Source organism: Streptomyces aureocirculatus (assembly GCF_000720475.1).
Lineage (GTDB): Bacteria > Actinomycetota > Actinomycetes > Streptomycetales > Streptomycetaceae > Streptomyces > Streptomyces aureocirculatus.
Map to the genome: position 1 here is coordinate 1 of NZ_JOAP01000022.1, position 222,866 is coordinate 222,866.

At 69.9% G+C, this 222,866-nt stretch carries 214 protein-coding genes, 2 tRNA genes and 25 pseudogenes (1 of these 241 running past the window's edge); 114 read left to right on the forward strand and 127 right to left on the reverse strand.

Annotated features, from left to right (window positions below):
- The first annotated feature begins 730 nt into the window (after positions 1-730).
- The 5 genes and pseudogenes from IG78_RS51425 (at position 731) to IG78_RS42355 (ending at position 7,519) form a co-directional block, all read left to right on the forward strand.
- The gene (locus IG78_RS51425; protein WP_249926121.1) at positions 731-1,285 is read left to right on the forward strand and encodes a pPIWI_RE_Y domain-containing protein; all 555 of its coding nucleotides are present in this window, start codon (positions 731-733) and stop codon (positions 1,283-1,285) included.
- Between the two features lie 113 nt (positions 1,286-1,398).
- Positions 1,399-1,716 (forward strand): restriction endonuclease-related protein, encoded by a 318-nt coding sequence (locus IG78_RS51430; RefSeq protein WP_249926122.1) that lies wholly within the window; start codon positions 1,399-1,401, stop codon positions 1,714-1,716.
- 32 nt (positions 1,717-1,748) lie between these two features.
- Positions 1,749-2,312, forward strand: coding sequence for a hypothetical protein (locus tag IG78_RS51435; protein WP_225882133.1), 564 nt, complete (start codon positions 1,749-1,751; stop codon positions 2,310-2,312).
- On the forward strand, positions 2,267-4,819 hold the full coding sequence (locus IG78_RS42350; RefSeq protein WP_078965302.1) for a DEAD/DEAH box helicase family protein: 2,553 nt from the start codon (positions 2,267-2,269) through the stop codon (positions 4,817-4,819). The genes IG78_RS51435 and IG78_RS42350 overlap by 46 nt, the downstream gene beginning before the upstream one ends.
- A 94-nt stretch (positions 4,820-4,913) precedes the next feature.
- Positions 4,914-7,519 (forward strand): annotated as a pseudogene (locus IG78_RS42355) (RNaseH domain-containing protein).
- 147 nt (positions 7,520-7,666) lie between these two features.
- Here IG78_RS42355 and IG78_RS0120755 read toward each other — a convergent pair.
- The 9 genes and pseudogenes from IG78_RS0120755 to IG78_RS0120790 form a co-directional block, all read right to left on the reverse strand.
- On the reverse strand, positions 7,667-8,212 hold the full coding sequence (locus IG78_RS0120755) for a hypothetical protein (protein WP_030565425.1): 546 nt from the start codon (positions 8,210-8,212) through the stop codon (positions 7,667-7,669).
- Positions 8,213-8,620: 408 nt separating this feature from the next.
- Entirely contained in the window at positions 8,621-9,325 is a 705-nt protein-coding gene (locus IG78_RS50190; RefSeq protein WP_037685790.1) for a restriction endonuclease, read from the reverse strand.
- Positions 9,326-9,487: 162 nt separating this feature from the next.
- Complete coding sequence (locus tag IG78_RS0120765) at positions 9,488-11,740, reverse strand: DEAD/DEAH box helicase (protein WP_030565429.1); 2,253 nt, start codon at positions 11,738-11,740, stop codon at positions 9,488-9,490.
- A 71-nt stretch (positions 11,741-11,811) separates the two neighbouring features.
- Positions 11,812-14,379 carry an SbcC/MukB-like Walker B domain-containing protein gene (locus IG78_RS42360; RefSeq protein WP_225882134.1) on the reverse strand — a complete coding sequence of 856 codons (2,568 nt, stop codon included), beginning with the start codon at positions 14,377-14,379 and terminating at the stop codon, positions 11,812-11,814.
- The gene (locus IG78_RS51440) at positions 14,376-14,822 is read right to left on the reverse strand and encodes an AAA family ATPase (RefSeq protein WP_225882135.1); all 447 of its coding nucleotides are present in this window, start codon (positions 14,820-14,822) and stop codon (positions 14,376-14,378) included. Before IG78_RS51440 ends, IG78_RS42360 begins: the two co-directional genes overlap by 4 nt.
- Positions 14,822-16,021: pseudogene (locus IG78_RS42365) on the reverse strand (exonuclease SbcCD subunit D). The gene IG78_RS51440 and the pseudogene IG78_RS42365 overlap by 1 nt, the downstream one beginning before the upstream one ends.
- 543 nt (positions 16,022-16,564) lie before the next feature.
- Entirely contained in the window at positions 16,565-17,272 is a 708-nt protein-coding gene (locus IG78_RS0120780; protein ID WP_030565430.1) for a restriction endonuclease, read from the reverse strand.
- A 43-nt stretch (positions 17,273-17,315) separates the two neighbouring features.
- Positions 17,316-17,993: a restriction endonuclease gene (locus IG78_RS0120785; protein WP_030565431.1), complete on the reverse strand. Its 678-nt coding sequence runs from the start codon at positions 17,991-17,993 to the stop codon at positions 17,316-17,318.
- Entirely contained in the window at positions 17,990-18,199 is a 210-nt protein-coding gene (locus IG78_RS0120790) for a hypothetical protein (RefSeq protein ID WP_030565432.1), read from the reverse strand. Before IG78_RS0120790 ends, IG78_RS0120785 begins: the two co-directional genes overlap by 4 nt.
- Positions 18,200-18,538: 339 nt before the next feature.
- Between IG78_RS0120790 and IG78_RS42370 the strand changes: the two genes are divergently transcribed.
- The gene (locus IG78_RS42370) at positions 18,539-18,997 is read left to right on the forward strand and encodes a hypothetical protein (protein ID WP_030565433.1); all 459 of its coding nucleotides are present in this window, start codon (positions 18,539-18,541) and stop codon (positions 18,995-18,997) included.
- A 142-nt stretch (positions 18,998-19,139) separates the two neighbouring features.
- On the opposite strand, the pseudogene IG78_RS42375 reads toward IG78_RS42370, so the two are convergent.
- From IG78_RS42375 to IG78_RS0120815, 4 genes and pseudogenes are all read right to left on the reverse strand, one after another.
- Positions 19,140-20,638 (reverse strand): annotated as a pseudogene (locus IG78_RS42375) (UvrD-helicase domain-containing protein).
- A complete protein-coding gene (locus IG78_RS0120805) occupies positions 20,635-21,111 on the reverse strand; it encodes a hypothetical protein (RefSeq protein ID WP_318657872.1) in 477 nt (158 codons plus the stop codon). The pseudogene IG78_RS42375 and the gene IG78_RS0120805 overlap by 4 nt, the downstream one beginning before the upstream one ends.
- A 2-nt stretch (positions 21,112-21,113) precedes the next feature.
- Entirely contained in the window at positions 21,114-21,968 is an 855-nt protein-coding gene (locus IG78_RS0120810; RefSeq protein ID WP_030565435.1) for a DUF6083 domain-containing protein, read from the reverse strand.
- Positions 21,969-22,140: 172 nt separating this feature from the next.
- Positions 22,141-22,404, reverse strand: a complete 264-nt coding sequence (locus tag IG78_RS0120815; RefSeq protein ID WP_030565437.1) for a helix-turn-helix transcriptional regulator — start codon at positions 22,402-22,404, stop codon at positions 22,141-22,143.
- Between the two features lie 441 nt (positions 22,405-22,845).
- Here IG78_RS0120815 and IG78_RS0120820 point away from each other — a divergent pair, with 441 nt between their 5' ends.
- Together IG78_RS0120820 and IG78_RS42380 are read left to right on the forward strand one after the other, a co-directional pair.
- Positions 22,846-23,622, forward strand: a complete 777-nt coding sequence (locus IG78_RS0120820; protein ID WP_225882137.1) for a hypothetical protein — start codon at positions 22,846-22,848, stop codon at positions 23,620-23,622.
- 141 nt (positions 23,623-23,763) lie between these two features.
- The gene (locus IG78_RS42380; protein WP_051852810.1) at positions 23,764-24,000 is read left to right on the forward strand and encodes a BlaI/MecI/CopY family transcriptional regulator; all 237 of its coding nucleotides are present in this window, start codon (positions 23,764-23,766) and stop codon (positions 23,998-24,000) included.
- Between the two features lie 263 nt (positions 24,001-24,263).
- Here IG78_RS42380 and IG78_RS0120830 read toward each other — a convergent pair whose 3' ends face one another.
- The 4 genes from IG78_RS0120830 to IG78_RS49270 form a co-directional block, all read right to left on the reverse strand.
- Positions 24,264-24,986: a hypothetical protein gene (locus tag IG78_RS0120830; protein WP_030565441.1), complete on the reverse strand. Its 723-nt coding sequence runs from the start codon at positions 24,984-24,986 to the stop codon at positions 24,264-24,266.
- Positions 24,986-27,106 carry a coiled-coil domain-containing protein gene (locus IG78_RS0120835; RefSeq protein ID WP_030565443.1) on the reverse strand — a complete coding sequence of 707 codons (2,121 nt, stop codon included), beginning with the start codon at positions 27,104-27,106 and terminating at the stop codon, positions 24,986-24,988. The genes IG78_RS0120830 and IG78_RS0120835 overlap by 1 nt, the downstream gene beginning before the upstream one ends.
- A 25-nt stretch (positions 27,107-27,131) precedes the next feature.
- The gene (locus IG78_RS0120840) at positions 27,132-27,731 is read right to left on the reverse strand and encodes a helix-turn-helix domain-containing protein (protein ID WP_030565445.1); all 600 of its coding nucleotides are present in this window, start codon (positions 27,729-27,731) and stop codon (positions 27,132-27,134) included.
- A 314-nt stretch (positions 27,732-28,045) separates the two neighbouring features.
- The gene (locus tag IG78_RS49270; protein ID WP_157855820.1) at positions 28,046-29,485 is read right to left on the reverse strand and encodes a hypothetical protein; all 1,440 of its coding nucleotides are present in this window, start codon (positions 29,483-29,485) and stop codon (positions 28,046-28,048) included.
- A 1,009-nt stretch (positions 29,486-30,494) separates the two neighbouring features.
- Here IG78_RS49270 and IG78_RS46025 point away from each other — a divergent pair.
- From IG78_RS46025 to IG78_RS48205, 6 genes are all read left to right on the forward strand, one after another.
- The gene (locus tag IG78_RS46025; RefSeq protein ID WP_225882138.1) at positions 30,495-31,295 is read left to right on the forward strand and encodes a TnsA-like heteromeric transposase endonuclease subunit; all 801 of its coding nucleotides are present in this window, start codon (positions 30,495-30,497) and stop codon (positions 31,293-31,295) included.
- A gap of 56 nt (positions 31,296-31,351) precedes the next feature.
- Positions 31,352-33,448, forward strand: coding sequence for a transposase (locus IG78_RS42385; RefSeq protein WP_225882139.1), 2,097 nt, complete (start codon positions 31,352-31,354; stop codon positions 33,446-33,448).
- Complete coding sequence (locus IG78_RS0120860) at positions 33,436-34,479, forward strand: AAA family ATPase (protein ID WP_030565452.1); 1,044 nt, start codon at positions 33,436-33,438, stop codon at positions 34,477-34,479. Before IG78_RS42385 ends, IG78_RS0120860 begins: the two co-directional genes overlap by 13 nt.
- A gap of 195 nt (positions 34,480-34,674) precedes the next feature.
- Positions 34,675-35,724: a hypothetical protein gene (locus IG78_RS49275; RefSeq protein WP_157855821.1), complete on the forward strand. Its 1,050-nt coding sequence runs from the start codon at positions 34,675-34,677 to the stop codon at positions 35,722-35,724.
- A gap of 137 nt (positions 35,725-35,861) precedes the next feature.
- Positions 35,862-37,061 (forward strand): endonuclease domain-containing protein, encoded by a 1,200-nt coding sequence (locus IG78_RS0120870; RefSeq protein WP_030565455.1) that lies wholly within the window; start codon positions 35,862-35,864, stop codon positions 37,059-37,061.
- Positions 37,062-37,734: 673 nt separating this feature from the next.
- On the forward strand, positions 37,735-39,759 hold the full coding sequence (locus IG78_RS48205) for a Helicase associated domain protein (RefSeq protein ID WP_159398256.1): 2,025 nt from the start codon (positions 37,735-37,737) through the stop codon (positions 39,757-39,759).
- On the opposite strand, the gene IG78_RS0120885 is transcribed toward IG78_RS48205, so the two are convergent.
- Both IG78_RS0120885 and IG78_RS0120890 read right to left on the reverse strand, forming a co-directional pair.
- Positions 39,722-40,582: a nucleotidyltransferase domain-containing protein gene (locus IG78_RS0120885; protein WP_030565460.1), complete on the reverse strand. Its 861-nt coding sequence runs from the start codon at positions 40,580-40,582 to the stop codon at positions 39,722-39,724. The two genes, IG78_RS48205 and IG78_RS0120885, sit on opposite strands and share 38 nt — an antisense overlap.
- 103 nt (positions 40,583-40,685) lie before the next feature.
- Complete coding sequence (locus tag IG78_RS0120890; protein WP_030565462.1) at positions 40,686-42,062, reverse strand: helix-turn-helix domain-containing protein; 1,377 nt, start codon at positions 42,060-42,062, stop codon at positions 40,686-40,688.
- A 537-nt stretch (positions 42,063-42,599) separates the two neighbouring features.
- Here IG78_RS0120890 and IG78_RS0120895 point away from each other — a divergent pair.
- Complete coding sequence (locus tag IG78_RS0120895) at positions 42,600-43,640, forward strand: helix-turn-helix domain-containing protein (protein ID WP_030565464.1); 1,041 nt, start codon at positions 42,600-42,602, stop codon at positions 43,638-43,640.
- A 90-nt stretch (positions 43,641-43,730) separates the two neighbouring features.
- Here the strand turns inward: IG78_RS0120895 and IG78_RS0120900 are convergent, their stop codons facing one another.
- The 6 genes from IG78_RS0120900 to IG78_RS0120925 form a co-directional block, all read right to left on the reverse strand.
- The gene (locus IG78_RS0120900) at positions 43,731-44,471 is read right to left on the reverse strand and encodes a hypothetical protein (protein WP_030565465.1); all 741 of its coding nucleotides are present in this window, start codon (positions 44,469-44,471) and stop codon (positions 43,731-43,733) included.
- Between the two features lie 142 nt (positions 44,472-44,613).
- On the reverse strand, positions 44,614-45,354 hold the full coding sequence (locus IG78_RS42390) for a hypothetical protein (protein ID WP_157855823.1): 741 nt from the start codon (positions 45,352-45,354) through the stop codon (positions 44,614-44,616).
- Between the two features lie 343 nt (positions 45,355-45,697).
- Positions 45,698-46,405: a hypothetical protein gene (locus tag IG78_RS0120910; RefSeq protein WP_159398257.1), complete on the reverse strand. Its 708-nt coding sequence runs from the start codon at positions 46,403-46,405 to the stop codon at positions 45,698-45,700.
- 276 nt (positions 46,406-46,681) lie between these two features.
- Positions 46,682-46,960, reverse strand: coding sequence for a hypothetical protein (locus IG78_RS0120915; protein ID WP_030565471.1), 279 nt, complete (start codon positions 46,958-46,960; stop codon positions 46,682-46,684).
- Positions 46,957-47,703: an HD domain-containing protein gene (locus IG78_RS44180; protein WP_225882153.1), complete on the reverse strand. Its 747-nt coding sequence runs from the start codon at positions 47,701-47,703 to the stop codon at positions 46,957-46,959. The genes IG78_RS0120915 and IG78_RS44180 overlap by 4 nt, the downstream gene beginning before the upstream one ends.
- Positions 47,704-47,775: 72 nt before the next feature.
- Complete coding sequence (locus IG78_RS0120925) at positions 47,776-48,108, reverse strand: PadR family transcriptional regulator (protein ID WP_030565475.1); 333 nt, start codon at positions 48,106-48,108, stop codon at positions 47,776-47,778.
- A gap of 775 nt (positions 48,109-48,883) precedes the next feature.
- Here IG78_RS0120925 and IG78_RS0120930 point away from each other — a divergent pair.
- From IG78_RS0120930 to IG78_RS49280, 4 genes and pseudogenes are all read left to right on the forward strand, one after another.
- A pseudogene (locus IG78_RS0120930) lies at positions 48,884-49,516 on the forward strand (AfsR family transcriptional regulator); the annotation flags it as partial.
- An 813-nt stretch (positions 49,517-50,329) separates the two neighbouring features.
- On the forward strand, positions 50,330-51,577 hold the full coding sequence (locus tag IG78_RS0120935; RefSeq protein WP_030565479.1) for a serine hydrolase domain-containing protein: 1,248 nt from the start codon (positions 50,330-50,332) through the stop codon (positions 51,575-51,577).
- Between the two features lie 100 nt (positions 51,578-51,677).
- Positions 51,678-51,944, forward strand: coding sequence for a lasso peptide biosynthesis PqqD family chaperone (locus IG78_RS42405; RefSeq protein ID WP_037685797.1), 267 nt, complete (start codon positions 51,678-51,680; stop codon positions 51,942-51,944).
- A gap of 8 nt (positions 51,945-51,952) precedes the next feature.
- Positions 51,953-52,108, forward strand: a complete 156-nt coding sequence (locus IG78_RS49280) for a hypothetical protein (RefSeq protein WP_157855826.1) — start codon at positions 51,953-51,955, stop codon at positions 52,106-52,108.
- A 316-nt stretch (positions 52,109-52,424) separates the two neighbouring features.
- Here IG78_RS49280 and IG78_RS42410 read toward each other — a convergent pair.
- Positions 52,425-52,705 (reverse strand): annotated as a pseudogene (locus tag IG78_RS42410) (NUDIX hydrolase).
- 873 nt (positions 52,706-53,578) lie between these two features.
- Here IG78_RS42410 and IG78_RS49285 point away from each other — a divergent pair.
- On the forward strand, positions 53,579-53,719 hold the full coding sequence (locus tag IG78_RS49285) for a hypothetical protein (RefSeq protein WP_157855827.1): 141 nt from the start codon (positions 53,579-53,581) through the stop codon (positions 53,717-53,719).
- Positions 53,720-53,909: 190 nt separating this feature from the next.
- Here IG78_RS49285 and IG78_RS0120950 read toward each other — a convergent pair whose 3' ends face one another.
- From IG78_RS0120950 to IG78_RS46035, 3 genes are all read right to left on the reverse strand, one after another.
- On the reverse strand, positions 53,910-54,176 hold the full coding sequence (locus IG78_RS0120950; RefSeq protein WP_030565481.1) for a GlsB/YeaQ/YmgE family stress response membrane protein: 267 nt from the start codon (positions 54,174-54,176) through the stop codon (positions 53,910-53,912).
- A gap of 434 nt (positions 54,177-54,610) precedes the next feature.
- Complete coding sequence (locus IG78_RS50605) at positions 54,611-54,790, reverse strand: hypothetical protein (protein ID WP_199813284.1); 180 nt, start codon at positions 54,788-54,790, stop codon at positions 54,611-54,613.
- Between the two features lie 111 nt (positions 54,791-54,901).
- Complete coding sequence (locus IG78_RS46035) at positions 54,902-55,816, reverse strand: TauD/TfdA family dioxygenase (RefSeq protein ID WP_157855828.1); 915 nt, start codon at positions 55,814-55,816, stop codon at positions 54,902-54,904.
- Positions 55,817-56,276: 460 nt separating this feature from the next.
- Between IG78_RS46035 and IG78_RS48210 the strand changes: the two are divergent.
- A pseudogene (locus IG78_RS48210) lies at positions 56,277-56,432 on the forward strand (transposase); the annotation flags it as partial.
- Between the two features lie 327 nt (positions 56,433-56,759).
- Here the strand turns inward: IG78_RS48210 and IG78_RS0120975 are convergent.
- Positions 56,760-57,332 carry a TetR/AcrR family transcriptional regulator gene (locus IG78_RS0120975; RefSeq protein WP_030565487.1) on the reverse strand — a complete coding sequence of 191 codons (573 nt, stop codon included), beginning with the start codon at positions 57,330-57,332 and terminating at the stop codon, positions 56,760-56,762.
- Between the two features lie 83 nt (positions 57,333-57,415).
- Here IG78_RS0120975 and IG78_RS0120980 point away from each other — a divergent pair, with 83 nt between their 5' ends.
- Positions 57,416-58,366, forward strand: coding sequence for an NADP-dependent oxidoreductase (locus IG78_RS0120980; protein ID WP_030565488.1), 951 nt, complete (start codon positions 57,416-57,418; stop codon positions 58,364-58,366).
- Positions 58,367-58,640: 274 nt separating this feature from the next.
- Here the strand turns inward: IG78_RS0120980 and IG78_RS0120985 are convergent, their stop codons facing one another.
- From IG78_RS0120985 to IG78_RS46045, 4 genes and pseudogenes are all read right to left on the reverse strand, one after another.
- On the reverse strand, positions 58,641-59,213 hold the full coding sequence (locus tag IG78_RS0120985) for a hypothetical protein (protein ID WP_030565490.1): 573 nt from the start codon (positions 59,211-59,213) through the stop codon (positions 58,641-58,643).
- Positions 59,213-61,408: a DnaB-like helicase C-terminal domain-containing protein gene (locus IG78_RS0120990; RefSeq protein WP_225882140.1), complete on the reverse strand. Its 2,196-nt coding sequence runs from the start codon at positions 61,406-61,408 to the stop codon at positions 59,213-59,215. Before IG78_RS0120990 ends, IG78_RS0120985 begins: the two co-directional genes overlap by 1 nt.
- 187 nt (positions 61,409-61,595) lie before the next feature.
- Positions 61,596-61,784, reverse strand: a complete 189-nt coding sequence (locus IG78_RS0120995) for a hypothetical protein (RefSeq protein ID WP_157855829.1) — start codon at positions 61,782-61,784, stop codon at positions 61,596-61,598.
- Positions 61,785-61,983: 199 nt separating this feature from the next.
- Positions 61,984-62,109: pseudogene (locus IG78_RS46045) on the reverse strand (LysR family transcriptional regulator); the annotation flags it as partial.
- 114 nt (positions 62,110-62,223) lie between these two features.
- Here IG78_RS46045 and IG78_RS0121005 point away from each other — a divergent pair.
- Positions 62,224-62,751 carry a DapH/DapD/GlmU-related protein gene (locus tag IG78_RS0121005; RefSeq protein ID WP_030565495.1) on the forward strand — a complete coding sequence of 176 codons (528 nt, stop codon included), beginning with the start codon at positions 62,224-62,226 and terminating at the stop codon, positions 62,749-62,751.
- Positions 62,752-63,182: 431 nt separating this feature from the next.
- On the opposite strand, the pseudogene IG78_RS51445 reads toward IG78_RS0121005, so the two are convergent.
- Positions 63,183-63,644 (reverse strand): annotated as a pseudogene (locus tag IG78_RS51445) (telomere-associated protein Tap); the annotation flags it as partial.
- A 580-nt stretch (positions 63,645-64,224) separates the two neighbouring features.
- Between IG78_RS51445 and IG78_RS49290 the strand changes: the two are divergent.
- On the forward strand, positions 64,225-64,362 hold the full coding sequence (locus tag IG78_RS49290) for a hypothetical protein (RefSeq protein WP_157855830.1): 138 nt from the start codon (positions 64,225-64,227) through the stop codon (positions 64,360-64,362).
- A complete protein-coding gene (locus IG78_RS49295; protein WP_157855831.1) occupies positions 64,341-64,589 on the forward strand; it encodes a hypothetical protein in 249 nt (82 codons plus the stop codon). Before IG78_RS49290 ends, IG78_RS49295 begins: the two co-directional genes overlap by 22 nt.
- 169 nt (positions 64,590-64,758) lie before the next feature.
- On the opposite strand, the gene IG78_RS0121025 is transcribed toward IG78_RS49295, so the two are convergent.
- Entirely contained in the window at positions 64,759-65,043 is a 285-nt protein-coding gene (locus IG78_RS0121025; protein ID WP_030565497.1) for a hypothetical protein, read from the reverse strand.
- Positions 65,044-65,174: 131 nt separating this feature from the next.
- On the opposite strand from IG78_RS0121025, the gene IG78_RS46055 reads away from it, so the two are divergent.
- From IG78_RS46055 to IG78_RS0121055, 6 genes are all read left to right on the forward strand, one after another.
- Positions 65,175-65,345 carry a hypothetical protein gene (locus IG78_RS46055; protein ID WP_225882141.1) on the forward strand — a complete coding sequence of 57 codons (171 nt, stop codon included), beginning with the start codon at positions 65,175-65,177 and terminating at the stop codon, positions 65,343-65,345.
- Positions 65,346-65,620: 275 nt separating this feature from the next.
- Positions 65,621-66,532, forward strand: a complete 912-nt coding sequence (locus tag IG78_RS0121035; protein ID WP_157855832.1) for a hypothetical protein — start codon at positions 65,621-65,623, stop codon at positions 66,530-66,532.
- 12 nt (positions 66,533-66,544) lie between these two features.
- Positions 66,545-70,822, forward strand: coding sequence for a CHAT domain-containing protein (locus IG78_RS0121040; protein ID WP_030565501.1), 4,278 nt, complete (start codon positions 66,545-66,547; stop codon positions 70,820-70,822).
- Positions 70,823-70,869: 47 nt separating this feature from the next.
- Entirely contained in the window at positions 70,870-71,019 is a 150-nt protein-coding gene (locus tag IG78_RS49300) for a hypothetical protein (RefSeq protein WP_157855833.1), read from the forward strand.
- A complete protein-coding gene (locus IG78_RS0121050; RefSeq protein WP_030565504.1) occupies positions 71,016-71,672 on the forward strand; it encodes a hypothetical protein in 657 nt (218 codons plus the stop codon). Before IG78_RS49300 ends, IG78_RS0121050 begins: the two co-directional genes overlap by 4 nt.
- Before the next feature lie 114 nt (positions 71,673-71,786).
- Entirely contained in the window at positions 71,787-72,773 is a 987-nt protein-coding gene (locus IG78_RS0121055; protein WP_030565506.1) for an NAD-dependent epimerase/dehydratase family protein, read from the forward strand.
- 302 nt (positions 72,774-73,075) lie between these two features.
- Here the strand turns inward: IG78_RS0121055 and IG78_RS51450 are convergent.
- A pseudogene (locus tag IG78_RS51450) lies at positions 73,076-73,408 on the reverse strand (DNA glycosylase AlkZ-like family protein); the annotation flags it as partial.
- 519 nt (positions 73,409-73,927) lie between these two features.
- Positions 73,928-74,269: pseudogene (locus IG78_RS0121070) on the reverse strand (TetR family transcriptional regulator C-terminal domain-containing protein); the annotation flags it as partial.
- 36 nt (positions 74,270-74,305) lie between these two features.
- Here IG78_RS0121070 and IG78_RS0121075 point away from each other — a divergent pair.
- From IG78_RS0121075 to IG78_RS0121100, 4 genes are all read left to right on the forward strand, one after another.
- Positions 74,306-74,782 (forward strand): DUF1453 family protein, encoded by a 477-nt coding sequence (locus IG78_RS0121075; RefSeq protein ID WP_030565513.1) that lies wholly within the window; start codon positions 74,306-74,308, stop codon positions 74,780-74,782.
- Between the two features lie 331 nt (positions 74,783-75,113).
- Positions 75,114-75,668: a hypothetical protein gene (locus tag IG78_RS49305; protein WP_157855834.1), complete on the forward strand. Its 555-nt coding sequence runs from the start codon at positions 75,114-75,116 to the stop codon at positions 75,666-75,668.
- 26 nt (positions 75,669-75,694) lie between these two features.
- Entirely contained in the window at positions 75,695-76,024 is a 330-nt protein-coding gene (locus IG78_RS0121090; protein ID WP_030565519.1) for a hypothetical protein, read from the forward strand.
- A gap of 930 nt (positions 76,025-76,954) precedes the next feature.
- Positions 76,955-77,272: a hypothetical protein gene (locus IG78_RS0121100; protein ID WP_030565521.1), complete on the forward strand. Its 318-nt coding sequence runs from the start codon at positions 76,955-76,957 to the stop codon at positions 77,270-77,272.
- Between the two features lie 355 nt (positions 77,273-77,627).
- Here IG78_RS0121100 and IG78_RS42420 read toward each other — a convergent pair whose 3' ends face one another.
- Complete coding sequence (locus IG78_RS42420; protein ID WP_051852812.1) at positions 77,628-78,260, reverse strand: hypothetical protein; 633 nt, start codon at positions 78,258-78,260, stop codon at positions 77,628-77,630.
- 272 nt (positions 78,261-78,532) lie between these two features.
- On the opposite strand from IG78_RS42420, the gene IG78_RS0121110 reads away from it, so the two are divergent.
- The 3 genes and pseudogenes from IG78_RS0121110 to IG78_RS51455 form a co-directional block, all read left to right on the forward strand.
- Complete coding sequence (locus IG78_RS0121110; RefSeq protein WP_249926123.1) at positions 78,533-81,412, forward strand: toll/interleukin-1 receptor domain-containing protein; 2,880 nt, start codon at positions 78,533-78,535, stop codon at positions 81,410-81,412.
- 944 nt (positions 81,413-82,356) lie between these two features.
- On the forward strand, positions 82,357-82,503 hold the full coding sequence (locus IG78_RS49310) for a hypothetical protein (RefSeq protein ID WP_157855835.1): 147 nt from the start codon (positions 82,357-82,359) through the stop codon (positions 82,501-82,503).
- A gap of 212 nt (positions 82,504-82,715) precedes the next feature.
- A pseudogene (locus IG78_RS51455) lies at positions 82,716-83,186 on the forward strand (GH92 family glycosyl hydrolase); the annotation flags it as partial.
- Between the two features lie 39 nt (positions 83,187-83,225).
- On the opposite strand, the gene IG78_RS0121120 reads toward IG78_RS51455, so the two are convergent.
- From IG78_RS0121120 to IG78_RS51460, 4 genes are all read right to left on the reverse strand, one after another.
- Positions 83,226-84,335 (reverse strand): 3-oxoacyl-[acyl-carrier-protein] synthase III C-terminal domain-containing protein, encoded by a 1,110-nt coding sequence (locus IG78_RS0121120; RefSeq protein ID WP_030565527.1) that lies wholly within the window; start codon positions 84,333-84,335, stop codon positions 83,226-83,228.
- Between the two features lie 52 nt (positions 84,336-84,387).
- Complete coding sequence (locus IG78_RS44185; protein ID WP_051852813.1) at positions 84,388-84,894, reverse strand: PaaI family thioesterase; 507 nt, start codon at positions 84,892-84,894, stop codon at positions 84,388-84,390.
- Between the two features lie 16 nt (positions 84,895-84,910).
- Positions 84,911-85,786, reverse strand: a complete 876-nt coding sequence (locus IG78_RS0121130; protein ID WP_030565532.1) for a 3-hydroxyacyl-CoA dehydrogenase family protein — start codon at positions 85,784-85,786, stop codon at positions 84,911-84,913.
- 438 nt (positions 85,787-86,224) lie between these two features.
- Positions 86,225-86,377: a hypothetical protein gene (locus tag IG78_RS51460; RefSeq protein ID WP_225882142.1), complete on the reverse strand. Its 153-nt coding sequence runs from the start codon at positions 86,375-86,377 to the stop codon at positions 86,225-86,227.
- Between the two features lie 42 nt (positions 86,378-86,419).
- On the opposite strand from IG78_RS51460, the pseudogene IG78_RS52700 reads away from it, so the two are divergent.
- The 3 genes and pseudogenes from IG78_RS52700 to IG78_RS0121150 all read left to right on the forward strand — a co-directional run.
- A pseudogene (locus IG78_RS52700) lies at positions 86,420-86,686 on the forward strand (hypothetical protein); the annotation flags it as partial.
- A gap of 25 nt (positions 86,687-86,711) precedes the next feature.
- Complete coding sequence (locus tag IG78_RS52705) at positions 86,712-87,104, forward strand: dsDNA nuclease domain-containing protein (RefSeq protein ID WP_157855836.1); 393 nt, start codon at positions 86,712-86,714, stop codon at positions 87,102-87,104.
- Positions 87,105-87,107: 3 nt separating this feature from the next.
- The gene (locus tag IG78_RS0121150; protein WP_157855837.1) at positions 87,108-87,413 is read left to right on the forward strand and encodes a hypothetical protein; all 306 of its coding nucleotides are present in this window, start codon (positions 87,108-87,110) and stop codon (positions 87,411-87,413) included.
- Between the two features lie 435 nt (positions 87,414-87,848).
- Here the strand turns inward: IG78_RS0121150 and IG78_RS49315 are convergent, their stop codons facing one another.
- On the reverse strand, positions 87,849-88,196 hold the full coding sequence (locus IG78_RS49315) for a hypothetical protein (RefSeq protein WP_157855838.1): 348 nt from the start codon (positions 88,194-88,196) through the stop codon (positions 87,849-87,851).
- A gap of 278 nt (positions 88,197-88,474) precedes the next feature.
- Positions 88,475-88,744: a hypothetical protein gene (locus tag IG78_RS0121155; protein ID WP_030565536.1), complete on the reverse strand. Its 270-nt coding sequence runs from the start codon at positions 88,742-88,744 to the stop codon at positions 88,475-88,477.
- Between the two features lie 503 nt (positions 88,745-89,247).
- Here IG78_RS0121155 and IG78_RS0121160 point away from each other — a divergent pair.
- A complete protein-coding gene (locus IG78_RS0121160) occupies positions 89,248-89,715 on the forward strand; it encodes an NUDIX hydrolase (RefSeq protein WP_030565538.1) in 468 nt (155 codons plus the stop codon).
- A gap of 441 nt (positions 89,716-90,156) precedes the next feature.
- On the opposite strand, the gene IG78_RS0121165 is transcribed toward IG78_RS0121160, so the two are convergent.
- On the reverse strand, positions 90,157-91,566 hold the full coding sequence (locus IG78_RS0121165; protein WP_030565539.1) for an amidase: 1,410 nt from the start codon (positions 91,564-91,566) through the stop codon (positions 90,157-90,159).
- A gap of 233 nt (positions 91,567-91,799) precedes the next feature.
- On the opposite strand from IG78_RS0121165, the gene IG78_RS0121170 reads away from it, so the two are divergent.
- The 3 genes from IG78_RS0121170 (at position 91,800) to IG78_RS0121180 (ending at position 94,140) form a co-directional block, all read left to right on the forward strand.
- Positions 91,800-93,092, forward strand: coding sequence for a PLP-dependent cysteine synthase family protein (locus IG78_RS0121170; protein WP_199813285.1), 1,293 nt, complete (start codon positions 91,800-91,802; stop codon positions 93,090-93,092).
- A 168-nt stretch (positions 93,093-93,260) separates the two neighbouring features.
- Complete coding sequence (locus IG78_RS42435) at positions 93,261-93,902, forward strand: FAD-dependent oxidoreductase (protein WP_225882156.1); 642 nt, start codon at positions 93,261-93,263, stop codon at positions 93,900-93,902.
- Positions 93,883-94,140 carry a TetR family transcriptional regulator C-terminal domain-containing protein gene (locus IG78_RS0121180; protein WP_030565546.1) on the forward strand — a complete coding sequence of 86 codons (258 nt, stop codon included), beginning with the start codon at positions 93,883-93,885 and terminating at the stop codon, positions 94,138-94,140. Before IG78_RS42435 ends, IG78_RS0121180 begins: the two co-directional genes overlap by 20 nt.
- Before the next feature lie 132 nt (positions 94,141-94,272).
- Here IG78_RS0121180 and IG78_RS51465 read toward each other — a convergent pair whose 3' ends face one another.
- Entirely contained in the window at positions 94,273-94,413 is a 141-nt protein-coding gene (locus IG78_RS51465) for a hypothetical protein (RefSeq protein WP_225882143.1), read from the reverse strand.
- Between the two features lie 612 nt (positions 94,414-95,025).
- Between IG78_RS51465 and IG78_RS0121190 the strand changes: the two genes are divergently transcribed.
- A complete protein-coding gene (locus IG78_RS0121190; protein WP_030565548.1) occupies positions 95,026-95,826 on the forward strand; it encodes a bestrophin-like domain in 801 nt (266 codons plus the stop codon).
- A gap of 186 nt (positions 95,827-96,012) precedes the next feature.
- Here IG78_RS0121190 and IG78_RS52710 read toward each other — a convergent pair.
- Positions 96,013-96,309, reverse strand: a pseudogene (locus IG78_RS52710) (M12 family metallopeptidase); the annotation flags it as partial.
- A gap of 510 nt (positions 96,310-96,819) precedes the next feature.
- Here IG78_RS52710 and IG78_RS0121195 point away from each other — a divergent pair.
- Together IG78_RS0121195 and IG78_RS46075 are read left to right on the forward strand one after the other, a co-directional pair.
- Complete coding sequence (locus IG78_RS0121195; RefSeq protein WP_030565550.1) at positions 96,820-97,284, forward strand: hypothetical protein; 465 nt, start codon at positions 96,820-96,822, stop codon at positions 97,282-97,284.
- A gap of 277 nt (positions 97,285-97,561) precedes the next feature.
- A pseudogene (locus IG78_RS46075) lies at positions 97,562-97,770 on the forward strand (IS5 family transposase); the annotation flags it as partial.
- A gap of 18 nt (positions 97,771-97,788) precedes the next feature.
- Here the strand turns inward: IG78_RS46075 and IG78_RS46080 are convergent.
- Both IG78_RS46080 and IG78_RS0121210 read right to left on the reverse strand, forming a co-directional pair.
- Positions 97,789-98,280: pseudogene (locus IG78_RS46080) on the reverse strand (helix-turn-helix domain-containing protein); the annotation flags it as partial.
- A 78-nt stretch (positions 98,281-98,358) separates the two neighbouring features.
- Positions 98,359-99,186: a DUF4231 domain-containing protein gene (locus IG78_RS0121210; RefSeq protein WP_051852814.1), complete on the reverse strand. Its 828-nt coding sequence runs from the start codon at positions 99,184-99,186 to the stop codon at positions 98,359-98,361.
- A gap of 116 nt (positions 99,187-99,302) precedes the next feature.
- Between IG78_RS0121210 and IG78_RS0121215 the strand changes: the two genes are divergently transcribed.
- The gene (locus IG78_RS0121215) at positions 99,303-100,754 is read left to right on the forward strand and encodes a hypothetical protein (protein ID WP_157855839.1); all 1,452 of its coding nucleotides are present in this window, start codon (positions 99,303-99,305) and stop codon (positions 100,752-100,754) included.
- A 275-nt stretch (positions 100,755-101,029) separates the two neighbouring features.
- Here the strand turns inward: IG78_RS0121215 and IG78_RS51475 are convergent, their stop codons facing one another.
- Both IG78_RS51475 and IG78_RS0121230 read right to left on the reverse strand, forming a co-directional pair.
- The gene (locus IG78_RS51475; protein ID WP_030565557.1) at positions 101,030-101,218 is read right to left on the reverse strand and encodes a hypothetical protein; all 189 of its coding nucleotides are present in this window, start codon (positions 101,216-101,218) and stop codon (positions 101,030-101,032) included.
- A 720-nt stretch (positions 101,219-101,938) separates the two neighbouring features.
- Positions 101,939-102,319 carry a tautomerase family protein gene (locus IG78_RS0121230; protein ID WP_030565561.1) on the reverse strand — a complete coding sequence of 127 codons (381 nt, stop codon included), beginning with the start codon at positions 102,317-102,319 and terminating at the stop codon, positions 101,939-101,941.
- A 64-nt stretch (positions 102,320-102,383) separates the two neighbouring features.
- On the opposite strand from IG78_RS0121230, the gene IG78_RS0121235 reads away from it, so the two are divergent.
- On the forward strand, positions 102,384-102,872 hold the full coding sequence (locus tag IG78_RS0121235) for a MarR family winged helix-turn-helix transcriptional regulator (RefSeq protein ID WP_037685802.1): 489 nt from the start codon (positions 102,384-102,386) through the stop codon (positions 102,870-102,872).
- 350 nt (positions 102,873-103,222) lie between these two features.
- Positions 103,223-104,134 carry a class I SAM-dependent methyltransferase gene (locus IG78_RS0121240; RefSeq protein ID WP_078965318.1) on the forward strand — a complete coding sequence of 304 codons (912 nt, stop codon included), beginning with the start codon at positions 103,223-103,225 and terminating at the stop codon, positions 104,132-104,134.
- Between the two features lie 113 nt (positions 104,135-104,247).
- Here IG78_RS0121240 and IG78_RS0121245 read toward each other — a convergent pair whose 3' ends face one another.
- Positions 104,248-105,381: an SDR family oxidoreductase gene (locus IG78_RS0121245; protein ID WP_078965320.1), complete on the reverse strand. Its 1,134-nt coding sequence runs from the start codon at positions 105,379-105,381 to the stop codon at positions 104,248-104,250.
- Here IG78_RS0121245 and IG78_RS0121250 point away from each other — a divergent pair.
- The 3 genes and pseudogenes from IG78_RS0121250 to IG78_RS52715 all read left to right on the forward strand — a co-directional run.
- A complete protein-coding gene (locus IG78_RS0121250) occupies positions 105,380-106,051 on the forward strand; it encodes a hypothetical protein (protein WP_030565569.1) in 672 nt (223 codons plus the stop codon). The two genes, IG78_RS0121245 and IG78_RS0121250, sit on opposite strands and share 2 nt — an antisense overlap.
- On the forward strand, positions 105,987-106,811 hold the full coding sequence (locus IG78_RS0121255; RefSeq protein ID WP_030565572.1) for an FAD binding domain-containing protein: 825 nt from the start codon (positions 105,987-105,989) through the stop codon (positions 106,809-106,811). Before IG78_RS0121250 ends, IG78_RS0121255 begins: the two co-directional genes overlap by 65 nt.
- Before the next feature lie 2 nt (positions 106,812-106,813).
- Positions 106,814-107,176 (forward strand): annotated as a pseudogene (locus IG78_RS52715) ((2Fe-2S)-binding protein); the annotation flags it as partial.
- A 32-nt stretch (positions 107,177-107,208) separates the two neighbouring features.
- Here IG78_RS52715 and IG78_RS52720 read toward each other — a convergent pair.
- Positions 107,209-107,445, reverse strand: a complete 237-nt coding sequence (locus tag IG78_RS52720; protein ID WP_404827711.1) for a hypothetical protein — start codon at positions 107,443-107,445, stop codon at positions 107,209-107,211.
- Here IG78_RS52720 and IG78_RS0121260 point away from each other — a divergent pair.
- From IG78_RS0121260 to IG78_RS52455, 4 genes and pseudogenes are all read left to right on the forward strand, one after another.
- Complete coding sequence (locus IG78_RS0121260) at positions 107,420-109,645, forward strand: xanthine dehydrogenase family protein molybdopterin-binding subunit (protein ID WP_404827709.1); 2,226 nt, start codon at positions 107,420-107,422, stop codon at positions 109,643-109,645. The genes IG78_RS52720 and IG78_RS0121260 overlap by 26 nt on opposite strands.
- Positions 109,646-109,868: 223 nt before the next feature.
- Complete coding sequence (locus IG78_RS0121265; protein ID WP_030565576.1) at positions 109,869-110,135, forward strand: hypothetical protein; 267 nt, start codon at positions 109,869-109,871, stop codon at positions 110,133-110,135.
- A 262-nt stretch (positions 110,136-110,397) separates the two neighbouring features.
- Positions 110,398-110,670 (forward strand): annotated as a pseudogene (locus tag IG78_RS52725) (hypothetical protein); the annotation flags it as partial.
- Between the two features lie 54 nt (positions 110,671-110,724).
- Positions 110,725-110,805: pseudogene (locus IG78_RS52455) on the forward strand (ATPase); the annotation flags it as partial.
- Positions 110,806-111,487: 682 nt separating this feature from the next.
- Here the strand turns inward: IG78_RS52455 and IG78_RS42445 are convergent.
- Positions 111,488-112,012: an MBL fold metallo-hydrolase gene (locus tag IG78_RS42445; protein WP_249926124.1), complete on the reverse strand. Its 525-nt coding sequence runs from the start codon at positions 112,010-112,012 to the stop codon at positions 111,488-111,490.
- Positions 112,013-112,100: 88 nt separating this feature from the next.
- Here IG78_RS42445 and IG78_RS0121280 point away from each other — a divergent pair, with 88 nt between their 5' ends.
- Positions 112,101-112,703, forward strand: coding sequence for a TetR/AcrR family transcriptional regulator (locus IG78_RS0121280; RefSeq protein WP_030565580.1), 603 nt, complete (start codon positions 112,101-112,103; stop codon positions 112,701-112,703).
- A 356-nt stretch (positions 112,704-113,059) separates the two neighbouring features.
- On the opposite strand, the gene IG78_RS0121285 is transcribed toward IG78_RS0121280, so the two are convergent.
- Positions 113,060-116,314, reverse strand: coding sequence for an AfsR/SARP family transcriptional regulator (locus tag IG78_RS0121285; protein ID WP_030565582.1), 3,255 nt, complete (start codon positions 116,312-116,314; stop codon positions 113,060-113,062).
- Positions 116,315-116,468: 154 nt separating this feature from the next.
- Here IG78_RS0121285 and IG78_RS0121290 point away from each other — a divergent pair, with 154 nt between their 5' ends.
- A complete protein-coding gene (locus IG78_RS0121290; RefSeq protein WP_030565584.1) occupies positions 116,469-117,230 on the forward strand; it encodes an SDR family oxidoreductase in 762 nt (253 codons plus the stop codon).
- On the opposite strand, the gene IG78_RS0121295 is transcribed toward IG78_RS0121290, so the two are convergent.
- Complete coding sequence (locus IG78_RS0121295; RefSeq protein ID WP_157855840.1) at positions 117,214-117,438, reverse strand: hypothetical protein; 225 nt, start codon at positions 117,436-117,438, stop codon at positions 117,214-117,216. The genes IG78_RS0121290 and IG78_RS0121295 overlap by 17 nt on opposite strands.
- 792 nt (positions 117,439-118,230) lie before the next feature.
- Between IG78_RS0121295 and IG78_RS0121310 the strand changes: the two genes are divergently transcribed.
- Together IG78_RS0121310 and IG78_RS0121315 are read left to right on the forward strand one after the other, a co-directional pair.
- Entirely contained in the window at positions 118,231-119,079 is an 849-nt protein-coding gene (locus IG78_RS0121310; RefSeq protein ID WP_030565590.1) for an EamA family transporter, read from the forward strand.
- Between the two features lie 212 nt (positions 119,080-119,291).
- A complete protein-coding gene (locus tag IG78_RS0121315; protein WP_030565592.1) occupies positions 119,292-120,134 on the forward strand; it encodes an RICIN domain-containing protein in 843 nt (280 codons plus the stop codon).
- A gap of 240 nt (positions 120,135-120,374) precedes the next feature.
- Here IG78_RS0121315 and IG78_RS0121320 read toward each other — a convergent pair whose 3' ends face one another.
- From IG78_RS0121320 to IG78_RS51490, 3 genes are all read right to left on the reverse strand, one after another.
- Positions 120,375-121,115, reverse strand: a complete 741-nt coding sequence (locus tag IG78_RS0121320; protein ID WP_030565594.1) for a VOC family protein — start codon at positions 121,113-121,115, stop codon at positions 120,375-120,377.
- Positions 121,116-121,211: 96 nt separating this feature from the next.
- The gene (locus IG78_RS51485; protein WP_225882146.1) at positions 121,212-121,412 is read right to left on the reverse strand and encodes a hypothetical protein; all 201 of its coding nucleotides are present in this window, start codon (positions 121,410-121,412) and stop codon (positions 121,212-121,214) included.
- Between the two features lie 23 nt (positions 121,413-121,435).
- Positions 121,436-121,984 (reverse strand): LLM class flavin-dependent oxidoreductase, encoded by a 549-nt coding sequence (locus IG78_RS51490; RefSeq protein WP_318657874.1) that lies wholly within the window; start codon positions 121,982-121,984, stop codon positions 121,436-121,438.
- Positions 121,985-122,000: 16 nt separating this feature from the next.
- Between IG78_RS51490 and IG78_RS49320 the strand changes: the two genes are divergently transcribed.
- Positions 122,001-122,201 carry an LmrA/YxaF family transcription factor gene (locus tag IG78_RS49320; RefSeq protein ID WP_169749706.1) on the forward strand — a complete coding sequence of 67 codons (201 nt, stop codon included), beginning with the start codon at positions 122,001-122,003 and terminating at the stop codon, positions 122,199-122,201.
- 97 nt (positions 122,202-122,298) lie between these two features.
- A pseudogene (locus tag IG78_RS52730) lies at positions 122,299-122,355 on the forward strand (hypothetical protein); the annotation flags it as partial.
- 314 nt (positions 122,356-122,669) lie between these two features.
- Here the strand turns inward: IG78_RS52730 and IG78_RS0121330 are convergent.
- The 3 genes from IG78_RS0121330 to IG78_RS0121340 form a co-directional block, all read right to left on the reverse strand.
- A complete protein-coding gene (locus IG78_RS0121330) occupies positions 122,670-123,407 on the reverse strand; it encodes a VOC family protein (protein WP_030565598.1) in 738 nt (245 codons plus the stop codon).
- Positions 123,408-123,493: 86 nt separating this feature from the next.
- Positions 123,494-124,471 (reverse strand): GlxA family transcriptional regulator, encoded by a 978-nt coding sequence (locus IG78_RS0121335; RefSeq protein ID WP_030565600.1) that lies wholly within the window; start codon positions 124,469-124,471, stop codon positions 123,494-123,496.
- A gap of 238 nt (positions 124,472-124,709) precedes the next feature.
- Positions 124,710-125,579, reverse strand: coding sequence for a S1 family peptidase (locus tag IG78_RS0121340; protein WP_051852816.1), 870 nt, complete (start codon positions 125,577-125,579; stop codon positions 124,710-124,712).
- Between the two features lie 141 nt (positions 125,580-125,720).
- Here IG78_RS0121340 and IG78_RS0121345 point away from each other — a divergent pair, with 141 nt between their 5' ends.
- Positions 125,721-126,866 (forward strand): GlxA family transcriptional regulator, encoded by a 1,146-nt coding sequence (locus IG78_RS0121345; protein ID WP_037685804.1) that lies wholly within the window; start codon positions 125,721-125,723, stop codon positions 126,864-126,866.
- 33 nt (positions 126,867-126,899) lie between these two features.
- On the opposite strand, the gene IG78_RS0121350 is transcribed toward IG78_RS0121345, so the two are convergent.
- Entirely contained in the window at positions 126,900-127,598 is a 699-nt protein-coding gene (locus IG78_RS0121350) for a hypothetical protein (RefSeq protein ID WP_211267709.1), read from the reverse strand.
- Positions 127,599-127,756: 158 nt separating this feature from the next.
- Between IG78_RS0121350 and IG78_RS51500 the strand changes: the two genes are divergently transcribed.
- The 3 genes and pseudogenes from IG78_RS51500 to IG78_RS51505 all read left to right on the forward strand — a co-directional run.
- Positions 127,757-128,047 carry a DUF6192 family protein gene (locus IG78_RS51500; protein WP_225882147.1) on the forward strand — a complete coding sequence of 97 codons (291 nt, stop codon included), beginning with the start codon at positions 127,757-127,759 and terminating at the stop codon, positions 128,045-128,047.
- Between the two features lie 197 nt (positions 128,048-128,244).
- Positions 128,245-128,664, forward strand: coding sequence for an RICIN domain-containing protein (locus tag IG78_RS0121355; RefSeq protein WP_030565607.1), 420 nt, complete (start codon positions 128,245-128,247; stop codon positions 128,662-128,664).
- A gap of 271 nt (positions 128,665-128,935) precedes the next feature.
- Positions 128,936-129,067: pseudogene (locus IG78_RS51505) on the forward strand (pyridoxamine 5'-phosphate oxidase family protein); the annotation flags it as partial.
- 226 nt (positions 129,068-129,293) lie between these two features.
- Here the strand turns inward: IG78_RS51505 and IG78_RS0121360 are convergent.
- The 3 genes from IG78_RS0121360 to IG78_RS42450 form a co-directional block, all read right to left on the reverse strand.
- Entirely contained in the window at positions 129,294-129,482 is a 189-nt protein-coding gene (locus IG78_RS0121360; RefSeq protein WP_030565609.1) for a hypothetical protein, read from the reverse strand.
- Positions 129,483-129,626: 144 nt separating this feature from the next.
- A complete protein-coding gene (locus IG78_RS0121365) occupies positions 129,627-131,066 on the reverse strand; it encodes an FG-GAP-like repeat-containing protein (RefSeq protein ID WP_051852818.1) in 1,440 nt (479 codons plus the stop codon).
- Positions 131,067-131,118: 52 nt separating this feature from the next.
- Complete coding sequence (locus IG78_RS42450) at positions 131,119-131,652, reverse strand: alpha/beta hydrolase family protein (protein WP_030565614.1); 534 nt, start codon at positions 131,650-131,652, stop codon at positions 131,119-131,121.
- Between the two features lie 129 nt (positions 131,653-131,781).
- Here IG78_RS42450 and IG78_RS0121375 point away from each other — a divergent pair, with 129 nt between their 5' ends.
- Positions 131,782-132,291, forward strand: coding sequence for a DJ-1/PfpI family protein (locus tag IG78_RS0121375; protein ID WP_225882148.1), 510 nt, complete (start codon positions 131,782-131,784; stop codon positions 132,289-132,291).
- Between the two features lie 222 nt (positions 132,292-132,513).
- Here IG78_RS0121375 and IG78_RS0121380 read toward each other — a convergent pair whose 3' ends face one another.
- From IG78_RS0121380 to IG78_RS0121400, 5 genes are all read right to left on the reverse strand, one after another.
- Positions 132,514-132,966, reverse strand: coding sequence for a hypothetical protein (locus IG78_RS0121380; protein ID WP_030565618.1), 453 nt, complete (start codon positions 132,964-132,966; stop codon positions 132,514-132,516).
- 367 nt (positions 132,967-133,333) lie between these two features.
- Positions 133,334-134,428, reverse strand: coding sequence for a PucR family transcriptional regulator (locus tag IG78_RS0121385; RefSeq protein ID WP_157855842.1), 1,095 nt, complete (start codon positions 134,426-134,428; stop codon positions 133,334-133,336).
- A 443-nt stretch (positions 134,429-134,871) separates the two neighbouring features.
- The gene (locus tag IG78_RS0121390; RefSeq protein WP_030565622.1) at positions 134,872-135,309 is read right to left on the reverse strand and encodes a hypothetical protein; all 438 of its coding nucleotides are present in this window, start codon (positions 135,307-135,309) and stop codon (positions 134,872-134,874) included.
- Positions 135,310-135,408: 99 nt separating this feature from the next.
- Complete coding sequence (locus tag IG78_RS0121395; RefSeq protein WP_030565624.1) at positions 135,409-135,888, reverse strand: hypothetical protein; 480 nt, start codon at positions 135,886-135,888, stop codon at positions 135,409-135,411.
- Between the two features lie 53 nt (positions 135,889-135,941).
- Entirely contained in the window at positions 135,942-136,484 is a 543-nt protein-coding gene (locus IG78_RS0121400; RefSeq protein WP_030565628.1) for a hypothetical protein, read from the reverse strand.
- Between the two features lie 977 nt (positions 136,485-137,461).
- Between IG78_RS0121400 and IG78_RS0121405 the strand changes: the two genes are divergently transcribed.
- Positions 137,462-137,896 carry a hypothetical protein gene (locus tag IG78_RS0121405; protein WP_030565630.1) on the forward strand — a complete coding sequence of 145 codons (435 nt, stop codon included), beginning with the start codon at positions 137,462-137,464 and terminating at the stop codon, positions 137,894-137,896.
- A gap of 127 nt (positions 137,897-138,023) precedes the next feature.
- Positions 138,024-138,170 (forward strand): annotated as a pseudogene (locus IG78_RS51510) (MBL fold metallo-hydrolase); the annotation flags it as partial.
- Positions 138,171-138,219: 49 nt separating this feature from the next.
- Here the strand turns inward: IG78_RS51510 and IG78_RS0121410 are convergent.
- A complete protein-coding gene (locus tag IG78_RS0121410) occupies positions 138,220-138,624 on the reverse strand; it encodes a DUF6010 family protein (protein ID WP_030565631.1) in 405 nt (134 codons plus the stop codon).
- On the reverse strand, positions 138,621-138,920 hold the full coding sequence (locus tag IG78_RS0121415) for a type 1 glutamine amidotransferase family protein (RefSeq protein ID WP_030565632.1): 300 nt from the start codon (positions 138,918-138,920) through the stop codon (positions 138,621-138,623). Before IG78_RS0121415 ends, IG78_RS0121410 begins: the two co-directional genes overlap by 4 nt.
- Before the next feature lie 212 nt (positions 138,921-139,132).
- Here IG78_RS0121415 and IG78_RS42455 point away from each other — a divergent pair.
- Positions 139,133-139,714, forward strand: a pseudogene (locus IG78_RS42455) (AraC family transcriptional regulator).
- On the opposite strand, the gene IG78_RS0121425 reads toward IG78_RS42455, so the two are convergent.
- Complete coding sequence (locus tag IG78_RS0121425; protein WP_030565634.1) at positions 139,715-140,644, reverse strand: NADP-dependent oxidoreductase; 930 nt, start codon at positions 140,642-140,644, stop codon at positions 139,715-139,717.
- A gap of 76 nt (positions 140,645-140,720) precedes the next feature.
- Here IG78_RS0121425 and IG78_RS0121430 point away from each other — a divergent pair, with 76 nt between their 5' ends.
- On the forward strand, positions 140,721-141,101 hold the full coding sequence (locus IG78_RS0121430; RefSeq protein WP_030565635.1) for a winged helix-turn-helix transcriptional regulator: 381 nt from the start codon (positions 140,721-140,723) through the stop codon (positions 141,099-141,101).
- 927 nt (positions 141,102-142,028) lie between these two features.
- Here IG78_RS0121430 and IG78_RS49325 read toward each other — a convergent pair.
- The 5 genes from IG78_RS49325 to IG78_RS48235 form a co-directional block, all read right to left on the reverse strand.
- Positions 142,029-142,436, reverse strand: coding sequence for a hypothetical protein (locus IG78_RS49325; protein ID WP_157855843.1), 408 nt, complete (start codon positions 142,434-142,436; stop codon positions 142,029-142,031).
- Between the two features lie 4 nt (positions 142,437-142,440).
- Positions 142,441-143,346, reverse strand: coding sequence for an MmyB family transcriptional regulator (locus IG78_RS0121440; protein WP_030565639.1), 906 nt, complete (start codon positions 143,344-143,346; stop codon positions 142,441-142,443).
- 211 nt (positions 143,347-143,557) lie between these two features.
- On the reverse strand, positions 143,558-144,547 hold the full coding sequence (locus IG78_RS0121445; protein WP_030565640.1) for a beta-ketoacyl-[acyl-carrier-protein] synthase family protein: 990 nt from the start codon (positions 144,545-144,547) through the stop codon (positions 143,558-143,560).
- A 111-nt stretch (positions 144,548-144,658) separates the two neighbouring features.
- Positions 144,659-145,648 (reverse strand): MBL fold metallo-hydrolase, encoded by a 990-nt coding sequence (locus tag IG78_RS0121450; protein WP_051852820.1) that lies wholly within the window; start codon positions 145,646-145,648, stop codon positions 144,659-144,661.
- A 215-nt stretch (positions 145,649-145,863) separates the two neighbouring features.
- Complete coding sequence (locus tag IG78_RS48235) at positions 145,864-146,181, reverse strand: hypothetical protein (RefSeq protein ID WP_107054973.1); 318 nt, start codon at positions 146,179-146,181, stop codon at positions 145,864-145,866.
- 501 nt (positions 146,182-146,682) lie between these two features.
- Between IG78_RS48235 and IG78_RS42460 the strand changes: the two genes are divergently transcribed.
- Positions 146,683-147,045 (forward strand): hypothetical protein, encoded by a 363-nt coding sequence (locus tag IG78_RS42460; RefSeq protein WP_030565642.1) that lies wholly within the window; start codon positions 146,683-146,685, stop codon positions 147,043-147,045.
- Between the two features lie 159 nt (positions 147,046-147,204).
- Here the strand turns inward: IG78_RS42460 and IG78_RS0121460 are convergent, their stop codons facing one another.
- Together IG78_RS0121460 and IG78_RS0121465 are read right to left on the reverse strand one after the other, a co-directional pair.
- Positions 147,205-147,441: a chaplin gene (locus IG78_RS0121460; protein ID WP_030565643.1), complete on the reverse strand. Its 237-nt coding sequence runs from the start codon at positions 147,439-147,441 to the stop codon at positions 147,205-147,207.
- 263 nt (positions 147,442-147,704) lie between these two features.
- Positions 147,705-148,655, reverse strand: a complete 951-nt coding sequence (locus IG78_RS0121465; protein WP_030565644.1) for a helix-turn-helix domain-containing protein — start codon at positions 148,653-148,655, stop codon at positions 147,705-147,707.
- 70 nt (positions 148,656-148,725) lie between these two features.
- On the opposite strand from IG78_RS0121465, the gene IG78_RS0121470 reads away from it, so the two are divergent.
- Both IG78_RS0121470 and IG78_RS0121475 read left to right on the forward strand, forming a co-directional pair.
- Complete coding sequence (locus tag IG78_RS0121470; RefSeq protein ID WP_078965323.1) at positions 148,726-149,112, forward strand: cupin domain-containing protein; 387 nt, start codon at positions 148,726-148,728, stop codon at positions 149,110-149,112.
- Positions 149,113-149,191: 79 nt separating this feature from the next.
- Positions 149,192-150,055 carry an SCO6745 family protein gene (locus tag IG78_RS0121475; RefSeq protein WP_030565652.1) on the forward strand — a complete coding sequence of 288 codons (864 nt, stop codon included), beginning with the start codon at positions 149,192-149,194 and terminating at the stop codon, positions 150,053-150,055.
- A gap of 62 nt (positions 150,056-150,117) precedes the next feature.
- Here IG78_RS0121475 and IG78_RS51515 read toward each other — a convergent pair.
- Positions 150,118-150,504 (reverse strand): annotated as a pseudogene (locus tag IG78_RS51515) (Fic family protein); the annotation flags it as partial.
- 60 nt (positions 150,505-150,564) lie between these two features.
- Positions 150,565-151,077, reverse strand: a complete 513-nt coding sequence (locus IG78_RS0121480; protein ID WP_078965325.1) for a DUF2000 domain-containing protein — start codon at positions 151,075-151,077, stop codon at positions 150,565-150,567.
- 50 nt (positions 151,078-151,127) lie between these two features.
- Between IG78_RS0121480 and IG78_RS0121485 the strand changes: the two genes are divergently transcribed.
- Both IG78_RS0121485 and IG78_RS0121490 read left to right on the forward strand, forming a co-directional pair.
- The gene (locus IG78_RS0121485) at positions 151,128-151,928 is read left to right on the forward strand and encodes a helix-turn-helix transcriptional regulator (protein ID WP_030565654.1); all 801 of its coding nucleotides are present in this window, start codon (positions 151,128-151,130) and stop codon (positions 151,926-151,928) included.
- A gap of 399 nt (positions 151,929-152,327) precedes the next feature.
- The gene (locus IG78_RS0121490) at positions 152,328-152,660 is read left to right on the forward strand and encodes a hypothetical protein (RefSeq protein WP_159398259.1); all 333 of its coding nucleotides are present in this window, start codon (positions 152,328-152,330) and stop codon (positions 152,658-152,660) included.
- A 99-nt stretch (positions 152,661-152,759) separates the two neighbouring features.
- On the opposite strand, the gene IG78_RS52180 is transcribed toward IG78_RS0121490, so the two are convergent.
- A complete protein-coding gene (locus tag IG78_RS52180) occupies positions 152,760-152,888 on the reverse strand; it encodes an LPFR motif small protein (protein ID WP_263972726.1) in 129 nt (42 codons plus the stop codon).
- A gap of 637 nt (positions 152,889-153,525) precedes the next feature.
- Between IG78_RS52180 and IG78_RS51520 the strand changes: the two genes are divergently transcribed.
- Entirely contained in the window at positions 153,526-153,972 is a 447-nt protein-coding gene (locus IG78_RS51520) for a hypothetical protein (RefSeq protein WP_249926125.1), read from the forward strand.
- Positions 153,973-154,156: 184 nt separating this feature from the next.
- Positions 154,157-155,890 carry an aa3-type cytochrome oxidase subunit I gene (gene ctaD, locus IG78_RS0121505; RefSeq protein WP_030565663.1) on the forward strand — a complete coding sequence of 578 codons (1,734 nt, stop codon included), beginning with the start codon at positions 154,157-154,159 and terminating at the stop codon, positions 155,888-155,890.
- A gap of 26 nt (positions 155,891-155,916) precedes the next feature.
- Here ctaD and IG78_RS0121510 read toward each other — a convergent pair whose 3' ends face one another.
- Positions 155,917-156,429: a DUF1360 domain-containing protein gene (locus tag IG78_RS0121510; protein WP_030565664.1), complete on the reverse strand. Its 513-nt coding sequence runs from the start codon at positions 156,427-156,429 to the stop codon at positions 155,917-155,919.
- Between the two features lie 336 nt (positions 156,430-156,765).
- Here IG78_RS0121510 and IG78_RS0121515 point away from each other — a divergent pair, with 336 nt between their 5' ends.
- The 3 genes from IG78_RS0121515 (at position 156,766) to IG78_RS0121525 (ending at position 159,733) form a co-directional block, all read left to right on the forward strand.
- Positions 156,766-157,965, forward strand: coding sequence for a hypothetical protein (locus tag IG78_RS0121515; RefSeq protein WP_030565665.1), 1,200 nt, complete (start codon positions 156,766-156,768; stop codon positions 157,963-157,965).
- Between the two features lie 11 nt (positions 157,966-157,976).
- Positions 157,977-158,570, forward strand: coding sequence for a hemerythrin domain-containing protein (locus IG78_RS0121520; RefSeq protein WP_030565667.1), 594 nt, complete (start codon positions 157,977-157,979; stop codon positions 158,568-158,570).
- 845 nt (positions 158,571-159,415) lie between these two features.
- A complete protein-coding gene (locus tag IG78_RS0121525; RefSeq protein ID WP_030565669.1) occupies positions 159,416-159,733 on the forward strand; it encodes a MerR family transcriptional regulator in 318 nt (105 codons plus the stop codon).
- A 42-nt stretch (positions 159,734-159,775) separates the two neighbouring features.
- Here the strand turns inward: IG78_RS0121525 and IG78_RS0121530 are convergent, their stop codons facing one another.
- Positions 159,776-161,182 carry an APC family permease gene (locus IG78_RS0121530; RefSeq protein WP_051852821.1) on the reverse strand — a complete coding sequence of 469 codons (1,407 nt, stop codon included), beginning with the start codon at positions 161,180-161,182 and terminating at the stop codon, positions 159,776-159,778.
- Positions 161,183-161,438: 256 nt separating this feature from the next.
- On the opposite strand from IG78_RS0121530, the gene IG78_RS0121535 reads away from it, so the two are divergent.
- On the forward strand, positions 161,439-161,858 hold the full coding sequence (locus IG78_RS0121535) for an ATP-binding protein (RefSeq protein ID WP_030565672.1): 420 nt from the start codon (positions 161,439-161,441) through the stop codon (positions 161,856-161,858).
- Between the two features lie 91 nt (positions 161,859-161,949).
- Here the strand turns inward: IG78_RS0121535 and IG78_RS0121540 are convergent, their stop codons facing one another.
- The 3 genes from IG78_RS0121540 to IG78_RS0121550 form a co-directional block, all read right to left on the reverse strand.
- Entirely contained in the window at positions 161,950-162,177 is a 228-nt protein-coding gene (locus IG78_RS0121540; protein WP_030565674.1) for a DUF5133 domain-containing protein, read from the reverse strand.
- A gap of 109 nt (positions 162,178-162,286) precedes the next feature.
- The gene (locus tag IG78_RS0121545; protein ID WP_030565680.1) at positions 162,287-162,721 is read right to left on the reverse strand and encodes a DUF2267 domain-containing protein; all 435 of its coding nucleotides are present in this window, start codon (positions 162,719-162,721) and stop codon (positions 162,287-162,289) included.
- A 192-nt stretch (positions 162,722-162,913) separates the two neighbouring features.
- A complete protein-coding gene (locus IG78_RS0121550; RefSeq protein ID WP_030565682.1) occupies positions 162,914-163,345 on the reverse strand; it encodes an Hsp20/alpha crystallin family protein in 432 nt (143 codons plus the stop codon).
- Positions 163,346-163,473: 128 nt separating this feature from the next.
- On the opposite strand from IG78_RS0121550, the gene IG78_RS0121555 reads away from it, so the two are divergent.
- Positions 163,474-164,154 carry a hypothetical protein gene (locus tag IG78_RS0121555; protein ID WP_030565684.1) on the forward strand — a complete coding sequence of 227 codons (681 nt, stop codon included), beginning with the start codon at positions 163,474-163,476 and terminating at the stop codon, positions 164,152-164,154.
- 141 nt (positions 164,155-164,295) lie between these two features.
- Here the strand turns inward: IG78_RS0121555 and IG78_RS0121560 are convergent, their stop codons facing one another.
- Complete coding sequence (locus tag IG78_RS0121560) at positions 164,296-164,955, reverse strand: alpha/beta fold hydrolase (RefSeq protein WP_078965326.1); 660 nt, start codon at positions 164,953-164,955, stop codon at positions 164,296-164,298.
- Positions 164,956-165,361: 406 nt separating this feature from the next.
- Positions 165,362-165,604, reverse strand: a complete 243-nt coding sequence (locus IG78_RS0121565) for a DUF6411 family protein (protein WP_030565688.1) — start codon at positions 165,602-165,604, stop codon at positions 165,362-165,364.
- Between the two features lie 363 nt (positions 165,605-165,967).
- Between IG78_RS0121565 and IG78_RS0121570 the strand changes: the two genes are divergently transcribed.
- Positions 165,968-166,237, forward strand: a complete 270-nt coding sequence (locus IG78_RS0121570; protein ID WP_030565690.1) for a hypothetical protein — start codon at positions 165,968-165,970, stop codon at positions 166,235-166,237.
- On the opposite strand, the pseudogene IG78_RS51525 reads toward IG78_RS0121570, so the two are convergent.
- The 4 genes and pseudogenes from IG78_RS51525 to IG78_RS0121585 form a co-directional block, all read right to left on the reverse strand.
- Positions 166,212-166,340 (reverse strand): annotated as a pseudogene (locus tag IG78_RS51525) (transcriptional regulator); the annotation flags it as partial. The gene IG78_RS0121570 and the pseudogene IG78_RS51525 overlap by 26 nt on opposite strands.
- 9 nt (positions 166,341-166,349) lie before the next feature.
- Positions 166,350-166,853 (reverse strand): metallophosphoesterase family protein, encoded by a 504-nt coding sequence (locus IG78_RS0121575; RefSeq protein ID WP_030565692.1) that lies wholly within the window; start codon positions 166,851-166,853, stop codon positions 166,350-166,352.
- A gap of 232 nt (positions 166,854-167,085) precedes the next feature.
- Positions 167,086-167,355 (reverse strand): DUF6506 family protein, encoded by a 270-nt coding sequence (locus tag IG78_RS0121580; RefSeq protein WP_030565694.1) that lies wholly within the window; start codon positions 167,353-167,355, stop codon positions 167,086-167,088.
- 37 nt (positions 167,356-167,392) lie between these two features.
- Positions 167,393-167,791: a VOC family protein gene (locus IG78_RS0121585; protein WP_030565696.1), complete on the reverse strand. Its 399-nt coding sequence runs from the start codon at positions 167,789-167,791 to the stop codon at positions 167,393-167,395.
- 55 nt (positions 167,792-167,846) lie between these two features.
- Here IG78_RS0121585 and IG78_RS46130 point away from each other — a divergent pair.
- The 3 genes and pseudogenes from IG78_RS46130 to IG78_RS0121595 form a co-directional block, all read left to right on the forward strand.
- Positions 167,847-168,014: pseudogene (locus tag IG78_RS46130) on the forward strand (SDR family NAD(P)-dependent oxidoreductase); the annotation flags it as partial.
- 227 nt (positions 168,015-168,241) lie between these two features.
- Positions 168,242-169,057: an oxidoreductase gene (locus tag IG78_RS0121590; protein ID WP_078965327.1), complete on the forward strand. Its 816-nt coding sequence runs from the start codon at positions 168,242-168,244 to the stop codon at positions 169,055-169,057.
- A complete protein-coding gene (locus tag IG78_RS0121595; RefSeq protein WP_225882150.1) occupies positions 169,054-169,848 on the forward strand; it encodes an SDR family NAD(P)-dependent oxidoreductase in 795 nt (264 codons plus the stop codon). Before IG78_RS0121590 ends, IG78_RS0121595 begins: the two co-directional genes overlap by 4 nt.
- Before the next feature lie 9 nt (positions 169,849-169,857).
- Here IG78_RS0121595 and IG78_RS0121600 read toward each other — a convergent pair whose 3' ends face one another.
- From IG78_RS0121600 to IG78_RS0121610, 3 genes are all read right to left on the reverse strand, one after another.
- Entirely contained in the window at positions 169,858-170,790 is a 933-nt protein-coding gene (locus IG78_RS0121600) for a LysR family transcriptional regulator (protein WP_030565702.1), read from the reverse strand.
- A 121-nt stretch (positions 170,791-170,911) separates the two neighbouring features.
- On the reverse strand, positions 170,912-172,051 hold the full coding sequence (locus IG78_RS0121605; protein WP_051852823.1) for a hypothetical protein: 1,140 nt from the start codon (positions 172,049-172,051) through the stop codon (positions 170,912-170,914).
- A 212-nt stretch (positions 172,052-172,263) separates the two neighbouring features.
- Positions 172,264-172,857 (reverse strand): MBL fold metallo-hydrolase, encoded by a 594-nt coding sequence (locus tag IG78_RS0121610; protein ID WP_030565706.1) that lies wholly within the window; start codon positions 172,855-172,857, stop codon positions 172,264-172,266.
- 140 nt (positions 172,858-172,997) lie between these two features.
- Here IG78_RS0121610 and IG78_RS0121615 point away from each other — a divergent pair, with 140 nt between their 5' ends.
- Entirely contained in the window at positions 172,998-173,906 is a 909-nt protein-coding gene (locus IG78_RS0121615; protein ID WP_051852835.1) for a GlxA family transcriptional regulator, read from the forward strand.
- Positions 173,907-174,028: 122 nt separating this feature from the next.
- On the opposite strand, the gene IG78_RS0121620 is transcribed toward IG78_RS0121615, so the two are convergent.
- Positions 174,029-174,367 (reverse strand): thioredoxin family protein, encoded by a 339-nt coding sequence (locus IG78_RS0121620; RefSeq protein WP_030565711.1) that lies wholly within the window; start codon positions 174,365-174,367, stop codon positions 174,029-174,031.
- Between the two features lie 116 nt (positions 174,368-174,483).
- Positions 174,484-175,629: a PucR family transcriptional regulator gene (locus tag IG78_RS0121625; RefSeq protein WP_030565713.1), complete on the reverse strand. Its 1,146-nt coding sequence runs from the start codon at positions 175,627-175,629 to the stop codon at positions 174,484-174,486.
- Positions 175,630-175,716: 87 nt separating this feature from the next.
- Between IG78_RS0121625 and IG78_RS0121630 the strand changes: the two genes are divergently transcribed.
- Both IG78_RS0121630 and IG78_RS0121635 read left to right on the forward strand, forming a co-directional pair.
- Positions 175,717-176,772, forward strand: a complete 1,056-nt coding sequence (locus IG78_RS0121630) for a ferredoxin reductase (RefSeq protein WP_030565715.1) — start codon at positions 175,717-175,719, stop codon at positions 176,770-176,772.
- Between the two features lie 7 nt (positions 176,773-176,779).
- Positions 176,780-177,919 (forward strand): fatty acid desaturase family protein, encoded by a 1,140-nt coding sequence (locus tag IG78_RS0121635; protein ID WP_030565717.1) that lies wholly within the window; start codon positions 176,780-176,782, stop codon positions 177,917-177,919.
- Between the two features lie 72 nt (positions 177,920-177,991).
- Here the strand turns inward: IG78_RS0121635 and IG78_RS0121640 are convergent, their stop codons facing one another.
- The 3 genes from IG78_RS0121640 to IG78_RS0121650 form a co-directional block, all read right to left on the reverse strand.
- Positions 177,992-179,242 carry a PP2C family protein-serine/threonine phosphatase gene (locus IG78_RS0121640; protein ID WP_030565719.1) on the reverse strand — a complete coding sequence of 417 codons (1,251 nt, stop codon included), beginning with the start codon at positions 179,240-179,242 and terminating at the stop codon, positions 177,992-177,994.
- Positions 179,243-179,430: 188 nt separating this feature from the next.
- Positions 179,431-180,237, reverse strand: a complete 807-nt coding sequence (trhA, locus tag IG78_RS42470; protein WP_030565721.1) for a PAQR family membrane homeostasis protein TrhA — start codon at positions 180,235-180,237, stop codon at positions 179,431-179,433.
- Positions 180,238-180,327: 90 nt separating this feature from the next.
- Positions 180,328-180,660, reverse strand: a complete 333-nt coding sequence (locus tag IG78_RS0121650) for a helix-turn-helix domain-containing protein (RefSeq protein WP_030565723.1) — start codon at positions 180,658-180,660, stop codon at positions 180,328-180,330.
- Positions 180,661-181,375: 715 nt separating this feature from the next.
- On the opposite strand from IG78_RS0121650, the gene IG78_RS0121660 reads away from it, so the two are divergent.
- Positions 181,376-183,112, forward strand: coding sequence for a chitinase (locus tag IG78_RS0121660; RefSeq protein WP_030565725.1), 1,737 nt, complete (start codon positions 181,376-181,378; stop codon positions 183,110-183,112).
- Positions 183,113-183,192: 80 nt separating this feature from the next.
- Here IG78_RS0121660 and IG78_RS50200 read toward each other — a convergent pair whose 3' ends face one another.
- Together IG78_RS50200 and IG78_RS0121670 are read right to left on the reverse strand one after the other, a co-directional pair.
- A complete protein-coding gene (locus IG78_RS50200) occupies positions 183,193-183,378 on the reverse strand; it encodes a hypothetical protein (RefSeq protein WP_169749707.1) in 186 nt (61 codons plus the stop codon).
- Between the two features lie 172 nt (positions 183,379-183,550).
- A complete protein-coding gene (locus IG78_RS0121670) occupies positions 183,551-184,330 on the reverse strand; it encodes a GNAT family N-acetyltransferase (RefSeq protein ID WP_030565729.1) in 780 nt (259 codons plus the stop codon).
- A gap of 581 nt (positions 184,331-184,911) precedes the next feature.
- Between IG78_RS0121670 and IG78_RS0121675 the strand changes: the two genes are divergently transcribed.
- Positions 184,912-185,760, forward strand: coding sequence for a SecDF P1 head subdomain-containing protein (locus tag IG78_RS0121675; protein ID WP_157855844.1), 849 nt, complete (start codon positions 184,912-184,914; stop codon positions 185,758-185,760).
- A 33-nt stretch (positions 185,761-185,793) separates the two neighbouring features.
- Here the strand turns inward: IG78_RS0121675 and IG78_RS0121680 are convergent, their stop codons facing one another.
- The 3 genes from IG78_RS0121680 to IG78_RS0121690 form a co-directional block, all read right to left on the reverse strand.
- Entirely contained in the window at positions 185,794-186,465 is a 672-nt protein-coding gene (locus IG78_RS0121680; RefSeq protein WP_030565732.1) for a class I SAM-dependent methyltransferase, read from the reverse strand.
- Between the two features lie 127 nt (positions 186,466-186,592).
- The gene (locus tag IG78_RS0121685) at positions 186,593-186,820 is read right to left on the reverse strand and encodes a DUF5133 domain-containing protein (protein WP_051852825.1); all 228 of its coding nucleotides are present in this window, start codon (positions 186,818-186,820) and stop codon (positions 186,593-186,595) included.
- Between the two features lie 76 nt (positions 186,821-186,896).
- The gene (locus tag IG78_RS0121690; RefSeq protein ID WP_030565735.1) at positions 186,897-187,271 is read right to left on the reverse strand and encodes a winged helix-turn-helix transcriptional regulator; all 375 of its coding nucleotides are present in this window, start codon (positions 187,269-187,271) and stop codon (positions 186,897-186,899) included.
- Between the two features lie 92 nt (positions 187,272-187,363).
- Here IG78_RS0121690 and IG78_RS0121695 point away from each other — a divergent pair, with 92 nt between their 5' ends.
- On the forward strand, positions 187,364-188,215 hold the full coding sequence (locus IG78_RS0121695) for an NAD(P)H-binding protein (protein ID WP_030565737.1): 852 nt from the start codon (positions 187,364-187,366) through the stop codon (positions 188,213-188,215).
- A 583-nt stretch (positions 188,216-188,798) separates the two neighbouring features.
- Here the strand turns inward: IG78_RS0121695 and IG78_RS0121700 are convergent.
- The 9 genes from IG78_RS0121700 to IG78_RS0121740 form a co-directional block, all read right to left on the reverse strand.
- The gene (locus IG78_RS0121700; RefSeq protein ID WP_030565739.1) at positions 188,799-189,146 is read right to left on the reverse strand and encodes a DoxX family protein; all 348 of its coding nucleotides are present in this window, start codon (positions 189,144-189,146) and stop codon (positions 188,799-188,801) included.
- A gap of 220 nt (positions 189,147-189,366) precedes the next feature.
- Positions 189,367-189,807, reverse strand: coding sequence for a nuclear transport factor 2 family protein (locus IG78_RS0121705; protein ID WP_030565741.1), 441 nt, complete (start codon positions 189,805-189,807; stop codon positions 189,367-189,369).
- A 166-nt stretch (positions 189,808-189,973) separates the two neighbouring features.
- The gene (locus IG78_RS0121710) at positions 189,974-190,282 is read right to left on the reverse strand and encodes a hypothetical protein (protein WP_157855845.1); all 309 of its coding nucleotides are present in this window, start codon (positions 190,280-190,282) and stop codon (positions 189,974-189,976) included.
- 89 nt (positions 190,283-190,371) lie between these two features.
- Positions 190,372-191,022 carry a PepSY domain-containing protein gene (locus IG78_RS0121715; RefSeq protein ID WP_030565745.1) on the reverse strand — a complete coding sequence of 217 codons (651 nt, stop codon included), beginning with the start codon at positions 191,020-191,022 and terminating at the stop codon, positions 190,372-190,374.
- A gap of 147 nt (positions 191,023-191,169) precedes the next feature.
- Positions 191,170-191,895, reverse strand: coding sequence for a LysE family translocator (locus IG78_RS0121720; protein ID WP_030565747.1), 726 nt, complete (start codon positions 191,893-191,895; stop codon positions 191,170-191,172).
- Positions 191,896-192,001: 106 nt separating this feature from the next.
- On the reverse strand, positions 192,002-192,430 hold the full coding sequence (locus tag IG78_RS0121725) for a DUF6299 family protein (protein ID WP_030565749.1): 429 nt from the start codon (positions 192,428-192,430) through the stop codon (positions 192,002-192,004).
- Between the two features lie 190 nt (positions 192,431-192,620).
- Complete coding sequence (locus tag IG78_RS0121730) at positions 192,621-193,307, reverse strand: nucleotidyl transferase AbiEii/AbiGii toxin family protein (protein WP_030565751.1); 687 nt, start codon at positions 193,305-193,307, stop codon at positions 192,621-192,623.
- Complete coding sequence (locus IG78_RS0121735) at positions 193,304-193,669, reverse strand: hypothetical protein (protein WP_030565753.1); 366 nt, start codon at positions 193,667-193,669, stop codon at positions 193,304-193,306. The genes IG78_RS0121730 and IG78_RS0121735 overlap by 4 nt, the downstream gene beginning before the upstream one ends.
- Positions 193,670-193,746: 77 nt before the next feature.
- Complete coding sequence (locus IG78_RS0121740; RefSeq protein WP_030565754.1) at positions 193,747-194,922, reverse strand: epoxide hydrolase family protein; 1,176 nt, start codon at positions 194,920-194,922, stop codon at positions 193,747-193,749.
- A 161-nt stretch (positions 194,923-195,083) separates the two neighbouring features.
- Here IG78_RS0121740 and IG78_RS49335 point away from each other — a divergent pair.
- A tRNA-OTHER gene (locus tag IG78_RS49335) sits at positions 195,084-195,170 on the forward strand.
- 234 nt (positions 195,171-195,404) lie between these two features.
- Here IG78_RS49335 and IG78_RS0121745 read toward each other — a convergent pair.
- On the reverse strand, positions 195,405-196,616 hold the full coding sequence (locus IG78_RS0121745) for a cytochrome P450 family protein (protein ID WP_030565756.1): 1,212 nt from the start codon (positions 196,614-196,616) through the stop codon (positions 195,405-195,407).
- A 375-nt stretch (positions 196,617-196,991) separates the two neighbouring features.
- Positions 196,992-198,167, reverse strand: a complete 1,176-nt coding sequence (locus tag IG78_RS0121750; RefSeq protein WP_030565758.1) for a cytochrome P450 — start codon at positions 198,165-198,167, stop codon at positions 196,992-196,994.
- Between the two features lie 338 nt (positions 198,168-198,505).
- Between IG78_RS0121750 and IG78_RS0121755 the strand changes: the two genes are divergently transcribed.
- On the forward strand, positions 198,506-199,339 hold the full coding sequence (locus IG78_RS0121755; protein WP_030565760.1) for an alpha/beta fold hydrolase: 834 nt from the start codon (positions 198,506-198,508) through the stop codon (positions 199,337-199,339).
- Between the two features lie 100 nt (positions 199,340-199,439).
- Here the strand turns inward: IG78_RS0121755 and IG78_RS52185 are convergent, their stop codons facing one another.
- The gene (locus tag IG78_RS52185; protein WP_263972727.1) at positions 199,440-199,574 is read right to left on the reverse strand and encodes a hypothetical protein; all 135 of its coding nucleotides are present in this window, start codon (positions 199,572-199,574) and stop codon (positions 199,440-199,442) included.
- Positions 199,575-200,163: 589 nt separating this feature from the next.
- Positions 200,164-200,703, reverse strand: a complete 540-nt coding sequence (locus tag IG78_RS0121765) for a flavin reductase family protein (protein ID WP_051852826.1) — start codon at positions 200,701-200,703, stop codon at positions 200,164-200,166.
- 203 nt (positions 200,704-200,906) lie between these two features.
- Between IG78_RS0121765 and IG78_RS0121770 the strand changes: the two genes are divergently transcribed.
- On the forward strand, positions 200,907-201,182 hold the full coding sequence (locus IG78_RS0121770) for an acyl carrier protein (protein ID WP_030565763.1): 276 nt from the start codon (positions 200,907-200,909) through the stop codon (positions 201,180-201,182).
- Between the two features lie 121 nt (positions 201,183-201,303).
- Here IG78_RS0121770 and IG78_RS0121775 read toward each other — a convergent pair whose 3' ends face one another.
- The 4 genes from IG78_RS0121775 to IG78_RS0121790 all read right to left on the reverse strand — a co-directional run bounded on the left by IG78_RS0121775 (position 201,304) and on the right by IG78_RS0121790 (position 205,734).
- Positions 201,304-202,698, reverse strand: coding sequence for an MFS transporter (locus IG78_RS0121775; protein WP_030565765.1), 1,395 nt, complete (start codon positions 202,696-202,698; stop codon positions 201,304-201,306).
- 192 nt (positions 202,699-202,890) lie between these two features.
- On the reverse strand, positions 202,891-204,003 hold the full coding sequence (locus IG78_RS0121780) for a fatty acid desaturase family protein (protein WP_037685805.1): 1,113 nt from the start codon (positions 204,001-204,003) through the stop codon (positions 202,891-202,893).
- 312 nt (positions 204,004-204,315) lie between these two features.
- The gene (locus tag IG78_RS42475) at positions 204,316-204,573 is read right to left on the reverse strand and encodes a hypothetical protein (protein ID WP_037685806.1); all 258 of its coding nucleotides are present in this window, start codon (positions 204,571-204,573) and stop codon (positions 204,316-204,318) included.
- A 72-nt stretch (positions 204,574-204,645) separates the two neighbouring features.
- Positions 204,646-205,734, reverse strand: coding sequence for a bifunctional lysylphosphatidylglycerol flippase/synthetase MprF (locus IG78_RS0121790; protein WP_078965331.1), 1,089 nt, complete (start codon positions 205,732-205,734; stop codon positions 204,646-204,648).
- A 260-nt stretch (positions 205,735-205,994) separates the two neighbouring features.
- Between IG78_RS0121790 and IG78_RS49340 the strand changes: the two genes are divergently transcribed.
- The 12 genes from IG78_RS49340 (at position 205,995) to serS (ending at position 217,843) form a co-directional block, all read left to right on the forward strand.
- Positions 205,995-206,092: transfer RNA gene (locus IG78_RS49340), tRNA-Gly, on the forward strand.
- A 41-nt stretch (positions 206,093-206,133) separates the two neighbouring features.
- Positions 206,134-207,159, forward strand: coding sequence for a diacylglycerol/lipid kinase family protein (locus IG78_RS0121795; RefSeq protein ID WP_030565771.1), 1,026 nt, complete (start codon positions 206,134-206,136; stop codon positions 207,157-207,159).
- Positions 207,110-208,579 (forward strand): MmgE/PrpD family protein, encoded by a 1,470-nt coding sequence (locus tag IG78_RS0121800; protein WP_030565773.1) that lies wholly within the window; start codon positions 207,110-207,112, stop codon positions 208,577-208,579. Before IG78_RS0121795 ends, IG78_RS0121800 begins: the two co-directional genes overlap by 50 nt.
- A 103-nt stretch (positions 208,580-208,682) precedes the next feature.
- Positions 208,683-210,284, forward strand: coding sequence for an aldehyde dehydrogenase family protein (locus IG78_RS0121805; protein WP_030565775.1), 1,602 nt, complete (start codon positions 208,683-208,685; stop codon positions 210,282-210,284).
- Between the two features lie 118 nt (positions 210,285-210,402).
- Positions 210,403-211,542 (forward strand): acyl-CoA dehydrogenase family protein, encoded by a 1,140-nt coding sequence (locus IG78_RS0121810; RefSeq protein WP_030565777.1) that lies wholly within the window; start codon positions 210,403-210,405, stop codon positions 211,540-211,542.
- Between the two features lie 125 nt (positions 211,543-211,667).
- The gene (locus tag IG78_RS0121815; RefSeq protein WP_030565779.1) at positions 211,668-212,954 is read left to right on the forward strand and encodes an aspartate aminotransferase family protein; all 1,287 of its coding nucleotides are present in this window, start codon (positions 211,668-211,670) and stop codon (positions 212,952-212,954) included.
- Positions 212,954-213,439 (forward strand): type II toxin-antitoxin system RatA family toxin, encoded by a 486-nt coding sequence (locus IG78_RS0121820; RefSeq protein ID WP_030565781.1) that lies wholly within the window; start codon positions 212,954-212,956, stop codon positions 213,437-213,439. Before IG78_RS0121815 ends, IG78_RS0121820 begins: the two co-directional genes overlap by 1 nt.
- 17 nt (positions 213,440-213,456) lie before the next feature.
- Positions 213,457-214,041 (forward strand): membrane protein, encoded by a 585-nt coding sequence (locus IG78_RS0121825; RefSeq protein ID WP_030565783.1) that lies wholly within the window; start codon positions 213,457-213,459, stop codon positions 214,039-214,041.
- 81 nt (positions 214,042-214,122) lie between these two features.
- Positions 214,123-215,127 (forward strand): VlmB-like protein, encoded by a 1,005-nt coding sequence (locus IG78_RS0121830; RefSeq protein ID WP_030565785.1) that lies wholly within the window; start codon positions 214,123-214,125, stop codon positions 215,125-215,127.
- Complete coding sequence (locus IG78_RS0121835; RefSeq protein ID WP_030565787.1) at positions 215,124-216,134, forward strand: beta-ketoacyl-ACP synthase III; 1,011 nt, start codon at positions 215,124-215,126, stop codon at positions 216,132-216,134. The genes IG78_RS0121830 and IG78_RS0121835 overlap by 4 nt, the downstream gene beginning before the upstream one ends.
- Before the next feature lie 14 nt (positions 216,135-216,148).
- Entirely contained in the window at positions 216,149-216,379 is a 231-nt protein-coding gene (locus IG78_RS0121840) for an acyl carrier protein (RefSeq protein WP_030565789.1), read from the forward strand.
- Between the two features lie 195 nt (positions 216,380-216,574).
- Positions 216,575-217,843 carry a serine--tRNA ligase gene (serS, locus tag IG78_RS0121845; RefSeq protein WP_030565791.1) on the forward strand — a complete coding sequence of 423 codons (1,269 nt, stop codon included), beginning with the start codon at positions 216,575-216,577 and terminating at the stop codon, positions 217,841-217,843.
- A gap of 135 nt (positions 217,844-217,978) precedes the next feature.
- Here serS and IG78_RS0121850 read toward each other — a convergent pair whose 3' ends face one another.
- Positions 217,979-218,761, reverse strand: coding sequence for an AfsR/SARP family transcriptional regulator (locus IG78_RS0121850; RefSeq protein ID WP_051852827.1), 783 nt, complete (start codon positions 218,759-218,761; stop codon positions 217,979-217,981).
- 286 nt (positions 218,762-219,047) lie between these two features.
- On the opposite strand from IG78_RS0121850, the gene IG78_RS0121855 reads away from it, so the two are divergent.
- From IG78_RS0121855 to IG78_RS52190, 4 genes are all read left to right on the forward strand, one after another.
- Positions 219,048-219,419 (forward strand): nuclear transport factor 2 family protein, encoded by a 372-nt coding sequence (locus IG78_RS0121855; RefSeq protein ID WP_030565795.1) that lies wholly within the window; start codon positions 219,048-219,050, stop codon positions 219,417-219,419.
- A gap of 115 nt (positions 219,420-219,534) precedes the next feature.
- Positions 219,535-221,034 carry an MFS transporter gene (locus IG78_RS0121860; RefSeq protein WP_051852828.1) on the forward strand — a complete coding sequence of 500 codons (1,500 nt, stop codon included), beginning with the start codon at positions 219,535-219,537 and terminating at the stop codon, positions 221,032-221,034.
- Positions 221,035-221,373: 339 nt separating this feature from the next.
- The gene (locus tag IG78_RS0121865; RefSeq protein WP_030565799.1) at positions 221,374-221,697 is read left to right on the forward strand and encodes an acyl carrier protein; all 324 of its coding nucleotides are present in this window, start codon (positions 221,374-221,376) and stop codon (positions 221,695-221,697) included.
- A gap of 31 nt (positions 221,698-221,728) precedes the next feature.
- On the forward strand, positions 221,729-222,866 hold the 5' end (the start) of the coding sequence (locus IG78_RS52190) for a type I polyketide synthase (RefSeq protein ID WP_030565807.1). 4,976 nt of this gene lie beyond the right edge of the window; only the first 1,138 of its 6,114 coding nucleotides appear in the window; it begins with the start codon at positions 221,729-221,731; its stop codon lies off the right edge, out of view.

Genomic DNA, 222,866 nt, shown 5'->3' on the forward strand with positions numbered 1-222,866 from the left:
GCCTGACGGCTCTTCAGTTGGCCTGGCGGCCAACTACGGGCCTGACGGCCCGTAAGGTGACGCGTCGTCATGCCTGGCGGCATGACTGTGTGTTGGCTGGGTTGGCCCTGACGGGCTAAACGGGAACAGACAGGGCGGGGCCTGGCGGCCCCGCCGTCGTGTGTTTCGGGCGTCATGCCTGGCGGCATGACGGTGGGGTTCGGGGTGGTTGGGGTGCCCTGCCCTGCCGGGCAGGGGTTGGTTGTGTGTCGGCGCCTGCGGCGCCGTGATGTCGTAAGGGTTTGTTGGACAGTTATCCGGTTCCTCTCCCCCCTTGGTGTGCCGAGGCTGGATGCCTTGGCCCTGACGGGCCACCAGAAGCGAGGAGGCGGGGCTTTATCGCTCGGGCGGCATGCCTGCCGGCATGTCCGGTTTCTTGTGGTGCCCCGCTGTCGCGGGGCCCATCTTCGTTGGTTTTCCGAGCCGTTGTCAGACCGGGCGTGTAGGTTCCCGGAGTTGTTAGCCCGTCTGGAATGGCCCCGAATACCACTGGTGGGGCGTAGAGGGGTGGTGAGCTGTGCCTGTTAGTCAACATGTTGCCGCTCGGAGGATCATTACCGCTGCTCTGCGGGCCGGTGCGGCGTGGATCAACCGAGTTGAGGAGCCTCGTGCGTGGCGGGAGTAGTCGCGTATGCACGGGGTGCTCTTGTCGAGTCTGCCGGTGGGAGCCGGTCCTTCGACGCCTGCCGAGATGATCGATTTGCTGCCGGTGCGCTTGCGGGAGTGGGTGCCTTTGGCCTGGGACGAACTGCCTTCGTCGATGGGGGATTTGGTTGTCCTGACGGACAACGGTGGGCTGACCGAGGAGGCTTTCGAAGCGGGGATGAATTATCTGGAGGCCTTGTACGGGGACGACGGATACTTCGATCTCGGTGGGGCGTGGCTTCCGGCGTGGGTTCGGCAGACGGCTGAGCAGACGGAGCGGGCTGCGTTTCGGCATATCCGCTCCGGCGGGCAGGCCGGCTATGTGGCGGCGCGGACCATGCTGACCGAGGTGCCGTACGGCACGGAGCGGGCGTTGGTCGAGGGGAGTACTCGCGGCGTGGCGCGACACGGATGGATGTGTATCAGCCTGTTCCCTCGGACCGTGTGTGGGTGGGGGCGTCGTCGTGGTTCTGGCCGTGTCCGCAGTGCCGGTATCCGATGGTGCTGCGGGGTGGGCAGTTGCGGTGTGAGTACCCGCCGCATCAGAGCCGGTTCGGGCTTGTTCCGCGCGGTGGAAGGCGGGGTGGGCCGCCTGTGTTGACCGGTGGGCGGGGCCGGTTGGCGACGGCTGCGGAGCCGGCGGAGGGCTTGTTGTGCCTGGACTGGGGGGTGTGGCGGTATATCACCTGCCCCGGGCTGAGTGAGGTGGGCTTGATGCAGTGGCTGGAGAAGCAGGAGGGGGTGCGGGTCGAACGCTGGGAGAACTTGGACGAGTGGGATGTCGGCGTCTATCTGGCGGACGGGCATCACTGGCGGGTGGACGTCAAGGACCACCAGGACGCGCAGACGATCATCGACCGGCCTCCTGCCGGGGAGACGGTGGTCGTGCCCAACTACCGGCGCAGCCAGGTCAATCAGCTGCAGTCCGGGCTCGATGAGCTGCGGACTGCTGACGGGCGGCGCTACAGCGTGTTCACGGTCAGCCGGTTCAAGGCGGCCGTAAGCCGGCGGTTGAAGGGGATGGGTGCATGACGTCGCCGAAGAGTGCGAGGTACTCCGTCAGCGTGCCGCTGACGCTGCGTGCGGCGGTCCTGCTGGCCGCGCGGGTGTTCCCCAACCGGGCGGTGGAGGAGCAGGCGGCGTGGCGGCTTGTGGTGGATCTTGCTGATGCGCACTTCCTGGCCACGGGGCAGATGCATCTGTGGGATGGCTGGTCTGCGCTGGCGCTGCCTGATCAGGTACGGATCACACGGATGCTGCGGCAACGGCCGGCTGTCCTTGCCCATCATTCGGTGTTTGTCGCGGAGACGGCAGCGGTCCTGGACAGCGGTGAGGCGGTCGAGTTCGCCCCGGCCGACGGCCAAGAGCAGGTGCTGGTCCTGCCCGTCGGCGACGAGGAAGCCCTCATCGATGCTTTGCTGGACGAGCTCGAGGACAACGCGGCCAAGGGGCAGTTGCTGCCCAAGCCTGCTCCTCCCGGCTCCTACGTCAGCGACCTGAGGATTAGGATCCGCTCAGCCCATCCGGCCGGGTGGTGGACGTCTTCTACGATCTCGACTACCAAGGGTCCCCTGCTCCCAGCGTGGTGCAGGAGCTGGGCGACGCCCCGGTCGAGGACGAGGTGGTGATCCCCTTCGCCGACTTGGACGAGATCGCGGGCCGGCTCGATGAGTTGCGCCGGCAGGACTACCGGCGCAAGGCGGTCGCGGACATCAGGCAGCATACCCGCGGCCGCGACGGCACGGATGTCGGCGAGCTGCTGCGTGTCCAGGCCGGGCCGCTGCGGGTCTTCCACGCTCCCACCGGCATGGGTAAGAACGTCCTGAGTGAACTCATCGCGGTGTGGTGCGCCCAGCAGGGCCGGGTGATCTCGCTGGTCGTTCCGCAGAGTGCGCAGGTCCTGGCCACGGTGTACCGGCTGCGGCAGGATCTGACCGACCTGGGGGTCTCCGCGCGGGTGACGCCGGTCGTCTCCCCCGCCTCCATGATGGAATTGGCCGAGCAGACGGCCAGTAACCCGCATGATGATGCGGACTTTCGGACCTGGGTGTACCGGGAGATGTCCTACATCTGTCCTCTGACCGGGCATGCCACCACCTCTTCCGAAGCGGTGGACGCGTGGACGCCGGGCCAGGAGCCGTGCGACCAGCTCAAGCCCAACGGGCCGAAAGCAGACAAGACCCTGGCCTGCCCGTGGCGCGGCGGCTGTGGGAAGTTCCGTCATCACCGAGCCGCGGCGTCGGCGGACATCCTCGTCACCAACCATGCGAACTTCCTCACCGGGCACATCCACGCGCCGATGAGGGGACGGCCTGCCCCGGGGCGGCGTATGACCACCGAGCAGCTTCTGCTGCACCGCAGTCATCTGGTCATCATCGACGAGGCCGATGCCTTGCAGGCACAGGCCTTCGATCAGGCCGCCCGTCAGGTGCTGCTGGCCCAGGACGGTGCGGAGCGCACTCCGGTACGCGAGCTCGACAGCCAGTTCCGGCGGCACTGTCACCGGCTGCCGATGAGCCTTGAGCAGTACCTGCGGCCGCTGATCAACCATCTGGTGTGGCTGGCCGAGTCCTACGTGTCCCATCTGGTTGGCGGGGTCATCCATCCCGACCGGGAACGGCGCAGCATGGTGGTGCCGCGGCGTTGGGATGGGATGTTCGCCTCTCGGATCTTCGGGCTGGAGGATGGGGAGCGGCCCACTGAGCAGCAGATGCAGGCGGTCAACCAGCTCTACAAGCGGGAGGGGCCGCTGGAGTTGGCCGATGAGGTCGAGGGGCTGGCCGAGCTGCGGGAGCTGTTGTCGTCGGTCACTGATCTGGCCGGCGGGTCGGACCGGCTCACGCACGCCACTTTGAAGCGCATCGGGGAAGCGTTTGCGGCGATCACCGGGGATTCGGACGGGAAGCGGCTGTCGTCGCTGGCGCTGCTGGCGGCCCGGCGTGCGTATCTGGAGGAGATGCGGAGCATCCTGCACCGCATCGTCGGTGTGGCGGCGCCGTTGCAGGGGGCGGGGATCTCCGCCGGCAACGGTCTGGTGGACGCGCTGGCCTCGCACGTGCCGTGGCGGGCTGCCCCCTACGGTCCTTTGGGGCGTGCGCTGTTCGCGTTCTCCGAGACGTTCGATCCTGCCGACCGGCATCTGACGGCGCTGCGGCTGAAGTCCTTTGTCGGGGATCCGCACGCTCACCTTGCCTATGTGGGCGAGGTGACCGCGCTTGCCCATACCGGTACTCGCCGGGCGGTGATCGGGATGTCCGCCACGGCGTTCATGCCGTATGCGCCGCGTCATCACCTCCTGCCGGAGCCGGCCTGGTACGTGCCGGACGACGTCAATGGAAGCCTCACGGTCGAGCTGCAGGCCGGCCAGGACGACGGGGCGGGCATCGTGGTGTCCGGCACCGACGGAGTGAACCGGGAGCGCGCCTATACGGCCATGGGGCGCAGCGTCGGCCAGGACCTTCCCGCACAGCTCGACGCGGTGGCCGCTGATGCGGCCACCGCGCACCGTGCGTATGCACTGCTCGCGCCGACCGCCTACGACGCCGGTCCGTCGCTCGCCCGCGGCATGATCGACGTGGGGGTCGTGGCATCGGAGATCTGTGTGGCGGTGCGGCCGCAGGAGCTGGCTGCGCTGGAGCGGATGCCGCCCGGCTGGGTACCCATCGCCAGCAACCGGCTCGAGCAGTTCCCTCATGCCGTGGGTCACGGCCGGTGCCGGTACCTGATCGCGCCCATGGCACGGGTCGAGCGGGGTCTGAACATCGTCGACCGAGACGGGCGCTCCCTGCTGCATGTGGCCTGTCTGGTGAACCGGCCCATTCCGGTGATGGAGGACCCGCCGGTGCTGCTGTCCCTGGTCAACTCCCTCGCCTACCGGCGGCGGCGGCCGGGTCCGGAGCCCGCGGCGGAGCTGGAGCGGCTGCGGATCGTGGCGGGGCAGATCTTCGATGACATCCGCAGCGGGCAGGGCTACTTCAAGTCGCTGGGCGAGGACATCAAACTCGCCGTGGTGGGGATCACGGGCGGCTGCGGCTGCTGGACGCCGCCTTCACCCAGACCGCCGCCGACTCCACGCTGCCCGCCCTCCTTGCGCAGTTGCGCGGGAAATGGCAGGCCGAGGACCACATGCCCCTGATCGACGCTGTCTACCGCACCACCATGACCGATGCCCTGCTGGGGCTGACGGAGCACTCCCCCACCGGATATGCGGAAGAGGAGATGGGCGAATGATGAGTGACGAGCGCGGCCGCCTGTTCACCCTGTCCTTCCCGCTGGATGACCGGCTGCTGGGCACGGTGCACGTCTATCCGCAGGACGAGGCGTTCACACCGATCTGGCGGCGGCTGCCCAGGCCGCGGGGCAAGGACGCGGTGCAGCCGGTCGCGTCCCTGCAGACGGCGGCGCGTGCCGTGACTGGTGAGCGGCTGGTGTTCACCAACCCCGATCGGCCCGCCAGGACCGGGCAGTGGGCCGGTCGGAGCGTGATCGTCACGCCCGGGGCGCTGGACGGGGCCGTGGTGCGCACGCTGATGCGGGAGTGGGAGACGCGGCTGGAGGGGCATGAGGACCGTGACACCCTCGCCGCCCTGCTGCGGTTGTCCGACGACGGTCCCCAGCCGCTCGGTTCGCTCCTGCACCGCGACGCCGTGGGGCGGATCACCGGTCCCCGCTGGGCGTTTCGGGTGGCCGGGTGGCGGCTGGCGGGCATGCTGGCCGCCGAGCCGCTGCTGCTCGACGAGTCGCTGCCTGCGCTGCGGTTTCATCTCGACAGTGAGGGCGACCTGCTGGCGTGGCAGGCCCCGCTGGTCCACGAGCGGACGTGGATCGACGAGGAGAGCGGCAAACGTCGGCGCATTGCTGGCTACGCCATGGAGCGCATCCACATCGAGGTCGAACCCTCCCCCGGCGGAAAGAGGCTCATCGCGCATCTGTCGGCACGTATCTCGCGCGTCGCCACCCATTACAAGGGCATCCGCAACGTCCTGCTTCGTCATCCCGTCAATCCGGACATCATCCTCAAGGTCCCGATCAGCACACGGTGGGAGAAGGGTCCGAACGGGTTCATGCAGCCCGCAGCCGTCCGCTACCGCGGGGCGACGGCACAGATCGTCGAGGCCTGCGGCGTTGGCCGCCTACCCCAGCCGCCCCTGACGGGGCTGGATGAGCTGGCAGAGGTGCGCGGGGTGCACCGCACGGGCAAGTATCCGATCGACAAGGGCGTTGGGGCGATGTTCCACGCCCGGCTCGAGGAACACGCCGGGCAGGTCCTCGGTCAGGAGCCTGTCGTTTACACCGGGACATCCATCAAGATCAGCAAGCCGGGTGAGAGCCTGCCGCCCTACGTGCCGGCCGGCAAGGTGGCCGCCGCCATGGCAGGCGCCCGTCTCGATGCGGTACGCACCGTCGTGCTGTACGAATCCGGGGACTGGCGTACGCGGGTGATGGGGCGGCTGGCCCGCGACTACGCGCGGCCCGAGCTGGCCGATCTGCCCGACGAGCAGCCAGTGGTCCTGGCGCCCGGGTACGAGCTCGTGGCGGTGCGGCTGCCCGAACTGGTCCGTCATGGGAGCCACGACCGCAGTCTGATTCTCAACACGCTGCCCTGGTTCAAGCCTGGTGCCGGGCGGGCGCTGGTCACGGCTCTATGCGAGACGCGCTACCCCAGCGAGCAGGAGAAGGAAGCGGGGATGACGGATGCCAAGCACGCGCTTAAGGGGCTCTTCGCCGAGCGTGGCATCTCCTCGCAGTTCATCACCATGGACTCCGACCCCGGCGACCCGTACCGGCTGAACACGCCCGAGAAGGTCGCGCGGTCCAGGGCCCTCAAGGCGGGGCTGCCGGAGCCGGACGTCGCCTACAAGGACGACCATGCAGTGCAGATCGCGCTCGGCAGTCTGCACTCCGACTCCGGCATCATCGACAACCGCCTGGCCGCCCCCGCCTTCCACCGCAACGCCAAGGACACGGCTCTGGACCGGGAGGCCGTGGCTGTGGGGCTGTGGACGCGCTACCACCGCTTCGACGAACGTCCCGGCCGCCCCCGTAAACCGGCCGTACTGGCTATCACGCTGGTCGCCATGCGGATCCCGCTGGGCGAGGACGCCTACTGGCCCACCCTCATGTACAGCGACCAGGGCTGGCTTCCTCTGGCCCAGGCACGGGCTCTGCACCATGCCGGTCCCGTCGGTAAGAAGGGTCATCACCTGCGGGAGGACTACAGGGGTCCGGAGAACGTGCGTACCTATGTGGACCGGGCGCTGGCCGCGCTCGGTGACCGGCTTCCGATCATTGTCTTCGCCGAGGAGCGGGAGCGGATCTGGCCCGGGCTGTGCAACGACCGGCTCGGTGACGGCCATGTTCCCGGGCAGAGCCTGATCGCCCAGGGGTGGGATGTGGCGGTCGTGAGGGTCGGCAACGGGCAGGGCACACCGCAGCCGTCACGGCGTACCGGCGGCGGGGGCAAGCTGCCGGTCAACCCGTTGCAGCCGGTCATGCCGGAGAAAATCCTCTACCGCCACGACCACGGGGACGCGGTGTCGTGGCTGTTTTCCGGGCAGGGTGCGGCACCCAGTACACGCGCCGCACCCTGCCCGGCGGGCAGCTGGCCCAGATGGGTGCTCCCTTCCACGCCATGACCCGCACCGAATATGTCACCGCCCGCCACGGCGGCTGGCGTGAGGAGCAGCTGGCCGGTCTTGCCGCGCGGATCTCGGAGCAGGCCGCCATGTGGGACGGGCGGACCAACCTGCCCGCGCCCCTGCATCTGGCGAAGAGTGCTGATGAGAAACACCCCGCTTTCGCCGACCAGGAAGGGCTGAGCGAGTCGGGGCGGTGACGGCGCGCACGGCGGCGCAAGCGCAGCTGATGGGCAGTTGGCTGCTGCCAGGGCCGCCCGGGCTCAAGGTGGGCGGGGCTGCGGCACTGTGCCGTTCCTCCTCACAAGCTGTGTCTGATGCATCAACGCCACTGAGTGCTCAGGTAATCAAGGCTGTGCCTTCATCGGGATGGACTGCGCATCCAGCCGGGCGAGAGCAGGATCGATGACCCTGCCAGATCCAAGTGCTGCTGCGAGGCTCTCCTCTGCCTCGGCGCGTGCTGCTACACCCACGTAGATCAAGATGATCAGTAGAGGGAAGACGAGAAGGAACCAAGGACTCCAACGGATCGCTGTCACGATGCACACCGCGGCCAGGGGACCGAACATCGCTAGGCGGAAATCCCCTTCGGCCTGGAGCCGATCATGCTCCAATGCCGCGGGGCCCGATGCGCCTCGAAGTCGCCAGAGGATCCCGAGGTGGTCTGCTCGCAGCTGCGCGGCCACGTTTTCAACCTCTACGGTGCGGCTGACGGCCCGGTGACGGTCCCAAAGGCTCGCGAGCAGCAGGCTCTCCCAGTCAGCACTTGTCTCGGCGGGGGAATCGAGTGGGGGGTCGGCTATCAACTGCTCGATCACCTTGCCGCGGAAGGCCTCGTCTTCGGAGAGCCTCTCGGCGAGGCGGGTAACAACCAAGTAGACGATCGCGTCCATTGCCCTCTTCTCCCAGTTATGCCAGGAGTTATAGCTCCAACTGGTGTACGCCGTATGGCGTCTCCGACTACGTAGGTAAGGCCCAGACCGAGCTGATTGGCAATCACTCCGACGATGTAGGCGCCGACGCTTACCACGATGCCCACGGCGACGAGTCCGGCCGCATGTGCCAGTCGGTAAACATCGGCGACCAGCCCGGACGCTTGGTCGGGTTCGGGTATGCGATGGCCGATAGCAAGCCACAAGGCAAGTAACCAGGTGTATCCCACTGCAAGAGGGGTGCGAATTTCCCGCACTCCCGGTAACAAGGTGACCAGCATGCAGCAAGTGTGATCGGAATGTACGTGCCCGGAAAGTGCCTGTTCTTGATCCGTGCCCGAGGGTGCCCTGGCCCGTAGCCTCAGCTGGTCACTTGGAGTAGGTCTGTTTCCAGTGTGCTCGGTGGCGGGCTTCTCCTTGTCCGCGTCCGTTGACTTCGGCCAGAGACAGCAGCGGTGTCCCGTTGTTCCACAGGCCAAAGAAGTCACGGTGCAGGGTGAGGATGTGGTGCTTGACCGCGAACGACTCGGCCTGGGGGCTGAAGCGTGTGGTGGCGACGAAGATGGCCACGTCCGCAGCGAAGTGCACCTTGGCTCCCAGCAGATCGCGCACCTCGCAGCTGGCGATCGTCCGGTGGGGTGCGTACCGCTTGCATTGGATCACCATGGTCCGGCCATCGGGCAGCCGGCCGAGCACGTCCGCTCCGTTGTCCCCGCTCCCGCCCACACGGCGCACCTGCGTGCAGCCGTCACGGCGGCATAACTCGGCGACGACTTCCTCGAACTCGGTGCCGGACATCGCGTCGATGGCAGCCAGCGTCCGCTGTCCGGCTGCGATCTCCTCCTGTCGTCTCCAGGCGTTGTCCTTGCTTCGCAGCAGCCGGTCGGTACGCCAGAGCCGCCACACGGTCCAGCCGATTCCCGCGGCGGCGAGTAGGGCGCCGAGGTACAGCAACCACATTGGCTGCAGCAGACCGAGCAGGATCAGCGCGGCGAGCGCTCCTCCTCCTGCTGCTGCCTTGTTCCGGGTGGTGCGTCGTCTGCGCACCGTCTTGCCCTTGCGTTTGGCCGCCACTTCTGCCCCCTCTTGCACCGGCCGGGATGGATTCCTCCCTGCTGTGCAGTGTGGGCATGCGGAGCGATCCCGCCAGGGCGCAGTCAGACCATTGGCTTGAACCTCCCGCCCTTCTGTCGGCCGGGGGTCTGGCTGTTCTCCTCGAGGAGGTGCGTTCGCCTGTTACAGGCCGAGTTCGGCCAGGGCTGCTTGCCTCTGCGGACTGAGGCCGGAGCGGCGGCGGCGCAGGTTGCTCAACCACTGGCCCAGGCGCACGGGGTCGCCTTCGATCTTCTCGATATGCCGTTGCGGGACGTCGAGATGGCCTTCGCGTGCGCGGAAGGCGCGTGCGGCGGCCAGCCCGCGCTGGAAGGCACGCTCGCGCGCCGGCAGGCGGCTCTCCGCCACCGGGGAGGTGGATGTGTCGGGCAGTTCGACCAGCCCCAACTCCGCGAGCAGGGACCTCTGCTCAGGGTGCAGACGATCGGAACGGGCGCGCTGTGACTCAAGCCAGCGCTCTGCCTCGGCGGCAGTCTTGTTGGCTGTCCGGCTCTGGCGGGCGGCGTGGTAGGCCCGTTGCCAGGTGATCGGCCAGGGCGGGTTCCACCACCGGTCCAGGGCGGTGAGGGCGGTGGCGCGCTGCTCGGTGAGGGTCTCGGTGCGCTTGCGCTGGGTGGCCAGCCAGCGGCCGAGGGGGAAGCCGTCGTGGATCTCGTCGACGGGTGCGGCGAGGTGGCCGTGGCGGGCGGCGTACGCGGCGGCGTGGGCCAGTGCCCGGTCGAAGGCCTGCTGGCGAGGGTCCCAGATGATGCCGAGGCGTTCGAGGGCCTGTACGCGTACGGCGTCGAGCGTGCCTTTGGTGTGCAGGTGGCGTTGCCAGGTCAGCCAGCGTCCCAGGGGATAGCCAGTGGGGTCCTCGTAGTTCTGGAGGACGTCGAGGTGGTGGTGGGTGTGGCGGAAGCGGCGGGCCGCGGCGAGGCCGCGGCGCCACTCGGCGCTCTTGGGTGCCAGGACGCGCAGAGACAGGGCGAGGGCGATCTCGTCGGCCTGGGTGGGACGGTCGAAACGCAGCCAGGCTTCGGGGTCCTCGGGGGGCATGGTGGGGCGGTGGGTGCGCGGGTCGGACAGACGGGCGTCGAGGCGGTCGTCGTGGGAGCGCAGTGCCTGGATGGTGCGCCACAGCGGGGTGTAGGCGTCGGCGCCGAGGAGGTCGTCGGGGTCTTCGTCGGGGGTGAGGTAGACGGGGACGACGAGGGTGGCTTTCTTGCCGGCGCCGGGGTGCTGGCGCAGGGCGCGGCCGACGGCCTGGACGGTGTCGACGGGGCTGTTCTTGGGGTCGACGAAGACCACCGCGTCGATGTCGGGCACGTCGATGCCCTCCCCCAGCACGCGGGCGTTGGACAGGACGGCCGGTGTGTCGGGGCTGGTGTGTGAGGTGAATTCGAGCAGGAGGCGGCGGCGGATCTGCGGGGTGTGGCTGCCGCTGACCCAGTCCGCCCACAGCCCCTGGGGGCGCAGGTGTTCGGGAAGTGCGGCGGCTGTCTCCGTCAGGGTGGTGGCGAAGGCGCGGGCGTCGGCGACACGGTGGTGGAAGGTCAGGATGCGGCGCAGCTTGTGGTCGTGGATGGCGCGCAGGGCTGCGACTTGGCGGCCGGCCAGGTGCAGTCCGTCGACACCCGCGCCGGCTCCGGTGGCGAGCCAGTCGCGCAGGTCCGCGTCGGTGACGACGGGGACGAGGATCTGGTAGTCGGCGAGCAGTCCGAGATCGATGGCGTCGGAGAGGTTGAGGTGGTACGCGACGGGGCCGAAGAGGGTTTCGTCGTCCATCGAGGCCACTGCCTCGGTGGCGTCGTCCTGGCTGTCGTCGGGGTCCCAGATGCGGGGGGTGGCGGTCAGGTAGAGGCGGCGGGCGGCGGGGACCTGGTCGTCGTGGTGGACGGCCGCCCAGGCCTTGCCGAGACGGCCGGCCGTGCGGTGGGCCTCGTCGACGACCACCAGTTCCCAGGAAGTCAGGTGGTGGTCGCGGTGAGCGGCGATGACGGCGGGCAGCGAGGCGTAAGTGGCGTAGACGGTGACTGGGCCGGGACTGGACTGCCCGACCAAGGCGGCCAGTTCGGCGGGGTCGGTGGTGAGGGGGATGTCGACGCCGAGCGACTCGTGGTCGAGGGCCTGACGGGCCGAGCACACCGCCACGGCGGTCCCCTTGCGGCCGGCCAGACGCCAGGAACGGATCGTCTGCGACAACAGGTCCAGTGTCGGCAGCAGCACCAGCACACGGCCACGGGGGGCGATGCGGGCGATGGTACGGGCGGCGATGAGGGTCTTGCCGGTGCCGCAGGCCGCGATCACGCTTGCGCGGGCGTGATCGCGGAGCGTGGCGGTCGCGGCGGCGACGGCTTCCTTCTGGTGGGGCCGCAGCTCGATTTCGGAAGCCATGAAGGTGTGCTGCTCCGTGGGGGTCGGCTGGACATTGGGGGGCAATGCGCCCCGCCCTGTCAGGGTGCAGGCTATTCGGCTGCTTCGGTCAGGTGGGCGAGGGTGGATCCGGCGGGGCTTTTACGGACATGCAGGCGGTGGGTGATGCGGCGGCGCAGTTCGGGGACGTGGCTGATGACGCCGACGGTGCGGTCGTGGGCACGCAGGGAGTCCAGGACGTCGAGGACCTTGTGGAGGGTGTCTTCGTCGAGAGTGCCGAAGCCTTCATCGATGAAGAGAGTGTCCAGGGGGTTGCCGCCGGCTTCGTGGGTGACGACGTCGGCCAGGCCGAGGGCGAGGGACAGGGAGGCGAAGAAGGATTCGCCGCCGGAGAGGGTGTCGGTCTTGCGGGGACGGCCGGTCCAGGAGTCGGTGATCTCCAGGCCGAGGCCGGAGCGGGCGCCGTGGGCGGCTTGGTGGTCGGAGTGGCGCAGGGTGTAGCGGCCTTCGGACATGATGTGCAGGCGGGTGTTGGCGGCGGTGACGACTTCTTCAAGCCGAGCTGCCAGGACGTAGGCCTCCAGTTGCATGCGGACCCGGGTGCCCGGTGCGTTGCCGGTGGCCAGGTCGGCGAGGTGGCGGGCGGTGTTGTGGGCCAGTTCGAGTATCTTCAGGCGTTCGACGGCTGTGCCCAGGGTGGTGGCGAGTTCGGTGAGTTCGCTGGTGCGGGTGCGGGCAGTGGTGGCGGTGGTTACGGCCTGGGCGTGCTGATCGTCTGCGGCGGCGCGCCGGGAGGCTGCTGCCACGACGTCGGCGGGCGGCTGAGCGGCTGCATGTTGGAGGGCGGGATCGTCGAGGACGGCTTGATGGGTGGCGCGTGCTTCACGCCACTGGTTGATCTCTTCTTCCAGAGCGTTGAGGTCCTGTTCGCTGAACAGGGCCTCTTCGGCGGCGGCAAGCGTGTTGAAGTCCTGGGAGGTGGCGGCGTCGGTGGCCTCACTGGTGCGGGTGTGCAGGGCCTGGGTGAGGTTGGCGGCGGTACGTGATGCCTCGGCTGCCTGCTCAAGGTGCTCGGCTGTGCGGGTGAGGTCGTCGATACGGGCTGCCAGGGTGGGGGCGGTGCCGCGGGCGGTGTCGAGTTTCCGGGTGAGCTCGGCCTGTTGCCGGGAGAGGGTTTCGTAGGTGGCATTGCGGGCGGACAGGCCGGCGGTGGCAGTACTGTCCTGCTGGGTCATGGCCGTGTGTTCACGGTCCAGCTTGAGGAGTTCTTCTTCGACGATCCCGCGGCCGGCGGCACGCTGAAGGGCGTCGGCGAGTTGCTGGGTAAGTTGGTGGTGTTCAGCCTTGAGAGTGGCCAGCGGGGTGTCACCGGCTTCGCCGGTGGCGCCTGCGGCGTTCTCGCGCAGCTTCTGCAGCTCAGCGGTGACTGCGTCGCGATGGTGCTGGGCTTGCTGGTGGGTTTCCTCCGCAGCCTGCTCGGCTTCGCGGGTGGGGTGTCCGTCGGGAGCCTGGGCGGGGGCCGGGTGGGAGCATGAGCCGCAGACCGAACAGGGTGCGCCGTCGGTGAGGCCAGCAGCGAGTTCGGCGGCCATGCCCTCGGTGCGTCGGCGGCGAATGTCGATGTGGGCCTGGGCGGCCCGTTCGGCTTCCTTCTGCATGGTGGTCAGACGCTGTTCGGCGGTGGTGATCTGCGCGAGGTGGGCGTCGCGGCGTTCCGCGGCTGCCAGGCGGATGCCGAGGGCCTCCATCTGGGCCTGGTGGCCCCTGCTGTCCTCCTCTGCCTGGCGGGCGGTTTCCCGGCGTCCCTCCAGGGCAGCGCGCTGAGGGGCTTCCTGTTCAAGCCAGTCGTGGGCGGTGCGCTGCTGGTTGGTGAAGTCCTGCTGCTCGGCGTCGATGCGCTCGAGGTCAGCGATGAGCTGACGGAGGGTGTCTTCCTCGGGGAGAAGGATGTTCAGCACGGCGATGTCGTCGCGCAGGCTCTGCTCGGCTGTGGCGAGATCGGCGGCCTTGAGCGTGGCGTGTTCGGGGAGCAGTCGGGTGCGGGCGTCGCGTTCGGTGTCCTGGGCGCGAGTGTGGTCGGTGCGGGCGGTGGTGACGGCGTGCAGCAGGGGGGCCAGTTGCTGTGCGCGGCGGGCCTGTTCACGGCGCCGGGCCAGCTCCTGGTGGTGGGGGGTTTGCTCGTTGAGCCGGCCCATGTGCTCGCGGGCGGCGGCGTGAGCGGTCTGCCGTTGGTGCAGTTCGCTGGTGTCGTTCTCCAGTTTTTGGTGGGCGAGCTGGTTTTTTCTTGCTGCTTCGGCGTCGTTGTCGGCTTGGAGGGCGTCGGCCTGGCTTGCCTGAGTGAAGTCGTGGGCCCAGGTCAGGGCGGGGCCGGTCAGCGTGTGGGGATCGTCGGAGGTGGGTGCGTTGTGCTGGGATGCCAGGTGGGGGCCTGTGGCCTGGTGGATGCGGGAGGCAAGGTGGAGAACCTCGTCGCGGGCGGTGTCGCGGTTCTTCTGGACGGTGCGGCTGTGGTCGTTCAGCCAGCGTTCGATGAAGGCGTACCGGTCGGTGCGGAAGAGCTTGCCGAGGAGTTCGCGGCGCTGGGCTGCGGCGGCGTAGAGGAACTTGGTGAACTCGTTCTGGGGCAGGAGGACCACCTGGAAGAACTGGGTCCGGCTCATGCCGAGCAGTTCTTTGATCTCCTTGCCGGCTTCCTGGTGAGACTTGCTGGAGGGTTCCCAGCGGCCCTGGCCGAGGGAGTCGGTCGTCCACCGGCTGAGGCGGGTCTCGGCCTTCTGGAGGGTGTCGGGTCCGTGCCGCTCCGCTTGGGGCGCGTCTGCTGGGGAATGCGGTCGATGAGCAGCCGTCGGCCGGCGACGGTGACGTCGAGGGTGACCTGGGTGAGCAGGTTGTCCGGGGTGTGGTGGCTGCGCAGCATCAGCTCGCGGTCGACGGGGGGTTCGCCGTACAGGGCGAAGCAGATGGCGGTGAACAGGGTGCTCTTGCCGGCGCCGGTGTCACCGTGCAGGAGGAAAAGACCGTCGGCGGTCAGGGCGTCGAAGTCGACGATGTGGATGCCGGCGAAAGGACCGAATGCCTGCAGGGTGAGCTGGTGCAGACGCATCAGACGGTTTCCTTCTGCAGTTCGTTCACGCGGGCGGCGTCGACGGCCTTTTGCAGCAGGGCGTGTTCGTCGGAGGTGGGTGCGGTGCCGCGCAGGTCTGCGATGAAGTCGCAGGCGATGTCGAGTTCGCTGCGGCCCTGGAGGCGCTCAGTGTAGGTGGGGGTGTCGGTGGCCTGGGCGGGGGTGAAGGGACGCTGGTGCTTGAGGCTGAGGGTGTGGGGGAAGCGGCGACGCAGGCGGGCCATGGCTTCGAACGGCAGGGCGGTGTCGGTGAGTGTGACCTCGAGCCAGGCGTCTTTGAGGGGTTCGTGGGCGGGGTCGGTGAGGAGGTCGTCGATGAGGCCTTCGATGCGTTCCAGGCGGTGGGGCTTCGGGCAGGGCAGCCGCTTGAGAGCGGGGGCGGCGCCAGGGGCGGTGAGGTCGACGACGGTGAGGGACTTGGTGTGGGTGGCCTCGGAGAAGGAGTAGGCGAGCGGGGAACCGCTGTAGTGGACTCGGGCGGTGACCTTCTGAGGGCCGTGGAGGTGGCCGAGGGCGACGTAGTCGATGCCGTCGAAAGCGTCCGCGCCGACGTGCGCGACCCCGCCGACGCTGAGGTCGCGTTCGCTGTCGGACTCCTCCATGTTCTGGTCCTTGTTCTGGCCGGTGCCGGGGGTGACGAAGGCATGGGCGATGACTACGCAACGGGTACCGGCCGGCTGTCGGCTGGCGAGGTCGGCGTGGACCCTGTTCAGAGCAGCAGTGAGCACCGCGTGGTGGGAGGCCGCTTCCGCCTCCAGCTGGGTGCGGACCATCTACGGCTCGAGGTAGGGGATGCCATACACGGCGACCGGTCCGTTGGCGTCTTCGAGGAGAACGGGGACGTCGCAGGTGGCCGGGTCGGTACGCAGATGGATCCCGGCACGGGCGAAGAGGCCGGATCCGAGGCCGAGGCGGTGCGCGGAGTCGTGGTTTCCGCTGATCATGATGATCGGCACGTCGAGGTCGGCGAGCTGGTGCAGGGCGCGGTTGAACAGGCGCACGGCGTCCAGGCTCGGGATGGCCCTGTCGTAGATGTCGCCTGCCACGAGGATCGCGTCGACGTCCTCACTGCGGGCGGTGTCGACCAGGTGGTCGAAGAAGGCTTCCTGGGCGGGGATCAAGTCTTCAGTGTGGAACCGGCGGCCCAGGTGCCAGTCCGAAGTGTGCAGAAACCGCATGAGCACAGACGGTAACCACAGGGAGAGCAGTTACGGGCGGTTTTACTGATAAACGGCCGTCACAACGGAAGCCGGGACGCGACGTGCCACGTGGGGTTTTCAGCATTTTTGTCCCGACAGGCGAAGTCTCGTGCCAGGGAAGCACGTTCGTGTCTGAGTGATGCCATGTAATGGGCAGACTGCAAGTACAAGGCGTGTAAGATGTCCGCGCGGTGCCCCGTGCCAGCCGACCAGCGAGGCCATCGACTGCGCCACGGCGGGAGCCGAGGTGGCAGACAACCGGCCTTCGACCGCGAGACTACAAACAGCGCAACAAGTGCACCCGAACGCCACAGCCTCACCCGCGACGACCTGCACAATCTCCCCGAGCTGGCATGCGAACCCACCTGGGCCGGCCGGGCCACAGCGCCCGGCCGGAAAACCCAGCCCGTCGTCGCCGGCCTCACCGGCTCCCGCACGACCAGCAGCCAAGGCCGAGCAGCAGGCCCTCGCAAGAGCCCCTGCCGGATGGACCGCCAGGCTGGTGGAGGAAACAGCCGGTAGTCACTGCGGGGTGCTTTGGATGCCGATGACGTCGTAGAGGTGTTGACCGTGGGCCCATTTCTTCAGCTCCGGCCGGCCCACGAGGATGAGCTGATGGTACTGGGCGAAGTCGACGGCGGGTTGGGTGAAGCCGTTGAGTGCGATCATGATCGGAATGTCGGCTCCATGGTGCGGGCGGGCCGTCCCGTTGAACTTCTGCACGTGTCCAGAGCCGACCGGGCTCTGGTACTGCTTGCACTGCAGCACCAGGAGACGGTCCTCATCGTCGCGTGCGGTGACGTCGACACCGAGGTCCCCGGCGCCGCCGACCCGCAGCGGGCGGCGGAATCCGTCACGTGCCAAGAGGTCGGCGCACGCCTGCTCGAAGCCCGTGGCGGTCATCGCCGAGAGCTGCTTCATCTTGAAGGTCAGCACATCCGGCTCGGCCGCATCGTCGGACGGCTCGAACGCATCGTCCGGGGTTACATACGCGGGTGTCCCATGGGATGACAGGAGCGCTCCCAGCAGAAGGAGCATGGCCAGCCCACCGGTCACGATGAATCCGGTCCACCAGGGGTGGTCGGCGATCACGCCCCACAGGTCGACGGTGATCCACTGGCTGACGTCTTCGGTGAGCCACTCCCACAGCATCTTGCCCACGGCCAGCGCCAGGACGACGTACAGCAGGAACTTCAGCGTCGGGTCCAAAGACCCGTCCTCGTCGAACACCACACCCCCATACCGTGCCGGATGACGGACAAGTAGCCGTTGGTCAGGCAGCTCGTTTGAACCGGCTGCTGCGAGAACGCGCGGGCAGATCGAGGAGCTCGTGCAGCGCGGCTCCGTCCTCGGCCCAGCGCCGCAGCCTTTCCCGGTCGACCCAGTGGACGGCATGCCGGTCCCCCCATGCCATGGCGTCGCGGGCGAAGGACCCGTTGGTGACGACGACCGCGTGGTCGGCTCGGTGAGCAGGCCCAGCCGTCCCCTTCACGGCGTACATCACCGACGATCCGACCTTCCCACCGACTCGCGTGTGCTTGGCCTGCACGACGATGCGGCCGCGCCCGGCATGGTCACCGATGACGTCGGCGGCTTGGTCTCCGCTTCCTCCCACCCTCCGTGCTGACCAGCCGTCACGGACCAGCAGGTCGCGTAGCGCGTGCTCGAAGTGCCGGTCGTCCATGGCGTCGAACTCGACGAGCGTGATGTGGAGGGCTGCCAGCCGTGCCCTGTCGCGAAGGCGAACCGCGGCGGTTTGCCTGATCCGCCACCCGGCGACGGCCCCCACCAGCAGGGCCAGGGCGAGAAGTCCCGGCCAGGCATGGGTGAGAACGTCGACAGCCGCAGTGGCCATCCGGGCAGCCATGACGAGTACGGCCAGCGCAATGACAGCCGCTGCGGCTGACTCGCCGGTCCCGTGAGGGCGCCTCAGGCGCCATCCTCCCCTCATCGGTCGGCCGGTGCGCTGACGGCCGGGTTCGGATCCGCCGGCGTCGTGAGCGTGGCCGCCTCGAAGCCGAGCACCTGCCCCCACAGCCAGATGCCCGCCAACAGGCCGGCGATCATCCACCCGCTCATCCGCTTGGCGCTGTTGGGCTTCGGATTGCGGCGGATGTGCCCGCGAGCGTAGTGGAATCCGTCCGGTACCTTCGCCATGCTTCCCCTCCTATCGGCGGCCGCCGGTAGCGGCCCGTCCCCAGGAATCGGTGTAGCAGCGGGCACTGACAGCACATGCCAGCACCGTGACCAGGCAGGACACCATCCAGACAAAGGCACCGGACGACCGGGCGCTTACAGATGCTGATTGGTCTCAGGTACCTGACCTCGCTATATGTGATTTCCCAGGATTCCGTCAGCCGACCGGCGCAGTCCCGGGCCCTGTCCCGTGGCACGCGCGCCGCAGGTATGGTCACCTGCGTAAACGGCCACGGTCGTGCCGGACGGCGGTTTGGTGGGAAATGGCGAAATGCAGCGGCGCACTCAATCGCCGTAACCATGCGCCTCTACCGCTACGTGCCCACGATCCCGCGACGCCGGCGGCGCGGCCCCGCCGACGGCGACGACGGGGCGATGTTGCGGGCGTTCGTGGAAGCCGGCCGCGCCACCATGGGCCCACTCGACATCGGACAGTTCATGGCGACCTATCACCAGACCATGATCCACCAACCAAGATCATTTCTGGTGCTGGAGAAGCGGCGGCGGCGCTGTCCCCTCCCCCGTGTCCTGTTCGTCCTGGACGGCCCCGGACTCGCCGGTGTCGAGAACCGGATCAGCGCCCTGCGCGCGGGAGCCGGGCTGCTGGCACCGTCTCGCTTCCTGCGCGACATCCCCGTCCTTGCTGCACCGCTGGCCGACCTGCTCCAGCACGGCCCGGCGCTTCATCCGCAACGTCCGTCGCGGATACCGCCGCGCTCGCCCTCGCTCTGGCCCGAGTGCTCGACGCCCGCGCCGTGAGCGTCCTCTGGAACACCTCCGCCCAGCGTGTCGAGTGCGACAACCGGCACGACCGGCGTGACCTGGTGCGACAGTCCCGGCTGGCGGCGCGCCGCGCACGGCACCTACGGGCACCTCGACCGGGGCGTCCGTGAGCCGATGTCTACAGGTGCCCGCCCCCTGCCCGCGGTGACCCTGACGGTGGCAGGGTGCCGGCAGGGTGATCATCAATCCAGGACAGGCCGCCGATGTCGAGGCGGTGGCGGGTGCGGGTGACGGCGACGTAGGCGAGGCGGGCTTCGCCGTCGTCGATCGGGCCGGGTACCGCGCGGCCGGTGTCGTCCATCTGGTCGCTGTCCTTGGGCGGGGTGAAGTCGTCGGCGATTTTCACCCGCGGCCATTCGCGGCCCTTGGCCTTGTGGGCGGTGGAGACGGTGACGCCGGCCTGTTGTTCGGGGACGAGTTGAGCGACAGCGCTGAGAATGGCGTCGGTGCCGTGGGTGTCGACGAGGTCGACCAGCGGCTGCAGGTCCCGTCCGGCGGGGTCGTGGGCGGCGTAGTCCTGCAGCTCGCCCCAGGAGGGAAAGAGGATCAGTTCGGGATGGGTGGTGCGGCGGCCTTCCTTCAGGTCGTGGGCGGCCAGGGCCAGGGCGCGCAGGCTGCCTCCTCCTCCGACTAGGGCCACCCGGTATCCGGTCGCCAGCAGTTCCATGACCTGGGCCATGGCGCCGACGTTAGTACGGCACAGCACGGCATCGGGCCGGTCGAGGGGACCGAGTTCGGTGGGCACGCTCTCGGTGCCGGTCAGGCGGATGGGGACCTCGGCGATGGTCAGCCAGCGGTTGGCTTCTTCGGCGAGCCGGGGGCCGAAGCGGAAGGACTGGGAGAGGGCGAGCTGAGTGCCGTCGAAGCCGGTCATGATGTCTTTGGCGCCGCGCCAGTGGTAGATGGCCTGGGCGGAGTCGCCGACCATGACCAGCTGGGCGTGGCCGCGCTGGTCGAGGAAGATTTGTTCGACGACGGGGTTGGTGTCCTGGGCCTCGTCCAGGAGCAGAAAGTCGGTGTCGATCTTCGGACTCGTGAGGGCCCAGATTTTCAGGTACTGGTCGTGGTCGAAGCGGACCGCGCCCTCGTCCGGGTGCTGGAGGTCGGCCCAGACCTTGCGGGCAAAGGGGACGATGTGGTCGGCGAGTTGGGCGTGCAGGGTGCTGTCTTCGAGGCCGCGCAGATGCGGGACGTGGTGGCGGGTGATCGTCGGGTCGGCGGTGTGGCAGAAACGGGCCACGGTGCGCAGCGCGGCATTGGAGAGGGTCTTCTGTGACAGGTCGCGCTCGCCGATGCGGATGGCCTTGGTGATGCCGAGGGCGTGTCCGGTCTGCCAGGCGGGGCGGCGGGGGGCGTTCAGGCGGCGAGTGTAGCGGTGGCCGACGGCTGCGTAGGCCAGGGCGTGGGCGGTCTTGCAGCTGACGGTGGACGGGAAGCGGGAGCGCGCGTCCTGGGCGATGGCCCGGTTTAGGCGAGGTAGCGTCCGCGGCGCGCGGTGGCGTGGGCGAGCTGGGCCAGGGTGGTGGTCTTGCCGGTGCCTGCCCCGGCCTGGAGAGCCAGGTGATGGCCTGCGTGGAAAGCGTCGGCCGCTGCCTGCTGTTCGTCGGTGGGGTTCAGCATCGCGCGACTCCAGGGATGTGAGTGAGGGCGCGCCCGATGGCTGCCAGGAGGTGAGGAGCGGTGGCGTGGGCGAGCAGGTGGCGGACTGCCTGGTCGAGGCGATCGGCCGCCTCGCTGGCGTGCCGGGCGAGGGCCCAGAGAAGGACCATCTGCAAGAAGAGCGGGAGCGGTTGTCCAGCTTTGTCGGCGGCGGCCTTCAGAGCGGTGTGGGTGGCGGGCTGGAAGGCGACGTTGAGGAGGATCTCGCCGTCCGCGTCGGGGTAGTGCGTGGTGATCACGTCGATAGGCAGCCGTCCGCCGATCTGGCGGCGCAGCCGGGTAAGGGCCTTCCCCGGGGTCTTGGCGCGCACCAGGGCCAGGAGATGGGTGCTGTCGTGGTTGGCCGCGAGCGGCATCGTGCGGGTGGCTTGGTGAAGTTCGGCCGGGGTAAGGGGCCGGGTCAGGGTGACGTCCAGGGCGTGGTGCGGCATCGTCACGCCTTCCCGCGCCGGTCGGGCGTGGCGTGCGGCAGGCGGGTGTGGATGTGTACCGCGTGCAGGAGGGGGTCGAAGACCTGCCACCCGGCCAAAGCGAGATCGGCGGCGCCCGGGGTCGCGGCGTGGTCCGGGCAGCGCTGGGTGCGCCAGCGCAGCTGCTCGGCGTACGGCAGGCGGCTGAGGTCGTAGACGGCCATCAGGGCGGCGGGCAGGGCGAGTTGGCCGCGTTGCGGACTTGTGGGCAGAAGGGTCCACACGCCTTGAGGGGCGTTGGGCGGGAGCACGGGCTGCGGGCAGCGGTGTCGGTGTCGGGTCTGGGCCACACACCGGATGTCCTCGATGGGGGTCTGAGCGAGGTAGCGGCCCAGCAGCAGCTGCACGACGGGACGGCCCCGGCTGGAGGGGGGTTCACCGGCGGGTGTGGGCGCGGCCGGGGTGAAGGTGCCGGTGTCGATCAGGCGGCGGGAGCGGACGGCGAGCCGGCGACGCATCTCCTCGACGGCTGGGGTCAGCCGGTCGGTTGGGGTGCGGCGAGGGCAGAGCACCCTGTGCAGGATGTGGCACCAGGCGCTGCCGTCGCCGTGCGGGTGGGCGATACCGCGGCTCACGTGCCAGCGGCAGGAAGCAGGCACCTGGGCGGTGGCCAGCTCCGCGGGGTGCAGGGCGATGGGCCGCTGGTCGGCGCGCTGGTAGAAGTCGATGCGGTTGCCGCACAGGCGGCAGCGGCCGCTCTGGCCGGCGCGCACCAGGCGGCTGGGGCTGGTGGCGGCCACCCGCAGCGGACGGCGCGTCGGTGTGGTGCGGGGGCTGCCGTCCCAGTGGCGGGCGGCGCAGGCGGGGTGAGGGCTCATGGCGGTGAACGTGCCAGGCCGCACGCCGCCAAGCCGGTGCGGCAACACCCGTTGTCCAGCGAATGGCGCACTACAGGGGAACGCGCATACGGAAGCAGGAACACCTGCCCGATGCCCGGTCACCGTTTCGGGTGATGTCGCGCCGCGGCGGCGGTGGTTCCCGGTGGGCGGGTCAGGGTTGCGGCGTGCCGGACGGGGCGTGGTCGGAGCACAGCGCCCCAAGGAGCTGTTCGATGGGGACATCGAAGGCGTGGGCGATGGCATGCCAGGTGGTGACGCTACCAGTGGTGCGGCCGTGTTCCAGGTCGATGAGGGTGCGGCGGGCCAGGCCGCTGCGGCCGGCGAGTTCGTCGAAGGTCCAGCCGCGCTCGCCCCTGAGCCGCGCGAGTTCGACGCGCAGCGCGAGGAGGTCGGGATCGGGCGGCAAGATCGTCACCCCACCATCCGACGGTGCAGAACCCTGCCCTGTCAGTGCAGACCTCTGCACTATTTGCTAGGGAAGGGGTGACATTCACAGTGCAGGGACCAGCGCTACGGTGCGGCCTGCTCCCGCTCCTGCCGAGTGGGGTGCGGGAGTTCAGCGGCACGGATCGATCGGAGGACCACGAGCCCGATGAGGCTCTCCACCACGCGCGAAGCGGTGCAGCGCATCTGGACGGTGCGACTGCACCCGCAGGCCGGCGGCCCGCTGCTGGCCTGCCCTCATCCCCGCTGCGCGGCAGCCACTCCCTTGCCGGCCGACTCCGCCCGGTCCGCGGCGCTGACACACCTGGCCCGTCATGCCCGGGCAGACGTGCTGCCCCCGCATCTGCGGACCTGCCAGTGCCGGGCGCGGGGGTGCGCCTGGCACCGGCCCCATCGCGGGTGCGCCGGGCCGGTGCTGCTCGCGTTGACCCGCTACCGCAGCGGCCGCGCCTGGCGTCTGGCCGACGCCTGCGCCGCCTGCGCCGCGGCGATGAGCCACACGGCCGTCGTACCCGACACGTCGCTCAGGCCTGGGCGCAGATGCCCGGCGTCCCGCACGCCGGCTGCTGCGCCCAGGCCGCTTCATGGACCGGGTGAGCGCCTGCGGGTGCGGGAGATGCTCACCTATCTCGCGGCGGCGCTGCCCCGCTTCACCTCCCCGGCCGCCCGTCTGCTTGCCCTGCAGTGCGCTCTGCGTGCCGATGCCGGCGCTTATGTCCGGCTGCCGGGCAGTCTGTTGCGCGGCATGCGGCTGTACGGGCGCGGAGAGCTGTGGCAGGAGTTGGAGCATGCCGGCTGGCTGCGCTGCAGGGCCGATAGGCATCCGCACATGAAGGCCCAGCTGCTCGATGCCGCGCTCCTCGCCCAGGGAGCCGGGCGCCGTGTGCGGGCCCGTGCCGCCCAGTGGGCGCTGCGTCCCGCCCCGGTAGCTCTGCCTTCCGGGTGGCCGCCGTCCGTGCAGCTGACCGCACTGGCCGTGGCCTCCTGCACGTCGGGGGAGGCCGGCAGTATCGACATGGAGGTGCTCGCCCGGCTGTGCGGTCACTCACCCCACCAGGCCGAGGAACTCCTCGACCGGCTGGTCATTACGCGCATGCTGACTTCCTGGCGGTACTGCCGGGAGACCGACGAAGTCTCCTGGCACCTTCCGTCTCCGGCCAACGCGGGCCGCACATCTGCGCAGCAGTGACCATGCCCCCTGCCGGCCGCCGCGCCCGGCGGGAGAGAGTGAGACACCATTCGGCACGAACATCCGGCTCCGCATCCAAGAAATCTGCCGCCAAGAAGACCGCGGCCAAACCCCTCGTCCGCGACGCCGACTCTCGTCGAATTGCTCCGCACTCACCTGGCGCAGCAGAGCGAGCCCTGCTCTGCCGCAGAAATCTCCTCCGCACTGGGGCAGGACCATCCCGACCGCAACATCAAGAACACCGTCGTGCGCACCAGCCTCAAGGGACTCGTTGCCAAGGGCCATGCTCGCCGTACCAAGCAGGGCTCGTCCGTCTTCTATACCGCCGCGGCCACCCAGAAACCCGCTGCGGCCGAGCCGGAGGCAGCGGCCGGCTGAGCATCCGCCGACCGGCCAGCGCACTCCTCCGTCCCGCAATCCGACGGCCCCGGCGCCGAAGGTCACGGCGCTGGGTGCGAACCCGGCGTACCGCCATGAGCGGCTGAGACAGTGCCGAGCAGTCGGGTGACAGGGATTGCGCTGGGCCCTGACCCGAAATTTCCGTGTGCCGTCGAGCCGGCGGTGCGGAAGTCGCAGGCGGGCAGTCACTCAGCGGCGGCGGGATGTGGGCACCTATGATCTCAGCGGGCGCTCCGGAGGTATCAGCGCGGGCGCCAGGTGCGGATCTCCAGGTGGATGATGTGCGCATCCGGGCGGATGCGACCGGTCTCCACGAGCCATTGATGGACGGCTGCGGTGACGTCTCCGCCTGCGGCGTCGACGCGTTGGGCAAAGCTGGCGGCGTCGTGCCCGCCGGTCTGGGCGGAGCCGTAGGAGCGCTCCTCGGTGTGATCGGCGCGCTGGATGACGTCACGGCGGATGCCGGGTGAGTCGGTGCGGCTGCCGGAGGGGTGCAGGTAGCCGGTCTTGGCCAGGCGGACAGTGAAGGCCAGGCGCAGGCCGTGGCGGGCGGCTTCGGCGATCAGGGGGCGCAGTCGGGAGGAGCCGGAGGCGATCGCCTGGGCGCCGACGCGGCCGGTGCCGGAGCCGGTGGGGGTGATCAGGACGGCCTTGCTGCGCACCCGGGCTGTGGCACCGGAGGTAGTGGTGCGGCGGGTGATGTGGCGGCTTGCGATGGAGGCGAGGTCGGGGAGGTCGGTGATGCCGCCGGCCTGGACGGCGGCCAGGACCTGACGCAGGGCCGGGACGAAGGCAGCGCCTTTGTTCTTTGTATAGAACTGGGAGACCAGAGAGGCGTCACGGTTGATGATGCGGGCGATGTCGCGCTTGGTGTAGCCGGCTGTCTGCATCTGGTCGGCCAGCTGGGCGGCCTCGTTCAATTCGCGTTGCCCGGTGGGACGGTTGCGGCGGGGGCGGGGTGGCATCAGGCCTCTCCTGCGCTGGGGGTGAGGGCGGCGCGTCCGGCGTCCCGGAGGGTGAGGAGTTCTGCCTCGGTGGTGGGTGCGGCTACGGGGCCGGTGAGGTGGCCCTTGAGCAGGTAGTCGCCGGGCTGATGGTGGTGCGGCCAGGCCTGCGGCTGGGTGAGATAGAGGGCGTCGGTACGGAAGGCGACGACGCTGCCGGGCTCGGTGTGCAGGGCTCCGGCGTGGACGTTGTCGTCGCGGTGGCGCTGGGTGAGGAGGGCGGCGCGGGCGCCGGACCAGATTGCGGCGGCCCATTCGGGGTGGGCGTTGGGGTCGCGGCTGAAGCCGGTGGGCTTCTGCCAGGTGATCTGTTCGTCGTCGAAGCCGATGATTTCGGCGTCCGGCGGGATGTCGCGCTCCAGGGTGCGGGGGGTGGTGCCGGTGACCATGCGGGGGCGCTGGGCGAAGGAGCCGATGCCGTACAGGAGGATGGCGCGTACCGCGCGGGAGGCGAGGTGGGCGGCGCGGGCCTGCTGGGCGTCGCCCTGGAAGTGGGCCTGGGCGGAGAGGTTGGTCCAGGTCTCTTTGAGTTTCTTGGCCCAGTCGTCGAGGGGTTTGCCGTCCTCCCACAGGATGCCGTCGAGGATTTCGATCTTCCACGGGGTGATGGGGTTGGTCAGGGCGGTGTGGATTTCGGGGCCGCCGGCCCAGGTAGTGAAGGTCGTGCCCGGGGTTGTCGGGTAGTGCCAGGCGCGGTCGCCCGGTGCCGGGGCGGGCAGGATGCCGACGTGGTTCCAGGTGTCGGGGACGGTGGCCCGCACCTGCCAGTGGCCGCAGCCGTACAGGGCCCGGGTCTGTTCCTTCTCGCTCCAGGAGGCGAAGGTGGCGGCGGTGATCCGGCGGGGGGTGCCGACCGGGGACTTCCAGGTGTGTTTGGCGTAGGCGAAGGTGCGGTCGTACTCGACGAGTTGGGGCAGCCGCTTGGGGACACGGGGCGGGAGGATGAGTTCGTTGCGGCCCTGGCCGGCGGTGGCGTGCAGCAGCCCGCGCAGCTCCTCGGACAGGACAGGAAAGCCTTCGGCGTACTGGCCGCGGGTGGGGATGGTACGGGTCCACAGGTCGCGGCCGGTCTGCGACGGGGAGCCCATGATGACCGCATCGGGCCAGTGGCGGCGCAGTGCCTGCCACAGCAGCACGAACGCGTCCCGGACGGTGGCCGGGTCATCGCCGCCGGTGTCGACCCACTCCCCCACCGAGCGGATTTCCACATGCTGGTCGCCGTTGTCGCGCTGGTAGCGGCCGACGGGATGACGGGCGTGGACGAAGTGCCCGGCCATCCGGTCTCTGCCGCGGCCGGTGTCGGTGCGCCAGCCCGGCGTGGGGGCATTCAGCCAGGCCGCGACCGCATCCCGCAGATACGGATAGCGGTCGGCGTCACGGTGCCAGGGGTCACCGGCGGTGATGTAGATGCGCTCCGTGCCTTCGGGCAGGGTATGGAAGACAGCGGTCAGAATGGCAGCGACCGAGGTGTCAGCCAGATCGAGGCGGTAGGTCTGGCTGCGGTGCACCAGCACGCCCGTGTCCGTGTCCAGGAAGACCGTGGAGCGGGCCTGCTGGGTGAAGTTCGGCGGCGTGGAGAGCAGGTTCGGGGTGTGCGTGAACCAACTGTTGCCCGCTGCCCCCTCGGGGATCGACGGCAGGGCACGCGGCGCGTTGGGGGCCACAACCTTCGCGGAGGCAGGGTCCTCGGCAGGAGCGGCCGGCGACGAGGCGACGACGGGCTGCGCTGCTGCGGCAGCGGCCATCGCGGGCGCCACCGCTCCCTTGTGAGCGGCGGGATGGGGCGGAGCCTCGGTGCCGTCGGCGGTGGCCGGGGCGTCCGGCTCGGGGTGGGACCGGGCGGTCTCGGCTGCGGTGAGGCGGTCGGGGGCCAACGCGGGGGCCAAAGTGACGACATCCGCAAGGCTGAGTCCAGCCGCCGGGGCGATCCGTTCCGCCTTCGCCTTCCCGTACCCGGCCAGCTGCGTGACCTGCCGGTCCCGCTCGGCCTCCAGCTTCGCCAGGGCGGCCCGGGTCTTTTTGATCTCGTCCCGTACGGTGCGCAGATCGGCGAGCGCGGCGCTGTAGCTCTGTGCATCCATCGAGCATTCCTTGTCCGGGCCAGGTTCAGTCGACGGTGGCGTGAGTGGAAACGTAGGCGAGGGCTCCGCCCGAGTGGGAGACCAGCCGCGTACCCAGCAGCTGTTCGGCAAGCTGCCGGTCGCCTCCGGTCTGGGAGGTGAGGCAGGTATGTGGGGCGGCCAGGTCGGTGACGTAGCCGGTCAGACGAGCGCCGGGAAAGGCGTGACGGCCCTCGGAGTTCTTCTCCCACCGCTGAAGGCCAGTCAAGACGGCCACCACGTAGCCCGCGAGCGTGACCGGCAGCACTCCCCCGGCCGCAACACTCGCCGGGTCGCACCGCCACCAGCCGCGCAGCGCCTTGAGCAGGTCATCGGGCGAGAGGGCAGCAGCGAAGCCGAGCCAGGAGCGTTCCGGTCCCTGCGTCCGCCGGGCCGCCTCGACCCGCAGGACGGCGATTTCCTGGACCGGCAGTCGATCGAGCGGCGCCTGCCGCCGCGTCTGCAGAGCCTGGACGACTTCAAGCGGGACCATGACGCGTACGCCGCGGCGGGACAGGCCCGGCAACAGTCCTGCAGCGATGAGGCGGCGAAACGTGGTGATCGCGCAGCCGAGCTCTTCCGCGGCCTGTCCGGTCGTCAGCAGCACCCCATCCCCGCCTAATCCCTGCTCAGATATCTGATTCGGCATGAAGTGTAGTTCGGAAGACGAAAGGGCGTCAAACTCTTGATGGCATGGCGTGGCCAGATGCGCCGGCCCAACCAGCAGAGGACGCGCACACCGGACCATGACCAGGCCGTCCGCTGCCAGGCAGCGCAGGCGTCCTGCGGGCCGCATCGGCTCCACCCTTTGGCTGCACCTCGGCGGCCCGCCGCAACAGCGTCCGACAGTCGGGGAGTTGCCCGAGAACTGCGGTTCGGCAACGGCCACGACCTGATGCTCTCTGGTCTCGTCGGTCCTGGTCAGGTGGAGGAATCGAGTTGGTCGAGCCATGCGCGGGCGGCACTGGCTGCACGGCGGATAGCCTGCTCGTCGGCACCGACCCTGCTGATCACTCCGATCCTGCGGTTAAGGCGTGCGTTCACTTCCCGATGTGTGGCACCTGTCGCTTTGACGAGATCGTTGACCATGGCCGTCAGTCGGACGTGGGGGTTTGGACCGGTATCGACTTCACCGTCGTACTGTCGTTCCCACTCGGGTTCCGGGTCATATAGTGACTCGCGTTCCGAGCAGTCGGCGCAAAACTCCAAGACTCCCTCGACCTGCGCTTGCCCGCAGCTGACGCAGACCCAGTTGTCGCAGTTCGCGCACGACATCGAGGCCCCGTCGGAGTCGTGTCCCCAGGCACGTTCCTGCGACGTGCGCTGGCCGACGCACGGCCGCGACGCGAAGGAGGGGTTCGCTGCAGGTTCTGGCACGCCGCCGGAGGCCTCGCGAGCAGCCAGTTCTGCCCAGCGGGCTCTGTTTTCCTTTCCACGCCGATTGCGTGCCTGCTCGAGGGCTTCCCTTTCTTCAGGCGTGAGGTGGCCAGCGCACGCGACTACAGGAGAAGGGAGGTCATCGTAGGCTGGCCATTCGGCGACCTGGCGGCGGCATCGGCGACCAGTGGTCTTGCCATACCGGGTACATCCTGATGTCTGACCCTTGACGAGATCCTCCCGGCCGACGGCGGAGGATGCTTCCTTGGCGTGCGTCTTGGACGCCTGCTCGGAGGCTGCCTCCTTGTCCAGCTCTGCCTGCAGGATTTGCCGCCAGTCGTCACCGATCTCGGGAAGCGCAAGAGCGGCACTGACGCCATCGACCTGCAGGCCATGCCGTCCCGCCACGTGTACGAACACCGGCTGAATGGTTGCGAGGACCTCGTCGGTGAACCGGGGAACGAGATAGGGCGACACAATGAGAACGGCTGCCCACCCCCCGGAGCAGTTGCCCGGTATCAGTTCCACGTTTCCTACATCCGCCAGCAGGACAGCAGCCTCGCTATTGCCCTGCTCATACATCAAGAACGCCGTTTGACCCAGCACGCGATGCAGGGTGGATACCGCTGACGCGGCTGGCCGGGGTGGCAGGGCAGCAGTGGCGGCAGGTGCATGCGCTGGCACCGCCGTGCTTGCCGGCATGGAATACAGGGGCGCAGGTGGTGTTTGCTCGAGGACCGACTCAACGGCGGCTGGACGGCTGAGAACTTCCTCAAGCACCGCCTCGAGCACGGGCACGGAGTCCGAACTGACGAAGTTGTCCACCGCGCCCTGGTTGACCCAGGCCAGTGTCAGCGTGGCCCCGTCATAGAAGGACACGTTCGCGTTCTGACTCAACAGAATCCAGGTGAACCGCCGCCGTTTCTTCACTGCTTCCAGCACCTGCGGCCACAGCTCCTGCACGACCACCGTCTCGTCCGCCATATCCGCTCCCCATGTGATGCGCTTTTAGCAGCGTAGAAAGAGGCACTGACAACTAGGTTCATCACAAGGGCAGTTGGCTTGACCTCGGCAACCGTTGCTGACGTCATGACATCGCTGCGTGCGACGAGGCAGAAGCCCCCTGATCCGCAGCACCGTCGGTGCCGGGTGGTTCCAGTCGACGGTGCCGGGCACCGGATCGGGTTGATGCACGCGGAGGCCACCGGCGGAGGCACCACGGGCCACCGGCGGAGGCACCACGACTCGAGCAGGGCCGGGTTCAGCCGTCAGGCGTGCTGCGGCTGATGCGCCTGCCGCAGACGGTGCGTCGAACACATTTCGAACTTAGAGCGCGCTCATGCTCGGCAAGATTTTTTCGGTCATTTGTTCCCATGTCGTGGCCGGGGTGCAACGCGTGTAGCGCGCGGCCGTCTTCCTCTCCTTCCTGTCGTCGGCTGCGAGCTGAAGGTCGGCCGCGTCTTACTGTTCGCAACGACTATGCGCAGCTTGGAGCGTCGCGCCTGCAGGCACAGTGCGTGCTGGAGTACTTCGTCTTGGAGCAGAAGGCGGGGCAGTGTAGAGCGGGGGTCTGACAATGCATCCGCAACCGACGCAACGGAAATGGCGCGAAGTCTCGGCTACCGCCTGGTACTGAGATTGGACGCCTCAGGCGCGGCCAGACGGTGCGTCAGGATGCGCTCATGAGTCACCCTTCGTCTTGCAGGGAACAGGCGGCGGCGATGCCGCGCGTCCATGCCCTACTTCTGCCTGGCAGCATCGGGCGCTTGGATATGTCCGGCCGGATGCCGCAAGCATCGCGGTGATCTGTTCGGGGGTTGCGGTGTCAGGTCTTCTCCCGACCTCGCCTACTTTCGCGGCCTGAGCGCGTCATGACGGCCCGACTAGTCGTCGTAGGCCAGGCCGGTCCTTGCTCAACATGTGTTCCAGGCACCTGTCTTGAGTCCAAGCGGTGCCTTCCGTCCTGCTTCCCTTGCAAACTGGAGAGTTGTTCGTGACCTCCCTGCCTTTCTCGGTGCAGGAGCAGTCTGCCCTCGCACCGCTCCTGAGCGCTGGCCGTCATTCCGCTGACCCAGCGCGCATGATGGCTCGGTTCGTGGATCCGCTCGGAGTCGAGCGTGAGGTGCCGTGGCTGGAAGCTGCCGGAGAGCAGGCGCTGGAAGAGTGTCTGCCGATACGGCAGTTTCCAGTACTCAAGGGCCGCCGTACGGAACCGGGTTGGTGGTGGTCAGCGACTGACCGGTGTTTGGTGCCCTATGGATTCAAGGCCATGCGCACACAGGTCATGATGCTGGACCACGACCCGAGGGTAGTGGCCCTGGCCTGTCGGCCGGTGGAGCTCCTGTGGCATGGCCGGGGCGGGAAAACCATCTCGCATGCGCCGCATCTGATGGCGCGTCTAGCAGACGGCAGTGGGCTTCTGGTTGATTGTGCAGGCACGTTCGGAGCCGGGCGGCGGCTCGTCCGGCGTGCTGCACACCTCGAGGCTGCGGCCACGGCGGCAGGTTGGCGGTATCGGTTGGTGGGGCCGCCGCCGCGTGTGGTGGAGGCCAACGTGCGTTGGCTGGCCGGCTATCGGCATCCGCGGTGCGCCGGGGGCCGGTTGCCTGAGGTAGTCGCATGCTTCCGCGCCCCGTTGTCCCTGATGGAGGGAGTGCATCAGCTGGGCAATCCGATCGCGGTGTGGCCGGTCGTGTTCCATGCGCTGTGGACTGGCGTGCTGAGCGTGCCGCTGGAGCGTGTACTGCACGAGCGCATGGTCGCGGTTGCTGCGCGGACGGGGGCAGCACGATGAGCCGGCCGATCCTTGCGATAGGTGACGCCCTATGGCACGGCGGCCGGGAGTGGACCGTGGCCGGGATCGAGGGGGCCATGGCGTCCGGGGCGCGGATTTGGCTGGCCGACAAGAACGGGGACGGCTCCTTGGCCGTGTTCGCTCTGTCCGAGCTGCTGAGGGATCCCGGCTTCGGCCCGATGGCCGGCCCGCGTCTTCGAGTGCCGCAGGTCGGCCTGTTGTCGACGGTGCCTGAGGATCAGCAGCTGCGTGCGCTCGATCTGGAGCGGCACGTCCGCGAGGTGGAGACCGGATACCCGACGCCAAGCGGCAAGGGGCTGGTGAAGCCTCAATACGACCCCGCAGTTACGACGCTGGCTCAGCGTGAGCAGGCGAAGGCCGATGAACTGGCCGCACAGGGCTGGCCGCGCGTGAGCCGGGCGACGGTGCGCAGGTGGCGGGCGCGCTACCACGCGGACGGGGTGTGGGGGCTGGTCGTCAGGCGGCGTGGCTCGACGCGGCTGGAGCGGGCCGACCCCGGGTGGTCGACGCGCTGCGTGCGCTGCTGCCTGAGGAGGCTTTGCGTTCGCGCTCGCGAGGGTGGAAGAAGCGGATGCGGCGGGAGACGCAGTGGTGGCTGGATGCACGGTATGGTGAGCAGTCGGTCGAGGTGCCGGCCATGTCCACGTTCAAACTCCTCGACGCTGTGGAGAAGTCCCTCGGGTTGCAGGGGACGGTGGCGCAGCGGCGTGCCCGCGCCGCGCGCGGCGCCGCCGTTCAAGCCGACCCTGGCGCTGCGGCCCGGCGAGATCGTGATGATGGACAGCTCGCCGCTGGATGCGATGGTGGTCCTGGACGACGGGGTGGTGGGGCGGCTGGAGCTGACCACCGCTGTGGATGTGGCCGTGCGCGGGCTGTGGGGGGTGCTGCGGCCGGCTGGGACCAAGTTGACGGATGTGGCGGTGTTGCTGGCGCAGATGATGACGCCGGTGGTGATGCGTCCGGGTTGGGACGCGGCGCTGTCGATGGCCGCGTCGGTGGTGCCGCACGAGCGGCTGACCGCTGTGGATGAGCGGCTGAAGGATGCAGCAGCGCGGCCGGTGATCGTGCCCGAGACAGTGGTGGTCGACCAGGGCAAGGTGTTCATCTCCCCCGCCACGCGGGCCGCGTGCGAGAGCCTTGGGATCTCCCTGCAGCCGGTGCCTCCGGCCAATGGACCAGCCAAGGGGCATGTAGAGAGGAGCTTCGGCTCGATCGGCACTGAGTTTTGTCAGTGGCTGCCTGGCTTTACCGGCTCGCGTGTAAGTGAGCGCGGCTCACGTGTGGAGCAGGAGCGGCTGTGGACCGTGTCCGAGCTCCAGGTGCTGTGGGAGGAGTTCCTCGTGCACTGGCACCACCACCCGCGCGAGGGTTTGCGACACCCGTTGATGCCGAAGAAGGCCCTCACGCCCAATCAGATGTGGGCGGCGCTGCTTCCGGTGGCGGGCTACGTGCCGGTGCCGCTGTCGGCGGACGACTTCGTGGAGTTGCTGCCAGTGCGCTGGCAGCCGATCACGGACGCCGGTGTCCGCTTCGACTACCGCACCTACGACGACCCTTGCCTCAACGGCCATCGCGGGCAGGACTCCGGGGTGGCCTCGGAAAAGGGTCTGTGGGAGGTGCACTACAACCCCTACGACCCCGTCCGGATCTGGGTCCGGTTGCCGGAAGGGTTTCGCGAGGTGGCGTGGATCCACGCCACCTCGGTCGGCCGACCGTTCACTCACCACGTGTGGGAGCACATCTGCAAGGTGGTCGAACGCACCGGCTCGCGGGAGGAGCACGAAGCCGCACTGGTCTTGGCCCTGGATGGCTTCCTCAAGCGGGCCGCTCGCAAGGAGAAGCTGTCCACCGCGGAGCGGCGGGTGGTAGCGAAGTCCCGTGCCTCGGGTGCGGTGCCGGTGCCCGCAGGAGAGCTCAACGTGCTGGACGTGCCCGCACCGTCGTTCGGGCTGGCTGGCGTGTACGCCGTGCCCGACCTCGACGACGACACCGTGCCCGACACATACGACGGCGGTGACGAGGGCGAAGACATCTTCGGCCCCCGTGACGATGAGTTGGAGGCCGGCCGGTCCGCTGGCGGCTGTCACATCCTGGGTGACACGGAAGCGGAGGAGGGCCCGTGGCTGCCGTAACCAGCGCCGCAGACGACGACTTCTTCGACGACGAGGTTGCTCCTGGTGCGGTCACGAACGGCCTCCTCTGGCAAGCCGAGGTATCCCGCCCGCGTGTACCCGCGCCCCCAGTGGGCGATCCGTCCTGGAACCGCAAGCGGCTGCTGGACTACCACTCCGAGTTCGTCACTCTCAAGACCCCGTTCATGGAACAAGCGCTGACCCAGCTCAGGCTGACGCTGCTGGTGAACAACCGGCAGCGGGGCACCGCCCGGCGTGGCCTGATCGTGTCCGGGCCTCCCGGGGCGGGAAAGTCGACCACGCTTGCCGAACTTGGCCGGTCCTTCGAGCTGAGCGAACGACGCCGCCTCGGGGGCCGGGAAGGCTACATGCCCGTGGCGTTCGCTTCCATCCCGCCCACCTGCACGCCCAAGAGCCTGGTCCAGGTCCTGGCCCGGTTCGCCGGTATCCCGGTCCACGAGCGGATGACTGAGAACGCCATCACCAACGCTGTGTGCCACGTGCTGTGCGAGCGGCGCACCCGGCTGGTTTTCTTCGACGACGTCCATCTACTCAACACCCGCACCCGGCCCGGGGCTGACACCTCCGACCAGGTCAAAACCCTTGCGGAGCGGGTACCTGCAACGTTCGTGCTGGCCGGTGTCGATGTGGAGCACTCACCGCTGCTAGCCGGCCCGCGCGGCGCTCAGCTCGCCGCCCGCTGCAAGATCCTGCGCACTCCCCCACTGCTCAACGGCACCCCCGTGCAGAAGGCGGCGTGGCGGGAGCTTCTGGAGGGAATGGACGGGGCGCTGCGGCTGGCTCGGCACCGGCCCGGAACTCTGGTCCGTCACGCCGACTACATCCATCTGCTCACCGGCGGTGTGATGTCCAGTCTCTCCCTTCTGGTGCGGGAGGCCGCGATCCGCTCCATCGTCGACGAAAGCCACGCGGTCACGAAGAAGCTGTTGTTGCAGGTGGTGCTCGACGTTCAGGCTACGAACGCGGCACGTGCCACGCGCAGGCAGCGCAAGGGCGGACTAGCCACCTAGCGCGGTGCTGCGGCCTTGGCGCCGCACCATCGCGGGCCGGTCGTGTTCAAAGGACCCCAACTGCGGCCCCTGTTTCGGGGCTCTCGTTCCTGTCTGCCGCAAAGGACCATTCCCGTGCATGTCCCCCATCCAGCACCTGTGCCCGTTCTCCATGCACCCGTCAGACAGGAGCTGACCGGCTCCTGGATTCGCAGGATGACCACCGGATTCGGGCTGTCGGCACAGGACTTGCTGCGGGCAGTCCTGGACGGTCCGCACGGTGTTCACGTGACAGGTACACCGAAAACCGGACTGGAACTGTTCCTCAACGTACCCGCACAGGCAGCTATGGCCCAGTTCACCGGCACGCCCCTGTCCCGACTCACCTCCATGCTGCCCAGCCTCGCCGCTTGCCACAGCCGTCTCGAAGATGCCCCGCTCCGGCGGGCCGCCTGGTACACACCAGGCACGGCGTGGGTGGCGGCCTGCCCACCATGTACCGGACGGGCCTGGTTGGCGGGGCCGGGCGTGCAGGTGTACCCGGGAGCTGCTGGGCATATCTGCCGTCGCCACCGGCGCTGGCTTCTCGCGCGCGCCGGGAAACCAGCGGGCATTGCACTGCAGAGCCTGCCCGAGATCCTTGCGGCTCACCAGCGCCATGTCGCTCTCGTCCGGACGCATCCGCGCGGCGGGGACGTGGTGGCCGTCGCCGCGGCGGTGGTGTGGTCGTGGCAGGTGCAGCGATGGAGATCGGAGACCATCTGGCAGGACCGGGTGCGCCGGCTCGCCGCGGTCACGGGGTGCCCGCCGGCGGCCATCGTGCCTCATGCCCTGCTGGCCTATCCGGAAACGATTGCCGTCGCCCGGTTACTCGGAGACGGCCGCTGGCAGCAGCGCCTGCGCTTGAGCGTCGCAACTGCAGGCGCTGCTGCCGCCGAGAGGTTGTTCCTCCAGGAGGTTGGCGTCCGCACCGGCAGGCCGTGGCTCGCGGGCTGGCTGGGTGCCTGTAGCCGCGCCCGTAGCTGGGAGGCCGCACGAGCGGATCCGCTTCGGCAGTGGCTGCTCACCGTGGCAGACGGCACCAACGATGACCACTTGTGGATGGTGGACCAGTCCGTGGCACGGCCCGCCGAGTACAGCGACCGCGCCGCTCTCCTCGGCGACGGTCGTACTCGCGCCTTGTCGGAGCAGGCCAGAGCAGCCTTCTTGACCAGCGGGTGGGAACCGCTTCCCTCGCTACGACCAGGGAGAGCACCGTACCTGTGACTCCCCCTGGATCACGGCGGATTCATCCGCTACCAGGTCGGCGCATGCCGCGCAGCATCGCCAGCCGTGGACCGCCACGGGCGGCTCTTTCCCCGCGGTCCCCCGCCTTTTCCTCAACGCGTGCAAGGAGATACATCATGCCGCTCATCAGCCCCGAATACGCGAGCCAGTTACTGAAGGAACTGACGAAAGGCTGCCCCGTTCCTGCAGCCCCGGCAAACATGGCCCGCTACGCTTTCCAGACCAGTGACCACGTGCTCATCGGAGATGTCGCCGTCCGCGGCTACAAACACAAGAACCGGTGGCGGCTGGACGAACGGGACATCCGCAAAGCCGGCGAGCGGCTGGCCTCGCTCGCGATCGATCTCGACGATCTGGTCGACGCCCGTCCTCAACCCACCGACCGCGGACGCACGTGGCGTTTGCAGATCATGAACTGGTTCGACCAAGTCGCCTACGAGGACCAGACGGCCAACGGCTGCCACTGCGAAGGTCAACAACCATGCGACCGCACCCGGGCGAACCAGCACGGACTAGGGTGCGGGGCGACCCGGGAACAGGTCGAAGCACGCTACGGCCAGCAGAGTATCGCCTCCACCCGCCCACTGCCGCTATTGACGTGGTCCGGCGCGATCTGGATGGTCCCGCGTGCCTACGCCGCCCTTCTCGACCGGGCGGAGCAAATCGCCACCGAGTTCGCCGAAAAGGCCGCCCGCTGCAGCCGGTGCGGGGCCCAAGGAGACATCTGGGAATGGCGTTCCTCCAGCACTGCCGGCTACACCACCCTGTGTCCCTCATGCACCAGCACCGCCGCCCGCCAGTACAAAGGCCATCTGCGGGGCAGGCAGTACAAGTCGCTTCCGAAGAACTCGCAACCGGACGCATTCCTGTGCGTCTTGTGCCCCAGCCCGCGGCAGGCCATGTGCTGGGACCACTGCCACGAGCACGGATTCGTCCGTGGTCCGGTGTGCGCTAGCTGCAATACGTACGAAGGTGGCGGCTACCAGTTCATCAACCGCCCGGGCGCGGTACAGCACCTCTTGCAGTGCGACGGCTGCCGTCGTGAAGGTATGGTGCCGCCGCGGCACCAGCCCGACGTCGTGCTCCGCACATTCGTGTTCGACCCTCACGACTCATGTACGCAGCCGCCTCGATATCCGTGGGGTGCGGTGGAGGGAGATGGGTCGATCCGCTTCCGTCTCCATTGCTGGCACCATACGTCCCCCTACCGGTGGGAACAGGTCGTGCCCGCTTCCCAAGTCCGACTCCTGGTACGTGAGTTCGTGGACAAGGCTCTGGTAGCCGAGACTGATACTCCTGACCAGGACTCCACCTGACGTCCTGTCACAGTCGCTCTGCTCCTCTGGTTCCTACGCTTCCCCCGGCCGGGCGGCTGTCCCGCGCCGGGGGTCTCCAAGCAGAGCCGGTGCGCTCTTCATACTGGTCACGCACCGTGCCGTCTTGACCAGTCGGTTCAGGGTCGCCGGGTTGCACCGCAGCGGCCAGGAAGCAAGAGCGAATTGGGCGGAAATCGATGCTGTGGAGGCGGTCCTGCGGGTGACACCCCTTCCAAGGGAAACGACGTGGTCTTTTCTGCACCGGGTGGCGTCCGCCTACCGGCTGCAGGTAACCGACCTGACGGCGTGGTGGCAGTGGGCAAATCCCGTGCATCAAAGGCATGGTGTGCGTCCCGACGGTGAGGTGCTCCTCAATGCAGTGGCGCAGGGGCAGTTGGCCGGGTGGTGCCGTGTGCCGGCAGGCCATCTCGCGCGGGCGTTGCCGTCCTGGACGGCAGGGTCGACGGAGCTGGCTGGCCGTGGCGAGGACGGGCAGGGGTGGGCGAGGTGGCAGTCGGGAGCTTCGGAGTGGGGGCCGGTGGTGTTCGGCTGCAGGTTGTACGCGGCCCGGCGTGGCAGCGGCGGGGCGCCGGTCTGGGCGTACTGGCCGCAGTGGCGGCGGCTGTGTGCGCGGCATGGCCGGTGGCTCCTGGAGGTGGGCGAAGGCCATCCGGTGGAGTTCGTTGATGCCGGGAATCTGGTGATGGAGTTGATCCGGGCGCAGCGTCAGTGGGATCGGGTGGAGCGGATAGGGCGGGCGGCCGACGCGGCGCCTCGCCAGGTGTTCGGGCTAGCGCGTGCGGTGGTGTGCGGGTGGTGGGGGCGGGAGGATTTCTGGGAGCGGGAGACGGTATGGGGGCCGCGCCTAGAGCAGCTGGTGGCGGCTACGCGCCGGTGGTGTCCGGATCCGGCGGGCTGGGGCGTTGAGCAGTGGCGGCTGCTGGTACGGGACGTGGTGCTGTTCCCGGAGGTCGTCGCGGTCGCGGAAGCTCTGGTGGATCCGCGGATGCAGCAGATGGCTGCCGGAAGCGGTGCGGGTGCCCTGGTGCGCGGCCGGGGTGGCGGTGAGCGGTTTACTGCCGCGTTGGGCGAGCGTCTGGGACAGGTGTGGCTGGGCGAACTGGAAACGGACGGCCATGGCGGCCCGTTGGCGTCCAGGGCTCGCGCGGTGGTACGCGAGCGGCGCCGTCCGGCGGGGTCGTTGGTGCAGCAGGGGCGGTATGGGCTGTGGTGGGTGCACAGCGCGCACCGGCCGGTGGAAGTAGGAACGGGGCTGCGCCTGCTGGCAGACCCTCTGGGTGCAGGCCCAGGCGCCCGTGGGGGTTCGGGTGCAGCAGGACGTGGCGGACCGGCGGCTCGGGGGTGGTGGGTGGAGTTGGCGGTGCCGCGGCGGGCCGGACACGGCCGGGGCCTGGAACAGCGGCATGCACAGTTGTTCGCCGAAGGACTTGAGCAGGCCCGTCGTCATGTGGAGCGGTTCGGGCATCTGGCCATCGCGCACACCGCCAGCGGGGCGCGGGAAGGGTTCGATCTGGGGCGGTGGCTGGCCAACCGGCGTGCCGACGCGACGTCACTGACCGTGGAACAGACGGAACAGCTTCGATGCCTGGATGCATGGTGGAACCCGCCCTGGCCCGTCGACTGGCAGCGTGCCTGGTACCGGGCCCGCGCCCATGTGCACGAGCAGGGGCCGGCGCACGGCGGCGACAACCTGGCCGGGCTGCCCGGCTGGCTTCAGCGGTGGCTGCGCCACCAGATCTCCTGCTACGAGCAGTTACACGATGGCCAGCGGGTGCTGCTGGCTGGGCTCGGGTTGTCCACGGGCGAGGTCGAGGTGTTCCACACGTGGTCAGGGCGGCGGCGTCCGGTCGCCGATGGCCTGGCTGTCGCTCATGCCTACACGGTTCGTCACAGCCACCTCACCGTGTCTCAGCCCACTGTCGTTGACGGTTTCGCGCTGGGGACCTGGCTCAGAAATCAACGCCAGCGGCAGCGCAGCCTCGGCCGGCTCACCCGGCTGGGACACCGCCTGACGGACCTCGATGCATGGTGGAACCCGCCCCGGCCAGTGGCCTGGCAACGCATGTGGTGGGCCTGCCGCTATCACCTGACCGGGCTCCCGGACGGTGTTGAGTGGTGGCCCGGCGCCCCGGACGACGAGCACATCACCGCCTGGCTGGCGGAGCAGAGTGCGCGACGGGCACTGTTGTTGCCAGAGCAACGGCGTCGGGTCGATGAACTGCTGTCGCTGACCGGCGGGATGCCGGTGTGGCGGCCGAGGATCAGCGATGTCGCCTGGCAGACGCTGTCCGGGCTGCTGCCCGCGCGGTCGCATACCGGGGGCCGTCCCCGCGGCGAACGGCAGAGCCTGGAAGCCATCGTCCACATCGCCTGCACCGGACAGGCGTGGACACGGCTTCCCCCGGCCCTGGGCCCCTTCCAGGCCTGCCGGCGCCGCTTCATTCGCTGGCGCGACGACGGCACCCTCCAGCAGATCTCCCGCGCTGTCCTGCCTGAAGGGGCGCGATCTGGCAGCAACGGCTGGCCGCCTACACCGGCCCTGCCTGAAGAGATCCGTCACCGCGTGCACCAGGAGCGCGGTGGGCATCCGATGGTGAGGCGTTCGTCGACGGGGACTCACCCGGGCATGGGCGTTCCGGTCACGGGCGGGGGAGGGCGGAGCGGTCCTGGACGGTGATATGGAGGGCGTGCAGGGGCTGGGTCCGGGTGGGGCGGACGACCTCGAACCAGTCGGTCCCCTCCTGCAGGTGGTGGGAGATGCTGCGGTAGTGGCTCCAGCCGAATCCGATGCCGGTCTGCCAGGTGGTGTCGCTGTAGCGGCTGCCGATGACCGGTTCCCCGTGCAGGTAGACGGAGTCGAGGGGGCGGGAGGTGGCTTCGAGGTGAGCGAGGACGGCTGCCGCGGCGCGGCGCAGCGGGCTGGTCTCGCTCCAGCGGGTGAGAGCTTCGAGGGCTGCGGGATGGGCGGGTTCGGCGTCGGGGAGCTGGAGTTGGCGGATGGTGGCGGCCTTGCGGTCGACGAGGTCGGTGAGATCGATGCGGACCGGGCGCGGGACCCAGCGGTCGATGCCGTCGAAGGCTTCGATCATGTGGTCGCGTGGGGCCCGGCCTGCCTCGGGGTCGGGAGTGATGGCGGCGAGCCGGGCGCGGGCGGCATCGACGGGTTCGCCCCGGGTCCACAGCAAGGTCAGTTCGAATCCTTCCGCTTCGAGGCTCTTGCGTTCACCGAAGTGGATCTGCAGGCCGCGGCTTCTGCCCTTGAGGGCGCGCTTCATCGAGGCGGAGGGGTCGCCACCGTAGGACAGGGAGTGAAGGAACTCGGAGGTGAGACGGTCGTCCCTGCGGTGCTCGACGACCAGGTCGACGTCTGAAGGGTTCAGTGCGCCGCGTGCGTAGGAGCCGAAGACGAGGACCTCGTCGACGAGGTCCAGCGGCCAGCCTCCCTCTTCCATCCGGTCGAGCATGTCGTTAAGGAGCGTGGTGGCGCGCTCGCGTTTCACGGAAGACCTCCGCTGGTGGGTTCGGGTGCCGGTGTATCTGGGTCTGTGGTTCAGCCGGTCTGCCGCAGGGGCGCCCGGCCGGGGATGTGGGTGCGGTGGTGTCTTACAGGGTGGTCGGCAGTGAGATCACCGGCTGGGAGATGGCCTGCGGGATGCAGGCGGGAGCGGTGCGACCTGCCTGGGTGCAGGCCAGAGTGAGGAGTTGGAGGTAGCCGAGGGAGACCGGGCGTCCGGGGAGCTTGCCCGCTGCCTGTTCGAAGCGCTCGAGCGTGGCGGACTTGATGCCCAGGTGGCCAGCTGCGTCCTGGAGATCGAGCCCCGCGGCTTCACGGGCTTCCCTCAAGAGTTGGGCGTTGTCGTGCCAGACCTGCGGCGCCGTCTCGGTGGCATCCCGGGCGACGGACGCGCGGGCCGAGGCGAGGGCGGTGCGGATTCGGTCGCTGCGGGGTCCGAGCAGGAACCGCGCGAGGCGGGCGGCGTCGGCCGCGTGGTCGACGCCCTCGCTCCAGGGCTGGGAGGCCTCCTCGTACACGCGGGCCCGGGCCGTGGCGCACTCCTCACGCTCGCCGGATTCGGCGCCGTAGGTGCGGTGGCGGTCGCTGGTGCAGGCCAGTGTGCTGTCCTTCGCCAGGTCCATGTCGCGGTCCTCGTCGTCGGCCTCGATATCGTCGATGACGTCCCGAACCTGCCGGCGTTCTCGTGAGGTCAGGACGCTCGCGAGTGCTTCCGCGGCGGCCTGGGCTTCGGGCCGGCCGGCGGGCTCGAAGCTGCCGCCCCAGGCGTGGGATGCGTCTTCTCCCTCCGCCCTTTGGAAGGCCACGTCGATGGCTTCGAAGGTGTGCGGGCTCCAGGCGTGCATCATCAGGATGATCTCCTGCAAGGCACGCTGGGCGGCCGGCTCCATCTCCTCCGCAGTGCCGCTGCTGCGGCGGCGCCGCGTTCCACTCATCCAGTCGGTGAAGGTCTCAGGCCGGCGGGAGTCGGACGGTTGGGCGTCCGTAAACCAGCGTGCCGCCCTCACGACGCAGGCGTGCGCGTGCTGGATGGCGGCGTACCAGCCGAACAATGCCTCACGGTAGTCATTCACATGACGGTCCTCGGCAAAGGTGCCGGTCTCCGTGCGGCAGTGCTGCGGGCACTGCGCCGCGCTCACCCGGTAGAGAGCGGCACGGGTCTCGGGGAGCGACAGCAAAGCGGCGTCCAAGTGCTCATATTTGGGGCCGCGGTTACGGCGCTTTTCGAGCCCCTGGTCGAGGAAGACCTGGAAGCGGGGTTCCTCACGCCAATTGGCTGCGGCGCTGCGGACACGGAAATCGCTCTGCCACGCTCCGGTCGCGATGACCTCCCGCAGCGCCGAAGCCACATCCCGCCGCAGTGCCGCACCCCATGTGATCAGGACCGGCAGGCGCTGGGGATCACTCCCCAGCGCGGACATCACCAGATCGACGTCGTCATGACGATGAAGATGACGCTGGAACACGAACTCCCCCTTGAATGCAGCAGTCCCCAACTGCCGCCGCACCGTGGTGTGGAGGCAGTCCTCCATCTTGCACGAGGGGTACGACAACGCACCGGTGGATGGGGGCACCGGAGCTTCACGTGGGACCGTGGACGCTAAAATCACGGCCTCGTCGGCTGGACACGGGATGGGGCATCTACGGTTCGAAACTCCTCGACGCGCAATGGGATGCGAAACGCACGGATGAGGTACGGCGGCTACTTCGGGTTGCGATCACACGCGCTCGCCACACCGTCGTCTTCGTCCGTCCGGGCGATGCTCTCCCCCTCGCCCCGCCGCCCCCGGCCACGGACTGAACGGTCAAGCGGCCTCGCATCCAGTGGTGCCGCTGTCCCGTAGGCCACAGCGGCTCGCATGCCGTGCCCGGCTCGGTATGCCGGTCCGACAGCCGGCCGTCCCTGTCCTGCACCACAACCAACCTCCACCCAACATCAAATGAGCACTCAATGAGTGCTAACCTCGATGGAGATTGCCTGCCGGACACGCGAAGGGGCGAGCATGGCCAAGGAATCGGCGAACAACGCGGTGAAGCGGCGCCGTGCCGAGCTGAACCTCACACAGCAGGAGACGGCTCGACGCGCTGACGTATCTCTGGCGACCTGGCGGCGCTTCGAGAACAGCGCAGACAGTGCCAGCGCACTGGACGGGTTCCGGGCGGACAACCTGCAAGGATTCGCCCGGGCACTGAAGCTCAGCGTCACAGCGCTGAGGCAACTGACTGATGCCGAGGCCGCTCCGGGGGCCGAAGAGCGCGTCGAGATTGACCAGTCGGTCACCGATGTCGTGCAGTTGTTCAACAGGTCTTTCACGGGTGAGCCGCTCACCCCGGCAGACGCCATGGCCCTGGCCAACACCGTCGACTTCTCCGATTTCGCCCCCACCCGGGACGGCAAGCTGCACCTGGACACCTCGTTCAACTACGAGTTCGCCGCCTACCTGAAAGGCGAGGCGACGATCCGGGACGTCGGCCTGCTGCGCGACCTGCCTGAACTGGCTCTCACCCAGGTCAACAACCACTGGCTGGTGCGCATGGGTGAGCGCATCATGCGGATCGGCAGCGAACTGGGACAAGGGCGTGTCCCGCGTCCTCAGTGCCTGGCCGACGAGTACGCCCTGTGGATCGTCATCCAGAACACCGATCCGCCTCAGATCGGCGACGTCCTCGACATGTTCCCCGGACTCCGGAACGCAGATGACGTGTTCGGCTACGACCCCGATGCCGATGAACCCGACGACGAACGCTCGATCCGCGAGGACTGGATGAACCGCATGGTGGGCGGCCTCCTCCCGCCGGACGAAAGTCACGGCCACCGGCGGTATGACCTGACCCTCATGGAGGCGTACGGACAAGGCGTCTACGACCCCGGCGACCCCCGTCACCCTCTTCGCTGGTTCGACCGGGACGACCTGCGTGAACGGTGCACATCGGAGCTGGCCTTCGTCAGACTGGCGAAAGAGGAACAGGAGGCCCGGACCGCCGAAGCGTTCAACCGCATGTCGGAACTGCTGCGTCCGGGAAGAGCCGACGACTCCCACTGACCACAGTGGTTCATCCAGGCCGCGACGGGCGGGGGCATCACGGACGGCGGCGCCCACTGCGTGGGCATAACCGCTGTTTCCCGCCTGGGCCTAGGGTGTCGGGCGCGGTGATCGCAGGATCGGGTTCCAGGCGAACCAGTCCAGGGTTCCGGCGCCCAGTTCCCACGGGGACTCCAGCAGCAGGTTCCGGGTTGCCTCAAGGTCCGCGGTGACGGGAGCAGGAGCGGGACCGATGCGGGTCATCAAGTCGCCCCGCGCGTGCCAGAACTCCTCGTCCCCGCCGCGCAGTCGGTGTATCGCCGCGTCCACGCAGGCCGACCATTTCGGCATACCGTAGTGATCGTCGTGGGTCCCGATCCGGGGAGCTCCGGCGAAGACGAGGAAGTCGTCCGGCGGCAGGATCTTCTCGAAGTGCCTGAACATGTCGATGTGCTGTTTCACCTGCTTCTTGATCTCCCCGAGGAATCCCCAGCCGAAGTCCGTCAGGGTCCCCTCGCATCCCGGCCAGATCATGTCCCGGTCCAGGACCAGGTCCTCCAGCTCGTAGAGACGGAACTGGCCGTCGGAGCCCAGGACGTCGAAGGCCTGCCGGGTGAGCCAGGTGTTGCGGGCGAACATCGTCCCGTCGCGCAACGCCTTGCGACGGCTTGTCGGCCGGGAAGCGTGCGCGTCCTCGATCGGACCGTTGCGCCACACGGACAGGACGAGCCCGTGGGCCGCCGCCCACCGCAGTCCGTCCTGCGTCGTGAAGACGCCCATCTCCTCAAGACGCTGCCGTGCCCAGTCCAGCGCATCCTGAATATCCTCGTCCACCGCTCCGCTCTCCCCCATGACTCGCCAACTCCTCCTCTTCTTCCCGGTGTTCGTGTCACCCGTGCCACGGCGCTCCCGGAAGACGCGATCGTACGCGGGCCCCGCCGCCAAACCTCGGTGCCGTCATCTGCCGTAGCCGTGGGGTCCGGCAGGCCCGCCCTCAGGCGGACGGGGGACGTTGGAAGGCCGTGCCGAGCGCGCGCAGTTCAGCGCGCCGGGCCTGCATGAGTTCCTCCGGCCGACGCAGGGCGGTGTCCAGAAGCCACACCCCGCGGCGGAACGGCTGGAAGCCGATGCTCTCCCACAGTACGGCGATCTTCTTCTTCGCCTGGAGCCGGTAGGCCTCGGTGACCTGCTCACGGCCTTCGGGGTACTCCCCCATGGCGGGAAATACCGCCACCGCGCAACAGCCCCCGGACAGGCGGCGGACCGCCTCGCCGGCGAGGGCCGGACCCAGTCCGAAACCTCTCCATTCCTTGTCGAGGCTGACGCGGTCGAGGATCAGCAGATCACCGACGGGCTGGGTGACAGCTTTCTCGAATGCGGCGCTGTAGCCGGTGCGTTGGGAACGGCCAAGGACCGCGGAGACAATGACCTCAAGATCGCCGGACTCTGCGTCCGCCACCTCCCACCGGTTGTCGCCGGTGTAGTCACGCAGCCGCCACAGGATGAGGTGCCCGATCTTGGTGCCTGCGGCCGGGGCGCGGTCGCCCCCGTCCTCTCCTTCGTCTTCCCACTCCTCGTCACCCGCCATCCCGTACGTGACCGTGACATACCAGGGTTCCAGGGTGTCCTCGTAGTCGTAGGGCACCGCGGGATGCCCATGGCCGTAGTGGAGGTGAAGACGGGCAGGATCGCCCGGTAGTTCACTGACCGGCCGTTTGGGCATCGCTGACGTCATGGCAAAGAGACTAGGAGCAGACACTGACATCCCAGCGGGAGACGGTTCGAACAGCACCGTAGACGTGAGCTGGTCTCGTTTGAGCTGGACACCTTGGCCCCGCTTCTGGACCGATTCGGTCGCGTCATCGGTGCCATGGCGTACCGGGCACGTCAGGCCGGAGGACGCCTCCGCACCCGCGCGACGCGTTCCGTGCCGACCGCGGCACCCCTCAGCGGCGCAGGCATAAGCAGGCGCAGGCGGTAGCAAGCCCAGGCCCCAGCAACGACAACGCCGGAACGGCCCGACCCGAGCAATGTTTGAGGCCCTCACCTCGCCGTTGTGATGGGGCGCCCCAACACCGCTACGGCCGTTGAACGCGCCGCCGGGCCGTGTCCAGCGCACGACGTTCCTCGAAGGCGCCATCGCCGTTGACGGGAAGGCGGCTGTAGCGCTCCGTCGCGACCTGGTCGATGCGCGCGGCGTAGCGGCTCGTGGCGGCCTTGACCGCCTCTGCAGGAGGCAGGAGCTCCTCTGCGGCACGCAGTGCTCGAAACAGCTCTTGAGTGAGCTGGAGAAGCCGGTTGAGTTCATCCCCAGCAGCGGAATACCCCGGCATACTGCCGGACTTAAGGCGAGCAGCGGCGGTCCGGAAGGCCTGCCGCTCCATCTCCACACACACCGCCTGACGGCGCCGCTCCAGGGCCCGGAACGTGCTGCTGCCCGGATCCGCGATGATCTCTTCGGCTCCTTTCACGGCCCGGGCCAGGGCCGGTGCGAAACGCGTCGCCGCCAGCTCGGCCGCCTCCCGTTCCTTGCGCTCGGCCTCACGCCGCTGCTGCTGCAGCCCCGGCCAGGCGGGGAACTCCTCACGTCCCATACGCTGTCCGCTCGTACGCGGTGCCGCCTTCTCGGACTTGGTCAGGCGCCCGTCCCAGTCACCGTGCGCGGTGTAGCTGTAAGCGCTGCAACCAACCGTTCCCCATCCCCCGAACCCGTAACGACCGTGGCTCCAGCGGTCGTTGACGAAAACGATCGGCTCACCGCAGTGCCGGCACAGTTCCTCCGACACCTCACGTTCCATCCCCACGATGCCCCCCAATAACTGCGCGGCTCTCCCCCAAGCCCTGTGAACTGCTCCATCCTGCCAGGCCCCGGACATGCAGGAGCACCGAAGACCGCCACGGCCGGAAGGGGAAGGGACCGGGCGGTCCGGGCCCTGCGCCAGTTGCGGACCCACGACGCTCGCTCCCGGACCGGCCTTGGCCAACTGACCGCCGAACCATTCGGGTTTGATCACCGGCAAGGTCAGAGCCCGCATTGCTGAGGGGGCTTGCTGCCGGCGAGGTCAGATGCTGCCGTTTCGGGTGGTCGGGGAGGGCCCGCTGGAGAGCGGGCGGGGGCTTGGGCCGGCGGGGGCTCCGGTGGGGTTTCGCCAGGCCCGGATGAGCTGACCCAGGCGGCGGGCGGGTGTCTCACTCGGGAGGAACAGGACGAACACGAGCAGGATGAAGGCGCCTGCGGTGAGTCCTGCGACCACCCAGCCGGGTGGGCCTGCGTTCACGATGGCTGTCGTGAAGGCGGCCGCCGCCCCGAGCAGGCCGCCGATGCGGGCCGTCCAGCTCATCGTCGTGGTTCCTGGCAGACGGGGCGGCGCAGGGTCAGGGACAGGTGGGGTGTGCTGAGCAGCACCCGGAGGGTGAAACAGGCACAGGTGCGGCGGGTGGGCAGGGCGGCCAGTTCCGCTTGCCATTCCTGTCGCCATCGGGCTCGCTGCGTACCGGGCAGCAGCAGAGTGAGCAGGGCCAGCAGACGTGTGGTGACGGCGTAGGCGGTAGGTGCCGACTGGAGCACGGCCGCGGAAAGATTGTGCAGTTCACGGCTGACGTCGGCCAAGCCCGCCGCGCGGGCCATGGGGGCGAAGACTTCGATGGTCTCGCGGGCTTTGCCGTACTGCTTGGCTGCGGCGACGAACTCTATGGTGCGCATGTTGTGGAGTCGGTCGGCAAGGCGAATGACCAGCACCGCCTCGCTGTGCGGCGGCTGGGCAGACCGCGGCGCGGCGTCCGGCGGGATGGCACGCAGGTCGACGGTGCTGACATCTGCCACCAACTGGGCAACGGTCAGGCCGAATTGCCCAGCCAGACGACCCGGCGGACAGAGTGTGTCCTCGATGACGTCGTGCAACAGGGCGGCGCAGACCACGGTCGGTGGCATACCGACGTCGGCGACAATCCGGGCAACGGCAAGGCAGTGGGTCAGGTACGGGTCGCCGCTGCGGCGGGTCTGTCCCTCGTGCCAGCGGGGCCTCCTCGTGGGCGAGCTCGATGGAAGCGAGATCGGCAGCGGGGTGGTGTGCCCGCACGACACCCAACAGGCCTTCAAGGGAAGGACTGTTGCCGTGCCGACTGCCCGGCCGGGCAGCTAACCGGTGCCACGCCCTCATGACACTTCCCCATCGCCGACCGGGTGCGCTGCCGCCCAGCCCGGCAGCGGCTTTTTGCGGGCACGGTAGGCACGCGCGAGGGCCAGGCGGGCCCGTTCGGCTCCGTCTTCGGTGATCCGGTAAAAGCGGCGGCGCGGCCGTCCGGCTTCCTCGTGTACGGCCGGGTCTTCCCAGGTGCTCTCCGTCCAGCCGGCCTGTTCCAGCCGGGCGAGGATCGGATAGATCGTGCCCGACGGCAGTCCCGCCAGTGCGCACAGCTCGAGGCCGTACCGCTGCTTGGCGGGTTCCTCCAGCAAAGCCCGCAGCACCAGTTGGGTCTGCAGGGTCATACGCGGACTACCCATACTCGTACTCTACATAGATCATATATGAGGTGTCTAGGGAACGTAACGCTCTCAAGGGTGGAACAAGAGGTTCCGCCGCGCCGCCGGACCGGCAGCGCCGAACTCCTTCGCGTGAGACTCAGGAGCATTGAAGCTGTCCGCCTGATCGGTGCAGGCCCTGTGGCCGGTGACGTGGACAGCGGATTAGCCCCGTCCGGGATGGCCCGGAAGGCCGGTCAAGACGTCAGCCCTGTTCGGCAGCGAGCTCCTCGATCTTGCGTCGCACGCGTTCGCCGAAGGCCTCGGGATCCGTAGCACCGACGGCAGTCGCCGCTGCAGCCCAAGTGCTCTCGCCCCCGCCCACGCGAAGAGGGTCCCACGCCCGGCGGGATCCAGGCCGCGCAGCACGGTGTTCAGTCACGCGTCCTCGAACACCGAGCCTGCCGTGCGGGTATGCAGGACCTCCGCAGCACGCCACCCGCCCCTCACTACTTCCGCATAGCAGTCAAAGCAACCTTCGGTCCCCTGAGCGACATCGCCCGACCACCATTCCGGCCAACCGCCCCGTCCGCTACTACCGGCGGCTCTCGCACACTGAGCAGTCAATGCTCAAGGCGAGCAGGCCAGCCAGACCACTCACTAACCCTCAGGTAACGCATACAAGGCCACCGACCAGGTCGGTGCCGACTATCGGTCAACTCCAGGTGCGCTCCACTCCCCGAACTGAACAACCTGCAGGTCAGCGCCCAAGGATCCGCTCACCAAAAGAGGGCCGGGACAGCGGGACGCGGCGCAGGTCCGTCCGCTGCTGCCCGGGATGGAGGGCTGCGCGGCCCTGGTGACGAGCCGGGCACAGATGCTGGACGTGGCCGGGGCGCGCGTGGTGGGCCTGGATGCGATGTCACCTGAGGAAGCCCTGCAGCTCTTCGCACACATCGTGGGAGAAAAGCGAGTGGCGGCGGAACGGGCAATGGCCCTGGAGGTGGTCGAGGCTTGCGGCTTTTTGCCCCTGGCGATCCGCATCGCCGCCTCCCGCCTCGCCGCCCGGCGCACCTGGACGGTGGCGGTCCTGGCCGCCAAACTCGCCGACGAACGCCGGCGCCTGGACGAGCTCCAGGCCGGAGACCTGGCCGTGCGGGCAACGCTTGACCTGAGCTACCGCCAGCTCAAGACAGAACAAGCCCGCACCCTGCGCATGCTCGGTGCGCACGCCAGCCCGTCCATCTCCCTGGAGACCGCATGCAGCATGCTTAAGTGCGGCGCTGACGAAGCCGAGAGCCGTCTTGAAGATCTGGTGGACGCCGGACTGCTCACCCCGCTGGATCCTGGACGTTACCGGCTGCACGACCTTGCCTGGCTCTACGCCAAGACAGCAGCCTCCAAGGACCGCGGCGATCCCGTCGTGGATGAGGCAACTGGTGCGTAGGTCCGCCGGGCTCCGTCGCTCGCCGCAGCCCACGCGGCCTCTGCCACGGGCGTCGTCAGTTCAGGAGGAACCCTCTGCACGAGGCGAGCCCGTCAAGGTTGCAGGGTCAGGCGTTGTCAGTGTCGGCGGGCGCGTCGGCCGGGGTGGCGTCAATGGGGGGCGGGGCAGTGGGTGGCGATCTCGGCCAGCGTTCGGGAGACGCCGACTGGTAGGAGGCGTCATTCCACTTGCGGGTCAACTCCAAAAGTTTCGTTTCAGCGAGTCCAAGCTGGACACCCCTTCGCACCTGGACCTGAACGAAAGAAGCCGCCGCTGGGGCGCGGTGCGGTCGAGGCGCTGGCGGCCTGGACGATCTGCCAGGCACTGTCATCGACCGGGCGAGGGTGGCCTGGCTGAAACCATTGCCCGTCCAGCTCCGGCAAGAAGACGACGTTTCCCTCGGCGAAGACATCCCCCTTCTCGTCCATGCCCCGGGAGCAGTAACCAACTGCATGCGCTCCCCTTCCTCGTCCCACCAGATCCGGGCCGGCAGGAGTGACAGCGGCCGGGGAGCAGAGATCCGCTGGAAACGGTCAGATAAGGGGAGGACCGGGTCACGCGTTCGGCCGCAGGCACAGCACGATCCTGTGGCCGAGCTGGCATGCCGAGGACTCTCGTGTCCCCCGGGCACAGTACGGCTAGTGGCGTATCACAGGCGTATCGAAAAACGCATACGCCGCAGCGACATCCCTCCGTCTTGGGTGGAGGCAGGGGGCCACCGCGCGGCAACGGCGGGCCCGTGTCGATGGAAGGAACGTGCTCATGGGCTTGGATTCCGTACGCGGTGTCGATCGGCGGCGGGTGCTCCGCTGGGGTGGGGTGGCCGCCGCGGGCGTGGCGGCGGGCGGTGCGCAGGTGGTGAACGCCCGCCCCGGCCGTGCCGCCCCGGCCGATCCCGGCGCCATTCCGCCGGCCGCCAGGCCCGGCGGTGCCTACGACCGGTACGTGGCGAAGCTGGCCGCCGAGGGCAAGTTCTCCGGTGTGGTGTTGCTGTCGCACCGGGGCCGGACGGTGCTATCGCGCAGTTACGGCATGGCGGACAAGGAGAAAGGCGTCCGTAACGACCCGGACGTCGCGTTCTACCTCAGCTCGGCGGGCAAGCCGTTCGGTGCCGTGGCGATTCTGCAGCTGGCGCAGCAGGGCAAAGTGAAGCTGTGGGACACGGTGGGCGCCTATCTGACGGGCTTCGCCAAGGACGTTGCCGAGAAGGTGACCATCCACCATCTGCTGTCCGGCACCTCCGGGCTGAACAACCCGGATGTGGACGTGCAGCGCGTCTTCCAGAGCCGGGAGGAGGTCCGTTCGTACAACGAGCGCTGGGCACGGCAAGCCGAGCTGGTGAGCGCTCCCGGTACCCCCACCGACCACGCCGGGGCCGAGGTAGCCATTCCTGCACAGATCGTGGAGGTCGTGACCGGCAAGCCGTACTGGGACTACGTCGAGGAGCACATTTTCAAGCGCTGCGGCATGACCGGAACAGCGTTCTTCACCAGGCCGCAGTGGCTCACGGACAAGCACATCGCGCACCCCTACATGGAGTTGGCCGACGGCAGTCTGGTGGACGCCGTCCGCAACCTCGACAAGGGCAGCCCGAGCCCGCACCAGCCGGGCAAGAACCCGGGCCGCAACTTCATCGACGCTCCCGGGGACGGCGGTTTCGCCACCGCGCCGGACCTGGTCCGGTTCGCGCAGGCGCTGGGCGACGGCACGGTCCTCGACCCGCACTACGCCGAGCTGTTCACCGGGCCCAAGCATCCGCATCCCCCTCAGGGGGGCGGCCTGCGGGGCGGCCGGGCAGCCCCCGCCGACGCGTCGTTCGGGGCCTACACACTGCCGGTCCACATCACTAACGGCCAGTGGGTGTGGGGACGTGCAGGGGGTGACCCCGGTGCCGGCGCGAGCTGGAACATCTACCCGGACACCGGCTGGGTCGGCGTCATCCTCAGCAACTGCGACGGCGTGCCGCTGTGGGAGATCATCGAGCAGGAGATACAGACCATCACCCGCTGACACCGACCGCCGACCGCCGAGCCGCGGGCCTCCTGGGGCCCGGAGTCTCTGCCGCCCAACGCACCGGCCACCCCGTGCCCGCCACATCACGAGGAACACCGTGTCCCACCACACCTTGCGCGCCGGCGTGTCGGCCACCGGCACCGCCACCGGCATGGTGCTCCTCGACGAAGCCACCGGCCGCTCCTGGCAACTCAACGCCACCGCCACACTCGTCCTGCGCGCGCTCCTCGCCGGCGACGACCCCGAACACACCGCCCACCGCCTCCACGAGCGCCGCCCTCAGCTTGCCCCCGACCAGGCCGCCGACGACGTCATCGCCTGCATCGACACCCTGACCCACGCCCACTTGGTGGTGACGGTGTGAGTCAACCCATGACTGCCGAACCCCGCACCACCCTCCCGACCCATCACCGTGCCCTGGCCCTGACCGCCACTGCCCTCGCCCGGCTCGGCATCCTGCTCACACCTCGACAGATCCGGCGGACCCTGACGTTCCTGCAAGGCAAAAGCACCCCCGCCACTCGGTGATCAGCACGCTGATCTTGACAGGGAACTTCAAGCGGCTTCAGGACCCCTACCGGTGCTCGGTGAGAGGGTGGCGGAAGGACAAGCGCAGCCCCTCCGCGGCTGCGGCTCCAGGTGCTGCCGCACAGCGGCGCCGGTGGGGGTGGCGGGCGGGAGCGGCTGCCCGCTAGTCGTGGGCTGCACGGGGCGTGACTGCTGGCGTCTGGCTTCCACGAGATCGGCCCAACAGAGCCACCGGGAGCTCTGGCAGCAATACTGAGGGGCGGGCCCCCAGCAACTGCAATGCCGGGACCCCGGTGCTCAACAGGGATGGGCAAGGTCAGGGCCGCGCGGTCCGGAACGCCAGATACCGGTTGAAGGCTTCCTTGCTGTCGGGGGTGAAGCGCCACTCCAGCAGGGCCGACCGCAGCTCCGGCTCGGTCAGCCAGCCATGCCAGGCGACCTCATCGGGATCGGGGACCACGGATAGAGCCCGGGGAAGCGCGATACCTGCTCCGAGCGTCGGTGGACGAGGATCCGTCCACGCTCATCACGACACACCGTCACGGCGACTCGGTGCAGCCAACCCTCCCGGATGGCCTGCTGGCGGCTGACCACCATCCCCAGCACACGATCTTGATCGTCGACACGCTCCACCAGTTCATCCACGACGCACACCCTGGCAGAGCCCACTGACAACGCCGCTTCTCCGAGCCCGCAGAGGCCGACCCAGGAGAACCGGAACTTAGAGGCCGGACACGGATGACCACAGTTGTCGACCTGTCGCGCTCAGGTGAGCCGCAGCTCAGTAGTTGTCACCGCCAGAGTCATCTGACGTGGCGAAAGATACTGAACGAAGCAGCGTGGTTGTCACCAACAAGGCACCTGGCTTGTCACAGCCGCTCACTCAGCAGCCTTTTCTGTCACCAGTCTCGCGAGTAGCGGCCGCAGGCCGGCATCCCCGTAGCCGCGGCCCTGGCCGACCTGCTCACCGGAAAGGCCCCCGCATGGGCAAAGATCACGCCGCCAGGCTCGCCGCCCACCTCGCCGCATCCGGCAGCCCCGCCGCCCCATGGCACGAGCACTGCACCGCCGTCCCACGACACCACTTCAACCCCGACGTGGCATGGGCAGTGCGCATGGGGACAACCCTCGCATGAGCGATTCGGCGTCACGGTTACCCCCGAGGGGCAACACCTCTGGCTCGACCACCCCCAACGCCCCGCCTCCGGCCAGCAGCAATGACCGGACGCGACGGCTAGCCTCTACCCAGGGTCCGCGGCTCGTTTCACGTAGGGGAGAAAGGCGTTGGGAGGCGGGGGTGGGGGGCATGCACAGCCGGAACCACCTCTGCGACCTCTGCTGCAAGGGCGACGGTGAGGCGACCGGAGGTGACCGAGACGAGGCGGAGGAGGCCCCCGAGGTCCTGCCGCTGTGGCGTCCGGTGGGTGTCCATGGCCGAGGCGCTCGGTCCGGGGTGCCACCCAGCGCCCCGTGCCGACCGTGTGCGGCTGGGGCGAGCGGTTCCTGAAGGGCATGGCCTGTGACGGCTTCCTCCTGTACGACGGCAAGCTGACCGCAGGATTTCAGGCCGTACGAACCGGGTGGTCACCGGCTGATGCCGACTCCGTGTGACGTCGGCCTTGGAGAACACCTCCATTCTCCGCTGTCACGAACGGCGGCGGTCCACCTGCGATGACAGATGGACCGCCGCAGATCAGGAGCGCAGTACCCGCCCGCGGTCCGGTCGGCTCAGGATTCGACGCCATCGGGGAGATGGCCGACAAGGAATCCGGCTACGGACGGACGGGAGCGCCAGAAGCGGTCAGCGTGAACGCTGCCCGGTGAAGAGGCGATACAGCAGGAGCACGATCACCGAGCCGACGATCGCGGCGATCCACGTCGAGAGGTGGAAGAAGCCGTTGATGGAGTGCACGCCGAAGATCACCTTGCCGAGCCAGCCGCCGAGCAGACCGCCGACGATGCCGAGGAGCATCGTGACGAGGCAGCCGCCCGGGTCCTTCCCGGGCGTGAGTGCCTTGGCGATGGCGCCCGCGATGAGGCCGATGAGAATCCAGGCGATGATGCCCACGCTGTGTGTCCTTTGCTGAAGGTGGTGGTGTCAGGGGACCGGCGGGGTTCCGCCGGGGCTGCCCGTCGGCTGCTCCGCGCGGACGACCGGCGACATACGGATATCCCTGCACGATCACTCCACACGGGACCAAAGTCCCGTTCCCTCCGACGGACCCTCCCGGCACCCGACCCGCCGGCCGATCCGGTAGACGGCGGATTCGGTGACTGGTTCACCTTCCATGGCAATTGGTCCAAGTTCGCTGTCACAGGTCAAACCCGGAGGAGGGAGAGTTCTCCCCTGTCGGCGGCCGGAGTCTGTTCACAGGGACGCGGTTCGGGGGTGGCCTCGAGGCCACCCTCGATCAGCAGGGCGGCCCGTACGTTCAGGAGCCGGCATGCCCGACACCATGCCGCTCACCCCGATGACCCCGCACGCTGCCATCAGCGCCGCCTTCAACTGCCTCCGGCCGTCCAGGCCAACGGTATCGACGCCGCCCGCGAGTTCGCCGGCGCGGAGCCGCGGATGCCCGCGCTGCTCGCCAACGTCGTGACACGGATCGTCGTCCCGGTCACCGCGCTGCCCTGCCAGGACGCGAGCGAGCCGTGCCAGGACACCTTCGCCCTGGAAACCATGGGGCGCGCTCTTCGTGACCGCGCTGCGGCTCTGGGCGCAGGCCGGGCGGACGCGGCGGAGGGCATCGCCCGGGTGCAGGCGGCCTGCGCGGTCGTTGCTGCGGTGTTGCGTCAGTCGGCCCAGGCTCGGGTGAGGCAGCGTTGCCGGTGCGGGTCGGTGTAGGCGGTCCGGCCGTGCAGCATCGTGTGGTTGTTCAGCAGGAGGAGGTCCCCGCGTCGCAGTTGCAGGACTAGGAGCGGGGCTTGGTGGCGGAGTGCTTCGTCGAATGCGTCGAGAGCGTCTGTCTGTGCCGGTGTCAGCGGGCGGCCGGCGGCCTGGTGACCGCGTTCGATCTGGTACCGGTTGTACTGCACGGTGATGTGGGTGCCGGTCCGGGCAAAGACTGGGGCGGTGCGGGCGAGAGCGGTTTCCGCGCCGAAGTGGAAATCCCGGTAGAGCTCCGGCAGGACCGCGGGCCGGTAGTCCAGCAGCCGTTGATGGACGCTGTGGCCGCTGATCAGCACGGTCTCCCCGCCCGTGGGAGCGGGTCTGACGCACAGTAGGGCCAGGAAACGCGGTGGCCCGGGCGGGCCGGCCCGGTCGGTATGCGGGGCCAGCGCCGCCACCTCCACATCAGCGCGAGAACTTCCCTCTGCGCTCGCTGGAGCTGGGGCTTGCTGGGTGGTGAGGAGATCGTCCATCGGCGCGGCGGATTCCCTGGGGCGGGGTGCTCCCGCCATGGAGATGACCGACCGGCACAAGTGGGCGCACGCCTGATCGCTGAGCCCGTCTACGGCAAGACCCCGCAGGACGGCGAACTCGGGCCCGTTCGACAAGGCAGACAGGACACGACGCGTCTCTTGTGGCCCCACCTCCCCCGCGCTGCCGGTCAAGCCGCTCCGTCCCGATGGCGGCAAGGGGATCAGCCAGTCCCCGTCCTCCGGCGTGGCCCGGTCCCACCGACGTCGTTCCGTACCACCGGATGCTTCTTCCATGACGACCTTTCCCATCCCCGAGCTGGCTCTCCGCAGGATGAGCGGCAGCATGGTTGGGACCGTCGGGCAGTGCAAGTAGCTTCTCAGCTCACCCGGCTGCACGGCCACTTGCGGCCTCCCGGCCCAACCCGCCGCGTGCCGCAGAAGCGCGGACACCGAGCCTCTTGATGCTCGCCTATCGGCCAGACCCAGCCCAGGCGCGAAGCACCAGCGCACGGAGCACGCATCGCGAGGCCAGCGCCCCCTGTGGAGTACGCACTGTGTGGGCCGGCGGCTGCTGCTCCAGCTCGTCACCTGATCTACGCAGACCTGTGCTCGCTGTGCCCGCTGTGCCCGCGACCGATGCGACCCGAGTTCCGCAGCGGCCGCAGCACGTCACCGCGCAAGTTGTTCGTCGACCCCGTCGGGTTGGTCTTCCTCTTCCCCGCCATCAGCTCTGTTCCCTCGTCACTCGCGACCGGTCGCCGCCGTTGCTGGCCGCGCCCGGCTTGGGAGGGGGTCCGGGCCCCCCGGTCACGCCCAGCCCGGGCCCATGCAGCGCCTGCTGCGCTCCGCCCGCTGGGACGCCGACGCCGTCCGCGACGAAGTCCGCGCCTACGCCGTCGAACACCTCGGTACCGACGACGCGGTGCGGATTGTGGACGAGACGGACTTCGCGAAGAAGGGGCACGCGCGGCACCGCCGTGCGTGCCCCGGCCGAGGCGCTACGCGGCTTCCCGGCCGCGATGGGCGCCGGCCAGCCGCTGCCCGACGTCGGCGCGGACACCGACACGGCGGCGTTCCACCGAGCCGTGCGGGCACCGGATGTTGTTCGTCCTGAACGACGCCCGCGGCAGCCGACAGGTCCGCGCGCTACCGCCGCGAAGCCGATGTGCCTGGTCATCGCGGCGACGGCATTGGTGACGGGCTTGATCGCCCATGAGGGAGCCCAGCCGATCCCGCTGGAGTGGGTCGCGGTCGGCCCGGTGGGCGCTGCTCCTCTTTTGCGGCCGCCTCAGCGGACCGTCGGAGCTGGCGGCGCGACCACTTCGCGCAGCTCGGCGGTGGCCTGGGCCATGAGCTGAGCGAGGGTGGTGTCCGGCTCGGCGAGCCAGCGGGGCATGGCGCGCCGGTGGATCGCCAGTACCACGTCGATGATGAAGCGTGCTTTGGCGGGCTCGACGCCGCGGCGCTCGAGCGCCGGTGCCAGCGCGTCGGCGATGTCGGCGAGCTTGATCAGATCGCGCTCGGCCAGTGCCGGGTTGGCGGCGATCACTCTTGCCCGGCGCAGCAGGAAATCGCGTGGGCGGAAGATCTCCTCGGCGGTTCCCAGCGCGGTCAGCAGCGCCTCGATCGGGGTGAGGCCCGGGTCGGCTGCCTCGAGCTGGGCGACGAGGTGGGTCTCGAGTTCGTTTCCGGCGAAGAGGACTTCCCGCTTGTCGGGGAAGTAGCGATAGAAGGAGCGCTCCTTCAGACCGGCGGCGCCTGCGATCTGCGCGACCGAGGTGCGCTCGAACCCTTGCGTCTCGAACAGCTCGAGCGCCGCGCGTTCGAGCCGGCCCTGTGCGTCGGATTCCCATCGCGGCATGCCCACCAGGGTACGACAACAGGAGCTGTTATCGGCTGATACGGTCGATGACAACAGATGCTGTCATCAGTTGGGGGATCGTCATGAAGGCTCTGCAATTCGACCGGTTCGGTTCCCCGGACGTGATCGTGCTCCGCGACGTCCCGCAGCCGGAGCCGGGACCCGGCCAGATCCGGATCGCCGTGCGGGCGTGCGGCCTGACACCGGCCGACTGGCACGTCGTCGACGGTCTCCTCGCCGACCATCTGCCGCCGCTGCCGCGCGGGCTCGGCCTCGAGGTCGCGGGCACCGTCGACGCGCTCGGCGAGGGCGTCACCGGCGTCCAGACCGGCGACCGCGTGTTCGGCCCAGCCACCTTCGACGGCCCGACGGCCGGCGCCGCCGAGTACGCGCTGATGCCGGCCTGGGCACACATTCCCAAGGGCGTAACCGCCGAGCAGGCCGCCGCGCTGCCGATGGCGGCCGAGACGGCGTGGCGCGCGCTCGACGACCTCGGCGTCCAGCCGGGTGAGCTGCTGCTCGTCCACGGCGCGGGCACCACCGTGGGCGAGGCGGCGGTGCGCTTCGCGCTGCACCGGGGTATCCGGGTGATCGCCACAGCCGGGCCGACCCGGGCCGCCGCCCTGGAAGAGATCGGCGCCCAGGTGACCACCTACGGCGAGGGCATGGCCGAACGCGTCAGCGCACTGACCCCAGGCCCCGTGGACCGCGCCCTGGACACCACGCCGACCGGGGGCCGGATCGACCGCGCCGACCGGCCCAGCCCGGCCGGCGGCTCGCTACCGACCTTGATCGAGCTGACCGGGGATCCCGACCGTGTCCTCACCGTCTCGGACTTCGCCGCCGCAGCCGAACTGGGCGTCCGGATCTCCACCGAGATCCGCTACGACCAGATGAATGAGTTCGCCAGGCTCGCCGGCGAAGGCATCCTGGTCGTACCGGTCGCCCGCACCTACACCCTCGACCAGATCCAGGAAGCGGCCAAGCTCAGCCGATCCCGCCGCCCCGGCGGCAAGCTCATGCTCGTCCTGTGATCGCATCGCTGGCCTGGTCAGGCGACAGGAGCCCACGCCACCCCGATGATCACGCGGTGGCCGTACCCGTTCCCGACCAGGGTTCCCCACAAGATCGCGCAGTCACACTGGAGTACCAGGCCGTTTCCTTTCGATCACCTCGCTGACCAGATGAAGATGGCGGCAAGGTGGAGTCCGGCCAGGTAGGTGGTGGCCCTCTTGTCGTAGCGAGTGGCCAGCCCGCGCCTGTGGTTTGCCTTGATGCGGAGGGCGGTGCGGCGGCTGGTGCGTGCTGCTACCGGACTTCGACGCAGTACGAGGCGCCGGGGAACTCCCAGCCGTCGGTGCCTTCGCCGATGTCCTCGACGATGACGTCGTCGATGAAGTGGTCCTCGAACTCGTCGTCGGTGAGTTCGCCGGCGAGCCAGACTTCCTCGATCTCATCCCAGTGGCCCCGGCTGCCGTCGATACGCAGGGGCGCGGCGCCCGGGGTGCCGCGCGTACGTTCGTCGTCCCCGGTTTTGACGACGCCGCTGATCTCGTACTGGCCCCGCTTGATGTGGGCGGGGATCGGGTCGGCGGGGACGATGGCGACGTTCTCGTACGCGGTGTGGATGAGGTCCAGGTAGCTGCGGCGGATGTTGTACTCCGCGTCGGACAGCCAGTTGATCAGCGTCCTGGTCCTCACGTGGAGACCGGCGCCCTGCAGGGCCTGCTGCCCGCGGTGGGTCGCGGTGAGCTGGCTGAGCTGGGTGTGCCAGTGCCTGGCGGTGTAGGACGACAGGCGGTGGCGGGGGGTGACCTGGGCGTGCAGGAGGTCGTTGAGAGCGGCGCCCAGGGAGTTGCCGCGGCCTGTGGGGCCGGCCATCAGTCGTCGCCCTCGGGGATCATCTCGCCGGGCCTGACGAATTTGGCCTTGACTTCGCCGAAGCCGGTCCCGATCCGGTACGTGGACGGCGGCGTGCCCTCCGGCGTCCAGAAGACGGCCGCGTCGACGTTGCGCAGGGCGAGGAGGCGGTGGCCTTCCTCGACGGCCCTGAAGGCCATGCTCCAGTGGCGGACGGATGCCTCCGCGACCATGCTCATGCGCCAGTCGGGCCGCCAGAACGGGGAGCGCTGGGAGGGGCGTTTGGGCCACAGCAGGCGCAGTGCGATGGACAGCCGGGTCTTGTATGCCTTGTAGGGGTCGCCGCCGGTCTGGACGAGCTCGGTGCGTGCCTTGCGGGTGGCCTCGTAGAAGGGTTTGAAGAGGGACTCGTTGTACTTCCCGGTCCAGGAGTCGTGGATGGCCGGCATGGCGCCGAGGTGCTTCTGACGGACGAGTTTCTCCAACTGTTTGATGTGGGGGGTGGTGACCCACACCCGGCCGTCCTCGTCGGGGCGGTCGATGATCCGCCCCAGGGGGTGCGGCATGTCGGTGCGGGTCCACTCAGGGATGTCGATGAGATAGATGCCGGCCCTCGTCTTGTCGTACGCGTCGAGCGGGCCGGTGTGCTTCAGTGCGTTCGGGGCGAGGGGGACGCCTGAACAGGCGGAGGGGAAGCTGCCGTTGCGGTCGATCAGGCACAGCATGCCCTCGCCGAACGAGTCGGGCACCTCGAGCTGGTCGCGCCGCACGCGCTTGCCGTTCGCCCGGATGTGGGGCACCCGGGTGGCCGTGACGTCGGGGTGGACCCAGCGGGGCTCGCCGTCCATGTGCTCGCTGATCAGTGGCCACGGGCCGCTGTCGCGCTCTTCCTTGCGGATGACGGGGACCGGGTGCATCTTCGAGCGGCCGACCGCGTCCTTGAGGATCTTCAGCGCAGGGAAGACGTGCCCCTCGGGCTCGTCCTCCTCGTCCCCCGGCTCCAGCCTGTCCTCACTGTCTTCCTCGTCCTGCGCTGCACCGTCGGGGGCCTGTCCGCTGTCCGCCGGGGCCTGGGCGGGGGCACTGGCAGCAGCGGTGTGGCCGGCGCTTGCGGCGATGCCGGCGGACTCGGGGGTGCCGTAGGGCCGCAGCGCGGCGGCGAGTCGGTGCCCCTCCTGGGTGTCTGGCAACTCCGTTACCGCTGTGGCGGCCTGGAGCAGCGACGGCAGGATCTCGTTGAGGGATTCGTGGTCGCCCCCTGTGACCGCGGCCCGCCATGCCGCGAGCTCGTGGGTGAGGGCGGCGGGGATTCCCTGGTGTCCGCCGGATGTGTAGGGAAGGGCGGCTTCGGCCAACTCCAGCGCCGCCGTTCCGCCGGTGGCCGGCGGGTGCCCTGGGCCGGCCGGGCTGTCGGCGCGGTCGAGGGGGGCGGCGCCGGCGTCGAGGAAGCGGGCGTGGAGCAGGTCGGGCTGCAGGTACGCCGAGCCGATCGTGCCGAAGTCGCGCTCCGCTACCGTCACCTGGACCCGGGCAGGGTCTTCGGTCGGCGAGAGGGTCAAGGTGACGTCGGCGTCCAACAGGGACAGGAGTGCGGGATCGTCGCTGTCCACGATGGCGAGCACCGGTACGTGCAGCGTGCGCGCGACAGTGGCCAGGATCTGGGAGGCGTCCGGGAGGCGGTTGCCGGACAGTGGCAGGCGGGCACTGTGGGCGGCTTGCAGGCGGTCGACGACGACCAGGGCCAGGCCCTCCATGTGCGGGGCGGTCTCCCTGATGTCCTCGGCGGTCAGGTTACTGCCGTCATCGATCATCAAAAGGTCGCCGGCCTGGACGAGCTGGTGGGCGACTTTCTGCTCGTGCTCGGTAAGGCGGCCCTGCTTGAGACGCGCATATTCGCCGCCGGTCTCGGCGGAGATGATCCGGCGGAAGATGTCGTCACGGTTGGGTCCCGAGGCCGCGTACAGGACCATGTCGTGGTCGACGAGCGCGGTCTTCCGTGCGGCCGCCAGACCCAGCAGGCTTCCGCCGACACTCGGACGCGCTGCCACGAGTGTCAGCTTGCCCCGCTGCAGACCGCCTGCCGCGGTGTCCAGGCCCGGCAGCCCGAAGGTGGGGCCGTGGGCAGGGCCGTGGGTGAGTACGGAACCGATGGCGTCGCCGAGCGTGGCGAGCCTGCGGGGCGTGCTGCCGCGGTCCTGGTTGCCTTGGCTGTTCACCGCACCTCCTGCGGTCGCCGCGCCGGGGGGCGCGGCCATGTCGGACGAGAGGGCATCGGAAATGGATCGAGTGCCGCAGCCGATCAGGACCGGACAGCAAAGAGGCCAGGACCACCGGCCCCCGGGCCTCCGCTCCGCACCGTTCGCAGACGGTTACATCTGCCGAACCGGCGGATTCAGCCACCCGTCACCGCTCCTGCTCCCCGGGCTCGTCCTTGTACGCGATGTGCCCGATGGCGGAGAGGGCCGTGCTCAGCCTGCCGTGGAGCGCACTCGCGAGATCCTTCGCTTTGCCGCAGGACTCCGTGAAGCGCTGCAGGGCGTCGTCGAGAGGCTCGCCCCGGTAGTCGCTCCTCAGCAGTTCATTGCTCTGCATCTGCTGCGGGAGGCCGCGCACCGCAGCCAGTACCCCCTTTCACCTCTCGCTCACCCCGGACCGGCTTCGTCCCCGGGCCCCACACCACCGCCGATGTCTCGGCACCCAGCCGCGAGGGTGAGTAGCGCAGCCACACCATGAACAAGCCCATGCCCCGGGCGGCTTCCTCTCACTGCCGTCCCGTCGCCCGGGGAGCCTCATGCCTCTCCAGGGCCGCGATCCGCTTGGAGGCCGCCTGTTGGCTGATTCCCGGTTCGTCGGCCGCAGCCTGGAACTGGCCGGTGTCGGCGCCGGTCACGAACGTCCGCAGCGCTTCAACATCCACGCTTCCGCCTCACTTTCACAACCTTGAGTTGTGTCTGGTGTGGTGCGGGGTTGTTTGATCGAGTGTTCTGCGTGGTGATGGGATCGGCGCATGTCTACTCGAACAGAGCAGGTTATGTATGTCCAGGCGCCTGATTTCGCGCGTCATGTGGAGCGGGTCATGGAGGTGACCGATGTGACGTCTCGACTGAACGTGCTTCCGTTCAGCGATAGCGCAGGTCGCGCGGAACTGCTTTCTGTTGTATTCGGTGGCCCGCTGCCGGAGTCGGTGACGATCTACCCGCCGTTCTTCACCGAGTACGGGTTGAACACGACGTTCGGGGAGAACGTCTTCGTCAACCAGGGATGCACCTTCATGGACAAGGGAGGCATTCGTATCGGCAACGGCGTCATGATCGCCCCGAAGGTGAGTCTCATCACCGGAGGCCATCCCCTGCCCCTGGCCGAGCGCCGCGAGTACCTCTCCTTCGCCCCGATCGTCATCGAGGACGACGTCTGGATCGGGACGGCTGCCGTGATCACGCAGGGGGTGACTATCGGCGCCGGTGCGGTGGTCGCTGCCGGAGCGGTGGTCACTCGTGATGTCCCTGCCGGCACCGCGGTCGCGGGTGTGCCCGCCCGGGTGATCAAGACGATCGGCTGACCCCCCGGGTTGCTGGACGGGGCATGCAGCACCTCCACGGTCTGGTTCTGATGCCTCGTCATGCCCGGCTGCCCGACAGGCAGTGGGACAGCATTCGGCCTCTGCTGCCCTCTTCCCCGTACGGGGCCAGGCATCAACCGGTACCGGCATCTCAGGCGACATCCGACATATGCGGCTGGCCACGATCATGAGCCAGCGGGAGAACCAAGAGCTGAAGTGCCCGGCGCCCGCGTCGTACTCCCCTGGTAAGAGCCGCGTGAATCCCGAACGGCGGCTCCCTCGGGCGCAGGCGTCGGCAGTTCAGCCCGCACCCGTCTTCCCTGCGACCGAACTGGGCCGCTCTCGACACCCGTGCTGTGTTCCCGGCGTGAGGACGTCCCGGGTCGGGTCACAGGCGGTCGGTGTTCGTGACGTCCGAGCCCAGGCCGCTGCGGGCGCACCTCGTCGCCGGGCTCCACCGCGTACGCCACAGTCCGCGTCGCGTACCAGACCGGACCCGCGGGCGTCCCCTGTTCGGCGTGAACGGGGGCGAGCAGCGAGCCGTCCAGTCCCACCCACTCCTTGTCGGCCTTCACGCGGGACAGGTCGACCTGGGGCAGGTCGACGAGTCACGAGCCGGGCACAGCTTCGGGGCGAACCTCGGAACCTTGACGTGCGTCGGTGCGCCCAGTCCGACGGTCAGGCCGTTGGCACCGCCCCGGAGGCCATGTCGGCGTCGATGCCGACCAGGTGGCACAGGGTGCACTCGGCGTCGGACATCGGCCGTGCCCAGTCGTACGCCTCCTCGAACAGCTTCTCTGCCGGGCCGCGTACGTGAGGGCGGGCAGGTCCTTGAAGACGGGGATGGCGCCGGGCGCGTCAGCAGCCGGTGTGCCGGGAGCGCAGCGAGGTGGTGGTCGCTTTTTCCCGGGGCCGGCTCCCTGTCCTGCTGACCAAGCGTCAGGATATGGTCGGTGACGCGGTAGGTCAGGACACATCTGTCTCCAGCCACTCCTGCGTGTCGCGGGCTGGCGCGAGAGCACCGTCTCAACCCCATTCGACAGCAATGCCCAGTTCCGGATCGCTTCGGAAAGCCAGCCGCACAGCTTGGTGTGCAGTTCCCGTGGCAAACAGCGCCGAAAGCCGTTGTCGCGACAGCAGCGATAGCGGCCTGTGCCACCGTTACTCCTGCTGCCGTGGCCAGTCCCGGACCGATCAAAGACGGCAGCGGCGCGGCCAAGATCGTGGACAAGAGCTTCTATACGCTGGCTTCACCCAGCGGTGAGAATCCCATCCTGCGGGCAGGCAACGCGAAATTCGGGCGCGCCCACATCAAGCAGGGCGGTAAAGCACCACCACAAGCCCAGCCACCCGTACACGCGAGCGGCCAAGAAGAGGTGGCAGGGCGCCTTCAACAATGGGATCTGCAAAGGGCTCAGCCGGTACTACACGCTGTACTGCTACCCCTACCGGAGCGGGACGAGTAAGCGCACCATGTGTGTGTACGTCGACTTCGCCGACTATAAGTTCCACGGGCGGAACATGGGCCAGAAGGGCATCATCACCGCCTACTGGACCAAGGGCCAGCGGGGCCCGAAGGGACGCGACTCATGTCTGGCACAGAGCGGCTGACCGACTCCACCCCTCACCGGCGCTACACGCCGGGAGACAAGGTGACGCCACGAGAGGCTACCGACCACCCCGATGACCCGGTGGGCACGGTCGTGGCACGTATGTCCACCGACGAACTCCTCGTAGACTTCCCGCAGGCCGGCGGCGAGGTCTACCTGGACGATGAAGTCGAACTCATCGAGCCGGCACCGCCGGGCTGGACGCCACCGTCCTCAGCACCGTCTTAGAGTCGCTTCCATTCTGTGTTGCATTCTACGATGCGGACTTGATCCGGCTGACGGTGGCTACCGCTCCCGGCGGCGGTCCAGGGCCTCCACGACGAGCGCATGTTCCCCGAGAGCACTTGCTCGACCTGCCCGCGCAGGCACGTACCGAGGCCCTGGACGACCTGGCGTCCTATTCGGCCACGCCCTGCCGGCGTTCGCCCGACGGGTAGGGCGCATGCGGGTGCGCGGCCACGCACAGCCCTCCGACTCGATGGACCTGGTCCAGGCACTGATCGATCAACCCGCCCCTGACCTGGTGGTGCCAGTCGATGACCTCGCCGGGCTTGATGCCGAGCGCGAGCCAATGCGGCGTGAGTTCCCCGTCCGGGCGAACCGAGTAGACATGACAGTCCCCGCGGTACCAGGCCGCCCCGCGTCCGACCACCCGCGTCGGCGGGAAGCTCAAGTCCGACAAGGTTCTCCCCTCAGAGTCCTGTCGAGCCAGCGCACAACCAGACCTACCAGTTCCGTTGCACCACTGGGCGCCGTCTCAGCCGAGAGGTCAGGTCGCATTCTGACGATCAGTTATTACCGGAGTGGATGAGGATGGTCTGGTCCACACCCGACACGTGTGCTGAGCCCGTGCTCGGCAGCCTGGCATCTGCCCTGTACATCATCAACCTGCCCGTCGACGACGCCATGATCACCGACCTCGCCACTGCGGCCACGGCAGGAATCACCACCCTGGCCGACCGGCACCACAGCGGCCCCGGCTGAGCTGCCGCGCCGCACTGACAAGGGCCTCCTGGCGACTCACCGCAGGGCCCTCGGGATCCGCTTGGCTGCGACAACAGATCCACCCCCTCCGAGGTGCGGCAGCAGTCCGCGCTGAGCCGGGCAGCGGCCATCGCCAACTCCCTTGATCTATCGGGCTGTTGTGGGCAGTGTCGTGCACCACGGGCAAGGAGTGGTCCGGTACCGGGATCCACACCTGCGCGGGGCACGCGACGCAGAGCAAGTTCGACCGATCGGTTCCGGCTGGAAGGAGCGCCATGAGCTGCCAACAACGGCTGGCGCGTGAATACGAGCAGCTTCGCCAGGCGCAGTTCGATTCCGCGCGAAAGAGCGCTGCGCCGGGACAGTGGCAGGCTCTGGTGGGCAAATACCGCAGGGCCTTGCGGGACCACGCGGACCTCGAAACGTCCCGCGGGCTGGCTCGCGCACTGTGGCGCTGGTCAATGGCGCTGACCGCGGCGGGCAACGCCGCCGGTGCGGTTGAGGCGGGGCGCCAGGCGGCATCGGAGTTCGACTCTGTCTTCAGAAAGACGCTGGACTGGGATGCCGATGAACGTTCGCCCGCAGTCGACGAGGCGCTGGCGGAACTGCTCGTGGCCCGCACCGACCTCGCCGAGATCCTCGCCGAGGCAGGCGGCCTGGACGAGCGCATCCGTGTTCTCGAGGAGGCCCGTGAGGCCGGGCACAGCGTCGAGGCCGGTCCACGGACGCGGCGGGCGCTGGGGACCGTGCATCACAATCTGTCCATCGCCGAAATGACCCGGCTGCTCGATGCCGTACGGCGCCGGGGCGGCGCCGACCCGATGGTCCCCACCCTGTCGGCCTCCCGCGCCGTGGAGATCCGGCAGGGCCTGATCGACCCCCTCGACCCGCTGACCCTGTGGGAACTGGCCAACACCTATATCCAGTACCTGCGGTGCCTGGGCATGGTGGAGGAGCCGGACCGGGCGGTGATGGTGCTCGACCTGGCCGCGAAGCTCGTCGCGATGATGCCCGCAGGTACGCCCGCCGACCTCCGCCCCCAGCTCGACCAGACGGTGAACATGCTGTGCACGGCCTACCCCGGTCACGCCCGGCAATTCGCGAAGGCCTACCCGGGAGGGGGCACCGGCCGCCGGTCACCCCGTTTCGGATTCCGGCGTTCCCGCCGCCGGCCGCCGTACGGGTGAGGGGGAACGGTTGTGATCGTATTGCGACTCGAGGCGCGGGAGATGACGGGAGCGGACCGGTGGCTGTGGCGGCTGACCGGGCCCGACGACCGGGTACTGGCCCACCACGACGTACGTCTGAACCTGGCCAGTGCGCAGTACGAGGCCGCAGTCGACCTCCTGGGATACCTGTGGCGGCATACGCCTCCCGACCTGCGCGACGTCCGGGAGGCAGAGATCGTCCACGAGGTGGGCGGCTGGCTCGGCGAACAGGTCCTTGGCCCCGTGGCCGACGCGCTGCGGGCGGCGGCTCCCTGCGCGGTGCGGGTGGTGGTACCGGCGGACGCTGGAGAACCGGCGCGCCGGCTCCTGTCCCTGCCGCTGGAGCTGGCCCATGCGCAGGAGCAGCCGCTGGCCCTGCAGGACGTCACCCTGGTGACGCAGTGCGGGCCCGACACCCGGCCACCGGACGGCGGACCAATGCCGCGCACTGGTCAACCGGTGCGGATCCTGGCCCTGTTCAGCCTGCCGGAAGACAGCCGGGCGCTGAATCTGCGCCGTGAACGGCGGCGCCTGGAGCGGCGGTTCACCGAGGCGGCCCGGGCGGGCCGGGGTGTCGAGATCCACTGCCTGCAGTACGGGGTGACCCGCGAGCGCCTCAAGGCCGTACTGGCGCGACCCGAGGGCTGGGACGTGATCCATGTCTCCGGCCACGGCACGCCCGGTGAACTCCTCCTGGAAACTGATTCCGGGCTGGCCGACCGGGTTGCTGCGGACGAGGTGACAGACCTGCTCAGCATGGCGCGGGGCGTCAAGCTGGTCACGCTGTCGGCTTGCTGGTCCGCGGGGCGGGCCGTACGGCAGCGGCGGCGGCTGCTCAGCCTCTCCGATCAGCACGACGCGGAGCCGACGGCGAAGGACGCGGAGCAGGAACCCGCGCCCGGCCCGGCCGGCCCGCTCGCGAACATGATCGCCGAGCAACTGGAGTGCGCGGTGCTGGCCATGCGCTACCCGGTGGCCGACGACTTCGCGGCGGCGCTGGCCGAGCGGGTCTACAGCAAGCTGATTCTCGACGGGCAGCCGCTGCCACGCGCCCTGGCCGGCACCGTCAAGGAGCTGTCGCAGCCTGACGAGCCCGTGCCGCAGTTGGCCCTGCAGGCGGGGACTGCGACCCTGTCCGGTGCGCGGGCGCTGGAGCTGACCATGCCCGCGCCTGCGTCAGTCGAGGCACAGGCGGCGGAGACGGCGGCAGGAACGCTGCCGGTGCCGGAACGCTTCGTCGGCCGGGTCATGACCATGGCGAGGGCCGGTGCGGCCCTGTCGCCGGACAGCGCACTGCGCGGAGTGCTCCTGCAGGGCATGCCCGGGGTGGGCAAGACCGCCTGCGCCGCGGAGCTCGCGGCCACGCACGAGCATGCCTTTGAGAAGGTCATCTGGTTCCGGGCAGCGGCCGAGACCGCCCCGCGGCCGGACCCGGGCGGCGCCCTCACCGAACTCGTCGCGGCCATCGAGCAGGCTGTGCCCGAGCTGGACCGCGCCGAACTACCGGCGGGTCCCGGCCGCTTCGGGGAACTGCTGACACAACTGCGCGCCCGCACCGAGCGCCGCCGGCTGCTGCTCGTCATCGACGGCATCGACCACTTGCTCACAGCGGACCGCGACTGGCGGGACGGGCGCTGGAAGGACCTGCTGCACGCTCTGGCAGGGCACAGCGGCCGCACCCGGCTGATCCTGTCCGGCCGCACGGTGCCGCGTACGTACCCGAGCGGCCTGCTCACCGTCCCCGTGGGACCGCTCACCCACGACGAGTGCTTGCTGCTGCTGACGGAACTGCCCCGGCTCGCCCAACTGGCGAGCGTTGGCGTGCCCGGCATCACCGACCGGCCCGGCGAGGCGCGCCGACTGGCCGGGACGCTTCTGGCAGCGGCCGGCGGACATCCCCTCCTGCTGGAGCTGGCCGACGGCCTGTGCGCCGATCCCGGCCGGCTCGCCGAGCCGGCCTCATCTGTCCGACGGGCGCACAACAGGGGTGAGGATGCCCGTACGGGTGTCCTCAGCGCCGGGCAGGCCACCGTGGGCGACGTCGATCACCTGCAGAACATGCGTGTCTGGACCGGGACCGTCGTCGGCTGCCTGCCCCCGGAAGTCCGCGATCTCTTCTACTTCCTGTGCTGCCTGGAGGAAGCGGACCGTACCCTGCCGACCGTGGAACAGAACTGGCCGGACCTGCGCTCCCGGCTCGGTCACGGCGGGACACCCGTGGACGTGAGTCTGCTGACGGCGGTGGACCAAGGGCTGCTGACGCTGCGGGGCCGGACCGGCGACGTGTCCCTGGAGATCCACCACGTGATCGCCGGCGCGGGCCGCGAACTCGCCGGCGGCGACTTTCGCGCGATGGTCGACACCCGGATGGCCGGCTACTGGGTGACGGTGTTCGAGATGGCCTGGACCCGGGAGGGCACCGATACGGACGGAGCGCACCTGACCGGGCCGCTGATCGCGCGGGCCGGCATGTCGGCGGTGCCGTACCTGGCCCGGGACGGCAACCCGGAGGTGGCCGAAGGACTGCTGGAAGCGGTGCTGCTGCGCGACGCCACGAGGCCGGTGGCCGCACGGGTGGCGCCCCTGATGCGACGGCTGGCCGTGCAGCACCTCACGGGCGGCGGCGGGCAACGCCTCTCCGCCGCGCACACGAGGGTCATGCGGCTGATCAACCCCGAGCAGGCCGCCGCACAGACCCGCAGGACGCTCGAAAGGGCGCGGGCCGCAAAGGACTACGAGGTGGCGGCGGGCGCGACGGGCCGCCTGATCGAGTCCGCCGTCCGGGCGGGGCGCATCCAGGACGCGCTCGCGCTGGCCGAGGAGCAGATCCAGTACGTGCGGCGGGCGGGCTTCGGCGGTTGGGAAAGATGTCGCAGCGAAGTGAACCGGGTCCATGTGCTGGCCAACTCCCAGCACGTGGAACAGGCGCTCACCGAGGCCGCCGATCTGATTGAGCGGATGAGGCCGCTACCGCGGGGATCGAGGGACGCGGAGAGTGCTTCGTGGTGGGCGGTGTGGGAGGAACTCCTCGACACCGCCCAGCGGGCGGCTGTCCGTGTCGGCCGCTGGGAGCAGGCGCTGACGTACAACGCGGAGCTGTGCGCCTCCAAGGAAGCCCGCGGCGCCCCCCTCACCGACCTCGTCCAGGCCCGCCACGGCGCCTATATGCCGCTGCTCGAACTGGGGCGCACCGACGCGGCGCTCTCCCTCGTGGACGCGAGCCGGCAGATCGCCGAGCGCCTCGGCGACCCCTTTGTGCTCGCCGACGTATTCGGCGCCCTGGGAAACATCGAGGACGCCCGCGGGCACGGGGACGTGGCGATCGACCGGGCCCGGGACTGCCTGCGCTACGCCTATCGGGCACAGGTTCCCCACACCATCGCGATCGGCCACGTCAATATCGGCACCTATCTGAAGGTCCACGCCCGGGACGGCACAGCGGCGGTGGCCCATCACCTGGCGGCCGTGCTCCTGGGCAGGCTGACCGGCGGCGTCACCAGCGATGCCGGGATCGCGATAGCCGGTGATCTGTACGAGTTCGGGCCGGAACTCGAACTGCCCGGCAGCCCGGAGGCGCTGTGCGAACGCGTCGGCCAGGTCCCCGGGGTGGACCTGCTCCCCGTACTGCGTCAGCTCGCACCCGGCCCGGCCACGCTGAGCGGCCTGCTGGAGAGCGTGATCGAGGAAGCGCGCCAGCAGGTTGAGCAGCCGTCCGCCGGCTCGGCGCTGGCGGAAGCCGTGTGGTCCATTTATTGGGAGCCGCTGATCGCCGCGCTGGTGGCCGCCACCCGCGGCAACACCGCGGCGTACATCAACCTGCGCAAACGCCTCGCCGAGCTGGAGACCCTCGACCCCCGGTTCGCGGAGCCGGCCGCAAGGCTGCGGCGGCTCTACGACGGCGAACGCGGGCCGGACGTCCTCGCCGATCTGGAGCCGCTGGACACCGCTGTGGTCAGCCGAGCCCGGCAAGCACTGGAGAACGAGGTCACCGTACCCACTGAGCTGCGGTTGGTGCTGAACTACAACCTGGCTCTGGGCACTTTCGTCGCGGCCGCCGCCGGAGACGAGGCCAGCGCGTCCGTAGCGCGGGAAGGCCTTGCCGACTTCGCCGCAGACGCCTCGCTCGTGCCGATGTCGGCCGTCCTGAACGAGGTTGTCGCCGGCAGCCGCGAAGCCGGACTGCTCACGCAACTGGACGACCCCGTGCAGCGCGAGGTCGTGGCCCTGGTGCTGCGCCACATCAGCCATGTCGAGGCGGCGATGGGCTGATGTGTGTGTGGTTACGGGTGACACGGCCCGTGGGGATACTTGCGGTCATGGAGCAGGAACCGAAGGACATCGACGTCAAGATGAACGCCGACGGCGAGCTGCTGTACCTCGATGGTGAAGACTGGGTGCCGTATCTCGACGTGGAGGTCGACGGCGGCACGCCTGGGCATCTGGTCAGGGGCGACAACGATCAATGACGGCCCCGACGCCTCCCGAAGCCGGCCCCGGCCTGCCCTTCGACGCGCTGCCCTCGCCGCTTGAGGCAGTGCCCGAACTGCGGGCCGCGGCGCGGTGGATGATCGCCGCTTACGGGGCTGTCGGTGCCGCCCTGTTGGGCGGCGGCCCGCTCGTTGCGGCCGGTCGCCTCCACGGGATCGGCGAGGCGTGCATCGCGGGCGGTGCGCTGCTTGTCGCCCTGACGGGGGTCATCACCGCCATCTGGCACGTAGGCCGGGTCCTGGAGCCCCCTGTCACCACGACGGCCACGCTCAGGACTCCGGCACTGCGCGGCCTGCGCGAGGCGATCGACGCGGAACCGGCCTGCTACTTCGGCTCCGCGGCCACCAGCATCGACGACCTGCTGCGCCACCGGCGGATCGCGGTGAGTATCCACCGTGCGGCGCTCGCGGAGGACGACCCGCAGCGCCGCGACCAGTGGCGGGACAACCTGCACCGAGTGCACGCCAACATCGCCAGAACCGACCCCCTTGTGCGCTGGCTGCTCGCCACGGCGCACGTCTACCAAATCCAGTCGTCCCTCCGCGCGGCGCGTTACTGGTGCCTGCTCGGAGTCGCCCTGGTCGCGGTCGGCTCGGTGGCGTTCCTCACCGTCACCGGGGAGGGTGGGTGACACCGCGATGACGGACCGGCCTGGGGACACCGGCCGGTATGGCGGCCGTCGGGGGCGGCTATGCCCTCGGCAGAACAGGGGTGCGCGGGCTCACCGTTCATGTTGAGTGAGCGGATGAAGATCTTGGTGCTGGGGGGAACGGCGTGGGTGGGCCGCGAGTTCTCGCGGCAGGCACTGGAACATGGGCATCAGGTGACCTGTCTGGCCCGCGGGGAGAGCGGCGAGGCGGCCGAGGGCGCGGTGCTGGTCGTCGCCGACAGGAACGAGCCGTCGGCGTACGAGAGCCTGGCGGGTCGGGACTGGGACGCCGTCATCGAGGTGTCCTGGCAACCAGGCTTCGTCCGCGCGGCGCTGGCGGCGCTCGGCGAGCGCGCGGGCCACTGGACGTACATCTCGTCGGTCAGCGCGTATGCCTCACATGCCCAGTTGAACGCGGACGAGTCGGCGCGACTGCTCCCGGCGGCCGAGCGGGACACCGTCGGTCACGACGAGTTCGGGCAGGCCAAGGTGGCCTGCGAAAAGGCTGCGGCGGCCGCGGTGGGTGACCGGCTCCTCATCGCGCGGGCGGGGTTGATCGGCGGCCCCGGCGACCACAGCGACCGGTCCGGGTACTGGGTCGCCCGCGCGGCCCGCGAGCCGCTGGCCCCGCTGCTGGTGCCGGCCTCCCCGGGCAGTCCGACGCAGGTGATCGACGCGCGAGACCTCACGGCCTGGCTGCTCCACTGTGCGGAGAAGGGGACGACCGGAACGTACAACGCGGTCGGCCCGATCGTGCCCTTCGGGGAGTGGGTCGCACTGTCGCGGGAGATCGGCGGGCACACCGGACCGGTGGTGGAAGCGGACGACGACTGGCTGCTCGGGCAGGATGTGGTGCAGGCCATGGGCCCGGAGTCGCTCGCGTTGTGGGTGGCCGACCCCGACTGGGCCGGCTTCAGCGCCCGTGACGGCGCTGCGGCGGCCGCGGTCGGCCTGCGGCACCGTCCCCTGGCCGAGCTGCTGGAGCAGACCCTGCGCTGGGAGCGGGACGCGGGTCTGGACCGGCCCCGCCGGGCCGGCCTGAGCATGGAACGCGAACGCCAGCTCCTGGGCGCACTGGGGTGAGGCGAGGCGCCGCGGGGCCCGTGCGGGAGCAGCCTGCAGGAGGGGCTGGGCTCTGCGGAGAGTGAGTGAGGCCCCCATCCCGACCCAGGCCCCGATCCCGATCCCGGTCCCGGGTTGGTCTTGGCTCCGGAAGGCAGCGGATCTACGAGGGAGCCCCTGCGGGAGCTTCTCCGTCGGCGTACGTGGCGAGTTGGCGCTCCAGGGGGGTGCGGTAGCAGGGGGGTGACCCGGGTGCCGTCGAGGAAGGTCATCGTGCGGGTGGCCTCGCGGTCGAGAGCGTTGCGGGCGTCCCGGCCGGGGTCGGTGAACAGATGGCGGTTGATGCTGCCGTCGGGGGCTTGGGCCCAGGCGCCGATGATGCGGCCGTCGGCCCAGATGGTGGGACCGGCGTTGCCGTTGCGGTCGAAGAGCGCGGGAGCGTCGTCGGGAGCGAGGTACCAGTCGCGGTGGCGCTGGCCCATGGGGGTGGGATCCAGGCTGGGCAGCAGGGGCACCCAGGGTTCGGGTTCGGCGGTCGGCTGGATGTCCTGGGGCAGGAGGCAGCCGGTGCCTTCGTCGAGGTCGACAGCTTCGGCGCCGGTTGCGGCGATCGCCTTGCGGGTGGCGGTCAGCGCCCAGCCGGTCCACCACTTCAGGTCGGCCTCGGTGACGGGGCCCGAAGGCTGCGAGGTAGTTTCGGGCCAGGGCCGCTTTCGCCTCGGTCCCTGGTAGTTCGGGCAGGGGTTCGGCCAGAGCCTTGCCCCGGTCCGTGTAGGGGTCCTTGCCGATGGCGGCCTGAATCTCGGGAGCGAGTGCGGTGGGCGGGGCGAATATGGTGCGGCGCATGCACCGCATCCGTGTCAGTGTCTGGTCCTCGTACAGCGCACGCTCCACCGCGGCGGTGTCCGGCTCGGCGACGCGGGCGGCGGCGGGCAGGAACACGGTGGCCGGGTCGGTGGCGTGCAGGCCGATCAGGGCGGCGGCGCCCTTGGGTCAGGCCTTCGATACCGCGTTCCGCGATGGCCTTCTCGGTGGCCGCGGCGATCTCGGTGGCCGCGGCGATCTCCTCGATGGGTGCAACTGCCAGGGCGTGTCCGATGAGTCGCGTGACGGGCCCATGGGCGGAGCGTTTCCGTGGCTCCGGACGTGCGGCGCGCTGAACGCGTCGGCCCGAGTCAGCCGCCGGCTCTGAGGGCGTCCAGGTGCCGTCGCAGTACCTGCCGGAGCAGCTTCGGCGGATAGCGGTCCGGCAGCAGTGTTGCCTGGAGATTGAGTCCGTCGAGGAGGGCGGCCAGTCGCGTGCTTTCCAGTTCGACGTCCATGTCGCCTGGCAGCCCGCCGGCGCACCGTGCCTCGTGCAGCACGCGTGCGATCAGGGTGTGCAGGTCGGCCTGCATTTCGGCGGCGCAGGGCCGCAGTTCGGGGCGGGTGTGTGCGGCGGTGGTGAAGGCGAGCCAGAGTGCGGACTCCTGACGGCGGGCCTTGTCCAGGGGGAGGAGTTCGGCCAGGAGCTCTTGCGTTGCGGCCCGGCGGTCGGTGCGGCTGGTATCCGCGTGAACCCCTGGCTGCTCGCCGCGATCATCGCGGCGGTCGTGATCGCGGTCGTGATCAAACGGATGATCGGTGAACCGGTCAACGCACGGGAGCTCTTCGCGGCCCCGGCGGTCCTGACCGCGATCGGCCTCTGGTCCCTCATCAAGAAGACGGACCTGACCGCCACCGACATCACCTGGGTCATCACCGGTGCCGTCTTCGGCGCGGCACTCGGTGCACTGCGCGGCGCCACCGTTCAGCTCGTCGACAAGGGAGGTGTCCTGTGGCAGCGATACACCGGCCGCACCTTCCTCGCCCTGATCGCCACCCTGGCGATCGCGGCCGGCTTCAATGTCCTGGCGGTGAAGATGGGCATGCACGAGAACGCACGCCCCCTCCAGCTCGCCATCGGCGTGAGCTTCCTCGGTGAAGCCCTCATGATCGGCCACCGCGGCATGACGTCGGGCATCCCCTTCGCCCCGGCACGAACCCGCTGACTCCTGGCCGTGCCCCGTGCCCGTACAAGCCGGAGTGGAACCAGTGCAGGCGGGCGAACACGCGCTCCACGACCCAGCGTTGACGCCGAGGCCGGAGCCCTTCAACCCGCGGATGTGTGAGTCATCGACTCAACGCCCGGATGTGATGTGCGAGCCGTCGACGGCTACCCGGGAAAAGTCCAAGGCATCCATACTGCGCAGCTTGGCGATCTACATGGAGACCCTGGCCGCGGGGGCACTGTCCGAGTTCGCATATGATCCTGAGGCTCATTAAGTATGAAAGGGTATTTCAAAGTTGAATAACAGTGGTATACGCGGCAGAGTAGTGCTTATGGCGCTTTGCGTCGGTGTCGGCCCGACGCTGGCTCTTGCTCCTGCGGTACAGGCAGACAGCGGACCCGCCCCCGCCGGTACGGTAGAAGTTCCCACGAACTCGGCGAGCGCGTCGGACACCGACGTCACGCCGAAGCCGGAGGGAACTACGAGGATCACGCTAGACGCGCCGAGCGCAGATGCGCGCAAGAGAACGATTCGCGCGTACTGCAATATCACGGCGGACGCCCCCCACTGGTCAAAGAAGGGCAAGAGCGTCATCTATAAGACCCGCGCCCAGTGTTACGGCAACATCCCCTCAGTCCAGTTGAAGGTCACGTCCAAGCTGATGCGTGCCGGTGCGCCGCGGCCGTCTGTCGCCGCGACCGCGAAGGAAACCCGGACGGTGAGGACCGGTGGCGGCAAGACGACGTTCTACGCCCCTGTCCCCCACGGCAAGAAGGTGAAGTACAGTGCGCGGTTCTGGGGTCAGAGCACCGCACAGATCGTCTCACCCATCACGGGTACGAAGACGCAGGTTGTCAGCAAGCCGGCTGACGTCAAGCCCAGGTAGACAGATTCGGATGAGGGTGCCCCGCAATGGCCAGTGACTGGGAAGTCGACGTGCAGCTACTGCTGGACGTCACCGACGAGGAGTGGGCACGGCTCCGGGAAGGGATGGTCGACGCGATGGAAAAGGAACCGCAGTACGAGATCGTGCCGACCGCGACGTCCAATAGTCCGACCGGCGCCTTCTTCTCTGTCGGCGCCACCGTGCAGGTCTCGGCCGAGACGCCCGGCGAAGCAGCGGACATCGCTGTCGCCGTGACACGCCAGGCCCTCCAGTCCGCTGGGGGAAGTGCGGATCGTGGTGTAGCGGAGGTCAACATTCGTCAAGGTGGTGTCGATCCCCGGCTTTTGGGCCGGTAGGTTCACCCACTATTGCGGTGGGGTTGGTCAGAAAGTGTCTGACCAACCCCACTTCCGTCTCTCAATTATCCTGTGAAGGTCCTACATGAGGTCGCGTTCCGTGAAGTCGTCGGCCTCATTTCAGGAGATGAACGTGCGGGCGCCGGTCGCGAGGTCGACTGCAACGGGGAGGTTCCCGCCGAGCTGCATGTCTTCCTTTGGAAGACTGTCTTCCCATTGACACTGGCCACGGTGAGCGATTCGTGCACTGGTTCAGCCCCACCGGCTGCTGAACCGGATCAAGGGACGCCGACGAGGTCCTGGAGGATATGTGTGACTACGTCATCGAACGCCTCGGAGTCCGTGATGCCGTCCTGATCGTCGACGACGACCGCTGCCAGTGCCGCAGCCACGCCCCTCGCAACGTCGGCTGGTCGGCGTGCCTTTGGGTAAATCTCGCGCCCCGCCTGACAGTGCGGTCCACGAACGAGGCTCCCCGCCCGCCAGGGGCCGGCGCGCTCGCGCCGACAGCCGACCAGACCACCGGGATGCGCATCGCCAAGCCGGGCCTGTGGGGGCCTCGCTCGGATCGACACCCTCATCGCCTTTCACCACGCGCAGGCGGCCGACCACGCCGACCACACTGACCCGCAGATGGAACCGCTCACCCCACTCCGGCCGGGAACCTGGTACCCGGCCGGAGTGGCGCTCCTGGCCGACGGCTCCAGCGCGTTCGTGGAGATAGACCGCACCATGTCCTATGCTCCCCAAGCTGGCGCGCGCCTACCGCAACGCTTCGCCGTCCGGGCGCGGGAACGCCGCCCGCGCACAGCAACCACTGGCAAGAGACTTACGCCGGGCCGTACCTTGACCGGCTCCTTCGCGCCCCTGCTGTTCGTCTTCGCTCCGGCCCGAGCCGTACGACCCCGGACACGAGGAAGGCCGCCTTCCATGACCGTGCCCGCCGCCGACGATTTTCCCGCCTGGCCTGGGCTCCAGCAGCAGCGGCGCGAGGCTGGGCGTAAGGAGCGGGAGGCGGCTGAACTGGAGGCAACGCGCTTTGCGCCGGCCCTGGCCAGAGCCGTGAAAGCCGCTGGGAAGACTATCGCGGATCCGAGCAGCAGCACATTCCGAACCCTGGAGCGCCGACGTCAGGCGGTATGCGTTGCCATGGGCCAACGCTACGGTTCGCTTCCTGCCGACGGCGATGGCGCCTATACGGAACAGCGCGAGCTGGACGCGGCCCGGCGGCGTGTCGAGCAGTTGTAACGGGAAGATCCGCGCCTGCCTTGTCATCGAAGAAGGGCGTGTGCGCGAGGCCACGGGCAGTCGAAAGACTGTTATGGCGAGGGCGGGCAGTGTGTCGATGCGCGGTGGACAGGTACGGACCATGGGCCGGGCGGCCCGCGTTGGGCGGCTGTCCGGCCTACAGCGGCCCGGGGGACGTCGACGCCGGGTTCCACCGCCGGGTCGGGTTCTACCAGCGTGGTGCCTGGCTTCTCCCGGCTGTCTCATCCGGTGGGGAACGGCCGGCCCGTCCATGGATGCCCGCTGCGCCGCGTAGCAAGAAGGTCGGCGACCGTGGACACTGCCCCCTGCTCCGGGCGATCTCACTGTCAGGGGGTCACTCGGCTTGCATTGCGCCGTCTATCAGCATCCTGGCGTTCTTGACGCCTGCCAGCCGTGCGAAACCGAGCGCGTACTCCCGGAGGTTGTCTTGCACCACGCGGAGTTCTGCCCGGCAGTCAGCGCCTTGCGGCCACTCTGATTCGGGCCGGCTGGGATCCTGCTGCTCGAATGCCGTGAGCCGGGGGTGCCAAGTGGACAGGAACGGCCGCAGCTCACGGTTGAGCATGGTGATGGCGAGATACTCCACTGTCTGCTCACCCGTGGCCTGCACCGAGGGGCGCGCGGACTTCAATGCCTCCCGAGCGGTGCCGAACAGGCCGTACAACGACGTGAGGGCTTCCCGCAGCAGGCCGGCGTCACCGGCCAGCGGCTGGGTCGAGACCCGGGTGACAGTCTCGACGAACAACCGCCAAGCCACCTGCTTGGCCTCGTTGTTCACCACGAAGGTCAGCTCACTGAGCTGCGGCACCGTGACACGCACCTCAGTCAGCCTGGCAGCACGCCCGTACACCTGAAAGGCCAGCACACTGACCGCCCCGGCGAAGGCACCGGTGACAATGAACAGGTTCCGTCCGGACAGTTGGGTGACCCCGAAGACGACCAGTCCGGCCCCGGCACCGATGAGCACAGAGATGCAGATCCGCGCGGCCGGAGTACGGAGTCGCCGGGTCACCGGATGCCACCGATTCATCGCGCCCCCAAGTCATCCCTCGCGCCGCCGATCACCAATCTAGCGGATCGTCTGTTCAGCTCGTCTGCGCACATGTCGAGGACCACGAGACGGCTTTTCGGGATGAGGTCTTACGTCCTCAACGGGCATGGTACGCATGGGTGTCGGCCAGCGCATTGAGGGCAACGTGGCCACGCAGGACAGATCCCGGGGGCGCCATGGATGATGTTGTGGAAGAGGCTGAGGCGCGAGCCACGACGCCGGACGGTACGAGGCAGCGTGACGCCTTCATCTCGTACAGCCAGAGCAAGAACGCGCCGCTCGCGAAAAAGCTCCAGCGAGGCCTGGAACGGCTGGCCGTCCCGCGCTTCCGGCCCATGCGGATGAGTGTCTTCCGCGACGTCACCAGCCTGCCGGCGAACCACGACCTGTGGCAGTCGATCCAGCGCGAACTGGCACGATCCCGCTATTTCATCCTGCTCGCCTCCCCGGAGGCCGCCGACTCGCCCTGGGTAGCCAAGGAAGTCGACTACTGGCTGCGCGAGCGCGACACGGAGCACCTGCTCATCGCCGTCGCAAGCGGTGAGATCGCGTGGGACGAAAGGACCGGCGACTTCGACCGGCAGGAGACCACCTGCCTGCCACAGAACCTCATGGGCCACTTCACATCCGCACCACTCTGGGTGGACCTCCGCGAGATCGAGGAACAAGGCCATCGCTCCCTGCGATACCCGCCCTTCCGCGCTGCGGTCGCTACGCTGGCCGCGCCCTTGCACGGCCGCCCGAAGGAAGAGCTGGAACACGACGACTTCAGGCAACTCCGGTTCGTCAAACGGCTTGGCTGGTCGAGCGTCGCCCTGCTCGTGGCGCTGCTCGTCCTCGCGGTATACGGCTTCTTCGACGCCAGCAGACAGCGTGACGAAGCCGCCGCACAGGCCCGCACCTCCGCCTCACAGGCGCTGGCCGCCCGCTCCGGGCAACTGCTCGCGAGCAGCCCCAACCAGGCCGCGCAGTACGCCCTTTACGCCGAGAAGACCCGGTCCACCCCCGAGTCCCGGCGCGCCCTGGCCCAGGCCGTGGCCGCAGCCCCGCACGCCAAACGGCGGCTGCGGGCGGACGCCGACTCCGTGACGGGACAGGAAGGTGCGTCCCGCCCGGCCTATACCGACGTCGTCCTCAGCGCGGACGGTACGACAGCCGCGTACCGCTCGGAGTTCGACCAGACGGAGGGCGTACGCCTGTACGATGTGCGCTCTGCCCGGCAGTCGCGTGCGGTGCGCGCCGAGGGCACGCCCAGGGCGCTGAGCCGTAACGGCCGTGTTCTGGTCACGGAGGCCTACCTCAACCGGGTCCAGTTGTGGGACACCCGGACCGGCAAACTGCTGCGCACGATGGCCACTGGGCACACGGAGGACCTCCCGCACGCCCTGCATGGGCTCCACGCCCTCGTCCTCTCGCCCGACGGACGCTGGGTCGCAGCCTCGCACTTCACTCCCGAGGGCGAGGCGTTCCTGGTCGTTTGGCGGGCGTCCAGCGGGCGCGAGGTCACCCGGCTGCGGGTGAGCGATACCCGGATCGGGCTCGGGTTCTCCGCGAGCGGCTCCCGGATGACCCTGGTCGACAGCCGCCGCCAGGAGGTCCGGGAATTCCTGACAAGTCCGGCGCGCTGGGAGGCTGCCCGGTCTGTGCCCGGAATGACCGGCGCCCCCGCAGAAGCCCTGAAATACAGCAAGATCCTGCTGTTCGACGGGGCGCGTAAAGCCCTGACTCGGACGCCGAAGCGCGCCGAGGTGTGGGACCTGGAACAGCGCCGCCGTATCGCCGCACGGCCCTTGAAGTCGTACGAGGACATGACGGTCGCCGACGGCAAGGGGACCTTCGTGGTGGGCGGGCGGGACGGCACGGTCCGGCTGTACGACGCCGCCCTGCGGCCCCGTACGACACTGGGCCGACTGGTCCGGCCGGCCAGCACTCTCGCCGCGTCGGCCGACGGCGCCCAGGTGGCCGTCGCCTCGTACGGCGGTGAGTTCAACCTCTTCACCACCGGAGCCCGACGGGGACAGCAAGTCCCCCTGGGGAGCAAGGAGTTCACCTTCGGGGACCTGACCCCCGACGGACGGATGGCAGTGCACCGGACCAAGGGACGGACCGAGTTCTGGGATCCGCACACCGGCCGCCGTCTCGGCGGGATTCCGTACGCCAACCTGTCCGTGAACCTGGAAGACACGGCTTACACGCTCAGTGCGGACAAGAAGTACGTCGGCATGCAGAGCGTGGAAGGCAACCAGGACAAAGGGCGGTTCGACATCTGGGACCTGCGCACCGGAAAGCGCACGGACTGCGGCGTGACCCTCGACGACGTTTCCACTGGGCTTCTTCGCCCCGGCGTGTTCTTCCTCCCGGACGACCGATATGTGGTCGGCGTCTGGAAAGGCGCCGTGGAGGTGCTCGACACCCGAACCTGCACTCGCACCACGGTGATGCCGCAGCCCAAGTACACCACCACTTCCATCCACCTGAGCGGGGACCGCAGGGCCCTGATCGTTCTGAGCGAGGGCAGCAGCATCGACACCTGGCGCTGGGACGGCGATCACTCCTTCGAGCACGCCGCCCACACCACCCTGCCGGCCGAGGTCCAGCCCGTGGGCATCGGCGTCGACCAAGAGGGAAACCAGGCGGCCTTCTCCGACATGGACAGCCATGTGTACGTCGTGCAGCTCGACTCCGGCCGACGCGTGCGCGTCACCGGGTCCCTGCCCCACAACACAGACGACGTGGCGTTCAGCCGGGACAGCAGTCTGCTGTTCCAAGGCTTCAGGACTGAGAGCACCCAGGGTGTACGCGTCCTGGACGCGAGCAGCGGCGACCAGCTCGACGTCTGGACCACCGACCCCCCAACCGGCTCCGCGCGGCAGAACGAGGGCATGCAGGTCGTCCCCGGCCCCGCCGACGACATCCTCACCCTCGGCCCCGACCACAAGATCGTCCGCCGCACGGTCGGCGTGGAGGCATGGCACGACCTGCTGTGCGGCCTGGTGAGCCAGCCGCTGCCGGCCCAGGAACGGAACCGTTACCTGAAAGACCTGGATGTGAAGGCGCCCTGCCACTGAGGGACACGAGAAACCTCGCGCCCCATCACCCCCGGGTACCGGTAATGAACATTTTTGCATCATCTCCGACTCGACCCTGGCCGTCACGACGACCGACGGAACTGGCCCGCCGTGATCTCAACAGAAGACCCTTCAGAATTTTGGCCACGCATGTTGGCTGGAAGGGAGTTTGTCGCGTCGGGACTTGAGGTTCGCTGTCCGCGCGCCCAGCTTCACGGCTACCGGCTGCGTCTCGCCGTCGAGTGTGGTGGCTGAACAGCCATGAGGGTCAATCGGTGCCTTGTGTGTGCTGCGTGGAGTAGGAGGCGGGTGAACGTCCACAAATCCGTCGCGGGCACGTCCCGCAGCGGAGTGGGATCGTCCTGCCACGCCTGAAGCGGAGTCTTGCTCCGCAACGGCGCCGGGCGGTGCTCGGTGTTCCACAAGAGCGTCCAGGCCAGAAGCTGGGTGTGAAGTCCTCGAAGTCCAGCAGCACTTCGCCCTTCGGACGGGAGGAGCATTTGCCGGGGCGCGGTTGGCGGGCATAGCCGGGCAGCGCGGCCAGGAACATGCCCTTCCACGGTCCACCCGTACCTTCTCGAGCACGCCGCCGAACGGTCCGTAGGGATCCTCACGCAGGACCGCGGAGCGCAGCGCAGCAAGCACCGACTCCCGCGACGGGTGCACCGGCGTGACCGCCACACCGGTGATCGCGTTCGTCGCACAGTCGGTGAACCAGGTAATCCACGGCCGGCGGGCCCTGCCATCGACGTCGACCAGCACCGGCGCCTGGACGTGATCGGTCTCCCACACCTGGTTACGCCGGCCCCGCGGCCGGGCCAGGAACACATGGGAGCGGCAACAGCCTGCGCCCGTCCACCGGGCGGATGTTCGCCAGCCTCGCCGCCGGCACGGGCCCGGCGGCGATACTGCCGTGAGGCGAGCCGAGCGGCGCGGAGGAACAGGTGACCCAGGACGAGATCCGGCACCCGGTGCTGACCGGCGCGCCCTGGTCGGTGATCGGCGTACGGCTACGCCATGAGGAGAGCAGCCCGCGGGCGGCGTCCTGGCGCCCGGCCCCGCACACAGCCCTCGGTCCCTCTCCCACGTAACGCCCCGGGGAGCCCAGATCACCACAACTCCCGTGTGGCACATGCGAGTTCGCTGAACGCTCCCGCGCGGAGGGCCGACGGCCCTGGTCCCGATCGGGTCCAGGCGCCAGCGGCAGCCGGGGACTCGCCTCTATGCCCTGCCCGTTGGCCGCAATCGGGCCGCGCGGTCGAGAGCGGTCTGCGACATGCCCGCATTCGCCTACCCGAAGGTCCTGGAGTTCGACATGGGCCCGAAGCCGTCCGCCTGGGCTCCGGCAAGAACGCCCAGCCCACGTCGATCACCCAGGACGACAAGGTGCCGTCACCGAGGCGTGGCACCCTCAAGGGTGACGGCGCTCTCTTCGACAACTTCTCCGCCACGCGGCCACTTCGGAGGCTGGAACTGTGGAGCTGCCGGTCAGCAAGGAGATTGAGGCCGTGCAGTACACGCTGACGTCGTCGACCGGCGGGGCGAAGGCGCCGCGCGGCTGGGTGCTGGGTGCTGGGTGCTGGGTGCTGGGTGCTGGGTGCTGGAAGGCTACGCCGACCGCCGGACGTGGAAGCAGCCGGACAAGCGCTCCGGTGAGTCCTTCGCCTGGGACCAGCAGACGCGGATGTTCACAGTGACGCGTCCGGGGACGTACCGGCACTACCGGCTGGCGCCGGACGGCGCGGCGGCCCTGGCGGAGGTGGAACTGCTGAGCCGACCCTCCCCAGGAGGGCGTGGCGGCAGGGCGGGGCCTCTACGGATTCCTGGAACCGAGGTGGACCGAGGTGATGAAGGCGCCACGTTCTGGTCCCGATCCGACCACGCTGAAGCACACCGGGTCTTCCGCGGAAAGGGCCCCCTTCGCCAGATCTTCTTGCAACAGCGCCAACGTGGAGGGCGAGACCGTGTTTCCGAACCGTGCCGCGTTGGAAGGGGCTTTCTCCTGTGACATGCCCACCGATTCCGCGAATGCTTCCACCAGGCGCGGACTTGCCTGGTGCGTGTAGACACGGGAAACCTGGTCGAGATAGCCGGGCCTGTGCTGCTCCAGGGTCTGGTGATTTTCCAGCATGCCCCGCATGTAGTAGTCGATGATCTCGTCGCTGTTCATGCCGTACGTCATGAGGAGCGTGGAGTTTCTTTCCCCTGGTGGATGTTCGGCTCCTCCGCCCGGGTAGTGGATGAGCGGATCGGTGATCCCCGGGCCGCCCGCGAAGGAGCGCGTGTCACGGCTGTAGAACGACATTCCGTCGCTGTCCGGGGCTCGCGTCAGCACTACAGCGGCCAGGGCATCGGAGAACAGTGCGGCAGAAGCCCACAGAAATTCTCCGAAAGGGTGATCCTTGTTCCCGACGCCGTGCGAGTACACGGCCCCCCGGGAGTCGACGGCGTGGCGGCTCGTCACGTTGTAGGTGACGACCAGGGCTCTTTCACTGTTCATCTTGCGGGTGAGCTCCGCCGCGCGGGCCAGCCCCGCGCACCCGGCCCCCAACTGGAGCGGAGCGACCGCGTCCGGCAGGCCGAGATCGCGTGCCAGGCTCAGCGCGTCCTGGTCGAGCATCACTTGAAACGGCGTGCAGGACACGAGGATCAGCGCATCGAGGTCCTCGACCGTGATCGCCGCCGAGTCGAGAGCCGTCCGGGCGACCTGTGTGAGAACACTGGCGTCGGTGAAGCGGTCGGGAGCCCAGGCTTTGCCTGTCACTCCCAGAATGTGTTGCAGAGCCTTTCCTGACATGATCGAGCCAGGATGCTTCTTGTCCGGGATTCCGGCCCTCTCCGCCCAGGTCGCGATGTCGACCTGATCGCCCAACTCCACAGCCAGTCCTGTGATTTTGTACGCGAAGCTGTTCGGCGCGACCACTGATGGCCCTCCTGGCTGGTGCCTCGATGAGCATGCGTGACCCGGCGAGCGGCTACACGGACAGGACGCGTACGGTGGCAGTCGCCTCGGCCAGTACTTTCCCGTTCGGGTCGACGAGTTCGGCGGTCGCCTGGGAACACCCCTGCTCGGGTTCGGGAGCTGAACCCACACAGCGGAGCGCCTGCCGCCCAGGGCTGACCGGGTGCAGGAAACTGACGCACAGTTTCGCGGTCACGGCGTATGAACCGGCCGGCAGATGAGTCTGGACGGCATACCCGCACACGGCGTCCGCCACGGACGCGATCAGACCACCGTGCACATTCCCGCTGTGGGTCCCGTGCCACTCGCGGGGCCGCACACCGATGGTCACCGACCCCCGATCGACCTCGACGACCCGGTAATCCAGGGTGGACTCCAGCGGAGCCGCCGAGAGTGAACCCTCCTGCAGTCCACGCAGCAACTGGAGGCCGTCCATGCCCAGAAGAGTCGGAACCTGAGCGGACGGGTCGTGGAAGGAGTACGTCCTGCGGCTCACCGCCGTCTCATCGCGCGTGCTCATGCGTCTCTCTGTCCCCTCAATCGGCGCGGCGTTCCCGTGTGCTCGGGTATTCGTAGAAGCCCTTCCGGGATTTTCGGCCCAGAAGCCCTTCGGATACCATGCGAGCCAGAATTTCCGGCGGCTCGAAGACAGCTTGTCCTGTCCTCTCGTATGCGTTCTCCAGGCTCGCCAGTGCCACATCGAGCCCCACGGCGTCGAGTGATTTGAGCGGACCTGTCGCATGCCCGAATCCCAGCTCACAGATCGCGTCGATATCATCCGCACTCGCGGCCCCGGATTCGTGCAGGCGCATCGCCTCGGCCGCGAGCACACCGAAGAGGCGGTTCACGACAGGGCCGGATACCCCGTCCTCGACGACCAGACAGCGTTTCCCCCACCCCTCGAAACGCGTGCGAACGCGCGACACCGTTTCCTCGCTGGTCTTCGTTCCGGTGAGGACTTCGACCAGCGGGCGGATCGGGGCCGGATAGATGAAATGTGTGCCCAGGAAGTTCTGTGGCCGTCGGGTAGCCCCTGCGAGGACATCGATCGAGATGGACGAGGTGTTGGTGGACAGAATCGTGTTCTCGTCACAGACGCGGTCGAGCTCTGTGAGGACGTCCGTCTTCACAGAGAGGTCCTCGGCCACGCTTTCGATGACCAGGTCAGCCGCCGCCAGCTCACGCACATCAGCCACCGGCTGCATTCGCGCGACGGCCTCGTCCGCAGAAACCTCGTCGATCCACCCCTTTTTTACGGCTCTGCCCAAGTCCTTCTTGCATTTATCGATGCAGGACCGAAGCGTCGTTTCCCTTCGGCTCCAGACGAGAACAGGGGATCCTGCCAGCGCGGCCGCCAGGGCGATCCCTCCGCCCATCACCCCGGCGCCCGCGACTCCAGTCAGATGGCCCATCCGTAGGCATCTCCCATATCCGTACCGAGCAACGGCAAGATCTTGCGACGTCGCGTTTCTCCGTTTTCACCGGCCACCCCGTTTCACCGGTCATCCCGAAAACTCATGCCTCCCCGGCTTTGCGCGCGCTGCGCCTCGGGGAGGGCCAGAATGACCCGAACGGCGCAAACCGGTGCCGCGCCGCACCTCATCGTCGCCCTGATGGGGGATCTGCCCCCTGAGCCGCGGCGGCCTGCGCGAATCCACACCAGATGATCTTGCCGGGATCGCGTTCCATGCCCCCCACTTGTCGGCCGGAGCCGCCACGAGCAGCAGCCCGCGCCCCGACCCAGCGCCGTCGTCGCCACGGGTGCCCGGCCGGGGCCACCCGCCGCCGCTGTCGTGCACCTCAGGCCCGGTGACGTCGCCGTCACGGTGGACGAGGATCTGGAAGCCGCGTCAGGGCGTGACACCGGACAGCAGCGCGTTGGTCGCCAGTTCACTGACGCAGAGCCTGATGTCGTCCGCGCGTTCGCGGATGCCCCAGCCGTGGAGGGCGGTACGGACGAAGGGACGGGAGTGAAGTTTCTTCGTACACGCGACGAGAGTCACGCTCCATGGCCGCGATGAAGCAGTGCGTGAATTCGTGCAGCCGCGTTGTGCGGGCTCTCCGGACCCGAGCACGGGCAGATGGAGCTACCGCTGCGCATCGCCTGATCCGGACTGCGCACCCTCGATCTGGACCTGCCGCGCCGGCGCATGAGCCTGTACAGGACAGTGCTCACCGAAGGCATGCGTGACGACCTGTGCCGCTTCCTCAACCGGGACATCCTGCGTGAGCTGTGGCCGGTGCTCCACAGGCTCATCGGCAGGGCCGTCAGGGACGTCTGGGAGGAGGCATTCCCCGAACTGCGACCGTAGTCGCCGTAGTCGATGTTCCCCGGCTGTGCGGTGGCGCTTCTCGGCCGCCGGCTTGCGCTCCACCCGGTGTCGGCCGTCGTCTGGCGCCGGTCGCGCCCGCCCGCGCCCGTATGACGGGTTGTCACTATGCTGCGGCCGGAGGAAACCGCCCCGCAGAGGGGATCATCGGGGGACGCAGGATCCATGCGGTCTTCCGGCGCCTGACGGCACGGGCTCGGCGACCGAGGAGCGTTTCACCTACCAGGCGCAGGCCGCGCTCCGTGGGGTGTTGGAGATGCTGGCGGGTGGCGGAGTGCTCCATGTGACGTGCGAGCATTTCGAGGATGTCCTGGTCGCCCGGACCGGCGGCACAGTGGCAGAAGGCGTGGCGCTGCGGGACTTTCAGCAGATCAAGTCCCGGGAGAAACGGGACAGTTGAACCTTGTCCGAGGTGCTCCGGAGCAAGGCTCTGGCAAGCCTTCTGATGGTCGCTCAGGCCTTCGCTTTCGACGAGGACGGCCAGCCGGTCATGCGGGCCGACCCGGAGATCGTCACCGCGGCGGTGCCGGCCGTTCCGGGTGCGTTCGAGGACTTGGTGCAGACGCTGGGCGACTACCACGGCACGGACCCGCACCAAGCGCTGCTGACCGTCCGCCGCCGTAGCGTGGCGGTCCTCGACCGTCAGCGGAAGTGGCGGCGGCGAGCACAGGACGATGCACGCCTTCTGCCCGGCGAGAGCGGCATCTGACCCGGCTCACGCAAGGGCTGCGCCGGGGAACAGCCTGGTGTGCGTTGGTGCCCCCAGGGCACCGGCGGGGTCACGCGGTACGGAATGTGCCCGCGCGCCTGGTTGACGGTGGGCGCGCCTGGCGGCCTCCATGGTGCCACGGGCCTGTGAACGCCCGGCCGCGCGGCGGATGAAGCCCCCGAAGCTTCCGTCGCCGAGGGCCGGCCGGAAGCGTCACCGCTCGGCCCGCACGACCGTCTGTCTTTTCACACAGCGCGCACCGCCCGGGATGCCGATGTCGCGCGAAAGAAGCCACATGCCCCCACCTCTACCCCGGTCCGCTTGCTGACCAGACTCCTCGGCCCGGCACAGCAGCGGGCCGAGGCGGGCGCCGTGCTGCCCCTGATGGAGCCTGCTCGCCGAGGTCCGCCTCTAGCGCCACCGGTACAGTGCCCGTTACGTGTGACGACCCTCGGAGATTCGTTTATTTTTGTCACTGCAATCTGCCTCATCGCCGAACGGCCTGTGAATTTCCTCGGCGTCCTCGCCCGGGGTTTTCACAGCTACATGCGCCGGCCACATCCTGTAGTGGCCGTCGGTATCTGGCTTCGTGACGACGAATCCATAGTAGGTGCCTCCATTGAACTTCACCCGCAGCCTGGCCTCATGTCCTTCTTTTACCACAAAGGTGGCTTCCTGCGTGAGGGTTTGACCGGAACTGTGGGTCACCTCCGTTGTTGATGAGTACTGGAACTTCGCGATCCCCTCGGCCGACGTCGCCCCGCCCTCAATGCCTGCCTTCAAGTCGGCTCCGGCAGACCACCCTGTAGTCTTTTTGTGGACGTTCTCAAACTTCCTTGAAACTGCAACTTTAACTGTGACAGGTCCGCCGGCACACGCTTGGACGATGCTGCTATCCCTTAGTCGAGGCCATTTTTCGTCCCGCTTGCCGAAGAAGTAGCAGTCGCCTTCCTTGCGGCAGATGTTCTTGGTGGCCTTGTCCGCGTGCCCTTTATCGATGTGATGTTCGGCGTTCCTCTTCCCGGCGTTGGTCTCCTTGCCCGGCTGTGGCCCGTTTTCATCTAGAAGATGGGATCGATGCCCTTGAACTTCTGTCCGGCCAGCTTCTTGAATTCACTGACGGGCATCTTGCCGTAACTGAACCCATTGTGGTCGAAGTGGTCGCCGTGGGGGACCCCCGAGAGGGTGATGGTCGGGGGAGGTTCTGCCAGCCGGATGCGGGTGAAGTGGTCTGTGGTGTCACGACCGCCTGCGGCTGCAGTGCCAGCGACGTTCGACATCGTGAGAGCAAGGCAACCGAGGCAAGCAGTGATGAACGCGCGATGGGACATGACTTGTCCTTTCGGGTGCAGCGGTTACAGGGCGCAGCGGAAAAGGTCTGTGTGAGTGTGTGCAGAGGGTGAGCCTTCCTGCCCGCCTGCTGCCTTTTGCCGGGACCTTACGTGAACGGCCGTGCTTTCCGGCTTCTGGAGGGCGCTTGTCCGGACACCGCAGCGTCACAGAAGAAACTACTTGCTCTTGATGAGTACTGTGCCCCGCCGAAGCAAACCCAACGCTACACAGCAGGTCGGCCAACTCCGGTGGGTGAATGCGGCCCGGGTTGAACGCATCGTCATGCGCGTAGCAATGCTGCCTGAGGGAAAAATTGCGGCGCCAATCCGGTGACGCCGTAGCGAAGAACGTTGTGGGCTGGCAGATGTTTGTAAGCACTTCTTTGGGCTCCGTTCGCACGGAACAGAAGTGGTTCCAGGGCGTAGGAAGTTGATCTGGCTCCACTCCGCGTAGCGATGCGCGGATCCTGGACGTTGGATAGGGTCCGGCGGGGGGTGCGGGGATGAGTTTCCGGTTGGCGGCGTACGCCGTGTGTATCGAGGACGGGCGGGTGCTGCTCGCCCATCACGTACCACCGGAGGGCGGGAGCCACTGGGCTCTTCCGGGCGGAAGGGCCGAGTACGGGGAGGATCCGTTCGATGCGGTGATCCGGGCGGTCGCCGAGGAGACCGGCTGCACCGCGGTGATGGATCGCCTGCTGGGAGTGGACTCACGGGTGATCCCTGCGGCCACCGCTCGTGCGGGAGTCGAACACCAGAACGTCGGCATCCTCTACCGGGTCCGTATCACTGGCGGCCAGCTCCGGCCTGAGCCGAACGGCGAAATCGCCGAGTCGGTCTGGACTCCGGTTTCCGATGCCGCTGGCCTGCGACGGCCATCGCTGGTCGACATCGGCCTCCCCCTGGCGCAGGCTCTTCCCGCAACCGGCCACATCGCTCCTGTCCCGGTCGGTGGCCTGATCCAGCACTGAGGCAGGGTCAACATCTGCCCGGCCTGTTTGCCCCGGCGACATTCGTGAGCGGTATGCGGGCCGGCAAGCCCGCGGAGAGGGGTTCGCACCGCCCGGCTGACGTGGCACCGATAGCGTCTGGGGCGTGGGCCTGGGCCGTACGCAGACGGCGTAGTTCCGTGGCACGGAGAACGGGTCTGCGTCTGACCGCAGGCCCGTTCTGGCTTCCGCCCGCGCAGCGGTCCACCATTGATCGTCTGTACGGACGCCTATGCGGCGATCTTGGCCCCGGGGCAAAGGAGGTGTCGGGGCGGGAGATCGTCAGCGAGCGGGCGCACAGGGTGTCTACCGGTGGGGCGGTGATGCCCGCCAACCCGCGGCGCTGTCTCTGGCTGCACACGGCCCTTGACCCCGCTCACCGCGGCCGAGACGCTCCGCCCCGCAGATCGCTGTGGGCGCCGTTCACGAGGACGGCTGCGGGCGTGGAAGGGGTCCCAACGCGGTGCCGAGCGCATGTGCCGCCCGCAGGACGAGGGCGTCGTGGTGACGGGCCCCGATGAGTTGCAGGCCGATGGGGAGACCTTCGTCGTCGAGGCCGCAGGGCAGGGTCGCGGCAGGCTGTTGGGTGAGGTTGAAGGGGTAGGTGAATGGGGTCCAGCCCAGCCAGTCGGCGTGCTCGGTGCGCCGTGGCACGTCCGTGCCGGCCTCGAAGGCGGTCAGGGGCATGGTGGGGGTGACCAGCAGGTCGTATGTGGTGTGGAAGTGCCCCATGCGGTGGCCCAGGTCGTAGCGGGCTTCTTCCGCTTCGAGGTGGTCGAGCGCGCTGAGGCCCGCGCCGCGTGCGGCCGTCTCCCGCAGCCCCGGGTCGAGCAGGGCACGCCGTTCGTCGTTCAGGTGGCGTGTGGCCCGCGCCGAGAAGCCTGACCACAGCGTGCGAAACGCGTCCTCCACGTCCGGGAGGCCGGGGTCGGTCTCCTCGACCTGTGCGCCGAGATCCGCTAGGTGTTCCACCGCGGTGCGGACTGCCGAGGCAACCGTCGGATCCACCGCCGCCTTGCCCCCCAGCGAGGGTGAGTAGGCGATCCGCAGACCCTGCACACCCCGGTGCAGGCAGCCCGACAGGGGCGGAACAGGGCCCAGATGTGTCCCGTCGCGCCAGTCCTCGCCGCTGATCGCGTCCAGGAGAAGTGCCGCGTCCGCCGCGTCGCGTGCCATCGGTCCCAGGTGTGCCAGAGCGCCGTAGGGGCTGTGCGGGTGGATCGGGACCCGTCCGTAGGTCGGTTTGAGTCCAAGGACACCGCAGAAGGAGGCGGGGATGCGGATAGATCCGCCGGCGTCCGTGCCCACTGACAAAGGGCACGCGCCCAGCGCGACGGCGGCGCCGCTGCCGCCGCTGGAGCCACCGGATGTACGTGTCAGGTCATAGGGGTTACGGGTGACACCGGTCAGCGGCGAGTCGGTGACCGGCTTCCAGCCGAACTCGGACGTTGTCGTTTTTCCCAGCAGCACCGCCCCCTGGGCACGCAGCCGTGTCACACAGGGAGCGTCCTCGTCCCAGGTCCGCTGCGGGGAGAGGGTGCGCGAGCCGCGCAGGGTCGGGCCGCCCGCCTGGAGCAGCAGGTCCTTGACCGAGACGGGCACTCCGTCGAGCAACCCCTGCGGCTCGCCCCTGCGCCAGCGTTGCGCGGACGCCGCAGCCATACCCAGGGCTGCCTCGGCGTCCACCCGCACGAACGCGTTGACCAGCGGCTGCACGCGCTCAATCAGGTCCAGGACCGCGCGGGTCACCTCAAGGGGGGAGAAGTCTCCGCGCGTATACCCGGCCAGCAGCTCATGGGCCCTCAGGTCGGTCAGCTGTGTCGGCTCACTCATGTGACGAGAGGTACCACGTGGCACGGCCGCGTACGCTCTGCCGGGCGCGGCCACCCGGCGCCGTGTCGGTCTCCGGCCCCTTCGGCGGCACGCCCAGTGGTTGAGCCGCGCAGGTGGTTTCTGGGGTGTCCGCGTCCGGCCCCGCATCCTCCGGCGCGGGCGGGTTGTTAGCAGGGTCCGCTGTCCGGTCCGGGTGGCGGTTGCAACGGATGCGTGGAGGTTGTCGGATGGGTGTGTCACGGCGTGCAGTGCTCCTTGCCGGCGCGGGAACGGCTGCCCTGACCTCTACCGCGACGACGGCGGGTGCGGCCGGGGCTGCGAACCGTTCCGTCGCGGCTACGGCTGCCGAGGGGGCGGGGCGTTCCGCCGGGGCAGAGCATGTCAGCACGGACGCAGAGCATGTCAGCACGGACGACGACCTCTCGGACCGCTATCCGGATGAGCGCGGCTGGGTCAATGACCGCATCCGGCGGATCAGGGCACTTACGTACGAGCCGACGCCGATGCTGGAGCTGGAGTTGCCGGGGCGCCTGCGTGGATCGCGGCTGCTGGTGAAGAACGAGTCGGTGCACCCCTCGGGCAGTCACAAGCACCGCTTGGCCGAGGCGCTGTTCCTCAACGCGCTGGCCAACGGGTGGCTCAAGCGCGACAGCCCGGTCGTGGAGGCCTCCAGCGGGTCGACGGCCATCTCTGAGGCATGGTTCAGCAAGCTGCTCGGCATCAAGTTCGTGGCCGTGGTGCCCTCCGGCACCACGGCGGAGAAGAAGCAGGCGATCCGCGAACTGGGCGGCGAGATCGTCGAGGCGACCGGCGCGACCATCTCCGAGCGGGCCAGGCAGGTGGCCCGCGATCGTCGCGGTCACTTCATGGATCAGTTCACCTACGCCGAGCGCGCCTACGACTGGCGCGGTGACCACGGAATGGCGGGCGAGATCCTCAGCGAGTGGGACCCGGACTGGTTCGTCATGGGATCCGGGACCGGCGGCACCGCGGCCTCGCTGGCCCGCTACGCGCGCTACACCGGGCGCCGGGTGCGGGTGTGCGTCACCGACCCCGAGGGCTCCGCGTTCTTCCCCGGCTGGCGAGACAACAACCGTAAAGCGACGGCGAAGGGCTCTCGCATCGAGGGCATCGGCCGGCCCACCGTCGAGCCTTCCTTCCTCTTCCCGCTGGTCAACCGGATGATCCGGGTTCCCGACCCCTGCTCCATCGCCACCATGCGCGTGGCCCGGGAGCGGCTCGGCTTCGCTCCCGGAGGCTCCACCGGCACTGGACTGTACGGCGCTCTGAAGGTCCTGCGCGGACTGCACCGGCGCCACGAGAGCGGCACGGTCGTCACGGTGCTCTGCGACTCCGGCCAGCGCTACCTCGACACCTACTACAACGACGCATGGCTCAAACAGCAGGGAATCGACTTCCGCCCCTGGATGGGCACCGTCGAGCGCTTCTTCGACACCGGCGACTGGACCCCGCCCAGGTCCTGGAAGAAGCCCTCCGCTCCGCGCGGCCTCATGTGGAACATGTGACAGGCCGAGCCGTAGGGACCCGTAGCAGATCCTCCTGCCTCTCATCCGGGCGGAGCAGGGACACCCCGGCGGCCGGGCCCGGGCCACGCCGACTGCGGCCCCGCGCCACCGACTCGGCTCCCCCCGCCGGCCACGTACGCATACATCGCCGCCGCAAGCCCACTGCGGCTGGCAGGGCGCGGCGCGGACGTCGTCCTGCTGGAGTCCGGGTTCTGCGGCTGGGGCGGAAGTTCCCGCAATGCCGGCTACTTGTCGAACGCGCTGGCGGGTGATCCACATCTGCTGAAGACGCTGTACGCGCGCCGGCTGCCGGGGCTCATCCGGTACGCGGACGAAGCGGCCCGCTTCACCGAGGAGCTGATCGGGCGGCTCGCCATCGACTGCGACTACGAACCGACGGGCAACGTCATCGCCGCGGTCTCCCCGGGACAGCTCCGGCGCACCGAACGGAACACCCGGATCCGTCTCCGCGCCGAGCGGGTGCTCCTGGCCACCAACGCCTACTCCCGCGACCTCGCGATCGCCCCGAAGCGGATGGTCACGCCCGTCTGGACCAGCTTGGTCGAGACCGAACCGGTCGCCCCCGAACGCCTGGCGGCGACCGGCTGGACGAGGCGCACCGGCATCATCAGCGGCGCCGTTCGGAGAGCCAGCGATGCACGGACACGCCTCTCTGTCCGGTCGGCATCGGACGCAGTGGAGCTGAAAGGAAGACCCCGGCCGATGTCAAGGGGTGTGCGCGTCCTCGGCGGCGGCCTCAAAGGTCGTGTCCCGGCAGTGGTCCAGGAGCGTGGACCGTCCTCACGGTGACGCCGCCATTTCGCGCCACCGCGACCTGCTCGCCTCGCTCCTGGCGACCGGACAGGCGCGAGGTGCCGTCCGTGCCGACATCCCCGCCGACCTGCTCGCCGCCCTCTGTGACGGCTGGATGATGATGTTCCCCATCGAACCCGATAGGTTCACCCCCGACCGCGTCCAGGCCCTCCTCGACGCCGCCCTCACCTTGATCGCCCCCTCACCGGGCGCATCCGGTACGTCCAGCGGCTGAACCTCTCGCCCGTCACCCGAGCACTCACCGGCGCACCCGACCAAGAGGTCACGGCCCGGTGGCCGCCACTTGGCGGGTGTAGGCCTTGGGACCCCGGGTCCCCCCTGGGCCCGTCCATCTGGCGAGCGATGGTCAAGCGGGGAGTGCGGCGATGGCGGCCTGCCACGGGTAGGCGTCGAGGTCTCCGTGCTTGGGCTTGTGGGGCACGAAGCCGCCTTCCCCGAGCAGCACGGTGACGCCCGCTTCGCGCAGGAAGGCGACGTGGCCGGCCACGGCAGGGTGCGCGGCTTGGACGTCGTTGAAGTGAAGTGGGGCAGGGCGGAGATCGGCAGCCCGGGGCCGATGCCCTCGGTGATCAGGCCGAGGGCGGGGGTGTCGCTGATCGCAGTGGCCCATTTCGCGAGCGTGTTGTTGGTGAGCGGGGCCACGAGGATCGCGTCCGGGGCGGGCAGGACGTCCGGCTGGGAAGGCGGCTTGTACTGCCAGCGCACCGGGTGTCCGGTCGATCCGTCAAGGATTCGATCTCGCCTTCGGTGTCCTCGCTGAGCCATCGGTACGCGGATGGCGTGAGGATGACGCACACGTCCCAGCCTCGGCCTGGGCGGCGCGGACGGGGATGTGGAGGCGGCGGGCCACGCCGACTTCGCCCCCCTCCAGGACGCCGGCGGCATCCCCCGCCGCTTTCCTGGTCGCCATCACCACCAACCAGCGGCGAGATGTCCCCGCGCGGTGGGAGCGGGGCTCTTCGGCCCACGAGGAGTCGCTCGTTCGAAGGTGAAGAGACGTTTCGCCAGGCAGGAGGTGCGCGCAACGCGGGAAACGATAACGATCCCGGTGCCCCTTTACCTTGCAAGGGTCGCTTGTCTCGCCTGGAGGTGGCCGTTCGTGGTCCTGATCATCGTGGTCGCTGTCCTGGCCCTGCTGGCGGGTCTGGCCGCCAACCGGTTCCTGCGGCCGAGGCTGGTGAGCGAGGACGACGACGCCGGCATGTGTGTCAAGGACCTGGTCGGCCCGCTGCTGACACTGACCGTGCTGCTGCTGGCCTTCGTCCTGGTCACCGCCAACGGCTCCTACGGCAAAGCCGAAGTCGCCGCACGCGGCGAGGCCCGCGCCGTCGACCAGATCGTGGAGACCGCCGAGTACGCGCCCGCCGCACAGCGGGCCAAGATCCAGGCGGACGCCGTCTGCTACGCCCGCGCCGTACGCGAGCGGGAATGGCCCGCCATGGCCGACGGCAAAGGCTCACCGGCCCCCAGCGTCTGGTCCACCGACCTGCGCCAGGTCTTCCGCGAAGCCGAAGGAAAGCCGGTCTTCGGCATGCTGGTCGCCGCCGACAACAAGCGCTCCGACGAGCGTGAGGAGCGCCTGACCCAGGCCACCGCGAGCATCCCCGGCGTCATCCTGTGGTTCCTGCTCGCCACCCTGGTCATCACCGTGATGGCTCTGGGGACATGCATTCCACGCCGCAACAACCGCGGACAGATCATCACCCTCACGGTCATCACCGCGCTCCTGACCGCCACCTTGTGCATCATCCGGGACGTCGACCGCCCCTTCGGCGGCATCATCGACATCAAACCCACCGCCATCACCGAAGTGCAACGCCAGGCCACCCGCGACTTCCTCGCCCACCACACCCCCGCCGACCTGCCCTGCGACAACCAGGGCAACCGCCAAAGCGCCTGAACCACCCCGCAGGCATACGGCCTGCGCCGGAAGAGGAACGTGACTGGCCCTGTGGTGGCGGCGGTCGGTCGTACACCATCTTGCAGGTTCTGGTCGGGCTGGAGACGAGAGAAGCGGTGCTCCATGCCTGGCTGGATGTTCTGCCAGTAGATGATCAGGTGCTCGTCGCGGTCGAAAGCGGTTGTGCTCGCCGAAAAGGCCGAGGGCATGGCACAGTGCGTGCAGGACCCGGCCGTGCCACGCCTTTGCGGCCAGGCGCGGGGGCTGCTCGCCCCCCACCATGCCGACAGAGGAGCAGGTGTCCTCACCGGTGAGGGTCTTGAGGTAGTTGTCTTCGCCGGACCGGGGCCGGAAGGTGATGCTGGGCACGGCGGTGGTGATGCGGTCCATGGCCCGCCGGACCTCGTCTTGGAGCCCCGTGTCCAGTTCGTAGGGGACCTCGCCGCGGGGCCACCGCATCCTCGCATCGGGAATCGCGCTCATGAACCCCCAAGGCGCGTCGGGCGCAGCGGCTGCCGGGTATGTCCCGCTGCATATGCCCGACGAAGCCGCCCTCGGGCGGTCACCGTGCCCCGGCGCGGTCGACCGGACGCGGTCTCCCCACCGAAGGCCCACCGGGAATCGTCCCCTGAAAGGACGGGTCCTCAGCCCTCCGCGGGTCCACAGCCACTCAGTGGGCGTCGGTTTGGACCCTCAGCTCCAGGGGCCATCGGTCGATCTCGCGGGACTCGCTCGGGTCGATGCGGACTGGCGGGTCGATGCGGACTGGCGGGTCGAGGCGTCTGCGGACGGCCCCGAAGGCGGAACGCGCCTGGCGCACCGGGCGGCGCGGGAGGCAATTGCCGTGCCGGTGCGGGACCTTGAGCCCTGTGGACGCATCCGGGAGCCGTCCCTCACACGGATGGCTCACGGCCGCTGTCCGGCTGCCGTCATCGGGCGCGGGCAGCCTCCCTTCAACCGTCTCGTGTCTCGCAGAACCTCTGGAGGAAAAGTATGAGCACTCCCCCGCAGTCCTCGTTCCGCATCACCAGCGCCCCGAACATCGTGTACGGCAAGTGGGACGCCGATCGGTTCGAGACACAGTCCACCGACTGGGTCCAAGTCCCCAGTGCGGAGATCAGCCTGGCGCTCGGCCAGGGCAAACCGTCCTACGGAGCACGGTTCGTCGCCACCTTCAGCGCCGAGGCGCTGTGCTCGGACACCAACAACGACGGGCAGGGGCTGTTACAGGCCACGGTGTTCTTCGGGGACGGCCAGGGTGAGCCGCTCAGCGGCAACCACCGGTTCGCCACCGCCCGCGGCAACCCGGAGTGGTCCAACCACACCCTGATCCGGACGGTGCATTTCGACCCGGACTTCGCCGCGCGAGATGTCACGGCGCGGGTGAAGCTCAAGACCCAGGGCGCCAGCGGGGGTGTGCAGAACTGGTTCCTGAAGGTGGAACGGTTCAACATCTGAACCCCACGCACCAGGCGCCCCACCCACTCCGGGCCGGGGCGCCTCGCTATGACGCGGTGCCGTTTGCGGGGCTGAATGAACAACCGCGACGCGTCCGTCACCGGTACGCCTTAACGCCCACACGAGTACTCCTGCCCCCCGTTATCGTCCCCGGAACCCCGGCGCAGGACATGCCTGCTGTCGCGCTCCCGGACCTGTGGTCGGAGCTGCTCGCCGCCCTGCACGAAGGCCGTGAACATGACCCTGCCCTCCGATCCGGGCTCGGACGGGCCCCGTCCAGCGCGCCCCCGACACCAAGGGATTCAAAATCATCCCGAGGCGGTGAACCATCGAGCGCAGCACGGCCGGCTCATGTACCACCGCAAGCTCGCCCGCGACTATGAGAGGCACCCGCACCGCTCCGAAGCCATGATCCACCTCGCGATGATCGACCTCATGGCCCGCAGACTCACCGGCGAGACCACCCTGAACTGGCGCGGAACCTGACACGGGACCAAACACACTCCACAGGGCAGAACGCTCAGTTGTGCGGGCGCGGACGGCTGCCTCGATGTCACGTGGGGACTGGTGGAGTTCGGCGGAGCGGGTGAGGACGGCGCGGGCGTAGTCGGGGGTCTGTAGGACGCCCACGATCCACGAGGGCCTCCACGTGCGCGGGGTCTTTGAGTTCGCCTGTGCTTGGTTGTGGGCGTCCTGGACGGGCTTGTGGCCGCCGGCGAGTTGTCTGCGCCAGGAGCGGATGTGTGACTCGAACCCCGCAAGGCGGGCTCGCAGCTCGTCGTAGGCCTCGGGCCGGCCGCACGCCGTGGCCCATTGGTGCAGGTCCTGCGGGGTGGCCGTCTGCCTGCCGAGCTCCAGCTTCGAGACCTTGGAGTGGGGCCAGCAGAGCTTACGGGACAGGGCGGTAGCGGTGAGCCGGCCTTCCGAGGCGGGGAGCCGGAGTTCCCGCAGCCGCACCCCGAGTGCTTCGCGGGCCTGCTGATAGTCCGTGCTCACCGGTACACCCCTGCTTTACGCCTCCTTCGCGGCCATGCCCGGCGCGAGGTTGCCCGCCCCCGCCCCCGCCGCGATGATCTATTCGCTGAGCCACTTCGCCATCCACCCCTCGTTCTGCGCGGAGATGACCCGTTCGCACTGTTCGACGAAAGCGTCGTCGGTGGCGGGGTCGGGTGCGCCGACGCGGCGGGCCGTCAGCCTTTCCAGTTCCGTGGCGGTACGGGAGAACTCGACCTCCTGGTAGGCGTACCGGGACGCCGCCGCGTGCGCGGTGACCGCGGCGGCCACCGTGGTGACCGTCGCGACCCACACGGTGGCCCGGTCCGACCCGAAAGCGCCGGATGCCGCGCCCAGGGCCGCGGCGGTGGCGGCCAGTACCAGTTCCACCCGTCGAACCTGAGCGTTCCGTCGGCTCATGTGCGCGGCCCGGGGCCGGTAGTACTCCTCGACCTGGCTGGTGACCCGCAGCTCCATATAGGAGCCGACATCGCTGACAGGGGGCAGTGCGCGTCGGCGCGGGGTGAAGGGAATGGTGCGGGCGATCAGGTCTCCGGCGTCCGTGATGGCCCGCTCGGCGCGGTCCAGGAGTAGGTGGGGGGCATCCGCGTCCCGGTAGGGGGCGACGCGGGCGAGGTAGGCATAGGTCTCGCTCTTGAGCTCCTCGCTGAGGGAGCGCAACCGGGTCCAGTCCTGCATCTGTTGGGGGCCGGCCCGCTTGGTGGCCAGCGGCACGAGCGCTACCGCGGCGGCCGCCAGGAACGCCAGGGCCTTCCCCGCCTCAGCACTCCACGTCATGATCTGCGCGGCAGCGGTGCCGGCGCACGCCCCCGTCACGCCCAGCACGAGGGCGACGGTTCTGGCCCGCATGATCGCGCGCTTGGCGTGGTCGGCCGCCTGCGACCACACGCTTTGACGGTCCCATATCCACTGCACGGTTGGTTCCCCTGAAGTCCCCACAGGCAGATCTTCCCAGCACTACCGTGAGAAGGACAGCGCGCACCGATCGATCCGTATGGAGTGAGATGCCGGAAGTACGCCGCACCGAAGGCAAGGCGCTGTCTCGAGCGAACCGTACACCCCGCCAGGCGGCCGTGATCGAGCAATCTCCGCTACTGGGGCGGCGGTTGAGCGCCCTGGGCTGGGTCGCGCTGACGCTGGGCAGTGGGTGCCTGGGTGTCCGCTTCGGGAGCGCAACGGCTCAGGGAAGCTGGGGGTGGCTGGCGGCCGGGGTGGTCCTGGTGCTAGCCGGAGTATGGGGGACGCAGCGGGGACGGCGGCACCTGACGCCCGTCCTGACCAGCCTCCAGGGCCTCCCCGCGGACGAACGGGTCGTGCTGTTCCTCCGGGCGTTCTCCGACGACGCCGGGTTCTCCCGGGTGGCCGCACTGCGGTGGTTCCGCCTGCTGTTCACATCGATGCTGCCGACGCCCGCTCATCTGTGGACCGAGGAGGACCAAGTCGGCCGGGCCGTCGCACCGTTCGGGCGGATGGTCGCGCTCGGACGCCCGGCCGACCGGCTGCCCCGGCTCGGCGCCGAGCGCAGTTACGCCTCGGACCAGACCTGGCGGACCGAGGTGCTCGCGGCGCTCGATCGCGCCGCGCTGGTCCTGCTGGTCGCCGGGGCGGGACGGAGTCTTGCGTGGGAGGTCGATCAGGTGGTGGGCCGCGACGATCCCGCCCGCCTGGTCCTCGTCGTCAGTCGTGACCGCGACCAATACGGCCAGTTCCGGGCATCGCTGGGAGATCATTTCCCCAAGGGGCTGCCGGCGTACCCGCCGACGCGAACGCGACACCGCCTTCTGCGGGGGCGCTACGTCCGCGCCGCGATCTGGTTCGACCGTGACTGGACGCCGCACTGGGAGATGCTGGACGGCAGGTTCCCGCTGATCGGACTCGCACGTCGCACGCAGAAGGCCCTGCCACGCGCCCTGCGGCCGGTCTACCGGCGGGCCGGTGTGCCGGCACGGGTCACACCCACGACGCCGCGCCCGTGGGCGGTGAAGCTCAGCACGCCGTTGATCGCCGCGTTCTGGCTGATCCCCCTTGCGTTGCCCCTCCTCGGCGTGATCCTCGCCGATGCCGCCAACGCCGCCGTCGAATCCGCCCTCACCGGGGGCTCTTCTGATGCTTTTGTGGATGCCGGCACTGATGACTCCAGTGATCTGTTCACCGTCGACCATGGCGACACTCTCGGCTTCCTGTCGGCCTGGCCGATGTGGTGGTGGGTGGCCGTAGTGGCTGCCTGCGGGTACCGGGTATGGCGCGGAGGGCCCTACGTCATCATGATGGCGCGTATCCAAGGCGTCTTCGTCCCGGTCTTCCTGCTGGCATTCGTGCTGACGAAGCTTCCCGCCTACGCCGTCTTGCCGTTCGTCGCCTTGAGCCTTCTGGTGTTGATCGTCCTGGGCATGCCCATAGCCGCCATGCTGCTCATCCGGCGTGATGTGCGCGACTGGATCGACTCGCGCCTGTAGTACCTGTAGTAGCAGAGTCGTCGCCGTTGCACAGTCCCCGAACCGGGCCGAGCCGGGGCGCCCCTCAGAGTGCGCGGACGAGGCGGGCGCGGGTCTGGACGCAGCGCACGGTGCCCTCGATCGGCGCGGACAGATGGCCTTCTGCCTCGCAGCTCAGCCACCACAGCCGCTGACTTCGGTTTCGACCGCTGGCGGTGACCCGGGCCTCCAAGGCTTCACCCGCCCCATGGCCTTGGAGGCCACTCCCGCAGCCGGGCGCGGGCAGGCGCGCGAGGTCACGTGGTCTCGAAGAGGATGACGTACTCCTCCAGGCCGGTGATGGGGAACACCTCCCCCTGCAGACGCTCAAACGCTTCACGTGCCGTATCCCGCCCTTTCGCCCACACCCGCACGCGGTAATCACGGTCCGCGTCCACAAGCTGCGTACACAGCTCCGGCTCGGGCCCGCCGATCGTGGAAACCACGAGATCACCGCGTGGAAACCACGAGATCACCGCTGTGACTGGCGAAGGGCCACGCACCCAGCTCGACAAACTCCCCCTTGAGGGATGGAGGTTCGCTCGCACACCGCAGAGACACCACGACCTCATGGGACGGAGCTTCGCTGTTGAAGACCGCCGTACCGTCCCCGACCGTGACGGCACACGCGAAGTCGATCTCCAGCTCCCAGCAGTCAGGGCGCTCAGCCTCCGACGGCCTGCGCTTTTGGTCAATCGCAAACATCCCCCGGTCGAGACTCACCGTTCCCGAGACACAGCGTCCAGTTGCCATGCCCTCCCCCCTCCCCATGTTGTTTCCTGCCACCGCTGCTTACATGGCCTCCGCTACGCAGGAGACGACCGAGCGGGCTTCCACCGGATCACAGCCAGCGCCAGACGCACGGCTCGCGAACAGCCCTGATGCGCTCCCCGCACGGGGCCGACGCCACGGCGCTGCCGACGCCGTAGACCCACATCGGAGCTTCCCCTCGCGTACGGGCCGACGGCCCGCTGGCAGTGGGGGGCCGCCCAGGTTGGCGATTCGGCCCGGGCCTGCTCGGCCCGCCTCACCTTGGGCGGCAACATCACCGAAACCAGCACCGACTCCTACCGCCTCGCCACCACCGCGCCCGAGCCGAACAGCAAGCAGTCGTCCGACTGCCTCCTTTCGAAAAGAGCAGGTCGTGAGGTGGCCCAGATGGGTGGTCACACGGTGAGGACACCGCCGACGAAGGTTCGATCTGGCGGTGACGCCACGAGTTCGACCATGGTGCCGGCGCGGAGGTCATCGCCGGCGACGCGCGTGATCGCCTCGGTGAGCGCGATGCCGAGGCGCGCAGTGATCCGGGCGGCGTCGGGGCGGTCGAAGACGCCAGCGCGGACACCCAAGATCACCGAGGCGTTTGTGTCCACGGCCTTGCCGCCCTGCGCGAAACGGCCTGCGGGGACTCCGTCCAGGCGGACGCTCACGAGGTCGCGGGCCCATTCGCCATAAACGTCGACGATCGCGTCGGTCAGCGCGGCGACGAGCATGGGTTCTTTGCCGGTCAGTCTGTTCTCTGGAAGGTGGACGGTCAGATGCGGCATAGTGGACCTCGTTCCCTTGGAACCCAAAGCCTTTGTCGTTAAAGATACTTGGAAGAGATCGCTGATGTCCACGGAATCGGACGGTCCAGCCGTCGACGAGGCCGTCCGCACCCTGCTGTTGCTCATGCCGCGGCTCATCGGCCGCGCCAAGCGCCTGCCCATCCCTCCGGCGCTTCAGGGCCTGGACCTGGCACCGCGACACCTCGCGCTGCTGGCCCACCTGGAGTACGACGGTCCCACCAGCATCAACGAGCTGGCCGCCCGGCTGGAGGTGGCCCCGACGACCGTCAGCCTCATGGTCAGCGAGCTGTCACGGCCGGGCGTCCTGCAGCGCACCGCCGATCCCGCCGACCGCCGCCGCCGCATCATCGCCATCGCCCCCGCCTACGCCGCACCAATCAGCGAATGGCTCTCCGGCAGTGCCTCTGCCTGGGAATGCGTCATGCGCGGTCTCGACCCCGCGGAACGCGCCACCGTCATCACCGCCCTGCACGCCTACGAGGCCGCCTTGGAGCAAGCGGGCGACCAGCAGCGCTACGCGCAGCCGCGTTAGCAGGCTTGGCGAAGTCGGCATAGCGCGGCCTGCAGCCACAGCCGCTCCCGCATCTCACCAACATTTTTCCGCCTCGGGATCGCTGACCGTTGCCCGAACCACCTGACAAACGCTGCTGCTGCTCGCCAACGAAGCCACGGAGCCGGCCACGGCGCAGAACGGGCGGCTGTACCCGTCGGCTGTTCCACATCGCCCGCGACAGCGCCATCCGGATGGTTCATACGAAACCGCGGTCCGCAGTGACTGTGCCCACTACGGCGCGTTGTTGCTCACGCGACCGGATGCTCCCGCGCCGCGTTGGCACCCACCGCGCCACCTCAACTACCGAACAGCCTGGAACGGACATCGTCATGGCCCATGACCAACTAGCGCCCTCCTACAGCGACGCCAATCCGCTCTTTCGGCTGTGCCGGCACTTGGGCTGGGGTGCGCTGGTGAACCTGGGCTTCTACACCCTGCCCACGCTGCCCGCTGTTCTCGGCGGTCTCGCCTTCTTCCAGCGCCGGCTGGAATCGAAGAGCCTGGCTCTTCTGGAGGCTCGTCCGGGCCACCGGGTGCTGGATGCATGCTGTGGACGCGGTCACACCACCGCCCGGCTGGGTGCCGTGGGCTGTGAGGCGGTGGGGGTGGACGTCACAGCCCAGCAGATCGAGGAGGCCCGCGCCCGGTACGGCCGCTCTCCCCGCGCCGCCTTCGCCGTCGCCGACGTCACCGCTTTGCCGAAGCAGGCCGACGGCATCAGCGCGGATGGTTCGTTCGACCGGGTGCACTGCCTAGAGGCGGCCTTCCATCTCTCGCCCGCGGGCCGTCGCGCGCTGCTCGACGAGGCTTTCCGAGTTTTGCGCCCCGGCGGCCGGTTTGTCCTGGTCGACTTCACCTGGAACACCGAAGATCCGGGACTGATCCGTCTCCTCGATACGCACGGTCTCGTGCGCTCGGCATGGCAGCTCGAGGAGTTCGAGCCCCTGGCGCGCTACCTGGCACACGCCAGGGAAGCGGGGTTCGTCGTGCGGCGCACCGTCGACTGGACCCGCCCGGTCATCGATCGTTTCTGTCAACTGGGCGCGGTGTTGGCAGGCTTGGCCTCCACCCGCACGGGCCGGCGCCTGCTGTGCCTGCGCTGGCCCGGCCTTCGGGAGTTCAGCGAACTGGACTGGAAGAGCGTGCTCGTCACCATCGAAGCGCACCGGGCGGTCGGGCGCTTCACCGGCTATACCGCTCTCGTACTCGACAAGCCGCAAGACCACGAGAGCGCGTCCTAGCAACGGATGAGAGGGCAGACAGGCCCTCTGTCGGCTGCCGTGGCGCCAGTGCGTTGCGGTGTGCGGCGTTCGGCGGCGTCGCGGCGGTTCTGTGCGACGGCATCCGGTGCGTGTCACCGCGGTTGGTCCGCGGGGTCCTGGAGGGCGCGGACGAGGTAGTCCTCGTCGAGGGGCTTGGGGTCGGCCAGGTCACCGATGACCTCCAGCAGATTGCTCCGGTCGTAGGTGCGGCGCTGCGCGAAGTAGCCGAGGAGTCGTGTGTGCCCGACGATGAGGGCCTCGGCCGGGGTGGGATCGGTCAGTTCCGGCACCGGGACCAGGGCTGTGCCGGGGAAGCGGCGCTCCAGGGCGCCTGCCGCCGTTGCCGTGGTGGTGTTCTGGGGGTGGGTGACATGCAGCGTCCGCAGGGAGGTCGTGCTGCGCAGGGTCTCGGCGGCGCGGACCATGGCCTGGGCTGCGTAGTCGACCTGAAGGAGGTTGAGCGCGCCGCCGGGGTCGATGGCCACGCGCAGGCGCAGGGTGTCTGCGCGGCCCCGCTGGTAAGCGGGCAGCAGGGGCCGGCTTTTGTCGCCCGGAGACAGCGCGTGCACTCCCGCGTCCACGGCGCGCATCAGGTCGTCCAGGGGCTGGCTGGGCAGGCCGGGAGGCGTGGGGCGGTCGGTGACGAGGAGGCTGGGCCGCATGATGGCCACCGGCCGTCGGGTGTTGCGGGCCCAGGCGTGCACCATGGTCTCGGCGGAGTATTTGGTTTCCTCGTAGGGCACTTGGAAGCCGGCGTCCTCGCGCAGGTCGTCTTCTTGTACGTGTTGTACGTGGCCGGTGAGCCGGCGGCCTGCTACGTAGGCGGTGCTGACGTGAATCACCTGGGCACTGGGGGCGTGGTCGGCAAGGGCCAGCAGGTGGCGGGTGCCGAGCACGTTGGCCCGGTACACGGGTACAGGGTCGCCTCCCAGGTTGAGCAGGGCTGCGCTGTGCCAGATCTGGGTGAGTGCGTCGGTGGCCTGTGCATGGGCGTCGGCGCTCAGCCCGAGGGGCGAAATCGCGATACCCGTTGTGCGGGGTACGTCGTCTCGGATTCGGCCAAGATGCACCCGTCCGACCGACCATGCCGAAGAGTGAGTCCGCGCTATCGGGAGTTCCTGAGGCGGAATCATGGCCTCCGTCACAGCTCGATCCCGTGAGTCATGATCAAAAGGCCCGGGTTGCGAACCATGCCCGACATACACGCTCGCGGGAGCACGGGGCATGCAGAACAAGACCTACCGGCGCAGATGTGGTGCGGCCGTCGCCGCTCTGGTGGCCGCAGCGATCGTCGGTACAGGGCTGTCCGGCTCGGCGATGGCCGTCGACCACACACAAGTGAACAGCAGCACGCAGACCGCGACAACCGCCCCCCTCCGCGCTGACGTCGATCTGTCCGGTGTGAGCGACGGCGAGGGGGAGGCCGCGATCCAGCGCGCGGTCGACGTCATCAGCTCCATACCCGAGTCGCTGATCAAACGAGTCGAGGCGGGCGACCAGAACGCGCTGCGCGAGGTCGTCGAGCTCCTGGACCCCAGCGTCCAGGCCAAGCCCGGTGTCCAGTTCGGCTGGTTCGGGTGCGCGACCGCAGTGGCCAAGTTCGCCGCCGAGAACGGGATCGGTATCGCCAAGGCGTGCAAGCTCGTCAAGAACGGCAAGAAGGTCGTCAAGGCCATCTGGGCCTACATCAAGCACGGTAAGTACCCGGTACCTCGCTCCGGGCATGTCGGCATCCTGCGGTGTCGCAGGCGCCGTAGCATCTGTGTCGTTCGATCCCGACGGACGCACCCCGGCCACCGGCGGCAGCAACGACAAGACGGTGCGGATAGGCATGGATCTGTCAGAGGTGCAGGAGGTCATCGACGGCCGGATCCTTGTGCCGTGGCGGCCGGGTGACGCGTGGCTGGCCGGCGGTACCTCTCTGTTCGCCGAGCCCCGGCCCGGGCTGCGGCGGCTGCGCGACCTGGGCACCTTCCATTGGCGGCCGGTGACGTCAGCCGAGGACGGCATCGAGGTGGCGGCCACCTGCACCGTGGCCGAGCTGCTGTCATTCGCCGAGGCGCCGGGCGGGCCGTGGCCGGCGGGGCGCGCGCTCATCGCTGGATGCTGCCGTGCGTTCTCGTCCTCCTTCAAGGTGTGGAACACCGCCACGGTGGGCGGGAACCTGTGCGCGGCCCTCCCCGCCGCTCCCCTGGTCTCCCTGGCCGTGGCGCTGCGCGCGGTGTGCCGGACGCGGGGTCTGGACGGACGGGAACGTGCGGTGCCCGCGGCCGACTTCGTGACCGGCCCGGGCACCACGACGCTGCTGCCCGGCGAACTGCTGCGCTCGATCACCCTGCCCGCCGACGCGCTCGCGGAGCGCAGCACGGTACGCCGGGTGAGTACGCATCCGTGGGGGCGGTCGGTCGCGCTGGTGACCGGCACCCGTGATCCGTCGACCGGACGGCTGACCCTCGCCGTCACCGCCGCCACGAGACGGCCGGTGATCATCGAATTCGGCCGCATGCCATTCGCCTGGGAACTGCGGCAGGCGCTCCTGGAGATGCTGACGTGCGACCTGCTCCTCGAGGATTCCCACGGGCGCGCGGATTGGCGCCGGCATCTGGCCGTACACCTCGCGGTCGAGACCCGTGACGCACTCGCGGAGCAGAGGTAGCCATGTCCTTTTCTGTACGGATCGACGATCAGGACAGTCATGAGCCGCCCAGGCCCGGACAGTGCCTGCGCACCTATCTGCGCGAGCGTGGCCGCACGGGGGTGAAGAAGGGCTGCGACACGGGTGACTGCGGCGCGTGCACCGTGCACGTGGACGGGCTGGCCGTACATAGCTGCCTGTACCCGGCGCACCGCGCAGACGGACGCAGCGTCATGACCGCCGAGGGCTTGAGCACGGGTGAGCGGCTGCATCCTCTGCAGGAGGCGTTCGCCCGGGCGTCGGCGTTCCAGTGCGGCTACTGCACGCCGGGCTTTGTCATGACTGCCGCCGCGCTGACGCCGTCACAGCTCGGCGGCCTCCCGGAAGCCCTCAAGGGCAATCTGTGCCGGTGCACCGGCTACCGGCCCATCGAGGAGGCGGTGCGGGCCGCGCACTCCGAGGCCGCGGGGCCGACTCCCTGCGCCCCCATCTCCGCCTCCATCTCCGCTTCCAGTTCCAGTTCCAGCTCCGGCTCCGGCTCCGGCTCCAGCTCCAGCTCCAGCTCCAGCTCCAGCTCCAGCTCCAGCTCCAGCTCCAGCTCCAGCTCCAGGGACCCTGCCGGCCATGGAGTGGTCACCGGCACCGCACGGTTCACTCTGGATCATCCTGAGCCGGCGGGCCTGCTGCACATCGCGCTGGTGCGCTCCGCGCACCGGCACGCCAAGGTCATGGACATCGACACCACCGCCGCCCTGGCCCTGCCGGGCGTCCGCGCGGTGCTCACCCACCACGACGCGCCCGCCGCCCGCTTTTCCACGGCCCTGCACGAAAACACCGACGACGACCCCGCCGACACCCGCGTCCTGGACGACGTCGTGCGCCACGTCGGGCAGCGCGTCGCCGCCGTCGTCGCGGACAGCCCCGCCCTCGCCCAGCGGGCTTCCCGTCTGGTCCGTGTCACCTACCAGGTGCTGCCCGCCGTCACCGAAGCCGACCAGGCCCTTGATCCGGACGCGGTACGCGTGCATCCGGACGGCAACATCGCCGGTGATTTCCACGCGACCATCGGAGACCCCGGCCGGGGCTTCGCGGAGGCGGACCTGGTCCACGAAGGGGTCTTCCACACCCAGCGGGTGCAGCACACCGCCCTGGAGTGCCACGCCAGCCGGGCCTGGGCCGACCCCGAGGGCCGTCTGCACCTGCACGCCGCCACCCAGGCCCCGCACCTGGTCCGCCGGCGCCTGTGCCAAATCTTCGGACTCGACCCCGACGTCCTGCGCGTCACCGCCGGGCGCCTGGGCGGATCCTTCGGACGGGGGCAGGATCTGCAGACCGAGGACATCACCCTCCTCGCCGCCCTGCGCACCGGACGCCCCGTACAACTGGAGTACACCCGCACCGACGAACTCACCGCCGCCACCACCCGCCATCCCTTCCACGTCGGGGTCACACTCGGCGCACGCCACGACGGCACGCTCACCGCCATGAAACTGCATGTCCTCACCGATACCGGCGCCTACGGCAACCAAGGCCCCTCCGTCCTCAACGTCGCCTGCAGCGAGGCCACCGCCCTGTACCGGGTACCGAATCTGACTGTCGAGGGCTACTGCGTGCGCACCCACAACGTGCCTGCGGGAGCTTTCCGCGGCTACGGCGCGGGCCAGCTCGCCTTCGCCCTGGAGTCCGCTCTCGACGACCTCGCCCGCCGCCTTCGTCTCGACCCCCTGGCCCTGCGCGAACGTGCCTACCTGAGCCCTGGCGAACCGGCGCCGTTTCCCGGTGCCGGCGGACGCCATCCGGTGATGGACACCGGGCTGGCCCGCTGCCTGCGCACCCTCGGCGAAGCCCGCGCCCGTCGCCTGCGTGTGCGCCCCAGGGGAGCAGGCCAGCGCCATCTGACCGGCGAGGGCCTGGCCGTGGCCACCCGGCACACCGTCCCCGCCGATGGGCACATCGCCCAAGCAGCCGTCACCCTGCGCCCTGATGGCCACTACGATCTGGCGGCCGGAGTACCGGACTTCGGCAGCGGCACCGGCAAGGTCCTGTGCCGCATCGCCGCTCAGGCCCTGGCCACCACGGTCGACCACATCCACCTGAGGGGCGCCGACAGTGACCTGCTCGACCACCACAGCGGCGGCTTCGGCTCCACCGGCGTCATCCTCACCGGCCGCGCGGTCGATCGGGCATGCCGGGCGCTGGCCGAGCGCCTGAGAGAGCTGGCAGTGTCCTGCGCCGCCGGCAGCCCCGCCGGCCGGGGGCCAGGAACGCGAGCCGTCCCTTGCGACGCCTCCTCGCTCCCGCTCACCGTGCTGCACGACCACGCCCGTGCCAGCGGAGTCCCGCTGCGCGCCGAGGCATCCGCCCTCGCGGACGACACCGTCCCCTCCCTGGCGTTCAGCGCGCAGTGGCTGTGTGTCGAGGTGGACACCGTCACCGGCCTGGTACGCGTCCTCGACAGCGTGCACGTCGCCGACGCCGGCACGCTGATGGACACCGCGCAGTGCCGCGGGCAGATCGAGGGGGCCATCACCCAGGGCGTCGGCACCACACTGCGAGAACAGCTCCTCACCGACGGCGCGGGCCGTGTCACCACGGCCGACCTGCGCACCTACACCATTCCCCACTTCGGTGAAGTGCCACCGCCCGAAGTCCACTTCGTCGCACCCGAAAACCCGGAAGGCGCTCCGCCCAAGCCCATGAGCGAGCTCCCCTTCAACCCCGTCGCCCCGGCTCTCGCCAACGCCGTACGCGACGCCACGGGCATCCGCTTCACCGAACTTCCCCTGCGCCCGGACACAGTATGGGAAGCCCTGAACACTGCTCGCCCGACGAAACGGCTCGGTGGCGGCGACTGATTCACCTGCCCGGCGCTCCTCCCCCACCGGCGCCGGAGCAGTGCGGGTCTCCGCGGCTGCCGCCGGCAGGAAACCGCCCTCCACAGCCGCCCGGTCCACCGGCACCGAGTGGGCATGGGCTTGGCCAACTACCCGTATAGGGCCGGGAGTTCGGGGCATCCGAACGTTAGGCCGGTCGCCTTGGGACCGGAATCTTGGAGCGACCGATCCGAAGGAGCGAGAGATGACTACGCGGTACGGCAACCAGCCGGTCGGGCAGCACCACGCCCCGGCCAAGAGCGGTGCCAGCGAGAACGTCCTCAGCATCATCGCGATCGTGCTGGGCGCGATCGGCCTCCTCTTCCTGCCGATCGTGTTCGGACTGGGCGGACTGATCCTGGCTCTCATCGCCAAATTCGCCCGACACGAACGGCTCTCCACCATCGCCCTGATAGTCGGCGCCGTCGGACTGATCGGCGGAATGATCCTCGGCGCCCTTCTCGCCGGCTAGCAGGACCTGCCTGACACAGTGAGGTGTCACCTCGGCGGCCTGAAGCCCGCACTCTGCACGCCGGGCTTCAGGCCGCCGAAGCTGCTCTCGTCTCCGGTCGCGTGTGGCGCGCCTCGGACTCCGCCGGGCGGCATCCTGACGCCGCCGGCAGGCCCCGGGGCGCTGTGTGCGGCCTGGGCCCTTTGCCGAACTACAGGTCCAGGGCGGGGCGCAACGCCTGGTCCACGCGCACCATGGCCTCCGGGGCGACGCCGCCTGCCGCATGACATTGCGTACGTATAGCACTGTGCGACTCAGTGATTGGCGGACCTATAAGTCGCTCACTGTGCATGACCTTGAAGACAACGCAATCCGGTCACGGCCCCGCACGATCGACGAGTACTGCGCCTCCGAACAGCCGCTGCCTGCACCGCTGCTGGTATCGTTGCTGGTACCGCTGCCGGACGAGCCTTTCGAGACGGGCCGGCTCTTCACTCTGCGAGTCGACCGCTACAGACAGATCAGCGTCCGGACCCACCGCTACTCGGTGCCGGTCAGGCTGATCGGCCCGGCTGCATGGAGCTCGACCGGCGGGGCGCCGAGTTCCTCTTCCTTCGGTGGCAATGTCATCGAGACCGGCACCGGCTCCTACCGCCTTGCCACCACCCGCGCCCGTGCCGAGCAGCAGTAAGCGGTCGGCTGAGTGGCGAGGAACCACCCAGCCTCTCAGTTCTCCAGAAGGCGCCGACGCCACCACCCGCACGCACCCCACGAACCTGTCAGCATGAGGTGAGGGCTGAGGGGAACAGTTCGACGGTCGAATTCGGAATCGAGCCTGGAGACGAGTTTGCCAAGGTCTTCCCGAGCACCACGGGGAAGCCACAGCAGCACGTCCTCCAGGCGGTCTCGCGCCACGAGAGGATCACAGCACTCGCAGGCCGTCTCCGGATCCGGGAGTACTCGCCCCGGCTGTTGCAGATACCACTGGCACTCGGCCAGGGCGGCAGCCACATCTCCTGGCCACAGCCGGTCCTCTTCCAACTTCCGGATCGCTACGCGAGTCGCCGCAGACACACCGCGGACCCGGCGAACCGGCACCCCTCTTCTGGGCCGCCAACGCTTCGCACGCAGCCCCTTCGGACGCCTACGCGGCATCGGCCTTTCGTATCGACATGCCGTCATCCTGCCACGGACCGGGCTGCCTCCGCACGTGGTCATGGCAGGTCCGTGCACGGCTTGATCAAAGCCCGTCCGTGTCACGGGCCGCCGCCTGGCGCCCTGCACTCCGTGCCCCGGAAGAGGCCGGTCACCTGCTCGTACGCGGACATCTGGCCGTCGAGCCCGTTGGCGCGGCGGAGTTTTCGGTCATGTGGTCAGGTCCAGCCATTGCCCGACGGCCAGCACGTGTGCGCGCCGTCCGGCGTGCGTGCGCCATTCGTTCTCCGGGTCGCAGACCTCGACGTAACCTGCGATCTTGTCGGGCTGCTGCGGCTCGTAGTGGATCGGCACCGCGTACCGGGCGTCGAGGATCTCCGCGGCCGCGGCCCGGCGTCGCGGGTGGACCAGGCATCCACCACCTCGACAGCCAGTTGGTGTTGGGCCAGTTCGCTCTCGGCCAGCAGTGTTGTCATGTTGTCCACGTCGTCGCCGTGGCCGGGCGCCGGCCGCAGCACCGGCGCCCCCGGCGTCAGCACGTCCGCGAGTGCGGGCGCGTCGGTGTGGTCCCGGTGCAGGTGGGTGACCAGCGCGGCAGTGACCTTCCCGCTCGGCGCCGCCAGCCACTGGCCGGGCTTCCATCCCGTGAACAGCGGTGAGAGGTCCCGTACATAGTCGATCACCAGCCGCTCGCCGCCCGCCTCGATCTCCACTCCGGCCCAGCCCAGTCGTCGTACCCGCATCTCGCACTCCTTCGTCTCGGTGGCCCAGAATTTAGCGTACGAACGTTCTCTAAGTAAATAGCGGACGCCCGTTCGCTATAGTCGTCGCATGTCACCACGACGTTCAGCAGCCGAAGCGCAGGCCACCAGGGGCCGGATCCTGGGCCGTGCCGCTGAGATCGCCTCCGAGGAAGGGCTTGACGGCATCACCATCGGCCGGCTCGCCGAGGAGCTGGAGATGAGCAAGTCCGGAGTGCACAAGCACTTCGGCACCAAGGAGACGCTGCAGATCTCCACGCTGGACAAGGCATTCGTGGACTTCTGGCACCGGGTGGTCGAGCCCGCACTGGCCGAGCCGCCGGGCCTGCGGCGGCTGCGCGCGGTGTGCGCCAACTCCGTGGGCTATCTGGAAGCGCCGCTGCTGCCCGGCGGATGCCTGATGACCGCGGCGCTCACCGAGTACGACGGCCGCCCCGGCCGGGTCCGCGACGCGGTGGCCGAGGTGTGGTCACGCTGGCGGGAACAGTTGCGGGCGGACCTGGCCGCGGCGGTGGAGAACGCCGAACTGCCCGCCGGGTTCGACATCGACCAGGCGCTGTTCGAGATCGTCGCCGCCGGCCTCGCACTGAACGCGGCCATGCAGCTCCAGCACGACCGGTCGGCCGCGGGCCGGGCCCGCCGCGCGATCGAGCGGGCCCTGGACCAGTCCTGACCGCACGCCGGGCGGGGCACTACCTGGCCCAGGTCCTGCGGATCGCCGCCGTCCTCGACCGGCCACAACACCTTCGAACCGGCCTCCCAGTCGGAGACCGGCGCCCAGCCACCGTGGTACTGCTTCGCCCAGCCACCGTGGTACTGCTTCAGGAACTCCGGGCTGGTAAGTCCCTCCCAGAGCTTCTCGGACGTGGTGTGGATGCAGATCGTGCAGACGAACTCGGGCTTGCTCCAAGCCTGTTTCTGAACTCCCGTCGTCCGCGCGGACGACGGGAGTTCAGAAACAGGCTTGGAGGCCCTTCGCGGGCGCGCGGCTCCGGTGCCCGGGGCCATGACCCGGTGTGCCGTGACGTGTCAGGTCCGCAGTGACTCCGCCTCCTTGAGCGGCTCCGAGGCGGCGCCCCGCTCGAACGCCGCCGTGAAGTCCGCCTCGCCAAGTACCGCGCGTACCGCGGCCGTCACCCGGTCCACGTCGCCGCGCTCCTCCGCCGGCAGCGGTGCGCCCACCGAGGCGCGGGCCGCGGCCGCCGCCCCGAGCAGCCGCGCGGCCTGCCCGGCGTGCCCTGCCAGTGCCCGCGCTCCCGCGAGTCCCTCCGCCGCCAGCGCGACGGCCCGGGGATCGCCGGTGTCGCGGGCCGCGGCGAGGCCCTCCAGGTGCAGGGACAGCGCGGTGTCGGCGTCCCCGCGCAGCTCGGCGACGAAGCCGAGTTCGGCCAGGATCAGGGCCGCCCCGTACTCCGCGTCGAACTGCCGGTTCCACGCCAGCCAGGTGCGCAGATACGATTCGGCGGCGTCGAGCCGTCCCTGCCGCCGCGCGCTGAGAGCAAGGCCGAGCTCGGCGAACTCCTCGGCGGGCTTGTCGCCCTGTTCGACCGCGAGCCGGCGGCCGCGCTCGTGGAACTCGTCGGCGCGGGCGTACTGGCCCGTCAGCAGGGCGATCCGGCCGAGGTCGGACCAGCGCATCGACGCGTCGGTCCACAGCCCCAGGTCCTCGGCGACGTGCAGCCCTCGCTCGTGCAGCCGGGCGGCTTCCTGGTAGTCGCCCTCGATCTCCGCGAGCCGCCCGAGCACCGCCATCGCCTGCAGCCTGCCCCACCCGTCGCCGGCCTCGTGGAACAGCGCGAGACTCTCCTCGCCGTCACTGCGGGAAGCCGTCAGGTTGCCGCACACGTAGGTCTGCATGCCTCGTGTGCTCAGTCCCGCGGCGATGCCCCAGGGGTCGCCCAGGGCACGGGACTCGGCGAGCACCCGGTTGACCAGTTCCTCGCCCACCGCGAAGTCCCCGAACCGGGTGACCGCGAACCCGAGGAACCAGCCGGCCCTGGTCCGCTCGTGCGGGTCGCGGATGTCCTCGTACAGCTCCAGAACCGTCGCGCTGCGGCGCGCGGAGTCGTCCGGGGCGCCGGACAGCAAGTCCACTCCGGCTCGCCAGGCCGCGGTCACCGCGCGGCCCGGGTCGCCTTTGGCCGTCGGCTCCGCCTGGCCCGGCAGGTCGAGGGCCACGGTCAGCCGGCGCTGGGCCTCGGTGAGACGGCCGCGCAGGAACCAGTACCAGACCATGGCGTGCGCCAGGCCCCGCATCAGGCCGGCGTCGCCGTCCGCGGCGGCCGCGTCGAGCGCGCTGCGGATGTTGGCGGTCTCCGCGTCCAGGCGCCGCAGCCACTGCCGCTGGTCGCCGCCGCGCAGGAAGGAGTCGGCCCGCTCGGCGAAGGCCGCGTAGTAGTGCGCGTGGGTGCGCCGCACCCGCTCGTACTCGGTGGCGCGCAGCCGTTCGAGGCAGTACGCGGACACGGATTCGAGGAGCCGGTACCGGGGCCCGTCGGCTTCGTGGCCGGCCAGGACGAGGGAGCGGTCCACCAGGCGGGTCAGCAGGTCCAGGACCTCGGCGGGCTTGACTCCGTCGCCCGTGCAGACGGCCTCGGCGGCGTCCAGGGTGCAGCCGTCGGAGTGGATGGCGAGCCGGCGCAGGACCGTCTGCTCGGCCGCGGTGAGCAGCTCCCAGCTCCAGTCGATCATCGCGCGCAGTGTCTGCTGCCGTGCGGGTGCGCCCCGGTGGCCGCCGGTGAGGAGCTTGAACCGGTCGTCCAGGCGCTCCGCGAGCTCGCGCACCCCGAGGACGCGTACCCGTGCGGACGCCAGTTCCAGGGCGAGGGGGATTCCGTCGAGACGGCGGCAGATCGAGGCCACGGCCCCGGCGTTGGCGTCGGTCAGCTCGAAGCCGGGCGCGGCGGCCGCGGCCCGGTCGAGGAACATCCGTACCGCGCTGGAGCGCCGCAGCACCGCCGGGTCGGCCGAATCCTCGGGCAGGTCGAGCGGCCGCACCGGCCACAACTGCTCGCCGGCGATGCCGAGGGGCTCCTGGCTGGTGGCGAGGACGCGGACGCCCGGTGCGCCGCGCAGCAGCGCCTGTGCGAGCCCCGCGGCCGCCTCGATGACGTGCTCGCAGTTGTCGAGGACCAGGAGCAGGCGGCGGCCGCGCAGGGCGTCGGTGAGGCGGTCGAGCAGCGTACGCGGCAGGCCGCTCGGCAGCGGTCCGGGACCGGTGTCGTCCCGGACTCCGAGCGTCGCGGTGACGACCTCGGCGAGGTCGTCACCCGCGGCCGCCCCGGGTGCGGCGGGCAAGGCGTGTGTGGCCAGTTCCACCAGCCAGACGCCGTCCGCGTACGCCTCGGACAGGCGGGTCGCCACCTCCACCGCGAGGCGGGACTTGCCGACCCCGCCGGGCCCGGTCAAGGTCACCAGGCGGCCGGACTCCACCAGGTCGCGCACCGCGTCCACGGAGTCGGAGCGGCCGATCAGGTCGGTGACCGGGGTGGGCAGGTTGGTGCGTGGCCGCGGTGTGGCAGAAGGGGCGGGTGCGGCCCGCAGGGCGGGGTCCTGTTGCAGGATCTCCTGTTGCAGGGCGGCCAGTTCGGGCGCCGGTTCGAGGCCCAGGTCCTCGTCCAGGCGGCGGCGCAGGTCCTGGTAGCTGTCCAAGGCCTCGCTGGCGCGGCCCGCGCCGTACAGGGCGCGCATATGGGCGCCTCGCAGCCGCTCCCGCAATGGGTGCTGCCTCGTCAGTTCGCCTAGTTCTGGGGCCAGTTGGCTGTGCTCGCCCAATTCGAGTCGGGCTTCGGCCTGTTCCTCCAGGGCGAGCAGCCGCTGTTCCTCGAGCCGGGTGATGGCCTCGCGGGCGAACTGCTCGTCCTGGAAGCCGGCGAAAGCGGGGCCGCGCCAGAGCCCGAGGGCCTCGGTGAACAGCTCGGCCCGCTCCGGGGGGTCCGCGGCCGTGCGCGCCCGGGCGGTGAGTGTGGTGAAGCGGCCTGCGTCCACGGCGTCGTCCGTCACCTCCAGGACGTATCCGCGGGCCCGGTACGCCAGGAGGCCGGGGCCGCTTCCGGCGCGGGTGAGCACCTTCCGTAATCGCGACACCAGGGTCTGCAGTGCGCCCGTGGCGTTGGCGGGCGGCGCGTCCCCCCACAGCTCGTCGACCAGGCGGTCGGCGGAGACCACCTGCCCCGGTGCCGTCAGGAGGGCCGCGAGCAGCGAGCGGACCTTGGCCTCCGGCACCCCTACCAGTTCACCGTCCGCCGACCAGATGGCCAGCGGACCCAGTACCCCGAAGCGCATGAGACCAAGGTAGACGCCCCGTGGTCATTGCCGGGTGTGTCAGTGCACCGCAAGCGGACCGACAGCCGACCGCAAGCCCTTGCCCGCACTCTGCTTGCACCGGAGAAAACCGGCGTAACAAGCACCTTCCACACTGTCTTGACAGGGAGTCATCATGAGCAAGTTCGCAGGCAAGAAGGCCGTCGTCACCGGCGGCACGCACGGTATGGGCCTGGCCATCGTCAAGGCGCTCCTGGACGGCGGGGCCGAGGTGGTCCTCACAGGTCGCAACGAGAAGAACATCGAGGAGGCGCGGACGGAGCTGAAGTCGGACTCCGCGCACGTCGTCCGCTCCGACGCCGCGAGCATGGCCGACATCCGGGCCCTCGCGGACACCGTCCAGGAGAAGCTCGGGCGGGTCGACTATCTCTTCGTCAATCACGGCATCGCGGAGGTACAGACCCTCGATGAGGTCACCGAGGATGCCTGGGACCGGGCCTTCGCGGTGAACACCAAGGGTGCCTTCTTCACCGTGCAGAGCCTGTCGCCGCTCCTCAACGACGGCGGCGCGATCGTCTTCACCACGGTCGCCAACGACCTGATCTTCCCCGGTCTGAGCGCCTACTCCGGTTCGAAGGAGGCGGTGCGTGCGGTCGCCCATGTCCTCGCGGCCGAGTTCCTGCCCCGCCAGATCCGCGTGAACCTCGTGGCTCCCGGCTACATCAAGACTCCCACCATGGGCGTCGTCGGGCTGAGCGATGAGGAGCGCCGCGAGTTCGAGGAGCAGGGCAGCCAGACCACCCCGCTCAGGCGCAACGGCACGGTCGAAGAGGTCGCCGCGGCCGCCCTGTTCCTCGCCGCGGACGCCACCTTCAGCACCAACGTCGAGTTCCCGGTCGACGGCGGCTTCGCCCAGGGTCTCAGCGGCGCCCACTGATCCTGTGGCGGCCGTCCCCGCCCGGCCGTCGCACCATCAAGCCCGCCGCCTCGTCTCCGAGCGAGGCGGCGAGCCCCCCCTCGAACAGTGCAGCGGAGACTCCCGGTCGTTGAGCGCGGGGCGTGGAGGGGGTGGTGGAGGGGCCCACGCAGAGGGCCTCTCCGGCCGGGTCGAGGGGCTGTTCGGGCTCGTCTGCGGTGCTCGCCACGGGGCGCTCCTGCGCGGTGGGGCGGGCCTGTCCCGCCATTCACCTCGTACAGGTGTGGAATTCGGGCTTCGTGTGACGCCGGTCTTGAAGAACCCCTCCGTCGTGACCGCATCGTGCTCAATCCGGGGGGGAGCTTTCCGAGTCACTCCATTGCACCGCGGAGGATCTCTACGGTTTCCAGGTCGAGTTCGCTGGCCGGCCCGTCCAGATGCAGCTTCTGTTACACATTCAAGGCGAGCGTCTCGTCCGCGGCCAGGCCTTCCAGCGCTGCCGCGACGAATCCCCCGGCGACGCCGGCCAGGGCGTGGCTCATCGCCTCCGGTAGTCGTTTCTGATCTGGCCGGGTCCGGGTCCGGGGCTCCTGGGGATCGTTGGTTGGGTATGACTGTGTGCGATTCGCAAGTGGCCTTGCTGTGTGCCGGGTTCCGGCATCTGGCGCAGGCGGAGCCGCAGCGGGCGATGGCGATGGTGCAGGAGCTCGTGCTCGGGCTGCATGCCGGGGCACGCATGCGGCAGAACCGGCGGTCGCGGCCGGGCAGGGCCGGCGGGAGGCAGGCAGGGCCCTGCGGCTCCTCGATGACGCCGGGATCTTGATCGGGCAGGCCGCAGCGTTGCTCCTGGGCCTGCCGCAGCCGATCGTGCCGCCGAACTGGAGATGGTTGCCCAAGCTCTGGCTGAGGAGCTGTTTGCGATCCCTGTGCCCGGGAGAGACTTCTTTCCGTCCGATATCGGCGGGGCGGCCACGTGATCGCCCCACCGGATTGAGACGGCGGCGCCGGGCAGATGGAGCAGATGGGTGCCTTTCTCGCGTTGGCTTCTGCGGTCTGCTACGGCTTCGTCGACTTCGCCGGCGGGCTGCTGTCCCGTCGGGTCCACTTCGCCGTGGTCACCTTCCTCGGACAGTTCGGAGGCCTGCTGCTCGCGCTTGCAGCCGCTCTCCTGTTACCGGCCGACGCGGTCCGGCCGCCTGATGTGATGTGGGGAATGCTCTCCGGTGCGGGCAGCGCCACGGCCATGCATTTCCTCAATCGCGGTCTGAGCCGCGGTGCCATGAGCGTGGTGATACCCGTGAGCGCCGTCACCGGGGTGGCCCTGTCCGTGCTGTGTGGGGTGTTCTTCCTGGGCGACCGGCCCACACCACTGGCCTGGCTGGGCATCTCTGTCACCGTGCCCGCTCTGTGGCTCGTCTCCGTCGGCGGAACCAGCCGCGGAGACAGCGGAGGGACGAAGTCCGGGCCGGTACCGGCAGATGGTCTGGTCGCCAGCCTGGGAGTAGCCGTGCAATATATCGGCCTCGCCCAGGCGGATCCGGCGAGTGGCCTCTGGCCCGTGGCCGTCGGCCGCCTCGCCGCGGTGCTGCTCCTGCTGCCGGCCACCTGGCGGCACACTGCCGAGTTCAGGCGCTCCGCCAGGTCGCTGGGCTGGGCGGTCCTGATCGGAGCGGGAGCCGCCCTCGGCCTCATCCTCTATCTGTGGGCCACCCGACTGCAGATGCTGGCCATCGCTGTCGTCCTGGCCTCTCTCTACCCGGCCGTCCCGACGGCCCTCGGGCTCGCGGTCCTGCGCGAAAAGGTCACCCGCGCACAGGCGGTGGGACTGGTGAGTTCGGCCGTCGCCGTCATCCTGCTCAGCCTGGGGTGAATGCCCCGCTCCGGCCTGGAGCCACACCATGCGACCCGGCTGGGTCGAAGACTCCCACTCAACCGGCCGGATTCGCCGACAGTGTCGCTTCAAGGCCGTGTGACTGAACCTCTCAGTCGGCGAGTTGAGAACCCATCTTCGAACTTGCTGAATTGATTCCGTCGCGACAGAGCCCAGCCCTCGCCGCGGTCGACTCCTACAAGGGGTGGCCGATGTACGCCACCGCCGACGCCCTCGCCCTGGACATCGAGCTGGTGCGCCGCATCGTCACCGAGCGCCAGGACTGGCTGGCGGCGAGCCTGCCGAGGGACGCGGCCGCCGAGCGGATCGGCTGGCACTGGCGGGACATCCTGCGCATGGGCACGGAGGGCCGCATCACCACGGGCCCCGGCGACCGGTACCTGATCACCGACCTTGACCGGCTCGCCGCCGAGGCCGACGGAGGCGCGACTGGAATCAGCCGACAGCGTTCCGCTGAGCGGAACACGTGCTTGCCTCTCGCTGATGGCTCCGGTCACGCTGCCACGGACAGGTTTCGAGCAGAGGAGACAGCCGTGCGCATACCGACCCGCCGTGTGGGGTTGCTGGGATCTCTGGGACTCTTGATCGGCAGTCTTGCCTTCACGACGTCGGCGTCAGCCGATCCGGCACCCAGGGCCGCGAAGGCCGACGCCGGGGTCTCGATCGTCGCGATGAAAAACAATAGGTGTCTGGAGGTACGGGACGGCAACACCGGCAACGGAGCGATGGTGACCACGTGGGACTGCCACGGCGGCGCCTCAGAGCGCTGGGCGTGGCGCAACGACCAGCTAGTCAGTGACGTGTCGGGCAAGTGTCTGGACATCGTCGCGGCAAACCGCGACAGGGGGGCTGGTGTCAACATGTGGACCTGTCACGGCGGGCCAGCCCAGCAGTGGCGCACGGACGGGTCTCGGATCGTAAGCAAACTGAGCGGTTTGTGCCTGGAGCTGTCCCTGGGCAATCCCCACCCGGGCGCAGCCATCCAGACGTACGAGTGCAACAACAGCAACGCCCAGGACTGGCGCATCGGCTGAACGGCCATGGGTTTGCGGTTCGGCATCCCAGGGGTGCCGAACCGCTGCCGGAACCCGTCTCGGTACCTGGAAATCGGAGGTTCCGAGACGGGTTCTGAGCGTTGCGGTCGGTGAGCAAGCCGGTCTCGCCCCGACACGGGGGCTCCCGCCGCCCCGATCGACCGGGACGCCACAGCCCACCCGGGGGGCGGCGCAGGAGTACCCGAGGTTCACGTGCCGGGGTGTGGTCAAGGCTCGGTGTCAGGAACGGGCGAGGACGCAGAACTCATGACCCTCCGGGTCGGTAAGACACGTCCACGGGACGTCGCCCTGGCCGACGTCGAGGTCGGCTGCGCCGAGGGCCCGCAGCCGGGCGACCTCCGCTGCTTTGTCGTCACCAGCATCCGGCACCAGGTCAAGATGGACGCGGTCCGGCACAGTCTTCACGTCGGGCGAGCGGAGGAACTCAAGATAGGGGCCGACACCCTTGGCCGAACGCCACACCGCATGGTGGTCGCTCACCCCGTGCAGGGTCCAGTCCATCGCCTCATCCCAGAACCGGGCCATGGCCCGCGGATCCGCGCAGTCGACCACCACCCGGGCGATCGGCCCGATGCCCCGGTACATCTCCCGAGGTTCCAGCACGCAGAACTCATTGCCCTCCGGGTCGGCCATGACCGTCCACGGCACATCGCCCTGGCCCACGTGGGCGGGCGTCGCACCGAGAGCTTCAAGGCGCGCGACCAACTCCGCCTGATGGGCAGCGGAGGTGGTGGCGAGATCGACGTGCACACGATTCTTTGTTGCCGTCTTGGGTTCCGGGACAGCAACGACGTCAACGCATACGCCGACCGGGTCCAGCCAATCGAAGCCGACGGGTTTGACGGCGGTCGCGCCCGATCCCTCGCCGGTAGCACTCCAGCCGAGCGCCTGCGCCCAGAACCGGCCGACCGCCGAGTCGTCAAGAGCCTTTATGTTCACCAGGACAGGTCGCAGTGTCATGCCGGCGATCCTATGCACCCGCTTTGCGACGACTCCCACGCCGCCCAGCTCACCCAAACCCTCGGCACAGCCCGCTCAAGTCGCCGACTCGCACGCTCACTCGCCAACTGAAGCGCTCACTACGGGCCGGGGGCAAGGAACTTGTGCCGGCCGGGCCCACAGCTCGATGTCGGGCCGTTCCGCGGTGGTGGAAGTCCCGGTGGCCGTCCCCGGGTTCCGCAGGACGAAACCGCCGCGCAGGGACTGCGGCGCGGTGGGCGGGTCCTCAGCCAGGTCGAGCCACTCGTTGGTGGCCACCGGTTTGAACCGCCCCCCGGGGATCAGCTCCCGCCAGGCGGCGACCTTGCGCCCGAGGGCTTCGGTGCCCGCGATGGAGTTCGGTGAGCCCGGGTGGACCAGCCAGCCGTCGGCGTGTTCGGCGATCCACTCCGGCTTCTGCTGCGAGGACCCGGTGACCAGCCGCGGGATCCGGCCGGTGACGGTTTGGGCAGTACATCGAGGCCGCCGCCCCTGCGGCCGAGCGCGGAGGAGATACGGGGGCCGGTGCTCTGTGTCAGCTCGCGGAACCGGTGAAAGGTCTCCCGGTAGCGTTCTGCGCGTGCGGAGTGGTCGATGCCGTAGGCGGGAAACTCCGAGCCCCGGTCACCCGACGCCGCCCCCAGGACCAGGCGCCCGCCGCTGAGCTGGTCGATGGACGCGCTCTGCTTGGCCAGGTCGATGGGGTGACGCAGGGGGAAGACCGCGCTGCCCGCCGCCAGGGAGAGCCGCCGGGTGTGCGCGGCCAGCCAGGCGAGGTAGGTCCAGGGGTCATAGACCTGGCCGACGTCCCCGAACCCGGGGTCGGACAGCGGGACATCGCGTACCCACAGTGCCGATCACGGTGACGTGTCGGCACGTTTGATCACCTCTGCCTGGCCGGTCATGGCCTTCATGTCCGGTCTCCCGCAGGTACAGGCCGCCGCGCTGGCCTGCACCGTCCTGTCGACCCTTGAAGGTGCCGAGCTGCTCAGCCGCGTCACCAGTGACGACGCGCCGCTGCGCCTGGCCGCGGAGCACCTCGCCGTCCTGGTTCGCGCGGGGCTGTGAGGTGCACCGCTCCTCGGTTCTTCCGCCCGGCGACGACGTCCGTGATCTTTTTACGCTCGCGCCGTACGGGCACGTACCGTTGGACCAGGCCATACGAGTGTTCTGGCAGCGCGGATACGCGGACGCCTCGCTCGATGCCCTCGGTTCCGCCACCGGTCTCGGCCGCGGCTGCCTCTACGGCACCTTCGGCACCAAGGACGCCCTGTTCCGCCAGTGCCTCGACCGCTACGCGTCGGTCTACGGCGCTCAGTACGAGCAGGCACTGACGGCACACCCCGGCGATGCGGTACGTGCGGCCGAGGCATTCTTCGACGTCGTCCTGAGCCGCATCGCCGACCCGGCGGTCCCCGCGGGATGCCTCATCGCACAGTCCGCCGCGCGTGGCCCGGCTCGCATGCACGACGGTGGCGGACACCCTCAGGGTGAAGGGGGGGCTGACCCGAAACCGGCCGGAGCCGTTGTCCGGGGTCAGCGAGGGGTGAGGAGGCAGAACTCGTTGCCCTCCGGGTCGGCAAGTACCGTCCAGGAGATCGCGGACTGGTCGATGCCGGGGTCGGTGGCGCCCAGGGCGCGGAGCCGGGCTTCCTCTGCCGCAAGGTCGTCACCGGGGTAGGGGCAGACGTCGAGGTGGACGCGGTTCCACACGCTCTTGGTGTCGGGGGTGCGCAGGAACTCCAGGTAGGGGCCGACGCCTTTGGCGGAGCGCATGGTCGCCTGGTCGTCGGTGACCTCGAGCAGCGTCCAGTCCATCGCCTGGTCCCAGAACCGGGCCATCCCCCGTGGGTCGGCGCAGTCGACCACCACCGCGGCGATCGGCCCGGTGTCCTGGTAGATCGGGCGGGGCTCCAGGACGCAGAACTCGTTGCCCTCCGGGTCGGCCATGACCGTCCAGGGGACATCGCCCTGACCCACGTCGGCGAGCGTCGCGCCGAGATCCTTCAGGCGCGCGACCAACTCCGCCTGCTGGGCGGTAGAGGTGGTGGCCAGATCGAGGTGCACCCGGTTCTTCACTGTTTTGGGTTCCGGGCGGGCGATGATGTCGATGCAGACGGCCACGGGGTCGGGGTAGGCGAAACCCACGGGTTCGAGGTTGGTGACCCCGGGTCCCTCACTGTCGACACCCCAACCGAGTGCCTGCGCCCAGAACCGGCCGAGCGCGGAGTCGTCCTGGGCCTTCATGTTGATCTGCACGAGTCTTGTCGCCATGCCGCAGATCTTAGAAGCTGCCGCCGCGCCGCCGCGATCAGACAGGGGCTCGCCCCGGTACCGGGACCGGGGCAGGAGGTGGCCGGTCATGGCCCGGGCGCGGGCGGGCCGCCCGGCGGGGCGTGGGTGCGGCGGTAGGTGCGGGGGGTGGTGCCGGTGAGGGCGCGGAAGTGGTGGCGCAGGGCGGTGGGTGAGGTGAAGCCCGTCGCGTGCGCGATGGCCTCGACGGGTGTGTCCGTCTCCCGCAGCAGCCGCATCGCCTCGTGCAGGCGCGCACGCAGCACGTACTGGAGCGGGCTGAGCCCGGTGTGGGCGCGGAAGCGGCGCGTCACGCCGCTGGTGCTCGTGCGCGCGTGTGCGGCGATCTCGGGGAGCGTGAGCGGGAGGTGGAGGTGGGTGTCGATCCACCGCAGGGTGGGTTCGAGTCCCGTGCTCTCGGCGACCTCCCGGTCGATGGCCTCCTGGACGCTGTCCGCGTCCGCGTGCAGCGGCGTGATCAGTTCGCGTGACGTCTGTCCGGCGACCTGGCGGCCGTGGTCGCGGGCCAGCAGCCGCAGGCAGAGGTCCAGGCCCCCGAAGACTCCGGCGGCCGTGCAGAACGGCCCGTCCTCGAGGACCGTGCCGGCCGGATCGACGTCGATACGGGGGTAGAGCGCGGCCAGTTCCTCCACGTGCCGCCAGCCGGTCGTGGCCCGGCGTCCGTCCAGGAGGCCGGTGGCCGCGAGTGTGAACGTGCCGGTGCCGACGGCGGCGACGCGGCCTCCCCGGGCCGCCGCCGCACGCAGCGCGGCGAGGACGCCCTCGGGGGGCTGCCCGGCGCGGGAACCGTCGTGCCCGGGAACCAGTACGACGTCGGCGTCCGCCGTGCCTTCGAGGCCGTACGGCGGGCGGACGACGAGCGCCGGCCCCGGGCCGCCGGTCGCCCGGAACCCGGGTGCCGCGCAGATCCTGACCTCGTAGGACACCTCGGGGTACTCGCGGCAGGCGGTGCCGAAGACCAGGCCGGGCGTGGTGAGGTGATGGCCCGGGGCCCCGTCGAGGGCGAGGACGGCGATCACTGACATAGCGGGAATCCAACCATCCGCACGAGCCGGCCGACGTCAGCCGCCCTCGCCGTCCGTCAGCCACCCTCGCGGCCCGACAGCCGCCCTCGCTGTCCGCTGGCCGCCCTCGCAGTCCGACAGCCGCCCTCGCGGCCCGCCGGTCGGCCGCGCCTACGCCGGCCGGCGTCAGCCCCCCCCTCTCGCAGGGTTCGCCGGCCAGGCCGCGCCCAAGGAGGGTGTCGGCCGCGTGAGCCGTCGGTCAGCCGCCCTTGTGGATCGTCTTGTGGATCCAGCTCTTGAAGGCGGGCACGTTGGAGTAGAGTCCCGGCCCCGTCCCGCAGCCCTCGCGGAGGCTGCCAGGACCGGATGTGGCGCCGATCAGCTCCCAGCGGCCGTTCTTCGCGCGCTGGAGCTGCGGGCCGCCGGAGTCGCCGTTGCACGCCATGGCCTTCGGCTTCGGGCTGACGGTGCACAGCCGCGTCCTGCCCGCCCAGCCGGGGGCACACTCGCTCACCGCGCCCCTGCGCGTGTCCAGTTGCTGGAGGCGGTCGGGGAACTTCGCGTCCTCCAGTGACGGCGCCTCGACGACCGTGCCGTAGCCGAGGATGCGGGTGGGCGTGCCGACCGGGCCCGCCTTCTCGGCGATGCGGACGGGCTTTTGGGAGACGGGGCGGTCCAGGCGTATCAGCGCGAGGTCGTTCTTGTTGTGGGTCGTGCCCGTCATGTCCTGCACATAGCCGGGCGCGGTGACGATCTTGTCGATGTCGCGGACGGACCCGCCGGTCGTCCGGTGGTCGCTGCCGACGCGGATCTTGCCGGTCAGCGTGGCCAGCTCGGGGTTGACGCAGTGCGCGGCCGTGAGGACCCACCGGGGGTCGATCAGTGTCGCCCCGCACTGGGCGCCGTACTCCTTGACCGGCACCGTCGCCATGTACGGGTAGTGCTGCGTGGCGTCCTCGCCGTTGACGATGGCGCTCGCGCTGCCGGTCATCACCGTGACGCCCAGGAGCGCGGTCGCGCCGAGCGCCGCGGCGCCCCGGGCGAGCAGCCGGCGCGAGCCCTGCCGGGAGAGGTCGGCAGGGGCGGAAGAAGGGGTCCCGGGGGCGGGAGCGGTGTCCGTGGCGTGCATGAACGGGCCTTTCGCAAAAAGTGACGGAGCTGCGTGTGGGTGAGGCGTCTGTCCGCCTCCCTCCCACCGCTCTGCGATCATCCGTTGCGGGCGGCCCCCGCAAACAGCGGCTGCGATGTCACCCTGGGCTAAATTCTGGACATGTCAGTGATCGCCGTCCTCGCCCTCGACGGGGCCCCGGGGCACCAGCTCACCGCCCCCGGACTGGCCTTCGCCACGGCGGCCAGGCACCACCACCCGGTCGCGTACGAGGTGCGGGTCTGCGCGGGACCGGGGTTCAGCAGCACGGGCGGCCCCGCGCCCTTCGGCATCGAGGCGCCCTGGGGCATGGAGGGGCTCGACGACGCCGGCACGGTGCTGCTGTTGGGGCACGAGGGCTTCCGTGCCGCGCCGCCGCCCGCCGTCGTGGACGCCCTGCGGGCCGCGGCGGCGCGCGGGGCGCGCATCGGCGCCGTCGGCACCGGCACGTTCACGCTCGCGGCCACCGGCCTCCTGGACGGGCGCCGGGCGGCCACCAGCCGGCGGCACACGCGGGAACTGGCGCGACTGCACCCTCGTATCGACGTGGACCCCGAGGGTTCCGCAGTGGCCGACGGCCCCTTCCACAGCGCGGCCGGGGTACTCGGAGGCATCGACCTGTGTCTGCACCTGATCACCCTGGATCACGGGGATTCGGTGGCCATCGAGACGGAACGGCAGCTTTTCCTGCACCTGCACGCGGAGCCGGAGGACGCCGGCGGGGCGGCGCACGAGGCCGGTTCGGGGGCGGCCCGAGGTGCCCTCGCGAAGGCCGCGTCGGGGCCCGCTCGGGGTGGCACCGCGAAGGCCCGCTCGCGAGCGGCTCAGGGGGGCGCCGCGAAGCCCGGGGCGCGAGCCGCCCAGGCTGCCGCCGCCGAGGCCGCGTACAACGCCGTCACCCCGCCCGGCAGCAGCCTCGAACCGGTGACGCGGTGGATGCAGGCCCACCTCCACCACCCGCTCACCCTCGACGACATCGCGGGCCGGGCACGGCTCGGCGTGCGCAGCCTGACCCGCCGCTTCCGTGCCGAGACCGGGCTCACCCCGCTGCAGTACCTGCTCCGTATGCGGATCCAGCACGCCCAGCGGCTCCTGGAGCGCACCGACGACCCGGTGGAACGCATCGCGGCCCGCAGCGGCCTGGGCACCCCCGCCAACCTGCGCCACCACTTCCAGCGCTCCACCGGCACCAGCCCCACCATCTACCGCGCGGCGTTCCGCGCGCTGGTCTCCGGCATCACCTGGCCGGAACGCCCCGATCAGCCGTGATGGGGGACGAGGGCCGCTGAACTGTCCCGGTCGTCATGGCCTGTTGCGTCGTCGCACCCGGGAGGGGCTGGGCTGCCGCGTCCGCCGCGGAGGGCTCTTCTTCTTGGCCCCGGTTTCGCCCTTCCTGCCGGAGCGACGTCCGCGGAATTCATCGATGGTCACGTAGGCGACACCCAGGCCCAGGACCGCGCCCAGGACAGCCAGTACCTCACCCATGTCGTCCTTGGCGCTCTGCGCCGTGTGCGCGGTGGTCGTCCCGACGGAGACCCGCTCGACATAGGGCGGTTGTTCGAAGAGGACGTTGTCCGTGTCGCGGTGGTACGCCGTGACCGTGAGGGCGACCATCATCTGGCCCGTGCTGGAGGGCCTCACCATCCAGCGCCAGGTCGCTCGGTCATCGGGGGTGAGCACGTTCTGCCGCTCGGAGGAGAGCGCCGTGCACGTGGCGCCTGCACCTGAGCAGCGCAGCTTGACCCCGATCAGGGTGCCGACGAGCAGTTTGCCCGTACGCCGCTCGGCTTCCGCGCGCTCACCCTGCGATTGCGCGACCCGGAACCCCTCCACCTCAGCGCGCACTTCAAGTGACTGGCCCACCCGGGCCCCGCGCAGCGGGGTGTACCTGATCTCCCCCTGGAACATCTTCTTGCGGCTCTTGATGATCTCTTGTTGGTAGTGCGCCTGGCTGTCGGGGTCACTGTCGCTCGACCTGCTCCCGCAGGACGCTGCCAGCAAGCCGAGGAGTACGACGCCCACTGTTCGGACGGCCAGCCGACGCCTTCTGCTGTCTCGCCGGTTCGGAGTGTTTCCCGCTGTCATGTGATCGTCCATCGCTTACGGCGGAATCCAGGTTCAGCATCGGGAACGGCTCCCGCCCGGCACGGCGCTCCCCCGTGCTGGCATCGTGCCCTCAACTGGGGGCACACGCACCACGTTCACGCGAATTCGAGGAACACCGGCAGGCCGGAGCGTCCTGCACGGTTCACCGGATCCTGGCGGACATCGAGGACGAGGCGGAACGGTTCACCGTGATCAAGACGCCGCCGGGGGGCAAGGCCCGGTGGACACCGGATGCGGGACGACACTCCACTTCCCAGGCGGCGGCGTTCAGCCCTCTTCGCTCCCTTCACGTCATCCGGCACGTGACGCATTCTGCTATCCGATGTCAACCCAGGCACCATTAAAGGCAGTCGCCTCTTAATTCACTCCCACACACTCCCACATCAGAAGAGGATGCGGTCGAACATTCGTCGGTTTTTTGCTCAAGTATTCCAGCCGTCTTATTGCAGGCTGAAACTCCCCGTTGCGTCACAGCCTTTCCGGCTCATACGTTGACTCACCGAAATCCCGTCAACGCATCTCATGGGAGGGGCAACCGGTCATGGGTTTTGAAAGCGGCACGTACATGATCAAGTGCGCCGCGTACGCGGACCGCGTCCTGGACGTCTGCAATGGCTACGCCGCGCCCAACGTTCCGGTCATCGGCTGGCCCTGGCACAAGAGCGAGAACCAGGTCTGGGAAGTCACCCAGGCCTACGGTCCGGGCGACGTCGTCATCAAGTCGACCCTCGGCGATTACTTCCTGAACACCTCGTCAGAGCGCTCGTACCCGCCCAAGCTCGCTGTCCAGTCCTTCTACGTCGTGTGGCACATAGCCCCCATCGACGACAACACATTCCGTATCGGCTACCCCGGCACACACCAGGTCGTGACGCTGTCCAATGACGATCAGGGGACCCAGGCCGCCATCCAGGACGGCACCTTCGCTGCCTCACAGCGGTGGCTCCTGGAGCGTGTCTGACCGTCTGACCGCAACTTCCGCGTTTTCCGGCCCAGCTCCCGTTTCCCGGGAGTTGGGCTTTGCGTGCTACCCGCTCCCGCAATCCCAGTGTGGAAACTGCGGTGCGGTCACCGAAGGACAGGTAACGCGGGTACGCGCACCAAGGCCCACGTTCGCGGCCGCTCGAGCACAGGTTCCAGGTCTATCGATGGCTCGGCTCAGGCCGAAGGTCGCGGTGTTCAGCGGTGTCTGGAAGGGCGAGCATGGCGACGTGACGCCTCCTCCCTTTGACATTGACGTCTTCCTCAGGCAGCCGCTCACCGCGCGCATCGCTACCGACGGACCGAGCGTGCGGCCTGTGTGGTTTCTGTGGGAGGAGAACGCCTTCTGGGTTCCGACCGGGCCGTGGACCAAGCTGTACGACCACTCGCTGAGCTCGTTCTCTGACTACCAGGATCCGCCAGGACCATCGACCGCCAGGCCCAGCCACCCGCCGTCGAAACGAGGAAGCGACAGCCCGGCCGGCACCGTCCGCACACAGCACCGCGCCGGACGCCGTTCGAGGCCGGAAGACAAGGAACAAGCTGAGACGCGGCTGGGCCCGCAGCACCAAGACACAGTGATGCGGGCCCAGTCTGATCACAGGAGGGTCAGCGGCGGTCGTCCATGTCGTCCTGGATGTCGTCGAAGGAGCGCTGACCGCTCTGGCGGGTCTCGTCCGCGCGCTCTCGCAGACGTTCCTGCTCAGTCCGGCCGCGCGTGCCGGCTTCGTCCTGCTTGCTCTGCAGCTTCTCCTTGGCCTTCTGGGCCTTCTCCTGCATCTCGTCCTTGATGCCCATGAGGGAGTGCTCCGCTCGCTGGTGGGGGTGACTGATCCTTGACGAGCCTGGCATGCAGACTGCCGCGGCGCCCGACCGCTGCGCCGATCGGGTGACAGGCGCCCGCCGCTGTCCAGCCCCCCTTCCCCCCTCGTCGGGAGCCCGTCAGCGGGCCAGGACGCCGAACTCGGTGCCGGTGGTGACCTGGGGGTCGGCCGGCGGCTTCACGGCGCGGGTGGGTGAGGACCCGGCGACCTTGCCGCCCTTCGTGCCGACCGACCAGACCTCCGGTGCGGTCGCCGGGACCGGGAGGGTGATCTCGGGCTGCTTGTCGTTGTTCAGGTCGGTGGTCTTGAGCTGCGAGGGGATGCGGTACGTGCCGGCGGGGCGGGGCAGGCCGGGCGCGTTGTAGGCGTAGAACGCGGAGCCGGTGCCGGTGACGCCCCTGGAGGAACCCTTCAGTACGTAGAGGCCGCCGCCGCTGATGTAGCAGTGCTCGCAGGTGGGCTTGCGCTCACCGGGGGCGCCGACGACCAGGTCGGCGTAGCCGTCCCGGTTGAGGTCGGCCGCGGCGACGGAGGCGCCGAAGCGGTCGCCCTTCTGCACGCCGCCGGGGACGCCGGGGGTGTCCTCGGTGAACATCCGCATGCTGCGGTTCTCGTCCACGCCGTTGGACGCGCCGTAGTTGACCCGGACCACGCCCGCGGCGGTTTCGGTGTCCAGTACGGATGCCGCGTCGCCCACCGCCACGTCGCCGTAGCCGTCCTTGTCGAAGTCCGCGACGGCGACGCTGTTGCCACCCCGGACGGTGACCGGGGTCAGGCGCGGTCCCGAGGCCCCGCCGAGGAGCACCCGGCCCCGCATGCGCCTCTCGCCCAGGACGACGAGGTCGTCGATGGAGCCCTTGTTGACGCGGCCCACGGCGATCCGCTCCTGTGCCCCCTCGTCGTAGACGGGGTAGTTGCGGCCGGTGTCCACCTCCCGTGTCGATGCGGGCGTGCCGTCCGCCTTGAAGGGGCCCTTGAAGAGGTGCAGCGAGGTGGAGTAGCCGACGACCAGGTCGGTCTTCCCGTCGCCGGTGAAGTCACCGGCCTTCAGGACCGAGCCGAAGCCGGGCCGGCGATTGGGGTCGGCCATCGGGGTGCCGCCCTTGAGGCCGGTGGGGCTGCCCCAGAGCAGGCTGACCTGGCCCCGCCCGCTCACGGCGAGGTCCGCGTACCCGTCGGCGTTGAAGTCGCCGCTGGTGAGGACCTGCCCGAACCGCCCGCCCTGGGTCGCGTCCCCCGGCACTCCGGGGCTGTTCTGGGTGAGGGCCTTCAGGCCGGTCTTCTGGGCGCCGTGCTTGCCGCCGTAGGAGACGGTGACATAGCCCGCGCTCCCCAGCGTCGTGGTGGCGCCCTCCGCGGCGGTGACCTTCACGCCGGCGTCCGGGGAGCCGATGGCCAGGTCGTGGTAGCCGTCGCCGTTGAAGTCGTCGGAGTAGCGGCTGGGCGCGGGAGCCGCGGTGGCGGCCTCGGCCCGGGTGCCGGTGGAGGCCAGCAGGCCTCCGGTGAGCGTAGTGGCCGCCGCGGCGATCGCGATGGCGTGACGGATGTGGCGTCGCACGTCCGTTTCCCCCTAGGAGTTCGATCGTGAATACGCCTCCAAGACCCCCGACTCACCGGAACGGTTGTACGGGTTTCCGCGCCTCTTCGTGCCCGCTCCCGCGCCCGCGCCGCTTCGTGCCGTACGCCGGCTGGGCGTCAGGGGTGAAGGGCCTCGCGCAGGGCGCGTACCTGGTCGGTGAGGTTGCGTTCGCTGACGCGGGCCTGGGGGAAACGGCGCGGGCGTCGCGGGCGTAGCGGGCGTAGCGCAGGGAACGCTTCTCCTCGGCCTCGGGGGATCCGTAGGTGTAGGCGCCGCCGTGCACGTAGAGGATCATCGGCAGGTCTTCGGGGGTGCCGGGCCGGTAGACGCGCAGCCGCAGTTGTCCCGGTGGGCCGGGTATGTACAAATCGCACGCCTTGACCTGGTCGTCGGCGGGGGTGTCGGGGTGTGCGCGCAGGAGTGCGTAGCGCTGGGGGTCGGCGAGCACCGCGGCCAGGCCGTGGACGGGGAAGACGCCGGTGTCGGCGGTGTCGGCGGTGGTGGCGGCGGCGGCGGCGGTGTCGAGCAGCATCTGGATCTCGGGATCGACAGCGGGGACGGTCATGGCTGATGGTCACCTTCCGGGGTGGGGCCGGGTGTTGCCCGGTGCCGTTGTGCGGAACTGACCTCAGTCTCTGCCGGTCGTGATCGACACAGCAGTGGCCCGGGGGCCACTATCTGCACCTATTGGGCCATGGCAGTCGTGACGCCTCATCATGTGGCTGTTCTCGCTCTGGCGCCGGTGGTGGCCTTCGGCCTCAGCATCCCGGCGCAGATGCTGGCCGGGGTCGAAACCCGTGCGGGTCGGGCGGCCTACGAGGTGCGTACCTGCACCCCGGACGGCTCCCCGGTGCCGACGGTGAACGGGTACGGCGTCCTGCCCCAGGGCGACCTGTCCCTGCTGGAGTACGCCGACACGGTGATCGTCGCGGGGACCCGCTGCCCGGACGTGGTCGAGGACGGCGCGGTGGATCCCCGTGTCGCACAGGCGTTGCGGGCGGCCCGGCGGCGTGCCCGGCTGGTGTCGCTGTGCACCGGCTCGTTCGTTCTTGCGGCCGCGGGCCTGCTGGAGGGCGGCCGGGCCGCGACCCACTGGCGTTACGCACAGCAGTTCAGGCGGCTCTTCCCGACGGTCGAGCTGGACACCACCCCTTCCGCTTACCGCAAGGCGTTCCGCTCCTCCCCCGCCGCGCCCGTGCCGTAGGTCCGGGCCTCGCCGGGCCGGTTGCCCGCCACCGCTCCACCGGGCTCCGGCGCAGGCGTTCAGGCCGCGGAACCCGGCGCCGGAGTCAAGATGGCGACGCCCTCGAAGCCGAGGTCGTCGCCGCCCACGAATCTTTTGGTTCCGGAGCAGCGTCGGCATACGGAGCGGCGGCCAGGAGACCGTCATGCTGGTCTCCTGGCCGCCGTCGCGGTTCCGACTGGCCTACCAGTCCTGGCCGCTGTTGCTCTCACCCGTGCTGTTGCCCTCGCCTTCGATCTCCGCGACGACGAGCGCCTCGACCGCGGCCTTGAAGGTGTGGCTGACGACACCCGGGACGGCCGGCGCCATGAGCGCCTTGGCCTCGATGGTGACCGACGTGCCCTGCGCGTCGTAGGCGCGGACTCGCGCCATCTCCTCGCACTGGGCGTACTCCAGGCGGTTGCCCACGTGGTCGAGGTACACCAGGCGGAAGCCCTTCAGGGCGACGTTGACGATGGGCTGCCCGTTGCTGTAGCGCGCGATCGGCGCGGGGAAGGTGACCGTCCTGCTCGCGCTCTTCGCGTCCTTCACCGACCCCTCCAGGTGGATGGTCACCACCTGGAACGCGAGGTTCCGCACCGGAGTCGTGGACTTGTCCTTGGTCTTCTCAGGGGAGGTTGCGGCATCTTGCGCCATGGTTTTCTTCCTTTGTTCGTGGGGGTTATATGCACCCCGGGGGCCGTATTGAACGTGCGGCTGACTGCCCGTCTGTACCGCCGAATTGTTCCGGTGGCTGATCCAGACGTTTTCTCGCCTGTCGAGAGAATTCCCGCCGGGGGGCGTGTCCAATTCTCGGAGATGTCATAGCGCGACATGTTGGCGGCTTATGAACAAGTCACGGTTTCGGTGCTTACCGAAATGGGCAGCAAGGGCTCTTGGTTTGCGTCGGCACGCAGCGGCGCCCGCAAACGGTGTTCGCGTTTGCGGGCGTTGAGTGTTGTCTCAGCCACGACATGGCCGGCGCTGCACGGCCCCGGGCGCGGCTGTGGGCGTGTTGTGTGCGTCAGCAGTCGTGTCCCCGCGGACCGGGAGCGCCCACCGCACGGGTGAGGAGGAGGGCGAGCTCGGCACGCAACCGGTCAAGGGGTTTGCTGAGTTCCAGTCCGGTGACGTAACAGATCACTTGCAGACGGTGCGTCATCGTTTGCCGGTGGATGTAGAGAGCGCGGGCCGCTGCGGTCACCGACATGTTGTGCGCCAGATAAGCAGCGAGTGTCTGCAGTAAATGCGCATGCCGCTCCGTCGTGTACAGCGGGCCGAGACAGGAGTTCAGGTACGCCTCGCGTTTCTCGGTGTCCATGTCCAGCGCTGCGAGCAGCGGCCACGTATTGCGGCTTTCGATGTTCTCGCCGTAGTACCGGGCCACCACGGCGGCGAGTGCGGCCTGCCGAGCCGCATCGGCCGGTTCGCCGTCTTTTACAGGGACCAGCCCATAGGGTCCGAAGACTTCAGGCTGCTGCGGGCGTCCGCGGGTGAATGCGATGAGGTGGTCGCCGGTGACGACGATGCGGGCCCGGGGGTTGGCGGCCCGGAATGTGCGCAGGGCGGGCGCGCTGTCCTTGCCCCGCTGGGCGGCGGACATGCACCAGCGCGGTGCGGTTGCGGACTGTTCCGACAGGTCGGCGCCGCGGGCTTCCTGACGTGGTGGCGAAGGAGTGCGCATGGGTGCGCTGTGCAGGGAGTCGTAGTAGCGGATGATCGCCCTGCCGGCGACGAGGAGCAGGTGCGGGCCGTGCGGTCTGGTGGGGCTGGCGACCGGGCCCTGCGGTGTGCTGGGCGCCGCCTGGGCCAGTGTGGTGAGGCACAGGCCCTGCTGGAGGAGGGCTTCCTCGCAGCGCAGGCCGACGGCGGCGTGAGTGGCGGCCCGGATGCGGAACAGGGCGGCGACCTGCTTCGCGGACAGGTCCTCGGTCAGGACGGCGAGCCAGGCGGCCAGGTCGTGTTCGACGGTAGCGGCCCGGTGTGCGGTGGCTGCTTCCGGCGGGGGCAGCGCGGCAAGCACCTGCCGGGTGAGTGTCCCGGCCTCGCGCTGCAGGCGGCGCGCGGCCTCCTTGGCCGGGCCAGGTCGGTGCCACGTGGTGGGCAAGGGAACTTCCATGCGGTCCAAGGGTTCTCCTCTGGCGTGGGTGAGCACGGCTCCGGACCGTTCTGGGTGGTCGAGGCGAACAGCGGCCGTCCGCAACGGCGTTGGGCGGATGCCGGAGCTGGTGCTCCCGGGCGGACGGCTTGTGTGTGCCGCTGAGCAGCCCGACGGATCGGCGGGTGCGGCGCGGTGCTGGGGCGGAGTCCCGGTAGGGGATCGGCGCCTGTGGCGGCCGGATGGCCGGCGGCTGGTGCCGCCGTGGCAGCTACACTGTGGGCGGCCGGAACCACTAGACCTGGTTCCGGCCGCCCACAGACCTCGCATCCGGTGGTTCAGCCACGTGGTGGCGCCCGTGCCCGTCTCTTTTGCTCCGGCACACCCCGGTACCGGCCTTCTGCACGGGGCGGGTGCAGCCACTAGACCTGGCTGCACCCGACTCCGCGCGTCAGGCAGGCGGATCAGGCCTCGTCGCGCTTGAGGTAGACCTTGGTGCCGTACTGGCTGCTGAGCCAGATGCGTGTGGTGTCGCTTCCGGTGCCCTGCAGCCGCCGGTTGTGGAATTGCTGCGGCGTCCTGGATTCCGGGTTGACAGTGGTGTAGGCCTGTTCCAGGCACCAGGCGGGGTTGTCGCCCTCCTCCTCGAGGCGGATGTAGACGGGGTAGCGGTCGAGGTCGTCGGTGTCGAGCTGGGGCTTGCGGGGATCGTTGTACTCGGGGCTGGTGACGTTGGCTCCGTCGCCGAGCACATAGTCGATGTACTGGCCGCGCTGGATCTGGCGGTTGTTGTCCAGGAGGAACTCCCGGCCCGCGATGCCGAGGTAGACCCTGCCCTCGGTTTCGGCGTTCTCCTCATCGGCGGTCAGGACGCGTGCGGTGATTTTGGTGATGTTGGCCATGTGTGCCTTCTCCTGTGTTTCTGTACGTCGGGGTAGCGCTGCTGAGCCCGTGGACGGCTTGGAGGGCAGGCGCTGCCCTGGGGGTGATGCGGCCCGCTGTCAGGGCAGGAGCGGGGAGTCGTCGTTGCGCTTGAGGTGGAGCGTGGTGCCCGAGCGCTCGCCGAGCTTGATGCGGCGGTCTGCCGCATCGTTGATCAGATGCGGCTGGTCGAAGTAGTGCGGGGCGCTCGTGCCCGGGTTGACTGTGACGGTGACGCGTTCGGCGACCCAGTCGATCTCCTGCTGCGGCTCCTTGCCTCGGGGAGGCAGGGGCGAGAGACGGACGTAGACCGGGAATCGGTCGAGGTCGTCGGTGTCCAACTGCGGCATGCGGGGGTCATTGTCTTCGGGGCGGGCGACGTTGGCCTTCTCCCCCAGGACATAGCGGGTGCTCTTGTTGCGGCCGGTGTCCGTCTTGTCCTTGGGCAGGTTCAGGAGAAACTCCCGGCCCGCGATGCCGAGGTAGATCAGTTCGTCGGACCCGGCGCCCTCGATGTCGGCGGTCTGCAGCAGCACGTTGATCTGCTTGATGGCTGTCATGGCTTCCTCTCCTTGCTCGTGTCGTCGTGCACGCGGTTCGTTGTGCGCCGGGGTCAGTCGATGTTGCTGCCGCGGTCTCCGTCGGAACCGCCGCCGCGGTTGCCGTTGTCGAGGTCGCGGTCGGTGGGGTCCTTGCGCGGCGGCTGGGTCGGCGCCAGGACGAAGTCGTGGGAGCCGTCCAGGCTGGAATCGCGGCCGTAGTACGGGGCCGGCCGGTGGCTGCCCGGGCCGGGACGGTTGTCCTTGGGCTGCAGGCAGTGCCCGGGGTACTTCACCGGTACCAGCGAGTAGCCGCCGCAGCACAGCGGCAGCACGAAGAACTGCTGCCGTTCGGCGGCCTTGGGGTCGGAGCCCTGTGCGTCCGGCTCCTGCCGCTCGGTGTAGGTCATCGGCCCGCGCGGGTCCTTCTCGTCGACGGACAGCACGCGGCCGCTGCTCTTGTTCTCGAAGGTGAACACCGTGTTGTTCTTGCGGTAGCCGACGAGGCGCACGCTCCACAGATGCCGCTCGTTGGTGATCTTCGTGATGTCGTCCGACTCGATCTGCAGATCGCCGTTCTGTGTCAGATATCCACCGGTCACCCGATGGATGATCATGATTGCCTTTCCGTGTACCGCAGATCGGACAAACGTGTCCAGCGTGTTGGAGTACATTCTTTTTCCTCGTTCTCGCGGACGCCCGGAAGAACTGACACCGCCATCGTTGATCCAGGCGCGATGATGGGTTGAACGACCGTGAACCGAGGCAGGGTTTTCTGGTTCACCACCCGCCGTCGGCGATTTCCCTTCTCCCCTTCTCGGCGTTTTCCCGGCAGTTCGGCAAGCCCGTCCGGCATGTGCCAGGTGTGCAGACCAGACTCCTGAAGTCGGCCATCACCCAGTTGACACACAGTGCAGATCCCCGTGCAGTAAGTATGTGAACCTGAAAGTACCCACATCGAGCTACGCAGTATTATTTACCGATCCCCGCAGTCATAATGCTGGCGGGCGGGTTCGTGCATGCCGCGCAGAAGGTGAATCATTTCTCCACCCGCATCTGAGTGAAAACGCTTCCCCGGCTGTCACGTCCTGAGCAACAATCGAAACCCGGATTGAGCTGACGGGAATTCATGTGACTCGGCGGCCTTGTTTTCCGGTGTCACTTCTTCCGCCACTGCCGGGTCCGGTTTTCCCGTAAGAAACAAGGACAGGGATGCGCAGCACGGCCTGGTCCAGATGCCGCCGAGCCGAGCCCATCACGCCAGCGCACGCACCACGACCGAAGGTGTCACCATGTACCGACTCACCGCCCGGACCCCACAGTTCCCCCTGAGGGCCCCCGTCCCCGTCGGGGTGCCGGCCGCTCCCCTCACACAGGCACCTCCGCGTCGGCACGCCTCCGCCATGCCCTGCGGCCGCGCCGCCCGGGCGTGCGTCACGCCAAGGCTTCGATGAGCAGCGACCCCGACCCGGCCCACAGACCACCCCCCGCGGCAGGGCCTGCGCCGCCGCTCGGGCGCGCGCAGTTGCCGGCGTCCGGCTCGCGTGCCGCGCACCGCCAGGCGCGGTGGCATGTCCTGTGGCAGGAGTGCCTCTTGGCCGGCGCCATGCTCGTGGAAACCGCACCCGGTGCCCTCCACAGTGCGGCGGGCACCGGCTGTGCCCGCCGGGACCACGTGGTCTTCCTCCTCGCCGCCGCCCTGCTTGAACAGAGCACGAGCCGGGGCTGTTCCCGCGCCGCCGATACCGTCATGGCCACATCCGGAGACAGAGGCACCCTTCGCGCGTTGCGGCAGTGCGGACCCACCACACTCAGGCGCCCGCCCGTCGGCCCCCTCCACCTGCCCGTCCAGCGGTTCCTGCTGGTGCTCTCGGCCAGTGACCTCTTCATCCGCATCCGCACCGCGGCCCTGGACGTCCTCAGCCACCACATCGCGATGGCCCGGGCCCGCGGGGTCCACACCGTCCGCGTCCGGCACTGCCTGCCCGGCCTCTCACCCCCGTCCCCGCCCCCTGCAACAGAGACATGAGGAGGAGCCCTCAGCTCCAGGAGGCGTGGAGGTGGCAGTGGGCGTCGGCGAGCGGTGGCTGCCTACGCTCATGGCATGGCGATTACGTACGAGTGGCGGGGCCACTTCGAGAACTCGGCCGTCAACCGACGGGCAGCGGGTCTTCCACGGCGGCGACACGATGTTCCACGGCTGCTGGTGGCTCATCGCGCGCCGGTTCAGCCCGTTCGACGCGGTGTTCCTGCCCGCCAACGGGGCCGTGGTCGACGCGCCGCACCTGCAGCCGCCGAGCCCCCCCACAGGCAGGGGGCGCTCGGGGGCGCTGCCAGTTCAAGGACGGGCTTTTAAGAGGCGGGGGCGGTGAACCGCCGGCGGACGAGCGCGATCAGGGAAGGTCCTCCGCGGAAGCACCACAGGGCAATGACCGGATCACAGATGGCACATGCCAAAGATGCGTCGTGGTAGAACGGCAGGATCGGATTGCCCTTGAGGTGGTGGGCCATGTCCCAGGCCGTGTGGAGCAGCCAGCCGATGCCGATGAAGGCCCAGGAGTCCAGGCCGCGGTAGGCGACGTAGGCCGTGAGCGCGACGACTGGGAGCTCCCACGGGCCGAACCCGCCCCCGCTCAGATAGGCGGCGCCGGCTCCGCCCACCATGACCGCGTTGAAGTGGCGTCGGTGCGGTTCTTTGATCAGGGACATCAGCAGGCAGTAGATGATGCCGACGATCACTGGTGACACAAGGTTCATGAGTGGGGCCCACCTCGCGCTCCAGTAGGGTACGGGCCCAGATCGAGACCGGAGGTCACGCCGGTGCCGGTGATCAGGTCGCCGTCGTCCACGATGCGGGCGCGGACCGCGTGGGCGCCGACGGCGCGCAGCGTCGGTCCTCCGGTGCCGCTGACGACCTCACGAGGGCCTTCTGCGGTGACCAGCTCGACGGTCACCGCCCGGTCCGTCACCGAGCCGCCGGCGTACAGCACCTCGTAGGGGGCGATGGCATCGAGCGGGTCGACGCCATCGAACAGGACGACCTGGATGTGCATGGGTGTGGGGTTCCTTCGGCGTCGATTTCCATCGGGACGCTCCGAAGTCAACCGGCTTCCTGGGTGCTCGCCCAGTGGCACTAGTGACAGGTTGCAACGGGATAGTGCCAACGCCTTCTTGACGCGTGTGGACTGCGATTACGTGCGATGACGTGGGCTTTCCGGAAGGGCGGCCCCGGTACGTCAAGCTGGTGGGGAGGTGAGTTCTGGCCATGCATACGGTTGCCGTGCTCGGATTGGATCAGGTGATCCCGTTCGACCTGTTCACCCCGATCGAGGTCTTCTCACGGGCCCGTCTGCCCGACGGGCGGCCCGGCTACCGGGTACGGGTGTGCGCCGAGCGTCCCTCCCGCCGTGCACGACGCGCTGCGGTCGGCCGCCGCCGACGCCGCCCGCCTGTCAGTGATGCCGATCGAACGGGAGGGCGGGCAGGCGCAGTTCATCGTCTACGACCACGCACCCACACCGCAGGGCTCCGTGCTTGAGGCGCTGCTGACCTGGCTACAGGAAAACCTGGCCCGCGACCTCACCCTTGCCGGCATCGCCGAGCGGGCCGGAACCAGCACCCGCACCCTGATCCGGCGCTTCCGCGACCAGACCGGCACCACGCCGCTCCAGTGGCTCCACCGGGCCCGCATCCGCTCGCCTGGAGATGTAGAGCCTGTTGGCAGTTCTCGTTCACCATGTCCGGCAGCAGGGGTCAGCCGGTGGGCGAAGTCCTCCTCACTCCACCTGAACCGGGTCCGAGACGGCGACGCACACCAGGGGTGACACCGGCCGCCGACCGCCGGTGATCAGACGGTGAGGACGAGCTTGCCCTGGAGGTGACCCCCGTCGAGCAGCCGGTGCGCGTCGGCGACACGCTCGAAGGGGAACGTCTCCTGCACATGGGCCCGGAGCCTGCCCTGTTCGACGAGTTCGACGAGACCACGCAGGGCGCGGGGATCGGGGTCGACCGCGATGCCGCTGAAGCGCATGCCGGCCGCCTCGTACGCGGCGGCAAGCTCCGCGTCCTCCTCGGCGACCGCCGTCACCAAGTGACCGCCCGGGCGCAGCACTTGGAGTGACCGCGCGGCGGTGTCGCCGCCGATCGTGTCGAGTACGACGTCGATGCCGCGGACCGCCTCGGTGAAGTCGGCCGCCGTGTAGTCGATCACCTCGTCGGCGCCGAGCCCCTCGACGAACTTCCGCTTGCTTCCGCCGGCGGTCGCGATCACGTGCGCGCCGAGCGCTTTCGCGATCTGGACCGCGACGTGGCCGACCCCGCCGCCACCGCCGTGGACCAGGACGCGGTCGCCCCCGCTCACGCCGCCGAGGTCGACCAGGCCCTGCCACGCCGTCAGCCCGACGACCGGCAGCGCTGCGGCCTCGGCGTGTGAGAGCGATGCCGGTTTGTGTGCCAGGTGCAGCGCCGGTGCCGCCACGACCTCGGCGTACGCGCTTGCCGCCCGCGGGAACAGCGGCATCCCGAACACCTCGTCGCCGGGTCTGAACCGCCAGGTCTGCGGCGCCTTTTCGACCACGCCGCTGATGTCCCAGCCCAGGGTGAACGGCGGGCGGCCGAGCAGCGGGAACTCGCCTGCGCGCAGGCGGGCCTCCAGCGGGTTCAGCCCGATCGCCTTGACGCGGACGAGAACCTCGGTCGGCAGGGGCCTCGGCTCGGGCGCGTCCACGAGGGTGAGCACCTCGGGACCGCCGAGTGACTGCTGGGTGATGACTCGCATGACTCTCCTGGCTCGGGAAGGGGGGAGGCAACCCAGGCTAGGTTTTTGAAAGGAACCGGCAGGTACCTTTGGCGCCATGAGCGGTTTCGGTCCCGGTGATCCCTTTCTCGCCGACTGCCCGGCGCGGCTGGCGGTCGAGCTGATCGCCGACAAGTGGACGGTGGTCGTGCTCTACGGCCTCAGCAAGGGCCCGGTGCGCCATGGCGAGCTGATCGAGCTGGTCGGCGGCATCTCCCGCAAGATGCTCACCCAGACACTCCGACGGCTCCAGGCGCACGGACTCGTCCGCCGCCACGCCTACGCCGAGGCGCCGCCCCGCGTCGAGTACGAGCTCACCGCGCTCGGGGCGACGCTGATCGAACCGATCCACATGCTGACGGAGTGGGCGAGGGCGAACGGCGACGCCGTGCTCGACGCGCTCGACACCGATCCCGAGCCGGTCGCCCCCGGCGACTGAGGGGCACGTGGGCGCCCGCAGTGCCGGTGCCGGTGCCGGTGCCGAGGGCGTCGTCCACCGGCTGGGCGAGGGCCGGGCCTTGGCGGGCACCGGGTCGACGAGCCGCCCCGGGCTGGGCCCGCCTTTTGGGCCTCGCAGAGCCGTCCTGCCGTGGGAAGAGTTGGTCACCCCCGGCGACCAGTCAGCGTACGGTCCTGGTGCTGAGTGCCGCATGACGGATACCTGCGCCCGTGCCGTCGGCCGCGGCGGCTGGCGGCTGGCGGCTGGCGTTACGGTGCGCGGCTGCGCTGCTCAAGCCGGAATCCAGTTCATGGCCGCGGGGTGGCCTGGACGGGCAGCAGCGCCCATATCTGCCGTCCTTCTGCGGTCATTTCGGTGCCGCAACTGTCGGCGCCCAGGTCGCGCAGCGCGCCGAGCACGTCCCGCGGTCGTTGTGGGAGCGGCGTGCCGGTGGCTGAGGCACAGGATGAGCACCTTGCCGTCCTGCTCCGACAGGTGGACGCTGATGCGGCGGCCGCCGTCGGCCACGACCGTGGTCGTCAAGAGCCGCACTACCTCGTGAAGCGATGCCGGCGGAGTCAGGCCCCAGCCTGTCATCTGGGCCGCGACATGATTGCTTGCCTTGCCCGGCGCCCATGGGGCGGCTTCCAGCGTCCACGACGCACCCTTGCGGTTGCGCATGACGGGATGTCCGGTGCGGCCTGCGCGCTGGGGTAGGGGCAGGCCTTCGAGGAGTTCACTGCGGGGTGGGTCGGACGGCAGCGGGGACGACGGCTTCTTCGGGGGCGGCGGAGGTTTCGGCGAGCAGTAAGCACACTGCTCATTGGTGCGGTACGTGTTCGGCACGGTCGATGCCGGGCAGTCCGCCGTCTGACGGCTACGACGACGTGGTGCCCAACGCCCGTTGAGCATTGGCAGCCTGGGGGGTCACCCCGGAGACTCGCCGCAGGAGTGGGACGAACGGTGTGGGGCCAAGCCCAGGGCGGCGAGGCCGCGGGCGACGACGTCCCGGGCCGTGCGATTGCCGGGCCCGAGGTCCAGATTCGCGGTCTGCTCCTGGCTGCGCCCCAGGGGTCCGGAACAGACGAGTTGCAGATCCCAGCCGGCGAGGGTCGTTCCCTGGTGTCTGCACCGGAAGTTCATGACACGGGCCACCGCCGCGCGGGCGACCACCTGCGGTGGCAGGTCGTCCGCCTGCTCCGGCAGCTCCCAGAGCGTGGGGTATCCCCTGCCCTGCAGCTCAACGGCGACTTCGTGGACGAGGTTGGCGAGGTCGTCGTCCAGTAATTCGGGTCTGTTCGCTGCCCAAGGGGGCTGAGGAGGCGGGAAGTTCATCGTGCTAGGCCTCCCGGCTGAGGGGTGTGGTGCCGACGGTGTCATCCATGTGTGCGGTCAAGGGGGTGAAGCACACGACGATGAGGCGGGCGTGGGGAGCACTGCTTGGGTGCGCGGAGGCCAGCGCAGCGAGGCCGCGGCCGAAGTCCGGGTGATTCAGCGGCCGTTGATCACCGTCAGGGTATGCGTAGTCGATGACACCGGCTTCGTAGATGCGTCGGGTGATCGGGTCTTCGCGGACACGCTCCATCAACTGCGAGAGCTTCTCGTTGTGCGGGTTCTCGAGCGAGACGGTGTGCAGTTGAGCGAGCACGGGAGGCGCCCAGCGTTCCTCCCAGTCGGTCAGCAGTTCTTCACGCGCCAGCCTGGAGAAGAGCATGAAGTCCATCATGTTCCCCGGCACGCCCCGGCCTTCCGTGTCGCCCAAGGACGTGTCGCCCAAGGTCGTGAAGAGGCGGGTGAAAGGCTTGTTCCATACGACGAGGTCCCACTGCACGTTCGTGACGTAGGCGATTTCCCGCTGTCCGTCCACCACGCGCTGCCATTCCCTCTGTGACGGGAGCACCACACTGGTATCGGGCCGTAAGGAGTGGGGCGGTTGCGTGCCTAACGCGAGTATATGGAGCTGTCTGTACTTGTCCTCATCTAGCTTGAAGAGTTCGGCGATGTCCAGGATGTGCTCGGTGCGGACGCGCCGCCCCTGAGCCCGCAGGCGGCCCTTCTCCAGGGCCTGATAGGTGCCACGCCCCCAGTTCAGAGCAGTGTTGACCTGTTCCTGGGTCACGCCGCGCACGCGGGGCCCGGGGCGCGAGGACGGACGCTCCCGCAGGCCGATCTCGGACGGTTTCGTTCGCTCGCGAAGCGACACGAGCCAATTCGTCAAGGCCTCAGTGTCGACAGCGTCCGCCATACCGGTTCCCCTCCCCCTCGCTCCCATGGTCCGCGGGAGCGGAGCGCGTGTGTGCGTGTACGTGTGCGAGTGCGAGTGCGTGTGCGAGTGCGAGTGCGTGTGCTCCACTCTCAACTGGCTGCCATGGCCAGCATTTTAAGCAGGAGGGGCTCACCAGCCGCATCCAGAGGTCTACGGTCGGTTATCGCATCCCGGCTACCGGTTGGTGGACTTACTGGTTCCGCCACTCGATGCGGCAGGCGCTGGCCTGATCTGTGCCGACACCCAGCAAGAGTGCCGACCCGGCAGGTGCGGGCTCGTCAAAGAGCGCGGAGAGGCCGCGCAGTGTCGTGACACCGCCGATGTCGCCTCCGCCGGGCTGTACACGGGTCCCGGCGGTTTGCCGCAGTTCTGCGGGCCCGGCGGGGGCGGGGCTGCCGGAGGGGTGGATGAGGGCGACATCGGGCGTCCACGCGTCGTCACCTACCCACGGCAGTTCGGCAAGCGCTTCAGTCACCGCAGCGGTCTCGGCGGCGAGTGAGGGAAATCGCGCGGTCGTGGGCGGCAGCCAGCCGGACGTGAAGGCGTAGGACCACTCGTCCGTGATGTGCACGACCGGTGCGTCGCCGACAGGAGTAGCGCTCACCAGCACGGCCGCTCCACCGTCCGCCAGGCGCAGCTTCTGCCAGAGCGGCAGTTGGCTGTGTGTGAGCAGCGAGCTGTGTGCCTCCGCACCGACGACGAGGACCGGGCTGCCGGGCCGGGCGACTGCGTGCGCGAGGTTCAGCGCGTGTACCCCGCCGGAGTCGCCCATGGGGTTCAGGGGCCAGCGCGCCACGGTGGGCGGCAGCCCCAGTCTCGCGATGAGGTGGAGGTCCAAAGAGACGGCTGGATCGCCCGCCACGCCCAGTCGCCGCCCCGTGTCATGGAACGTGATGATTGCGCCTACCTGGGACCCCCCAATGCCCGCCGCCCGTAAGGCTCTGCGGGCGGCGGTTTCGCTGAGCGTCGCTATGTCGGCGAAAGCCCGCGCGTCGCGCTCCTCAGCCGACGCGGACCGCTCGAGCTCCGTCAGGGTGCGGGCGAAGGGTCCGGGCCCGCGGGCGCCAGGGGTGGCGTCTGGCGCCGGCTCGCCGCCGGCGCTGGTGTGCAGCTTGGCGATCTCCTCACCGGTGATCTCGTGGGTGGGGGTGGAGATCTCTGGTCGGCTGATGTAGGCCACGGCCGCGTGTTCCCCTCATCTGGTGTCCCGGATCATTGCGTTGTTCTGCCCTGCCGCAGGTTAATGTGCCCCATCGCGCCGAAGTCCTTGGCGGGAGGCCGACTTGGGCCCTCACGCCGCAACGGGTTCTCGGCGCTCCCAGGCGAAGCGAGCTGCGTGTTCCGCAAGTGCTACTGCTCCTGGCCGTTGCAGCCCGTCGAGGTCCGCGTACTCCACAGCGGTCACGATCGCTATGCGTTCCGCCGAGCCGAGGTCCGCGTGGAAGCCGGAGTCGATGATGCGGCAGGCGGCCTCGTAGGCCTCTCTGCCCTCGCGGTGGTGGCGGTGGATGAGCGACTCGAGGTCGGTCAGGTAGCCGCGGTGCGCCTGGACTTCCGCCGCCGACATCGGGCGCCCATGGCCCGGGATGATCACCTGGGGGTTGAGTTTGAGGATGGCGTCGACCGCGGCGACGACATGGGAGAGCGGGCCGTGCCAGTGGGCGGGGTGCTCTCCTTGGAAGACCACGTCGCCGGCGACGGCGACGGCCCCGGGCTCGATCCACGCGACGACGTCACCCGCGGTGTGCGCCGGGCCGACTTCGATCAGTTGCACGCCCATCGAACCCACCTTGACTCCGAGATTGCCGTGAAACGTGTGGGTCGGCGGGGTGACGGTCAGGTCTGTGTACTTGTAGTGGCCGAATTTTTCGCGGGCGTACCAGCCCAGGGGCGTACCGGGGTCGCTGCCGGTCACAAGGCGGTGCATGTCCGCCGGTGCGGGCTCGTGGCAGAGGTGCCTGGCGTTGGTGGCACTGGTGATGATCCGTGCGTCCGGGAAGTAGGCGTTGCCGAAGGTGTGGTCACCGTTGGGATGGGTGTTGATCACGGTGTCGATGGAGGTGCCCGGGGGCAGGACCTTCGCTGCGGCTGCCTGCAGCGCGCGGGTCATCGCCTCGTCGTAGGGCGTATCGATCAGGGCGGCACTCGCTCCGGAGACCAGGAGCACACAGTTGGCTTCCCCCCATCGCCCTTTCTCGGCGTGGGTGTCCCACAGATACACGCCCTCCGCGATGCGCTGCAGGTGCTCCGGGAAGGTCAGGATATGTTTCGGAGAAGGCATGCGCGCATTCTCGTAAAAAACTGTGTTCTTGGCGAGGTTCCGAAACACTACAGGCTCAGGGCTTGCCTCCTCTGCTTACCCGGATGTGACGGAGGGAGGTGCGATGTCATCTCAGGCGTCGTCGTCCGTCGTCGTCCGACCTGCGTGTTCTCCGCCAGATCTGCTTGCGTACGGCGGCACGCACGAGTCACGCAATAGCCGGCAGAAAACTGTACCTATTGTTTTGAGTGTTGATATCTCGCACCCCTGTGGCGAAAATAGGTGCCGGGCCGTGGACCCATGCGTTTCTGCCCGGTCGGCCGCATTCGGTTTACCCGGGTATCGGCATCGAACTCGTCCGGCGTCATCAGCCAGGGACCGAGGGTCGTGGCGCCGTCTTTGCCCTTCAGCACACCGATTCCCTGCCGTGCGGGGTGGTGATCCGCGCCCGGGGCAGATGGCGCGGCGGTCACGGCCAAGAGGAGGCCCTCGAACGGCGGTTGAACGCCCCGCAAGAGACTGTATCTATTCACCAACCCGTTGATCTCGACCATGTCTTTCTAGTTCCATGACCGAGCCCGATGGTGGTGTGCGGCGCGGAACGTGCCGTCACTGCTGCCGTACGGAGCCAAGAGGGTTGCGGCGGGACGGCCGCATCAGCTCGGGGCATCCGTGGACGCCCAGCCGGCATGCGCCGACTCGCCGAACCGTAGACCTTTCCTGCGAGGCGCTCACCCATGGGGTGGATGCCTGACACCCAGTGCTGCCGTGAGCAGCCTCTGCCCGACGAGGAGAGCACATGCCGACTGTTGACCCGGTGGCCACACCCGCCCCCTCACGCGACGCGCTTCCGGTCTCGGGGCCCCTTCGCGTTCCACGGTCGGCGCGGGATTCGGGTTGGGGAGGCCGCCCCCTACCATCTCGTGACCGCCGACCGTCCCGCCACCGGCGGTGGGTGAGTACCCGGGAGGGCGCGGCTGAGTATCGGGGCCCATGCCGGGTGCGGCCGTAGCGGTGAGGATCGTGTCCACCGCGTCGTACCTGGAAGGAAACGCATGAACTCCGCCACCTACACCCGCCTGTACGGACCCACGCAGCTCGCGCCGCGCCGCGAGGGGAACGTCCTCGTCGGCCTGCTGGCCGTCGCCCTGTGGGCGGTTGCCGCGGTGTCGCTGGTCTGGCTCACCTTCCTGGTGGGCATGGTCGTGCTGTGGGGCGCGGCGGAGGGCATGGCGGTCGGCGGTATCGTCCTGCGCTTCGCGCTGATCGTGGCCGGTGGCTTTGCCGCCCTGGCCGCGCTGGCTTTCGCTCCCGGCGTCCGGCGTCTGGACTGGGCGGGCCGTCTCCTTGTGACCGGTCTCCTGGCTTGCCCGGCCGCGGCCGTTCCCGCGGTCTTGGCCTGGGCCCGCGTCGGCTGACTCCGAGCCCGGGGTCCGAGCCCGGGGGCCAGCGGTCAGGAGACCCTGGCGTGTCCACACCGGGCGGACGCGAGCGTGAGCGCGCCGCCGGAAGGGAAGGTTCGGCAGCCCGCTCACGCTGGCCGTGCGGAGCCCGTGGGACCCCTACGGTGCGGTACGTCAGTCGTTGACGCAGGTGTTGCCGAAAGCCGGGTTGAGCAGGCCGACGACGTCGATCGAGTTGCCGCACACGTTGACCGGCACATGGACCGGGACCTGGATGACATTGCCCGAGATCACGCCCGGGGAGTTCCGCGCCGCGCCCGAGGCGCCGGCGTCGGCGGTGGCGAGTCCAGCGCCGCCCAGCACGAGGGCACCGGTGCCCAGGACAACGGCAGCCATCTTCTTCACGGACATGCTCACTCCTCTTGCTCATGTTCCAGTAGATGCCGGGCAAGGCGCACAGCATCACGCACCGCGGAGCAGTCCCGCCCGGCTGCTGCATCGATCAACGCCTAAGCCTGCGGCCGGACATGCCGGGACCGGCCCTCACCCACGGCAGGTAATCGGGTAATCAGCCTTTCGAGGCACCGCGGCTAGCCCACCCAGGCGCACTGCGCCCAGGGCCAGCCAGCGGCCTCGACCGTCGTCGACGTACAGAACTCACCAACAACGGGCTGTCATCGCGGTCCGGCCTGAAACGCCCGCCGGTAGGCGCCCGGCGTGGTGCCCAGGGCGCCGAGGAAGCGTCTGCGGAGGTTGGTGGCCGAGGAGAGTCCTACGCGGCGGGCGACGGTGTCCACCGGCAGGTCGGAGGCCTCCAAAAGCTCCCGCGCTGCGGAGATGCGCTGGTCGAGAAGCCAGCGCCCCGGGCTGGTGCCGACCTGCTCGGTGAAGCGGCGGGCCAGGGTGCGGGCGGAGCAGCCGGCGTGAGCGGCCAGGTCCTCGACGGCCAGCGGTTCGTGGAGTCTGCCGGCCGCCCATTCCAGGAGCGGTGCGAGCGAGCCGTCGATCTGGGCGGGGTGCGGCGGCGCGGAGTACTGGCGTTGCCCGCCTTCGCGGTGCGGCGGCATGACCATGCTCCGGGCGACGTGCGCGGCGTACTCGGCGCCCTGGTCGACGCGCACCAGGTGCAGACACAGATCGACCCCGGCTCCGGAACCGGCGCTGGTGGCCACGTCGCCGTGGTCCACGTACAGAACGTCCGGATCCAGGCGCACCGCGGGGAAGCGCGCGGCGAACTCGTCCGCCAGGGCCCAGTGAGTGGTCGCCGAGCGGCCGTCGAGCAGGCCGGTACGGGCCAGGGCGAAGGCGCCGGAGCAGATGCTGATCAGGCGTGCGCCGCGCTGGTGCGCCCTGGTCAGGGCCCGTGTGACGGCGGGCGAAGGGGGCTCATCGGTGGGCGTCCAGCCCGGGATGACCACGGTGTCCGCCCGGTCCAGGGCGTCGAGTCCCGCGGTGACGAGCATGTCGTATCCGGCGCGCGTGGGGACCGGGCCCGGGTGCTCGGTGCATGCCTGGAAGCTGTACCGGGCGGGCAGCCCGCGTCGCTCGATGCCGAACACCTCGGCGGCGCAGGCGAGTTCGAAGGTCGACTGGGGCGCGTGGACAAGTGCCGCTACACGGTGCATGGCAGGAAAGTACCTGAGAGCGTCAAACTAGACACTGGGCGGGGCTTCGGCGGGCGAGGAGGCTTGCTCCATGACGACAGAGACACCGCGGAAGACAGAGACACCGCAGACGGCAGACACCACCGGGCGGACGGGCGGGCTGCTGCCCGGCTATGTGTGGTCCGCGGTACACGACGCGCCCACGCGTGAACTCTTCCCCGGCATTCGGCTGCGGCCGCTGTGGAGCGGTGAGAGCGGCGCGACGGCGCAGGTGCTGGAGATGGACCCGCACTCGTGCTGGGAGGGCATCGACGTCCACGAGCCGGGGCCCGAAGAGGTCTTCGTGGTCTCGGGCGTCTTCAACGACGGCGAACGGGACTATCCCGCGGGCTCGTTCATCCACGCCCCGGCCGGCTCTTCGCACATCCCGCAGACGACGACAGGTTGCACCCTCTTTGTCTTCTACCCCGAAGGCTGAGCGGTTGTGGTGAAGTCTGCTGCATCCCATGCGAGACCGTGCCTGGATTCAGGGTGGGGGGCCTGTGAGACTGGAGCGCATGGAAGCAGCGTTCGCCCGTACGGTATGGCAGGTCCTCGAACCACTGCACGCGGTCACGTACTTCGCGCCCGAGAGCCGCGAGGCCAACAGTGCAGTGGGCCTGCGCGGTTTTTGGATGGGTTACTTCGCGGCCCGGGCCGCACCGCTGGGAGCGGTGGCGGCGGGTGTGGTGGAGGCGGTCTTCTTCAACTTCCACCCCGCCATGGTGCGACGTGCCGTCCCCGACGCGTGGGGATTCGCCCCGCCCGAGGCCGTGCTCCGCGCCCGCACCGAGGCGGCTGCCGGAGCGCTGCGCCGCACAGCACCGTCAGCGGCGGACGCGAGTGCGGAGATCGTCCCGCTGCTGGAACGGGTGGTCGCCTGCGCGGACGGGGCCGGGCGCCCGCTGTTCGCCGCCAACCGCGGCCTGCCCGTGCCGGAGGACGGGGCCGGCGCCCTCTGGCAGGCCGCCACGACGCTGCGCGAACACCGCGGTGACGGCCACGTCGCCGTGCTCACCGCCGAGGGCCTGAACGGGTGCGAGGCCCATGTGCTCTTCGCCGCCTGCGAGGAGGTGCCCGCAACGCTCCTGCGGGACAACCGCGGCTGGTCCGCGCAGGACTGGCAAGCAGCCACCGACCGCCTCACCGAGCGGGGGCTGCTGGACAACGGCGGACACCCCACTGCCGGGGGACGAGCCCTGCGCTCCCACATCGAGGCCCGCACCGACGCCCTCGCCGTCCACCCCTACCGCACCCTCACACCTGCCGAGGCCGCCCAACTCCTCACCCTTCTCACCCTCCTGGCCGACCAGGTCCTCACATCCGACACCATCCCCTTCCCCAACCCCATTGGCCTGCCGCCCCGCCGCACACGGGCATAGCCTGCCTTGGACGTCTGGCCTCGGACAGCGCCCCGAGCATGATCGCCTGCGGACCGACGGGAGTGGCGTCCCTTGGTCTGGCCGACAGGGGTGAGGATGTCAGCCTTGACCAGTGCCTGGAGGTCACGGGTGGCCTGCTGGGTGTTGAGGGTCTCGGCCTTTTCGTAGCGGGCACGGCGCACACGGCCGCCGACGTCGCGCAGGACTTTGTAGTACTCCCAGGTGTTGCCGGGCATGCCGAGCCATTCCTCGATGGAGGAGAACTCGGGGGCCAGGACGCCGCCGCGGGCGATCAGGAGGGTCTGCAGGGAGCGGGAGATGCGTCCATTGCCGTCGGACCAGGGGTGCTTGTTGTATTGGAAGTCGGGGACGTCATGGAGGGACTGCACGTAGGTCATGGCCTGCTGGCAGGCCAGGGTCTCGGCCTTGTTCTCCTCGGAGGCTTCGACGCCTTCGCGGCGTTTCTCCTGCCCGGCCGCGGAGGAGTACGGCGTGCCCAGTGGTCCGGCTCAAGGGTGCATACGGGTGCCCTTGAGCACCTTGTCGACCGCGTTGCGCGGCCCGTACACGGCCACCCCCACCAGGTCCAGTTGCTCGGCGGGCACGGCGCGTACCGCGGCGCGGTTGTCCCGGTCGTTGCCGGTGGTGAACAGGTCGGAGGTGAACAGGGCCCGGGGCAGATCGCGGGTCAGGGCGCGGCGGTGGGCCGCGGTCACCGCTTCCTTGGTGCCCTCGAAGACCAGGACGGGCTGGCGGAACATCGGCAGGTAGGGGGTGTCGTCGGCGTCGGCGTACGGTTCGCCGATGACCTCCGGGATCTGCGTGCCCAGGCCGCTGACCAGGAACGCGGTGACGTTCAGGCGCTGCCAGGTCTCCAGGTCCTCGCGCAGCACCACTGCGATCTTGGTGTCGAAGCGTACGGGTGCGCCCTGTGTGGTGCCGGTCGCCGCGATGCCCGTCGCCACGGTGCCGGTGCCAGTGCCAGTGCCAGTGTCGGTGTCGGTGTCGGTGTCGGTCTTCATGCTTCCCAGGCTGTCGGTCGTCCCCGGCCGTCGTCTTGTACGTTCTTTGCATGCCGTCGGCGCAGGAGGTCTCCGCGTGGCGCCCGCAGGTCCCGGGCGTCGTGGAGGTCTTCCACGCGCACTTCACCGAGCACGCCTATCCGATGCATGTACATGACGTGTGGACGCTGCTGATCGTCGACGACGGCGCGGTCCGCTACGACCTGGGCCGCCGCGAGCGCGGCACACCGCGCGACACCGTGTCGCTGCTGCCGCCGCAGGTGCCCCACAACGGCTCCCCCGCCACCGCGCACGGTTTCCGCAAGCGGGTGCTGTACCTGGAGGCGCCCCTGCTCGACGAGAGCCTGATCGGCCCGGCGGTGGACGACCCCGACATCGCCGATCCGCTGCTGCGCCGGCGCGTCGGGCAACTGCACGCGGTCCTGGGGCGCCGCGGCGAGGAGCTGGAGGCGGAGAGCCGCCTGGCCCTGGTCGGCGAGCGGCTCCGCGGCCATCTGCGGCCCCGGCCCGGCGCGGAGGGCCGCCGCCCGCAGTTGGACCGCACGGTGGCGCACCGCCTGCGGGAGCTGCTCGACGAGCGGCTGCCGCAGGGCGTGACCCTGGAGGCGGCCGCCCAGCAGGTGCACGCCCATCCCACCCATCTGGTACGGGCGTTCAGCGCGGCCTTCGGTATCGCCCCGCACCAGTACCTGATGGCCCGCAGGGTCGAGCGCGCCCGGCGGCTGCTCCTTCAGGGCCGCAGGCCCGCGGAGGTGGCGGCCGCGGTCGGCTTCTACGACCAGGCACACCTGAGCCGGCACTTCAAACGGGTGGTGGGGGTGGCACCGGGGCGCTATGCGGGCAGCCGGTAGGAGTTCCCTTCGCGAACCGTCGACCGCGTGCCGGGCGTTCCCCGTACGGAGCGGTCCAGGCCCCCCGTTGCCGGCGCCGCCCACCCGCACCGCACAGCCCGGGAGTCACCCTCACACCACGCGAGGCTGCCGGGAATATACCTATCGGGAATATGCCTGACGGGTGAGCACGTACGGGAGTAGGGTGGTAGCAGTCCGTGGTCGATGGGTTGCTGTTAGCGCGGCGGCCGACCTTCCGGCGATCTCTCGGGCCCGGGTTGGGGCCCTTACCGCCAACGGCTGATAACAGCGGGAGCCTGCACCCGAGACACAGCACCGGGTAGAGAATTGCCGCGGTTCGGTGCTTTCCCCTGCTCCGGCGTCTTTCCGCCGGCGCGCCCCCAGCAGCCGGGAATGATGATGCACGGATTCTTCACCGACGACCGACTGCTCATGCTCCCCCTGGCCGACCACCCCGGCGTGTGTCTGCACGGCGAAGCCCTCAGCGCGCACCGAGGGCCCCTGATCGTCGCCCTCACCGAGGAGACTCAGCGCACCGAGGAGGTCGTCGTCGACCTCACCGGCGTCCGCTTCCTGGCCACCAGCGTCCTGGAGACCCTCGCCCTGCTCGCCACGCGCCTGACCCCGCCCCAGCGCCTACTGGTGCGCGCCGCCGCCGAACTCGAACTGCGCGAACGCGTCACCGCCCACGGCTGGGACCGCATCAGCACGCTGCGACTGGCGGACGGCTGACCCGGCGTGACCCGGCGGCCCGCACCGGCGGGGCCCTTGCCGTCGCGGGAGGCGGCAAGGGCCCCGCCGGTGCGGGCCGCGAACCCGCGAGTACACCGCTCAGTGGCGGCCGTGGGCAGAGCTGGAGGCGCCGCCGAACAGCCGGGCCAGCGCCCGGAACGGCAGGGTGACGACGGTGGCGATGGCCCCGCCGATGGACCGGAGAACATCTGCGATTGCCCTGAACACGGTGGACCTCCGTCCTCCAACGCAATGCGCCGGAATGTCTGCGCCGCTGTACGGCCGATCACTGGGCAGGTGCCCGGTGCCCGGCCGGTGAAACAGGGCCGCCGGCGAACCGGTCACCGTCGGATTCGCCCCTGCACACCAGCCCCGAGCCCTGGCAACGCCGTGCAGTGCCGTGCAGTGCCATGCCCCCGGCAGCACCGCGCCCGGGGGGCATAGCCGGGCCAGCGCTGGAGTACGCCGGTGAGGCCGGCGATGGGCCACCCCCTGACAACCGGACTTTTGCACGAGCGTCGAGAGGGCGGGGCGCCGCCCCGGTTCTGTGCCGTGCGTGCCGCAGGCCGCGTCCGGGCGGCAGCACACCTTTTTGCGAAGAGCACACACGTGGATCAGGAAGGGCTCCTCGCCGGCGCCGGCGAGGAGCCCTCCGGGGCTGTGGTCCCAACCCCGTCCACGCGGGTTTCTCCATGACGCGGAGCCATTCCCCTCCACCGGGAAAAATTTGCAAACAGGCATCACGGGTGCGCGCGGGCAGCCGCCCCCGCCCCCACCCCTGCCCTCGTCCCTGCCCCTGTCCCCGTCCTGCTCCGGTGGCGGGAGCCGGGCGGTTGTCTCTGCGCGCCCGGGGTATCCGCCCTCCATGGTTGAGACACCTGCATGGATGCCGGGCTCTTTCGCACGTGTGGTCCAGCGGCGTACGAGGCCCCGGCACGCCCGGTCGGGCCGCCGCCGGGGCCGGCTGCACCGCCGGGTCCTCGCCTACCGCGATGTGCGGATCGTCCACTCCCTCGCGCCCGCCGACCGGGCACACAGCCTGCTGCTGGTGTACACCCGCCGCGTGGTCGGCCGGCTCACCTACGAAGTGTGTGAACAGTGCGCGAGCGGCGTCATCACCGAGGTCGACGTCGCCGCGCCGCTGAAGGACAGCGGCCTGGGCACCCGCGCCGTCTCGCATCTGCGCGCCTGCTACCCCGACATCACCTGGCACAGCCGCCTCACCCGGCGCATGTCCCGCGGCCTGGCGCACCGTATGCGTTTGCCCCACACCAGCACCGCACAGCTCTGCTCCCACGCCCCGCCCCGCTGACCCCGGACCGGGGGGTTCGGCCACATCGCCGGGCCGCGTCGGCGGGCCGCGCAGCATTCGGGCCCCGTGGGGGCGAAACGCCTGTGTGAACAAGGGTGCTGACGGGGTGTGAGCGTAGCGTTTGGGGCCGTGGCGCACGGGTACTTCGCCGCGGTCCTTGTCTGCACTCGCACCGGGAATTCATATGGCCGCACACGCGGAGACCGAGTCCGTCACCCCCGTCCCGGTCGCGGGCCGCAGCAGGGGTGCGGTGATCGTAAGCTGGCTGACCACGACGGATCACAAGAAGATCGGCCATCTGTACCTGATCACGTCGTTCGTGTTCTTCCTCGTCGGCGGGCTTCTCGCCATGGCGATCCGGGCGGAACTGGCCCGCCCGGGGCTGCAGTTGCTCTCCCCCGAGCAGTACAACCAGTCGTTCACCATGCACGGCACGATCATGCTGCTGCTGTTTGCCACACCCACCTTCGCGGGCTTCGCCAACGCGATCATGCCGTTGCAGATCGGCTCCCCCGACGTGGCCTTCCCCCGGCTGAACATGCTGTCGTACTGGCTGTTCCTCTTCGGCGGGCTGATCGTGCTCGGCAGCTTCCTCACCCCGCAGGGCGCCGCCGACTTCGGCTGGACCGCCTACACCCCGCTCAGCGGCGGGGAGCGCACCCCCTATATCGGCGGCGACCTGTGGATCATGGGTCTGGCGCTCGCGGGGTTCGGCACGATCCTCGGCGCGGTCAACTTCATCACCACCATCATCTGTCTGCGTGCCCCCGGGATGACGATGTTCCGGATGCCGATCTTCACCTGGAACGTGCTGCTCACCTCGGTCCTGGTGCTGCTGGCCTTCCCCGTGCTCGCGGCGGCGCTGCTGGTCCTGGAGGCCGACCGGCGCTTCGGCGCCCAGGTCTTCGCCGCCGAGAACGGCGGGGCGATTCTGTGGCAGCACCTGTTCTGGTTCTTCGGCCATCCCGAGGTCTACATCCTGGCGCTGCCGTTCTTCGGTGTGATCAGCGAGATCATCCCGGTCTTCGCCCGCAAACCGATCTTCGGCTATATGGGGCTCGTGGGGGCGACCATCGCGATCGCGGGTCTGTCCGTCACCGTGTGGGCCCACCACATGTTCGCCACCGGCGCCGTACTGCTGCCGTTCTTCTCCTTCATGACCTATCTGATCGCCGTGCCCACCGGGGTGAAGTTCTTCAACTGGATCGGCACCATGTGGAAGGGCTCACTGTCCTTCGAGCCGCCCATGCTGTGGGCGACCGGCTTCCTGGTGACGTTCCTCTTCGGCGGTCTGACCGGGGTGATCCTGGGCTCGCCGCCGCTGGACTGGCACGTCACCGACACCTACTTCGTCGTCGCCCACTTCCACTACGTCCTGTTCGGCACCATCGTGTTCGCGATGTTCGGCGGCTTCAGCTTCTGGTGGCCCAAGATGACCGGCACCATGCTCGACCTACGCCTGGAGAAGATCCACTTCTGGACGCTGTTCATCGGCTTCCACACCACGTTCCTGGTCCAGCACTGGCTCGGCGCGGAGGGCATGCCCCGCCGCTACGCCGACTATCTGGCCGCCGACGGTTTCACCGCCCTGAACACGGTCTCCTCCCTGGGTGCCTTCCTGCTGGGCCTGTCCACCCTGCCCTTCCTGTACAACGTGTGGAAGACCGCCAAGTACGGCAAGAAGATCGACGTCGACGACCCCTGGGGTTTCGGCCGTTCCCTGGAGTGGGCCACCTCCTGCCCGCCGCCCCGCCACAACTTCACCACCCTGCCCCGCGTCCGCTCCGAGTCCCCCGCCTTCGACCTGCACCACCCCGAGATCAGCGCCCAGGACCAGGCCCGCGCCACCGGCCGGCGCGACGCCATCGAGCCCGACGACGGGATCTCCACCAGGGCCCCGGGCGACGAGAAGGACTGACAGGGACCAGAGGGCGGCCTCCCTCGCTACTCGCTGTTCTTCTGCACCAGGCAGTCGTAACCAAGCTGCATGGCGTCGGCGGCCGCCAGCGCGGACAGGGCGCCCGTCACGGTCCGCGTGGCCCGCGGCCACAGCAACTGGGCGCCGGTGAGGGTGGTGGTCAGCCACACGCTCAGGCAGAAAGGGCAGGTGACGAGCTCGCCCACGGTCGCCCTGAGAGGCCCGCCGCGCGCGTTCTCGCTCACCTCGGCGGGGCCGCCGTCCGACTCGTAGCGGGTGAAGGGTGCCCGCAGGGGGCTGGTGACCGAGCCCTTGCTGAGCAGCCGGCTGAGCCGGAAGGTGGCCGTCGCCGCGAGCAGGAGGTCCCAGGGCTCGGGGCGCTCCGGGACCGCCGTCCTGCGCAGGCGCACGGCCGCGCCCCAGGCCGCGGTGTACGCGCCGAACGCGGCCACGGCTCCCAGGTGGCCGCCGAGCCGGTGTTCCTCACCTGCGGAGTAGGCCCTGCTCGCTCGCCGGAACACCTGTTTGGCCCGTTGCATGTGGTGCCTTTCCTGTAAGTGCCGTGAACCACTGCCGCCTCCCCATTGCCGGGGGGCGGCAGCTACCGCCGCGGCGCGGTGCGCGCGGCGCAGGTCCCGTCCTGCGGCACGGGTAACCGTTCGGGGCGGACGAAAACGAGGGGGCCGCTGGCCGTCCCCGCCGCAGGGCTGCGTCTGGGCCATCCGGTGCGTCCCCGGCCGCGGGCCGGGCGTGTGCCGGAAGGAGCCTGCCGGGCGTGCGGGAGGTTGGGCGAACGGGTGCCCCGTGGACGTGGCGGACATGGAGCGCGGCTACGGGGGTACTCCGCCCACTCGCCCTCATCGAGGAGAAGCATCGTGACCTTCAACCCTTTGGAGCAGCGGGGCATCCCGCTGGACCGGCAACTGCGCAGTTGGCGCGAGCTGGACGTCAAGCCGATCGACCCGGACCGCTGTGACCCCTACACCCGCTGCCGCATCATCACGATGAACGGCATCGAGGTCGAAGCGATCATGTTCAGCCACCAGCTCGCGCGCAACACGGTGGACCCGGAGGTCAAGCGGCAGCTTGCCAGGGTCCGCTACATCGAGGCGCAGCAGCAGAAGGTGGTCAACTGGCTGCTGCCCGGGGTGTCGTCGGTCCTTGAGACGACGATCGCCTACGAGCAGGTGGCGGTGGACCTGACGGCCTGGGTGGCACGGATGGAGCCGGACCCCTATCTGCAGCAGGCCTACCAGTTCGGTGTGCTGGAGGACTTCGACCATCTGTACCGGTACGCGAACCTGTACGAGATGATCGAGCACCGCAAGGCGGAGTCGATCGTCGACGGGCTCACCGAGGTCATGCCGGGCCGGCCCACGAAGTTCCACCACCGCGACCCGGTCGACAACGTCCGCGACCCCTACGCCAAGGACGAGACGAACCCGCTGTCCAAGCTGCACGCCCTGACCATCATGTCGGCCGAGCAGCAGACGATGAACTTCTACATGAACACCGGCCCCACCTACATGGAGCCGATCGCCCGCCAGCTCTACCAGGAGATCGGGCTCATCGAGGAGGAGCACGTCACCCACTACGAGTCCCTGGTGGACCCGGGCGAGACGTGGTGGGAGCAGTTGGTCAACCACGAGTACAACGAGTGCTACCTCTACTACTCCTTCATGGAGCAGGAGAGCGACCCGAAGGTCAAGGCGATCTGGGAGCTGCACCTGAACATGGAGCTGGAGCACCTGCACCACGCCTGCGACCTGATGCGCCGCCACGACGGTCGCGAGCCGGAGTCGGTCCTGGCGCCGGAGCTGCCGAACGTGCTCACCTTCGAGCCGAACAAGGGCTATCTGCGCGAGCTGCTGGACACCCAGATGGATCTGACCACGCTGGGCGCGGGTTATGTGCGTGAGGCGCACGAGCGGTTCGAGCAGATGCAGGAGCAGATCCACGGCGGTGAGCAGCCGCCCAGCGAGCGGGTGATGGCCGAACACGGCGCGATGTTCGGACGCGAGTACCGCCTGCAGACCGAGGGCGAGCACCCCGACCCCTCCCAGCGGGAGAAGTGAGGCAGCCGGCCATGAGCGAACTCTCCACCCCGCAGGCGGGCGACGACCACGCCGAGGACACGGATGTGGTGTCCTTGCTGATGCGCCAGCACGGTGACATCCGCAACCTCTTCGACGAGGTCGAGGCGTGCACCGGCGAGGAGCGCCGCGACGCCTTCCGCCGCCTGGTGCGCCTGCTGGCCGTGCACGAGACGGCCGAGGAAGAAGTGGTCCACCCCTTCTCGCGGCGTGCGCTGCCCGGCGGCGAGCAGGTCGTCGCGGACCGCCTCGCCGAGGAGAGGGCGGCCAAGGAGACGCTGTCCGCCCTTGAGGACCTGGACCCCGGTGACCCGAAGTTCATGCCCCAGTTGATGCGGCTGCGCACGGACGTCCAGGAACACGCCCGGGCCGAGGAGCGCTACGAGTTCACCCACATCCGCCGCAGCACCGACGTCACGAACCTGGCCGCGATGGCCAAGGCGGTCAAGGCGGCGGAGGCGATGGCACCCACCCGGCCCCATCCGGGCGTGGAGTCGGGCGCGGCGAACATGACGCTGGGGCCCGTCGCCGCGCTGATGGACCGCACCCGCGACGCGGTACGCAAGGCCATGGGCAAGGACGGCTGACCCACCGGCGGCGCCGGGCCGGCCGTTCCCGCGGCAGGGGGCCGTTCCTGTCGCCCTTGCGGGGCGGGGCCCCTTGCAACGGCCGCCGCCGCAGGGCAGGCGCCTCACAAGCCATCCGGCAGGATCCGATTACCTCACTGTCAGGCAGGTGGAAATCTATGTCGGCCGGAGTAGACATTGGGCGGTGGCGTGGGTATGGTTTCTCTCGTAGCCGAGATCAGTGAAGCCCGGCAGAGACGAACTGCCGGGCAGCAGTACAAGTTTGTGCAGTACGCAGGACGGTGCGGTGGTGGAGTTCCGAAGCCAGAGCAGACGCAGGACGGCGACGGGACTGACGACCGCACCGGGTGGCCCGCAGTGATCAGGGGCCGCCGTGAGCAGTACCCAGCTAGTGCAGTACCCAGCAGTGCAGTACTCGCAGTGAAGTCAGTGAGCAGTACCTCGGTGAAGGCGTTGGCTGCGGACGCGCGCACCGGACCAGCAGTACGCAGGAAAGCAGTACCAGCAGTAGAGCAGTACCAGCAGTGTGCAAGTGCTCGGTTGCAGAGGGAAGAAACGGAGGAGCAAGGCGCCATCAGGATCGCCCGGGCGGAATGACTGAGCTCGGGTACCGCAGGACATCGATAGTGAGGTGGTCTCCGGTCAAGCAACCGCGATCCCCGCATCCCCGGCAGCGTTCCGGCCGGGTCTGCGGAAACAGAAGGCCGGTGCAGTACTGAGGCCGGCAGATGGTGTAGCAGTTCCTTCGGGGCCCTGGCGCCAATGGCGCCAGGGCCCCTCCACGCGTTCCCCGTCCCCTTTCCCCGTTCCGTGTTCCGTGTTCCGTGTTCCGCCAAGAGGTGCAGATGACGGCTGACGACTCCTACGGGCGTCTCGACGATGACGACTATCCCGCCTACACCATGGGCCGGGCCGCCGACATGCTCGGCACCACTCAGGGCTTCCTGCGCGCCATCGGCGAAGCCCGCCTGATCACTCCGCTCCGTTCCGCGGGCGGCCACCGCCGCTACTCCCGCTACCAGTTGCGCATCGCGGCCCGCGCCCGGGAACTCGTCGACCAGGGCACCCCCGTCGAGGCCGCCTGCCGCATCATCATCCTGGAAGACCAACTCGAAGAGGCCCAGCGCCTCAACGCCGCATACCGCCGCGCCGCCGAGAAGTGACTGGGCCCGGGCGCGCAGGACCAGGCGCCGGGGCCGCCCTCATCACTCCCCTCCCCCACGGCTGCCCGGTCCGCGGGACAGCTCTCCCGCCGGTGCCGCGTCCGGCAGCGGCCGGTGGACGGACCGGTGGTGGCGGGCTGCCACGGCGGCGAAGAGGGCGCCGGCGGCCAGGACGATCAGCCCCCGCAGCCACACCTCCTGATCGACCCGCGTAGCGAGCACCACACACGACAGGGCGCCGAGCGCGGGCACCGGCGCGGGGGCCCGGAAGTGCTCCCGCCCGCCCGGCCTGCGGCGCAGTACCAGCGCGGCGGTGTTCACGATGAAGAAGACGACCAGGAGCAGGAGCACCAGGGTGGCGGCCAGGGTGGCCACGCTGCCGGTCAGGGCCAGGAGCAGGGAGAGCGTGGTGGTGGCGGTGATCGCGGCCCACGGGGTGCGGCGCCCCGGCAGGACGCGGGTCAGGGCGCTCGGCAGCAGTCCGTCGCGGGCCATCCCGAAGGCGAGGCGGGAGGTCATGATGCCGGTGAGCAGGGCGCCGTTGGCGACGGCGATGAGGGCCACGACGCTGAAGACCCTGGGCGGCACGGCGCCGGCCGCTTTGACGACCTCCAGCAGGGGGCCGCTGCTGTGCACCAGTGTGTGCGTCGGTACGGCCGCCGCGGCCACACAGCCCACCAGCACATACACCGCGCCGGCGGTGAGCAGCGCGCCGAACAGGGCGCGGGGGTAGGAGCGGCGCGGGTCGCGGGTCTCCTCGGCGACGTTGACGGACGTCTCGAAGCCGACGAAGGAGTAGTAGGCCAGCACGGCGCCGCTCAGTACCGCGGCCGCGGGCCCGCTGCCGGGAGTGCCGACCTCGGTCAGGCGGCCCAGGTCGGCGTCGCCGCGCGCCATGATCCAGATGCCGAGGCCGATGACCAGCAGCAGCCCGCCCACCTCGATGACGGTGGCGACGGCGTTGGCGCGGGTGGAGGCGCTGATGCCGCGCAGGTTGAGCAGGGCGAGCCCGGCCAGGAAGACCAGTGCGACCGGTACCAGGGGCAGGGAGACGAACTCGGTCAGATAGTCCCCGGCGAAGCCCCGCGCCAGCGCCGCCACCGACACCACCCCGGCCGCCAGCATGCAAAAACCGGCGAGGAAACCGACGAAGGGCCCATAGGCCAAGGTCGCGTAGTGCGAGGCGCCCCCGGCCCGCGGGAAGTGTGTGGCCAGCTCCGCGTAGGAGGCCGCGGTCAGCAGGGCCAGACCCAGGGCCACGGCCAGCGGCAGCCACACCGCGGGACCGGACTCGGCGGCCACCTGGCCCACCAGCACATACACCCCCGCGCCCAGGACGTCCCCGAGGATGAAGAAGTACAGCAGTGTGGTGGTGAGGGCCGGGCGCAGCGGTGAGCTGTCCGGGCCGGCCTCGGCGGACGGCGGCCGGGGGGTGTGCGTGTCGTTCATGGGCCACATGTGCCCCGCCGCGGGCGCGGCTACCGGCGTTGCCGCCGTTCGGGCGCCCCCCGGGGCGAGCGGGGCACCGGCAAGCCGCGGCTGACGGCTGACGGCTGACGGCATTGGGGGCATTGCTCGAAACCGCGTCGGCCCGTCACCGTTGCCCTGCTGTTTTCCGGGTATACGAGCCCGCGTGACAGAGGACTGCTGGGGAAACAAGGCGGGCCGCGTGCGGGTGGCGGCGGCCGATGGCGAAAGGGAGTGGCTGGTCGACGAGTTCCTCTCGGTGTCCGCGGCGTTCGAGGACAGCGAGGACATCGGGGCGGCCCGGGATCTGGCCCGGGACTTTTTGACGGATGTGCAGGCCGTGCACGGTCTTCCCGTGTCCGGCCGGGCCATGGGCACCGTACAACTGGTGGTCAGCGAGCTGGTGACCAACGCCCGCAAGTACGCTCCCGGGCCCTGTCTGCTGACCTTGGAGGTCCAGGGCGGTGCCGTCGAGGTGAGCGTGTGGGACAGCAGCACCACCCTCCCCCTGATCCTGCCCGCGGACCCACGCCGGGTCGGGCAGCACGGCCTGGAGATCGTGATGGCCGTCTCCCAGAGCTTCGCGGTGTACCGCGAGCCGGTGGGCAAGCGCATCACCGCGGCGATCACGCTGGCCGATGTTCCGGGCGGGGCGTGACGGGCCGCGACGGCGCTCTGCTGTGGGCCGGTGAGGCGGCGAAGCCCCCGCGGCGGCAGTCCCGCCCGGGGGCTTGTGCGGCCGCTGACGATCAGGCGGTGAGCAGGGAGTCGTCCTTGGTGCGCGCCCCGGGCAGGCGGTGGCGGGCGGCGATGAGGGCGGTGTCGATGTCACGGGTGCCGGTCGACACGCACAGCGTGTAGGCGACGTCGTTCATCCGCTGCCGGGCCTGGTCGGTGCCCTTTTCGGCGTGCAGGGCGCGCAGCGTCTCGTACTGCTCGACCAGGTTCCTCAGCACGACCGGGTGTGCCATCAGCATCGGGTATCTCCCTCACAGCGCTTTTCACAGGGGGTATGCATCGACCCTTGTGCCCCGCGTCCCGGCCGTCATGCACCGGTGTTCCTCCCCTGGTGCAGAGGGTGGCCGCTCATGCGGCCTGCACGAGCTCCGCGCGGCCGAAGAGCAGGGCGTATCCGCAGGGGAGGTGGGTGAGGATGCGGTCCAGGAGGCCGCGGCCTGCCAGGTGGCCGACGACGGTGAGGACGGCTCCGGTGTCCCAGCGGGCGGTCGCGGGTGTGCCGCCTGTGCGGGCGGCCAGGTCCTTGACGAAGCCCCAGCCGGTGAGCTGGTGGGTGTCGGGGATCTGGCTGGTGAAGAGGCGGGCGGCCTCGGCGGGGAGGCAGGCGGCGAGGTCGACGCGTTCGTCGCCGGTGAGCTGGCGGCCCAGTGCCTCAAGGACCGCGCGGGTGACCTCCTCGGCCCGCTCGCGGGTGGGGTACGCGCCCTCGTACCGGATCTTTTCCAGCATCTGGTGAAACGTGGTGCCGGTGGGGGCGGAAGCCGGTTCACGCAGCGGAAGCATCGGAGAACGTGGTGCCTTTCTCGCCTTCGGGGGCGGTTTCGCCGGCAGGGGGCGGGCGGTCAGGGGGGTGCCGGGCCCCCTGCCGGGGCGGGGGTGGTGGTGGCGGGGGTTCTGGCTTGTCAGCCGATCTGCTTTCTCAGCCGGTCTGCCTGGGTTCGCGTTTCTCAGCCGGTCTGCCTGAGTTCGCGTTTCTCAGCCGATCTGCTTGTGCTCGCGCTCCGTGCCGATCGCGATCTTGCGGGGCTTGGCGCGCTCGGCGATCGGGATGCGCAGCGTGAGCACGCCCGCTTCGTAGTCGGCCGTGATGCGCTCGGTGTCCAGGGTGTCGGCGAGGACCAACTGGCGGGAGAAGACGCCCAGAGGCCGCTCGGAGAGCTCCATCTGGACGTCTTCGGACTTCGCCACCGGGCGGCGCTCGGCCTTGACGGTGAGCATGTTCCGCTCGACATCGATCTCGATCGCGTCCCTGGCGACGCCGGGCAGGTCGAGGGCGATCACGTACTCCTCGCCCTCGCGGTAGGCGTCCATCGGCATGGCCGAGGGCCTGGACCAGGTGCCGGCCACACCGGTCAGTTGCTGCGCGAGCCGGTCGAGTTCGCGGAACGGGTCAGTGCGCATCAACATCGCGAAAACACCTCCACAGGTCTGGCAGGAACTGCCAATGCGCTTCGTCTGTCACCGTTGTAGCATGTCATCCAAACGATGACAACCGACATGTCGTCCGGACGATGACGCTTGTGAGAGTGGTCCCCATGAACGCATCCCCTCCCCCGCCCGGTACTCCTGGCGCTTCCTCCCCCGCCCCTGGCCCCGCCTCCTTCCTCGCGGCCGCGGCGGCACTGGACACGATCGGTGAAGCCGTCCGCACCGCCCAGAATCCGCAGGAGTCACCGCCGCCCGAGGGCGAGCAGACCAGCTCCGAACAAGCCCTTGCCGCCCTGCTGATGCTGCGCGAACTGCGTGAACAACTCGCCGGGTGGGAGCCCGGCCTCATCGAGGCAGCCCGGGCGGCGGGCTCGAGCTGGGCCGACCTCGCCCATCCCCTGGGCGTCGCCAGCCGGCAGGCCGCCGAACGCCGCTATCTGCGCGTACGCCCCGGCGCCCCCGGCACCACCGGGGAGCAGCGCGTGCAGGACACCCGCAACCGCCGCGCCGCCGACCGCACCCTCACGGCCTGGGCCCAGGCCAACGCCGCCGACCTGCGGCAGCTCGCCGGCCAGGTGACCGCCCTGACCGATCTCTCCGCCCGGGCCCGCACTCCCCTGTCCCGGCTCGCCCGGGCGCTTGCCGACAACGACGCCGCCAGCCTGATCACTCCTCTCGCCGACACCCGCACCCACCTTGAGGCCCGCCATCCCGACCTCGCGGCCCGTGTGGAGGCCATCACGCACGCCGCCGACCGGCTCCGCCGCGCCGGCACCGGGCACCCCTGAACCGCACCGCCGCCCCCGGGCGCCGCTGTCCGGCTGGCTGCCCGCCCCCGGCCCGAAGCGGCCGCCGGGCCACCGGACGCGGCAGTCCCAACCGGACGCGGCAGTCTCACCTCGCGCGCAGACCCCGGTCGGCGAAGGCGATCAGCACTCGAAGCTCTCGTCGACGTCGGCGCTCCACTGGAAGCCGCCCGCCGCCTGCAGGGTGGCGAAGCCGTGGCAGAGGCTGCGCAGCAGGCGCAGGGCGTGGTCGCGCAGCAGGGCCTCGATGCGGGCGAGCCGCTGGGGGAAGCCGGCCGGTTTCACACCGGGGTAGGCCACCTGAAGGCAGGAGCGCCACAGCGGCACGCTGGCGAACACCCCTGCCCCGAGCAGCCGCAGCATGCCCTGCCTGAAACGGGTGACCCGCAGGTCGCCCGGGCGGAGCGACTGCTTGCGGATGAACGGTGCCGGCTCGACCACCGCGGTGATCAGTGCGGGTTCCTGGGCCGCGGCGATGGTGGCGGCGCCGCCGGAGATCGAGTGGCCGACGAGCACGGCCGGGCCGCCCAGGTGCCGGATCAGGGCGAGCAGGTCGCCGGCGAGGGCGGTGCGGCTGAAGTCCGGCCAGGCGACGCTGGACTGACCGCAGCCGCGCAGATCGACCGCGGCGACCCGGTAGCCCGCCGCCACCAGCGGTCCGGTCATCGCCCGGCAGGCGGTGCGGCTGTCGCCCATGCCGTGCGCGAGCACGATCAGCGGGCCGGAGCCCGCCGCCTCGTAGGCGAGCGTGCCGCCGTCGACGGCAAGGTCGCTGTCAGCCATTTCTGTCAACGGCGGATCACCGTCGGAGTCGACGTCGGAGACAACGGCGGCGGGCCGACCGCCGGGCACAAAAAGAGCCCCGGCTGGACGGGGGAGACCAGCCGGGGCGGCAAGCGGTGGCGTGCGGAGGGCGGTCGCCTCTCGGCGAAAGGCTCCATGGGGCTTCAGCCGAACGATCGTCCCCATGGGCTATAGGTGAGGCCCGGGGACACTGTCCCCTCCGCAGCCACGTAGAGAAGAACGGCGGACCGGGCGGGGATGTTCCGGGCTAGTGCCCCTTATCGATGTGAACTGGGGCACACCGGGGAAGAGCGGGCGGTGGCTCGGTCGGCCCCGGGGCGGGAGCGGGCCTTTCCCGGAGGGCGGGCGGCCAGCGTGGGGCAGTTGGTGTGCGGCTCAGTGCGGCTCAGAACGGCATGCGGCCGCGGGTGCGCCGGCCGGCCGAGCCGCTGCGGCCCACCGCCTTGGAGCTGCTGCGGAAGGGCTTGCTGAAGATCCGTCCCAGGATTCCGGGAGCCTTGCTGCCCGCGCGCGAGCCGACTCCCAGGGTGCGCTGGGTGCCGCGTTCGGGGTGGCGTGACAGGCGGGGGACGAAGAAGGCGAGGACCGCGAGGACTATGCAGACCCCGACGATGCCGACGATCACCATGAAAGACTCCCTGAAAGGTGGTGCGAAGAGTGAGGCGTGCCTGTCGAGTGCCCCGTGGCGCCTTCTCCATGCGGTGGCCGCCCCCGCCAGGCAGGCACCCAACACCGGCAGCGGGAGCCTGTGTTGCGGCCGGGGCGTGTGTCGTCTCGGCCGCCCGGGGCATACCGCTCCCCCTGCGCGGGGCCCGGTTGCGCTACGGCCGCACGCGGCGGCGTCAGAGGTTCGACGCATGGGTGGCCTGCTGGTTCCGGGCGGTCTTCTGGTCCCGGGCGGTCTCCTGGCCCCGGGTGGCCTCCTTGTCCCGGGTGGCCTGCTGGTACCTGGCCCGGGCCTTGCGGGCCTCACACAGCCGCGAGACACGACGTGCGCAATGCGACGCGGGTCCTCGGTGCCGACAGCGACGTCCCTGCGCTCAGCGAGCTGATGGGTCAGCGGTCGCTGGCGATGGCAGTCATCGGACAGGCACTCTTCGACCAGCTCATCGGCGGGGTTTACTCTGCCATCCCCGCCGATGAGCTGCCCGAACCGGACGCTCGGCCGGCCTTCGCGGAGCGCATCCGCCAGTCACTTCCACCGGACCAGCACTTCACCGAAGATGTCGCAGTCTCCGTGCTCGTGGGCCGGCTGAGGTAGTCAAGGAGCGCAGTCCCGACCACACCACGTGCAGGGGCAGGCCGACCGTGCCGTGGGCGGGGCCGGCCAGGTCGTCCAGGCGCGCGGGGGGGCGCCGTACCACCCCCCTCCGTCAGGACCGGCCAGGCAGCCGGTGCACGGTGACGTCCTCGATGGCGCCGTCGGCTGCCTCCACGCTCATGTAGGTGCAGTAGGGCTGCCTGCGGCGGTCCGTGGGAGAGCCGGGGTTGAGCAGGCGCAGGCCGCCCGGTGTGGTGGTGTCCCACGGGATGTGGCTGTGGCCGAACACCAGGACGTCCAGGTCGGGGAAGCGGCGCTCGCAGCGGGTTTCGCGGCCCTTGGCGGCTCCGGTCTCGTGGACGACGCCGAAGCGCAGGCCCGCCAGTTCGCGCCGGGCGGTCTCGGGCAGCCGCCGCTGCAGGCCGGGCCCGTCGTTGTTGCCGTGGACCGCGACGAGGTCACGGGCGCGGGCCTGGAAGAGGTCGAGCGTGGCCTCGTCGATCCAGTCCCCGGCGTGGACGACCACGTCCGCGCCGCTGATCGCCTCCAGCAGGGCGTCGGGGAGCTGTTTGGCCCGGGTGGGCAGGTGGGTGTCGGAGGTGAGTACGAGCCTCATGTCCCCACGCTACGACGTGGGCGGCGCGAGCTGCGCGATACGGCGCGGGCCGCGCGGTCGGCGCGCTACGGCGCGGTCGGCCCGCCTGGCGGGTGAGGGACGGCGGTCGGTGCGCTCGTCCACGTACGCGCTGTGCTCCTGTTCACGTACGCGCCGTGCTGGCGCATGCCCTCATGTGCCCGCGCGCCGCGGGCCCTTGACGCACATCGTGGACTCCGGGCCCGCCCCACGGTCAGGAGAAGATGGCGTGCACCTGATCGACCGCCTCGGGCCCGTAGCCGACCGTGCCCACGGGGACCGCGCCCTCGATCGCCTCGATGATGCGCCCGGCCCACACCGGACCGAATCCCCCGCACAGTTCGGTCAGTTGCACACCCTCGCCCACCAGGCGGCGCACCGCCTCGATGCCCTCCTCGGGCTTCCGCACCCCCACAAGGACCGTGCGGCACGCGCCGGTGTCCGTGGCCGCTGTGTAGATGAATCCCCAGTGTGTGAGCGCCATGGGTGGAAGGGTGAGTGATCCGCACCTCACCGTGGGCTCAACTGCTTGAGCCGGTGTCCACCCAGAAGCAGAACGGGTGGCCCGCCGGGTCGTACAGGACGCGTACGTCGGCCTGGGGCTGATGGTCCGCCAGGGTCGCGCCCAGGCTGAGAGCGTGTGCGAGGGCTGAGGCCATGTCGTTCACCTCGATGTCCAGGTGCATCATCATCTGCTGCGCCGATGGCGAAGGCGTGGCAGGCCACTGCGGGGGCGTGAACAGGGGTTCTGTCTGGAAGGACAGCCCGGTGCCGCCGTCAGGGGGTGCGATCTCGACCCAGTCCGGTTCCTGCTTCTTCACCGGCCAGCCGAGCAGGTCCTGGTAGAACCGCGCGAGCTCGCGGGCGTCGGGGGCATCAAGGGTGGTTGCGGTCAGCGTGAACCGTGGTGCGGGTGCCATGCGGTGCGGGTGCCCGGTTTCGCTACCGGGACACCGCCCTCCGGCCGCCCCGCCCCTGCGCCGGGTCCTGGACCTCGACCTGGTGGGCCCGTTCCTGTGCGGGCAGAAAGCGGCCCGGCGGATGATCGAGCAGGGCGGCGGCGGCCGGATCGTGAATGTGACCTCAATGCACGAGCATCAGCCGCGGGCGGGCGCCGCCCCGTACTGCGCCGCCAAGGGAGGACCCCGCCGGGGGCCGGTACGCCGGGCGGCATAGGAATCCCCTATAGCGCCTGCTGTCTTTTCGTCTTTGCCTCTCGTTCTTTCGCGGACCTACCGTGAAACCGCTCGACGAGGTGCTCACCGCGATTTGTTCTCTCCGGATATTCGCGCTCTGTGTACGTCGACCCTTTTCCCGTCGAGCGGACCATTAGGCGATTACGCGATTACGCGAGCGAGAGGACCGGTGGCATGGCCACGTTGGAGAACGGATCGGAAACAGGAACAGGAACGGGCACGAGGACGGGAACGGGGACGGGAGCAGGGGTGGGAGGGCTTGTGGGAAAGCGGGCCCTGGTCACGGGTGGTTCTCGTGGGATCGGGGCGGCCGTCGTGCGGCAGCTTCTCGAGGCGGGCGCCGAGGTGCTCACCACCGCCAGGTCGGCGACGGGCACGGTGCCCGAGGGCGCCGCCTTCGTGGCGGCCGACGTGCGGACGCGGGCGGGAGCGGAGGCGCTGGCCGCGGCCGCGCGGAAGGTGCTCGGCGGGGTGGACATCCTGGTCCACAACGCGGGCGGCGCGCAGCCGCACAAGGGTGCTCTGGCCATCCCCGAGGAGGAGTGGCTGGACGCGCTCGACCTGAACTTCCTGGCGGCGGTACGCCTTGACTCGCTGCTGGCCCCGGGGATGCGGGAACGGCGCTCGGGGGCGATCGTGCACGTCTCCTCGGCCGCGGTGCCCACCGTGGCACCGCCGTTCCTGCACTACACCACGGCGAAGGCGGCGCTGGAGAACTACAGCCGGGGGCTGGCCGCGGAACTGGCGCCCTACGGAGTCCGGGTCAACACCGTGTCTCCCGGCCGGACCGCCACCCCCGGCGGCGAAGCCACCCGTGAGCAGTGGGCCCGCCTGAACTCCGGGCCCGGCCAGGACACCACCGCTCCCCCGCTGGGGCGTGACGGCCTGCCCGACGACATCGCCGACGCGGTGCTGTTCCTCATCTCCGGGCGGGCGAGCTGGCTGACCGGGAGCAGCCTCGTCGTGGACGGCGGTGAATTCCCCCGGTGAGTCACGTCAAGCATCCGGCGAATTACGTGAAGCAGCCGGAAAGGGAATTGCAGGGGAAGACCGCGCTGGTCACCGGCGGTACTTCCGGTATCGGTCTGGCAGCCGCCCGGCTGCTGGCCCGCGCGGGTGCCGAAGTCGTCATCACCGGCCGCGACATCGAACGCGGCCGCAGCGCGGTGCACGCCGTGCAGGAGGGCGGTGTGGTCCGGTTCGTCGCGGCCGATCTGGCCGACCTGGGCTCGGTCGCCGAACTGGGCGTCAAGAGCGGTCCGGTGGACATCCTCGTCAACAACGCGGGTGCCTTTCCCACCTCGCTCACCGTCGAGCAGCGCGTGGCGGACTACGAACGGGTCTTCGACACCAATGTGCGCGGTGCCTACTTCCTGGTCGCCGCGCTGGTGCCGCACATGCTCGAGCGGGGCGGGGGCAGCATCGTCAACGTCACCTCGCTCTCGGCGTTCAAGGGCTTTCCCGGTGCCTCGGCCTACAGTGCGTCCAAAGCGGCGCTGACCTCGCTGACCCAGACATGGGCGGCGGAGTTCGCCGAGGGCGGTGTCCGGGTCAACAGTGTCGCGCCCGGTCCCACCCGTACCGAAGGTGTACTGGCCGCGTGGGGGGAACAGGGCAACGAGGGCGTGGCCAGGGGGCTGGGGCTGAAGCGGACGGCCCGGGCGGAGGAGATCGCCGAGGCGATCTGCTTCCTCGCCTCTCCTCGTGCCAGTTACATCACCGGCACCACGCTGCACGTCGACGCCGGGGGCGCCGTCTTCTCCGGCGGCACCGGCGTCTAGCGGAACACCTCAGGAGACCGGTACCGGGGTCAAGGAAAGGGGCGAGACGGGCTCGGCGGGCTCGGCGGGCTCGGCGGGCTCGGACCAGGTCTGCTGGCGCAGGAGTTGGAGCAGGGCTGTTTCCGCCGGGCCCGTGTCGGGCCGCAGTACGGCGATGACGGGCTGGGAGAGGGCCGGGGACACCGGGCGGGTGAGGTGCTCGTGGCCGGGGGGCACCGCGGAGGCCGTCACGAGTGCCGCCCCCAGGCCGTGCGCGGCCCAGCGCACGGCCGTCGCCGTCTGGGACACGCGGGCGGCGGTGGCCGGATCGCTGTCCCCCAGCGCGTTCAGCAGTACGCCGTCCAGGGCGCTGTCGCGGTCGAACCGCACCCAGGGCTCCCCCCGCAGCGCGCGCAGCTCGACGCGGTCCGCGGCGAGCTGGGGGTGGCCGGGGGCAAGGACCACGACGAGTTCCTCCTCGCCCAGGTGGTGGGCGTCGGCGGGGCTGCGCTCGCACGCCGCCATCAGGGCCAGGCCCAGCGCGCCCCGGCGGCACAGCCGCTCCAGCTCGGCGGAGCTCGGTTCCTCGAAGACGGTGACCTCAAGGCGGGGGTAGCGGCGGCGCAGCGTACGGAGCGCGTCCGGCAACTGGCGGGTGCCGAAGCCCATCTGCACCGCGACCGCCACCTCGCCCACCAGTTCCTCGGCGCCGGCCCGCGCCGTCGCCCGCGCCCGCCGCGCCGCGCTCACCGCGGCCTGCGCCTCGCGCAGGAAGGCGCGGCCGACCGCGGTGGGCACAAGGCCGGTGGGCGTGCGGGTGAACAGGACCACGCCCAGTTCCCGTTCCAGGCCGCGGATCTGCTGGGACACCGAGGGCTGGGCGACGCGCAGCCGCTCGGCCGCCGCGGTCACCGAGCCCTCCTCGGCAACGGCCAGGGCGTACTCGAACTGGCGCAGGCTCATCGGCTCCGGTCCCCTCCCCCGCGGGGGGACCGCAGTCCGCCCCGCTGTCATCGTGGTGAAGGTAGACAACCCGGTGCCGCGGGCGGGGATTCCCGCGGGCCCGGCCGGGCCGTGCGGAAGTTCAGTCGTCCTGCTGCTCCCTGACCCATTTCAGGGGGCCGGACCAACTGTAGGTGGGGCGTCCCTTGCCGCCGCTGGTGCGCAACGGCTTGCCCTGGTCGTCGACGCGCAGCACGTCGTGGCGCGCGCCGCTGGACCACTCAAGTTCCAGGTACCACCGCACGTCGTGCAGTTGCGTGTCGGCCGTGATGCGGAAGACCTCGGAGTCGCTCTCGCTGACCGTGTACGGGAAGTCGCGCCGGCCCGCCCGGGGCCTGGTGCGCGGCGCCGCGTCGTCGAGGCCGACGGCGAAGGACTTGGGGGGCGCCGTGCCGCCGCAGCCGGTCCCCAGCCGGAAGTTGTTCCAGGACAGCGGCTCGCCGGTGCTCTGTACGCGGACGTTCATGCCCCGCAGGACGACGGTGTCCTTGCCCGTGCCCTGCACGGTGACCTCGATGTTCTGCGAGCCCGCCGCGACGGCGCCGAGGTCGCCGCCCCAGCCCGGCGCGTTCTGCGGCGCGGGCCGTTGCGGCACCTCGTCGGCGGAGCGGTTCACCAGGAAGGTCTGCAGGTAGCCGTCGTCGTAGGCGTACGGTCTGGTGCGCGCCGTCAGCGGCACGGCGGGGTCCTCGCCCTGGGCACCGCGGGACGCGGGGCCCTGGCCGTTGCCCGCTGAGGTGGTGGGTCCGGCGTTGTGCCGGTGTTTGCCGCTGGCCGCGCCGCTGTCCGCGCTGTCGTCCGCGTTGTGGTTGGTGAGCACGGCGGTGCCGATCCCGAGGACCGCGGTGACGGCGGCGGCTGCCGCGAGGACGAGGGCCCGCCGTCGGCGCGACAAGGACGGCGGCGGCGAGGCGGTCGCCGGGCCCGGGCCCGGGCCCGGGTCCGGGCCTGACTGCTGCTGCCGAGTCTCAGGCTTCGGCTCAGGTTTAGGCTTCGGCTCGCGCTCGGGCCCGGGCTTGGACTTGGGCCCGGTCTCGGGCTTGGGCTTGGGCTCCGGTTCTGCCTCCGGTTCCGGTTCGGGTACGAGTGCGGGTGCGGGTGCGAGTTCGGGTGTGGGCTGCGGGGTGGGGGAAGTGGCGGGCCCGGGCGGGGCGGTGGTGGTGGGCTTGGTCTTGCGTCCCCGCTCCGCGTCCGCCAGGATCCATCGCCGGTGGGCTTCCACCAGTTCCTGGGGTGTCGCCCGGCACAGGCGGGCGAAGCGCTGAGCCCGGAGCGATCCTTGAGCTCCCGCAGCAGCTCCGCGAGCGACGCCGTCTCCATCTGCCCCATTTCCGTCACTGTGTTCCGGGGCCGAGACGCTCAGAGGATCAGGTGCGGTTCCGGTTGCCGTTCCGCCGCCGGTGCCGGCGCCCGCCCTGGCGGCGGGTGCGGGGGTCAGCGTGGGGTGGTGTCGTCGCCCTTGAACGGGGCACCGTGGCCGGGCACGATCACATCCGCGGTGGCCAGCACCCGCAGCCGGGAGGCGCGCAGCACCTCGCGGTCGGGGGCCACCGGGTCCTCTGCCGGGCCCTGCGCGTGCCACCACAGGTCACCGGCGAAGGCGATGACGCCCGTGTCGGTGCCGGCGAGCAGGGTGATGTCCTCGGTGCTGTGGCCCGGGGTGCGGATCAGGCGCAGGGAGGGGGTGAGTTCGTAGCCTTCCGCGTCGCGGTTGTGCCACTGGTCGCCGCGGTATTCGACCTGGTGGTCGTGGATGCGGGCCTTGGGGAACAGGCCCGCGTTCAGGGTGTTGTCCGGGTGGTGGTGGCTGAGCACCACATCGGTGATGTCGTCGGGTCCCAGGCCCAGCTCTCTGAGCGGGGCGAGGATGTTCTCGCGGCTTGCCACCATGCCCGGGTCGAAGATCACGTGCCGGCCCCCGTCGGTGATGTAGGAGACGGTGGCGGCGACTCCGGGGCCGGTGGAGCCGACGTAACCGGTGGTCAGGATCGTGTAGGCGGCGCTGCGGCCGAGCTGTGCGGCTGTCATGGCTGTCATCCTTGCGCCCGGTCCGCCGCGTGCACGAGTGGCACATCTGCCGCTGATCGCAGGATTGGTGCCACCCGTGGCACACTGCGCGGGTGCCTGCCTTCTCGACCGTCGCCGCCTACGCCCCAGGGGCCGTCGGCATGCTCGCCGTGGGCATCGTCACCGAGGTCTTCGCCCCGCACGGCCCGGCGGCGCCCGGCTTCGACTTCGCCCTGTGCGCCGAGCGGCCCGGGACGGTGGTCACCGACGTGGGGGTGCCGCTCACCGTCACGCATGGCCTGGACCGGCTCGCCAAGGCCGACTTGGTGATCGCCCTGCCGGGGGCCGGCTTCCGTACGCCGCCCGCTCCCGCCGTGCTCCGGGCGCTGGCGGCGGCACATGAGCGGGGCGCGCTGGTGGCGGCCCACTGCGTGGGCGCGTTCGCGCTGGCCGCGGCCGGGCTGCTCGACGGGCGGCGGGCCACCACCCACTGGCGGTTCGCCGGTCTGCTCGCCGAGCGCCACCCGCAGGTCAGCGTCGAGGCCGACGCCCTCTACGTCGACGGGGGCAGCGTTGTCACGGGCGCGGGCGCCGCCGCGGGCTTCGATCTGTGTCTGCATCTGCTGCGGCGCGAGCACGGGGCGGCGATGGCCAACGCGGTGGCCCGCGATGTGGTGCTGCCCTCCCATCGCGACGGCGGGCAGGCGCAGTACCTGGCCGTTCCCGTCCCCGAGGACTGCCGTGACGAGCGGCTCGCCGAGGTCCTGGCGTGGGCCCGCGAGAACCTCCACGAGCCGCTGCCGGTCGCGGAACTGGCCCGGCGTGCGGTGATGAGCAAACGCTCCTTCGCCCGCCGCTTCACCGCCGCGACCGGCACCACCCCGCACGCCTGGCTGCGGGGCCTGCGCCTGAGCGGCGCCGAGGAACTCCTGGAGAGCACGGATCTGCCCGTCGAGGAGATCGCCCGCCGCGTCGGATACGGCAGCGCGGCCGTGCTGCGCGAACAGTTCGTGCGCCGCCGCGGGGTGCCGCCGCGCTCCTACCGCCGCTCCTTCACCAGCACCCCGTAAGCCTGTCTCAACAGGGGCCCGGCCGGGCCGGGCCGGGTGTCTCGGCCCCGAGGTGTCTCAGGCGGCGCAGCTCCCCTGGACGAGAGGTGAGGGGCGTCGCGGCCAGGTGCCGCAGTGGCCGTTCAGAGGTGGCCGTCCAGGAACTGCCGTATCTCGGCGACGGTCATGGGCCCCGTGCCGTGCGCCACCGCCTCCCCCTCCTTCAGCAGGACGCAGGAGGGGGCGCCGGTGATCCCGTATCGCTCGGCTGCGGCCGGGCAACGCGTGAGGTCGGCGCGGACGGCCGTCAGGCGGCCCGTGTAGTCGTCGGCGATGCCCCCCACGACGAGGTCCATCACCCGGCAGGGCTCGATGGCCTTGGGCCAGGTCCCGGTGAAGTACGCGAGGACCGGAACTGCGCTCATCCCGAGGATGAAATCGAACTCCGCGTCCTCACGGGGTCGGTGAACCCGCTTCACCATGGAAGCTCCTGTACCTCACGTCCGTTGTTCCCTCCCCATCATCCCTTGCGCGGTGTGCCGGGGCCCGCCCGCCCACGACGGCATGAAGGCCGTTTTCCAGGGCATGGCGGCCCAGATCACCGGCCAGATGCTCGAAGGCCGACCGCCAGCGTCAGTTCAAGGACCCGGTGCGGCGATGCGAGATCCGGAAACAGCTCCCGCAGTTGCGACATCCGGTAGCGGACTGTCTGGGGATGGACGAACAACGCCGCCGCCACCTCCTCCCGCCTGCCCTGGTGCAGCAGCCACGCCCGCAACGTCTCCTCCAGCCGCCGTGCGGTCGCGGCAGACAAGGTCCGCAACGGTGCGAGGGCTCGGGCACGCAGGTCTGCGAACGCGTCCGCGTCGGCGCTCAGCACCAGCTCGGGCAGGTGGTCCTCGGTGTCGCGGATACCAGAGGAGAGGGTGCGCGCGCGTTCGGCTCGTGCGTACGAGGCGGACGCACGCGTCCATGGCCGGGCCGGGCCGACCACGGCGGTGCGGTCGGTCAACTGCCGCAAGAGATGTGATCGGTCCGCATCGGGGACGAGCAGCACACCGGTGGCGTCCGGCAGATCGTCGAGGACGAGGGTGCTCGGGTCGAGCGCGCGGTAGGCGGGCCGGGCCTGGGCGGCGGGCAGCAGGACCGCGGTCAGCGAATCCGGGGGCTGCCACCCGGCCCGTTGCGCGGAAGCCAGCAGTACGTCCGGGCTCGCGCCGGCGAGGAGGTCACGGGCCAGGTGTTCCAGGTGGCGCTCGTGGGCCCTGCCCCGGGCGGCCAGTTCGTCGGCGTGGCCCGCGGCGCTCGCGGCGGAGAGCTCGTCGATGTAGGCGAAGGTCAGCTCGGCGAACTTGGCGACCTCGGCGGCGGGCAGACCTGCGTGTACGGCACCCGCTGCCAGGCATCGCCAGGCCACGCGGGCGCCGACGCGGTAGGCGCCGAGCAGGGCGTCCATCGAACGGCCGTCGCGCACCTCGCCGCGGCCCAACTCATAGGCCGCGTCACCGGCGTCGCCGCCTGTGGCGTTCCCGCTGGCGAGGTCCAGGTAGTGTCCCAGGGCGGTGCGGACGGCTCGGCGGATGGTGGCGCCCATGTGGCCCGAAAGGGCGCCTGCGTAGGGAGGGACCTCGTCGATGATCGCCTGGACGACCTCGTCGGCGGTAGTCTTCAGCGCGGCCCGAAGGGCCGTGACCGTCGTCTCATCCAGGGCCAGTTCGCTGGCCCTTTGGATTGCATGGCTCACGTTTTTGTTCCCTGTGAACAATTCAACCGATCAGATTTACGTCCTGCGGTCAGGACTTTACGCCCTGAGGCGCAGCAAGCTGGAGTCATGACGAGTGCAGCCCTCCGCAGCAGGGCATGGAAACTGCTGGAGATGGTCACGACGCCGCTGCTGCCGTCGGACTACCTCGACCTGGTCAGCCCGCTGCGTGCGGGCGCTGATCTGCGGGGGCGCATCGAGGCCGTGCACCCCGAGACGGGTGCCGCCGCGACTGTCGTGATCAGGCCGGGACGGGGCTGGCGCGGCCACACAGCCGGTCAGTACGTGCGGATCGGGGTCGACGTCGACGGGGTGCGCCTGTGGCGTGCCTACTCCATCACCTCGCCGACGAACCGCCAGGACGGCCGCGTCACGATCACCGTGAAGGCGATCCCGGACGGCAAGGTCAGCAACCACTTGGTGCGCAGGGCCAAACCGGGCACGCTGATCCAGCTCGACCAGCCGACCGGTGATTTCGTGCTGCCGCGGGCCACGCCCCCCAAGGTGCTCTACCTGACGGCCGGCAGCGGCATCACGCCCGTGATGGGCATGCTGCGCGACATCGAGTTCGACGACGCCGTCATGGTCCACTGCGCGCCACAGCCGCAGGACGTGATCTTCCGCGATGAACTGCACGACCTGGTCGCGGACAAGAAGCTGCGGCTCACCGAGGTGCACACCGCCACGGACGGCATGCTCGACATCGCCCGCCTCGGCGAACTCGTGCCCGACTGGGCCGAGCGTGAGACCTGGGCTTGCGGGCCCGCGGGCCTGCTCGACGCCGCCGAAGAGCACTGGCGCGTGCACGGCGTACAAGAGCGCCTGCACACCGAACGCTTCCGCCCCACCGTCGTCGTCGCCGGCGCCGGCGGCGAGGTCACGTTCAGCGCCACCGGCAAGACCGTCGACGCGGACGGCGCCACGCCGCTGCTTGACATCGGCGAGGAGGCCGGCGTGCTCATGCCCTCCGGGTGCCGCATGGGCATCTGCTTCGGCTGCGTCACGCCGCTCAAGGCGGGCGCCGTCCGCGACCTGCGCACCGGCGAGATCACCGAGGCCGAGCCGGGCGTCCTCATCCAGACCTGCGTGTCCGCCGCGGCGGGCCCCTGCGACATCGAACGGTAGGAGCACCTTGACCGCCATCGACCCCACCGCCCATCTGACCGCGGAGCAGATCGAGGAGCTCGGCCGCGAGCTGGACGCGATCCGCGACGAGGTGATCGCCGGGCGCGGCGAGAAGGACGCCGCCTACATCCGTAAGGTCATCTCGGTGCAGCGCAAGCTGGAGCTGGCCAGCAGGGGCGTGCTGCTGTTCTCGAGCTTCCCGCCCGCGTGGCTGCTCGGCACCGCCGGTCTGTCCGTGGCGAAGATCATGGACAACATGGAGATCGGCCACAACGTCCTGCACGGCCAGTGGGACTGGATGCGGGACCCCAAGATTCACTCCACCACCTGGGAGTGGGATCATGTCTCGCCGTCCGAGCAGTGGAAGCACTCGCACAACGAGCTGCACCACACGTACACCAACGTGATCGGCAAGGACAACGACCTCGGCTACGGCATCATGCGCGTCGACGAGGACCAGAAGTGGCACCCGATCCACCTCGGCCAGCCGCTGTGGAACTTCCTCAACGCCTGCTTCTTCGAGTACGGCATCGCAGCGTACGACCTGGAGCTGGGCAAGAACCTCAGCAAGGCGCGCCGCAAGAACCCGGAGTTCCGCGCGCGGGCCAAGGCCGTGGGCCGCAAGATCCGCAAGCAGGTGCTCAAGGACTACGTGATCCACCCGCTGCTTTCGGGCCCCTCTTTCCTCACCACGCTCGGCGCCACGTTCACCGCGAACCTGGTCCGCAACATCTGGTCCCACTCGGTGATCATGTGCGGGCACTTCCCCGAGGGCGTGCAGGTCTTCGAGCGCCGGTCGATCAAGGGCGAGACGCGCGGCCAGTGGTATCTGCGCCAGATGATGGGCTCGGCGAACATCAGCGGCAGCAGGGCCATGCACTTCATGACCGGCAACCTGTCGCACCAGATCGAGCACCACCTGTTCCCGGACCTGCCGAGCAACCGGTACGCCGAGGTCGCGGTGAAGGTGCGCGCGCTGTTCGAGAAGTACGAGCTGGAGTACGTCACCGGGCCGCTGCCCAAGCAGGTGTTCTCCGCGTGGCACAAGGTCTTCCGGCTCTCGCTGCCGAACAAGAAGCCCTCGCTGCCGAACAAGAAGCCCAAGGCCACGGCGCCGGACCGTGAGCGGGAGCTCGTCGCGGCCTGATTCCCGGTACTGGTTCAGATCTTCCGGCCGTACCGGCGGCACCGCCGGGTCCGGTGAGACAGCGCCAACCGCTCAGTTGAACGCCGCGGGCCACCGCCCGGGAGTGGCCCGTCCCGTCGGTGACGGTTGTGAGGCGTCGGTGAGGTCGGCGCCGGTGGCGGCGTCCCGCTGGGGGTGGCTGGTGCCGTGCCAGTCCAGGCACATGACGGTCGCGTCGTCCTGCAGGTGGCCGTCGTTCGCGTCGACGATCGCCGCGATGAGGGTGCGGGCGGCCTCGCGGGGATGCAGATCGCGGGTACGCGCGATCAGGTCGGACAGGTCGACGCTGTCTGCGTTGTGCTCCAGCATGCCGTCGGTCAGCATCACCAGCCGGTCGCCCGGACGCAGGTCCAGCGACTGGACCCGGTAGCTGTGAGGGGCCTCGAAGCCGAAGGGCATATCGATCTTCGGGGTGATCTCCCGCACCTGTCCGTCCCGCATCCGCAGCGGCCAGGGGTGCCCGGCGTTGATGAACTCGGTCTTGCCGTCGATCAGGCGGATGCGCAGGAGCTGGCCGGTGACGTAGCCCTTGCGGCCGTGCTCGCGCACGGCCTGGTCTGCCTGGCCGGCCTGCTCGGCGAGATCGGCACCGGCCCGCCGGGCCCGGCGCAGGGCGCCCACCGCCAGGGTGGCCAGCAGCGCGGCCTGGACATCGTGCCCCATGGCATCGGTGACGGAGAGCTGGACGGTGTCCCTGCCGATCGCGTAGTCGAAGGTGTCACCGCCGACGTGGTCGGCCGGCTCCAGCGCCCCGGCCACAGCGAACTGCGCCGCCTCGCAGGCCAGCGACGCCGGGAGCAGTTGGTGCTGGATCTCCGCGGCCAGACTCAGCGGCTTGGTCCGGCGTCCCCACTGATACACGTCGGTGAAGGACCGGTTGGCGATGACGAGGTACGCCAGCGCGTGCGCGGTCTCGCCGACCTCCCGCATCACCTCCGCGTCCGGCGCCGCCGGCAGGAACAGTTCGAGGAGCCCGATGGCATCCCCGCGGTTGGTCACCGGGGCCACGATCCGCACCGGACCGCCCTGGTCCTCCACGCCCGGCCGCTGGGTACGGAGCACATCGTCGTACAGGGTGCCCCGGAGCGTGATCCGCCGGGCGGGTTCATCGGTGTCGACGCTGCCCGCAGCCCCCAGCCGCACGACCGAACTGCCGGTGAAATCGGTGATCAGGAACGACACCGACACCGCCCCGAGGCGCTCCTGGAGCATGCGCGCGACCACATCGAGCGACTCCACCGGCGCCGCGGCCTCCGCCGCCTCCAACGTCCCCGCCAACGTCATCGCCCTGCCCCGGGGAAGACGAGAGATCCGCCCGGCATCCGGCCCTCCTACGGTCACAGCGACTCCTCCATGGCTCGGTGAAACGCTCAGGGACTTCGCCCGGAAAGACGCGGAAGACCTGTTCCGGGCCCGGTGCCCGGACAGCTCACATTGCACCACCGGGCCCGGCTTGTGTCCGCTGATCGCCCTCAGGTGGCCGCGAGGAGGATGGCGGTGTAGTGCGCGCTGAAGGCGGCGATGGTCAGGGTGTGGAAGACCTCGTGGAAGCCGAACCAGGCCGGTGAGGGGTTGGGGCGCTTGAGTCCGTAGACGACGGCCCCAGCGGTGTAGAGCAGACCGCCGGTGATGACGAGCGCGACGAGACCGGTGCCGCCGGTGCGCGCGAAGTCGGGCAGGTTGAAGACGGCCACCCAGCCCAGCGCGATGTAACACGGGGTGTACAGCCAGCGGGGAGCTGCGATCCACAGCATGCGGAAGGCGATGCCGGCCAGCGCGCCCGCCCACACCACCGCCAGCAGCACCCGCTGCCGTCCTTCGGGCAGCAGCAGTACCGCCAATGGGGTGTAGGTGCCGGCAATGATCAGAAATATGTTCGCGTGGTCCAGCCGCCGCAGGACCGCCTCCCCGCGCGGGCCCCACGTTCTGCGGTGGTAGACCGCGCTGGTAGCGAACAGCAGGCACGCCGACACCGCGTACACCGAGCAGGCCGCCACTGCCGCGCCCGTGCGCGAAACGGCGATCAGGACGATGCCGCCGACCAGCGCCAGGGGGAACACGCCGGCGTGCAGCCAGCCGCGCAGCCGCGGCTTCAGCGCGGCCGCGGCCCGCTCCGCCCCGCCTTCCGGGCCGCCTTCCGGGCCGGTAGCGGCAGTCAGCCGGCCTGGTGCGGCGGCAGCGGCGTCCATCGCCGGGATACGCGGGGACTCGGGCGGGTCGCCCGGGCCGGGCTGGGGCTGCCGTCCGCGGGACGGCGGCTCAGTGTCTTCGGCGATCATGCGCTCATATTCTTGAAAGGTCTTGAAAGGTCTTGAAAGGTCTTGGAAGGGGGAAGCGTGCGGTCGGGCGGGGGCATCGCGGACCGCGTATCAGGTGGCGGCTGTGTGCAGGGCCGTACCGCGGCGGTGTTCGGCGTTGATGCGCTGGGCTTCCTCGAGCTGGTCCTCAAGGGCGATGATGCGGCACGCGGCCTCGACGGGGGTCCCCGCGTCTACGAGTTCCCGGGCGCGGGCGGCGATACGCAGTTGGTAGCGGGAGTAGCGGCGGTGGCCGCCCTCCGAGCGCAGCGGGGTGATGAGGCGGGCGTCGCCGATGGCGCGCAGGAAGCCCTGGGTGGTGCCGAGTATCTCGGCGGCCCGGCCCGTGGTGTAGGCGGGGTAATCGTCGTCGTCGAGTCGGCTGAAGGTGTGGTCTGCTGTCATCTGACCTCTCTGTTGAACGCGTGGCCGTTGAACGCGTGGAGGGCCCTGGCGCCGTGCGGCGCCAGGGCCCGAAGGAACTGCTACACCATCTGCCGGCTGTTACTGCACCGGCCTTCTGTGTCCGCACACCCGGCCGAACTGCTGCCGGGGATGCTGGGATCGCGGTTGCTCGACCGGAGACCACCTCACTATCGATGTCCTGCGGTACCCGGGTTCAAGGTTTCCACCCGGGCGATCCTGATGGCGCCCGATTCCTCCGTTCATTCCCTCAATGCTGGTACTGCTCACGGCGGCCCCTGATCACTGCGGGCCACCCGGTCCGGTCGTCAGTCCCGTCACCGTCCTGCAAACCCTGGCTCCGGAACTCCACCACCGCACCGTCCTGCGCACTGCAACTACATACTGCGCAACTACAGACTGCCGCCCGGCAGTTCGTGTCTGCCAGGCCCTGTTTCCTCTCTGTGCTACGAGAGAAACCATAACCACATCACCACCCAATGTCTACCCCAGCCAGCACAGATTTTCTGTGTGTCCAGTGGGAGGTAATCGGCCGTCGAGCAGCGATTCGCGTTGCGGCGCCCGCCAGTTGCGCCGGGTCAGCGGGTTCGCCGCTCCGGAGGTCTTGACAACTTGATTGGTCTGGACCAACTTTGCGCGCAGTGGCGGTGCCCACCGCCCTCGGCTTCCGTCCCCCACCTCTTGCTGGAGGCACTCCGTGGACCGTGTACGTCAGGGCAGACCCGGCGTTCGCCAAAGGATCGGCGCGGTGATCGCCGCCGGTGCGGCCGCCGCGCTCGCCGTCACCGCGCTCGCCGCGCCCGCGCAGTCGGCGCAGCCCGTGGCGGCGGGCGCCGGGGCGGCGGACGTCAACGTGGCCAAGAACGCCGGGTTCGAGGCGGACCTGTCCAACTGGACCTGCGCCGCGGACAGCGGTGCCGCCGTCACCTCCCCCGTGCACGGCGGCGCGAAGGCGCTCAGGGCCACTCCCTCGGGCCAGGGCACCGCCGAGTGTTCCCAGATCGTCAAGGTGAAGCCCAATTCGACGTACAAGCTGAGCAGTTGGGTGCAGGGCAGCTACGCCTACCTCGGTGCCCGCGGCACCGGCACCACCGACGTGTCGACCTGGACGCCGGGCACCTCCTCCTGGCAGCAGCTCTCCACCAGCTTCACCACGGGTGCGAACACCACGTCGGTCACCGTGTACACGCACGGCTGGTACGGGCAGAGCGCCTACTACGTGGACGATGTGAGCGTCCTCGGCCCCGACGGGGGCGGCGGCACCGACCCGGTGGAGATACCGGCCGTGCCGGCCGGCCTCGCGGCGGGCGCGACGACGTCCACGTCGGTGGAGCTGTCCTGGACCCCGGTGTCCACGGCCACCGGCTACACCGTCTACCGCGACGGCACGAAGGTCGCCTCCCCCGGCGGTGCCGCCACGACCGTCACCGGCCTCGCACCGGAGACCACGTACAGCTTCCAGGTGAGCGCCTCCAACGGGGCGGGCGAGTCCGCGAAGTCGGCGGCGGTGTCCGTACGCACCGCCAAGGGCGACGGCGGCGGGGACGGCACCGTGCCCAGGCACGCGCTGACCGGCTACTGGCAGAACTTCAACAACGGCGCGAGCGTGCAGAAGCTGCGGGAGGTGTCCTCGCAGTACGACATCATCGCCGTCTCCTTCGCCGACGCCACCCCCACGCCCGGCCAGATCACCTTCAACCTGGACCCGGCCGTCGGCTACGCCTCCACCGCCGACTTCAAGGCCGACATCGCCGCGAAGAAGGCCGCGGGCAAGTCCGTGGTCCTCTCGGTCGGCGGCGAGAAGGGCACCATCTCCGTCAACAGTGACGCCTCCGCGGCGGCGTTCGCCAACAGCGCCTACGCACTGATGCAGGAGTACGGGTTCAACGGCGTCGACATCGACCTGGAGAACGGCATCAACCCCACCTACATGTCCAAGGCGCTGCGCCAGCTCTCGGCCAAGGCGGGCCCGAAGATGGTGCTCACGATGGCGCCGCAGACCATCGACATGCAGTCCACCTCCGGCGGCTACTTCCAGACGGCGCTGAACGTGAAGGACATCCTCACGGTCGTCAACACGCAGTACTACAACAGCGGTTCGATGCTGGGCTGTGACGGCAAGGTCTACAGCCAGGGCAGCGTGGACTTTTTGACCGCGCTCGCCTGCATCCAGTTGGAGGGCGGCCTCGATCCTTCGCAGGTCGGGCTAGGCGTCCCGGCCTCGACGCGCGCCGCGGGCGGCGGCTATGTGGCCCCCTCGGTCGTGAACAACGCCCTGGACTGCCTGACCCGCGGCACCGGCTGCGGCTCCTTCAAGCCGTCCAGGACCTATCCCTCGCTGCGCGGCGCCATGACATGGTCCACGAACTGGGACGCGACGGCGGGCAGCACCTGGTCGAACTCCGTGGGCCCGAAGGTGCACAGCCTTCCCTAGCGAACGGCCCGGCGGGAGGGGGCGTGCGGGCCGTTCACCACGGCCCGCACGTCTCCTCCCGCGTCCGGGCATCCAGCCGGTCAGACATGGGCGGCCTCCCGTTGCGCCACGGCCGCCTGAACGGGAACCATCCCTGGCGGCCGCAGCGCGGTGACAGCGCACAGTATCGCCAGGGGCAGCTCCAGTACGCAGGCCGGCGTCAACGACAAGACCACCGCGCGCCCGGCCGTCACGACGTCGAACCATGCGTCGTCCAGTAGCAGCACGGCCGTCGCCGGGTACGACGCCGCCGCGGGCTGGAACCAGATCCACCGCTCAGGGCTGCGGATGACGAAGGAGCAGGTCGCACGTTCGCGGAGGAGTACCAGACGCCGCTGCGCAAGTATCTGAGCCGAGCTACGAGGCGGGCTCACCCGCCGGTGATGCGGGAGCGCCGGGTCACCGGCCGGTGATGCGGGCCGAGGTGCACAGGTCCTCGTCGCGGTAGCCGAGCCGGTCGTAGAGCCGCTGGGCGGGCGCGTTGCCGGCGAGCTGCCACAGCGTGCACAGGCCGTGCTCGCGTACCGCGTACCTGGTCAGCCAGGCGGTGAGGGCGGCGCCCAGGCCCTGGCCGCGCAGGCGGGTGTCGGTGGCGACGGAGGCCATCAGCGGTGCCCCGCTGTCGCGCAGGCGGCTCAGCGCGCCGCAGGCCACCAGGTGCCCGCGCGCGTCGCGTATCCCCGCCCAGCAACTGACGTCCGCGCAGCCGGGGCCCGTGGAGTGGGCCGGGCTGTGTTCGCCGAGGAAGGCGAGCAGTTCCTCGTGGTGCTCGGCGCCGAGCCGGGTCACCCGCTCCTCGCCCGGCATGGCGGGCGGTTCGGCGAGCGTCCAGCGAAAGACCCACTCCACCACGTCGGTGAGTCCAAGGCGCTCCCCCACGTGCGCCTCGACGCCCCGCGGGCCGGTGAACTCCCTGACCGTGCCGCGCAGTTCACGCTCGGCGTGCAGTACGAGGTCCGCGGCGGTGGCCGCGTCTCCGACGCTCCACACATGCCCGCGCCCGGCGTCCAGCCAGGCGACGGCACCGTCACCGGACCAGCCCGCGGGGCCGTGGGGACCGGCCGGGCCGTCCTGGCGGCGCCGGGCGGCGCCGAAGCGCAGCAGGGCCGCGCCCGACTGGTGTTCCAGGCCCTGGTCGAACAGGTCGGCGGTCCGGGGGACAAGAGTCGTTGCCTGCATCGCTCTCAGCCAAGGAAGTGGGGTACGGGAGGGAGTTCGGGGTGCTCGGGTGAGCGGCCGGCCGGGCATGCCCGAGGGCACGGCCGGGACCGTGGTGTCGAGGTCGGGGACCCCGGCAGGGACCGCGCGCACACGCCCGCCCGACCGGGACGGCCACTGTGACATACGGGCCCCAGGACGGGGCAAATCGGCGCTTTAGGTAGCCTTGACCGCGCGGTCGCCGCGGTAGTGGCCGCGGGCGGGCGGCGCCCGCGCGCGTGCCCGGGGGCTCCGCCGCGGGCCGTGTTCTTGACGGGCGGTCAGGTCACCGCGGGCGGATACGGGACGCCCGGCCCGGGCGGGCTCGGGTCGCCCCGGACAGGTTCGGCTCGCCCCGGCGGGCACGGGTGCCCCCAGGCGGTGCGGGCTGCCGCTTGTGCCTGCGGGCCTGGCGCCGGGCGCCGTATCGTCCTGTGCGGCATCCCGGCATCCCGGCAGCGCAGCATCCCGGCAGCACGAAATCCCGGCAGCACGGCAGCACGGCATCCGGCAGCCTCACGGACGGCGGGCTCCCGCCACGACCCCCAGGAACGGACGGCGCAGTGATCTCCAGACACGGGACCGGCAGGGCGCAACGAGCGGCGGGCAGGCTGCGGCGGCGGGTGCGGGGTGGGGTGGCGGCGGGGGCCGCGCTGCTCGTGCTGACGGCGTGCGGCGGCGGCTCGTCCGGGGACGGCGAGGAGGGCACCGGCGGCGCGGAGGACGCCGCCGGTACGCCGGGCCCCGCCGCGGCCCGTACCAGCCTGACCTTCAGGCCCGCCGCCGGGCAGGACACGGCGGGCCTGAAGAGCGCCGCGGCCCTGATGCGGCACCGGGCCACCGCGATGGGTTTGCGCGAGACCCGCGTCGATGTTGCCGCCGGCGCCATCACGGTGAGCGCGCCGGGTGCGTCGAAGGCGAAGCTCAGAGTGCTCGGCGAGCAGGCCCGGCTCGACTTCCGCCCCGTCCGCAACCAGGCGCCGGTCACCGCCAAGGCCCAGTGCCCTCCGGCCGGCGGGCCCTCGGAAAAACCGCTTTCGGCCTGCGCCACGAACGGTTCCGACGTCCGCTACGACCTGGGCCCGGTCGCCGTGCCGGGCACCGATGTGGCCAGGGCGCGGGCGCGCCTGGACGAGCAGAGCGCGCAGGGCTGGCTGGTGGATGTCACCTTCACCGCCGCCGGCGCGCGCAGGTTCGCCGCCCTGACGGCCGAACTCGCCCCCAAAGCACCGCCCGCCAACCAGTTGGCCATGGTCCTGGACGGCACGGTGATCTCCGCCCCCGTCGTCCAGCAGCAGCTCACCGACGGCCGGGTGCAGATCTCGGGGAGCTTCACCCGCTCATCGGCCGAGGAACTGGCCGCGCAGCTCTCCGCCGGGGCGCTGCCGGTGCGGCTGCAGGTGTCCGGCTGAGCGCGCCGGGCCGCGGGCAACGCGCGGGCGGCCCTACGCCAGGGGGATGCCGGGGCGGCGGCGGGCCAGGAGGATGCCGCCGAGGGTGCTCTCGGGGGAGGTGAGGGTGTGGAGTGCCTCGGTGGTGAAGCCGGCGTCGTCGAGCCAGGCGGTCATGCGGGCGGGCCGGCGGCGGTGGACGTGGAGGTGCATCGGGTGGCCGCCGTACCCCGTGGTCTTGAGCTGTGCGGCGTTGCCGACGTGGAAGGCGAGCAGCAGCGGGGCGCCGGGCCGCAGCACGCGCCACAAGTGGGTGAGGACCGTGCCGATCTCCTCGTCGGGTACGTGGATCAGCGAGTACCAGGCGACGAGACCGGCCATCGAGGTGTCGGCGAGGTCGAGGTCGGTCATGGAGCCGACGTCGAAGCGCAGGTGCGGGTGGTCGCGGCGGGCCACCTCGATCATCTGGGGCGACAGGTCGATGCCGAAGGCGTCCACGCCCAGGCCGTGCAGGTACGCCGTGATCCGCCCCGGCCCGCAGCCCACGTCCGCGACCGGTCCCCCGCCGCGGGCGCGCACCCGCCCGGCGAACCGCTCCAGGGCCGCGCGTTCCTGGGGTGTGTCGTCCAGGAGGTGGCGTACCTGGTCGGCGTAGTCGAGGGCGACGGTGTCGTAGGAGGCCCTGGTCTCTTCCAGCCAGGTGCCGGTGTCGGGTTCGCTGTCCACGCTCGCAGGCTACGCAACAGCCCTCACCCGGTGGCCTCTTGGGCGCGATCCCAGCGGTCCGGCAGGGTGCGGGAGGGCGCGTTCGGAGGGTGGGTCCGATGCGGGCTGCGGGCGGGAGTGCGCGTGGTCAGGTGGACAGCAGGGGGCCGCCCGGGGTGTGGGTCCGGGACAACTGGTGGCGGGCGACGAGCAGCGCGGTGTCGATCTCCCGGGTGCCGGTGGCCGCACACAGCGTGTAGGCGGCGTCGTTCATGCGCCGCCGCGTCTGTTCGGTGCCCTTCTCGGCGTGCAGCGCGCACAGCGTCTCGTACTGCTCGACCAAGTCCTTCAGCACGGCCTGGTGTGCCCTGAGCATCGCCGGTTCTCCCTCGTGTCCGCTCCTCGCAGGGGTGTGCACCAGGTCGTGTGCCCCGGGGACGGGCCGGTATTCCTCACTGTGCGGGGCTGCGGGGCGGCAGCCGCCGTGTGATCCGGTCGAACAGGTCCGTCAGCGGCTCGCCGATGTCCTGGCCGAACTCGGTCAGCCCGTAGGTGACCTGGGGCGGTGTCGTGGGCTCGACCTGCCGCCAGATCAGGCCGTCCTTGACCAGGGCGCGCAGGGTCGACGCGAGCATCTTCTCGCTGACGCCGTGGATGCTGTCGCGCAGCTCGTAGAACCGCAGGTCGTTGCTCCGCAAGGAGATCAGCACCCAGATGCCCCACCTGCTGGTGACGTGGTCGACCATGTCGCGGGCGGGGCAGTCGGTGTGAAACACCTCATAGCGGCGGCCCGTCCCGGCCTGTGCCAACTGCGCGCCTTCGCTCATGTCCGGAGCTTACCTCTGGGTATGTTCTTACGGAAAGTAAGTCCGGCTCCTAGCGTCAACTCCCGTCAAGCACAACGGACGAGGAGCTGAACATGATCGTGGTGACCGGGGCTACCGGGAATATCGGCCGGCCTTTGACGCAGGCCCTGGCCGAGGCGGGCGAGCAGGTGACGGCGGTGTCGCGGCACGCGGCGGCGGTGCCGGAGGGGGTGCCGGAGGGGGTGCGGCACGTGGTGGCCGACCTGGCCGATCCGGCAAGCCTCGCCCCGGCGTTCACGGGGGCGAAGGCGCTGTTCCTCCTGCTGTCCGGCGACCTGCACGCCCCCGGGGCCGGGCCGGGCGACCTCATCGGCCTGGCCGCGGCCGGCGGGGTCCGCCGGGTCGTGCTGCTGTCCTCGCAAGGGGTGGCGACCAGGCCGCTGGGTGCGACGCGGGTCGCGATGCGTGCGCTGGAGGACACGCTGCGCGGATCCGGCCTCGACTGGGCCGTCCTGCGGCCGGGCGGCTTCGCCTCCAACGCCCTGGGCTGGGCGGAGTCGGTGCGTACGCAAGGGATGGTGGCCGCGCCCTTCGGCGACGTCGGGGTGCCGGTCGTCGACCCTGCCGACATCGCCGAGGTCGCGGCGGCCTGCCTGCTGGAGGACCGGCACACCGGCGGGGTGTACACGCTGACCGGGCCGCAGGTGATCACGCCGCGTCAGCAGGCGCAGGCGATCGGCGCCGCGCTGGGCTCGCCCGTAGGGTTCCGTGAGCTCACCCGCGAGGAGGCCAGGGCCACGATGACCCGGTTCGTGCCGGCGGAACTCGCCGACGACACCCTGGACATCATCTCCGCCCCGAACCCGGCCGAACTGCGGATCAGCCCGGACGTGCAACGCGTCCTGGGCCGGGCGCCGCGTTCCTTCGACGACTGGGTCGAGCGCAATATCGCCGCTTTCCGCTGAATCGCCGCTTTCCGCTGAGCGGGCGGGCCCTGAGTCATTGCTGCCCCGCCGGCTGCTGCGGGTCCGGCGATGACTCAGGTCAATGACTCAGATCCAGATCCAGATCCAGGTCCAGGTCCAGGTCCAGGTCCAGGTCCAGGTCCACGGCCGCCGGCGCCCCTCTCGCGTCCCTCGGTCACTGCGGCGGCCATCAACGCCACGAGATTGTCGGTCCAGCAGTCGGACTCTTTCGTCGCCACCTCGACACCGCATCCAGCGCACACGAGGTTGGGGCCGTCCTGGCCGTCGGGCCCGCAGCAACCACTGACACGCTGCGGGTCAGGGTGCAACGCCGTCCCAGGAACATCGTCCGGGTGCAGGATCAAAAGGCCGCCGCCGGAGTCGGCCTTGAAGGTTCCCCGAGCCATCCGGGGCGGAGCGCCCCCGTAGCCCGGCGGCGGCTCGGACCCCCGCGGTGGTTCCCCCGGCACCACTTCGCCGGTCACCGGCTGCCGGCAGTGGGCACAGCGGAAGATGGTCATGCGGCCATTGTCCCGCAGGCCCGCGTGTGGGCCGCCGTCCGCGCTCGGCGAGGCCGGGCAGATCAGGCGGCGAGCCCCAGTACCAGCGCTCCGGCGACCGGTGCCGCGTACACCAGGGGGAAGGGGTTGTGGCCGTACCAGCGCGCCCGCACGACGGTGACGAGGGCCCCGGCGAAGTACAGCACCAGGCCGGCCCCGGCCGCCACGCCCACCACCGGCACGAACAGCCCGGCCGCCAGGCCGAGCGCGCCCGCCGCCTTGGCCGCGCCCAGCCACGGCAGCCACGTCGTCGGGATGCCGTAGTCGGCCATGGGCTTGACCACCCAGGGGGCGCGCAGGAACACCGACAGGGCCGAGAAACCCGTCATGGCGGCGGCGGCAAGGGTGACGACGAGATGGGCGGTGGACATCACAGGGCTCCTCAGCAGGCGGACACCGGCAGGGAAACCCCGCGCCGGCCGGGCCCGTCGGGCCCCTCACCGCTATGACGGGCCCCGCCGCGCGAGTGTGACCGGCGGGAGACAGCGACTTTCACCGCATGCCTGCCACCGCGTGTCTGCCATCGCGTGTCTGCCACCGCAGGTCTGCACCGTATGCCTGCCACCGCAGGTCTGCGCTGGTGAATCTTCGTTACCGGGGCTCGGGCTCGAAGGCCCGGGCGACGGCGAGGCTGTCCTCGTAGACGTGGTGACGGGTGATCAGGCCGTCCTCGACGGTCAGGTGCAGGGCGAACCGTGCGCAGTAGGCGCGCCCGGTCGGCCGGGCCGTCTGGCGGATCTCGCCGAGTACGACCGCGTCGTTGCCGTCGATGAGGATGCGCTCGACCTCGGTCGCCGCCTGCTGCGGGATGTGGTGCTCGGCCAGCTCACGGTAGTGGGCGGCCGCGTCCGCGCGGGTGGATCGGTGCCGGATCCAGGGCGTGGCCTCGGAGTGGTGCTCGGACTGCGGCCAGTCCAGTTTCCAGTCGCCCCGCGCGTACAGCGCGCTGATGTGCTCGGGGTCGCCCTCGCTGATCCGGCGCAGCAGTTCCTCGACCACGGTGCGCGTGCGGGCGGCTGCGGCTTCAGACATGGCGGACATCTCCCCCTTCGGTGGCTCCGCGCCCCGTCGGCGTGGAGAGGACGCCGATCCTGCCGGGTGCGGGCGGGCCGGGGCGATTACCCGCGAGGTAAGGCACGCCCCGGCCCGCCGGGGGCACCCCGGGTGTCCCTCGGAGGGGAGGAAGGCCGGGCGGGGGTCAGCGGGCGGAGGGGGCGAAGGGGGTGGCCTGTTTCCCCTCGATCCTGACCCGGTAGGCCTCTTCCTCGCCGTCGGTGTCGATGAGGTGCACCAGCGTCCAGAAGTCGCCTTCCCGGCCGTCGTGCAGGCGCAGCCTCCCCTCCCCCGCCAGGAAGATCGCGTACGCGGTCGCGTCGTCCCGCGCGGTGAGGGTGGCGTGCCACGCCTGGTGGCCCTCGGGCGGGGTCAGGTCGGCCGCTGCCTGGTACTCGACGTCCTGGTACTCGACGTCGTCGGCGATCACGGTGATGATCTCGTCGGTGCTCATGAGGCCATGGTCGCCCGCGGGCCGGGGGTCCACCACTTCCGCGCCGCGGCGGCGCCGCCACGGCCGCCGCGGGCATCCCAGCGCGCTGCTCAGTCGCGGTCGACGTGCTCCCTGACGATCTTGCGGCTGACCGCGTCGATGTCGTAGGTCGTCTTGTTCCAGTCCTTGGTCGTCACGACGTCGACGGACCACACCAGCGTGCCCGCCTTGTCGGAGTCCTCCAGTTCCACGGAGGTGACGGTGCCCTTGGTCTTGTCGGTGGCGGTCTGCGCGGCCTGCTGGGCGCTCACCTTGGCCTTGCCGAGCCGGTCCGCGAGCTCGCGCTTGTCGTCGGCGTCCTCGTCGGACTTGGCGCGCGCCTTGTCCGCCTTGCCGGTGACCGCGTCGACGTCGACGGTGTGGGCGGCGCCGTCGGCCGTGGCCACCTCGGTCTCCCACACGGGCTTGTCCGGCGTGCCCTTGAGCTCGACCGAGACCGGCTTGGACTTGTCCACCGCCGCCACCGCGGCGTCCAGGGCCTTGTCGTAGCCGACCTTGGCCTTGGGGACGAGTTCCTTGCGCTCGGCCTGGTCCTCGGTGAGGGTGGCGCCGCTCGCGGTCGTCGGCGCCGAGGTCGGGGCCTTGGAGGTCCCGGCCGCGCCGGTCTTCGCGCCGTCGTCGCCGTCGTCGTTGCCGCAGCCCGTGAGCAGCGCCGCCGCGACGGCGGCCGCACACACCAGACCGGCGCCCCGCGGGGCCATCTGCCGCCGGTGTCCGGGAGCGCAACCATTCCTTTTAGTGATCATATGGGCACGTTAAGGGAGATACCGGTGCGGCGCATGGACAGAGGGCGGCGAGGGCGACGGACTGTCCGCACGCCGTGTCCGCGCGGCGAGCTGCCCGGGGTCTCAGGCCAGGGCGGCGACTCCGATGCCCAGGGCGATGAACAGCCAGCCGGTGGTCAGCTCCCAGCGGTGGCGGGCCCCGGGCCGGGCGAGCAGGGCCCGCAGCCGTGCGGCGGCGCCGACGAGGGCGAACCAGTAGAGGACGCCGATGAGGACGTCCAGGGTGCCCAGGAGAAAGATCCGCCGGGTCGGTGAGCCGCCGCCCTGGACGAACTGCGGCAGGACGCTGAGGAAGAACAGGGCCGCTTTGGGGTTGAGTACGTTGGTGAGCAGGCCCTGGGTGAAGGCGGAGCGGCGGTGGTCCGTGCCCGCCGTACCGGCCGTACCGGCAGGTTCCAGATCCGGGTCCGGGTCCGGGTCCGGGTCCGGGTCCGGGTCCGGGCAGGGTCCGTGCGGTTGGGGGCGCTCGGCCCCCTGGGGGTGCTGCTGCGCCCGTCGGCGGGCGGTGCGCCGGGCCGTGCGTACCGCCCGTACGCCCAGGAACACCAGGTAGGCCGCCCCGAGCAGTTTGACCGCCGCGTACACCGGCGGGGAGTGGGCGGCGATCGCTGAGAGGCCGACGGCGGCGGCGAGCATGTGCACGCACAGCCCGGTCTGCGCGCCCAGCGCCGCCGACCGCCCCTTGGCGGGATCCTCGGCCGCCGCTCTCACCACCACCAGGAAGTCCGGGCCGGGGACCAGATAGGCCACCAGCACCACGCCGAGGAAACCGAGAAGGTCGACCGACATCCGTGCTCCCTTGCTCCGCCCTGGCCATGATCCGTCCTGGCCATGGAAGTGGAGTACCCGCCGACGCCGCGGGCAGGCAGTTGGACTCGGGAACGGCAGCGGCGGCTCAGCCCTTGCTGGTGAGGGTGACGTGCTGGCGCTGGGCGGCGTGGAAGTGGGGCAGCGGCAGGCCGCCGGCGGAGCGCAGTTCCATCAGGATGACCTCCACCCACGCCCTGCCGGGAGTCACCGAACCCGGCGTGAGCTTGCCGGAGTTCTGCCAGCGGCGCTCGGCGCCGTCGCACACCGCGCGGCTGCCGTTCAGGGACTGCTTGATGCGGGGGTCGCGCTGGCTGACCGAGGCGGCGACGAACACCGGCCCGGTGGCGTTGGTGCACCGGTAGGTGCCGGACAGGGTGACGGTGCTGTTCTTGGAGATCGTGCCGGCGGGGTCGGCGGTGACCCTCTCACCGACACCGGCGGTGGCCGGAACGGCCGGGACACACAGCACGGCCGCCGTGCAGAGCGCGGCACCGAGGACGGGGCGTACGGGCATGGAATGCCTCCCAGTTCATTTCGGGCGGGTGGCTTCCACTGATATGGCAGGGTGCTGCGGGAGGGCGCGACCGTCACCCCATCTGCGGCGCGTCATCCCTCCGCATGGACAGGTGCCCGCAATCGGCGTTCAGGCCTGAAGGCGAGGCGGCCAGGTGCGGGCTGCCGCCGTGGACCGGCTGCCCGCTGCTTCAGCCGACGTCGTCGGGCTCGATCGGAGATCCCTGTTCGGCGTGGAGGCGGGATTCCAGGTCGGTGGCCCACTGAAGGGCCCAGGCACGCAGCTCCTGGATCTGTCCCTCGTCCAGCCCGTAGTCAGCAAAGTTCTCGTCGTCCCACCATTCGGCGCCGACGAGACGGTCTCGGAGATCACCGAGGTTGAACTCGACGCGTGCGTGGCGCCGACCCAGGACTTCCAGGTCGGCGGTTGTGCGGTGCTGGGAGGCTGCATGGACGTCGATGAGGTCGCGGACCGCGCCGCGGTCGGCCATAGCGCGGACCTTGGTGCCGATGACGTCGTCGAAGGCGAGGACCGGGCCGTGCTCGGTGGTGGTGGGCGGGGACCAGAACGCCTCTTTGAGCACGTCGACCTCGCATTCCTCGCCGGTGGCCGTTTCGAGGACTACGAGCCGGCCGGAAAGCGGGTCGGTAGCGATCTGCCGCACGCCCCAGCCTCGTGTCATGAGGCCTTCGCTGAGCGTACGGATGATCTCGTCCATGGGGGCGGGGTTCTCGGTGGCCACGTCGAGATCCTGGCTGAGGCGGTTGATCAGACCATGAGCCTGGACGGCATAGCCGCCGGTGATGACCAGGGGGTAGGGCGTGCCGATGGCGAGAACATCGGCCAGAAGCCGGCGGTGCAGGTCGCTCAGGTTCATGCGGCAGTTGGCCCGGCAGCAACCAGCACCGGGAAGGCGTCTTCCCACACCTCGCGGATCGAGCGGCTGATCAGGGTGCGCAGCACCGGCCACTGCCGCAGCAGCAGATCGTGGTTGAGGAAGCTGATCAGATCCTCACGCTGCCCTTCGGCCAGAACGGTGCGGTACAGGCCCATCCTGGCGCGGGGACGGTCCACGTCGAAGGAGCGCCGGCCGGACCAGGCCACGTGCAGCGGCAGATCGACGGTGCCGTGCGCGGGACCCGTCAGGTCTTCCAGGCGCACGGGCAGGCGCTTGGTGTACCGCTCGCGCAGAACCTCGGCGGCGTTCGGTACCGGAGCAGTTGGAGGGGTGGTGGCCATGGCACCAATTATTGCTTGCCGGGCCGAGCCAGTCACGGCCTCCACAAATGTCCCAGGGCCCGGCCGGGCGGGGTGGCTCAGCCTGTTGCTGTCTTGCGGTAGGGGCGGAAGAAGGTGCGCAGTTCCTGGGCGTACAGTTCGGGTTCCTCGAAGGCGGCGAAGTGGCCGCCGTGCTCGGGTTCGCTGAAGTGGACGAGGTTGGTCATGCGCTCCAGCCAGGCCCGGGGCGGGCGGACGATGTCGCCGCGGAACAGGGAGAATCCCGAGGGCACCTCGACGCGGCGGGTGAGCTGCTCGGGCGCGATCGCGGCGTTCGCGCGGTACATGCGCATCGAGGAGCCGATCGTCGACGTGAGCCAGTAGATCATCACGTTGGTGAGGATCTCGTCCTTGGTGTAGCCGCGTTCGATGTCGCCGCCGCAGTCGCTCCAGGACTGCATCTTCTCCACGATCCACGCCGCCAGGCCCGCGGGTGAGTCGGTGAGCCCGGTGGCGGCGGTCTGGGGTTTGGTGCGGTGCACGGCGGCGTAGGCGCCTTCCTGCGCGCTCCAGGCGGTGACCTCGTCGAACCAGGCGCGCTCTTCGGGCGAGAGCTCGGCGCGGTCACCGGCGAAGTAGGGCAGGCCGCCGTCGGTGCGGTGGACGGCCACCACCCGCTCGGGGTGGTCAAGGGCGAGGTAGCGGCTCACATGGCTGCCGATGTCCCCGCCCGCCGCGCCGAACTTCTCGTAGCCCAGGGCGCTCATGAGCTGGGCCCACAGGCCGGCGACGGCGATGGAGTCGGGTGCGGGGCCGGTGGGGCGGTCGGAGTAGCCGAAGCCCGGCACGTCGGGCACGACCACGTCGAAGGCGTCGGCGGGGTCCGCGCCGTGCGCGCCGGGGTCGGTGAGCAGCGGGATGACCTTGGAGTAGCGCCAGAAGGAGTCGGGCCAGCCGTGGGTGAGGACCAGCGGCAGCACGGGCCCGGTGGGGGCGACGGCGCGGGCGTGCACGAAGTGGATTCCCGCGCCGCCCAGTTGGGTGCGGAAGCGGGGCAGGCGGCCAAGGGCCGCCTCCTGCGCCCGCCAGTCGAAGCCGTCCGCCCAGTAGGCGAGCAGTTCCTTCAGGTAGGCGGTGTCGGTGCCCATCGTCCAGCCGGCGTCCTCGGGCACGTCCGGCCAGCGGGTCGCGCGCAGCCGCGCGCGCAGGTCCTCCAGCTCCGCGGGCTTGGCCTGCGGGGTGAACGGCTCCAGGTGAGACGGTGCGTCCGGCATGGCAGGCATGCTAGCGCGGTGGCGCCCGGCCGGCCTGTGCCGGGGGTGCGGCTCCGCCAGGGCGAAGGGGCGCGGGGGTGTCAGGGCGGTGTCAGCGCCGGGTCAGGGGCCCGGTGCAGACTCTTACCTGTGACCGGGAGACGAAAAGCCCCCGGGAGCTGGGAGAGGTGCCCGGAGTGGCTTATCGGGGACCGAGGTTCGCTTCAGTCGGGTGCAAGCCCACGCAGGTTCGAATCCTGCCCTCTCCGCCGCCACCGCCCCTGCCCGGCGGCGCCCTCCGGGAGCCGGGCCGGGCCAAGGCACAGGCGTACAGCCCGAGTTGAGCGGCTCCTGAGCCGTGCACCTCACTAAAGTCGAGGGCGGCCCGTCCACCGTGTTGCGGTGGGGCGGGCCGTTTCGCCTGCGCCGCCGCATCCGGTGTGCGCCGCCCCCGCGCAGGCGGTGGCGCCCGGCCTTCCGGGAGCCACCGGCCCGGCGGGGCCTCACCAGCGTACGGGCAGCTCGCGTACGCCTCTGATGAGCATGCCGGGCAGCCAGTGAAGGCCGTCCGGGTCGGTGTCGGCGGCGATGCCGGGGCAGCGGGTGAGCAGGGAGCGCAGGGCGATGCGGCCCTCCAGGCGGGCCAGCGGTGCGCCCAGGCAGTAGTGCAGGCCGTGGCCGAAGGCGATGTGGCCGCGGGTGTCGCGGCGGATGTCGAAGCGGTCCGGGGCCGGGAAGTGCGTTTCGTCGCGGCTCGCGTCGCTCAGGACGATGCGTACGGTGGAACCGGCCGGGATCAGTACGCCGCCCAGCTCGATGTCGGTGAGGGCCAGGCGTTCGGGGGCGCTCTCCACCGGGCCCTCGTAGCGCAGCATTTCCTCCACCGCTCCCTCGACCAGGCTCAGGTCGGCGCGCAGCAGGTCCAGTTGGCCGGGGTGGGCGAACAGGGCGCGCAGGCCGTTGCTGATCTGGTTGACCACGGTCTCGTGGCCGGCGATGAGCAGCAGGCTGCACATGCCGGTCAGTTCGTCGGGTGCGAGGCGGTCGCCGTCCTCGTCGAAGGTGTGGATCAGTGCGCTGAGCCAGTCCTCGCCGGGTTCGGCGCGCTTGTCCTGGACCAGGCGGGGCAGGTAGGCGGCCTGTTCGGCGTAGGCGGCGCTCTGGGCGCCGGGGCTGGTGGGGGCGAGGATCTCGTTGGACCAGCGGCGGAAGGCGGCGCGGTCCAGTTCGGGTACGCCGAGCAGTTCGCAGATGACGGTGATGGCCAGGGGGAAGGCGAAGGCGGCAACGAAGTCGGCGCTGCGGGCACCGTTCGCCGTCATCTCCTCCAGGAGGGTGTCGGTGATCTGCTGCACGCGCGGGGCCAGGGCCTGGATGCGGCGGGGGGTGAACTCCCGGGACACCAGGCGGCGCAGGCGGGTGTGGTCGGGCGGGTCGGCCATCGACATATGGGCCAGGCTCGGGTCGTCGGGGGCGACGCTGATGATCTGCTCAAGGCGGCCCTGGCCGCGCCAGTCCCGGCTGAGCCGGGCGTCGGTGTAGGCGGCACGGCAGGCCTGAAGGCCAAGGACGAGGTAGACCTCGGGGCCCTGTGGGGTGCGGACGCGGTGGACGGGGCCCTTGGCGCGCAGGGCGGCGTAGACGGGGTGGGGGTCGCGGACGAAGTCGGGGCTGAGCTGCAACAGGTCGGTGGTGGTGGCGGTGCCGGCGCGCATGCGTGGGGGTCCCTTTCGCCTGGGTGTCCGGCCTCGTACCCGGCCGGATGGGGTGGTGCCCGGTGCTCGGTGGTACGCGGTGCTCGGTGGTACGCGGGGTTCGGTGGTACGCGGGGTTCGGTGGTACGCGGGGTTCGGTGGTGCCCGGTGCTCAGTGATGCGCGGGGTTCGGTGGTGCCCGGTGCTCAGTGATGCGCGGGCATGCGTGTGGCGCGGCACCGATGAGTCCGCCGCCGCACACGGCGGAGGGCATCGGCGCCGCGCCACCCGCGGCCCCGAGCCGGGCGGCGGAGGCCCGCGCACCCCCTGACCGGGCGCGCGGACGTCCGCCGACTGCGGCTGTTACTCCTACTGCTACTGCTCCTGCTACTCCTGTTACCAGGTGACCATGAGCCCCTCGATGCCGTAGACCAGGCTCTTCTGGCGGAAGGTCAGCTCGTCGATGTCGCCCGCCAGGCGCAGGCCGGGGTAGCGGTTGAAGAGGGCGGGGATGGCTATCTCGACCTCGCGGCGGGCCAGGGACGCGCCCGCGCACAGGTGGGTGCCGAACCCGAAGGCGACGTGCCGGTTCTCGCCGCGGTCCAGGTCGAAGCGCTCGGGGTCGGGGAAGGCCTTGTCGTCGTGGTTGGCGGAGGGGATGGCAAGGACCGCCAGGTCGCCGACGGACATCTGCACGCCGGAGAACTCCATGTCCTCGTCCACCACGCGCAGGATGTTGTCCTGGGAGACCGACCAGAACCGCAGCGACTCCTCGACGAAGGCGGTGATGCGCTCGGGCTCCTGGGCCAGCTTCACCCGGATGTCGGGGTTGGTCATCAGGGTGAGGGAGCTGAGTGTGATCTGGCTGGTGGTGGTCTCGAAGCCGGAGACGAGGATGAAGCGCACCATCGGCAAAAGGTCCTTGCGGTCCAGCTCGCCGGTCAGCACCCGGTCCACCAGCAGGCGGCTGATCAGGTCGTCCTTGGGCTCGCGCTCCTTTTCCTCGATGAGCCGGGTGAGGTAGTCGTTCATGTCGCTGAAGGCGGCCCACGACTTGGTGGGGTCGTCCAGGCTCAGGCAGTCACGGCTCTGCTGGGCGAAGACGCGGTAGTCCTGCGGCGGCACGCCCAGGAGTTCGGCGATCACCTGGGTGGGCAGGGCGAGACAGAACTCGGAGTACAGGTCCAGCGGGCGCGGCAGTGTCTCCAGGCGGTCCAGGAGCTGCTCGACCAGGGCCTCGATACGCGGACGCCACTCCTTGATCCGCTTGGCGGTGAACTCCGTCATCATCATGTGCCGCAGCCGGCCGTGCTCGGGCTCGTCCTTGCGCCAGAAGGAGTTCAGGTCGTGGCCGGAGGGCAGTTCGGTGCGGGCTCGGCCCATCTTGTTGTCGTCCGAGCTGAAACGCGGGTCGTTCATGGCCTGGCGGACGTCGGCGTAGCTGGTGAGCAGCCAGGCCCAGCCACCGTCGGGCATGTCCACCTTGACCGGGCCCTGCTCGCGCAGTTCGGCGTACTGGGCGGGCGGGGCCATCGGGCACTGGCGGGCCATCGGATAGGCGGGGTTCGCCATGATCACACGTCCTCGATACGTAGCAGGTCCTGGGGTGAGCCGACCCTACGAAGGGCCTCTGACGCAGGGCTGACTTGTGACTCAGGGATGGCATGGGCGCCCCCGGGGCCACCCCCGGGGCCTCGTTTTGTCCTCAAGTACCCCTTGAGTCACCTCTGTCACATTGAGTGGTGGTGCCGCCCGGGGCGCTGCCTCACCTGCCTCGACAAGGTGCCCTGCGGCGCCTGAAGCCCGCCCCGCCGGTGCCCTGGCGCACCATCACGGCCGGCGCGCCGCTCCCCCGGCGCGCCGGCCCGCTCCCCCTCTGCTCGCCCCTTCCCCACACCTGGTAGGTCACCATGCCCTTTGTCACGGCCAAGGACGGCACCCAGCTCCACTACGAGGACTGGGGAGAGGGCCGGCCCGTGGTGCTGCTCTGCTCGGCCACCATGAACTCGCGCATGTGGGAGTTCCAGGCCCCCTACCTGGCCGGGCGGGGGCTGCGCTGCATCCTGCCCGACCGGCGCGGCTTCGGCCGCTCGGAGCGGCCCTGGAACGGCTACGACTACGACACCCTGGCCGACGACCTGGCCGCCCTCCTTGACCACTTGGGGCTGTCGCAGGCCACCTTGGTGGGCTATGCGATCGGCGGCGGCGAGGCGGTGCGCTATCTGGCCCGGCACGGCTCGGCGCGGGTGGCCCGCCTGGCCCTGGTGGGTGCCACCACTCCCTTCCTGCTGCGCGGCCCCGACAACCCCGACGGCCTGGACACCGCCGTCCTGGAGCAGGTGCTCACCGCCATGCGAACCGACCGCGCCCGGTGCGCGGCGCAGATCGCCGGCCCCTTCTTCGGCGGCCCCGGCGCCGGCGTGGACTCCCTGGAGCTGTCGCCGGAGCTGGTGCACTGGATCATCCAGATGGCCCTGGACGGTTCCCCACGCGCCTCGATGGAGATCACCCGCACCCTGTTCACCGAGGACCTGCGCGCCGACGTGCGCGGCGTCGGCGTACCGACGCTGATCGTCCACGGCGACAACGACCTCAGCGCGCCGCTGGAGTTGTGTGCCCGCCGCACCGCGGAACTGATCCCCCACAGCCGTCTGGAGGTGTACGAGGGCGCCGCGCACGGCCTGTTCGCCACTCACCGCGAGCGTCTGAACGCCCAGCTCCTTGAGTTCGCCCGCGGCAACTAGGCGCGGGCCGAGGCCGCCCCCAGCGACGACGCCGCGCCCGCGCCCCCGTTCATCGGGTGGTGCGGGCGCGGCGTCGTCGGTGTGCGGCCGGGCGGCGGGGTCAGTCGATGCCGCGCACGATGTGCGGCTCGGCCGCCACGGCCGCCTCGTCGTCCGCTCCGGCGAGCCGCAACGGCGGGGCCGTGGGCGGGATGTGGTGGAACACCCTGCTGTACTCCTGCGGGTCATCGTGCACCGGGTCCTCCCGTCACCGAGGTCCGCCGGGAGCGGGCCCAAGGGGTTCGATCCGACCACCGTGCCCGAGCGCGCTCCAGATCCGGTGGAGAGGGCCTTGAGGACAACTGGGGAAACCGCCTCGGTGGCCGGGGCGGGGCCGGGAGTGGGGAAGACTGGGCGGCACGCGGCCACCGCCGGAGACAGCGGCCACCGCCGGAGACAGCACCGCCCCGGGAGGCAGACGCGGCCACCCGGCAGACAGACGGAGGCAAGGGGGGCCGGGCATGCGAGCGGCCGCCCCTGTGGTGCCAGGGACGGCCGGGCCGGTGAAGGCTGGTGCTTGCCGTACGGGAGAGGTGTTTGAGGAGGGGACCGGGAGGGGCTCCCCGCGCCGACCGGATCGCGGTTGAGGCGCGGGGAAGCCATTCCGAGACGGGCGGCCTGCGCGTAACGGGAGTGGGATCACCGGTGTTTCCGGCTTCCGTCCCGTTGCGTGGTGTTCCCGCCTGTCTCTGTCCCGTGCACGGTGGGTGATTCTCACTGTGCTGGCACCGGCCGGAGTTCTGATGGACTGCGGCTGGAGCCGGGCCGGTGTGTGCCCGCCCGGCTCAGCCGGTGCTCTCGGAGGGGACGGGGGTGTGAAAGCCGCGCTGGTACCACAGCAGCGGCGGGGCGGTGGCACTGCTGGTGCGGATCTCCAGCGGGGTGCCGAGGAGCAGGTCGTGGTCGCCCGCGCGGATGACGTCCACCGCGCGGCAGCGCAGCAGCACCTTGGCGCCGGGCAGATACGGCAGTCCGGCCTGCCCGGCGCCGTCCTGCCAGGCGGCGAAGTCGCCGTCGGCGAAGCGGTCCACGCCGCGGGCGGCGAAGCGCTGGGCGAGGTGGCGGTGGCGGGCGTCCAGGACGTTGATGACGAACTCGTGCGCCTGGGACATGGGAGTGTGGCAGCTTGAGGTCAAAGCGATGCCGACCATGACCAGGGGCGGTTCGAGGGAGACCGAGGAGACCGAGCTGGCGGTGAAGCCCCAGCGCCGGCCGGTGTCGTCGACGGTGGTGACCACGGAGACGGGGGCGGCAAGCAGCGCCATCGCGTCCTTGAACGCCTGGGCGTCCGCCACGGCGGGTGTCTGCTCCTGAACTGGGCTCATGGGGGCGGTGCTCCTTCGTCTTGAGGGACCGGCGGGCTCGGCGGGGCGGGCACTGGAGACGATGGCAAGAACGGCTCAAGAGGTGCTCGAGAACGCCGAGAGCAGGCCCTGCACCGGGCGGCGGGTCAAGTGGGTGTCGAGTCGCGGGCGGCAGGATGAAAGGGGTAGGCACAGTGCCGACCGGAACACGTAAGGAGCTGCACATGGCGGTCAAGGAGCCGGTCATGTCCGAGGGCGAGATCCTCGGCTGGCTCGCGGAAAGGCTGGGCACCCACGTGTCCGTGCCGGTAGCGCAGATCAGTCCTGACGTCCCGTACGCCGAGTACGGCCTTGACTCCGTCGCGGCCCTGGGACTGTTCGGCGACATCGAGGAGAAGTTCGGGCTCGTCCTGGACCCGATCGTGGCCCTGGAGCACGAGACGCTCACGCAGATGGCCGCGTACGTGGCCGTGGAACAGCCCGAGGCTGTCCGTAGCTGACCGTGCCGCAGGCGGCGGGCGGGGCCGGACTCAACAGTCCGGCCCCGCCCGCTGTCTGTGTGCCCGGCGGCCCGGCGGGGCCCGGTGGGCCCGGTGGGTCGGGGCCCTTCGGGAAGGGGTGTCAGTCGCGGTCCACGGAGACGCCGGTGGTGCGCCCGCCCAGGATGAGGACGGCGGCCACCAGGACGGCCATGGCGGCGGCGATGAGGGTGAACATGGTGCCGGGGCCGTGGCCCTCCAGGACGGGCAGGAGCACGAACGGCAGGGCCGCGGCGGAGAGTTTGGACAGGGAGTAGGCAAGGCCGGTGGCCGCCGCCCGGATCTCGGTGGGGTACTGCTCGGCCAGGTAGACGTGGCTGACGGTGGAGAAGACGTTGCTGACCAGGGTGTAGAGGATGCCGAAGAACACCAGGAGCGCGGCCGATCCGGCGTAGGCGAAGCCCAGGCCGGAGACGGCCATCAGCGAGGCCGACAGGGCGACGAGCTGTTTGCGTTCCATGCGGTCCATCACCGGCACCGACAGCAGTGAGCCCAGCGGGTAGCCCAGGAAGGACACGGCGGTGAAGCCCAGGCCGGTGACCACGTCGTAGCCCTTGGCGGCCAGGATCTGCGGGGCCAGGGCGCCGAAGCCGTAGTAGCCCACCACCGACAGGGTGGTGAACAGCCACAGCATGGCGGTACGGCGGCGGAAGCGGGCGGTGAAGACCACGCGAATGCCCGCCGGCCTGGCCGCCGGGGCGGCCGCCTTGGCAAGGCCCCGGCCGCTGTCGGGGGCGTTGAGCCCGGCGCGGGCGGGGGCGGGCAGGGTGGCCTCCATGCGGGCCACGATCTGTTCCGCCTCTTCGTGGCGGCCGCGGGCGGCCAGCCAGCGCGGGGACTCGATGAGGTTGCGGCGCAGCATCCACACCACCGCCGAGCCGAGCGCGCCCATCACGAACAGCCAGCGCCAGCCGTCGATGCCCAGCGGGGACAGCGGCACCAGCCACAGGGCGGCGAAGCCGACCGCCGGCACGCCGCAGAAGGCCAGGGTGTAGGCCCAGGCGGTGTAGCGGCCGCGCTGTTTGGCGGGCAGTACGTCGGCCAGGTAGCAGTCCGACAGGGACTGTTCGGCGCCGATGCCCACCCCGGCGAAGAAGCGGGTGACGATCAAAAAGACGGCGTTCGGGGAGAACGCGCCGAGCAGGGAGAAGCCCGAGTACAGGGCCAGGTTGATGAGGAAGGCGCGGCGGCGGCCGTAGCGGTCGGCGACCCGGCCAAGGAGCAGGGAGCCGAAGAACTGTCCGATGAAGGCCGAGGCCAGGACGAGTTTGAGGGTGGTGCCGTTGAAGGCGAAGTCCTCCTGCAGCACCGTGGAGATGGTGCCGGAGAGGTTGTTCTCGAAGGTGTCGAAGAGCAGGCCCACGCCGACGACGGCGGTGAGCTGGCGGTGCGTGGAGGTGACCGGCATCCGGTCGAGGCGGTCACCGATGGAGGGCGCCGCCGCGGCTGTCGCCTGCGGCGCCGTCTGAACGGCCATGGTGCTGGTCTCTCCTTGTGGGCGGGGACAGGGCGGGGCGGCGGAAGGCTGGGGTCTGGGGGGGTCTGGGGGGTGACGTGCGCCTCCGCCCCGGCAAGGGGGGTGCCGGGGCGGAGGTCTGGGGCGTCCTGCCTCCCCCTTCCGCGCAAAAGGAGGGGGCGGGCGGTCGTGAGGGCCTGCCGGGGGCGGGGGTCAGGCCGCGGTGTCCAGGCCCTTGCCGGTGCGGGTGGGCTCGCTGACGTCGTGCAGGAAGGTGGCGACCTGGTGGTAGGACTCCCAGAACCCGACCTCGAGGTAGGGGATGCCCCGCTCGGCGCAGTAGTCGCGGGTCAGCTCGCGGGCCCGGCCCAGGTTGCGCTTCGGCATCGCGGGGAACAGGTGGTGCTCGATCTGGTAGTTCAGGCCCCCGTACAGGAAGTCGATCCACCAGTTGGGGCGGATGTTGCGGGAGGTCAGGACCTGGCGCTCCAGCCAGTCCAGGGACTCCTTCTCCCCGTCGCGGACCTCCATGCCCTTGTGGTTGGGGGCGAACATCAGGCCGAAGTAGACGCCGAGGGCGGCGTGCTGCACCGCCACGAACGCGATGGCCTGCAGGGGGGTGAGGAAGTAGAAGACGGCTCCGAGGTAGATCGCGGCGCGCAGCACGACCAGGCCGATCTCCATCAGCCGGTGCTTGGTGCCGGGCTTGGCGAGCTCCTTGACGGTGGTCTTCTCCATCTTGTAGCCCTCCAGAACGAGGAGGACGAAGAACAGCACCCGCTGGTGGCGGACGATGAAGCGCTGGACGGGGGTGCGGGCGGCGTACTGCTTGATGTCGAAGATCGCGGTACGGCGGCCGATGTCGGGGTCGAGACTGATGTGGTTGGGGTGGCTGTGGTGGCGGTTGTGGTGGTTGACCCACCAGGCGTAGCTGACGCCGCTGAAGAAGTTGGCGTGGAAGTAGGCCACGAAGGTGCCCACCCGCTTGTCGCGGAACATCGCCTTGTGGCCGACCTCGTGCCACATGTAGGCGCTCTGCACGCCGCACATGCCCAGCCACACCGCCACCGGCATCTGCCACCAGGAGGCGCCGATGAGGAAGAAGGCGGTCAGGCCGGCGCCGATGAGGAACAGGTTCAGGGCCAGGCGGCGGTAGTCGTAGCGGGTGTCGAGGTCAAGGAGGCCTTCGGCCTTCACGCGCTTGAACAGCTCGGCGAAAGTGGCGGAGGCGCCCTTGCTGCTCGCCTCTCCCGTTGCGACCGCGAGTCCGGGATCGAGCGTGCGTACCGAGCCTGGTTTGGTCTCTTGGATGTTCGCAGACTGCATTGAGGGTTCTCCTTGAGCAGGCGTATCGCGGCTTAAGGCACCGGATGAGAGCACACGTCAGCGTCGGTCAGGCGCCTGATGCGGCACTGATGGGTACGTGGACCGGCGCTGGAGTGCGCGTGGGGTCCCCCTGGTGGCGCCGCGGGATGGCCGGGGCGCGGCCGGGTGCGGCGGGGGCGCGGGCAGGGGGGTGCGGGCAGGTGCGCGGGGGGTGCGGCCCCCGCCCGCCGTTCGTGGCGGGCGGGGCCGGGCGGGGCGCGGCTGCGGCGCCGTTGTGCCGTGCCTCGAGCGCGCCTGCCCCCGCGCTCTGTCTCATGCGGCGGCGGTCTCGCCGGCCAGGCGGGCGTCCAGGGCGCGCAGCACGGTGTCCGCGGCGCGGGCGGTTTCGGCGTCGTCGGGGGCGCCGATGATGCCCATCAGGGCCTGCACCAACTGCTGTTGCAGGGCCTCGGCCGAATCCGGCGCAGGCGCGGTGCCGGGGGTGGCCTCGGCGCCGGTGTCGGCCTCGGTGCCGGGGGTGGTGTCGGCGCCGGGGGTGGTGTCGGCGCCGGGGGTGGTGTGGTCGGTCATGGTGGTTGCTGCTCCTTGCTGCGCGCCGCGTGCGCCGCGGCGCGCGTCACCGGGTGAAACAGAAGGGGCGTGTCAGAAGGCGTTGCAGGCGCGGAAGATGTGCGCGAAGGCCGCGAGGGACGCGGTGTCGCCCTCGAAGGCCACGTACTCGGGGATCGGGTCCTTGGGCGCCCATTTCTCCTTGTAGGCGAGCTGGGTCTGGGCGGGGTAGAGGGCCGCGCCCTGGTCCCACAGGAAGTGCATCAGCCACTGGAAGGCCGGGCTGTGGCCGGGCAGCTCGTTGGCCTGGTCAAGGCCGGTGAAGGGGGTGAAGCCGAAGTGCAGCCACTGGCTGCCCTCGGCGCGCAGGACCTCGATGGCCCGGGAGTTGATGGCCTCCATCAGCCCCGGTGAGGAGTCGGGGATGCGGCGGCTGAGGTCGTGCATCCAGCCCGCCCGCTCGCCGTACACCGGGGAGTAGGAGATGTAGCCCACCGGGCGGGCGTCGATGGTGCCCACGAACAGGCGGCGGTGCGCCTGGCCGGGGCCGCCGATCTCGCCGACCAGGAACTCCAGGGGGCGGGCCTCCTCGCCCTTGGAGCGCAGCCAGTTGGCGTCGATCTCCCTGATCGCCTCTGCGTGGTCCTTGGCCGGTACCTCGCTGACTTCGAGGCCGTTGCGGAAGGCGCGGGAGATCTTGTTGCGCATGCGCATGAACCTCCCGCCCTGGAGGGTGAAGTCGGGCAGGTGCACCACCCAGGAGGCGCCGAACTGGTTGACGGTGAAGCCGCGCCGGGCGTAGATCTCGGCGTCCGCGCGCTGCAGTTGGGCGCTCACCACACGCAGGTCCTGGGCGTGGGCGTGGTCGAGGAAGCGGTCCAGGAGGGGGCCGTAGTGGTCCTGGGCGGCGAAGGGGCCGCCGAGCTGGACCAGGTAGCGCCCGGCCTGGCGGTAGGCGATGACGCCGTCCAGGCCCGGGGCGGTGAAGGCCAGGGTGCGCCGGCTCATGGCCAGGAAGGCGCTGGGGTTCTCGGCCCGGGTGTGGGTGCGGATGGCGTGCAGGACGGTGTCCGGTCCGGCCGTGGTGCCGGGTCCCGCCGTGGTGCCGGGTCCGGTGGTTGCGGGCGGGGTGGTGGTGCCGGCCGGGGCGGTGGCAGTGGCCGGGGTGGCTGTCGGGGGCATGGGGCCCTCTTCCTTCCGGGAGCGGCTTTGCCCGCCGCGTGCCGGGGCGGCGCTCTCCGGCGCCGGGCGGAAAGCCGAAAGCGTGGAACTCGGGTGTGGGACAACTGCAGTAGAGCACTGCTGATATGGCCCCTGGAAGGGCCGCCGGTGCGGGCCGAGGGGGAATTCAGTGCGGTGTCAGCGGCATATCAGGAGCGGACGGAGACTGGTTTTCGAAACCGGGACGGAAACGGCGGTGCCTTTTCCTTGCCCGGACCTCAGGAGAGGTGCCCGGAGTGGCTTGTCGGGGACCGGAGCCCGGCCGCGGTCGGGTTCCCTCGGGCGCAAGCCCACGCAGGTTCGAATCCTGCCCTCTCCGCTGGTGGTCACGGCCAGGTCGTCAGTTTTGGAGAATGCCTCATGCCCCTCGCGGCGTCCCCGGCCCCCCGGCGGGCCCTGGTCGTGGTCAACCCCACGGCCGGCACCGCCCGCCCGCAGTTGCTCGGTGAGGTCGTCGGGCGCTGCCGGGCCCAACTGGCCTCGGTGACGGTGCACCGTACGACGCACCGGGGCTCGGCCACCGAAGCCGTCCGGGCCGCTCACGCCCCCGGCGGCGGCCCGGCACCGGATCTGGTGGTGGCCGTCGGCGGGGACGGCACCGTACGCGAGGTGGTGCAGGGCCTGCTGGCCGTGCACCGCCAGGCCTCCCCCGCGTCCGCGCCGGCGGCCCTTGCCGTGGTGCCCGCGGGCACGGGCAACTCCGACTACCGCATGCTGTGGGCCGACGCCCCCTGGGCCGATGCCCTTGAGGCGACGCTGGCCGACGACACCGGCCGGGCGCGGCTGCGCCGTATCGATGTGGGCCTGCTGGCGGAGACCGGTGAACTGGTGCTGCTCGGCGCCTGTTCCGGTCTGATCGCCGAGGGCCTGATCACCGCCCGGGCCATCACGGTGCCCGGGCGCGAACGCTATGCCCGGGCGCTGCCACAGGCGGCCGCCGCGTTCACGCCCTATCCGGGGCGGGTCACGGTCGATGGCACCGTGCTGCACGAGGGCGCCACCGTCCTTGCGAACGTGGGCGGCGGGCGCTACCGCGGCGGCCAGTATCTGATCCTGCCCCACTCCGAGCTGGACGACGGTCTGCTGGATGTGTGCGTCGTGGGCGCCGAGGTGGCCGCGGCGGACGTGCCGGACCTGGCCCGTGCGGGGCTGCTGCACCAGCGGCCGGGCGTGGTGCACGGCCGCGGCAGGCGCATCGTCGTGGAGCGCCTTGACGGGCGTCCGCTGTGCTTCGAGCACGACGGTGAACTGCAGCAGCCCGCCTGGACCAGCATGACGGTGCAGGTGCTGCCCGGCGTTCTTCCGGTGTGGGGCGCAGCGACGAAGGAAGTGACGCGTGTCCATACTCAAGGAGCTGTGCCGCTGGGCGGCCTGGCTGCGTCCTGAGGACATTCCCGCACCCGTGCGGGCGCTGGCCAGCAGTCAGTTGCTGTCGCAGCTCGCCTCGATCAGGGCGGGGATGGCGCATCCGCTGGGCCGGCGCCTGATCGAGGGGTTCGGGCCGCCGCTGCAGGCCGACCCGCGGACCTCGGCGTGTGTCCTTTCGGGCCTGGGGTCCTGGCTGAACCTGGACGACACCGCCTATGCGGGACATCTGTCGAACTCCACGGTGTCGGTGCCCCTCGCCTATGCCCACGCGCGGCGTCTGGAGGGGCCCGCGCTGCTGACGGCGGTGATCGCCGCCAATGAGTGCGCGGCCCGCATCACGGCCGCGGCCACCCTGGGGCCGCTGCGCGGCCACAGCGCGGTGCACACTCATCTGGCCGGTGCGGTCAGCGGGCGCCTGCACTGCGAGGGCGCCGACGACGCGGTGTGGCGCAGCGCCATCGGCCTGGCTTTCGCGATGCCCAACTGGCCGCTGATGCGGGCGTTTTTGGCCAGTGACGCGCGGCTGTTCAACACCTTCACGCCGGTGCGCACCGCCATGGACGCCTGCGACGCGGCCCGGGCGGGCCTGCACGGGGCGCCCGACATCCTGGAGCACCCCGACGGGTTCTTGGACCGGTTCGCCAGTGTGCCGCTGCCCGATGCGATCAACGCCTCTCTCGGTGAGCGCTGGCACACCGAGACCCTGTCGTTCAAGATGCACCCCGGCGGGCCCGGTGTGGACGCCGCGGTGGACTGCGCGGCGGCCCTGCACCGCGAACTGGGCGCCTTCGGGCCCGAGGACATCGAGGACATCGTCGTGGAGGCGTCGCTGTACACGCTGTTCGCGGGCAAGAAGGCGGCCTCCTACGTGGTGGGGCCCGGCTCGCCGCTGGGCGCGCTGGTCCTGCACACCCCCTACCCGGTGGCCACCGCCCTGCTGACCGGCGGGCTCACGGTCAACGACTTCGCCGCCCCGCTCCTGAACGACCGGGCGCGCTGGAATGTCGCCGAGCGGGTGCGCCTGGTGCACGACCCGGAGCTCACCAAGGCCCTGTTCGCCTCCGACGCCCCCTTCGGGGAGGCGGTGCGCCAGGCCGGGAAGGCCGCCGGGCCCTGGCTGCGGGCGTTCGGCGGCGAGGAGGTCGCCGAGCTGGCCAGGGAGGCGGCCGCGCAGCCGGTCAGGCCCTCCTTCGCCGCGGCCGCCAAGGCCACCGGCGCCCGCGTCACCGTCACCCTGACCGACGGGCGTACCGCCACCCGCAAGCGGATGATCCCGCTGGCCGCGGCCGGGCCGCACACCCGCGCCCACCACGCCGAGCTGATGCGGGAGAAGTTCCTGGAGTTCGGCGGCCCCGAAGACGTCGCCGACGCCGCGGTCAAGCTGGACTCGATGGACGCCGACGACCTCCAGGAGTGGATCCAGGCGGCGCTGCGGTAATCCGCGAGGCAGGTATCAGCGCACCGTCAGGCGGCGCTGCCAGCATCGAGTGCCGGTGGGCCATTGAGCGCGGCCAGAATTCAGACGTGGGAAAGGTCCTTTGATGCCTGAAAAGGAACTCCGCAGCTACAAGCTCTATATCGCGGGCAAGGACGTCGAAGGCGACGGCTGGGTATACACCGTCAGCGCCCGGTCGCTGCTCGAGGATGTATTCACCAGCATCAGCCTCAAGCGGGAACTGGAGCAGAATCCCGATTCCGATGCGGCGGGCCACCCCTATGTGGTGGGCCGCTGCGCGATCGCCAGCGACGCTTCCATCGATCTGGCCACGGAGGCCGCGGCGGCTGCCGCGTCCGCCTGGGCCGAGGTGCCCCTGGAGCGCAGGATGCGCCTGGGCGCCATGTTCCGGGAGGAGTTGATGCGCCGCGAGGACGAGTTCTTGGACATCCTCACCTCCGAGGCGCACCCGCTGCGCCTGGCCCGCTGGGAACTGAGCTGCATGAAGCAGATCTACAGCGAGGAGAGCCTGTACTGGTACCGGCAGCGGATGCACACCGAGTTCGAGCACGAGGGCCGGCGCCTGATCGTGCGCCGCCAGCCCGACGGCGTGGTGGCCTTCAACCCGCCGCAGAACGCCCCCGCGCCCAGCGCGGCCCTCGCGGTGCTCGCGCTGATGGCGGGCAACGCGGTCGTCATGCGCGCCCCGCGCTCCATCGCCCTGTCCACGATGTGGCTGATGCGCGATGTGGTGGGCCCCCTCCTCGATGAGATCGGCGCGCCTCCGGGGGTGCTGAACGCGGTGTGCTCCAACCCCAAGCAGACCCTGGACCGCTGGGTGACCTCGCCGCTGGTCAACGACATCTTCTACATCGGCGGCAGCGAGGAGGGCCTGCGCTTCCAGGAGAGCTGCGTGGCCAACGGCAAGAAGCCGATCCTGGAGCTGGCCGGCAACGACACCATCGTCATCTGGAAGGGCGCGGACCTCAAGCACGCCGCGGAGGCGATCTGCGAGTCCTTCTACGGCTCCGGGCAGATCTGCATGGTGCCCAACTGCGTCCTGGTGCACCCCGAGATCGCCGAGGAGCTCATCGAGGCGGTCACCGAGCGCATCAAGCTGGTGCGCCCGGGCTATCCCGAGGACGAGGACGTGCTGCTGTCCCCGGTGCGGCGCAGCGAGAAGTTCTTCGCGCTGCTCAAGCAGTCCCTGGACCGCGGCGGTGAGCTGATCTGCGGCGGCAACCGCATGGAGGTCGACGGCACGGTCTCGGAGACCGGGGTGTTCCTGCAGCCCACCGTGGTGCGTGTCAACGGGCTTCCCGGGGCGCGCATGCACGACATCGTGCGCAGCGAAACGTTCTTCCCGCTGCTGCCGATCGTGGTGCCCGAGCGCGGCGCGGACGACGACGCCCTGCTGAACTGCTTCATCGACTTCGTCAACTCCAACGAGTACGGGCTGCGCAACTCGCTGTGGGTGAAGTCCGCCCGCGTCATCAACGCCTTCGTGCAGCGCGTCGTCAACGGCGGCCTGCTGAAGATCAACGACTCGCACATCGGGTTCCTGCCCTATCTGCCCAGCCACGGCGGCACCGGCCTGACCGGCGGCGTCTACGGCGAGGCCAACTACCCGATCCTGAAGACCTCGCACGTCCAGGGCGTGTCCATCGCCCATGACATCAGCCCGCACGAGGCCGTCTTCGGCCCCTGAACCGGTACCGCGCCCGCCCCACAATCGGGCGCGGGCCTTGGCTTCCGGCCGCCGGCCGGGCGCGGCCCCCGGGCGCGGGGGCACCGGCTTTTGATCCACGTCAACGGAGGTGTTCCCCGTGCGTACCCTGGATTCGGCCCGCGCGGTCTGCGACCGCTACCACCCGGGGCTGCTCAAGGCCCTGGACGCCGTCCCCTTCGCCGAACGCGAGGCCCGTGACAGCCCCGCCCTTGGCCTGTTCCGCAGCCACGGCGGGGTGGGACTGCTCGTGCCCGCCGAGTTCGGCGGTTTCGGCGCCGACCCGGTGGAAGCGGTGCAGGTCCAGCGCGCCATCGGAGCCGCCTCGCCGTCGGTGGCGGCGGGGGTGACGATGCACCACTTCACCGTGTCGATGCTCTACGCCCTGGCCAAGGGCGCCGGACGCCTGGCCCCCGCGCAGCTTCACCTGCTGCACCGGGCGGTGCCCGACCAGATCCTGATGGCTTCGGGCTGGGCGGAGGGCAAGAGCCAGCAGAACATCTTCACCCCCTCGGTGGCCGCGAAGCCCGTTGCGGGCGGCTACCGCCTCAACGGGGCGAAGAAGCCGTGCAGCCTGGCCCGCTCCATGCAACTGCTCACCGCCAGCATCGCCGTCCCCGGCCCCGACGGCAGCCCGGAGCTGGCCCTGGCCCTGGTCCCCGCCGATACGCCGGGCTTGAGCGTGCACCCCTTCTGGGGCACCGAGGTCCTGGCGGCGTCCGAGAGCGAGGAGGTGCGCCTGAGCGATGTGTTCGTCCCCGACGACATGGTCATCCGCACCACCGACGACGACCCGCACCGGGTGGACGACCTGCAGGCCGCCGGCGTCATCTGGTTCGAGATGCTCATCTCGGCCGGCTACACCGGCGCCGCGGCCGCCCTGGCCGAAGTGGTCCTTAAGCGCGAACGCGGCGGAGCCGGCGAGCGGGCCCAGGTCATCGTCGCCGCCGAGAGCGCCTTCGCCCTCCTTGAGGGCTGCGCCCGCGCGGTGCGCGACGGCGCCCTGGACAGCGAACAGGCCATGGCGCAGGTCCTCATCGCCCGCTACGCCGCCCAGGACGCGCTGGCACGGGCCAGCGAACTGAGCCTGGAACTGCTCGGCGGGGTGGACTTCATCCGCCACCGCGAGCACGCGATGCTCGCCGCCTCGGTGCGCCCCCTCATCTTCCACCCGCCGGGCCGCGTCTCCACCGCCGAGGCCCTGGTCGGCTACTTCACCGGCGGCCCCCTGGCCCTGTAGGGCGCGCGGAACCGCACCCGCCCGCCCCCGCCCGGGGGTCGTCCGCCGGGAGCCCGGGGCCGCACTCCTTGGCCTGCTGTTCGTGTTCCAGCTTTCAGCCCCCGTCCTTTTTCAGGGAGTTATCCGTGACCGTGACCCAGGACATCAGGGTCGACACCGAGGACGACATCCTCGGCCTCTACCGGGCCCACCTCAGCAAGGGCCGCGCCACACTCGCCGAGCTGTTCGGCAGCCACATGGAGGTGTCCTCCGCCGGGAACTGGGTGACCACCAGCGACGGCGAACGCTTTTTGAACGCCGGCGGCTACGGCGTGTTCATCATGGGCGCCCGCCACCCCATCGTGATGGAACACGTGGAGCGGCAGTTGCGCACCCACCCCACGGCCACCCGCATCCTGCTGGAGCCGACCGTGGCCCGCGCCGCCGAGGCGTTGGTGTCGGTGATGCCGCCGGGTCTGGACCGGGTGCACTTCGCCCTGTCGGGCTCCGAGGCGGTGGAGACCGGCCTGAAGCTGGCCCGCGCCAATGGGTTCAAGCGCACCGTGTCGATGCGCGGCGGCTACCACGGCAAGACCCTGGGCGCCCTGTCGGCCACCGCCAAGGACGTCTACCAAAAACCGTTCCGGCCGCTGATCCCCGACGTGCTGCACCTGCCCTTCGGGGACGCCGACGCCCTGGAGGAGCAACTGCGCGCCCACCCCGGCGAGATCTGCGTCATCCTGGAGCCGGTCCAGGGCGAGGGCGGCGTGATCATCCCGCCCAAGGGCTACCTCAAGCGCGTCGAGGAACTGGTGCGCGCCTACGAGGGCTTCCTCATCCTGGACGAGGTGCAGTCCGGCATGGGACGCCTGGGCGAATGGTGGGGCGCCGACACCGAGAACGTCGTCCCCGACGTCCTGCTTGCCGGCAAGGCGCTCGGCGGCGGCGTGCTGCCCGTCTCCGCGGCCGTGGCCACCCGCAAGGCCTTCCGCCCCTTCGACAAGGACCCCTACGTCCACACCGCCACCTTCTCCGGCCAGCCCCTGCTGATGGCCGCCGTGCAGGGCTCGGTGCAGGCCATCCAGGAAGAACGCCTGGTCACCCGCGCCATGGACCTGGGCGCCCGGCTGCTGCCGAAGATCGCCGAGATCGCCCGGCGCAACATCGGTGACCTGGTGGTCGACGTACGCGGCCGCGGCCTGCTCATCGGTGTGGAGCTGACCGAAGCAGGCCTTGCCGGGGAGCTGCTCATCGAGCTGTTCAACCACGGCGTCGTCGCCAACCATTCGATGAACGGCAACTCGGTGGTGCGCTTCACCCCGCCCGCCACCCTGACCGAACTCGATGTGCAGTTCCTCCTCGACTCCTTTGACAAAGCAACCCTCGACCTGGTCGCAGGCTCGGCCCGGATGCCGGAAGGCGGTAGCAACTGATGCGCCACGTGGAACTGGACGCCGTAGTCCTTGACGAGAGCGCCGAGGCGGTCTTCACCGCGCTCGCACGCTTCGACCGCTTCCCCGAACTGGCCCCGCACGTGCAGGCCACCACCGTGCACGCCGCCCTGCCCCAGACCCGGGGCAGCTCCAGTTGGGAGCTGCACTTCCGCTCCGGCCTGCTGCGCTGGACCGAGACCGACCACTTCGACACCACCGCGCTGACCATCGGCATCGAGCAGGAGGACGGCGACTTCGACTCCTTCGCCGGCACCTGGTCCTTCACCCAGGACGGCGCGAACGTGGCCGTGCACTTCGAGGCCGACTTCGACTTCGGCATCCCCAGCCTGGAAGGCATCCTCGACCCGATCGCCGAGCGCGTCATCAAGGAGACCGTGGCCTGGGCCGTCACCGGCCTGTTCGAGCGCACCCAACTGCGCACCGAAGTCCAGCTCGGCACACCCGCCGACGCCGTCGGCGTGTAAGGAAGAGAGCCAGCGTCATGGACCAGGCGAACCCCTTCGAGACCCCCAAGACCTTCGCCGTGCACCGGGCCGAGTACCTGGTCGGCTTCGCGGTGTCCACCGGCCTGATCATCGCCCACTTCGGGGAGATCAACTGGTGGGTGTGGATCGGTCTGTTCCTCTACATCGACCTGATCGGCTACATCCCGGGCGCCATCGCCTTCAAACGCAGCGGCGGCCGCCCCATCCCCAAGGCCTACTACGTCCTGTACAACGTGATGCACTCCCTGATCACCCAGGCCGCGGTCGTGGGCCTGTGGTGCTGGTGGTTCGGCCCGGAGTGGGCGCTGCTGGCCATCCCCTGGCATCTGAGCGGGGACCGGGGCCTGTTCGGCAACTTCATGAAGTCCTTCGCGCTGCCCTATGAGCCGGTGCGCCAGCAGGGCTATCTGCGCCTGCTCGACGATCTGCGCCTTCCCCACCCCAAGCCGGTGGGGCACGTCATGGACCCCGAGCCGGTCGGCCACCTGCCGGCCGTGCCCGCCCAGAACCCGCCGCCCGCCCCCGCCCCGGTCGCCGCGGCCAACAACACCGAGCGGCCGGTGTCCACCGCGGCCCGCTGACACCCCGCCTCGTGAAGCCACCCCCGGGCCCCCTCATCTCGTGTGCGGGGCCCGGGCCGGAAAAAGGGAGCACCACCCGCCATGACCGGTACACCGCAGCAGCCGCAGCCCGTGGCTGTGGAGGCCGACTTCGACGCCGCTCCGGGCATGCTCGAGGGCGCCATGGAACTGACGATCGGCCCCAAGGAGTGCAACCTCGCCTACTGGATCACCCAGGTCGCCCAGGGCACCCTGCGCGAGCGCGGCATCACCGGGCACCACGAGAGGGCGCAGGTGCCGGCCTTCCTCAAGGCGCCGGGCCCGCTGCGTGAGGCCCTCGTCCTGGAATTCGGGCTGCGGGCCCTGTCGGAGGAGATCGCCACCCGCCTGCTGGCCCCCTACGTCGAGATCGCCCCCTCCATCCTGGAGATGGAGTTCTACTCCACCCAGCTCCTGGACGAGGCCCGCCACGCCCGCGTGTTCCGCCAGCACCTGGTGGAACTGGGCATGCCGGAGGCGACTTTGATCGAGGACATCGAGGAGATGGCGGTGGAGTTCCGCCGCGAAGTCCTCAAGCCGGTCATCGACTTCACCCTGGACATCGTGCAGAAACAGCGCGACTTCTACGGCGGCGTCGCGGTCTTCGCCATCGTCATCGAAGGCGTCCTGGCCCCGGCCGCCGAGCTGAGCGAGCGCAAGTGGACCCCGCTCTCCCCCGCCACCGGGGAGATCTCGCGGGGCACCTCCATCGACGAGATGCGCCACCTGACCGTCGCCAACACCATCCTGCGCGACTACATACGCGACAACCCCGGCTACCGGCCGCGCCTGCTGGAGATCCTGCGCTCCGGCGTGGAGCTGTGGGACAGCGTCGACGACCGCAAGTTCGTCATGCACCGCGAGGAACTGTTCCAAAAGGGCATGGCCGAACACGCCGGCCTCATCGCCGACTACGAGATCTGGCCCGGCACCCGCCTTCTCGACACCACCGCCGACCAGCGCTACGCCATGGCCGAGCAGTGGACCGACAAGATGGCCCAAGCCCGCCTGGCCGAGATGGGCCTGCCCGCCGAGGTGATGCAGTCCACCACCAGGGCAGTGGCATGAAACGCGCCGTCATCGCCGGCGCGGGCGCCTACCTGCCGCCCAAACTGGTCACCAACGCCGACCTCACCGCACGCCTGGACACCAGCGACGAATGGATCCGCACCCGCACCGGCATGTCCGTACGCCATGTCGTCGAACCCGGCACCGCCACCTGCGACCTGGCCGCCGAAGCCGGCCGGCGCGCCCTGGACGCCGCCGGAAGCGATGCGGACGTGGTCATCCTGGCCACCACCACCCCCGACCGGCAGGTCCCGCCCACCGCACCGGAGATCGCCACCCGCCTCGGCCTTGGCACCGTGCCCGCCTTCGACCTGTCCGCGGCCTGCGCCGGCTTCCTGTACGGCCTTGCCACCGCCTCCGGTCTGATCGCCACCGGCGCCGCCCAGCACGTCCTGCTCATCGGCGCAGACGCCTTCACCACCATGGTCGACCCCCAGGACCGCGCCACCGCCGTCCTCTTCGGGGACGCCGCCGGCGCCCTGCTGCTGCGCGCCGGCGACGCCGGCGAGCCCGGCGCCGTGGGCACCGCGGTCCTGGGCAGCGACGGCAGCCTCGCCGACCTCATCCAGGTCCCCGCCGGGGGCTCGCGCAGCCGCGTGAACGGGCCCCTCACCGCCCTTGAGGACCCCAAGGACCTCTACTTCCAGATGAACGGCCGCGAGACCTTCCGGCACGCGGTCACCCGCATGAGCCAGTCATCACGGGCGGCCGTCGCCGCCGCAGGCTGGGACATGACGGAGGTGGACCGCCTCTGCGCCCACCAGGCCAACGCCCGCATCCTTGCCGCCGTCGCCGACGAACTGGGCTTCGAGTCCGCCCGGCAGCTCTCCAACGTCGCCGAGGTCGGCAACACCGCAGCCGCCTCCCTGCCCACCCTGCTTGCCATGGCCGCGGCCGACGGCACCCTCAAGAGCGGCCACCGGGTGCTCCTGACCGCCTTCGGCGGCGGCCTTTCCTGGGGCGCGGCCACCCTCACCTGGCCCGACACCGACGTCCTCGTGGACTAGAAAGGACCTCCCTCATGTTCGACACCCTCAAGGAAATCCTCGTCGACAAACTCAAGGTCGACCCCTCCCGCATCACCCCCCACGCCACCCGCGAGGAAGCCGAACTCGACTCCCTGGCCGTCGTGGAACTGTCCATGCTCCTGGACAAGGAGTACGGCGTCGTCATCAGCGACGACGAACTCATGGAAGCCGAGAACATCGGCGAGATGGCCCGCATGATGACCGAACGCCGCACCACCGTCTGAACCCCGCCCCCCACCACCCGCACCACACCTACGGTGCCACCTGCTCCACCCGTACGGCACTGCCCGTACGGCATGTGCGTCATGCTGCCCTGCGCAGCCGCCCGGCCGCCCACATGGCCGGGCGGCGCGCACGGCAGGCACCGCCGCCCACCCGGGCGAGCAGTCCACCAACCGGCACGCCTCCAAGGAGAGTTCATGCACGACGCACGGGAGCTGATCGAGGCCGGCGAGGTGGCCGTACAGCACCTGGCACGGCGGCGCTTTGCTCTGGACAGCGCCGCCCTGGAGAGCGCCCACAAGCGCCGGGCCGCAGCCCTTGGAGCCGTGGCCGACCTGCGCGCCGAGCTGAAGAAGGCCGCCCGCAACGGACCCCCCACACCCCAGGCCCGCGAGGCGACGCGGCAACTGCGCGAGCGCGTGCAGCAGGCCCAGGACAGCGCCCGCGACGCCGAAACCGAGCTGAACGCACTGCTCCTGGCCATCCCCAACCTCCCCCTGCCCCAGGTGCCCGAGGGCCACAGCGACACCGAAGCCGTCGAGATCCGCCGCGGCGGCCCGCCCCCGGCCCCCGCCCAGCAGGCCGTGCACCACGCCGACCTCGGCGAGCAGTTGGGCATCCTGGACACCGCCCGCGCCGCCCGCCTCTCCGGCGCCCGCTTCACCGCCGCCCGCGGCGCCGGCGCCCGCCTGGAGCGCGCCCTGGCCGACTTCTTCCTGGACCTGCACACCGGCGAACACGGCTACACCGAGCACTCCGTGCCCTACCTGGTCAACCGCCGGACCATGACCGGCACCGGCCAGTTGCCCAAGTTCGAAGACGACCTGTTCGCCACCCGCGTGGGGGACCGCGAACTGTTCCTGGTGCCCACCGGCGAAGTCCCGCTCACCAACCTGGCGGCCGGCGAGGTGCTGGACGCCGGTGACCTGCCGCTGGCCCTGACCGCCCGCACCCCCTGCTTCCGCGCCGAGGCCGGCTCCTACGGCCGCGACACCCGCGGCATCCTGCGCCTGCACCAGTTCGAGAAGGTGGAACTCGTACGCGTCTGCGCCGCAAAGGACGCCCCCGAGCAGCTTCAGCTCATGCTCACCCACGCCGAGGAGTGCCTCACCCGCCTGGAACTGTCCCACCGCACCGTCATGCTGCCCGCCGGCGACCTGGGCTTCAGCGCCCGCATGACCTACGACATCGAAGTGTGGCTGCCGGGCAGCGGCGCCTGGCGGGAGATCTCCTCCGTCTCGGACTGCGGCACCTTCCAGGCCCGCCGCGCCGGCATCAAAGTACGCACCCCCAAGGGCGGCAAAGCCTACGCCGCCACCCTCAACGGCTCCGCCCTGCCCATCGGACGCACCCTGGCCGCCCTGCTCGAACAGGGACAGCAGCCCGACGGCTCCGTCACCCTGCCCAGCGCCCTGCACCCCTACACCGGCTTCGCCCGCATCCACCCCGGCGGCACCACAAGCTGACCCCCCACATCCCGCACCCCGCCATGCCCGCCCGCCGCGTGCCCGCATGCCGCCGCCCCCTGCCGGGGTGCGGGCAGGGGGCAACAGCGTGCGCACACCCCGGGGCGCGGGGGCCGGGGCCAGGTGGCAGGAGGGTCAGCCGGAGCGGACCAGTTCCGGCGCCGGCTGCACCGCAAGGACCGGCGCCTGGTTGAGGATGTCAAGGAAACGTTCCCGCAGGTGCGGTGAGGGCTCCATGCCCAGCTCGGCGACCATCCGGCCGCGCGCGGCATGATAGGTCTCGATCGCCTCGGCCTGGCGCCCGCACCGGTACAGGGCCAGCATCAGGATCTCGGTGATCCGCTCCCGCCAGGGATGCACCACACTCAGCCGCTTCAACTCCCCTATGGCCGAGGGCACTTCGCACTCGAAGTCCAGCCACAGCTTGTCCTCGGTGGCCACCAGGTGCTCCTCGCCCAGTTGCACCGCCACCGACTGGCACAGCGGCCCCTTGGCAGCGTCCTGCAGCGGGGCGCCCCGCCAGAGCTGCAGGCACTCCTCCAGGAGGGCCGCCGCCTGCCCGGCGTCCTGATCCATCACCGCGCGCGCCCGGGCGGCGCGCCGGCGGAAGACGTTCATGTCGAGGTCATCGGCCGCGAACTCCAGCGCGTAACCGGTGGAGCGGGCCAGCAGGGCCACCTGTCCCGGCCCCCACTCGTGCAGGGTGCGGCGCAGCCGGGAGACATGGGCCTGCAGCGCGTTCTCCACCGTCAGCGGCGGATCGTCCCCCCACAGTTCGGCATAGAGGTCTTCGGCCGGCACCATCCGGCCGCCGTTGACCAGCAGCACCGCCAGCAGGGCCCGCTGCTGTGCGCCGCGCACACTGTGGAACTGTCCGCCGACCTCGACTCCGACCGAACCGAGCACCTTGAACTTCACTGACTGCTCCTCCCTGCCAAACGCCCCTGAAGGGTGCTGGCCGCAGCGGCCGGCGGGGCGGTACGGAGTGTGCTGTGCGTGTTGAACGTTGCACCAGGGCCTTGAGCCCGGCTCGAAACCGGCCCTGCGCCCGCGTGCCGCCGGGCGGGCGGGGGCGGGCCTTGAGCAGGTCTCAAGTGGAGGTCAAGTCGGCTCTGTCACTGTGGAATTCGGGAGCCGCCCCAGGGCGCGTGCGCGTCCGCGGCCCTGTCCCAGGCAGAGTTGTTGAAGCGATCAAGGAGTACGCGTGAGTGACCTGACCGAACTGGCCGACCGGTACATCAGCATCTGGAACGAGCCGGACGAGGCCAAGCGAGCCGCGGCGATCGCCGACCTGTACGCCGCCGACGCCACCTACACCGACCCGCTGGCCGACGTCTCCGGCCACGACGGCATCGCCACCGTCATCACCGGCGCCCGCCAGCAGTTCACCGGGTTCGAGTTCAAGATCCTCGGTGCTGTCGACGCCAACCACCACATCGCCCGCTTCCAGTGGGAGCTCGTGCCCGCCGCCGGCGGCGAGAACATCGTCATCGGCTTCGACGTCATCGCCACCGACGGCGCCGGAAAGATCAAGACCGTCTCCGGCTTCCTGGACAAGGTGCCCGCCGGCGCCTGAGTCCTTTGCACGTCTTTTTCGGACTGTGTGCCGGGCGGCACCTCCGCATCCACCTGCGGGGCTGCCGCCCGCTCGCGTCCCCGCAGCGCATTAGCTGACCTCAAGGAGCACCACGATGAGTACGGACACAGGGGCGCCCGCCGCCGGGACCCAAGAGGCGGTGACGTTACCGGCTGCCGCGCCCGCCAAAGGTGCGGCCGCGCCGGGCTGGGGTGCCCTGGCCATCGTGATGGTGGGCACCTTCATCACCGTCCTGGACTATTTCATCATCAATGTCGCCGTGCCCGCGATCCAGTTGGACCTGACCGCGTCCTCGGCCCAGTCCCAGTTGGTCATCATCGGCTACGGTGTCGCCTTCACCGCCGGCATGATCACCGGCGGGCGGCTCGGCGATCTCTACGGCCGGCGGCGCATGTTCAGCCTGGGCATGCTCGGTTTCACCATCGCCTCGGCGCTGTGCGCCCTGGCGCAGAGCCCGGACGCGCTGGTGGCCTTCCGGGTGCTGCAGGGGGCCGCGGCCGCGCTCATGGTGCCGCAGGTCCTTGGCATCCTCGGGGTCGTCTACACCGGGGCCGCCCGCGCGCGGGCCTTTGTCGTCTACGGCCTGGTGATCGGCCTGGCCGGGGTGTTCGGGCAGGTCATCGGCGGGGCGCTGATCTCCGCGGACGTGGCCGGGCTGACCTGGCGGGCGATCTTCCTGATCAACCTGCCCGTCGGCGTCATCGCCCTGGTGCTCACCCCCCGGCTGATCCCGGAGTCCCGTGCCGCCAAGGGCGGGCGCCTGGACCTGGTCGGGGCGGTGCTCTCGGCGGCCGCGCTGGCGGCGATCGTGCTGTCCCTGGTCGAGGGCCAGGAGCGGGACTGGCCGCTGTGGACGTGGCTGCTGCTTGTGGCCGCGGTGCCGCTCAGTGCCGCCTTCGTCCTTCACCAGCGCGCCCGCCAGCACAACAGCCCGCTGGTCGACTTCGCCCTGTTCAAGGGCCGCACCTTCCCCGTCGGGCTCATCGCCATGCTGCTGTACTTCCTGGCCATGGGCTCCTTCTTCTTCCTGCTCGCGCTGTATCTGCAGCAGGGCCGGGGGCTCTCGCCCGCCGAGTCGGGCCTGGTCTTCCTCACCCTGGGCGCGGGCTATCTGGGCTCCTCGATGCTCTCCACGAAGCTGGCCGCACGCCTGGGCGACACCCTGATCACCGCCGGTCCGCTCACCCTGGCCGTGGGCTATGTGCTGACCGGTCTCACCGCCTCGTGGATCGGCACCGACAAGTCCATCGCCTGGATCATCGCGCCGCTGATCCTGTCGGGCATCGGCATGGGAATGACCACCGGGCCGCTGACCGGGGCACTGCTTGCGGGCACCGACCCCGAGCACGCCGCGGCCGCCTCGGGCACCGCCAACACCGTGCAGGAGGGCGGGGTCGCCGTCGGCGTGGCCGTCGTCGGCGCGGTCTTCTTCCCCGCCCTGGGCGACGCCCCGGTACCCGGCGACTATCCGCACGCCTTCGACGTCGGCCTGATCCCGCTGGTGGCGTTCTGCCTGGCCTCCTCGGTGATGGTGCGGTTCATGCGGCCGCGCGCCGAACCCCGGCCCCGCGCCAAGAAACCCGCCCCGCACTGAACACCGGGCGCCGGGCGACCCCGGCACCCCCGGGGCGATCCCGCGCCCGAGCCAGGCCGAGCCGACGCACCCCGCGGCTCGGCCTTTCGCCTGCCCGCACCCCGCCAGACGACACCGCCAGGCAGCGCCGGTACGCGGCAGTGCCGGTACGGGGCAGTGCCGCGGGGGGCGAACACCCGCCCTCCCGGGGGGTGTTGCGGGGCGGGCCGGCGGGCGGATACGGCGCCATTGCCGGGCGAGCGCCCGGTCAGTGGCGTGTCAGTCGCCGGTGGTTGGCTTGGCGCTCAATTCACCGGCGCGGCCCGTGCGCGCCCGGACCTTCACGGATCGGTCACCGCCATGTCTGACACACCCATACCCCTGCAGCAACTGCGCGAGCTGCCCGCCCACGAACTGAAGGAAGAGATCGAGATCCTCGTGGTGGAGCTGTTCAAGGACGCTCTGCTGATGGAGGACGACGAGGACCTCCCGCTGGCCGTCAGCTACTTCGACCTCGGCCTGACCTCGCTGCGCCTGACCGCGCTCAAGCAGAGCCTGGAGGAGCTCCTTGAGCTGACCATCAACACCAACGTGCTGTTCAACGAGCCCACCGTCGAGCAGCTCGTGTACTACCTCACCGACCTGATGGCCGGCGCCACCGCCACTTTCCAGCCCGCACCGTAGCCGCCACCGGTTAGAAGGAGCCCCCGCGGACATGTCTTTCGACCACCGCCCCGCCACCGCCGAACCCGTGCCCGCGCCTGCTGGTGAGCCCATCGCGATCATCGGTGTGGGCCTGCGCTTCCCCGGCGGCAGCACCAGCCTCGATGAGTTCGACACGTTCTTGCGCGCCGGTGCCTCCGGCATCGGGCCGCTGCCCGGCGACCGCTTCGACGTGGCCGCCTTCACCCCCCAGGGCCCCGACGACAAGGGCAAGATCAAGGCCTCCGGCGGCGGCTACCTGGACCGCATCGACCTGTTCGACGCCGGCTTCTTCAACATCTCGCCCAAAGAGGCGCAGTACATCGACCCCCAGCAGCGCATGATCCTGGAGACGGCCTGGCAGGCCCTGGAACACGCCAACATCGACCCCACCCCGCTGCGCCGCTCCAGCGGCGCGGTCTATGTGGGTGCCAGCTCCGTGGACTACGCCCTGGAACTGGACCAGTTGCCCTATGAGGACCTCGACGGGCATCTGGCCGCCGGTATCACCCTGTTCCCGCTGGCGGGACGCCTGTCCTACTTCCTTGGCTGGCGCGGCCCCTCCCTCAGCGTCGACACCGCCTGCTCGTCCTCCCTGGCCGCCCTGCACCTGGCGGTGACCGCGCTGCGCCGCGGCGAAACCGACATCGCCCTTGGCGGCGGCGTCAACGCCCTGCACCACCCGCGCATCCCGGTGATGTTCTCCAACGCCCAGATGCTCGCCCCCGACGGGCAGTGCAAGACCTTCGACGAGGCGGCCGACGGCTACGCGCGCGCCGAGGGCTGCAGCGTCGTCGTCCTCAAACGGCTCTGCGATGCCACCCGCGACGGCGACCGGGTCCTGGCGCTCATCCGCGGCACCGCGGTCGGCCAGGACGGCGACAGCGCAGGGCTGACCGTGCCCAACGGGCCTGCCCAGGAACGCGTCCTGCGCCTGGCCCTGGCCGACGCGGGGCTTCAGCCCGGCGACATCAGCTACGTGGAGGCCCACGGCACCGGCACCCCGCTGGGCGACCCCATCGAACTGGGCGCCATCAGCAATGTGTTCACCGAAGGCCACAGCCACGACGACCCGCTCCTGGTCGGCTCGGTCAAGACCAACCTGGGCCACATGGAACCCGCCTCCGGCCTGGCCGGGGTCATCAAGGTCC

Excerpts from the sequence above, each read along its gene's own strand:
- IG78_RS0121575 (WP_030565692.1), bottom strand. The coding sequence starts at position 166,853 with ATGAGGCTCGTACTCACCTCCGACACCCACCTGCCCACCCGGGCCAAA.
- IG78_RS0120785 (WP_030565431.1), bottom strand. The coding sequence starts at position 17,993 with ATGAGGGGAGGATGGCGCCTGAGGCGCCCTCACGGGACCGGCGAGTCA.
- IG78_RS0120925 (WP_030565475.1), bottom strand. The coding sequence starts at position 48,108 with ATGACCCTGCAGACCCAACTGGTGCTGCGGGCTTTGCTGGAGGAACCC.
- IG78_RS42460 (WP_030565642.1), top strand. The coding sequence starts at position 146,683 with ATGAACTCCGCCACCTACACCCGCCTGTACGGACCCACGCAGCTCGCG.
- IG78_RS0121310 (WP_030565590.1), top strand. The coding sequence starts at position 118,231 with ATGGGTGCCTTTCTCGCGTTGGCTTCTGCGGTCTGCTACGGCTTCGTC.
- IG78_RS0121790 (WP_078965331.1), bottom strand. The coding sequence starts at position 205,734 with ATGCCCCCGACAGCCACCCCGGCCACTGCCACCGCCCCGGCCGGCACC.
- IG78_RS0121865 (WP_030565799.1), top strand. The coding sequence starts at position 221,374 with ATGTCTGACACACCCATACCCCTGCAGCAACTGCGCGAGCTGCCCGCC.
- IG78_RS0121860 (WP_051852828.1), top strand. The coding sequence starts at position 219,535 with ATGAGTACGGACACAGGGGCGCCCGCCGCCGGGACCCAAGAGGCGGTG.
- IG78_RS0121195 (WP_030565550.1), top strand. The coding sequence starts at position 96,820 with ATGAGCACTCCCCCGCAGTCCTCGTTCCGCATCACCAGCGCCCCGAAC.
- IG78_RS42475 (WP_037685806.1), bottom strand. The coding sequence starts at position 204,573 with ATGACCGACCACACCACCCCCGGCGCCGACACCACCCCCGGCGCCGAC.
- IG78_RS0121460 (WP_030565643.1), bottom strand. The coding sequence starts at position 147,441 with ATGTCCGTGAAGAAGATGGCTGCCGTTGTCCTGGGCACCGGTGCCCTC.
- IG78_RS51520 (WP_249926125.1), top strand. The coding sequence starts at position 153,526 with ATGGTTGAGACACCTGCATGGATGCCGGGCTCTTTCGCACGTGTGGTC.
- IG78_RS0121230 (WP_030565561.1), bottom strand. The coding sequence starts at position 102,319 with ATGCCGCATCTGACCGTCCACCTTCCAGAGAACAGACTGACCGGCAAA.
- IG78_RS49290 (WP_157855830.1), top strand. The coding sequence starts at position 64,225 with ATGTGTGTGTACGTCGACTTCGCCGACTATAAGTTCCACGGGCGGAAC.
- IG78_RS0121345 (WP_037685804.1), top strand. The coding sequence starts at position 125,721 with ATGTCAGTGATCGCCGTCCTCGCCCTCGACGGGGCCCCGGGGCACCAG.
- IG78_RS0120895 (WP_030565464.1), top strand. The coding sequence starts at position 42,600 with ATGGCCAAGGAATCGGCGAACAACGCGGTGAAGCGGCGCCGTGCCGAG.
- IG78_RS0121745 (WP_030565756.1), bottom strand. The coding sequence starts at position 196,616 with ATGCGCGCCGGCACCGCCACCACCACCGACCTGTTGCAGCTCAGCCCC.
- IG78_RS0121285 (WP_030565582.1), bottom strand. The coding sequence starts at position 116,314 with ATGCGCTTCGGGGTACTGGGTCCGCTGGCCATCTGGTCGGCGGACGGT.
- IG78_RS0121825 (WP_030565783.1), top strand. The coding sequence starts at position 213,457 with ATGGACCAGGCGAACCCCTTCGAGACCCCCAAGACCTTCGCCGTGCAC.
- IG78_RS0121465 (WP_030565644.1), bottom strand. The coding sequence starts at position 148,655 with ATGCACCGTGTAGCGGCACTTGTCCACGCGCCCCAGTCGACCTTCGAA.
- IG78_RS0120830 (WP_030565441.1), bottom strand. The coding sequence starts at position 24,986 with ATGCCACCCCGCCCCCGCCGCAACCGTCCCACCGGGCAACGCGAATTG.
- IG78_RS0121430 (WP_030565635.1), top strand. The coding sequence starts at position 140,721 with ATGAGCGGTTTCGGTCCCGGTGATCCCTTTCTCGCCGACTGCCCGGCG.
- IG78_RS49300 (WP_157855833.1), top strand. The coding sequence starts at position 70,870 with ATGGAGCAGGAACCGAAGGACATCGACGTCAAGATGAACGCCGACGGC.
- IG78_RS0121565 (WP_030565688.1), bottom strand. The coding sequence starts at position 165,604 with ATGGTGATCGTCGGCATCGTCGGGGTCTGCATAGTCCTCGCGGTCCTC.
- IG78_RS51430 (WP_249926122.1), top strand. The coding sequence starts at position 1,399 with ATGCAGTGGCTGGAGAAGCAGGAGGGGGTGCGGGTCGAACGCTGGGAG.
- IG78_RS0120870 (WP_030565455.1), top strand. The coding sequence starts at position 35,862 with ATGCCGCTCATCAGCCCCGAATACGCGAGCCAGTTACTGAAGGAACTG.
- IG78_RS42360 (WP_225882134.1), bottom strand. The coding sequence starts at position 14,379 with ATGAGCCGGACCCAGTTCTTCCAGGTGGTCCTCCTGCCCCAGAACGAG.
- IG78_RS0121715 (WP_030565745.1), bottom strand. The coding sequence starts at position 191,022 with ATGGCCCCGCGGGGCGCCGGTCTGGTGTGTGCGGCCGCCGTCGCGGCG.
- IG78_RS0120805 (WP_318657872.1), bottom strand. The coding sequence starts at position 21,111 with ATGCCGCACCACGCCCTGGACGTCACCCTGACCCGGCCCCTTACCCCG.
- IG78_RS0121415 (WP_030565632.1), bottom strand. The coding sequence starts at position 138,920 with ATGCACATCCAGGTCGTCCTGTTCGATGGCGTCGACCCGCTCGATGCC.
- IG78_RS0121755 (WP_030565760.1), top strand. The coding sequence starts at position 198,506 with ATGCCCTTTGTCACGGCCAAGGACGGCACCCAGCTCCACTACGAGGAC.
- IG78_RS0121520 (WP_030565667.1), top strand. The coding sequence starts at position 157,977 with ATGAGCGAACTCTCCACCCCGCAGGCGGGCGACGACCACGCCGAGGAC.
- IG78_RS0121795 (WP_030565771.1), top strand. The coding sequence starts at position 206,134 with ATGCCCCTCGCGGCGTCCCCGGCCCCCCGGCGGGCCCTGGTCGTGGTC.
- IG78_RS0121630 (WP_030565715.1), top strand. The coding sequence starts at position 175,717 with ATGACGAGTGCAGCCCTCCGCAGCAGGGCATGGAAACTGCTGGAGATG.
- IG78_RS0121090 (WP_030565519.1), top strand. The coding sequence starts at position 75,695 with ATGGCCAGTGACTGGGAAGTCGACGTGCAGCTACTGCTGGACGTCACC.
- IG78_RS0121240 (WP_078965318.1), top strand. The coding sequence starts at position 103,223 with ATGGCCCATGACCAACTAGCGCCCTCCTACAGCGACGCCAATCCGCTC.
- IG78_RS0121730 (WP_030565751.1), bottom strand. The coding sequence starts at position 193,307 with ATGAACCTGAGCGACCTGCACCGCCGGCTTCTGGCCGATGTTCTCGCC.
- IG78_RS0121410 (WP_030565631.1), bottom strand. The coding sequence starts at position 138,624 with ATGAACCTTGTGTCACCAGTGATCGTCGGCATCATCTACTGCCTGCTG.
- IG78_RS0121765 (WP_051852826.1), bottom strand. The coding sequence starts at position 200,703 with ATGAGCCCAGTTCAGGAGCAGACACCCGCCGTGGCGGACGCCCAGGCG.
- IG78_RS0121750 (WP_030565758.1), bottom strand. The coding sequence starts at position 198,167 with ATGGCGAACCCCGCCTATCCGATGGCCCGCCAGTGCCCGATGGCCCCG.
- IG78_RS0121165 (WP_030565539.1), bottom strand. The coding sequence starts at position 91,566 with ATGAGTGAGCCGACACAGCTGACCGACCTGAGGGCCCATGAGCTGCTG.
- IG78_RS0120765 (WP_030565429.1), bottom strand. The coding sequence starts at position 11,740 with ATGGCTTCCGAAATCGAGCTGCGGCCCCACCAGAAGGAAGCCGTCGCC.
- IG78_RS0121610 (WP_030565706.1), bottom strand. The coding sequence starts at position 172,857 with ATGACAGCCGCACAGCTCGGCCGCAGCGCCGCCTACACGATCCTGACC.
- IG78_RS50605 (WP_199813284.1), bottom strand. The coding sequence starts at position 54,790 with ATGGTTTCCAGGGCGAAGGTGTCCTGGCACGGCTCGCTCGCGTCCTGG.
- IG78_RS0121540 (WP_030565674.1), bottom strand. The coding sequence starts at position 162,177 with ATGCTGATGGCACACCCGGTCGTGCTGAGGAACCTGGTCGAGCAGTAC.
- IG78_RS0121780 (WP_037685805.1), bottom strand. The coding sequence starts at position 204,003 with ATGCAGTCTGCGAACATCCAAGAGACCAAACCAGGCTCGGTACGCACG.
- IG78_RS0121480 (WP_078965325.1), bottom strand. The coding sequence starts at position 151,077 with ATGAAGACCGACACCGACACCGACACCGACACTGGCACTGGCACTGGC.
- IG78_RS0121050 (WP_030565504.1), top strand. The coding sequence starts at position 71,016 with ATGACGGCCCCGACGCCTCCCGAAGCCGGCCCCGGCCTGCCCTTCGAC.
- IG78_RS0121290 (WP_030565584.1), top strand. The coding sequence starts at position 116,469 with ATGAGCAAGTTCGCAGGCAAGAAGGCCGTCGTCACCGGCGGCACGCAC.
- IG78_RS0121340 (WP_051852816.1), bottom strand. The coding sequence starts at position 125,579 with ATGCACGCCACGGACACCGCTCCCGCCCCCGGGACCCCTTCTTCCGCC.
- IG78_RS0120915 (WP_030565471.1), bottom strand. The coding sequence starts at position 46,960 with ATGAGCTGGACGGCCCGCATCGGCGGCCTGCTCGGGGCGGCGGCCGCC.
- IG78_RS0121830 (WP_030565785.1), top strand. The coding sequence starts at position 214,123 with ATGACCGGTACACCGCAGCAGCCGCAGCCCGTGGCTGTGGAGGCCGAC.
- IG78_RS0121005 (WP_030565495.1), top strand. The coding sequence starts at position 62,224 with ATGTATGTCCAGGCGCCTGATTTCGCGCGTCATGTGGAGCGGGTCATG.
- IG78_RS0120935 (WP_030565479.1), top strand. The coding sequence starts at position 50,330 with ATGGGCTTGGATTCCGTACGCGGTGTCGATCGGCGGCGGGTGCTCCGC.
- IG78_RS0120790 (WP_030565432.1), bottom strand. The coding sequence starts at position 18,199 with ATGGCGAAGGTACCGGACGGATTCCACTACGCTCGCGGGCACATCCGC.
- IG78_RS0121055 (WP_030565506.1), top strand. The coding sequence starts at position 71,787 with ATGAAGATCTTGGTGCTGGGGGGAACGGCGTGGGTGGGCCGCGAGTTC.
- IG78_RS0121670 (WP_030565729.1), bottom strand. The coding sequence starts at position 184,330 with ATGCAGGCAACGACTCTTGTCCCCCGGACCGCCGACCTGTTCGACCAG.
- IG78_RS0121395 (WP_030565624.1), bottom strand. The coding sequence starts at position 135,888 with ATGACAGCCATCAAGCAGATCAACGTGCTGCTGCAGACCGCCGACATC.
- IG78_RS0121580 (WP_030565694.1), bottom strand. The coding sequence starts at position 167,355 with ATGGCGCTCACACACTGGGGATTCATCTACACAGCGGCCACGGACACC.
- IG78_RS49280 (WP_157855826.1), top strand. The coding sequence starts at position 51,953 with ATGACTGCCGAACCCCGCACCACCCTCCCGACCCATCACCGTGCCCTG.
- IG78_RS0121130 (WP_030565532.1), bottom strand. The coding sequence starts at position 85,786 with ATGGGCCATCTGACTGGAGTCGCGGGCGCCGGGGTGATGGGCGGAGGG.
- IG78_RS46055 (WP_225882141.1), top strand. The coding sequence starts at position 65,175 with ATGGTCTGGTCCACACCCGACACGTGTGCTGAGCCCGTGCTCGGCAGC.
- IG78_RS0121700 (WP_030565739.1), bottom strand. The coding sequence starts at position 189,146 with ATGTCCACCGCCCATCTCGTCGTCACCCTTGCCGCCGCCGCCATGACG.
- IG78_RS0121805 (WP_030565775.1), top strand. The coding sequence starts at position 208,683 with ATGCCTGAAAAGGAACTCCGCAGCTACAAGCTCTATATCGCGGGCAAG.
- IG78_RS42445 (WP_249926124.1), bottom strand. The coding sequence starts at position 112,012 with ATGCGGGTACGACGACTGGGCTGGGCCGGAGTGGAGATCGAGGCGGGC.
- IG78_RS0121355 (WP_030565607.1), top strand. The coding sequence starts at position 128,245 with ATGGGTTTTGAAAGCGGCACGTACATGATCAAGTGCGCCGCGTACGCG.
- IG78_RS0121770 (WP_030565763.1), top strand. The coding sequence starts at position 200,907 with ATGGCGGTCAAGGAGCCGGTCATGTCCGAGGGCGAGATCCTCGGCTGG.
- IG78_RS0121585 (WP_030565696.1), bottom strand. The coding sequence starts at position 167,791 with ATGGCACCCGCACCACGGTTCACGCTGACCGCAACCACCCTTGATGCC.
- IG78_RS0121555 (WP_030565684.1), top strand. The coding sequence starts at position 163,474 with ATGAACGCATCCCCTCCCCCGCCCGGTACTCCTGGCGCTTCCTCCCCC.
- IG78_RS0121705 (WP_030565741.1), bottom strand. The coding sequence starts at position 189,807 with ATGTCTGAAGCCGCAGCCGCCCGCACGCGCACCGTGGTCGAGGAACTG.
- IG78_RS0121265 (WP_030565576.1), top strand. The coding sequence starts at position 109,869 with ATGACTACGCGGTACGGCAACCAGCCGGTCGGGCAGCACCACGCCCCG.
- IG78_RS0121640 (WP_030565719.1), bottom strand. The coding sequence starts at position 179,242 with ATGACGTTGGCGGGGACGTTGGAGGCGGCGGAGGCCGCGGCGCCGGTG.
- IG78_RS0121590 (WP_078965327.1), top strand. The coding sequence starts at position 168,242 with ATGGCCACGTTGGAGAACGGATCGGAAACAGGAACAGGAACGGGCACG.
- IG78_RS0121685 (WP_051852825.1), bottom strand. The coding sequence starts at position 186,820 with ATGCTCAGGGCACACCAGGCCGTGCTGAAGGACTTGGTCGAGCAGTAC.
- IG78_RS0121380 (WP_030565618.1), bottom strand. The coding sequence starts at position 132,966 with ATGGCGCAAGATGCCGCAACCTCCCCTGAGAAGACCAAGGACAAGTCC.
- IG78_RS0121400 (WP_030565628.1), bottom strand. The coding sequence starts at position 136,484 with ATGATCATCCATCGGGTGACCGGTGGATATCTGACACAGAACGGCGAT.
- IG78_RS0121390 (WP_030565622.1), bottom strand. The coding sequence starts at position 135,309 with ATGGCCAACATCACCAAAATCACCGCACGCGTCCTGACCGCCGATGAG.
- IG78_RS48235 (WP_107054973.1), bottom strand. The coding sequence starts at position 146,181 with ATGGTCGAGATCAACGGGTTGGTGAATAGATACAGTCTCTTGCGGGGC.
- IG78_RS0121315 (WP_030565592.1), top strand. The coding sequence starts at position 119,292 with ATGTACGCCACCGCCGACGCCCTCGCCCTGGACATCGAGCTGGTGCGC.
- IG78_RS0121725 (WP_030565749.1), bottom strand. The coding sequence starts at position 192,430 with ATGCCCGTACGCCCCGTCCTCGGTGCCGCGCTCTGCACGGCGGCCGTG.
- IG78_RS49270 (WP_157855820.1), bottom strand. The coding sequence starts at position 29,485 with ATGGCGGACGAGACGGTGGTCGTGCAGGAGCTGTGGCCGCAGGTGCTG.
- IG78_RS0121775 (WP_030565765.1), bottom strand. The coding sequence starts at position 202,698 with ATGGCCGTTCAGACGGCGCCGCAGGCGACAGCCGCGGCGGCGCCCTCC.
- IG78_RS0121440 (WP_030565639.1), bottom strand. The coding sequence starts at position 143,346 with ATGGCGGACGCTGTCGACACTGAGGCCTTGACGAATTGGCTCGTGTCG.
- IG78_RS0120835 (WP_030565443.1), bottom strand. The coding sequence starts at position 27,106 with ATGGATGCACAGAGCTACAGCGCCGCGCTCGCCGATCTGCGCACCGTA.
- IG78_RS49305 (WP_157855834.1), top strand. The coding sequence starts at position 75,114 with ATGGCGCTTTGCGTCGGTGTCGGCCCGACGCTGGCTCTTGCTCCTGCG.
- IG78_RS0120810 (WP_030565435.1), bottom strand. The coding sequence starts at position 21,968 with ATGAGCCCTCACCCCGCCTGCGCCGCCCGCCACTGGGACGGCAGCCCC.
- IG78_RS0121835 (WP_030565787.1), top strand. The coding sequence starts at position 215,124 with ATGAAACGCGCCGTCATCGCCGGCGCGGGCGCCTACCTGCCGCCCAAA.
- IG78_RS0121425 (WP_030565634.1), bottom strand. The coding sequence starts at position 140,644 with ATGCGAGTCATCACCCAGCAGTCACTCGGCGGTCCCGAGGTGCTCACC.
- IG78_RS0121620 (WP_030565711.1), bottom strand. The coding sequence starts at position 174,367 with ATGGTGAAGCGGGTTCACCGACCCCGTGAGGACGCGGAGTTCGATTTC.
- IG78_RS0120975 (WP_030565487.1), bottom strand. The coding sequence starts at position 57,332 with ATGCCGCGATGGGAATCCGACGCACAGGGCCGGCTCGAACGCGCGGCG.
- IG78_RS0120995 (WP_157855829.1), bottom strand. The coding sequence starts at position 61,784 with ATGCAGAGCAATGAACTGCTGAGGAGCGACTACCGGGGCGAGCCTCTC.
- IG78_RS0120900 (WP_030565465.1), bottom strand. The coding sequence starts at position 44,471 with ATGGGGGAGAGCGGAGCGGTGGACGAGGATATTCAGGATGCGCTGGAC.
- IG78_RS0121235 (WP_037685802.1), top strand. The coding sequence starts at position 102,384 with ATGTCCACGGAATCGGACGGTCCAGCCGTCGACGAGGCCGTCCGCACC.
- IG78_RS0121450 (WP_051852820.1), bottom strand. The coding sequence starts at position 145,648 with ATGCCTTCTCCGAAACATATCCTGACCTTCCCGGAGCACCTGCAGCGC.
- IG78_RS0121650 (WP_030565723.1), bottom strand. The coding sequence starts at position 180,660 with ATGACAGCAGACCACACCTTCAGCCGACTCGACGACGACGATTACCCC.
- IG78_RS0121735 (WP_030565753.1), bottom strand. The coding sequence starts at position 193,669 with ATGGCCACCACCCCTCCAACTGCTCCGGTACCGAACGCCGCCGAGGTT.
- IG78_RS42450 (WP_030565614.1), bottom strand. The coding sequence starts at position 131,652 with ATGACCGTCCCCGCTGTCGATCCCGAGATCCAGATGCTGCTCGACACC.
- IG78_RS49295 (WP_157855831.1), top strand. The coding sequence starts at position 64,341 with ATGTCTGGCACAGAGCGGCTGACCGACTCCACCCCTCACCGGCGCTAC.
- IG78_RS0121360 (WP_030565609.1), bottom strand. The coding sequence starts at position 129,482 with ATGGGCATCAAGGACGAGATGCAGGAGAAGGCCCAGAAGGCCAAGGAG.
- IG78_RS42390 (WP_157855823.1), bottom strand. The coding sequence starts at position 45,354 with ATGACGTCAGCGATGCCCAAACGGCCGGTCAGTGAACTACCGGGCGAT.
- IG78_RS0121720 (WP_030565747.1), bottom strand. The coding sequence starts at position 191,895 with ATGTCGGTCGACCTTCTCGGTTTCCTCGGCGTGGTGCTGGTGGCCTAT.
- IG78_RS0121280 (WP_030565580.1), top strand. The coding sequence starts at position 112,101 with ATGTCACCACGACGTTCAGCAGCCGAAGCGCAGGCCACCAGGGGCCGG.
- IG78_RS0121155 (WP_030565536.1), bottom strand. The coding sequence starts at position 88,744 with ATGTCCCATCGCGCGTTCATCACTGCTTGCCTCGGTTGCCTTGCTCTC.
- IG78_RS0120985 (WP_030565490.1), bottom strand. The coding sequence starts at position 59,213 with ATGGCCGGCCCCACAGGCCGCGGCAACTCCCTGGGCGCCGCTCTCAAC.
- IG78_RS0120755 (WP_030565425.1), bottom strand. The coding sequence starts at position 8,212 with ATGGACGCGATCGTCTACTTGGTTGTTACCCGCCTCGCCGAGAGGCTC.
- IG78_RS0121035 (WP_157855832.1), top strand. The coding sequence starts at position 65,621 with ATGAGCTGCCAACAACGGCTGGCGCGTGAATACGAGCAGCTTCGCCAG.
- serS (WP_030565791.1), top strand. The coding sequence starts at position 216,575 with ATGCACGACGCACGGGAGCTGATCGAGGCCGGCGAGGTGGCCGTACAG.
- IG78_RS0121710 (WP_157855845.1), bottom strand. The coding sequence starts at position 190,282 with ATGAGCACCGACGAGATCATCACCGTGATCGCCGACGACGTCGAGTAC.
- IG78_RS51440 (WP_225882135.1), bottom strand. The coding sequence starts at position 14,822 with ATGCGTCTGCACCAGCTCACCCTGCAGGCATTCGGTCCTTTCGCCGGC.
- IG78_RS0121100 (WP_030565521.1), top strand. The coding sequence starts at position 76,955 with ATGACCGTGCCCGCCGCCGACGATTTTCCCGCCTGGCCTGGGCTCCAG.
- IG78_RS0121245 (WP_078965320.1), bottom strand. The coding sequence starts at position 105,381 with ATGCCCCGTGCTCCCGCGAGCGTGTATGTCGGGCATGGTTCGCAACCC.
- IG78_RS0120980 (WP_030565488.1), top strand. The coding sequence starts at position 57,416 with ATGAAGGCTCTGCAATTCGACCGGTTCGGTTCCCCGGACGTGATCGTG.
- IG78_RS0121470 (WP_078965323.1), top strand. The coding sequence starts at position 148,726 with ATGACGACAGAGACACCGCGGAAGACAGAGACACCGCAGACGGCAGAC.
- IG78_RS0121690 (WP_030565735.1), bottom strand. The coding sequence starts at position 187,271 with ATGAGCGAAGGCGCGCAGTTGGCACAGGCCGGGACGGGCCGCCGCTAT.
- IG78_RS0121600 (WP_030565702.1), bottom strand. The coding sequence starts at position 170,790 with ATGAGCCTGCGCCAGTTCGAGTACGCCCTGGCCGTTGCCGAGGAGGGC.
- IG78_RS0121820 (WP_030565781.1), top strand. The coding sequence starts at position 212,954 with ATGCGCCACGTGGAACTGGACGCCGTAGTCCTTGACGAGAGCGCCGAG.
- IG78_RS0121335 (WP_030565600.1), bottom strand. The coding sequence starts at position 124,471 with ATGTCAGTGATCGCCGTCCTCGCCCTCGACGGGGCCCCGGGCCATCAC.
- ctaD (WP_030565663.1), top strand. The coding sequence starts at position 154,157 with ATGGCCGCACACGCGGAGACCGAGTCCGTCACCCCCGTCCCGGTCGCG.
- IG78_RS0121510 (WP_030565664.1), bottom strand. The coding sequence starts at position 156,429 with ATGCAACGGGCCAAACAGGTGTTCCGGCGAGCGAGCAGGGCCTACTCC.
- IG78_RS0121545 (WP_030565680.1), bottom strand. The coding sequence starts at position 162,721 with ATGCTTCCGCTGCGTGAACCGGCTTCCGCCCCCACCGGCACCACGTTT.
- IG78_RS46035 (WP_157855828.1), bottom strand. The coding sequence starts at position 55,816 with ATGCTGCCGCTCATCCTGCGGAGAGCCAGCTCGGGGATGGGAAAGGTC.
- IG78_RS0121160 (WP_030565538.1), top strand. The coding sequence starts at position 89,248 with ATGAGTTTCCGGTTGGCGGCGTACGCCGTGTGTATCGAGGACGGGCGG.
- IG78_RS0121695 (WP_030565737.1), top strand. The coding sequence starts at position 187,364 with ATGATCGTGGTGACCGGGGCTACCGGGAATATCGGCCGGCCTTTGACG.
- IG78_RS0121840 (WP_030565789.1), top strand. The coding sequence starts at position 216,149 with ATGTTCGACACCCTCAAGGAAATCCTCGTCGACAAACTCAAGGTCGAC.
- IG78_RS42370 (WP_030565433.1), top strand. The coding sequence starts at position 18,539 with ATGCGCCTCTACCGCTACGTGCCCACGATCCCGCGACGCCGGCGGCGC.
- IG78_RS0121615 (WP_051852835.1), top strand. The coding sequence starts at position 172,998 with ATGCTCGCCGTGGGCATCGTCACCGAGGTCTTCGCCCCGCACGGCCCG.
- IG78_RS0121475 (WP_030565652.1), top strand. The coding sequence starts at position 149,192 with ATGGAAGCAGCGTTCGCCCGTACGGTATGGCAGGTCCTCGAACCACTG.
- IG78_RS0121740 (WP_030565754.1), bottom strand. The coding sequence starts at position 194,922 with ATGCCGGACGCACCGTCTCACCTGGAGCCGTTCACCCCGCAGGCCAAG.
- IG78_RS0121385 (WP_157855842.1), bottom strand. The coding sequence starts at position 134,428 with ATGGAAGTTCCCTTGCCCACCACGTGGCACCGACCTGGCCCGGCCAAG.
- IG78_RS0121560 (WP_078965326.1), bottom strand. The coding sequence starts at position 164,955 with ATGGCTGACAGCGACCTTGCCGTCGACGGCGGCACGCTCGCCTACGAG.
- IG78_RS49275 (WP_157855821.1), top strand. The coding sequence starts at position 34,675 with ATGACCACCGGATTCGGGCTGTCGGCACAGGACTTGCTGCGGGCAGTC.
- trhA (WP_030565721.1), bottom strand. The coding sequence starts at position 180,237 with ATGATCGCCGAAGACACTGAGCCGCCGTCCCGCGGACGGCAGCCCCAG.
- IG78_RS51425 (WP_249926121.1), top strand. The coding sequence starts at position 731 with ATGATCGATTTGCTGCCGGTGCGCTTGCGGGAGTGGGTGCCTTTGGCC.
- IG78_RS0121320 (WP_030565594.1), bottom strand. The coding sequence starts at position 121,115 with ATGACACTGCGACCTGTCCTGGTGAACATAAAGGCTCTTGACGACTCG.
- IG78_RS0121215 (WP_157855839.1), top strand. The coding sequence starts at position 99,303 with ATGCCGGAAGTACGCCGCACCGAAGGCAAGGCGCTGTCTCGAGCGAAC.
- IG78_RS0121250 (WP_030565569.1), top strand. The coding sequence starts at position 105,380 with ATGCAGAACAAGACCTACCGGCGCAGATGTGGTGCGGCCGTCGCCGCT.
- IG78_RS0121550 (WP_030565682.1), bottom strand. The coding sequence starts at position 163,345 with ATGTTGATGCGCACTGACCCGTTCCGCGAACTCGACCGGCTCGCGCAG.
- IG78_RS0121525 (WP_030565669.1), top strand. The coding sequence starts at position 159,416 with ATGACGGCTGACGACTCCTACGGGCGTCTCGACGATGACGACTATCCC.
- IG78_RS0121375 (WP_225882148.1), top strand. The coding sequence starts at position 131,782 with ATGGCAGTCGTGACGCCTCATCATGTGGCTGTTCTCGCTCTGGCGCCG.
- IG78_RS0121530 (WP_051852821.1), bottom strand. The coding sequence starts at position 161,182 with ATGAACGACACGCACACCCCCCGGCCGCCGTCCGCCGAGGCCGGCCCG.
- IG78_RS0121255 (WP_030565572.1), top strand. The coding sequence starts at position 105,987 with ATGGATCTGTCAGAGGTGCAGGAGGTCATCGACGGCCGGATCCTTGTG.
- IG78_RS0121330 (WP_030565598.1), bottom strand. The coding sequence starts at position 123,407 with ATGGCGACAAGACTCGTGCAGATCAACATGAAGGCCCAGGACGACTCC.
- IG78_RS0121485 (WP_030565654.1), top strand. The coding sequence starts at position 151,128 with ATGCCGTCGGCGCAGGAGGTCTCCGCGTGGCGCCCGCAGGTCCCGGGC.
- IG78_RS0121490 (WP_159398259.1), top strand. The coding sequence starts at position 152,328 with ATGCACGGATTCTTCACCGACGACCGACTGCTCATGCTCCCCCTGGCC.
- IG78_RS44185 (WP_051852813.1), bottom strand. The coding sequence starts at position 84,894 with ATGAGCACGCGCGATGAGACGGCGGTGAGCCGCAGGACGTACTCCTTC.
- IG78_RS49325 (WP_157855843.1), bottom strand. The coding sequence starts at position 142,436 with ATGAACTTCCCGCCTCCTCAGCCCCCTTGGGCAGCGAACAGACCCGAA.